Genomic DNA, 229,555 nt, shown 5'->3' on the forward strand with positions numbered 1-229,555 from the left:
TGCGGTGAAGATTCGACACCTCCACCACACACGGAGGCCTTCGCCGTGATCAAGCCCGGCCAGTGTTAACAACGCTCGTGATCAATACACCTAGGGCCCCTTCTGACGGCGATCAGAAGCTCAGGTCCCGCAGCACCAGGCCGGTGGCCGGTTTCGGGCCGAAGGACGTGGACTTGCGGGGCATCGTGACGCCTTGGCGGGCGAGTTCGCGCACGACCTCCTCGCGGACCGGGTGCATCAGGACCGCCGTGCCGCCGTCGCGCTCCGCCTTCTCGACCGTCGCCGCGGTGTCGTGGATGTACGCGATCTGGTCGGGGGTGTCGGGGATGCGCCACATGTGGTCGAGGAGGGTGGCGTGCAGGACCGTCGCGTCGAGGGTGCGCCAGGCCTCGGGGAATTCGCCCGGAATCGTATGGGCGAGGAGGTCCGGGGACGGGCGGTCGATGAGGTGGAAGGCGCCGTCGCCCGCGAGGACGAAGGCGTTGCTGGCGGCGGCGGCCTCGGCCAGGGCTGCGATGGCGTTGTCCAGCGGGCCGTCGACGGTACGTATGCGGAAGGAGTCGCCGAGGGCCTGGAGGGCGGCGGCCACCGGAAGACGGTGGAGGTAGCGGTGGATGGCGCGGACGCGCAGCGGGTAGCGGGCGGTGTCCACCAGGAGCACCAGGCCGTAGTCCCAGGCGCTCGGGGAGGGGTGCTCGGCGCGCAGGCGCAGGTTGGTGGCCCAGCGGTGGTGGCCGTCCGCGATCAGCGCCTGGTGGCAGGAGAGATCCGACTGGATCTCGGCGATCTCGGCCGGGTCCGTGACGGACCACAGGCGGTGGTGGAACCCGTCCTCAGTGGTCGTGGAGAGGAGGGGTTCGCGCTGGGCGGTGCGTTCGATGACGGCCGTCGCGCCCTTGGGGTCGTCCTCGCCGTCGCTGCGGTAGGTCAGGAGCAGCGGTTCCAGATTGGCCGAGGTCGTCCGCATGAGGGCCGCGCGGTCCTCGACGACGTGGGTCATGACGCCTTCGTGGGGGAGGACGATGCCGTCCTCGGTGTCCGAGAGGCGGAGCGCGCCGATGATGCCGCGCTGCAGGATGTCGTCGTCGCGCTGTTCGTAGACGTACAGGCTGGGCTCGGTGTCGGGGGCGAGGATGCCTTCGGCGAGCCAGGTGTGGAGGGTGTCCGCGGCCTGCCGGTTGCGGGCGGCCGGGGTGGTGGCCTGCGGGAGGATCAGCCGGACGATGTTGTGCGGGTCGGCGGATTCCAGGTGGAGCAGGCCGTCCGGCCGTACGACCACGTCGTACGGGGGTGAGGTCACCGCGGCGAGACTGCCGACCCGTTCGGGGACGTAGCGCACGCCCCGGAAAGGGATCAGGTCGAGGCCGCTGTCGTCGGTGTGACCCGCTGTGTTCATTAGGGCATCGTATGTGTGTCAGTGGCATAAGCGATGATCGGGGGAGTGGGATCGAGCGAGGAGCGATGTGCAATGAGCCAGACCGCGGACCGAAGCGCAGGGCGGGACGTCAGGACGCGGCCCGCGGGCAGCGAGCGGGCGCTGAGCGAGGTCTATGACACGGCCCTGCTCGACCTGGACGGGGTGGTGTACACGGGCGGGCAGGCCATCGCGCACGCGGTCGATTCGCTGGGCACCGCACGTGACGGCGGCATGCACCTGGCGTATGTCACGAACAACGCGCTGCGTACGCCGGACGCGGTGGCGGAGCATCTGACGGAGCTGGGCATCGCGACCGAGGGGCCGGACGTCATCACGTCGGCCCAGGCGGTGGCCCGTCTGGTGAGTGAGCAAGTGCCCCAGGGGGCGCGGGTGTTGGTGATCGGCGGCGAGGGGCTGCGGGTCGCGCTGCGCGAGCGGGGCCTGGAGCCGGTGGAGTCGGCCGACGACGATCCGGTGGCGGTCGCGCAGGGGTACGGGGGGCCCGACCTGGCGTGGGGCCGGTTCGCCGAGGCCTGTTACGCGATCGCGCGCGGGCTCCCGTGGTTCGCGTCCAACACGGACCTGACGATCCCGAGCGCCCGCGGCATCGCGCCGGGCAACGGCGCGGCCGTCGAGGTCGTACGGATCGCGACGGGCGCCGAGCCGCAGGTGGCGGGCAAGCCGCTGCCGCCCATGCACCGGGAGACGATCCTGCGGACGGGCGCGGAGCGGCCCCTGGTGGTGGGCGACCGCCTCGACACGGACATCGAGGGTGCGTTCAACGGAGAGGTGGACTCGCTGCTCGTGCTGACCGGTGTCACGGACGGCGCGGGGCTGCTCGCCGCCCGGCCCGAGCACCGGCCGACGTACGTGGCCGCGGACCTGCGCGGCATGCTCACCGGCCAGCCCGAGGTCGCCCCGGCGGAGGGCGGTTTCGGTTGCGGCGGGTGGACGGCCTCGGTGCGGGACGGGGAGCTCGCGCTTGACGGTGACGGCGAGGCCATGGACGGGCTGCGGGCACTCTGCGCGGCGGCCTGGACGGAGGCGGGGGACGGCACGTGCGACCTGGACGCTGAGAAGGTGCTGGCCCGGCTGGGGGTGTGAGGCGGGCGGAGGGGGCCGGAGGGTTCTCGGCGGGGCTGCCGCGGGAAGCGATTCCGGCGACGGCTCCGGCGGCCTTCCCGGCTTCGCCGTGACCCGGCTTCCCCGGCTTCGCCCTGACCTTGGCTTCCCTGGCTTCCCCGGCCTTTCCCACGTTCCCGCTCCGATGGGAGGGTAGGCTAACCTAACCAGGTGTTGGTCGACAGTCCCCCAGAAGCCCGCGCGGAGGCCGCCTCCGCGTCCCCGAAGCGCCGCGCGGTACGCGGCGCCGGATTGCTCGTATCGGCGGCCGTCCTGCTCCTCGTGTTCTTCGCGAGCATCGCGGTCGGCGCCAAATCGATGTCCATGGACCAGGTCTGGCACGGGCTGTTCCAGGACACCGGAACGTACGGGGACGTCGTCGTCGGCGAACGGCTCGCGCGCAGCCTGCTCGGGCTGCTCGCCGGGACGGCCCTCGGCCTCTCCGGCGCGGTCCTGCAGGCGCTCACCCGCAATCCGCTGGCCGATCCCGGACTCCTCGGCATCAACCTCGGCGCCTCCGCCGCGGTCGTCAGCGCGATCAGCTTCTTCGGCATCACCTCACTGAGCGGCTACGTCTGGTTCGCCTTCGTCGGCGCCGTGGCCGTCGGCGTCCTGCTCTACATCCTGGGCGGCGCGCGCGGCGCGACCCCCGTACGCCTCGCCCTGGCCGGCACCGCGATCAGCGCGGCGCTCTACGGATATCTGCAGGCCGTCATGATCACGGACGGTGCCGCGCTCAACAAGATGCGCTTCTGGACGGTCGGCTCCCTGGCCTCCGCCACCATGGACACCATCGAGCAGGTGCTGCCGTTCCTCGCGGTCGGCGCCGTGCTTGCCCTCTCCCTGGCCAGGCCGCTCAACGCGATGGCCATGGGCGACGACACCGCACGCGCGCTCGGTGCCCGCCTCAACCGCACGCGCGCGCTGTCCATGGCCGCGGCGACCCTGCTGTGCGGGGCCGCGACCGCGGCCTGCGGCCCGATCGTGTTCATCGGCCTGATGGTGCCGCACATCGTGCGCTCCTTCACCGGTCCTGACATGCGCTGGATCCTGCCGTACGCGGCCCTCCTCTCGCCGGTGCTGCTGCTCGGCGCGGACGTCGTCGGGCGCGTCGTGGCGCGGCCCGCGGAGCTCCAGGTGGGCATCGTGACGGCGGTCATCGGCGCACCGGTCTTCGTCTTTCTCGTACGTCGGCGGAAGTTGGCCCAGCTGTGAAGGCAGTACGCACCCGGGGCGGCCTCTCCGTCCGGCTCGACGTCCGTACGACCGCGGTCGTCGTCCTGCTCGCCGTAGCAGCGCTCGCCGCGAGCGTCGTCCTGATCGGCACCGGCGACTTCGACATCCCGGCCGCCGACGTCGTCCGCACCCTGCTCGGCAACGGCGACGCCGGACAGGAGCTCATCATCACCGACCTGCGCCTGCCGCGGGTCCTCGTCGGGCTCCTGGTGGGCGCGGCCCTCGGGCTCGGCGGCGCCCTCTTCCAGTCCATCGCCCGCAATCCGCTGGGCAGTCCGGACGTGCTCGGCCTCGGACAGGGCTCGACCGCCGGGGCGCTCACCGTGATCGTCGTGTTCCACGGCGGCGCGGCCCAGGTCGCGGGCGGCGCGCTGGTCGGCGGGCTCGTCACCGGCTTCGCCATCTACCTGCTCGCCTGGAAGCGTGGCGTGCATGGCTACCGGCTGGTCCTGGTCGGCATCGGCGTCTCCGCGTTCATCACGGCCGTCAACGGCTATCTGCTCACCAAGGCGGACTTCGTCGACGCCGCCCGCTCCGTGGTCTGGATGACCGGCTCCCTCAACGGCCGTGACTGGGAGCAGGTCCGGCCGCTGCTCGTGCTCTGCGCCGTCCTCGTACCGCTGGTGCTCGTGTACGGGCGGCCGCTGCGGATGCTGGAGATGGGCGACGACGTCGCGGGCGCGGTCGGCGTGCCGGTCGAACGCACCCGCTTCGTGCTGCTCACCGCCTCCGTGCTGCTCACCGCGGCCGCCACCGCCGCCGCGGGACCCGTCAGCTTCGTCGCGCTCACCGCGCCGCAGCTGGCGCGCCGGCTCACGCGCTCGCCGGGACCCAACCTGATGCCCGCGATGTTCATGGGCGCCACGCTCCTGATCGTCGCGGACTGGGCCTCGCAGCGGGTCTTCGGCGCGGACCAGCTGCCCGTCGGTGCCGTCACCGGCATGCTCGGCGGCGTCTATCTGCTGTGGCTGCTCGTCAGCCAGCGCAAGGCCGGCCGGATATGAACGAGAACCAACTCCAGGACCAGGAGCGTGCTGCTGTGAACCGGCTCGTCGCCGACGACGTCACCCTCGGCTATGACCAGCGCGTCATCGCGGAGAAGCTGTCCGTCGAGATCCCCGACAACTCCTTCACCGTGATCGTGGGGCCCAACGCCTGCGGCAAGTCCACGCTCCTTCGGGCCCTGTCCCGGATGCTCAAGCCGTCCGCGGGGCGGGTGCTGCTCGACGGGCACGTCATCCAGTCGACGCCGGCGAAGAAGGTCGCCAAGACGCTCGGCCTGCTGCCGCAGTCGTCCATCGCGCCCGACGGCATCACCGTCGGCGACCTGGTCGCCCGCGGCCGCTACCCCCACCAGGGCCTGCTGCGGCAGTGGTCGCGGGAGGACGAGCGGATCGTGAACGAGTCCATGGAGTCGACCGGTGTGCGCGAGCTCGCCGAGCGCTATGTCGACGAGCTCTCCGGCGGCCAGCGCCAGCGCGTCTGGATCGCCATGGCCCTCGCCCAGCAGACCCCGCTGCTGCTCCTCGACGAGCCGACGACCTTCCTCGACATCCAGCACCAGCTCGACGTCCTGGACCTCTGCGCCGAGCTCCACGAGGAGCGGGGGCGCACGCTCGTCGCCGTCCTGCACGACCTGAACCACGCCGCCCGCTACGCCACCCACCTCATCGCCCTGCGCGACGGCGCGGTGCTCGCCGAGGGCCCGCCGTCCGAGATCGTCACGGCGGAGCTGGTGAAGGAGGCCTTCGGCATCGACTGCCGGATCATCGAGGATCCGGAGAGCGGGACCCCGCTGGTGGTCCCGGCGGCCCGCGCGGGCCGCCGGAGCCCGGCTAGAGCAGCGACCTGAGCCGCAGCAGGTCCCGGAAGCCCGCTTCGAGCCTGACCCGGCCCGCGGTCCAGGCCCTGGCGAAGTTGAGCTCGCCGTCCACCAGCGCGAGCAGGTCGTCCCCGGTCATCGCGAGACGGATCTCGGCCTTCTCGCGCGGCGGGCCCGGGTGGCTGTCGAGCACCGCGATCCGGCCGTTCGCGAGGCGGCCGGTGAAGGTCACGTCGAGATCGGTGATGCGGCAGCTCAGCGAGCGGTTCAGGGCAGCGGCGCCGCGCACGTCGCCGTCGGCCGACGCGAGATTGTCCGAGAGTCTGTCGAGTGCCGTACGGCACTCCGCCATGGTCGCCATTGTGATCGACCGTACCCCAGGCCTTCGGGGTAGCGTCGTGCCATGAGTGACTCTTACGCGGGCCCCGAAGAGCACGAAGGGGAGTCGGTGGCGCCAGAGCCGCGAGTCCCGGACGAGCCGTCGTACGACCCCGCCGTCCCCGCGCCCCTCGGCGTCGGGCGCACCCCCACCGGCGACGCCGGAGTGGACGCCGCGCTCGCCCGGCTCGGCGACGCCGACCACCTCGCCACGGACGGCCACACGGAGGTGTACGAGGATGTACACAGGGGCCTGCGCGACGCGCTGACCGCGCTCGACGCGCGCCCCGGCCCGCCGGCTCCCACCGGCGCGCCGTCATCCCCGTACGACAACTCGTACGACAGGAACGACAGGAGCTGAACCGAACGTGGCAGGAGTGGCACGACGCCGCCTCGACGCCGAGCTCGTCCGCAGGAAGCTCGCGCGCTCGCGCGAGCACGCGAGCCAGCTGATCGCCGCCGGCCGGGTCGCCGTCGGCAAGACCGTCGCGACCAAGGCCGCGACGCAGGTGGAGACGGCCGCCGCGATCGTGGTCTCGCAGGACGACGACGATCCCGACTACGTCTCGCGCGGCGGGCACAAACTCGCGGGCGCCCTCGCCGCCTTCGGGCCGCAGGGGCTGGTCGTCGAGGGCCGCCGGGCGCTGGACGCGGGCGCGTCCACGGGCGGCTTCACCGACGTGCTGCTGCGCGCCGGCGTCGCGCACGTCGTCGCCGTCGACGTGGGCTACGGCCAGCTCGCCTGGTCCTTGCAGAGCGACGACCGGGTCACCGTGAAGGACCGTACGAACGTACGTGAGTTGACGCCGGAGGCGATCGACGGGATCCCCGTCGACGTGGTCGTCGGAGATCTCTCCTTCATCCCGCTCGGCCTGGTGCTGCCTGCCCTGGCGCGGTGCGCGGCGCCCGACGCGGACCTCGTCCTCATGGTCAAGCCGCAGTTCGAGGTCGGCAAGGAGCGGCTCGGCAGCGGCGGTGTGGTGCGCAGCGCCGAACTGCGCGCCGACGCCGTGCGCGGGGTGGCACGGCAGGCGTGGGGGCTCGGCCTCGGAGTGCGCGGAGTGACCGCGAGCCCGCTGCCAGGACCCTCCGGAAACGTCGAGTACTTTCTGTGGCTGCGCGCCGGGGCCGACGAGCTGGACCCGGCGGACGTTGACCGTGCCGTGGCGGAGGGGCCCCGTTGAACCGGATCCGAGAGACCCAGACCAGACAGACCCAGACCGGGCAGACCCAGACCGGCGAGACCCAGTCGGGCGCGCGTACCGTTTTCCTGCTCGCGCACACCGGGCGCCCCGCGGCCATCCGCAGCGCCGAACTCGTGGTCCAGGGGCTGCTGCGCAGCGGCATCGGCGTGCGGGTCCTGGACGCGGAGGCGGTGGACCTGCCGCTGCCGCCCGAGGTCCAGACGGTCAAGGAGGCCACGGCCGACTGCATCGACGACTGCGAGCTGATCGTCGTCCTCGGCGGTGACGGGACGCTGCTGCGCGGCGCCGAGTTCGCCCGCGCCTCCGGAGTACCGATGCTCGGGGTGAACCTCGGGCGCGTGGGCTTCCTCGCGGAGGCCGAGCGGGACGACCTCGACAAGGTCGTCGACCGCGTGGTCACCAAGGCGTACGAGGTCGAGGAGCGCATGACGATCGACGTCGTCGTGCGCCGCAACGGCGACGTCGTGCACCGGGACTGGGCCATGAACGAGGCCGCCGTGCAGAAGGTGTCTCCCGAGCGGATGCTCGAAGTCGTCCTGGAGATCGACGGGCGGCCCGTCACCGGCTTCGGCTGCGACGGCATCGTGTGCGCGACACCGACCGGTTCGACGGCGTACGCGTTCTCGGCGGGCGGGCCCGTGGTGTGGCCGGAGGTGGAGGCGCTCCTCATGGTGCCGATCAGCGCGCACGCCCTCTTCGCCAAGCCGCTGGTGACGTCGCCGGACTCGGTGCTCGCCGTCGAGGTCCAGCCGCACACGCCGCACGGGGTGCTGTGGTGCGACGGACGACGGACCGTGGAACTGCCGTCGGGGGCGCGGGTGGAGGTGCGCAGGGGCGAGGTGCCGGTGCGGCTCGCCCGGCTGCATCACGCGTCGTTCACGGACCGACTCGTCGCCAAGTTCGCGCTGCCCGTGTCGGGGTGGCGGGGCGCGCCGCAGTAGGGCCCCCTGGGAGAGGGCTACGGGAGCACGCCCGTAGCCGGTGCAGAGGGCGTCACGTCGCGCCGACCACGGAGATCGCCCGGCGCCGCATCACCGCGCGCACCGGGAGCCCGGTCGCGAGCAGGGTGAGCAGCAGCGTGCCTGCCGCCACCCCGGCCGGCACGGCCCACGGCAGGTACGGCAGCGCGCTGCCGAAGGCGGTCTTGAGGATCGGCGCCAGCGTGGCAAGCGCGATCGCGCCGCCGAGCAGCAGCGCGGTCCCGGCGACGACCACGGCCTCCCAGGCGGCCATGGCCCGCACCTGCGCGCGCTGACTGCCGATGACCCGCAGCAGCGCGACGTCGCGGCGGCGCTCGAACGAGATCATGGCGAGGGTGTTCGCGGCGGCGATGGCGGCGAAGCCCGCGTACAGCCCCGTGCCCACGTAGTCGAGCCAGACCTCACCCGTGCTGCCCGCGGAGCCTGTGTGGTGCTGGGCCGTCGTGTGCATGCCGATCTTGGTGAGGCCGAAGCCCACGACGAGGACGAGGGGGACGACCGCGGCGGAGAAGCGGCGGGGCTGGGAGCGGACGTTGAGCATCGCCAGGCGCGCGCTCGGGCCGAACCGGCCCACGGCCGCGGAGACCAGCCAGGCGGCGGGGCCGATGAGGCGCGGGCCCAGCAGCCCGGCGCCGGCGCAGAAGAGGATGAGGACGAGGAAGGCCCCCTCGCCCGCCTCGTCGGCGGGCTGCCGGGACAGGAGTACGGCGACCGTGCACGCTCCCGCCACGGCGAGCACACCCAGCGGCGCCCGCAGGACCCCCAGGCCGCGCCGTCCGGTCGCCGCCTCGGAGAGGGCGCGGGCCGGGCGAAGGAGCGAGAACCGCAGCGCGGAGAGCAGCGCGGCGAGGGTGGTCGTCACCACGGCCACGCCGACGCAGACCGGCAGGGCCAGCCAGCTGAACCGGAAGGTGACCTCGGCGGGCAGCAGTCCGTGGTCGACCATGCCCGCGTGCCACCAGCGGGCGCCGAAGCCGCCGAGCACGAAGCCGGCGAGTGCGGCGGGGACGGACGCGGCGAGGGCCTGAACGGCCACCGCGCGGCGGACCTGGCGGGGCCTGGCGCCGATGGAGCGGACCATCGCGAGTTCGCGGTGCTGCTGCGCGACTGCCGTCCCCATGGTCGATACGACCACGAATATCGACATGTAGATGGAACCGATCAGGAGGACGACCGCCATGTCGCCCACGCCGTTCTCCTTGATCTGCTCGCGCGCGGCCGCGGAGAGTCCGCCGCCGTGATCGGTGCGGTCGGCGCTCGTCGTGCCGAGCATCATCGTCGACGCGCTCACCACGGTCGCCGCGAAGAAGGCGGCCACCGCAGTGCCCACGAATGCCGGGCGGTGCGCGCGCAGCGCCGCTCTTGCCAGTCCTGTTGCCATGTGGATCATGGTTGTGCCGGGGCGGAGGAGATGCCATGCGGCGGGCCGGTGGATCTTGCTGGGGATAACCCCACCCCGCCGCTCCGAGAGGCGCCCCGCGTCCCCTCGGAGAGTGACACCGTCTCTTTCCGGCCGGTCGCCAACCTGCGCCTTCACACACCGACACAGGGGCGACGTCGCGGGGCACCGGGGAAACCTCGTATGGTCAGGTGCGTGTTGGAGGAGATGCGGATACGGTCGCTCGGAGTCATCGACGACGCTGTCGTCGAGCTCTCGCCAGGCTTCACCGCCGTGACGGGTGAGACCGGTGCGGGCAAGACGATGGTGGTCACCAGCCTTGGCCTGCTGCTCGGCGGACGCGCGGACCCCGCCCTGGTGCGGATCGGTGCCAAGTCGGCGGTGGTGGAGGGGCGCATCGCGGTGCCCGCGGGCGCCTCCGCGGTCCTGCGCGCGGAGGAGGCCGGGGCCGAACTGGACGACGGTGCGCTGCTCATCAGCCGTACCGTCTCGGCGGAAGGGCGCTCACGCGCACACCTCGGGGGGCGCTCCGTCCCGGTGGGGCTGCTGTCCGAACTCGCCGACGACCTGGTCGCCGTGCACGGCCAGACCGACCAGCAGGGCCTGCTCAAGCCCGCCCGCCAGCGCGCCGCCCTCGACCGGTACGCGGGCGACGCGGTCGCCCTGCCGCTCACCAAGTACACCGCCGCGTACCGCAGGCTGCGGGCCGTCACCACCGAGGTCGAGGAGATCACCACGCGCGCGCGGGAGCGGGCGCAGGAGGCGGATCTGCTGCGCTTCGGCCTCGACGAGATCGCGGGCGTCGAGCCGCGCGCGGGCGAGGACACCGAGCTCGCCGCCGAGGCCGAGCGGCTCGGCCACGCCGAGGCCCTCGCCTCCGCCGCGACGTCCGCGCACGCCGCCCTCGCGGGCAACCCCGAGGATCCGGAGGGCATCGACGCCTCGGCCCTGGTGGCGGGCGCCTCCCGGGCGCTGGAGACCGTACGGTCCCACGACCCCGCCCTCTCCGCCCTCGCCGACCGGCTCGGTGAGATCGGGATCCTGCTCGGCGACGTGGCGGGGGAACTCGCCGGGTACGCCGACGACCTGGACGCCGACCCGCTGCGGCTCGCCGCGGTCGAGGAGCGCAGGGCCGCGCTGACGCAGCTCACCCGGAAGTACGGCGCGGACATCGACGCCGTCCTCGCCTGGGCGGAGGAGGGTGCCGCGCGGCTCGCCGAACTGGAGGGTGACGACGACCGGCTGGGTGACCTGACCGCCGAACGGGACGCGTTGCGCGCCGAACTGGCCGGGCACGCCCAGGCGTTGACCGACGCGCGGCAGGAAGCGGCCTCGCGGTTCGCCGCCGCCGTCACCGAGGAGCTGGCCTCGCTGGCCATGCCCCACGCGCGCGTGTCGATCGACATCAGCAACACGGAGGTTCCGGAGGGGGCCGACGGGGTGGAGGTCGGGGGCCGCACGGTCGCGTACGGGCCCGCGGGCGTCGACGAGGTCGAGCTCCTCCTCGCCCCGCACCCGGGCGCCCCGGCCCGGCCCATCGCCAAGGGCGCGTCGGGCGGTGAGCTGTCCCGCGTGATGCTCGCCGTCGAGGTGGTCTTCGCGGGCACGGACCCGGTACCCACGTACCTCTTCGACGAGGTCGACGCGGGCGTCGGCGGCAAGGCGGCGGTCGAGATCGGCCGCCGCCTCGCGCGCCTCGCCAAGTCGGCGCAGGTCGTGGTCGTCACGCACCTTCCGCAGGTCGCCGCCTTCGCCGACCGCCAACTGCTCGTCGAGAAGACGAACGACGGGATGGTGACGCGGTCCGGTGTCCAGGTCCTGGAGGGCGAGGACCGGGTGCGGGAGCTGTCGCGCATGCTGGCGGGCCAGGAGGACTCGGAGACGGCCCGGGCGCACGCCGAGGAACTGCTCGCGACGGCTCGGGGGGACGGGTAGGGGCCTGTCCCCGCACCGGTCGGCCCGTGCGTAGGGTGATCGCCATGGTCGAACGCATCGGCATGGTCGAACGCACATCCGGGCGTCGGCTCGGCGCCCTGCTCACCGCCGCCGCCCTCACCCGCGCGGCCACCGCCGCGCTCCGGGCACGGCCGCCCGGCGGGCCCGAGCGGTGGACGCGGACCAACCACGCGGGGCGGCACGTCGAGTTGTACGCCGGTCCCGCTGCCGCCTTCGGCGCCACGGTCGGCGTCACCGCGCTGCCCGCCACGCCCCGGGCCGCCGCCGCGCTGGCCGTGCTCGCCGCCGGTGCCTGCGGGGTGTACGACGACATGGCGGGGCGGGACGATCCCCGGCGCGGCTTCCGCGCGCACCTCGGCGCGCTGCGGGACGGCGAGGTCACCAGCGGCGCCGTGAAGCTGTTCGGCATCTCGGCGGCGGGGCTCGTGGCCGGTTCGCTGCTCAAGGAACGGGCCCTGGACAAGGTCCTCGCGGGCGTGGTGATCGCGGGGACCGCCCACCTCGTCAACCTCGTGGACGTACGTCCGGGCAGGGCCGGCGCGCTCGTGCTCGCGCTGGGGGCACCGGGGCTGCTGCGCGAGGGGCCCGGCGCGGTCGTCGCCGCCTCCTCCATGGGCGCCGCGGCCGCCGTGCTCCCCGACGACCTCGGGGAGCGCGCCATGATCGGCGATGCGGGAGCCCATGCCCTGGGCGCGGCCCTCGGCAGCGCCATCGCGGCGGGAAACGGCCGGGTGGGCCTGGCCGTGCATGCGGCGGCGCTGGTGGCCGCGGCTGTGTACGGGGAAGAGGTCAGCTCGGTCGCGGCGTACGGAGGGCAGGTCCTCAGGGGCTCATCTCCTTAGCCCCTCACGTAGGCAGGCCCTCACGTAGTCAGGCCCCACGTAGTTAGACCCTCACATAATCAGGTCCGCACGTCCTGGTGCGGCGCCGTCGGCACCCCCGCGTACAAACCCTCGCAACCCTCACCCGTGTGGGTGATCCCGCCCGCGGAGTTGCCCGGCCCCATACGGAAGTGACCTTTCGGCAGTGCCGGAACGGCGGTGCGGGCTGGCATCCTTGGCGCAGCATCTGCCCGAGTACCAGTCCGAGCACCCACCTACGCAGACCCAGGAGCCCCGGCCACGTGAGCCACGTGAGCAGCCACTCACCGCACGGACAGACGCCGCTGCACACCGTTCAAGTTCTCGGCGGTGGCAGTGCGGGCAGCAGCGCGCACGTCAGATCGCTGGCCGCCGGTCTCGCCGCCCGGGGCGTGCGGGTCACCGTGTGCGCTCCCGACGAGGCCGCGCGCCTCTACGATTTCGCCGACGCGGGCGCCCGGCACGTCACTGTGCCCCGCAGCACAGACCCCGCCTCCGTGGCCGCCCTCCGCGTGGCCTGCGCCGACGCCGACCTCGTCCACGCGCACGGGCTGCACGCCGCCCTGCGCGCCACCGTCGCGCTGACCGGGCGCCGCACTCCGCTCGTCGTCACCTGGCACACCCGCGCGCACGTGGAGGGCGCCCGCGCCCGCGTACTGCGCCTCCTGGAGCGGCGCGTCGCCCGGGCCGCGGCCGTCGTTCTCGGCACCTCGTCCGACCTCGTCGACCGGGCCCGCGGCAGGGGCGCGCGCGACGCCCGCCTCGCGGCCGTCGCCCTGCCCGCGCCGCGTCGGCCGGACACCGCAGAGGAGCCGGACTGCCTCCTGCACAAGGCCCGTGCCGAACTCGGCGCCGTGGACCGCCCGTTGATCCTGGCCGTCGGCGCCCTGGAGCGGAACCGCGGCTACGACGTCCTCCTGGACGCCACCCGCACCTGGCGGCACCTGGACCCGCTGCCGCTCCTCGTCGTCGCGGGGGAGGGGCCCGAACGGGCCGTTCTGCAACGCCGCATCGAGGACGAGCAGCTCCCGGCCCGGCTCGTCGGGTGCCGCGACGACGTCCCCGAACTCCTCGCGGCCGCCGATGTCGCGGTGCTGCCCAGCAGCTGGGAGTCCCGCTCGGTCCTCGCCCAGGAGGCGCTGCACGCGCGCGTGCCGCTCGTGGCGACCGCGGTCGGTGGCATCCCCGAACTGGTCGGCGACGCGGCCGAGCTGGTCCCGTACGGCGACGCGCAGGCCCTCGCCACCGCCGTCGTACGCCTCCTCGCCGACCCGGTCCGGCGTGCCGAACTCACGCGCAAGGGCGCGGTCCAGGCCGCCACCTGGCCGACCGAGGACGAAACGGTCACTCAAGTCCTGAGCGTCTACGACGAGTTGACGCACCCCCTGCCGTACAGCTGACGCCTACGCGACGTGCCTGCGCGCCCGCAGCGCCAGGCTCAGGGCGAGGACCGTCTGCGGGTCGTCGAGATCGGTGCCGAGCAACTCGCTGATGCGGGCGAGGCGGTTGTACAGGGTCTGCCGGTTGAGGTGCAGTTCGCGCGCCGTCTCCGCCTTGCGGCCCGCGTGCGCCAGGTACGTCTGCAGGGTGGGCAGCAGCGGCGGCTTCGCGCGCTCGTCGTGGGCGCGCAGCGGGCCGATCGCGCGGTCCACGAAGGCCGCGAGGACGCCGTCCTCGTCGTGCCGGTGCAGCCGCCAGAGGAGCAAGTCGATGTCGAGCCGCCGCGCGTCGTACCAGGGGCGGTCGGAGAGGCCCTGGGCGGCCGTCGCCGTCTCCGCCGCGTGCCGCAGGCCCGACGCGGCCGCCGCCCAGCCGCCCGCGACCCCGACCACCACGACCGGCGGCTGCGCCCCGGGCCGCCGCATCCCGGCCCGCTCTACGCCGGCCCGCAGCGCGGCGGCGACGCGGTCGGCCACCGCGGTGCGCTCGGTCTCCGAGCGCAGGCCGAGGAGGAGGGGCACGCGGCCCTCGACGGGGCGGACGCCGAGGAGCACGGGGACTCCCACCGACGCCAGCTCCTCGGCGACCGCGCGCGCGAGCACCGCCCAGCCGCCGCCGGTCGGCAGCCCGTCCGCGATCCGCATCACCACCGGCAGGAGCGGGCTGTCGGCCGGGACCGGCTTGAAGCCGAGGACCCGGGCCTGCGCGGGCGCGTCCTCGGCGGCGATCCGGCCCTCCGCGAGATCGGTGAGGAAGTCGCCACGCCCGCGCGCCGCGAGCTCCTCCTCCTGGCGGGCCTGCATAAGCACGACCGCGAGACTGCCCGCCGCCCGCTCCGCCGCGATGCGGTGCACCGGCAGCGGCGCCGACTCCACGGCGAGCAGCACGAGGCGGGCCCGCACCGAGCCCGCGCCCGGGCCGCCGCCCGGCACGTCGACGAGGACCGCGCTCGCGGGCGGGCCCTCCCGGTCGACGGGGCGGCCGCGCAGCCCCTCCCACACCTGCAGCGGGTCCGCGCACTCGGTGCCCGCCCCGGCGGCGTACAGGAGCTGGCCCTCCGCCGTCTCCAGGAACACCGGGTTGCCGCTGAACTCCGCGAGGATGCCGAGGACCTGTGGGATGCCGCCCCCGCCGAGCAGCGCCTGCGTGCAGCGCCGGTGCACTTCTTCGGCCTGGCGCAGCAGCGTGTAGTGGCCGTTGACGATCTCGGTGTGCACCTCTTCGGTGACCGTCACGAACGGCACCTCGCGGTGCAGCTGCACCAGCGGCAGCCCGTCGGCCCGCGCCGTCTCCACGATCGCCGCGGGGAGCCGGCTGAAACGCGGCCCGAGCTCGACGACCAGCGCCGCGATGCCGCGCTCGGCGAGATCGCGCACGAAGGCACGCTGGTCGGCCGGGCGCGCGCCGAGCCCGAGCCCGGTGGTGAGCAGCAGCTCGCCGCCCTTGAGCAGTGAGGCGATGTTGGGCACCTCGCCCGCGTGCACCCACCGCACGGTCCGCTGCAGCCGCTCCGCGCCCGCGACGACCTCGGGGAGCCCACCGCGCAACCCCGGAAGTTCCAGCGCGCGCTGCACGGTGATGCCGCCCTGAGTGCCCTGACTGTCCATGGCGCGGACGCTACCGGGGCGCACGTCCGGGGAACATCTCCCGTGGATCACGGTGACCGCCGCCGCGGCCGGCGGCCCGGCAACTCGTCGCGTCGGCGGGGCAATTACGCGACTCCCTGCCCGTTGTGGCGTGCGTCACCCGACGGAAGGGTGCCCGCCATGCCAGAGCAACGCACCACACCCGAGGTCCACCGTCTCAAAGCGAACTCCGTCGGCGTGGTCGGCGTCGTCTTCATGGCGGTCGCCACCGCGGCCCCCATCACGGCGATGACCGGGAACCTGCCGATCGCCGTCGGCACGGGAAACGGCACCGGAGCCCCCGCCGGCTACCTCTTCGCGACGCTCGTCCTGACGGTCTTCTCCGTCGGCTACGTCGCCATGGCCAAGCGGATCACCGCCGCAGGCGCCTTCTACGGCTACATCTCGCACGGCCTCGGCCGCGTCGCGGGCATGGCGTCGGGGATGCTCGCCGTCCTCGCGTACGTCGTCTTCGAGGCGTCGATCGTGGGCGTCTTCGCGTACTTCGCGCGGACCACCGTCCTCGACCAGCTCGGCGTCGGCCTGCCGTGGGTCCTGTACGCGGCCGGGATGCTCGCCGTGACCGCCGTCCTGTCGTACTTCGACATCAACCTCACGGCGAAGGCGCTCGGCGTGATGCTCGTCGCGGAGATCGCCGTCCTCTTCGCGGTGGCCACGGCCGTCCTGATCCACGGCGGGGGCCCGGACGGCATCCCCGCCGCCCCGGTCGACCCCTCGAACGCGTTCACCGGGACCTCCGCCGGGCTCGGGCTGTTCTTCGCCTTCTGGTCGTGGGTCGGTTTCGAGTCGACCGCGATGTACGGCGAGGAGTCCCGCGACCCCAAGCGCGTCATCCCCCGCGCGACGCTCGTCTCCGTCGTCGGCGTGGGGCTCTTCTACATCTACGTCTCCTGGATGACCATCGCGGGCAACGGCCTGGCCGGCTCGGTCGAGGCGGCCCGCTCCGCCGACCCGCTCGACCTCTTCTTCGACCCCGCGCACCGCTTCATCGGCGCCTGGGCGGTCGACGCCTTCCAGTGGCTGCTCATCACCGGCTCGTTCGCCTGCGGCATGGCCTTCCACCAGTGCGCGGCGCGCTATCTGTACGCGATCGGACGCGAGGGTTTCCTGCACCCCGCGCTGGGCCGCACGCACCCCGCGCACGGCTCGCCCTACATCGCCTCGTACGCGCAGTCCGTGATCGCGGTGGCCTTGGTGGCCGCCTTCTGGCTCACCGGCCAGGACCCGTACGCCGACCTGTACACCGTGCTCGCGATCCTCGGCACGATGGCGATCCTCATCGTCCAGACCCTGTGCTCCTTCGCGGTGATCGGCTACTTCCGGCACAACCACCCCGAGGACCGGCACTGGTTCAGGACGCTGCTCGCCCCGCTGCTCGGCGGCATCGGCATGATCGCCGTCGTCGTCCTGCTCGTCGTCAACATGGACACCGCGGCGGGGACGGCGGCCGACTCGCTGCTCTTCAAGGCCGTCCCCTGGATCGTCGGCGCCGTCTTCCTCGGAGGCCTCGGTCTCGGCCTGTACCTGCGGGTCAGGCACCCGGGGCGGTACGAGATCATCGGCCGCATCGTCCTGGACGACGCGGCCGAACGCGCGGACGGCGACGGGCAGCAGCCCGTCGCCGTCCGGAGCTGAGGGTCTCTAACCTCCGTACGCCCCCGAGGCAGTCAGCCGCAGTGCCGTGTCGATCAGCGGCACGTGGCTGAACGCCTGCGGGAAGTTGCCGACCTGGCGCTGGTGCACGGAGTCCCATTCCTCGGCGAGGAGCCCCAGGTCGTTGCGGAGCGCGAGGAGCTTCTCGAAGAGCTTGCGGGCCTCGTCGACCCGGCCGATCATCGCCAGGTCGTCGGCCATCCAGAACGAGCAGGCCAGGAACGCCCCCTCGTCGCCCTCCAGGCCGTCCACGCCCTCGTCGTCGCCGGCCGTCGGGTAGCGCAGGATGAAACCGTCCGGCGTCGCGAGCTCACGCTGGATCGCCTCGATCGTGCCGATGACCCGCTTGTCGTCGGGCGGCAGGAAGCCCATCTGCGGGATCAGGAGCAGCGAGGCGTCCAGCTCCTTGGAGCCGTACGACTGCGTGAAGGTGTTCCGCTCCGCGTCGTAGCCCTTCTCGCACACGTCCCGGTGGATGTCGTCGCGCAGGTCGCGCCACTTGTCCAGCGGGCCGTCCGCGTCGCCGGACTCGATGAGCTTGATGGTGCGGTCCACGGCGACCCAGGCCATCACCTTGGAGTGCACGAAGTGGCGGCGCGGGCCGCGCACCTCCCAGATGCCCTCGTCCGGCTCGTCCCAGTGGTCCTCCAGGTAGCGGATCAGCTTGAGCTGGAGGAGGGCCGCGTAGTCGTTGCGGGCCAGACCCGTCATGTGCGCCAGATGCAGCGCCTCGGTGACCTCGCCGTAGACGTCGAGCTGCAGCTGGTTCGCCGCGCCGTTGCCCGCCCGGACCGGCGTGGAGCCCTCGTACCCCGGCAGCCAGTCCAGCTCGGTCTCGCCGAGCTCGCGCTCGCCCGCGATGCCGTACATGATCTGCAGGTTCTCCGGGTCGCCCGCCACCGAGCGAAGGAGCCACTCGCGCCAGGCACGGGCCTCCTCGCGGTAGCCGGTGCGCAGCAGCGAGGAGAGCGTGATCGCGGCGTCGCGCAGCCACGTGAAGCGGTAGTCCCAGTTGCGCGAGCCCCCGATGTCCTCGGGCAGCGAGGTGGTGGGCGCCGCGACGATCCCGCCGGTGGGCGCGTACGTCAGCGCCTTGAGCGTGATCAGCGAGCGGACCACGGCCTCGCGGTACGGGCCGTGGTACGTGCAGTGGTCGACCCACTCCCGCCAGAAGGTCTCCGTGGCGGTGAGCGCCGCCTCGGGCTCGGGCAGCGCGGGCTGGTCCTTGTGCGAGGGCTGCCACGAGATGGTGAACGCGATCCGCTCGCCCGGCGCGACCGTGAAGTCCGAGTACGTGGTCAGGTCCTTGCCGTACGTCTCGGCGGTCGTGTCGTGCCACACGGAGTCCGGTCCCGCGACGGCCACCGTGCGCCCGTCGACCTTGTGCACCCAGGGCACCACACGGCCGTAGCTGAACCGCATCCGCAGGGCCGACCGCATCGGCACCCGCCCGCTGACGCCCTCGACGATCCGTACGAGCTGCGGCGCGTCGGTGTCGCGCGGCGGCATGAAATCGATCACGCGGACGGTGCCGCGCGCCGTGTCCCACTCGGATTCGAGCACCAGGGAATCGCCGCGATAGGTGCGGCGCGTGGCAGCGGGTGGCTGCGCGTCCGGGCTGTAGGCGGGCCCGAGACGCCAGAAACCGTGTTCGTCGGTGCCCAAGAGGGCGGCGAATACGGCGTGGGAGTCGAAGCGGGGCAGGCACAGCCAGTCGACTGTGCCGTCCCGGCAGACCAGGGCAGCGGTCTGCATGTCTCCGATGAGTGCGTAGTCCTCGATGCGCCCGGCCACGTGCATCTCCAGTCGAACGGCCACGTTCGCCCCGCGGGGCGCTTACTGATCAGCGGTCAAGTGATCGTTGACGAGCGCTTGTTCCGGGTGCAAGGCGGGATGGTGCCGTGTGCCGGAGGGGCTCGGCAGCGAGTGTCCGAGCAGGATACGACGCACCCCGGTGATCCGCGCGCCCCTCCTGGCAACGAGCCGCCGCCGAACGGGTGAGCGGCAGGTGAGAGCCGGTGCGCCGGGCACAAGTAGCCGACCGTGCGCGTCACGTGACCGGGATTTCCGTGACCAGGATGTGTGCGCCCGGTGGCGGAGCGTGGCCGGAAGCGGTCCCGGTCCGGCGCTGATACCCTGGTAGCCCGTGAGCCGGTGGTCATAGAACCCCCGAACCGCAGCGACGGCACCCCCCGAATCCCTGGTGGGAGCGCCGGTACGCACCCTCCAGACCGCGACCACGGGAGCCCCCCTTTGGCTATGCAGCCCGCTGCTTTCCGAAACAGCACAGCCACGACGACCAAGCACATCTTCGTCACCGGGGGTGTCGCCTCTTCGCTCGGCAAGGGGTTGACGGCTTCCAGCCTCGGCGCGCTGCTCAAGGCCAGGGGTCTGCGCGTCACGATGCAGAAGCTCGACCCGTACCTGAACGTCGACCCCGGCACGATGAACCCCTTCCAGCACGGCGAGGTGTTCGTCACCAACGACGGCGCCGAGACCGACCTGGACATCGGCCACTACGAGCGCTTCCTCGACGTCGACCTCGACGGCTCCGCGAACGTGACCACGGGCCAGGTCTACTCCCAGGTGATCGCCAAGGAGCGGCGCGGCGAGTACCTCGGCGACACCGTCCAGGTCATCCCGCACATCACCAACGAGATCAAGCACCGCATCCGCCGTATGGCGGCCGACGACGTCGACGTCGTCATCACCGAGGTCGGCGGCACGGTCGGCGACATCGAGTCCCTGCCGTTCCTGGAGACCGTCCGCCAGGTCCGCCACGAGGTCGGCCGCGACAACGTCTTCGTCGTGCACATCTCGCTGCTGCCCTACATCGGCCCCTCCGGCGAGCTGAAGACCAAGCCGACCCAGCACTCGGTGGCCGCGCTGCGCAACATCGGCATCCAGCCGGACGCCATCGTGCTGCGCGCCGACCGCGAGGTGCCCACCGCCATCAAGCGCAAGATCTCGCTGATGTGCGACGTCGACGAGGCCGCCGTGGTGGCCGCCATCGACGCCAAGTCGATCTACGACATCCCGAAGGTGCTGCACACCGAGGGCCTGGACGCCTACGTCGTGCGCAAGCTCGACCTGCCGTTCCGCGACGTCGACTGGACCCAGTGGGACGACCTGCTCGACCGCGTGCACAACCCGCGGCACGAGGTCACCGTCGCGCTCGTCGGCAAGTACATCGACCTGCCGGACGCGTACCTCTCGATCACCGAGGCCATGCGCGCGGGCGGCTTCGCCAACAAGGCCCGCGTCAAGGTCAAGTGGGTCACGTCGGACGACTGCAAGACCCCGGCGGACGCCCAGAAGCAGCTCGCCGACTGCGACGCGATCCTGATCCCCGGCGGCTTCGGCGACCGCGGCGTCTCCGGCAAGGTCGGCGCGATCCGCTACGCCCGCGAGAACAAGGTGCCGCTGCTCGGCATCTGCCTCGGCCTGCAGTGCATCGTCATCGAGGCGGCCCGCAACCTCGCGGACATCCCCGACGCGAACTCCACGGAGTTCGACGCGGCCACCGGCCACCCGGTGATCTCCACCATGGCCGAGCAGCTCGACATCGTCGCCGGCGAGGGTGACATGGGCGGCACGATGCGCCTGGGCATGTACCCGGCCAAGCTCGCCGAGGGCTCCATCGTGCGCGAGGTGTACGAGGGCAAGGAGTACGTCGAGGAGCGCCACCGCCACCGCTACGAGGTGAACAACGCCTACCGCGCGGACCTGGAGAAGAAGGCCGGTATCCAGTTCTCCGGCACCTCCCCGGACGGCAAGCTCGTCGAGTACGTCGAGTACCCGCGTGAGGTCCACCCGTACCTGGTCGCCACCCAGGCCCACCCGGAGCTGCGGTCCCGTCCGACCCGCCCGCACCCGCTCTTCGCCGGCCTCGTGAAGGCGGCCGTCGAGCGTCAGCAGGGCAGGGGCAAGCAGGGCGGCAAGTCCGGCAAGTAACACCAGGGCGATACGGTTGCCGGGGTGCGGGTCTCTCACGAGGCACGCGCCCCGGTTTCTGTTTGCACGTGTGGGAGGACAGGGCATGACGATCAAGGACACCGCCGAGGAGTGGCAGGTCACGGCGACCGAGACCCCGTTCGTCGGCAACAAGACCTCCGTGCGCACCGACGACGTGGTCATGCCCGACGGGTCCGTCGTCCACCGCGACTACCAGGTCCACCCCGGCTCCGTGGCCGTCCTCGCGCTCGACGGCGAGGGCCGCGTCCTGGTCATCCGCCAGTACCGCCACCCCGTGCGCCACAAGCTCTGGGAGATCCCCGCGGGCCTCCTCGACATCCCCGGCGAGAACCCCCTGCACGCCGCCCAGCGCGAGCTCTACGAAGAGGCGCACGTGAAGGCCGGGGACTGGCGGGTCCTCACCGACGTCTACACCACCCCGGGCGGCTGCGACGAGGCCGTGCGCGTCTTCCTCGCCCAGGACCTCTCCGAGGCCGAGGGCGAGCGCTTCGAGGTCTCCGAGGAGGAGTCCGACATGGAGCTCGCCCGGGTGCCCCTGGAGGAGCTCGTGCGCGGCGTGCTCGCCGGTGAGCTGCACAACAACTGCCTGGTGGTCGGCGCACTCTCGCTGCAGGCGGTCCTGAACGGCGACGGTGTCGACGCGCTGCGCCCGGCCGAGGCGCCCTGGCCGGCCCGCCCCTTCGAGGCCTGAGGGCCCCGGGGACGTCTGGAGCCATCTGGAACCGTCCGGTGTGACGATCTGCTGATCCGATCGGGCGACTTGTGCGCGCCGCGTGACCGGGCGGGGCGCAGGGCCTGAACTAGGCTCTGAAAGCGTCCCGCCCGGAGCCCCGGCGGGTTCGTGCGCAGGCGGACGGGAGCGTGGCCCGTGACGGATCAGGCGGTCGACACGGACGGTGCGACGGCGGGTGGTGCGGTGCCGTCACCCGCGAGTGCCTCCTTGCAGTCGACAAGGGCTCAGTTCGTCGGCAGACGCCGGGAGCTGAAGGAGCTCCGCGCCGACATCGACCGCGCGGGACTCGACACTCTCTCGGGCCGCAAGGCGCCCCGCGCGCGCGTCCTGCTCGTCGCGGGCCGCCCCGGCTCGGGCCGCACCTCGCTCGCCGAGGAACTCGCCAGGCAGCTCGCCGGCGCGTACCCCGACGGAGTGCTGCGCGCCCACCTCACCGAGCCCGACGGCAGCCGCGTGCCCACCGAGCGCACCGCCCGCGACCTGCTCGACACCCTGGGCGTGCCCGCACCGCCCGGGGCCGCGGAGGACGACCTCGCCGAGACCCTCAGGGAGGCGCTCGCCGGCCGCAGGGCGCTGCTGCTCCTCGACGACGCGGCGGACGCCGAGCAGGTCGACGCGCTGCTTCCGGACGCGCCCGACTGCCTGGTCGTCGCGGTCTCCGAGGGCCCGCTCACCGGCATCCCCGACGTACGCCCGTGCACGCTCGGCGGCCTGGACAAGGAGGCCGCCGTCGAACTCCTCGCCCGCGCCGCCGGGCCCGTCCGCATCACCGTCGACCCGGGCTCCGCGGAGTCCCTCGTCGAGGTGTGCGCGGCGCATCCGGCGGCCCTCGTCCTCGCCGGGGGCTGGCTCTCGGAGCGTCCCAAGGCCGCCGTCGCCGACCTGGCCAAGCGGGTGGGCGCGCTGCCCGACGAGGGCTCGGCCCTCGCGCGTGTCTTCGCTCACACCTACGCCTCGCTGCCCTCGCCCGCCGCGCGGATACTGCGCCTCCTCAGCCTCGCCCCGGCCGGCCACGTCGACCCGCACACCGCCTCCGCGCTCGCGGGCTGTTCGGTCTCCGGGGCCAAGACCACGCTGGAGGACTTCGCCTCGCTCGGGCTCGTGCGCGCCGTCGCCTCCCCGCTGCCGCAGTACGAGGTGCCCGGCTGCCTGGTGCCGCTGCTGCGGGCCCGTACCGAGAGCCAGGACCGCCCGGCCGAGCTCCAGCTGGCCAGGGCCCGGATGCTGGAGCGGACCGTGCGGCTGCTGCAGTCCTGCCGGGCGGTCACGGAGCCCGACGGCTCCGCCGCCCGCAAGAAGCTCGCCGGGCTGCCGCGCGCCCTGCGTTTCCCGAGCCGGCGTGCCGCCGCCGAGTGGCTGCGGATCCGGCAGCCCGCGCTGCTCGCCGCCGCCCGGCTCGCCGTGGCCGACGGGGAGCTCGACACCCTCGCGCGGCGCCTGATGGCGGCTCTGACCCGGGCCCTGGTCGCGCACCGCGGCACGGAGGCGGCGGCTCCCGAGCTGTACGGCATCCACCGCCTTGTCCTGGACGTGGCCGAGCGGCGGAACCTGCCGCGCGAGCAGGCCGCGGCGCTGCTGAACCTCGCGGACCTGGATGCCCGGACGGGCCGGACGCAGGACGCGCTGGCCCGCTACCGGGCGGCGCTGGACGCGGGGCGGGCGGCGGGCGATCCGTACGCCGTCGGCCGCGCGATGGAATCCGTAGGCGGGGCCTATCAGGAGCTGGGGGACTGGCCGCGGGCCTCGGACTGGTTCGGCCGGGCCCTCGCCCACCGCCTGGCCCGCGGCGAGCGCGCGGACGCCGCTCGCCTCCACGGCCGGATCGGCACGGTGCACACCTACGCGGGGCGCTACGGCGAGGCGCTGCGCAACTGGAGCTCGGCGGTGACCGGGCACCGCAAGAACGGCGATGTCACGGCCCAGGCGCGGGCGTTGAGCGAGATGGCCCGTGTGCAGGAGTACGCGGGGCGGCCCGAGGAGTCGCTGCGTACCTGCCAGGAGGCCGTCGAGTGGGCGCGGCACGCCGAGGACGTGCGGTTGCAGGCGGCGCTGCAGCTCCGGCTCGCGGACACCCTGGAGCGGCTCGGCGACCCGGCGGCCGCCCGGCTGCACCGCGGCGCGGCCGAGCGCATGCTGGGAGGAGAGCTCCCGCAGGCCACGAGGCTTGAAAGGAATGGTGGAGCGTAGCCCTCCGCCTGCGAAATCCGTAGTGCATCTGCGGAAGATTGAAGCATTGGAAGGCTAGACAGCGAGAAATCCTTCATTAGACTGGCTCCGCCGCGTACCTCCGCGGTGTCTCCCGTTGCGCCCCCACGTGCACCGGTATGCGTTGCATTGCCCGAGAAATCCCCTGAGCCAAGGACCGTGATCGACGATGAAGGTCGGCATCCCCCGCGAGGTCAAGAACAACGAGTTCCGGGTGGCCATCACCCCCGCCGGTGTGCACGAGCTGGTGCGCCACGGCCACCAGGTCGTCATCGAGCGGAACGCCGGCGTCGGCTCCTCGATCACGGACGCCGAGTACGTCTCGGCGGGCGCGCAGATCCTGGACACCGCCGACGAGGTCTGGGCCACCGCGGACCTGCTCCTGAAGGTCAAGGAGCCCATCGCCGAGGAGTACCACCGCCTCCGCAAGGACCAGACCCTCTTCACCTACCTGCACCTGGCCGCCTCCAAGGAGTGCACGGACGCGCTCCTGGACTCCGGCACGACCGCCATCGCGTACGAGACGGTGGAGACCGCGGGCCGCGCGCTCCCGCTGCTCGCCCCGATGTCCGAGGTCGCGGGCCGCCTTGCCCCGCAGGTCGGCGCCTACCACCTGATGGCCGCCAACGGCGGCCGCGGCGTGCTGCCGGGCGGCGTCCCCGGCGTGGCCGCCGGAAAGGCCGTCGTCATCGGCGGCGGCGTCTCCGGCTGGAACGCCGCGCAGATCGCCATCGGCATGGGCTTCCACGTGACCCTGCTCGACAAGGACATCAACAAGCTCAAGGAGGCGGACAAGATCTTCGGTACGAAGATCCAGACCGTCGTCTCCAACGCCTTCGAGCTGGAGAAGGCCTGCCTTGAGGCCGACCTGGTCATCGGTGCCGTCCTCATTCCGGGCGCCAAGGCCCCGAAGCTGGTCACCAACGAGCTCGTCTCCCGCATGAAGCCGGGAAGTGTCCTTGTCGACATCGCGATCGACCAGGGCGGCTGCTTCGAGGACTCCCGCGCGACCACCCACGCCGAGCCGACCTTCCCGGTCCACGGCTCGGTCTTCTACTGCGTCGCCAACATGCCCGGCGCGGTGCCGAACACCTCCACGTACGCGCTGACCAACGCGACGATGCCGTACATCGTCGAGCTGGCGAACCGCGGCTGGGCCGAGGCCCTGCGCCGCGACCCGGCGCTCGCCCTGGGTCTCAACACCCATGACGGCAAGGTTGTTTACAAGGAGGTCGCCGAGGCCCACGGCCTGGAGCACGTCGAGCTGGAGTCGCTCCTCGGCTGACCCGGGTGACCGACTCCGGTCGGTTACCCGGCGCTTTCGTCAACGAAAGTCGTCAATCTCACGCCAGCGGCCGGACCTTGAGAGGGGTCCGGCCGTATGCGTATCAGTGTGGACACGCTCAACTAGCCGTGAACGTAACCCTTTAACCGTTTCGCCCACCCTCGAAACGTGGCGATGGTGAGCCGTACACCCTTGACACAAGGGTGTTCCGTTGCCGACACATCGGGCCGGGTCCGGTGGATTGTGTTGCTGTGGAGCGGTGACACGCCATAGAGTCGCCAACCGTCGGCATGGTGCCACGCTGACCTATCGAGAAATTTCCTGGTCACCAAGGAGGTAAGACGACTTGTGAATGAGTCGACATTTGCTCCCGGGGGTGGTCAACCAGGAACGTCTGTGCGGGACCAGGGTCCCGTAGGGATCGAGGCCGTCGGCTCGGTCGCTGTCCGCACCTTCGAAGCCCGGCAGGGCCCCCAGCCGACACAGCCAGCACCCCAGAGCATGGATGGCCATCACGTGAACGCCATGGCCGGCGACCGGAGTGGCGATAACACCCACACCCACCTCGCCGACTACGAGGAACTGCCCCAGGGGCACTTCTACGACCCCGACGCCGAGTACGAGCCCGATCCGGAGTACGCGGCCACGCTCGCGCCGGACGCCGCCCGTCAGCGCCGCGAGCGCATCGGCCCCACGGGACGCCCGCTGCCGTACTTCCCGATCCCGGGCCCGCTGACCGATCACGGTCCCGCGAAGATCATCGCGATGTGCAACCAGAAGGGCGGCGTCGGCAAGACGACGTCGACCATCAACCTGGGCGCGGCCCTCGCGGAGTACGGACGCCGGGTCCTGCTCGTCGACTTCGACCCGCAGGGCGCACTCTCCGTGGGCCTCGGGGTGAACCCGATGGAGCTGGACCTGACGGTCTACAACCTCCTCATGGAGCGCGGCATGTCCGCGGACGAGGTGCTCCTGAAGACGGCGGTCCCGAACATGGACCTGCTGCCCAGCAACATCGACCTGTCGGCCGCCGAGGTGCAGTTGGTGAGCGAGGTCGCGCGCGAGTCCACGCTGCAGCGGGCGTTGAAGCCGCTCATGCAGGACTACGACTACATCGTGATCGACTGTCAGCCCTCGCTCGGCCTGCTCACCGTGAACGCCCTGACGGCGGCCCACAAGGTGATCGTGCCGCTCGAGTGCGAGTTCTTCGCGCTGCGCGGTGTGGCCCTGCTGACGGAGACCATCGAGAAGGTCCAGGAGCGGCTCAACCCCGACCTGGAGCTCGACGGCATCCTCGCGACCATGTACGACTCCCGCACGGTGCACAGCCGTGAGGTGCTCGCGCGCGTGGTCGAGGCCTTCGACGACCACGTCTACCACACGGTCATCGGGCGCACGGTCCGCTTCCCGGAGACCACGGTCGCCGGTGAGCCGATCACGACGTACGCCTCCAACTCGGTCGGCGCGGCCGCCTATCGTCAGCTCGCCAGGGAGGTGCTCGCCCGGTGTCACGCCGAGTGAGTCTGCCCGGGGCCGACGAACTGTTCCGTACGACCGGGGGGATGGCGCTGCAGTCGTCGTCGCCGCGGCGCCCGGCCAACGGCGAGGCGCGGGTGCCCGCTCCGGCGGGCGAGAGCGACGAGACGGCCGCGGCGGCCGAGGGGACGGCGGCGCAGGGCGACGGCGGTGAACCCGCCGAACACACGGCCGCGGACGCGGAGTCCGGGGCCGAGTCACGCAGCCGCGCGGCAGCCGCCGAGGGCGAGAAGGGCGCCGGACGCCGTTCGGCGCCCGCGCAGGAAGGTTCGGCTCAGCAGAGCGGCGGCAAGTCCGGAGGCACGTCCACCGCGCAGGCACGGCGCCGGGCGCGGGCGGCCAACCGCCGGCCCAGCGGGCGCGAGCGGCACGACGAGAAGATCACCGTGTACGTCTCCGCCGAGGAGCTGATGGACCTGGAGCACGCGCGCCTGGTGCTGCGCGGTGAGCACGGCCTCGCGGTCGACCGCGGGCGCATCGTGCGCGAGGCGGTCGCGGTCGTCCTCGCCGACCTGGAGTCGCGCGGGGACGCGAGCATTCTCGTACGACGGCTTCGCGGGCGGTAGGGGTAGCGTTCCCGCCTGATGGCCACGAACGACTCCGTACCGCCCCCGTCCGCCCGGCGCCGCGCCCTGGGGCGTGGGCCAGGGTCGGCGCCCGACGAGGCGGCGCCTGCGGAGACAGCACCTGTCGAGACGGCATCTGTCGAGACGGCGCCTGCCGACACGGCATCTGTCGAGACGGCGCCCGCGGAGAAGGACCGGGACGAACCCGACGACGGACGGTTCAAGGTCCGCCTCGCTAACTTCGAAGGACCCTTCGATCTGCTGCTCCAGCTGATCTCCCGGCACAAGCTGGACGTCACCGAGGTCGCACTGTCCAAGGTGACCGACGAGTTCATGGCCCACATCCGGGCCATGGGCACCGACTGGGACCTGGACCAGACGACCGAGTTCCTGGTCGTCGCCGCCACCCTGCTCGACCTGAAGGCGGCGCGGCTGCTGCCCGCCGCCGAGGTCGAGGACGAGGCCGATCTGGCGCTGCTCGAAGCGCGGGACCTGCTCTTCGCCCGGCTGTTGCAGTACCGCGCGTACAAACAGATCGCGGACATCTTCAGCGGGCGGCTCGACGACGAGGCGCGGCGCTACCCGCGGACCGTGGGCCTCGAACCGCACCACGCCGAGCTGCTGCCCGAGGTCGTGATCAGCATCGGCGCGGAGGGCTTCGCCAAGCTCGCCGTGAAGGCGATGCAGCCGCGCGCGAAGCCGCAGGTGTACGTCGAGCACATCCACGCCCCGCTGGTCTCCGTGCAGGAGCAGGCCGGTCTGGTGATCGCGTGGCTGCGGGAACGGGGCGAGGCCAGCTTCCAGGAGCTCGTGGCGGACGCGGGGGACACCCTCACGGTCGTCGCCCGCTTCCTGGCCCTGCTGGAGCTCTACCGCGAGAAGGCCGTCACCCTGGACCAGGCCGACCCCCTCGGCGAGCTGCTGGTCAGGTGGGCGGGCGGCGACGGCGATGCGGAGCTGGCCGTGACCGACGAGTTCGACCGGGCCCCCGAGCCGATGGAGGAAAAGGCGTGAGCGCGCAGAGCCCCGTGGGCGAGCTTGCCGGAGCCGTGGCCGAGCTGGAGCTGCGGCCCGCCCTGGAGGCCGTCCTGATGGTCGTCGACGAGCCGGCCACCGAGGAACACCTGGCGAAGATCCTTCAGCGCGGCAGGCGTGAGGTGGCCGTCGCGCTGCGTGATCTTGCCGACGAGTACACCGTGCAGAAGCGCGGCTTCGAGCTGCGCCTCGTGGCCGGCGGCTGGCGGTTCTACACGCGGCCCGAGTACGCCGCCGCCGTGGAGGGCTTCGTCCTGGACGGGCAGCAGGCGCGGCTCACCCAGGCGGCTCTGGAGACCCTCGCGGTCGTCGCGTACCGCCAGCCGGTCAGCCGTTCCCGGGTCTCCGCGGTGCGCGGGGTGAACTGTGACGGCGTGATGCGCACTCTCCTCCAGAGGGGTCTGGTGGAGGAGGCGGGCACGGAACCCGAAACAGGTGCGATCCTGTACAGGACGACGAACTACTTTCTGGAGCGGATGGGCCTGCGCGGCCTGGACGAGCTTCCCGAGCTCGCGCCCTTCCTCCCCGAGGCGGACGCGATCGAGGGTGACACGCTGGAGGGTGTCCCGTCGTTCGACCCGGACGCACCCGATGCGCCGGGGTACGAGTACCCCCAGGACACAGTCGACTAGACGGAACTTTTGATGCGAAGCAGCAGCGGCAGGAACAGCAGCGGAAACAACGGCGGGAGCCGTGGTGGCAACAGCGGCGGCCGCGGCGGGAACGGCGGCGGCCGCGGCAACCCCCGCGGGGCCGGCAACAACCGCGATGACAAGCAGGGCGGCTCCGGCCGTCCGAAGAAGCCGCGTCCGGAGGAGCGGCGCTACGACGTAGGGTCCGACGGCACGCATAACGGTCCGAAGTCGGGCCGTGGCGCCTCGGCGCGCGGCGGCGCCAAGGGCGGGCCCAAGCAGGGCCAGGGCGCCGGACGGGGCCGTTGGGCTCCGGCCACCTCCCGTGAGTACGACGCGCGGGCCGAGGAGCGCAACCGCGAGCGGTACGCGGGCAAGCCGAAGGCGAGCCTGCCCAAGACCTTCCCGGGCGCCGAGCAGGAGGGCGAGCGCCTGCAGAAGATCCTCGCCCGCGCGGGCTACGGCTCGCGCCGCGCCTGTGAGGAGCTGGTCGACGAGGCCCGCGTCGAGGTCAACGGCGAGATCGTCCTGGAGCAGGGACTGCGCGTCGACCCGGAGAAGGACGAGATCAAGGTCGACGGCCTGACGGTCGCCACCCAGTCGTACCAGTTCTTCTCGCTGAACAAGCCCGCCGGTGTCGTCTCCACCATGGAGGACACCGAGGGCCGTCAGTGCCTGGGCGACTACGTGACCAACCGCGAGACGCGGCTCTTCCACGTGGGGCGGCTCGACACCGAGACCGAGGGTGTCATCCTGCTCACCAACCACGGCGAGCTGGCGCACCGCCTGACCCACCCCAAGTACGGCGTGAAGAAGGTCTACCTCGCGCACATCGTGGGCCCGATCCCGCGTGACCTGGGCAAGCGGCTCAAGGACGGCATCGAGCTTGAGGACGGGTACGCCCGCGCGGACCACTTCCGCGTCGTCGAGCAGACCGGCAAGAACTACCTGGTCGAGGTCACCCTGCACGAGGGCCGCAAGCACATCGTGCGGCGCATGCTCGCCGAGGCGGGCTTCCCCGTCGACAAGCTGGTGCGGGTCGCCTTCGGGCCGATCACCCTGGGCGACCAGAAGTCCGGCTGGCTGCGGCGCCTGTCGAACACGGAGGTCGGGATGCTGATGCAGGAGGTCGACCTGTAGGCCCGTAGGAATCAGGCCTGCGGGAATCGCTTGCCCGAACCACCCCCCTCTCTTTATAGTCCTGGTGACTATAAAGAGAGGGGGGTGGTCGTGCATGCAGGGCTACGACAAGTACGCCTTCGAACCGTTCGCCGTCACCGTGGACCTGGCGGTGTTCACCGTCCGGGAAGGCGCACTGCACGTGCTGCTCGTCGAGCGCGGCCAGGAGCCGTACGCCGGGCGCTGGGCCCTGCCCGGCGGATTCGTGCTCCCCGACGAGTCGGCCGAGGACGCCGCGGGCCGGGAACTCGCCGAGGAGACCGGCATCGCGGACACCGGACGGCTGCACCTGGAGCAGGTGCGCACCTACAGCGACCCGGGCCGCGACCCGCGCATGCGGGTCGTCTCCGTCGCCTTCGCGGCGCTCGTCCCCGACCCGCCGCAGGTCCGCGGGGGAGGCGACGCGGCCCGCGCGGCCTGGCTGCCGTACACCCCGGCGACGTACCGGCCGCTCGCCTTCGACCACGACCGGATCCTCGCCGACGCCCACGACCGGGTCGGCGCCAAGCTGGAGTACACCGGCCTCGCCACCGCCTTCTGCCCGCCCGAGTTCACGCTCGGCGAGCTGCGGCAGGTCTACGAAGCGGTGTGGGGCGCCGAGCTCGACCCCGCGAACTTCCGGCGCAAGGTGGTCGGCACGGCGGGCCTCGTCGAGGCGGTCCCCGGCGCCGCCCGGCTGACCGGCGGCCGCGGGAAGCCCGCCGCCCTCTTCAGGGCCGGTACCGCCACCGCCCTGCACCCGCCCCTGCTCCGCCCCGCCCCGGAAGGACAGCCCTCATGAACGCCCTCATGAAACGCGCCGCCACCGGAACCCTCACGGGTCTCGCGCTCGGCGACGCGCTCGGCTTCCCGACCGAGTTCAACGACGTCCCCTCGATCCTCGCCAAGTGCGGGCCCTGGCGCGAGATGGAGCTGCCGGCCCCCGCGATCGTCACCGACGACACGCAGATGACGCTCGCGCTCGCCCGCGGCCTGCGCACCGCCATGGAGCGGGGGAGCCTCGGGCCGAAGCGCATGGAGCGGCCGGTGCGCGAGGAGTTCGTGGACTGGTACCAGTCGCCGGAGAACAACCGCGCGCCCGGCAACACCTGCCTGAAGGCCTGCTACCTCCTCAAGACCGGCAAGCCGTGGGAGGAGGCCACCCAGGCGCACTCCAAGGGCTGCGGCGCCAACATGCGCGTCGCCCCCCTCGGGCTCGTGCCCGGCCTGAGCGACGAACAGCGGGCGGGCGCCGCCCAGTTGCAGTCCGCGCTCACCCACGGCCACCCGACGGCGCTCGCCGCCTCCGATCTCACCGCGCACACCGTGCGGCTGCTCGCCGAGGGCGCCGAGCCGACGGGGCTCGTCGGACTCCTTCGCTCCTACGCGTACGAGAACCGGGAGACCTATCACGCGCGCTGGCTCGGGGAGTTGTGGACGAGGGGCGAGGCCCCGACGCCGCGCGCGTTCATCGCCCGTGGCTGGGACGAGTGCCTGGCCGTCCTCGAACGCCTCGATGCCGCGCTGAAGCACGCCAACGCCGAGACCGACCCCTGCCTGGCCACCGGCGAGGGCTGGATCGCCGAAGAGGCGCTCGCCACCGCGCTGCTGTGCTTCCTGCAGTTCGTCGACGAGCCGGTCACCGCCCTGCGCAGGGCCGCCTGTACGTCGGGGGACTCCGACTCGATCGCCTGTCTGACCGGGGCGTTCGCGGGGGCCCGCCTCGGCGCGGACGCCTGGCCCGCCGAGTGGGTCGCGCGGATCGAGTACCGGGCCGAACTCCTGGAGCTCGGGGCGCTCTGGGATGCTTGAGGGATGACCGTGGGCCTGGGCCCCGACCTGTACACCGACTTCGCCTCCGTCGCCGACCTGCCCACGCCGTCCTCGACGCGGCGCAGGCGGACTCAGAGCCCGGCGTCCACAGCGCGTACGACGCCCTGCACGACCTCGTCGTCCGCGTACGGCTCCAGGGGGCGCAGGGCTGACGCCCGGCGCGCGCGGACCAGGAAGTCCTCGATCCGCCGCCGGTCGGGCCCGGCCGGCAGCGGACTGCGGGGCGCCGCCTCCTCGGCCTCGGCCGCCAGGCGGTTCATCCGGGCCTCGACCTCGCGCCAGGAGACCTCGCCGCGCTTGACCGCGAGCAGCGGCTCGCGCTGCTCGCCGACGTCGATTCTCAGCTCGCCGGTGCGCAGCAGGTCCCGGCAGGAGACCAGCAGCCGCAGCAGATGCATGGCGTGCTTCCAGCGCGGGGCGCCATGGGTGCGGACGTCCGCCTCCAGCTTCTTGCGCTGGCCCAGCGCGTAGCGGGCGAAGGTGTCGTGGGCCTCCCGGGAGAGAAAAGCCTCCCGCAGCGAAAGGAGCTCGCGGCCGGTGTCCGTGAGGTGTTCCACGAGGGGTGAGTGCAGGCACTCCAGGACGTTCGGATTGGCGCGCAGGGCGAGCTCGCAGAAGCGCTCCAGCTCCCAGCTGAACTGTTCCTCCGCCGGCCCGTCCAGATGCGTCGGCGGCTTCTCGAACCGCCAGAACAGCGGGGTGGGGGCCAGGAAGACACCCCGGCGGTCGGTGTCGCTGCCGTCCGTGGCCAGCCCGAAGGCGCGCGAGCCCATCACGCAGGAGTAGACCGTGTGGTCGCGTACGAGGGCCAGATCCTGGGGGCGCATGGGACGAGCGTACGGCCGTGGTGGGCCGATGGGTGATCGATTTTCCGGCGGCCGGCCGACGGCTCCCGTCCCCCGTTCGCAGCGCACCGTCCGTCTCGGCAGCCGGGCGCCGCGCACTCCTGTGCCGGGCGCTGACTAGGCTTGCCGTACAGCAGTCGTACGCCTCCTCGCGCACCTCGACACCGACCGGCCCCGCTCCGGGAGCACGCCCGTGCCCCTCGGGATCGCGGCCGCACTCCGCAAGGACATCGCCCAGTGAGAACCGCCCTCGTCATCGGCACCGGCCTGATCGGCACCTCCGCCGCCCTGGCCCTCGCCTCCCGCGGCGTCGCCGTCCACCTCGCCGACCACGACCCGGCGCAGGCCCACACCGCCGCCGCGCTCGGCGCCGGCACCGACGCGGCCCCCGAGGGCCCCGTCGACCTCTGTGTCGTCGCCGTGCCGCCCTCGTACGTCGCCGCCACCCTGGCCGACGTCATGCGGCGCTCTGTCGCCCGCGGCTACCTGGACGTGGCGAGCGTCAAGGGCGGCCCGCGCCGGGAGCTGGAGGAGCTCGGCCTCGACCTGACCCCGTACATCGGCACGCACCCGATGTCGGGGCGCGAGCGCAGCGGCCCGCTGGCCGCCACCGCCGACCTCTTCGAGGGGCGGCCCTGGGTGCTGACCCCGACCCGGGACACCGACACCGAGGTGCTCAACCTCGCCCTGGAGCTGGTCGCGCTCTGCCGCGCCGTGCCCGTCGTCATGGAGGCCGACGCCCACGACCGCGCGGTCGCCCTCGTCTCGCACATGCCGCACCTGGTCTCCAGCATGGTCGCGGCCCGCCTGGAGCACGCGGAGGAGACGGCGGTACGGCTCTGCGGCCAGGGCATCCGCGACGTCACGCGGATCGCCGGGTCCGACCCGCGGATGTGGATCGACATCCTCTCCGCCAACCCCGGGCCCGTCGCCGACCTGCTCTCGGCGGTCGCCGCCGACCTGGACGAGACGGTGACGGCGCTGCGCGCCCTGCAGTCGGCCGACGAGGCGAAGCGGTCCGAGGGCGCGGCCGGGGTCGAGGGCATGCTCCGGCGCGGCAACGCGGGCCGCACCCGGGTGCCCGGCAAGCACGGGGCGGCCCCGGCGGCGTACGAGATCGTCGCGGTGCTCATCGACGACAAGGCGGGCCAGCTGGCGCGGATCTTCGCCGACGCGGACCTGGCGGGCGTCAACATCGAGGACGTGCGCATCGAGCACGCGACCGGGCAGCAGGCGGGCCTGGTGCAGCTCATGGTCGAGCCGACGGCCGCGGCCGTCCTCAGCACGGCGCTGCGGGAGCGGGGCTGGTCGATCCGGCGGTAGGGCCCGCGGCGGACGTCCCCGGACGGCCGCCGCAGGGGCTGTCGGGACAGGCCGTGCGAGCCAGTAACCTTGTGCGGGGCGCAATCGCGCCCCGCTTTCCTGGCCCGCGTACAGCGAAAGGTGCCCGCACCCCGTGGACTCCGCAGCAACCGCCGCCCCGGCAGCCGTGATCGTCGCCATCGACGGCCCCTCCGGCACGGGCAAGTCGAGCACCTCGAAGGCCGTCGCCGCCCAGCTCGGCCTCAGCTACCTGGACACCGGGGCCCAGTACCGGGCGATCACCTGGTGGATGGTGCACAACGGCATCGACCTCACCGACCCGACCGCCATCGCCGCCGTCGCGGGCAAGCCCGAGATCGTCTCCGGCACCGACCCGGCCGCCCCGACCATCACGGTCGACGGCACGGACGTCGCGGGTCCGATCCGCACCGGCGACGTCACCTCCAAGGTCAGCGCCGTCAGCGCCGTCCCCGAGGTGCGCACCCGCATCACCGAGCTGCAGCGTTCCATCGCCGCGTCGGCCGAGAAGGGCATCGTCGTCGAGGGCCGTGACATCGGTACGACCGTGCTGCCCGACGCCGACCTGAAGATCTTCCTCACCGCCTCGCCCGAGGCCCGCGCCGCCCGCCGCTCCGGCGAGCTCAAGGGCACCGACGTCAAGGCGACCCAGGAAGCCCTGATCAAGCGGGACGCGGCCGACTCCAGCCGCAAGACGTCCCCGCTGGCCAAGGCCGACGACGCCGTCGAGGTCGACACCACCGAGCTCACGCTCCAGCAGGTCATCGAGTGCGTGGTCACCCTCGTCGAGGAGAAGCGGGCGGGGAAGTGAACAAGGCTCCCTCCGGTCGGAGGGCTCTGGAGCGGGGCACCTCCGACAAGGGTGCCTCCGACAAGGGTGCCTCCGACAAGGGTGCCTCCGAGCGGGGGGCCGAGGTCGGCCGCCGCATCGGCGTCGGCCTCATGTACGGCTTGTGGAAGCCCCGGGTGCTCGGCTCCTGGCGGGTGCCCGCCACCGGCCCCGTGATCCTGGCCGTCAACCACTCGCACAACGTCGACGGTCCGATGGTCATGGGCGTCGCGCCCCGGCCCACGCACTTCCTGATCAAGAAGGAAGCGTTCATCGGGCCGCTCGGCTCCTTCCTGCACGGCATCGGCCAGCTGAAGGTGGACCGTACGGTCGCCGACCGGACGGCCATCACACGGGCCCTCGGCGTCCTGGAGCAGGGCGGCGTCCTCGGGATCTTCCCCGAGGGCACCCGGGGGGACGGCGACTTCGCGTCCCTGCGGGCCGGGCTCGCGTACTTCGCGGTGCGCTCCGGCGCCCCGATCGTCCCGGTGGCGGTGCTGGGAAGCACCGAGCGCAACGGACGGTTGATAAAGCAGCTGCCTCCGCTGCGCAGCCGGGTCGACGTCATCTTCGGCGACCCGTTCGACGCGGGCGACGGCAGCGGACGGCGTACGCGCAAGGCGCTGGACGAGGCGACCGTGCGCATCCAGGAGCGGCTCACCGCCCACCTGGAAAACGCCAGGCGCCTGACCGGGCGCTGAGCGAGACTTATCAAGTCGAGACTTATCAAGTAGTGCCCCGACCGATACGAGAGGCCGGTGCACCGATCACCACGATGAACGACGAGGTACGGACTTCATGAACGACCAGATCCAGCCCGAGGGCGACGGCTTTGCCGAGCACGACCACGGGGCGCTCGGCGACGCCGAGTACGCACAGTTCATGGAGCTCGCCGCCGAAGAGGGCTTCGACATCGAGGACGTCGAGGGCGCCATCGAGGAGGCGGGCCACGGCCCGCTGCCCGTCCTCGCCGTCATCGGCCGGCCCAATGTCGGCAAGTCGACCCTCGTGAACCGCATCATCGGCCGCCGCGAGGCCGTCGTGGAGGACCGCCCAGGGGTGACCCGCGACCGCGTCACCTATGAGGCCGAGTGGTCGGGCCGCCGTTTCAAGCTCGTCGACACCGGCGGCTGGGAGCAGGACGTGCTCGGCATCGACGCGTCCGTCGCCGCCCAGGCGGAGTACGCCATCGAGGCCGCGGACGCCGTGGTCTTCGTCGTGGACGCCACCGTCGGCGCCACCGACACCGACGAGGCCGTCGTGCGCCTGCTGCGCAAGGCCGGCAAGCCCGTCGTGCTCTGCGCCAACAAGGTCGACGGCCCCTCCGGCGAGGCCGACGCCACCGCCCTGTGGTCCCTCGGCCTCGGCGAGCCGCACCCCATCTCCGCGCTGCACGGCCGCGGCACCGGCGACATGCTGGACGCCGTCCTGGAGGCGCTCCCCGACGCACCTGAGCAGACCTTCGGCGCGGCCATCGGCGGCCCCCGCCGCATCGCGCTCATCGGCCGTCCGAACGTCGGCAAGTCCTCGCTGCTCAACAAGGTGGCGAACGAGGACCGCGTGGTCGTCAACGAACTGGCGGGCACCACCCGCGACCCGGTCGACGAGCTCATCGAACTGGGCGGCGTCACCTGGAAGTTCGTCGACACGGCGGGCATCCGCAAGCGCGTCCACCTCCAGCAGGGCGCCGACTACTACGCCTCGCTGCGTACCGCCGCCGCCGTGGAGAAGGCGGAGGTCGCGGTGATCCTCATCGACGCCTCCGAGTCCATCTCGGTGCAGGACCAGCGCATCGTGACGATGGCCGTCGAGGCCGGCCGCGCGATCGTGGTGGCGTACAACAAGTGGGACACCCTCGACGAGGAGCGCCGCTACTACCTGGAGCGGGAGATCGAGACCGAGCTCGCCCAGGTCGCCTGGGCGCCGCGCGTCAACGTGTCGGCGGCCACCGGGCGCCACATGGAGAAGCTCGTCCCGGCGATCGAGACGGCCCTGGAGGGCTGGGAGACGCGTGTGCCGACCGGGCGTCTGAACGCGTTCCTCGGTGAGATCGTCGCCTCGCACCCGCACCCGGTCCGCGGCGGCAAGCAGCCCCGCATCCTCTTCGGCACGCAGGCGGGCACCAAGCCGCCGCGGTTCGTCTTCTTCGCCTCCGGCTTCATCGAGGCGGGTTACCGCCGCTTCCTGGAGCGCCGCCTGCGCGAGGAGTTCGGCTTCGAGGGCACGCCGATCCACGTCTCGGTGCGCGTGCGCGAGAAGCGCGGCCGCAAGAAGTAGCAGGCAGCAGCAACGGCACGTACGAATGCCCGGCCCCCGTTCGTGGGGGGCCGGGCATTCGGCTGTCCGGGGGCGCGGGCTCAGTGCTCGCGGCGCGGGCCCGGGGGCAGGGCCGCGGGGAACTGGTGGTGACCCGTCGCGTGGTGCTCGTGCTGGCCGTAGCGGGCCATCTGGAAGTGGCCGTAGGAGCCGTAGCGCTGGTCGTGCCGCCCGTCGGTCCGGTGCTGGTAGCCGTACGGTCCCGTACCGAAGCCGACGAACCCCAGGTCCTCCTCGCCGGACCGGTCGCCCGGCAGGGCCCTGAAGGCCCTGAGGTACTCCGAGTACAGCGTGTCGTAGATGGGTGTGGCCGAGTGGCTGCCCGTCGTCTCCTGCGCCGTGCGCATGGAGGGGATGGGGCTCTGATACGCCGGCCGGGGGCGGGAGGGGTCGTATGTGTGCACGTCAGTGCCAACGAAACCGTCGCGCTGCGGATGCGGGGGCCGGGCCGCTTTCCCGGTCCGGCAGGAAGGTGACCGGCGCGTCCGTACTCCGGGCGCGGCCCCCGACACCTGGGCGCTCAGGTTCCGGCGAGCGGCATCGAGGCCGCGACGAGCCGTCCGTGGGTCGCCGCCTTGTCCAGGGCGCCCCGCAGCATGTCCTCGCGCGGCTGCCGGCCGATGGAGCCCACGGGGGCCGCGAAGAGCAGTACGGTCTGCGTCTTGTTGGCCGCGGTCCGCCAGTCCTCGGTGACCTGGAGCGGGTGGTGCGCCTGCCACCAGGCGACGGGGGAGCCGCCGCCGGTGCCGGGCTGCAGGACGGCGTGCAGCTGACCCATGGCGAGCAGCACCGACCAGCCGGGCAGCGGGGGCGGTACGGAGTCCAGCGAGGCGACCGGCATGAAGCCCTGCTCGATCAGGAGCGGCAGGAAGTCGTCCGTGCCGCCCGGCGCGGCGCCGGGGCGGGCGATGGCGCCGGTCGGCTCGACGACGAGTGCCGGGCGCAGCTCGCCCTCGATCAGGACGAGGCCGCTGGTCACGCCGAGCACGGCCTGGTTCGGCGCGGCGTCGGCCGGCGCCGCGCCCTCGTCGCCGGTGATCGACCGCACGGCGCCCTGCAGCTGCTCCTCGGAGACCGTGACGATCTGGGAGGGCAGGCAGGTGGCGTGGGCGAAGGCGAGCACGGCCGTCTCGTCGCCGACGAAGAGGACCGTGCTGGTGCGCTCCTGTTCGGCGTCGCCCGGGGTGCGGCAGGACGTGCAGTCGTAGCTGCCCGGGGTGTTGTCTCCGGCGAGCAGCCGGTCGGCTTCTTCGTCGCCGATCTCGGCGCGTACGTCGTCGCTGACGTCGAGCATGCGCGGCACGGGTGGCTCCTCGGGATCGTCATCTGGGGTGCATGGGGAGGGTGTGGCGAGCCGGGCCGTGCCCGGCTCATAAGGAGACAACGGTGGATCAGTGGCGCAGGTCACGCGCGAAGGGGAACGGAATCGAACCATCCGCAGCGGAGGGTCAACGGAGCGGCGGAATCCGTTACTCCGCGCCAACAGGTGCTGGGGGCATGGAAGTTGAGGTGGTGAGCTGAGTCACAGCCAGAGGGGAGGCGTGCCCGGTAAATGCCGACATTGGGGGATGAGGTGGGTGTCCGGAATTTGCCGATACCCCCGGTAACACTCAAGTGGCCTGGTGCGACAAGGGCTTGGTTGATGGCGGGCGGGAGGACTCCTAGATTCCACCGCCGTGTGCAGCGAGCACCGCTCGGGTACGCCGCCGGTCGCATCAGCCAGCTCGAACACCGACACCGGCGCGCGGGACCGACCGGGACCCCGGGCGCCGGACGCGCGAAGGGGCTCGGACGGCCAGGGGGAGCCCGGGTCCTTCGAGAGGGATCTTCATGTCCGCACGTCCCAAGAGCACGCGCACCAAGGCAGCGATCGGAGGGGCCGCACTCCTGGCCCCGCTGGGCCTGCTCGCCGCGACCGGCCAGGCCGGTGCGGCGGACAGCGGAGTGTGGGACCGCATCGCACGGTGCGAGAGCGGCGGAAACTGGCAGATCAACACGGGCAACGGCTACTACGGCGGGCTGCAGTTCTCCGCCGGTACGTGGCGTGCGTACGGCGGCGGGGCCTATGCGCCGACCGCCGACAGGGCGTCGAAGGCGCAGCAGATCGCCGTCGCCGCCAGGGTCCAGCGCGCCCAGGGTTGGGGCGCGTGGCCCACTTGCTCGGCCCGGGCCGGCGCCTACGGCGGCGCGCCATCGGCTGCCGCGCCGGTGCCGAAGACCGCCAAACCGGTGCCGAAGGCCGCCAAATCGGTGCCCAAGGCCGTCGGGCAGCGGCCCGGCAAGGCCGCGGTCCGCTCCGACCGGGGCGTCTCGCGCGGCGCTCCCGGGAACTACACCGTTCGCCAGGGCGACACCCTCAGCCGCATCGCGGCCCGGCACGGAACCAGCTGGCAGCGGGTGTACGCGGCCAACCAGCAGGTCATCGGCGGCGACCCGGACGTGATCGTTCCGGGGCAGCGGCTCACGGTCTGACCTGCTGATAGTCCGACCGGGTGGGGTCGGCTCCGCGGCGGCGCGGCACGTCAGGGGCCCGCCGCGGAGCTGCCTAGCGTGACCCGATGCATCCGAAGCTGACCAAGCGTGTCCGGTCCGTCTCCCTGGTCGTCGGCGCGACCCTGGCTGCGATGGCGCTGCCCTCGGCCGCCGCGTCCGCGGCCCCACCGTCGAAACCCGGGGCCGCCGCCGTGGCGGAGGACTGTTCCGTGGCCAAGGGGCCGTGGCACTGCCTCGCCGAGTGCGAGAGCAACGGCCGCTGGGACACCAACACGGGCAACGGTTTCTACGGCGGGCTGCAGTTCTACCAGCCGACCTGGGAGGAGCACGGCGGGCTCAAGTACGCGCCGCGCGCCGATCTCGCCACCAGGGAGGAGCAGATCAAGGTCGCCGAGAAGGTCCTTGAGGCCCAGGGCTGGAACGCCTGGCCCGCCTGCTCCAAGAAGCTGCGGATCGAGCGGTTCGACCGCCGCGTCCACCGGGTGAAGGCGGGCGAGACGCTGAGCTCGATCGCGCGCCGCTACCACGTGAAGGGCGGCTGGCAGGCCCTGTACAAGGCCAACCGCGGCAGGCTCGGGAGCCATCCCGACCGGCTCGGCGTGGGCGAACGGCTCGTCATTCCGGGGCGTACGACGGCCGCGAAGGGCTGAGAGCCGCTGCGCGGGCGGGGGTTCAGAGGCAGGCTCTGAGCTCTCCCGGCTCTCCGCTGAACACCACCGCGCCCCGGCGCAGTTCGTGCACGACCGCCGTCCGGCTCGCGCCCTCGCGCCAGGCGGGCGGCAGTCTCTGCTCGGCCAGGACCACGCAGGCCTCCAAGGCGTCCAGGAGTGCGTACGTCCGGGTCGCGACGGCGGGTGACATGCCTTGTGTCGGCTCGTCCACGAGGACCACGCCGGCGCCCGAGAGCAGGGCCCGGGACACGGCCAGCATGCGCTGCTCGCCCCCCGAGAGGGTGCCCGCGCGGCGGGACAGCAGCGGGCGCAGCTCGGGGTAGGCGTCCAGGGCCCGGGCGGGGTCGCCCGCCGGGTGCGCGAGGCCGAGGTTCTCCGCGACGGTGAGGGAGGCGAACACCGCCCGGCGGTCCGGCACGAAGCACAGCCCCTTCGCGGCCCGTTCGTGCGCCGCCCGGCGCGTGATGTCCCGGCCGTCGCGCAGGACCGCGCCGGAGGACAGGGCGACCGTGCCGGCCAGGGCGCGCAGGGTGGTGGTGCGGCCGGCGCCGTTGCGGCCCAGGAGGACGGTGAGGGCGTCGGCGGGGGCGGCGAGGGTGACGCCGTGCAGGGCCTCCAGCGGGCCGTAGTGGACGCGGGCGTCGCGCAGCTCGATGCCGTGCATTCAGCGGGCCTCCGCAAGGACCTGGCCCGCAGGACCCGTGGTGACGATGCGGCCCGCCGCCATCACGTGCACGGTGTCGGCGAGCCCCGCCACCAGGCCGAGGTCGTGCTCGACCACCAGGAGCGCCATGCCGTCGGCCGCGAGGGCCCGCAACAGGGTGGCCAGCGCCCGCACTTCGGCGGCGTCCAGGCCCGCGGCCGGCTCGTCGAGGAGGAGGGTGTGGGGGTTGCCCGCGAGGGCCCTGGCCAGTTCCGTGCGTCTGAGGGTGCCGGTGGGGAGTCCGGCGGCGGGGTGCGTGCGGAGGTCGGTGAGATCCAGCAGGCGCAGCGCCCGGGCGGTCGCGTCGGGGGTGCTTCGTGGCGTCTGTTCCGCGCCCACTCGGACGTTCTCCGTGATCGTCAGCGACGGGAACACCGCGAGCTGCTGGAAGGTGCGGGCCGTGCCGGTGCGGGTACGGGCGTGCGCGGGGAGCCCGGTGATGTCGCGGGCGCCGAGGGTGATGCGGCCCGCGGCGGGGCGCAGGGTGCCGGCCAGGCAGTGGAAGAGGGTGCTCTTGCCCGCGCCGTTGGGGCCCACCACGGCGGTGACGCGGCCCGGCGGGACGGTGAGGGTGACGTCGTCGAGGGCGGTGAAACCGTCGTAGGTGACGGTGATGTGGTGGGCGGTCAGGGTGGGACGGCCCGGTGCGCGGCCCGTGCGGCGGGGGTGTGGGAGCGCGGGGGTGTCCTCGCGTTCGCGGCGCGGCTCGGCAGCGGCCCGCTGCCGGTGCGGGGGCTGGTCGGCGGTGGCGGGCCGGGCGGTCAGGCGGGCCCTTTCGCCGAGCGGGGTGAGGCGCGGGGTCCGGCGCAGCCGCCGGGTGAGCGCGCGCAGCGCGTCGTACGGGCCGCCGGGGAAGCGGCCGATCAGGACCGCGAGGAGGCCGATCACGGCCGCCGCCACACCGCCGCGCGTGCCCGCGTCCAGGCCGACGAGCAGGGCCGCCGCGGCCGTCGCCCCGAGGAGGCTGTCCGAGCCCATGACCACCACCGCCGCGAACCAGAGGAGCCCGCGCACGGGGTCGTACGCCCCGGCGTCGAACGCGCGCTGCCCCACCGCGAGCAGGCCGCCGCCCAGCGCCGCGAGCGCCGCCCCCGTGACGAACGCGGTGAGCTTGAGGGCCGGGACCGCCACCCCGGCGGCCGCCGCGCCCGCCTCGTGGTCCCGCAGCGCCGCGAGCGCACGGCCCGTACGGCCCCGGCGCAACGCGGTGACCAGGAGCAACGACCCGGCGAGCAGGACGAGTTCGAGTGCGTAGTACGCGCGGTCGCCCGCGAAGCCCGCGGGACGGCCGAGCGTCAGGCCCGATGTCGCGTACGGCTGGGTGAAGACGAAGCGGCTGACGCCCACGCCGACCGCGAACGTCGCGAGGGCCAGCGCCAGGCCGTGCCGGCTGATCGCGGGCCAGCCGGTGAGGAGTCCGAGCGGCGCGACCAGGATGACCGCCACCGCCAGGGCCGGGAGGTGCGGCAGTTCGGGGAGTCCGGGGAAGCGGCCCGCCGCGAGCAGGGCCGTGAAGAGGGCGCCCAGACCCGCGTACGCCGCCTGGCCCAGGGAGATCTGGCCCCCTCTGCCGGTGACGATCACGAGCGAGAGGAGGATCACCGCGAGCGCCGGAACCTGGATCGCGGTCGTCAGGTCCGAGCCCGCGAAGCCGAGCGGGAGCAGGAAGAGGACCCCCGCCACCGTCCACGCGCCCGGCGGCGTCGGTACGCGGGCCGTCGCCGTCCGGGGCAGCGCGTCCCGGGTGCCGATGCCCGGCAGGACCAGCGCCGTGACCAGCAGGGCGATCACGAAGAGGTTCGCGCCGGCCGTCTGCAGGAGCTGCTCGGACAGGCCCCCGGGGTGCAGGCGGGTCAGCTGGCTCTGCGCCACTCCCAGGCCGAGGGCGACCGTCACGGCGACGGGCAGGCTGCGCATGCCGGCCGCCACCGCGACGGCCACCACTTCCATGACGAGGAGCGGCATCCCGTACGGGTCGAGACGTACGTAGGGAGCGAGCAGGACACCGGTGAGGCCTGCCGTGCAGGAGCCGAAGGCCCAGCCCGCCGCGGCCACCCGGTCCGCGTGGATGCCGGAGAGGACGGCGAGGCCGCGGTTGTCGACCACCGCGCGCAGTTCGCCGCCGAAGCGGGTCCAGCGGGTCGTCGCCCCCACCGCGGCGGCGAGGACGACGGTGGTGCCCAGCTGCGCCCAGGGGTCGGGGGAGAGGAGGACGGGTGCGTCCGAGCGGGCGCCCGTCCCCCAGACGAGGGCCGCCCCGCCGACGAGCAGGACGAAGACGCCGATGGAGGCGACCAGGGTCTGCGCCGGATCGCTGCCGAGGACCGCCAGCGGGCGGAAGACCGCGCGGTCAAGGAGCAGGCCGATGCCCGGCGCGACGAGGAGCAGCGTGCACGCCGCGGCGAGGGGGAGCGGCCAGTGCCACTCGGCGGTGAGCTGGCGCAGGACGTAGGCGCAGACCATCGCGATCGCGCCGTGCGCGAAGTTGAGGACGCCGGTCGCGCGGTACGTGACGATCAGGCCGATGCCGCTGAGGGCGGCGGCGCTGCCGACCGAGAGCCCGGCCAGGGTGAGGTCGTAGCTCAGGGACGCCACCGGTCAGGGCTCCGGGGCCGGTTCGGGGGCGTCCGGCGGGCGGTCCGGCTCCGGGGGGCGCGGGGGTTCGCAGACCGGGCAGGGGGCCAGGGCGCCCGCCGCCAGGATCGTGGCGTCGGCGGGGGCCGCCGTCGGCTTTCCCGCGACCAGGGGGCAGTCCGCGCGGTGCCAGAGCGTTCCGCCGGGGACCATGAGGAGCGCGTCGCTGGTCGCCACCGGGGCCGTGGACCGCTCTGCGGAGGCCGCGGGCTCCGCCGTCACCAGGAGGCCGTACAGCTCCTCGACGCGGGCCGCCGCCAGGGTGCTCCTGCCGTGCGCGAGCAGCACCGCGCCCGCGACGATCAGCGCGGCGCCCGGCACCGTGCAGGAGGCGAGATAGGGCAACTGCCGTTCGGCGAACCGCTCCCCGGAGACGCCGTACCAGCCGATCACGCAGAGCACCGCGCCGGCGGCGAGCGCCGCGCAGGCCGCCCACACCTCGGGATGCGCACGCCGCGAGCAGGCCGGGCCCGACGCAGCCGCCGTCCGCCCCGGCGCATCCGCCGTCCCAGCTGTCCGATCCGCCCGCATCGAGGCCCCCTGGGACACGTCGTCGGTCACATCAGTCACGTCGGTGGGCTGTCCATGTCAGCCGATGGCTTGCACTATGCCCTCTGGAAGCTGACCCTGAAAGCTCCGGGCCGTGCCGGTCCGGACCGACACCCGGTGGTGAGCCAGATGGTTCTCGGGAGCAGCCGCAGGCGAGGGACGTACCGCGGGCGGGGCGGGGTGCGCAGTGCGGTCCTCGCGGCCGCCGCGGTCCTGCTGATCGTCCCGGCCGCCGTGGCCTGCGGCGACGACAGCGGAGGCGGGGACGACTCCACGCCGCCCGAGCCGTCCGTGGAGAAGTCGCGGAGCCCGGCGGGCAACAGCGCGTCCGCGCCCGCCGATCCGGCGGCCGCGGAGAAGGAAGTCCGCGAGAACTGGGAGAAGTTCTTCGACCCCGAGGTGTCGCTTAAGGAGAAGGAGAGCGTCCTGGAGAACGGCGCCGGGATGCGGAAGGTCCTGGAGAGTTTCAGCGGCGACAAGCGGGGCGAGCAGGTCGCGGCAAAGGTCGGCAAGGTCGAGTTCGGCTCGGCCACCGAGGCGGAGGTGACGTACGCGCTGACGCTGAAGGGGGCCACCGCGCTGCCCGACGCGTCCGGCACGGCCGTCGACCAGGACCACACCTGGAAGGTGTCCGTCAAGACCCTCTGCGCGCTGGTGAAGCTGAGCGGGAATGCGTCGCCCGGTCCGGGCTGTTGAGGCGCTCCTGGCCGTCGCACTCCTGGTGGCGGGCACGGCCTGCGGGAGCCGGCTGCCGAAGAGCGACTTCGAGGGGCGCGACACGGCGCCTGCCCCCGCCCGGGGAACGCCGGTCAGGGTCGGCATCATCACCAGCGCGACCAGCCCGGTCGGCGGCGCCGCGTTCACCGGGCCGCGGGACGGCGCCAAGGCCTACTTCGACCGGCTGAACGCGCGCGGCGGTCTCGCCGGCCGCAAGGTCGAGGTGCTCACCTGCGACGACGGCGGCAGCGGCGTCGGCAACAACGACTGCGTGCACAAGCTGGTCGAGGAGCAGCGGGTCGTCGCCCTGGTGGCCACCACCTCCCTGGACTACGCGGGCGCGGCACGGGTCTCCCGCGCGGGCGTGCCCGACGTCGGGGGACAGCCCATCGGCTCCGCGTACGAGACGTACCCGCACCTGTACGGGATCTACGGCAGCCTCGCGCCGCGCATGGGGCGGCCGGGGTGGGGCGGCAAGCTGTACGGCGGGACCGAGGTCTACCGCTACTTCAAGCGCGAGCACGGCGCGCGGACCGCCGCCGTCGTCTCCTACAACCAGGCCGCGTCGGCCGCGTACGCCCGGCTCGTCACCCGGGGCCTGAAGGCCGAGGGCTACAAGGTGGTCACCGAACAGGTCGACTTCGCGCTGCCCAACTTCCGCGCCGCCGCGGCCGACCTGAAGGAGCAGGGCGCCGACCTCGTCTTCGACGCGATGGACACGCACGGCAACGCCCGGTTGTGCGAGGCGATGGACGGCGTCGGGGCGAAGGTCACCGCCAAGGTCACCAACGTGCAGAACTGGACCTCGACCGTCGGCGACGACTACAAGGACGCGCCCCGCTGCCGCAACGCCCTCTGGGCGACCGGGTCGAGCAGGAACTACGAGGACACCGGGCACCCGGCCGTACGCGAGTTCCGGGCCGCCATGAAGGGCAGGACGCTCTCCCAGTGGCAGGTGGAGGGCTGGGCCGCCGCGATGTGGTTCACCGACGCGGCGCGGTCCTGCGCGGGCCGGGGCGGCGGTGACATCACGCGCGCGTGCGTGGACCGCTATATGGACGGTAATAAGTCGTACTCCGCGCGAGGGCTCCTTGTGCCGGTCTCCTTCGAGCACCGTTCGGAGCCACCCACGTCGCGTCGGACGTGCATGTCGGTGGCCCGCTGGCAAGATGACCACGGCTGGGTCACCCAAGGCGGCGAAATGACCACGAACTGCTTTGACGTCCCTCAGCTCTCCTACCAGCCTTGATGCGCCGCTTCGCAGAAAGGTTCCCATTTCTGGCTTCCGATCACGCAACTGTTCGGGAACAGGATGGTGAGGAAACCCAACCCTTGGCCAGGAATCCCCGTCTAACCCTGCGGTAGGCGGACGAGGGGGACTGTCCGCATGGAAGCGCGGAATACGGGGACGCATGCACATCTCTTTCCTGATTCACAATGCGTACGGGATCGGAGGGACGATCCGGACGACGTACAACTTGGCGAACACGCTGGCCCAGCAGCATGACGTCGAGGTCGTCTCCGTCTTCCGGCACCGCGACGAGCCGATCTTCGCGCCTGACCAGCGCGTGCGGTTGAGCCACCTCGTCGACCTGCGCAAGGACACGGCGGGGTACGAAGGCGACGACCCGGAGCACCTGCGCCCCGCCCGGACGTTCCCCAGTGCCGAGGGCCGCTACAAGCAGTACAGCGCGCTGACCGACCGGCGCATCGCCGCGCACCTCGCCTCCCTCGACGCGGACGTCGTCGTCGGCACGCGGCCCGGCATCAACGTGCACATCGCCCGCCAGACCGCGCGCGGCCCGCTGCGGGTGGGCCAGGAGCACCTCACGCTCGACAGCCACTCCAAGGAGCTGCGCCGTCAGCTGCGCAGCGTGTACCCGCGCCTCGACGTCCTGACCACGACGACCGAGGCCGACGCACGCTCGTACACCCGCAAGATGCGGCTGCCCGGCGTCCACGTCCAGGCGGTGCCGAACCCCGTGCCCGCGCCCGGCATCGAGCCCGCCGACGGCTCTCACAAGTGGGTCGTCGCGGCCGGCCGGCTCGCCCCAGTCAAGCGGTACGACCTGCTGATCAGGGCCTTCGACAAGGTGCGGCGCGAGCGCCCCGACTGGCGGCTGCGGATCTACGGCGGCGGCAAGCAGAAGGAGAAGCTGCGCGCCCTGATCGACGAGCTCGGTCTGTACAACCACGTCTTCCTGATGGGCCCGGCCCACCCCATCGAGCCCGAGTGGGCCAAGGGCTCCATCGCCGCCGTCACCTCCAGCCTGGAGTCGTTCGGCATGACGATCGTGGAGGCGATGCGCTGCGGCCTTCCGGTGGTCGCCACCGACTGCCCGCACGGCCCCGGCGAGATCATCGACAACGGCGTCGACGGGCGGCTCGTGGAGAGCGGCAATGCCGACGCCATCGCCGGCGGACTGCTCGAACTGATCAACAACGACTCGCTCCGGCAGCGGATGGCGGGCGCGGCGCTCCAGGACTCCGAGCGCTTCGACCCGCAGCGCATCGCCGAGCGCTACGACGCGATGTTCTCCGGGATGATCACGCGCGGAGGCTCGCTGGGGGGCCGGATGCGCGGCTCCCTGCACCGCACCCGCGGCGTCCTGCTCGGTGGCGCCTACGCGGTGCGAGATCTCGGCCGGGTACAGACGAAGGGATCGACCGCATGACGGCCTTGGCCACCTCGCAGGCGGCATCGCACGCCGGGGACGGGGAGGAGGCGCCCGGGGCACCGCGCGCCGACTGCATCGCCGACTCCGCCGGGGGACTGACCTTCGATGTCACGGACCCCGGTGAGCCCGGCACGGACGCGGCCCACCTGCTGCTGCGCCGCCGCGACGCCGAATCCGCCGAGGACTACGTGCGCCTGCCGCTCTCCCCGTCGGCGGACGGCAGGCTGCGGGCCGCGCTGCCCAGCAGCGTCGAGCTCGCCGAGGGCCGCTGGAACGCGTACGCGCAGGTCGCGGGCGGCGAGCCGCGCCGCCTCATGCCGGGCGTGAACGACCTGCGCTCGCTGGTCGACCGCGCGCCCAGCGGCAGCCGGGGCCATGTCGCGGTGCGCATCCCGTACGCGACGAAGCAGGGCAACCTCTCGGTGCGCAGCTGGCTGCGCGCGCCGCACGCCGAGGCCGGCGAGGTCGAGATCTCCGCCGACAGGATGGCCGTACGCGGCCGGGTGTACGGCACCGAGCTCTCCGCGGACGCGTACGTGGAGGCCGTCAGGCGAGAGGAGCCGAGCAGCGTGCACCGGGCCGAAGTCGCCGTCGAAGGACCGGAGTTCACCGTCACGCTGCCCTACGGCCCGCTGGTCGATGGCGGCCCGGGCCCCTGGGACCTGTGGCTGCTCCCGGCTGGCGGGGACGGCCCCCGGGTACGCCTCGCCCGGCTCCTGGACGACGTCGCGGACAAGAAGGCGATCTTCACGTACCCGGTGGTGGTCGTCGACTCGGCGGAGCACGGCAAGGTCGAGGCGGGCCCGTACTACACCAACGACAACGACCTGGCCGTGCGCATCCGCGCGACGGAGACCCGGGCGGACGGCTGACCGTCGCGGACCGTGGCTGTCCTCGATCAGGGGCACAATCACGTCCATGTTGGAGACCTCGGCACGACTGCTCCGCCTGCTCTCCCTGCTGCAGGCCCACCGCGACTGGTCCGGCGCGGACCTCGCCGACCGGCTCGGCGTGACCCCGCGCACGGTCCGGCGCGACGTGGACCGGCTGCGTGAGCTCGGCTACCCGGTCAACGCCAGCCCCGGCACCGGCGGCGGCTACCAGCTCGGCGCGGGTGCCGAGCTGCCGCCGCTGCTCCTGGACGACGACGAGGCGGTGGCGGTCGCCGTCGGCCTGCGCACCGCCGCGGGACAGGGCATCGAGGGCATCGGCGAGACGTCGGTCCGCGCCCTGTCCAAGCTCGAACAGGTGCTGCCGGGCCGGCTGCGCCGCCGCGTGGGCGCGCTGAACGCGTTCACCGTGCCGATGCTGCGCGCACCGCAGCCGCAGGGCGTCGACCCGACGGTCCTCACCCAGCTCGCCGACCTGTGCCGGGACGCGGAGCGGCTGCGCTTCGACTACCGCGACCACGGCGGCAGTTCGACCCGCAGGACCGTCGAGCCCTACCGCCTGGTGTGCACCGAGCGCCGCTGGTACCTCGTGGCCTGGGACCTCGGCCGCGACGACTGGCGCACGTTCCGCGCGGACCGCATCGAGCCGAGGCCGCCGCACGGGCCGCGCTTCACACCGCGCCCCCCGCCGGCCGATGACCTCGCCGCGTACGTCGCGAGGGGCATCTCCACCCGCGCGTACGCCGCACAGGCCGTGGTCCGCCTCCTCGTCCCGCTGTCCGAGGCGGCCCAGCGGCTCAGCCCCGCCGACGGCACCCTGGAGCCCGAGACCGAGGAGACCTGTCTGCTGCGAACCGGCGCGGCGAGCCTGGACGTGATGGTCTTCCACGTGCTGTTCCTGGGCATCGAGTTCGAGATCGTCGAGCCCGCCGAACTCGCCGACCGGGTCAGGTCGTCGAGGGACCTCCTGAGCCGGGCCCTGGACCGGGGTGTTCCGTCTGCGGGTCCTGGCGCGCCCGGTCGGCCCCCCGTGCCGCGTACGCCGCGTACTCGGGATGGTGCAGATCGAACGCCGGGGACTCCGAGCGGATCCGGGGCAGGGTGACGAAGTTGTGCCGCGGGGGCGGGCAGGACGTCGCCCACTCCAGGGAACGGCCGAAGCCCCACGGGTCGTCGACATCGACCTTCGCGCCGTACTTGGCCGTCTTCCAGAGGTTGTAGAGGAACGGCAGGGTGGACATGCCGAGCAGGAACGCGCCGATGGACGAGATGGTGTTGAGCAGCGTGAAGCCGTCCGCCGCCAGATAGTCCGCGTACCGCCGCGGCATGCCCTCGGCGCCCAGCCAGTGCTGGACCAGGAACGTCGTGTGGAAGCCCACGAAGAGCGTCCAGAAGTGGATCTTCCCGAGCCGTTCGTCGAGCATCTTGCCGGTGAGCTTCGGCCACCAGAAGTAGAAGCCGCCGAAGGTCGCGAAGACGACGGTGCCGAACACGACGTAGTGGAAGTGCGCGACGACGAAGTACGAGTCGGTGACGTGGAAGTCGAGCGGTGGCGAGGCCAGGATGACCCCGGTGAGACCACCGAAGAGGAAGCTCACCAGGAAGCCGACCGACCAGAGCATGGGTGTCTCGAAGGAGAGCGAGCCCTTGAGCATCGTGCCCGTCCAGTTGAAGAACTTCACGCCCGTCGGGACGGCGATGAGGAAGGACACGAAGGAGAAGAAGGGCAGCAGGACCGCGCCGGTGGCGAACATGTGGTGCGCCCACACGACCACGGACAGGCCGGTGATGGCCATCGTCGCGCCGATCAGCGGCAGATAGCCGAAGATCGGCTTCCGGCTGAAGACCGGGATGATCTCCGAGATGATGCCGAAGAACGGCAGCGCGATGATGTAGACCTCCGGGTGCCCGAAGAACCAGAAGAGGTGCTGCCACAGCAGCGCACCGCCGTTCTCCGGGGCGAAGACGAGCGAGTTCAGGCGCCGGTCCGCCTCCAGGACGAGCAGCGCGGCGGCGAGCACGGGGAACGCGATGAGCACCAGGATCGACGTGAACAGCACGTTCCAGGTGAAGACGGGCATCCGGAACATCGTCATGCCCGGCGCGCGCATCCCGATGATGGTGGTCAGGAAGTTGACCGAGCCGAGGATCGTGCCGAAGCCGGAGAGCGCGAGCCCCATGATCCACAGGTCGGCGCCGATGCCGGGCGACCGCTCCATGCTGTTGAGCGGGGCGTACGCGAACCAGCCGAACCCGGCGGGCCCGCTCGGCACCATCAGCGAGCCGATCACCATCAGGCCGCCGAAGAGGAACAGCCAGTACGAGAGCATGTTGAGCCGCGGGAAGGCGACGTCGGGCGAGCCGATCTGCAGCGGCATGATCTCGTTGGCGAACCCGGCGAACGTGGGTGTCGCGAAGAGCAGCAGCATGATCGTGCCGTGCATGGTGAAGGCCTGGTTGAACTCCTCGTTGGTCATCAGCTGCAGCCCCGGGCGGGCCAGTTCGGCCCGCATCAGCAGGGCGAGGACGCCGGCGAGCAGGAAGAAGACGAACGAGGTGATCAGGTAGAGGTGACCGATCTTCTTGTGGTCCGTGGTGGTCAGCCAGTCCACGATGATCCGGCCGGGACGCCGGTCCCGCACCGGTCGTTCGGTCGCGCTCGCCGTCTCGGTCCCCATCGATCGCCCCTTCGCCGTCGCGTGCCGCGCCTGCCCGAAGCCTGTTGGAGCTCACGCCATGATGCTCGTGTCGCCCTCGCTCCGACAGGGGGCGTACGCGCCGACTCCAGGCGCCCCGCGCGCGGACGGACCAGCCGGAATCGAGAATTCCCCCATGCCTCGTCACATCCCGGCCGGTGGCCGGGATTCGGAAATGCGCCAGGGTCCGTAAAGGGCCCGTGATGTTATTCGGCATGGAATTGTCCGCAGGTCTCGAAGAGCGCTCGCGAGTGACTCGAAGTCGCCCGCGAATTACACCGGTACAAGGACGGAACCGCCCGTTCGTGTGACGGAGTTCGACCGAAACACACGTGGTGATCCTGTGACAAAAGCGTGACCGGAGAGGTATCGGTGACGCATGGTGCCCGCCCCCGGGCTTCCCCGCGGGTGCCGCGCCGCCTAACGTGGCGCGCATGGCACCTATTCCGACCCCTCCCGCCGAGCCCCAGGACACCCCGGACAGCTACGTGGGCCTGCCGGCCGACAGCGCGGAGCGGCAGGCGCGCGAGCGCGGCTGGTCCACCGTCAGGTCGCTGGCGCCGGGCACGGTCATCACCATGGAGTACCTCGCGGGGCGACTCAACTTCGAGGTCAAGGAAGGCGTCGTGGCGCGCTGCTGGAAGGGCTGACACGGCGCTGGCCGCACCCGCACAGGGCGAAGGCCCCGGCTCCTGAACGGAAGCCGGGGCCTTCGCGGTGCGGGGGATGGGCTGTGCGTACCGGCCCCCCGCTGTCTGCGGCGCTCTGTGCGGCGCTCAGCCGCCCGCCACCGGGCGGGGCGCCGTGGCGCCGCGTGAGGCGCGGTCGGTGTGCGGCGGGCGGCGGCTGCCCGCAGGGGTGACCGGGGTCCGCTCGGAGCGGGCGGTGTGCGGGCCCGGCGCCAGGTAGGCCGGCGGCCGTGCGGAGCGGGCGGCGCCGACGGGCTCGCGCGCGGGCACCTCGTCGTCGGCCGCCGCGCGCTGCGGGACCATCGCGGGGACGCCGACTGGCGTGGGCTCGGGGCCGGGCACGGTGATGACACCGGTGCGGCGGGCGCGCCAGGCCTCGCGAAGGCTGAAGATCGCGGCCTCGACCCGGGTGATCAGGGTCTCGCACCAGGGCAGCGCGAGCAGGATGAGCAGGCCCGCGGCCCAGCCGAGGAGGACGTCGCTCAGCCAGTGCGTACCGAGGTAGACGGTGGTGAGGCCGACGCTCAGGGAGACCACCGCGGAGAGGGCCGACAGATAGCGGCGGGTGCGCGGGGTGGAGGCGAGGTAGGCCAGGATTCCCCAGGTCACGACGGCGTTGGCGGTGTGTCCCGAGGGGAATATATCGCCGCCGAGCCACATCTCGTTCGAGCCGATCGTGGTGGCGTAGTGCGGGCCGAGGCGGCCCATGCCCAGCTTGGCGGCGCCGACGGTGATGTTGAGCAGGAGCAGTGCGGCACCGAACATCAGGAGCGGGCGCAGGGTGTGCTGGCGCCAGGAGCGCCAGCCGAGCCAGGCCGCGACCATGACGGCGGTCGGGCCGCGCTGGCCGAGGACGACCCAGTAGTCGAGGAAGGCGTGGATCTCGGGCCACTGCTGATAGGGCCGGAAGAACATGACCTGCCAGTCGAACCGGACCAGCCACGAGGTGGCGAGCACGGCGACGACGATGGCCAGGTAGAAGGCCAGGGTCGCGCTGAAGAGCACGACCCTGTGCCGGCTCATCCTCGGCACATCGAGGTGGGCCGGTCGTTCCGGCTCACGGTCCAGCCGGGCGAAGACCCGGTCAAGACGGGTGAGGTTTCGTTCGGTACGCACCCAATCGACGTTACAGCGAGTGAGTGCGGCACTAGGCCGAATCAGTGGCTTTGTGATGACGATGTGATGTGGGATTGATCTCAGGACGGGGTTTATTCCGAGGGATTCATTATTTCGCGGCGGCGCCCTTACGTAATTCGTTGATCATTTCCGAAGCTGTTTTATGGCCCTTATGAATTCGTTCACCGGGTCCTGGTGCGGAATTTGGCGTCCGATCACCCGGGCCCGAAGAAATGATCATGACGTGATCAGGGCGGGCCCGAGCCGTGCAGCCAGAACGCCCCGTAGACCGCGCTCGCCACGGCCACGGACCCCAGGACCGGCGCCGACCTGGACGTACGCAGCCGGGCCAGCGCCACCGCGACCGGCAGCAGGAGCGGGAAGGCGGGCATCAGGAGCCGCGGCTTCGAGCCGAAGTAGCCGGCCGCGCAGAGCGCGAGCGCGACGACGATCCCGCTATAGACGAGCAGCGGCAGCGGCTGCTTCCCGCGTACGCCGATGACGTACAGCCAGACGACCAGGGCGACGCCGACGATGAGGCCGATCCCCGCGAGGGCGCCGGGGACGGAGGTGAACTTCTCCCCGACGAACCGCGCGAAGGCGTAGCCGAAGTCGAAGCCGTTGCCCCAGCCCGCCTGGACGTCGAGATAGCCGAGCAGGCCGTCGCCGGTGCGGTGGCCGACCCACAGCACATAGGCGGCGGCGCCGAGCGGGGCCAGGGCCACACCGAGGATCAGCCGCGGGTCCGCCCGCCGCTCGCGGTGGATCCGCACGGCCGCCGCCACCCAGATCGCGGCGACCACCGCGGCGCCCACCGGCCGGGTCAGCCCCGCGAAGGAGGCGAGCAGGCCCGCCGTCACCCACCGGCCGCGCAGCACCGCGTACAGCGACCAGGCGGCGAGCGCCGTGAACAAGGACTCGCTGTACGCCATCGACTGCACGATGCCGACCGGCAGGACCGCCCAGAGCGCGGCCGCGCAGATCCCCGCCCGGCGCCCGTGCAGGTGGTCGGCGATCGCGAAGATCCCGGCGGCGGCGAAGAGCGAAGCGAGCCAGCTCACCACCAGGCCCGCGTCCGCGTACGACAGCGGACCGACCGCGGAGACGAGCCGTTCCAGCCAGGGCAGCAGGGGGAAGAACGCGAGGTTCGAGTGGACGCTGCCGTCCGGAAGCGTCACCTCCCAGCCGTACCCGTGCTCGGCGACGCGGGTGTACCAGAGCGAGTCCCAGCGGGCGGAAAGCAGCGTGTGCGGGCTCTTGCCCGCCGCCGCGCCCCACGCCGCGAGCACGGCGAGACCCAGCGCGCGCACCCCGGCGTACACGAGGAGCGCGGGGGCCGCGCGGCGCAGCGCGCGGCCCGCCGGGGACGGCGAGAGGCGTCGATCAAGATCAGTCACGGGCTCGATTATCGGCCGTAGGGGGGATCGGACGCTCGCCCGGGGCGTGGCCGGAAGGCAGCGGCGTGGCGCACACCACACCGCATCCGTACAACCGTGAGAGGTCCGCCACGTGCCCCGGGCGTCCACTCGCGTACTCTGACGGCTCACTCGCCTTTGTCGGCGCCGCCGGAGCAGGGAGTTCACCTCCCGCAGGCCGCCGATGCGAGGGACCACTGGGAGGTACGCACATGTCCGGGACGACCACGGCCGCAACACCGCAGGGCCGTCGGGGATCCGGGGCCGGTGCCGGGGCCAACCGCTGGGTCGTGCTCGTCGTCCTCTGCGTGAGCCTGCTGCTCGTCGCCGTCGACGCCACCGTGCTGCACGTCGCGGTCCCCGCGGTCACCGAGGACCTCAAGCCCGGCGCGATCGAACTGCTGTGGATAGTCGACATCTATCCGCTCGTCTGCGCCTCGCTCCTCATCCTCTTCGGCACGCTCGGCGACCGCGTCGGCCGCAGGCGCGTCCTCCTCCTCGGCTACGCCCTCTTCGGCGTCGCCTCGGCGGTCGCGGCCCTCGCCGACAACGCGCAGGTCCTCATCGCCGCCCGGGCGCTGCTCGGCGTCGGCGGCGCGATGATTATGCCCGCGACCCTGTCGATCCTGCGCCAGGTCTTCCCCGACCGGCGGGAGCGGGCCGTCGCCATCGGACTCTGGAGTGCGGTGGCCGCGGTGGGCGCGGCCGTCGGTCCGCTGCTCGGCGGGTTCCTCCTGGAGCACTTCTGGTGGGGCTCGGTCTTCCTCATAAACATCCCGCTCATGCTGGTCAGTCTGCCCATCGGACGCCTGCTCCTGCCCGAGTCGACCGGCGGCAGGGACGGGCCGTGGGACGTGGTCGGCGCGCTGATGGCCGCCGGTGGGCTCTTCGGTCTCGTCCTCGGGGTGAAGCGGCTCGGCGGCGGGGAGTCGCCGTTCGGTCTCACCACCCTGCTCGCCCTCTTCGTGGGCGGCGCCCTGCTCGCGGGCTTCGTCCACCGACAGCGCCGTCGTACGTACCCGCTGGTCGATCTGTCGATGTTCGCGCGGCCCGCGTTCAGCACCTCGGTGGGCTGCATCGTCCTGGCCATGCTCGCTCTCGTGGGCCTGGAGCTGATCGCCGCGCAGTATCTGCAGCTCGTGCTCGGTCTCTCCCCGCTGGAGACGGGGCTGCGCCTGCTGCCCCTCACCATCGCCGCGATGGCCGCGGGCCTCGCCGGATCGAAGATGCTCAGCGGCCTCGGGCCGCGCACGATGGTCTGCTCGGGCTTCTGCCTCACCGCGCTCGCCGTGCTGCTCCTCACCGGCATGGGCGGCCACGCCAACGACGCGCTCCTCCTCGCCGGCTTCGTGCTGCTCGGCTTCGGCCTGGAGACCACGCTGTTCGGCGCGTACGAGTCGATGCTGAGCGAGGCTCCGCAGGCCCAGGCGGGCGGCGCCGCGGCGATCGGCGAGACCTCCTACCAGCTCGGCGCGGGCATCGGCATCGCGCTGCTCGGCAGCGTCATGAACGCCGCGTACGCGCCGGGTCTCTCGGCGGTGCGGGGGGTTCCGGCGGCGGACAGCGCGGCGGCGAGTCACTCGCTGGGCGAGGCGTACGAGGTCGCGGCGCGGCTCGGCGGGGGGTCGGGTGCGGCCCTGCGGGCCGCGGCGCGCGACTCCTTCGTGCACGGGTTGCATGTGACGTTGCTGGTCAGCGCCGGGTTGTTGCTGCTGGGCGCGGTGGCGGCGCTTCGGCTGCCGCGGGGCATGGAGTGCGGGGCGCCTGCGGCGCGGCTTGAGCACGGGGTTTCGGTGTCGCGGGACCCCGCGCGGGTCGGCGCCGGGTCGTCCGTGGACGTCTGAACCTCTCGGCGGCCAGGTTCTTCGGGTTCTTCGGGTGCGGGTTCTCTTCATCCGGCCGCACGGTTCCCCGCGCCCCTGAAAGGGCCCTGGACACTCTGGACGTGCGCCACACTGCCTGCGTAACGTCAGCGCGAGCCGTAGCTAACTACCACCGCTAGTTTTGTGTCGCCGGAGGCCCGCATGTCCGCAAGTGCCCGCACCCCTCTGCCGCCCTTCGACCCCGCCGACCCCCTCGGCATCGACGACCTCCTGGACCCGGAGGACCTCGCCATCCGGGACACCGTCCGCACCTGGGCGACCGACCGGGTCCTGCCGCACATCGCCGACTGGTACGAGCGGGGCGAGCTGCCCGGTATCCGGGAGCTGGCCCGTGAACTCGGCTCCATCGGGGCGCTCGGGATGTCCCTGGAGGGTTACGGCTGCGCCGGTGCCACCGCCGTGCAGTACGGGCTCGCCTGTCTGGAGCTGGAGGCGGCCGACTCCGGAATCCGCTCGCTCGTCTCCGTGCAGGGCTCCCTCGCCATGTATGCCATCCACCGCTTCGGATCCGAGGAGCAGAAGCAGCGCTGGCTGCCGGGCATGGCCGCCGGCGAGATCATCGGCTGCTTCGGCCTGACCGAACCGGACCACGGCTCCGACCCGGCGTCCATGCGGACGCACGCCAAGAAGGACGGGACGGACTGGATCCTCACCGGGCGCAAGATGTGGATCACGAACGGCTCCGTGGCCGGGGTCGCCGTGGTCTGGGCGCAGACCGACGAGGGCATCAGGGGATTCGTCGTCCCCACCGGCGCGCGGGGCTTCTCGGCGCCCGAGATCAAGCACAAGTGGTCGCTGCGCGCGAGCGTCACCAGTGAGCTGGTCCTCGACGAGGTGCGGCTGCCCGCGGACGCCGTCCTGCCCGAGGTCGTCGGCCTCAAGGGACCGCTGAGCTGTCTCTCCCACGCGCGCTACGGCATCGTCTGGGGATCCATGGGCGCGGCCCGCTCCTCCTTCGAGGCGGCCGTCGAGTACGCGAAGACCCGCGAGCAGTTCGACCGGCCCATCGGCGGCTTCCAGCTCACCCAGGCCAAGCTCGCCGACATGGCCCTCGAACTGCACAAGGGCATCCTGCTCGCCCACCACCTGGGGCGACGCCTGGACGCGGGCCGGCTCCGCCCCGAACAGATCAGCTTCGGCAAGCTCAACAACGCACGGGAGGCGATCGAGATCTGCCGCACGGCCAGGACGATCCTGGGCGCCAACGGGATCTCGCTCGAATACCCCGTCATGCGGCACGCGACGAACCTCGAGTCGGTGCTCACCTACGAGGGCACCACCGAGATGCATCAGCTGGTACTGGGCAAGGCGCTCACCGGTCTCGACGCCTTCCGGTGACCGGTCCGGGACCGTCCCGGGGCTTCCGGTGAGCGGCCCTGCCTCTAACTCTGGTTGAAGAAGCCGTCCGACGGGCGGCTCGCGGCCTCGCCGTTGACGATCTGGGTGTCTGCGGGGGTGAGCAGGAAGACCCGCGTCGCCACCCGCTCGATCGAACCGCGCAGGCCGAAGGTGAGGCCGGCCGCGAAGTCGACCACGCGCTTGGCATCGGTGGGCTCCATGGACGTGAGGTTCATGATGACCGGGACACCGTCCCGGAAGAGCTCACCGATGGCGCGCGCGTCCCGGAAGCTGTCCGGGGTCACGGTCCCGATCCGCCGCTCTTCCTCCCCGGCCGCCTCGGTCGCCACCCGCGCCCGCGGGTCGGTGACCCAGGCCTCCGGCTGGTCGGGCCCCTCAGCCCGGTCGTCTTCGTAGCCGTCGTCGTAGTAACGCTCGTTGTTGTCGTCGTCGACGAGGCCAAGCCAAGCACTCGCCTTGCGCACCGATCCCATGGACGCCTCCTCTCACAGCGGTTTCCCTGGATTCCGCATCCCTATCGTCGTCCATGATGCGGATGATGCGCCAAGTGGATAGTCGCCGCGCGGGGTTTTCGTGACGGTACTGGTGCAGAGTCAACACGTCGATGTGCGGTGCGCTCCAAGGGTCGTGCTGTGTACGGCTGCTGACTGTGAGTGAAATATGATTCTTCACGGCGTATGGGTGACGGCCGGTGCGTACGGGTGAACGGGGCCGTCGCTACGATGCGCGGAGTTGATCAAATCCAGGCCGCTCGGGGGAGTCGTCGTGTTCGGAATCGTCAGGCCCTGCAGCCATCGCCTCGGTGAAGGGCTCAAGACCCAGTGGATGGCCCATCTCTGCGGGCTCTGCCTCGCGCTGCGCAGTGATCACGGGCAGTTCGCCCGCGTCGTCACCAACTACGACGGGCTCATCATCTCGGTCCTGACGGAGGCTCAGGCCGAGCGTGCCACCGGGTGGCGGCGCACCGCGGGGCCCTGCCCGCTGCGCGGGATGCGGACCGCCTCCGTCGCCCGGGGCGAGGGGGCACGGCTCGCCGCCGCCGTCTCGCTGGTGCTCGCCTCGGCCAAGGTCCGCGACCATGTCGTCGACGGGGACGGGGTCCTGGCGCGCAGGCCGGTGGCCGTCGCCGCCCGGCGGGTGGCCCGGGGCTGGGACCGGGCGGGCGCGCGGACCGGCGCCGATGTGGGATTCGACACGGCGGTCCTGGTCGACGCCGTCGAACGGCAGGCCGGCGTCGAGGCCTTGGCGGGGCCCGGCACCTCCCTGCTCACGGTCACCGAGCCGACCGAGACCGCGACCGCGGCGGCCTTCGCGCACACCGCCGTGCTCGCCGGGCGGCCCGGCAACGCGGCGCCGCTCGCCGAGGCGGGCCGGCTCTTCGGCAGGCTCGCCCACCTGCTCGACGCCGTGGAGGACAGGGAAGCTGACGCCGCGTCGGGCGCGTGGAACCCGCTCACCGCGACCGGCACGTCCCTGGCGGAGGCCCGGCGCCTGGCCGACGACGCGCTGCACGGCATCAGGCTCGCGCTGCGCGACGCCGAATTCACCGACGGCAAGCTGGCGCACATGCTCCTCGCGCACGAGCTGACCAGGTCGGTCGACCGGGCCTTCGGGACGGACGGGTGCGGGCACGCGGGCCGGGTGACGGCGCATCAGGGCGGTTACGGGCCCGGTGCCGGTCCTGGCCCGGGCGCCGGTCCGGGTCCGGGTGCCGGTCCGGGTGCCTTCGGGCCGCCGCAGCAGGGTGGCCCGTACGGGGCGCAGAACCCCTACGGGGGCGGCAATCCGTACGGGGGCGGCGCGCCCGGCGGTCCGGGTGGTCCCGGCGGCCCGGGTGGACCCGGTGGCTTCGGCGGCGGGCCCGCCTTCGACCCGCAGCCCCCGAAGCCCGGCAAGCGCGGCTTCTGGACGGGGTGTGCCGTCGCCATCGGCCTCTGCTGCACCTGCAAGGTGTGCTGCGCAGACTCGTACGAGGGCCCCTGGTCGCGTAAGAAGCGCGAAGGCTGCTGCAACAACTGCGGCGACTGCGACTGCGGCTGCTGTGGCATCTGCGAGTGCTGCCAATGCTGTGACTGCGGGCTGTAGCCGGGTAGCCGGGTAGCCGGGGAGTCGGGGGCGCGTGACCGGGCGTCAGCTCCTGATCTCGGGGGGCGAGATCCGCGACTTCCCGATCGCGGAGCCCTGCGTGCCCCACTTCTTCAGGATGCGGTCGTACGTGCCGTCCTTGATGAGCCGGTTCACCGCCGCCCGGAACGCGGGCGCGAGCTCCGAACCCTTCTTGAAGGCGAAGCCGACATCGAGCCGCCGGTACTCGCCGAGGAGCTTCAGACCCTCCTGCTGCCGCACGGCATAGCGCAGGCCGTTGATGGTGGACATCACCACGTCGGCGCGGCCCTGCTGCAGCGCGGCCCAGAGCGCGCTCGGCTCGGCGTACGTCTTCACGCCGTACGGCTTCTCGCCCGCCTCCTGGCAGACGTGCTTGTTGTCCTCCAGCGTGACCTCGAACGTGGTGCCCGCCCCGGTCGCCACGTCCAGGCCGCACAGCTGCCGGAAGTCGGTGACCTTCTTCAGGCCGCTGTCCTCGCGGACGGCGAAGCCCTGGCCGTCGTTGATGTACGTGACGAAGTCGATGGACTTACGGCGCTCGTCGGTGACGCCGAAGTTGCCCGTGCCCAGGTCGTACTTGCCGCTGCCCAGAGCGGGCAGGATCGCCTCGAAGCTCGCCGGCTCGCGCTTCAGCTTCAGGCCGAGCACCTTGGCCGCCGCGTCCGCGAAGTCGATGTCCTGGCCGACGATCGTCCGGCCGTCCTCCAGATAGAGCGCGCCGGGCGGACTGCCGCCGACGGACGAGGCGACGGCGAGGGTGCCCCGCTCGCGTACGTCCGGGGGCAGCAGACGCGCAGCCGCCTCGTTCTTCCCGACCGAGGAGACGACGTCCGCGGTGGGGATCCCGCCGCTCTTTCCTGCGGGAGCCGCGCCGCCCGCGGTATTGGTCGCATCGCCCGATCCGCAGGCGGTCAGCGCGAGGGTGGCGGCGGTGATCAGGGCGAAGGCCGCCGGAATGCGGCGGGAAGGCGGGGGCGTGCTCATGGCGTGAGGATCTCCAGCTCGGCAGGGCAGGGCGAAGCGGACGTACGAGGGGAGGGGTGCCACCGCCCCGGCGTGCGGGGCGGCGGAGTGCGCGTGTGAAGGCGAGGGCAACGGCGTGCGGGCGCACGGCCGTCGGGAGACGGGCGCGGGGGCCGGCCCGGGCGGGGCAGGGAGCGGCTCAGCGGAAGCGGAGCGGCTCTGCGGGTTCTCCGGGTGTGGATCGCGTGGCACGCGCGAAAGGCGCGGTGCACGCGGGAGGCGCAGGGGGCCGGCTCAGGAGGAGATCAACAGGACGCCGACCACACGCGACCGAAGTCGATGTGGGAGCGCGTGACCAGCCACTGCTGCGGATGCATGGGCCAAGTGGAACAGGCATCCGTTTTCGCGTCAACTGCCGTGAGACGCAAGGCTCATATCCTGGACAGCCTTGACAGCGCATGCGAAGCGCCACGTAATGTCGACGGCGGATCGTGCTGAGGGGCTCGGTCCGTGTGAAGGCGTCACCCGTGTTCGATCTTCTGTATCCACGGAGCCTTCCGCATGCCTTCCGGCACTTTCGCCCCGTCCGACACCCTCACCAAAGCGCCGAGCGCCCCTCCTTCCCGGGACCCGTCAGAGCTCCCCGACGCGCCGCGCATCGTGCCCCGGCCCCGCGTGGGTCAGTGGGCCGCGGCCGTCGCCGTCCTGGCCCTGCTCGCGCTCGCCGTCAACTCCGTCGTACGCAATGAGGCGTTCCAGTGGGACGTCGTCGCCGAGTACTTCACCTCGGCATCGGTCCTGCGCGGTCTCGGGCTCACGCTCTGGCTGACCGCCCTCGTCATGGCGCTTGGCTTCGCGCTCGGCGCGCTGCTCGCCATGGCCAGGCTATCCGCCAACCCCGTACTGAGGGCGGTGAGTTGGGCGTACGTCTGGTTCTTCAGGTCGATGCCGATCCTGGTGCAGCTGCTCTTCTGGTTCAACATCGGGGCGCTGTACCCGCAGGTGTTCGGCGTGAAGACGGTGGATCTGCTCGGCCCGGTCACCATCGCCGTCATCGGTCTCACCCTGCACGAGGCCGCCTACGCCGCCGAGGTGGTGCGCGGCGGGATCCTCTCCGTCGACCGAGGCCAGATCGAGGCCGCGCAGTCGCTCGGGCTCGGGCGGTGGCGCAGATGGCGCCGGATCGTGCTGCCGCAGGCCATGCGGTCCATCGTGCCGCCGGCCGGGAACATGCTGATCGGCACCCTCAAGGGCACCTCGATCGTCTCCGTCATCGCCGTGCAGGACCTGCTCTACTCCGTCCAGCTCGTCTACCACCGCACCTACCAGGTCATCCCGCTGCTCATGGTCGCCACCCTCTGGTACGTCGTGGTCACCTCGGTGCTCAGCGTCGGCCAGTACTACGTCGAACGGCACTACGCGCGCGGGTCGGAGCGGGCGCGATGAGGCACTCCCTTGTGGTCGTGGGTGCCGGGCCGCGCGCCACCGGCATCCTGGAGCGCATCGCCGCCAACGCGACCGAGCTGTACCGGGGTCCGGGCCTCGACATCCATCTCGTCGACCCGTACCCGCCGGGCCCCGGGCGCGTCTGGCGCCACGACCAGTCGCCGCTGCTCTGGATGAACTCGCAGGCCCAGGACGTCACGATGTTCACCGACGAGACGGTGGAGGTGGCGGGGCCCGTCCTGCCGGGACCCGCCCTGCACGAGTGGACCGGGCGCGACGGGCGGACCTTCCTCAGCCGCCGCGAGCAGAGCGGCTATCTGCGCTGGGTGTACGAGAAGGCCGTCGCCGCCGTGGCGCCCCATGCCACCGTCCGCCATCACCGGCGCCAGGCGCTGCGCGTCACCGGGGCGCGCGACGGCCGTCAGGAGGTGATCCTCGACGGCGGTGACAGCCCTCTCGTCGCCGACCTCGTCATCCTCGCCCAAGGGCACCTGGACGCCGAACCCGAGCCCGAGCAGGCTGAGTTGGCCGCGTACGCCGAGCGGCACGAACTCGTGCACCTGCCGCCCGACTTCACCGCGGACAGCGACCTGTCGCGGCTCGCGCCCGCTGAACCGGTCATCGTGCGCGGCCTCGGACTCGCCTTCGTCGACCTGATGGTGCTGCTCACCGAGGGGCGCGGCGGGCGGTACGAGGGGGAGACGTACGTGCCGTCCGGGCGCGAGCCGGTGTTGTTCGTCGGCTCACGGCGCGGCGTCCCCTACCACTCCAAGATCGGCTACGGCTGGGAGGGCGAACGCCCGCCGCTGCCCCGGTACTTGGGCCCTGCCGAGATCGACGCGCTCCTCGCGCGGCCCGACGGATTCGACTTCCGCAGGGACGTCTGGCCGCTCATCGAGAAGGAGCTCGGCTTCGCCCACTACCACCGCCTGTTCACCGCGCACCCGGAGCGGACCGCGACGGCCTGGACGGACTTCGACGAGAAGTACGGGGCCTGCCCGCCCGGCAGCCCCGAACTGGACGCCCTCATCGCCTCCGCCGTGCCCGACCCCGCCGACCGGCTCGACCTCGCGGCGCTCGACCGCCCCCTTGCCGGGGTGCGCCACACCTCGCATGAGGAACTGCAGGACGGGCTGCGCGGCCGGGTCGCCGCCGACCTCGCGCGCAGGCACGACCCCCGGCACAGCGCCGACCTCGCCGTCTTCCTCGGACTGCTCTCCGTCTACGGGCAGGTGGTCCGGCTCGGCGATGTGGGGACGTGGTGGCACGGCTTCTTCAGCTTCCTCGCGTCGGGGCCGCCCGGACCACGGCTGCGGCAACTGCTCGCCCTCTCGCGCGCCGGGGTCGTACGGTTCCTCGGCGCGGACGTCCGGGTGAGCGCCGAGGGCGGTGTGTTCCGTGCCGAGAGCCCGACCCTGCCAGGCCACGTCACCGAGGCCCGCGCCCTCGTCGAGGCGCGCCTTCCACAGCCCACCCTCGCCCGCACCCGCGACCCGCTCCTTCGGGCCCTGCACGCCGAGGGGGCCGCGTCGACCGGTGCGGGACTCCTCGCCGTCGACCCCGCCGACGGACGGGTGCTCGACCGTGCGGGCGTGCCGCATCCGCGCCGTTTCGCGCTCGGTCCGCACACCGACGCGCGCGGCGCCGGGGCGTTCACCCGGCCGCGGACCAACAGCCCCACCTTCCGGCAGAACGACGCCACGGCCCGCGCCGTACTCGACTTCCTGCGCACCTCCTGAGCCCCGAGGAACCCCATGGTCACGTCCACTTCACCGATCGCCCCTTCCCCCATGGTCGAACTGCGCGCCGTGCGCAAGTCGTTCGGGCCCCTCGAAGTACTGAAGGGCGTCGACCTCCGGGTCGGCAGGGGCGAGGTCACCGTCGTCCTCGGCCCCTCGGGATCCGGCAAGTCCACGCTCCTGCGCACCATCAACCACCTGGAGAAGGCCGACGGGGGCTGGGTCGCCGTCGACGGCTCGCTCGTCGGCCGCCGACGGTCCGGCGACAAGCTGTACGAGCTGCCCGAACGCGAGGTGCTCAAGCAGCGCACCCGGATCGGCTTCGTCTTCCAGAACTTCCACCTCTTCCCGCATCTGACCGTCCTGGAGAACGTCGTCGAGGCGCCGGTCTCCGCCCTCAAACGCCCGCGCGCCGCCGCGACGCGGGCCGCGCGGACGCTCCTGGACCGGGTCGGTCTCGCCGAGAAGGCGGACGCCTATCCCGGGCAGCTCTCCGGCGGACAGCAGCAGCGCGTCGCCATCGCCCGCGCGCTCGCCCTGGAGCCGAAGCTGCTGCTCTTCGACGAGCCGACATCGGCGCTCGACCCCGAACTGGTCGGCGAGGTGCTCGACGTCATCAAGAAGCTGGCCCGGCAGGGCACCACGATGATTGTCGTCACCCACGAGATCGGCTTCGCCCGCGAGGTGGCCGACACCGTCGTCTTCATGGACGACGGGCGCGTCGTCGAACAGGGCGCCCCCGCCGACGTACTCGACAGGCCGCGGCACGACCGCACCCGCGCCTTCCTCTCCAAGGTCCTGTGAACCTCCGGGTCCTGTGAACCTCCGGGTCCTGTGAACCTCCGGGTCCTGTGAACTTCCGGGTCCTGTGAACCTCCGGGTCCTGTGAACCTCCGGGTTCTGTGAGTCCTCCCGAGCCGTACCCCCATCGCATCGCAGAAAGGTTCAGCCGATGACCAACCCAGGAACCGGCCGTGGCCCCCTCCACCTCGCCGCCGCCATCGACCTCCCCGGTGTGTACCGGGCCGACTCCTACGCCGATCTCGCGCTGCTCGCCGAGCGCGGGGCGCTGGACTTCGTGACGCTCAAGGACTCCTTCGCGCGGCCCGGTCCCGACGCGCTCGCCGTCGCCGCGAGGATCGCGCCCGGCACCGGACGCATCGGGCTCGTACCGACCGTCACCACCACGCACACCGAGCCGTTCCACGTACAGGCCGCCGTCGCCACCCTCGACTGGGTCAGCCACGGTCGGGCCGGCTGGCAGATCGACGTGTCGACGACCGAGGCCGAGGCCCGGCTCTTCGGGCGGCGCGGGGCCGCGCCGCGCGAGGAGCTGTGGCACGAGGCCGGTGAGGTCGCCGAGGCCGCCGCCCGGCTCTGGGACAGCTGGGAGGACGACGCGGAGATACGGGACGTGGCCACCGGCCGCTTCATCGACCGGGACAGACTGCACTACGTCGACTTCGAGGGGCGCACCTTCTCGGTGCGGGGCCCGTCCATCGTGCCCCGGCCACCCCAGGGTCACCCGGTGCGGGTCGTCGACGCGACGGCGCCGCAGGCCCGGGAGACCGCCGCCCGGCACGCGGACGTCGCCCTCGTGCGCACCTCGTCCGCCGCGCGGGCCGGCGCCGCGCGGTCCGAACTGCGGGGCCTGGCGGCGCGGTTCGGGCGCGACCCGCAGACGCTGCGGGTGTTCGCCGCCCTCGACGTCGACCTCGGCGGCGGGGAGCACGCCGCGGAGCCGGGGCACGGCGGCGGACCCCTGCCCACCGCCGAGGGGCCCGCCTACCGGGGCGGCCCCGTCGACCTGGCCGAGCTGATCACCGGCTGGCACCGCGCGGGCACCGTCGACGGCTTCCACCTCACCCCCGTCGAGCCGCGCCGCGACCTGGAACGGCTGGTCAACGGCACCGTCGCGCTGCTCCAGCACCGCGGCCTGTTCCGCACCTTCTATCCGGGCAGCACCCTGCGGGAGCATTTGGGGCTCGCCCGGCCGGCCAACCAGTACGCCGCGCTCGCGGGGGTGCTCTCATGACGCGCGCCCCCCGCCAGATCCACCTGGCCGCCCACTTCCCCGGCGTCAACAGCACCACGGTCTGGTCCGACCCCAGGTCCCGCTCGCACATCGACTTCTCGTCCTTCGCCTCGCTCGCCCGCACCGCCGAACGCGGCCTCTTCGACTTCTTCTTCCTCGCCGAGGGACTGCGCCTGCGCGAGCACAAGGGGCGGATCCACGACCTCGACGTGGTCGGGCGGCCCGAGTCGCTGACCGTCCTGACCGCACTCGCCGCCGTCACCGAGCGGCTCGGCCTCGCGGGCACCGTCAACGCCACCTTCAACGAGCCCTTCGAACTGGCCCGCAGGTTCGCCTCGTTGGACCATCTGAGCGAGGGCCGTGCCGCCTGGAACGTGGTCACCACCTCGGACGCCTTCACCGGCGAGAACTTCCGCAGGGGCGGTTACCTCGACCGCGCCGACCGGTACACGCGCGCCGCCGAGTTCCTGGCGACGGCGCGTGAACTGTGGGACTCCTGGACGCCGGACGGCCGCCCGCGGCCCTTCGCGCACCACGGGCGGCACTTCGCGATCGAGGGCGAATTCACCGTGGCGCGCTCCCCGCAGGGGCACCCCGTCGTGATCCAGGCGGGGGACTCGCCGGAGGGCCGGGAGTTCGCCGCGTCGGCGGCCGACGTGATCTTCACCCGGCACGGCACCCCGGAGGCGGGCCGCGCCTTCTACGCCGACGTCAAGGGCCGCCTCGCACGGTACGGGCGCTCCGCCGACGACCTGAAGATCATGCCCGGGGTCACCTACGTGCTCGGCGACACCGCGGCCGAGGCGCAGGAGAAGGCCGCCGAGATCCGCCGCAGGCAGGTCACCCCGCAGAACGCGATCCTCGCCCTGGAGCAGGTCTGGGGCGTGGACCTCTCCGCGTACGACCCGGACGGGCCGCTCCCGGTCATCGACCCGGACCCCGAGTCCGAACTGGTCCAGGGCCGTGTGAAGATCACCGACCGGCTCGCCGTCGCCGCGAAGTGGCGGGCCCTCTCCGAGGCCAAGGGGCTCTCCATCCGCCAGACCGTCATCGAGACCACGGCCCGCCAGTCCTTCATCGGCACCCCGGACGCGGTCGCCGCCGAACTGACTCAGGCGGTGCGCACCGAAGCCGCCGACGGTTTCATCCTCGTGCCGCACCTCACCCCCGGCGGGCTCGACGACTTCGTCGAGCAGGTGGTGCCGCTGCTCCAGGAACGCGGCGCGTACCGCACGCAATACCGGGGCGCGACGCTGCGCTCGCACCTCGGGCTGCGCGAGCCGGTATGGAAGGGTTGACCGGTATGAGCACCGAGCACACCGAGCACCCCTCCGACGGCCGGACCGCGGACGCCGTGCGGGACTGGAAGCACTGGCACGAGCAGCGGACGGAGACGGTGTCGGCCCCCTACGGGCCGCTCTCCCTCACCGGCACGCACTGGCTCGTGGACCATCCGGACGGGCACCTTCCGGGCATCCCCGGGCGCTGGGCCGAGACGACCGAGGCCCTCGTCCTGACGGCGGGCCCCGACACGGGCCTGACCGTCGACGGCCGGCCGCCGGCCGGCGAGGTGCGCCTCGGCGCCGACAGCGGCCCGGTCGACGCCGCCCGCGTCGCGCACGGCAGGCGCCGCCTCGTCGTCATGCGGCGCGAAGGCCTGTGGGCCGTACGCGACTTCGACCCGGACGCCACCGCGCGCCGCGTCTTCCGGGGCATCGAGGCCACCCCGTACGACACCCGCTGGGCCGTGCCCGGGCGCTTCACCCCGTTCGGCGAGGACCGCACCGTCCGGGTCGCCAACGCGGACGGCAAGGAGCGCGGCCTCGGCCTCGACGGCGAACTCTCCTTCCGGCTCGGGGGAGTCGAGCACACGCTCCAGGTGAGCGTGGAGGGCGACGGGTCGCTGTGGGCCGTCTTCGCGGACGCCACCAGCGGCACGTCCAGCTACCGCTTCCGCTTCCTGCGGCCCGCCGCGCCCGGCGCCGACGGCCGCACCACCGTCGACTTCAACCGCGCGCTGCTGCCTCCGTGCGCCTTCGCCGACCACTTCATCTGTCCCTTCCCGCCGCCCGGCAACACCCTGGTCACGGAGATCGCGGCGGGAGAACGGAACCTTCGCGACCGCTGAGACGTCAGAGCATGCGGACGTAGGGGCACGCGGACGTCACAGCACGGCCGGCCCCGGTGGCGTACGACAGGTACGAGACCCACCGGGGCTGGCTGGCATGTACCGCCGGCGGCCGAAAGGCGCCCTTGTGCGGCCGGTGCCCGCCCCCAATACTCCCGAGCAGCGCTTGTCAGGAGCACGGCGTATCCGGAACCCGGACTTGCTCTTTGGCTGCGCCTCACGGGTCTTCAACCCACAAGGACCCACTGACTTCCCTCGGGAGGAACTACGTGAGGAACAGGCGCACCATCCCCCACAGTGGCATAGCAAGACACACCCGTCTGCTGGCCGTGGCCACCGGGCTCGTGGCCGCCGGGGCGCTCGCCGTGCCCGCGGCCAACGCGCGGGACGGCATGGAGACCCTCAGCACGGCACAGCTGGAGCAGGCCAGCGACGCCGTGCTCGGCGCCGATGTCGCGGGCACCGCCTGGGGCATCGACGCGAAGACCAAGCAGGTCGTCGTCACCGCCGACAGCACGGTCTCCGCGTCCGAGATCGCCGAGCTGAAGGCCGCGGCAGGGGCCGACGCACTGAGGATCGAGCGCACCCCCGGCACGTTCCGGAAGTACATCTCCGGCGGCGACGCCATCTACGCGGACAACTGGCGCTGCTCGCTCGGCTTCAACGTCCGCAACAGCGCCGGTGCCTACTACTTCCTGACCGCGGGGCACTGCACCGACGGCGCGGGCACCTGGTGGGCCAACTCGGCGAAGACCACCGTGCTCGGCACCACGTCGGGCTCCAGCTTCCCGACCAACGACTACGGCATCGTCCGGTACACCAACAACTCGATCACCAAGTCCGGCACCGTGGGCAGCCAGGACATCACCCGGGCCGCCGACCCGACCGTCGGCCAGACCGTCACCCGGCGCGGCTCCACGACCGGCACGCACAGCGGCCGGGTCACCGCCCTGAACCAGACCGTCAACTACGGCGGCGGCGATGTCGTCTACGGCATGATCAAGACCACGGTCTGCGCCGAGCCGGGCGACAGCGGCGGTCCGCTGTACGCGGGCTCCACGGCGCTGGGTCTGACCTCCGGCGGCAGCGGCAACTGCTCCTCGGGCGGTACGACCTTCTTCCAGCCCGTCACCGAGGCCCTGCGCGCGTACAGCGTCAGCGTCTACTGAAACCCGCTGAAACCCGCGTGAACGGCACCTGAGACCGCAGCCAGCGGGTGAGCCCCCGTCCGGACTCCGGGCGGGGGCTCACCACTGCCCGGTCCTGAAAGCGCTCCCGTCACCCGTCGCCCTCTCCCCATGTGTCCGAACCGGCGTTACCTTCGAAGAGCACACCCAACACGCCCAATTCGGACCCTGGGGGCCGGCATGGTCGAGGAGCTGGTGGCGGTGGGGGCGACCCTCGGGACCGTCGGGGTGGTCTACGCGATGGCGGCGGCGCGCGTCGTCAAGCAGTACGAGCGGGGTGTGGTGCTGCGCCTGGGCAAGCTCCAGCACTCCGTGCGTGGCCCCGGCTTGACCATGGTGGTCCCCGGTATCGACCGGTTGCGCAAGGTCAACATGCAGATCGTGACGATGCCGGTGCCCGCGCAGGACGGCATCACCCGGGACAACGTCACGGTCCGGGTGGACGCGGTCATCTACTTCAAGGTGGTCGACGCGGCCGAGGCGGTCGTGCAGGTGGAGGACTACCGGTTCGCGGTCTCGCAGATGGCGCAGACCTCGCTGCGTTCCATCATCGGCAAGAGCGATCTGGACGACCTGCTGTCCAACCGCGAAAAGCTCAACCAGGGCCTGGAGTTGATGATCGACTCCCCGGCCATCGGCTGGGGCGTGCAGATCGACCGCGTCGAGATCAAGGACGTCTCCCTGCCCGAGACGATGAAGCGGTCCATGGCCCGCCAGGCCGAGGCCGACCGCGAGCGGCGGGCCCGCGTCATCAACGCCGACGCCGAACTCCAGGCCTCCAAGAAGCTCGCCGAGGCCGCGCACGTGATGTCCGAGGAGCCCGCCGCCCTCCAACTCCGCCTCCTGCAGACCGTGGTGGCCGTTGCCGCCGAGAAGAACTCCACCCTCGTCCTGCCCTTCCCCGTCGAACTGCTCCGCTTCCTGGAACGCGCCCAGCAGCCGACGCCCGCCCAGCAGCCGGCGCCCGCGAAGCTGCCGGAATCCGCGGCGCGGGACGCGGAAGCCGGGAATCCGGGCCCCTCCGCAGGGGCGAGAACCGGACAGGACTAGTCCTCACAGGCTGACGATCGTTCCTCGCGCGCGGTGTTTGCAGCGGGGACCGACGTGGTGGGACCGCCTCGTCCGGCGCACGCGGGCGCGCGAGCGTTTCCCGTGCGCGCGTCCGGAAGTAGACCTTGTGTGCGACCTGAGGGCATCGGGATAGTGGGCCAGGCCAAATTGGCATGGACGCGGCTTCTTTAGCGTGGCGACTCCGTGCCGCGTAAGCCTTGCGGTCCGTCAGGCCCCCACGCCGGACGGGCCGTTCCCCCCACAGGAGCCCCCCACAGGAGGTCGTGAGCTTTGAAGCACCGACGCATACCCAAGCGCCGTGCCGCCGTGGCAGGCGCGGGCATCGCCGCGCTGGTCGCCGCGGGAATCACCTTCCAGAGTGCGAACGCGAGCGAGAACTCCCCGGCCCCCACGCCGGACACCCTCTCCGTGGCGAAGGCCGGAAAGCTCGCCTCGGCCCTCGGCAAGGACCTCGGCGCGGACGCCGCGGGAACGTACTACGACGCCAAGGCCAAGTCCCTCGTCGTGAACGTGCTGAGCAAGAGCGCGGCGGACGCGGTCGAGTCGGCGGGCGGCAAGGCGAGAATCGTCGAGAATTCCCTGGCCGAGCTGAAGAGCGCCCGCACCACGCTCGACGACGAGGCGGCCGTGCCCGGCACCTCGTGGGCGATGGACCCGGCGACCAACAAGGTGGTCGTCACGGCGGACCGCACGGTCGAGGGAGCCGCGCTCGACAAGGTCGACGCGATCGTGAAGAAGCTCGGCGGCAAGGCCGAACTCAAGCGGAGCAAGGGCGAGTACAAGGCCTTCCTCGCCGGCGGCGACGCGATCTGGGGGAGCGGCTCGCGCTGTTCGCTCGGCTTCAACGTCGTCAAGGGCGGCGAGCCGTACTTCCTGACGGCCGGCCACTGCGGCAACGCGGTCAAGAGCTGGTCCGACTCGCAGGGCGGCGGTGAGATCGGCGCCACGGAGGAGTCGAGCTTCCCGGACAACGACTACGCCCTCGTGAAGTACACGGCCGACACCCCGCACCCCAGCGAGGTGAACCTCTACAACGGCAGCTCCCAGGCGATCAGCAAGGCCGGGGACGCCACGGTCGGCCAGCAGGTGACGCGCAGCGGCAGCACCACGCAGGTCCACGACGGTGAGGTCACCGCGCTCGACGCCACGGTGAACTACCAGGAAGGGCAGGTCCACGGCCTGATCCAGACCACGGTCTGCGCCGAGCCCGGCGACAGCGGCGGCGCGCTCTTCGCCGGTGACACCGCGCTGGGTCTCACCTCGGGCGGCAGCGGTGACTGCTCCGCGGGCGGCGAGACGTTCTTCCAGCCGGTGCCGGAGGCATTGTCGGCGTACGGTGCGGAAATCGGCTGAGCCTGACCGGAAGTTTCCGCCCCGCCCCCGCGAAATGTGGGGGCGGGGCTTTTTCCCTGGCGGGCCGCTCCCATGGCGACGGCCCCGGCGAGCGGGCGGACGTGGGTCAGCCGATGCCCCCGATGCCCCTGCCGTAGCTCGTGCCGCTGAGGTCGATCGAGCTGCTGTGCGGTGTCCTGCGGCGGGCGGACAGGGCGATGGTGACGACGACGCCGACGACGGCCCAGGCGGAGAGGACGAGGAGCTCCCGGGTGATCGAGTTGCCTTCGAAGTACGCGATGGAGCGGGCCACCCAGGTGCCGGCGCCCGGCGGCAGCCAGGGGCCGATCGCCTGCCAGAAGGGCGGCAGCATCGGCAGCGGGAAGGCGCCGCCGGCGCTCGGGTTGCCGCCGATGACGATGAGGAGGACGGCCAGGCCGATGCCCACGATGCCGGTGAGCGCCTGCAGGGCGAGCGTGATCGCGCCGACTCCGAAGATCACCAGGGCGCCGAGGCCGCTCAGGCCCAGGAAGCTGCCGGGCAGGGCGCCGAGGATCGGCCCGATGATGACCGCGCCGCCGAGTCCGCCGACGATCGAGTAGAGCGCCATGGTGCCGAGCCTGATGACCGCGCGCGGCACGTTGGCGGCGCGGGAGCCCGCGCTGATCGCGAGGATCGACGCGCACAGGTAGCCGCCGACGCACCAGCCGACGACCAGGTAGAAGGACGAGAGGCCGTTGAAGTCCTGCCCGGAGGCGGGGGCCACGTCGTCGGTCTTCACCGTGCGCTTCTGGGCCGCGTCGACCTCGGAGACGAGCTCGGTGAGGGTCCTGGAGAGGGCGGTGCCGCCGCCGGACGCGACCAGGAGGGTGTCGTTCGTGCCCTTCGGGTCGACGAGCAGGGCGCCGTCGATGTCGCGGTTCATGATCTGGCGGCGGGCCGTGGCCTCGTCCTTGAGGACACGGGGGTCGAGCGGTTCGCCGGAGAGCTTCTTCAGACGGTCGGCCGTCTGCTCGGCCGCGGGACCCGGGGCGACCACTGCGAAGGACACGTCCTTGGGTTTCGGATGGTGCAGGGCCCCTACGTAGGAGGCGATGAACAGCAGCTGCAGGGCGAGTACGCCGATGACGAGCAGGGCTGCTCGCGGGGTGACGGCGCTCTTGAATTCGTCGGCGAAGCTCATGTCTCAACGCTCGGGGGCCGCGGTCGTTCTCGCAGGTGGGATGGGCCGAACGGACGACAGGGGGAGCCGGGGCAGCCCTCGATCATGAATCGAACGTATGTGTCGTACGTAAGTTCGAAACTGGTCTATGGTGGAGACGGGGGATGTGAGATCGGATCGGTTCAGGGTGCCAGGAGGTGCGTGTGTCAGGGTTCACGCATCTGCACACCGTCTCCGGGTTCTCCCCCCGGTACGGGGCCTCGCACCCGGAGCGGCTCGCCGAGCGCGCCGCCGAGCGGGGCATGGACGCCCTCGCCCTCACCGACCGGGACACCCTCGCGGGCGCCGTCCGGTTCGCCAAGGCCTGCGCCAAGGCGGGCGTACGGCCGCTGTTCGGGACCGAGCTCGCCGTGGGGGCGCCCGCCCCGGACACCGGCGAACGGCGGCGGGCACCCGTGCGCGGCGGCGCCTTCATCGACGAGTCGGCCCCGCGCGTCACCTTCCTCGCCCGGGACGGCGCCACCGGCTGGGCCGCGCTCTGCCGGCTGATCACCGCGGCGCACCGCGCCGGCGCCGCCGACGGGCCACCCGTCCTGCCCTGGCAGGAGAACCACGGAGAGGGCCTGACCGTCCTGCTCGGCCCGGCCTCCGACGTGGCGCGCGCGCTCGCCGCGGGACGCCCCGACCGCGCCGCCCGCCTGCTCGCCCCCTGGCGCGAGCGCTACGGCGACGCGCTGCGCCTTGAGTCCGTCTGGCACGGCCGCGAGGGCACGGGCCCCGGCTCGCTGCGGCTCGCCGCGCGCACCGTCGGCTTCGCCGCCGAGCAGGGCGTACGCCCCGTGCTGAGCAACGCCGTGCGCTACGCCGACCCCGGCCAGGGCCCCGTCGCCGACGTCCTCGACGCCGCGCGCCGCCTCGTCCCCGTCGACCCGACCAAGGAGCTCGACAGCGGCGAACGGTGGCTGAAGGGCGCGGACGACATGCTGCGCGTCGCCGAGCGTGTCGTCGAGGCGGCGGGCTTCCGCGGCGACACCGCCCACCGCCTGCTCGAACAGACGCAGGCGGCCGCCGCCGAGTGCCTCGTCGACCCCGAGGACGACATCGGCATCGGATCCGTGCGCTTCCCCGAGCCGCGCCTGGTCGGCGCCGGGCGCCGCACCGCGCAGCGCGTCCTCGCCTCACGGGCGGCGGCGGGCATGGTGCGGCGCGGCTACGACTCCCGCCGCGCGTACTGGGAGCGGATGCACCACGAGCTGGACATCATCGACCACCACGGATACGCCTCCTACTTCCTGACCGTGGCCCAAGTCGTCGACGACGTACGGGACCTGGGCATCCGGGTCGCGGCGCGCGGCTCCGGCGCGGGATCCCTGGTCAACCACCTCATCGGCATCGCGCACGCCGACCCCGTCGAGCACGGGCTGCTCATGGAGCGGTTTCTGTCCAAGCGGCGGCACGTCCTGCCGGACATCGACATCGACGTCGAGTCGGCCCGCCGCCTGGAGGTCTACCGCGCGATCATCGGCCGCTTCGGCACCGAGCGGGTCGCGACGGTCGCCATGCCCGAGACCTACCGGGTACGGCACGCCGTACGCGATGTGGGCGCCGCCCTGTCCATGGACCCGGCCGAGATCGACAGGATCGCCAAGGCCTTCCCGCACATCCGCGCGCGCGATGCCCGCGCCGCGATGGAGGAGCTGCCCGAACTGCGGCAGATCGCCACGGAGCTGGGTGGCAGGGACCGGCTGTGGGAGCTGGTCGAGGCGCTGGACGCGCTGCCGCGCGGCGTCGCCATGCACCCGTGCGGGGTGCTGCTCTCCGACGCCTCGCTGCTCGCCCGCACCCCCGTGGTGCCGACCAGCGGCGAGGGCCTGCCCATGTCGCAGTTCGACAAGGAGGACGTCGAGGAGCTCGGCCTGCTCAAGCTGGACGTGCTCGGCGTGCGGATGCAGTCGGCGATGGCGCACGCGGTGGCGGAGGTCGAGCGGGCCACGGGCGATGTCGTGGATCTCGACGACCCGCGCCAGGTCCCGCCGGGCGACCCGGCGACGTACCGGCTCATCAAGTCCACCGAGACGCTCGGCTGCTTCCAGATCGAGTCGCCGGGCCAGCGGGACCTGGTCGGGCGGCTGCAGCCCGCGACCTTCCACGACCTGGTGGTCGACATCTCGCTGTTCCGTCCAGGACCGGTCGCCGCCGACATGGTGCGGCCCTTCATCGAGTCCCGGCACGGCCGCGCGCCCGTCCGCTATCCGCACCCGGACCTGACGGAGCCGCTGAAGGAGACCTACGGCGTCGTCGTCTTCCACGAGCAGATCATCGAGATCGTGAACATCATGACCGGCTGCGGACGCGACGAGGCGGACCGGGTGCGGCGCGGGCTCTCCGACCCCGAGTCGCAGGGGCGGATCCGCTTCTGGTTCGCGCAGCACGCGGCGGCCAGGGGGTACGACGCGGAGACGATCGGCCGCACCTGGGGGATCGTCGAGGCCTTCGGCTCGTACGGCTTCTGCAAGGCGCACGCGGTGGCCTTCGCCGTGCCGACGTACCAGTCGGCCTGGCTGAAGGCCCATCACCCGGCGGCCTTCTACGCCGGGTTGCTCACGCACGACCCCGGCATGTACCCGAAGCGGCTGCTGCTCGCGGACGCGCGGCGGCGCGGGGTGCCGATCCTGCCGCTGGACGTGAACCGGTCGGCGGTCGCTCACCGTATCGAACTGGTGTCTGGTTCCGACTCGGCTCCGGACCGGTGGGGCCTGCGCCTCGCGCTCAGCGACGTGCACGGCATCAGCGAGGCCGAGGCCGCGCGGATCGCCGACGGGCAGCCCTACGCCTCGCTCGTCGACTTCTGGGAGCGCGCCAGGCCCTCGAAGCCGGTCGCGCAACGGCTCGCGCAGGTCGGCGCGCTCGACGCGTTCGGCGCCAACCGCCGCGACCTGCAACTGCACCTCGCCGAGCTGCGACGCGGGGCGCGGGGCGCGGCCGGCGCCCAACTGCCCCTGGCCGGCGGGCGGAGGACGGCCCCCGCGGGCCTGCCGGACCTGGACGACGCGGAGCGGCTCAGCGCCGAACTGGGCGTCCTCGGCATGGACTCCTCGCGCCACCTCATGGGGGACCACCGCGGTTTCCTGGAGGAGCTCGGCGTGTTCAGCGCCCGGCGCCTGCGCGAGGCCGAACACGGTGCGACCGTCCTGGTCGCGGGCGCCAAGGCCGCCACCCAGACCCCGCCGATCCGCTCCGGCAAACGCGTCATCTTCACCACCCTGGACGACGGCACGGGCCTGGTCGACCTGGCCTTCTTCGACGATGCCCACGAGCGGTGCGCGCACACCGTCTTCCACTCCTGGCTGCTGCTCGTGCGCGGCGTGGTGCAGCGCCGCGGACCGCGCAGCCTCAGCGTGGTCGGCGCGGCGGCGTGGAACCTGGCGGACCTGGTGGAGACGCGGAAGGAGGGCGGACTCGACGCGGTGGCGCAGCGCCTGGCGGAACCGGAGCCCGGCCCCGCCCCCGAGGAGGGGCCGGACCGGGCCGACGGGCGCCGCATCCGGCTGGCCAACGGATACGAGATGCACCCCTGGGCGGATCTGCGCCCGGCGGGCGAGGGGCCGGCGGGCAGCGGCAGGAAGTTGTGGCACCAGAGCCAGGGGAGCGCGGGATGAACAACAGGACCACCACCCTCTACGTGCGCTTCCTGCTGCCGCCCAGGTACGAGGCCGTGCTGCCCCAGCTCATCGCGCTGCTCGGCGAGTTCACCCCGCAGGTCGAGGCGCTCCCGCCGGACGCCGCGCTCGTCGACGTGCGCGGCGCGCGACGGTACTTCCGGCGGGGCGCCGTCGAGCTGGCCGCGCTGATCCGGGTACGGGCGCTCGCGCTGTACGGGGTGGAGTGCGCGATCGGCGCGGGCCCCGGCCCGATGCTGGCGCGGATGGCCGCGCGGGGCGCCGCGCCGGGGGTGACCCGCGCGGTGCCCGAAGGGGCGGACGGCGTGGCGGAGTTCCTCGCGGGGCGGCCGGTCGGCGAGCTGCCCGGCATCGGCCGCGCCACCGCCCGCACCCTCTGCGAGTACGGCCTCGACACCCTGGAGAAGGTCGGCGCCGCGCCCCTGTCCACCCTGCAGCGGCTCGTCGGCGCCCGCGCGGGCCGCGAGCTGAGCGAGAAGGCGCGGGGTGTCGACCGCACCCGGGTCGTACCGAACGCCGCCGCGCGCTCGGTCGCCGTCGAACGCCCCTTTCCCCGCGACGAGCTGGACCCCTCCCGGCACCGCCGCGCCCTGCTCTCCGGCGCCGAGGAGCTGGGCGTCAGGATGCGCGGGGAGGCCCAGGTGTGCCGCACGCTGACCCTCACCGTGCGGTACGCGGACCGGACCGGATACTCGACGATCACCCGGAGCCGGACCCTGCCCGAGCCGACCGCCCACTCCGCCGCGCTGACCGCGGCCGCCTACCGCATGTACGAGACGCTCGGCCTGCAGCGCGCCCGGGTGCGGGCCGTGTCCCTGCGCGCCGAGGGGATCGGGCCCGCCGAACGCGCCACCCACCAGCTGACGTTCGACCCGGTGGACGAGAAGGCCCGCCGGATCGAGGAGGTGGCCGACCGGGCGCGGGAGAAGTTCGGCCCCGGCGCGATCGTGCCGGGGACGCTGGCGGCGTGACCCGCCGTGACCGTGCCAGTGAGCACTGGAACTTTTGCCGTCGCGCCGCTTCACTCTTCATCTACCGGCGCGTAATTTGACGTGAGCACGGCATCCTGTTGATCCGGGTCGCAGGTCGTACCTCCCCCGCAACTCCCCTGAGCCGCAAGGAGATCACACGATGCTGCCCTGGAGACGCGCGCTGCGCGCGCTCGCGGCCGTCCTGCTCGTCACGGGCGCGGCCACCCTCACCCCCGTGGCCACGGCTGCCGCGTCGGCCGGGACGTCCGCCTCGTCGAGCGGCTGGAACGACTACGCCTGTAAGCCGTCCGCCGCCCATCCCCGCCCGGTCGTCCTCGTGCACGGCACGTTCGGGAACTCCGTCGACAACTGGCTCGTCCTCGCGCCCTACCTGGTCAAACGCGGCTACTGCGTCTTCTCCCTGGATTACGGCCAGTTGCCGGGCGTGCCCTTCTTCAACGGGCTCGGCCCCATCGACAAGTCGGCCGAGCAGCTCGACGGCTTCGTCGACAAGGTGCTCGCCTCGACGGGCGCGAAGAAGGCGGACCTCGTCGGCCACTCGCAGGGCGGCATGATGCCCCGCTACTACCTCAAGTTCCTCGGCGGCGCCGAGAAGGTGAACGCCATGATCGGCCTCGCCCCCGACAACCACGGCACCACCCTGCTCGGCCTCACCAAGCTGCTGCCGTACTTCCCCGGCGTCGAGGACCTGCTGACCACGAACACCCCGGGCCTCGCCGACCAGGTGGCCGGATCGCCCTTCCTGACCAAGCTCAACGCGGGCGGGGACACGGTCCCCGGCGTGCGCTACACCGTCATCGCCACCAAGTACGACGAGGTGGTCACCCCGTACCGCACCCAGTTCCTCGACGGCCCCGACGTGCGCAACGTGACCCTGCAGGACCTGTGCCCCGTCGCCCTCTCGGAGCACGTGGCGATCGGCATCCTGGACCGCGTCGCCCACCACGAGGTGGCGAACGCGCTGGACCCGGCCCACGCGACCCCGAGCACCTGCCTGTCCTGACCCCGAAACGTGCGGGCCGTTGCCTCCCCCCAGACTGCGGGGAGGCGACGGCCCTCTGTCGTACTGCCGTGCTGTCGAGCTGTCGTGCTCAGGCCGTTCAGCGGCCGTGGCGGCCGGCCGCGCGGCGGCGCGTCGTGCCGAACATCGCCGCGGCACCGACGGCGAGGGCGGCGGCACCGCCGATCGCGATGTACGGGGTGGTGCTGTCGCCGCCGGTCTCGGCGAGGTTGTCGTTCGCCGTGCCGACCGGCTTCTCGGCGCCGCCGTTCACCTCGGGCCGGTTGTCGCCGGTCGCGGGCCCGTCGGCGGGGTTGGCCGCGGTGGCCTCCGCCCCGGTGTGCGCGTTGGCGTCCCCGTGACCGTGGTGCTCGACGGTCGACTTGTCGGCGCCTGCCGCGATCTCCTGCTCGGAAGGGGCGGACGCGGCCGGGGCGGGAGCGGCGCCGGAACCGCCGGAGTCCTTGCCGAAGACGACGTCGGAGCAGGTGTAGAACGCCTCGGGGGAGTCCGAACGCTGCCAGATCGAGTAGATCAGGTGGCGGCCCGACTTGGCGGGGACCTTGCCGTCGAAGACGTAGTCGCCGTTCTCCATCTTCGGGTCGGCGACGTCGACGAACGGCTTCTCCTCCAGGTCCGACCACTTCAGCGGCTTGCTCGGGTCGTACGAGTCCTTCGTGATGTACAGCTCGAAGGAGCCCTTGTGCGGGGCGGTGCCCTTGTAGCGGAAGGTGTGGTTGCCCGCGGCGAGCTTGCTGGCCGGCCAGTCGGCGCGCGGCAGGTCGAGGCCCTTGTACTTGTCGTTGCCTGCGCTGCACAGCTTGCCGTCGGGGATGATCTCCTTCGACTTGCCTGCGGCGTTGGCGACGTTCACCGCGTTCCAGTCGTAGAAGGCCTGCACGCCACTGGCCGACAAGGCGGCCTTGCAGGCGGCCGACTTCGGGGATTCCGGGCCCTCCTGGAAGCACGCGGAGACCCGGCTGACCGGGTCCGTCATCGAGCCGTGCGCGGCGGCGGGCGCGGTCGACAGGGCGGTCAGGGCGAGCGGGGCGACACCGGCGGCGGCGAACGCGGCGATCTTGCGGCGGGCGGTCATGGGGGCTCTCCTCAAGCAGCGGTTGGGGGACACGGGGCGACGGCGAACGGGCGGCACAGCCCCCCGAGCACCAAGCGGCACCGACGGTTCGTCATCGCCCCGGCGACCAGAAAGCTAGCCCCTGAAATCCGCGAAATCCCCTGCTGAGAGCGGTAAACGGTGATCCTTATGGTGCGTTTAAGGAAGCCTTCGGACTCCGCTCAGGTCGTGCCCGAATTGCCCTCACCCCAGCCACCGATACCGCCGCTCCGGCCGCCCCGTCCCCCCGTACCGCAGCGTCACCTCCGCGCGTCCCGTGGTCACGAAGAACTCCAGATAGCGGCGTGCGCTCACCCGGGACAGGGAGCCGGCCCGCGCGCACTCCGATGCCGAGAGGCCGGCCGGGTGGTCGCGCAGGGTCTGCTCCATCAGCTCCGCCGTGTGGGCGGCCAGGCCCTTCGGGAGCTCGCGGGAGCCGGGCGGGCGGGTGCCGAAGAGCTGGTCGACGTCCTCCTGGCGGGCCTCCCGCAGGCCGTCGAGCCGGGCCCGGAGCGCCGCGACGTGCCGCAACTGCTCGTGCAGGGCCGTCTGGTTGAACGGTTTGATCAGGTAGTGCAGCGCCCCGGCCCGCAGCGCCGCCCGGACGATCTCCGCGTCCCGCGCGGCCGTGATGAACAGGGCGTCCACCGGACGGCGTGCGGGCTCGCGCTCCTCGGCGGCGCGCAGTTCGCGCAGTACGGCGATGCCGTCCATGTCGGGCAGGTACACGTCCAGGAGGACGAGGTCGGGGCGAAGGCGCCGCACCGCGTCGACCGCCTCGGCGCCGCTGTGGGCGACCCCGGCCACGGTGAAGCCCTCCACCGCCGCGACGTAACGGCTGTGCAGCTTGGCGACCATGAAGTCGTCGTCCACGACCAGCACCCTTGTCATCGCCGCAGGCTATGGGCGCGACCACAACGACCACAACGTCCGTTGATTCCGGAAGAGAGACAGGTGGTCGACGCGCGGGCAACATGTGGGCCACCTCACACCCGACTACCGACCGACAGGTGGTGGCACACGTGCGCCTGCGCACACCCCTCGCCCTGTTCGGGGCCGCTCTCCTCGTGCTCGTGGCGCCGCCGCTGCTCACCCCGGGCAGCGGCGCCGAGACCGGCACACAGATCCCCGGGCTGCGCTTCATGGTCCCCAACACGCCGGGCGGCGGCTACGACATCACCGCACGCACCGCCGCGAAGAACGCCGAGGACGCCGGACTCACCCACAACATCGAGGTGTTCAACCTGCCGGGCGCGGGCGGCACCGTCGGCCTGACCCGCCTCGTCGGCGAGCACGGCAACGGCAAGCTCGCCATGTCCATGGGCCTCGGCGTCGTGGGCGCCGCCCGCTCCAACCACTCCCCGAAGACCCTCGCCGACACCACACCGATCGCCCGGCTCACCGAGGAGCAGGACGTCGTCGTGGTCGCCAGGAACTCCCCGTACAAGACCATCGGCCAGCTCGTCGGCGCCTGGAGGGAGAACCCCGGCAAGGTCACCGTCGGCGGCGGCTCGTCGCCCGGCGGGCCCGACCACCTGGCCCCGATGCTGATGGCGCGCGCCGCCGGCATCGAGCCGAAGGAGGTCAACTACGTCCCCTTCGACGGCGGCGGCGAACTGCTCGCCTCGATCCTCGGCAGCAAGGTCGCCTTCGGCGTCTCCGGAGTCGGTGAGTACCTCGACCAGATCAGGTCGGGGGAGCTGCGGCTGCTCGCCGTCACCGGACCCGAGCGGGTGAAGGGCCTGGACGGACCCACCCTCAAGGAGTCCGGCTACGACGTGGACTTCACCAACTGGCGCGGCATCGTCGCCCCGCCAGGACTCACCGGCGCCGAGCGCGAGAAGCTCACCGGGCTCGTCGAGAAGCTGCACGCCTCCAAGGAGTGGCGCGAGTCCCTGAAGAAGAACGGCTGGGACGACGCCTTCCTCACCGGGGAGAAGTTCGGCGACTTCCTGGCCGCCCAGGACCAGCGCGTCGTGTCGGTACTGAAGGAGCTGGGGCTGTGACCACCACCGACATCCCCCACGAGCCGCGAAACCGCCGCTCCTGGCTGCGCGAACACTCCGAACTCGGCGTGTGTGTCCTGCTCCTCGCCCTCGGCGCCCTCGTCCTCACCGACGCACTCACCATGGACGTCGACCTCACCCAGCGCGGCCCCATCGGCCCGAAGACCGTGCCCATCGCCGTCGGCACCGGACTGCTCGTCGTCGCCGTCCTGCTCGCCGTCGACGTCCTGCGCGGCGGCCGCGGCGAGGCCGAGGGCGGCGAGGACATCGACCTCTCCGAACCCGCCGACTGGCGCACCGTGCTGCTCCTGGCGGGCGTCTTCCTCATGACCGCCGTCCTCATCGAACCCGCCGGCTTCCCGATCGCCGGGGCGCTGCTCTTCTGGGGCGCCGCCTACGCCCTCGGCAGCCGCCACTTCGACCGCGACCCGCTCATCGCTGCCGCGCTCTCCGTCGTCACTTACGAAGTCTTCAACAACCTGCTCGGCGTGCCCCTGCCGGGCGGCCCCCTGATGGGAGTGCTGTGACATGAACGCCTTCAACTCCCTGATGGACGGTTTCGGCACGGCCCTCACCCCCATCAACCTCCTGTGGGCCGCGGTCGGCGTCCTGCTCGGCACGGCGATCGGCGTGCTGCCCGGCATCGGCCCCGCGATGGCGGTGGCCCTGCTGCTCCCGGTGACGTACGGACTCGAACCGACCGGCGCCTTCATCATGTTCGCCGGGATCTACTACGGCGCGATGTTCGGCGGCTCGACGACGTCGATCCTGCTCAACACCCCGGGAGAGAGCGCCGCCGTCGTCGCCGCCATGGAGGGCCACCCGATGGCCAGGTCCGGGCGCGGCGCGCAGGCCCTCGCGGCCGCCGCCATCGGGCACTTCGCGGGCGGCATGATCGGTACGACGCTCCTGGTGGTCCTCGCGCCGACGGTCGCCGACCTCGCCGTCGACATCGGCGCGCCCGACTACTTCGCCATCATGGTGCTGGCGTTCATCGCGGTCACCTCCGTGCTCGGCTCATCGCGCATCCGCGGCCTCGCCTCGCTCCTGATCGGCCTGACCATCGGCCTCGTCGGCCTCGACCAGATGACGGGCCAGCAGCGGCTCACCTTCGGCTCGCTCCAACTCGCCGACGGAGTCGACGTGGTGATCGTCGCCGTGGGACTCTTCGCGATCGGCGAGGCCCTGTGGGTCGCCGCCCACCTGCGCCGCACCAGCGGGCAGGCGATCCCGGTCGGCCGCCCCTGGCTGGCGAGGAAGGACGTGAAGCGCACCTGGAAGGCCTGGCTGCGCGGCCCCCTCATCGGCTTCCCGTTCGGCGCGATCCCGGCGGGCGGCGCGGAGATCCCGACGTTCCTGTCGTACGTGACGGAGAAGCGCCTGTCCAAGCACAAGGAGGAGTGGGGCAAGGGCGCCATCGAGGGCGTCGCGGGTCCCGAGTCGGCCTCCTCCGCCTCGGCCGCCGGAACCCTCGTCTCCATGCTGACGCTCGGTCTGCCCACGACCGCCGTCGCCGCCGTGATGCTCGCCGCCTTCCAGCAGTACGGCATCCAGCCGGGCCCGCTCCTCTTCGAACGCGAGGCGGACCTGGTCTGGGGGCTCATCGCCTCGCTGTTCGTCGGCATGGTGCTCCTGCTCGCGCTGAACCTGCCGCTGGCCCCGGTCTGGGCGAAGCTCCTGCGCATCCCGCGGCCCCACCTCTACGCGGGCATCCTCTTCTTCGCGGCCGTCGGCGCCTACGCGGTCGGCGGCGAGTCCCTCGACCTCGTCGTCCTTCTCGTCATCGGCCTGATCGGCTTCGGCATGCGGCGCTACGGACTGCCCATCCTGCCCGCCGTCATCGGCGTCATCCTCGGCCCCAACGCCGAGCAACAGCTGCGCCGCGCCCTGCAGATCAGCGACGGCAGCGTCTCCGGCCTCGTCGACACGCCGTTCTCCGTGACCGTCTATGGCCTCATCGTCCTGATCGTGGCGTGGCCCTTGTTGAAGAAGGCGGTGGTGCGGGCGCGGCGCCGTGACGTAGACGTAGAGGCATGACCACCAACGAGGGTTCCACGGACATCCGCCTCGCCACCGCCGCCGACGTGCCCGCCGTGCGGGCGGTCACCGACGCGGCCTACCACCACTACATCGAACGCATCGGGCGCGTCCCCGCCCCGATGGAGGCCGACCACGCGGCCGATGTGGCGGCGGGCTTCGTGTACGTCACCGGGGACCCCGTGGTGGGTCTCCTGGTGCTCGTTCCGCGCCCGTACGAGGGGCGTCTCCTCCTGGAGTCGATCGCGGTCCATCCCGATGCCGCGGGGCAGGGGGTGGGCCGGCGTCTGCTCGCCTTCGTGGACGCGCACGCGCGTGCGCTGGGGCTCGTCGAGGTGCGGCTCTACACCAACGCGCTGATGTGGGAGAACCAGAAGATCTACCCTCGGTACGGCTACGAGGTCGTCGAGCGGCGGATGGACGGCCCTTACGACCGCATCCACTACCGCAAGCGGCTCGTGGAGAACTGACGGGGCATCACCGCCGGTTCAGCCGTCCGGCCACCACGTCCGCTGGATGTCCTTGCGGACCTCGGGCCTCTCCCGCGGCCGGACCTCCGCCTCCTGGCGCTCCCGCACCCTGCGGCTGACGGACTTGCTCGCGGGCTTGTGCGTGGTCACTCGACGCATGGCGGCCTCCCGGCTTCCCGACTCCCTGCCTTACCGATGTCCATTCGGAGCACTCGGTAGACCTGTTGCGGCCCGCTTTCTGATCGAGGGCTGTCAGCCGATGGTCCCGAAGCCCTCGCTGCGGGCCTTCGCCTCCAGCTCGTCCAGGGCCCGGACCGCCGCTTCCGCCGCCGCCGGATCGGCGGCGGACAGGCCGCTCGCCGCGAACTCGTCCTCGTCAAGGCGCAGTACGGTACCGCCGTCGGCCGAGCACCACAGGTCCAGGTCGAGGTCCTCCACCGTGAGGACCGCGCCCTCGCGGACCGCGGGGCGCGTCACGTCGCAGTACCAGCCCTTGAGGGCGCCGTCCGCGGCGTACACCTCCTTGACCGCGTACCAGCGGTCGCGCCAGTAGTGCTCGGTGAAGACGTCGCCCGGCTCGAAGCGCACGAAGCCGAAGTCGCGGACGCCGGGGGCCGCCCAGGGGGCGGAGACGGCGACGTGGTTGCCGTCGTCGTGGAGCAGGCGGGCCGGATAGCGGATCTTCGTCCGGCCCGCCTTCACCAGCGCGATCTCCAGGGTGGCAGTCTCCCGCGCCGCGTCAGCCGAGGGTGCGGACATGGCGGACCTCCGTCTCGTAGATCTCGTAACCGAACCACTTGTTGATCGCGAGCATCGGTTCGTTACCGGCGTCGTTGCCCGTGAACGCCTCCGTGCACCCGGCCTCACGGGCGCGGTGCAGGGAGTCGTTCTTGGCGGCCTTGGCAAGACCGCGGCCGCGGTGGGCGCGCGCGGTGCCCGTCATGCCGGACGCGTAACGCCCCGCGCCGTCCACACGGGCCAGGCTGAACGCCGCGGGGACGCCGTCCACCAGCGCCACGGTGGTCAGCTCCTGGCTGACCAGAGGGTGGTGCCAGGTCTCGGCGAGCCAGTGCTCGTAGTCCGTGAACTCGGCCGCCACATCGCTCGGTTCGTCGGCCACCGTCTCCGCGTCCAGCGCGAAGAGCGGCCGCGCGTCGTCCGCGAACACCGACCCGCTGACCAGCTCGACCCCGGCCGGTGGTGCCTCGCGGGGCGGCAGCGTGCCGTGCGCCAGGTCGAGGCGGAGGAAGTGCGCGCCGCGCCGCGCCGCATAGCCGCGGCGGGCGGCGAAGGCGAGGCTCCCGGGGGAGTCGAGCACCCACGAGTACACGGTCCGCGCGCCCGCGCCCGCCAGATACTCCTCGGCGGTCCGCAGCAGGAGCGTTCCGGCGCCCCGGCCGAGCCGCTCCGGATGGACGTAGACATTGGCGAAGCCCTGGCCCGGCTCCGGGCTGTCGTACGAGAGGCCCACCTGCGCCGTGCCGATGATCTCGCCGTCCACCTCGGCCACCAACTGCCGGAAGCCGGCGGCCGGGTGGGCCTGCGCGCGGTCGAAGGCGACCGATGCGGGGGTGGTGAGCATGGCGGGCACACAGGCCCGGCGCACGGCGGCGAAGCCGGCGTCGTCCGCGGCTGCGCTCGGGGCGTCGGCGCTCAGGGTTCGAATGATCACTGTCATGGAGCCGCACGGTACGTGGGGGCCGGGTGGGCTGCCTCCTATTTTCCGCGGGTTGGAAGTCCGGGCGCGACGTTCCGGGCGCGCGGGTGTCCCCGCGGGCCCGGGCCGTACGGGACAATCACTGCGTGACGTTGAAGATCGACATCGATGGGGGCGCGGGCGACGCGCCGTACGAGCAGGTGCGGGCCCAGATCGCCGGGCAGGCGAGGTCGGGGGAGCTGCCCGTCGGCTACAAGCTGCCTACCGTGCGGGGGCTCGCCGAATCGCTCGGGCTCGCGGCCAATACGGTCGCCAAGGCCTACCGGGCCCTGGAGGCCGACGGGGTCATCGAGACGCGCGGCCGGAACGGGACGTTCGTCGCCGCGGCCGGCGACGCGGCGGCCAGGACCGCGGCGGCCGAGGCGCAGGCGTACGCGGAGCGGGTGCGGCGGCTCGGGCTGTCCGAGGCGGACGCGGTGTCGGCCGTACGGGACGCGCTGCGCGCGGCCTACGGGGACGCCGGGTAGGCTTGTTTCCCGCCGTACCCGGCACCGCGGGGGTGCGGACGGCTACAGGTACAAGCCCGCGTCCGCGCCCTCCCGTTGGTCCGGGACCGACGGGGGGCTCGTGCCGCGGCGCAGGGCGAAGAGTTCCGCCAGGGTCGCGCCCTCGCGGCCCACGCCCTCCTCCGTGCCGAGCCACTCCACCGCCTCCGGACGGGTCAGCGCGCCGATCTCGATGCGGGCGAGGCAGCGGCCGGGGCGGACGACCGCGGGGTGCAGGCGCTCCAGGTCCTCGTTGGTCGTGACGCCCACCAGGACGTTCCTGCCCTGGCCGAGCAGTCCGTCCGTGAGATTGAGCAGGCGCGAGAGCGCCTGACCCGCCGTGTGCTTCGCCTCGCCGCGGATCAGCTCGTCGCAGTCCTCAAGGAGCAGCAGCCGCCAGCGGCCCTTCGCCGTCCCGTCGTCCTCGCCGATCGCGATGTCCATGAGATAGCCGACGTCGCTGAACAGCCGCTCCGGGTCGAGGACGCAGTCCACCTGGCACCAGTCGCGCCAGGACCGCGCCAGCGTGCGCAGCGCCGAGGTCTTGCCCGTGCCCGGCGGGCCGTGGAGCAGGAGGAGGCGCCCCGCGATGTCCTCGGGCGTGGTCTTCATCAGCGAGTCCATGGCGTCGGCGACCGGCGCCGTGTAGTTGGGCCGCACCTCCTCCCACGTACCGGCCGAGATCTGCCGGGTGGTGCGGTGCGGGCCGCGCCGCGGAGAGACGTACCAGAAGCCCATGGTCACGTTCTCCGGCTGGGGCTCGGGCTCGTCCTGCGCGTCGTCCGTGGCCTGCTTCAGGACCTTCTCGGCAAGAGCGGCGCTGGTCGCCGTCACCGTGACGTCCGCGCCGCGGTTCCAGCGCGAGACGAGCAGGGTCCAGCCGTCGCCCTCGGCGAGCGTTGCGCTGCGGTCGTCGTCGCGGGCCGCGCGCAGGACCGAGGCGCCGGGCGGCAGCAGCGTGGCACCGGACTTGACGCGTTCGATGTTCGCGCTGTGCGAGAAGGGCTGCTCGCCCGTGGCGAAACGGCCGAGGAAGAGCGCGTCCACGACATCCGACGGGGAGTCGCTGTCGTCGACGTTGAGCCGGATCGGCAGGGCGTCCTGTGGGTTCGCAGACATGCCGCCATGATCCGGCACGCACCCGCCGTCACGCATCAGGTTTCCACAGTGCGTCCCTTGTGTCCCGTTCCCGGAGCGGTCGCGGGCCCGCCGCCCGGAACCTGCCCCACCGCCGATCGCCCCGATACTCTGGTCCTTGATGGCACGTCATGGGTGGAATGCGGGAGTACGACGGTGGCGTCTTGTCGCCCTGCTCGGCGTCGGTCTTGTCGTACTGGCCCTGGTGATCACACTCGTCGACACGCTGCCCGGCGAGAAGGGCAGCACCAGGGGCACCACCCCTGACGGCGACAAGGTGTACGGCACCCCCGCCGTCCCGGCCCACCCGGCGAAGCCCCAGGTGGGCTGGGGCTTCACCCACACCCAGTACAGCGCGGACGACGGGGAGGACGCCGCTGTCGAGCGGGTCCGCGCCGAACTCGCGGGCCAGGGCAGGCCCGTCCCGCAGATCCAGCACATCATGGGCTGGGGCGCGGGCAACCCGGAGCCGGTGAAGGGGCGCTACGACTTCTCCGCCATGGACCGCCGGATGGACTTCGTCCGGGGCAGCGAGGGCACCCCCGTCGTGACGCTGTGCTGCGCTCCCGACTGGATGAAGGGCGGCAAGCCCGGCGCCGACAACACCGACTGGAGCAGGCCCTCCCTGGAGAAGGCCCCGGAGCGCGCCCACTACGGGGACTTCGCGAAGCTCGCCGCGACCGTCGCCAAGCGCTATCCCGACGTACGCCACTTCCTCGTATGGAACGAGTTCAAGGGCTTCTGGAACGACGAAGAGCGCCGCTGGGACTACGAGGGCTACACCGAGCTCTACAACCTGGTCTACAAGGAGCTCAAGAAGGTCGACGAGGACATCATGGTCGGCGGCCCCTACCTGGTCATGGACAGTGTGGACCCGCGCAGGACCGAGGGCGTGGCGAAGGAGCCGAAGGGCCCCTGGGGCCGGATGGACCAGCGGCCCCTCGACGCCTTCGACTACTGGAACAAGCACAAGGCGGGCGCCGATTTCGTCGTCGTCGACGGCGCCAGCTACACCGCGGACGACGAGATGCTCCCGGACGAGTTCAAGGCGACCGACAAGTTCGCGGCCGTCGGCACGTGGCTGCGCGCGCGGACCGGCGGCCTGCCGCTGTGGTGGGCCGAGTACTACGTGGAGCCGGGCGACAGCCAGGACGACCGCGACGACTGGTCCGAGGCGCACCGCGTCGCCGTCCAGGCGTCCGGGCTGATGGCGATGGCCCGGTCCGGCGCCACCAGCGGCTTCTACTGGAATCCGCAGAAGAAGGACGGCACGGCCTGCGCGGGCTGTCTCTGGACGTCCACCCGGGTGTCCGACGGGGGCGCCGCGCTGCCGATGCTGCGGCTCATCGAAAGGTTCGGCAAGGAGTTCGGCCCCGGCACGCGCTACGAGAAGGTACCGGTCGCCGCCGACAACAGGCCCGATGTCCGGGTGCTCGCCGACGACGAGGCGGTCCTCGTGGTCAACACCCTCGACCGGCGGATCAGCGCGGAGGTCGACGGGCAGCGGTTCGAGATGGAGGGGTACAAGGTGACGTGGCTGAAGCGGTGATCCGCCTCGTCCCCGCCGTCTTGCGATCGCACGCCCCCCGCCCCGCTCACGCCATCGTCAGGAACCGCTGGATCACCGACGCAAGGAGCACCGCGAGCAGCGGCAGCGAGAACCAGAAGCTGCTCTGCAGCCACTGCTGCTGACGCACCCCCGGCGCCGCGGCGACCCGCACGATCTCGCGCGCCCCCAGCAGCAGAATGAGGGCGACGGCGGCGAAGCCGCCCACCACCGACCACGGCGTCCAGGTCACCTTCGGCCCGACGGGCCCCGGACCGGCCTTCGCGACCGGGCCGTCGGGCTGCTCGGTCAGCCGGTAGATGCTCGCGTCGTCGTTGGTGAAGACCTTCTGGAGGTCCTCGCGGTCGTCGAGATGGCGCAGGAGCCGCGTCTCCCACGTCCTGGAGTACCCCGCGTCCATCTGGAGGTAGGTCGTCTGGCTGCGGTTGATCATCAGGTACGAGTGGGGACCCGCGTCCTTCAGGGCCTTCACCAGGCCGGACACCAGGACCGGGTCGGCGGGCGCGAGCGTGGGGACGTACTCCACCTTCTCCATGTCGCGGGCGCCCCACGGCATCGAGGGGGTCACGTTGTCGACCGTGTCGTTGCTCATCCAGAGCAGCCGCACCGTCGGGTCGTCGTGCGCGTACACGTACTCCATCGCCGTGACCTCGCCGGGGCGGATCCGTTCGAAGGGCTCGTTGCCCCAGCGGGCCACCAGGAAGCCGCCCATCAGGACGAGGCCGGCCAGGAGCGCGGCCAGCGGCGCGAGGCTCACCCGGTCGCGGTCGCGCTCCTCAGGTGTCGCGCCCGTGCGCGGGAACAGCGCGAGCCCCGCGAGCAGGGCGGCGCCCGGCAGCGCGAACATGAACACGCGCAGGGCCATCTCGCCGCCGTACGACTGCATGCCGAAGCCGAGGAACGGCACGAAGGTGAGGACGAGGAGCGAGCGTTCGCCGTACTTGTGGGAGCGCCGCCGCCACCAGCCCCAGCAGGCGCACGCCATGACGCCGCCGGCCATCGCCACGCGGGCGTAGAGCACGAGCCGATGCGTCGGGCTGCCGCCCTCGATCCGTCCGGAGACCGACGAGGACAGATTGCCGCCGACGCCGCCGACCCCGCCGAACAGGTCGTCGAAGTGCCCCGACCAGTAGGGCTCGGCGAGGAAGCCCAGCCATACGACGACGAGCACGCCGAAGAGCAGCGGCAGGCCGCGCAGCTCGCAGCGGCCGGCCAGGACGAGCACCGTGAGGACGCCGAGCATCACGAACGGCGTCAGCTGGTGCGCGGGCACCGTCCCCGCGAAGAGGCCCATCAGGACCAGGAGCAGGACCGCGCGCTCCCTGCGCCCCGTCGGCTCGACCTCGCTCTCGCCGGGGCGCCGCTTGGCCCACAGCACGCGCGGGGCGCGGAACCACACCAGGAGGATCGCGACGAAGGCGAGGTAGAGCAGATACGTGAAGCCCTGGGGGGAGAAGTAGTCCTGGCCGACCCAGCCGCTCAGGACGAAGATCCACAGGCCCGCCCACTTGGCGCGCCAGGACGCCCGCAGGGAGCGCACGAGCAGGAACATCGGCGCCAGGCAGAGCAGTTGCACGGCCGTCGGCCACCAGCGGATCACCTCGGTCATGTCCGAGACGCCGCAGGCCTGCGCGACGAAGGTGGCGGCGGCGAAGAAGCCGGGCCAGCTCCAGCGCGCGTCCAAATCGGGCACCGCGGAGCCCGTCCTGTCGATGTACTCCAGGAAGCCCAGGTGCTGCCAGGCCGTGGCGAACCGCGGCTCGGTCTCGACGACCGCGGGCAGCGCGTGCAGGGAGACCACGGTGGCGAGCAGCGTAAGGAGCAGGAGGCTTGTGACCGGCCGGTCCATCCGGAGCAGCGCGGCGAACACGACGACCAGGAGGACGGCGCCGAGCAGCGTCGGCCTCGGCAGGACGGAGATCAGGCCGAGCCCGCCCATGTCGTCCAGGTCCTTCTCGCCGAGGCCGAGGACGGGCAGCCAGTACAGGGCGAGCGCGGTGACGAGGAGGCACGCCAGGACGAGGACATGGCGGCGCCGGGCGTGCGGGGGAGCGGCGGGGTCTTCGGCGGCGGGGGGCTCAGCGGGAGCGGCGGGGGCCGGGGCCGCCGTCGGCGGCACGGAGGCGTCCTGGCCCGGCGCCTTGGCCGGGGGCGTGGACACGGACGGGGCGGGTGTGGCGGCCGGGGTGCGCAGTGCCCAGGCGGGCCGGGTGGGCCGAGTGGGCCGGTGATCGATGGGGTCCCCCTCGCTCCGCGCCGCGGGTGTTCCGGCGGCGGGCGTGCCAGGACCCGGCCGCATGTCGGGCCTGCGCTCCTGGTGTTCGAAGTCGGGCAGTACGGCGAGCTGGAGGGTGTCCGAGTCGAGCGACTCCCGCAGGGCCCACGCGGGTCCGTGCCGCTCGTTGCCCGGCCCCTTGCCCGCGGCGCACGCAGCCCCCGCCCGTACCCGCCCGACGGACGCCTCCGGTGTCCCCAGATCGGCCAGGTCTCCGTCCGGCGCCGCGCCTTCGGCCGGATGCGAGGGCGCCGCCCGCACCACCCGGTACAGCTTCGGCGCCGCGATGGCCACGATCACCGCCAGGCTGCAGATCTCCGCGATGCCCGCGCCGGTCAGCCCCATCCGGGGCAGCAGGAGCAGCGTCAGGCCGAGCACCAGGACGCACAACAGGCCCTGCAGCCAGGCGATTCCGGAGGTCTTGCTCTGGGCGCGCCGCACCGCGAAGTACGTCTCCATGACCACCCGCAGCAGCGCCCCCACCGCGAACCAGCGCAGCAGCGGGGTGGCCGCGTCCGCGTACCCCTGCCCGAACATGCGCAGGATCAGCGGGGCGGCGAGGAAGAGGGTCCCGCACACCGGCAGCATGATCGTCGCCATCCGGCGCAGCGCGGAGCGGGTGTTGGCGGCGAGCAGTGCCGGGTCGTGCGCGCCCTCGACGGTCAGTGAGGCACCCATGTTGATGGCGAGCAGGTTGACCGTGCCGCCGATGGTGGTGGTGATGTAGAAGTACGCGTTGTCGACCGAGCTGACCTGCGAGGCGACGATCACCGGGACGAGATAGACCACGGCCAGCGAGAAGAGCGAGCCGGTGTAGTCGCCGGCCAGGAAGCGGCCGATCTCGCGCACGGTGGGCGGCCGCGCTTGGCCGTCGGTCGCCTTGACGTGCCGCGGCACGAGCCGCCGGAAGACCAGCCAGCCGAGCGGGATCACCGACACGAGGATCGAGGCGACCCAGGACACGAAGACGCCCGCGGTGGGGATCGCCGCGGCCATCGCGATGAGCAGCCCGAGCTTGGCGACGGAGAAGGCGGTGTTGCCGGCGGGCACCCAGAGCGCGTTGCGCAGCCCGGTCAGGACGCCGTCCTGCAGGGTGAGGACCGACCAGGCGACGACGGCGAGCACGAAGCCGATGCCGTGGAGCGGCCCGTGCAGGAAGCGGTACGAGGGCCCCCACAGGTCGAGGGTGAGCAGGAAGACCAGCGCGGCGAGCGCCACGACGGCCGAACTGCCCGCGTACGTGCGGAAGATGAGCTTCCCCGTGGCGCGGCCCGCGATGGGTATGAACCGCGCGAGGGCGCCGGTCAGCGTCACGGCGGTGAGCCCCGCGAGGAGCTTCATCGCGGCGATGGCCGCCGAGCCCTGGCCGACCGCCGACTCCGAGTAGTACCGCGCGGCGGCCAGCCAGAAGCCCACGCCGAGCACGCCGGAGATGCCGGTGTTGAGCATCAGCGCGTACGCGTTGCGAAGCAGCGGGCTCTGGCCGCCGCCCCGGCCCGGCAGGCGCAGGCGGGACCGGCCGGACCTGGCGGCGGCGGGCCGCCCTCCGGCGGGCGCGGATCCGGCGACGTCGGCCTGGGCCGTGGTCGTGTCAGACACGGGTACGGATTGCCTTCCGGCGGATCTGGCGGGCTCTGCGGACCAGGGCGTACCCCTTGGTCAGGGCGCGGTCCCGGGCGAAGTCACGGCCGATCGGGCCGCCCGTCACCAGCCGTTCGAACTCCTCGTCGCCGGTGGCGCGGCGCACGGTCACCCGTCGCAGCGCGTACGGGCCCTGGCCGCGGCGGGCCAGGCCGTTGCCGACGGCGAGCGCCTGGCCGTACCCCGTCTCGCGCACGCGCTCGCGCACCCGCCGGCTGGAGTAGCCGTACGGATACGCGAAGGACGCGGGCCGGGTGCCCAGCTGGTCGGTGACGATGTCACGGCAGCGCCGCAGCTCGAAGACGAGCTCGTCGTCGGGCAGTTGGTCGAGCTCGGGGTGGGTGTGGCTGTGCCCGCCGATCTCCGCCCCCGCCGCGGCGAGCTCGCGGACCTGGTCCCAGCCGAGCATGCGGTCCGGGCCGCCCCCGGTGTCGTACTCTCCGCGCAGCCAGCCGGTGGAGACGAACAGGGTCGACACGAAACCGTGCCGGGCGAGCACGGGCAGCGCGTGCCGGTGCACCCCCTCGTAGCCGTCGTCGAAGGTGATCAGTACGGGGCGGTCGGGCAGCGGCCGCCCGGACGAGCGCCAGACGGCGGCCAGTTGGGAGGCCGTGAGCGGGGTGAAGCCCCGCTCGCCGAGCACGTCCATCTGGCGTGCGAAGGCGTCGGGTGAGACCGAGAGACCGTGCGTCGCCTCGTTCGGCGTGCGTGCCACGGAGTGATACATCAGTATCGGCACGGCTTCCGTGCTCATGCCGCGGCCCCCTCGCCACCCGCGCCCTCCCCGATCTCCCCGACGGAGAACGTGGCGCCTGCCCTGCGCGCGCGGACGCTCCCGAGTACGTACCCCCCTGCCGCAGTGAGCACTCCCGTCACGATGGCCCCCGCGCGCCCCGCGCCGCCCGGGCGGCCGAGCGCCGCGTCGCGCAGGCCGCGGCCGATCCCTGCGGGCAGCACGCGCGTGGTGTAGCGGCGCTCGGACTCAAGTCCCGCGGCGGCGCCGACACTCCGGGCCACCAGCGCCTTGGAGAGGCCTTCCGCGTACGCCCTGGCACGGAAGTAGCGGAACCGTTCCCGGGCGGCCGGCACCCGGTGGTGGATCACCGAGCGGTCGTCGATGAGCAGCACCGCGTCCGGCCGGGCGCGGGCGAGGCGGATGCAGAACTCGGTCTCCTCGCAGCCCAGCGGACGCTTGTCGCCGTCCCGTCCGATGCCGGTGGCGAAGCCGCCCGCCGCGTCGAAGGCGGTGCGCCGGAACGAGGCGTTGCCGCCGAGGACGTTGCGCACGCGGACCCGGCCCGGGGGCAGCCCCCGGTACGTGCAGCCGACGACCCAGTCGAACTCCTCGGGGAACCAGACCGGCCGCCTGCCGGACTCCCACGCGGGCAGGGTGCGGCCGCCGACGGCGAGGACCCGTGGGTCCTCGAACCCCTCGGCGAAGTGCCGCAGCCACTCCCGCTCGGCGACGGCGTCGTCGTCGAGGAAGGCGACGATCTCGCCGCGGGAGGCGGCGATCCCGGTGTTGCGGCCGGCCGAGAGTCCGCGGGGGCCCGCGTTCGCGAGCACCCGCACCCCCTCGGTCTCCTTGTACTCCTTGGCCAGACGGTCCAGGAGCGGGAGGTTGTGGTCGACCACGAGCAGGGTCTCCAGGGCCGCCAGGGACTGCGCGCGCACGGAGGACACCGCCGCGAGGATGTCCGCCCAGCGGTCCTCGGTGTATACGCAGACGACCACGGAGATCTCCGCGTTCAAGACACCTCTCCCTGGCCGGCGCCGAGGGGGAGTCCCCGCGCGCTCCCGCGCCGCGCGCCGCGTCTGCCGCGGTGGGAGCGCTCGCTGAGGATCACCTTCAGTACGCGGATGCCGTCCCGGACGGCTCTGAGGTTGCTGGTGCCGTGGATCCGCAGGTACTCGTGGCTCGGGATCTCCTGCACCTTGAGGCCCGCCTTGACGACCCGGATGTTCATCAGGGTCTCGACCTCGAAGCCGGTGCAGTCGAGCTCTATTTTGTCCAGGCAGTGCCGCCAGAAGGCGTTGTAGCCGTAGCAGAGGTCGGTGTAGCGCGCGCCGAACTTGGTGTTCACGATGGAGCACAGGACGTGGTTGCCGAGCTTGCGGATCGGCGTCATGTCGTCGGTGCCGCCGCCGTTGGCGAACCGTGAGCCCTTGGCGAAGTCCGCGCCGGAGACGAGGGCGCAGACGTAGGAGACGATCTCCTGGCCGTCCGCCGAGCCGTCCGCGTCGACCATCACGATGATGTCGCCCGTGCAGGCCGCGAAGCCGGTGATCAGGGCGTCGCCCTTGCCCCTGCCGAGCTGGCGCACGACCTTGACGTCCGGCCGCAGCTCGCGGGCGACGGCCACCGTGGCGTCGGTGGAATTGCCGTCGACGAGAACGACCTCATGGATCCACTCGGGAAGTGTCTTGAACACATACGGAAGATTCTCCGCTTCGTTCATGGCGGGTATCACGACACTCACCGGCGGCGTGATCGCCAAATGCGTGGAGATCGGCCGGTAGTTTCTGGCGATCTTTTTCAACGGGTCCTGTCCGGCGTCTGCCGGGCGCACAGAAGAACTCATGAGTCCGGTGATCCCTCTCGTCCGGTGGACGGCCCGCCCCCGGGCAGTCCGGTCATTGATCCGGGGCGAAAGGGGGGTTCGCACTTGAGCATGGCGAAATAGATCTCCGTGCATGCCGAGTGAGCCGGCACAGTGCGGGACGTGTCTCGGCTGACGAGCGGTCACCGAGCACGGCACCCCCCTACCGCGCCCCGCATCGGCCCCATCGCGACCTTGAGCCCTCCCCTGGATCGCATTGCGTGATGGGCCGTTGCGGGTGGATGTACGACGGTATTGATGATTGAGACTGTATGGCAAGACCTGGAACGTGGTCTCACGTTTTTCACGATTTGGGTAATCCATGCGATCGCATTCGGACCGTTCTATATCTGGGCCCTGGATCGAATTCGGCCCATGTGCTTGAGCAGTTTGTCGGCCGGTTCGAAGAATTCCGGTCTGGATTGCACGGTGTTCCGCAACGCCCTGACCGGGGCGCGGCGCGCCAGGTGTCCGAACGCCACCGGGTGACGGAGCGCCACCCACCCCTCGAACACGGTGAGTTCGCGTGTCTTGAGGGAGTCCTTGTACGCCTTGCGGCCGCGGCCGAGATCGAGGTACGCGATGCCGTCGCGGGCGGCGGCCTCGGCCATGCGCAGATGCAGGACCAGGCCGGGCGAGTACTTGGCGAACGCCGGGTCGTACGCCGGGAACCAGCACGCGAGGATCCGCTCGGAGCGCAGCCCGAAGTGCGCGGCGACCGGCACGTCCCCGGCGTAGAGGACCGACAGGATCCCGGCGAACGAGTCGGAACGGGTGTGGAAGAGCCGGCGCACCAGGCGGGCGATCCAGGGGTGCGCGAAGCGGTCGCTGCGGCCCGTCCTGCGGTACTGCGCGGACTTCCAGCGCATGAGCGTGGCGAGGACCCGGGGGTCGCGCTCGTCGTGCACGTAGCGCACGGCGCCGTGGTCGCGGCCGAGTCTGCGCTCCTTGGCGAGCGTCGAACGGGTGAACTTCGGCGACTGTGCGTGGAGTTGGCCGAGATAGGCAGCGTACCCCCGGTCGATGTCCATGACGGGTGAGGGGAAGGAGCCGGAGGCGCTCGCCTCGAACGGTGCCTGGCCGCCCACCAGGTGATCGAATTCCCACACGGCGAGCCCACAGGCCCGGAGGAAATCCCTGGCGTCCCAGTCGAAGCCCGGCCGGTGCACGAGGCCCTGGCAGTCGGAGACGCCGAGGCCGATCGCCCGGCCGACGCCGCCGGCGGACCGCTGGAAGGGGAGGAAGGCCGCGGGTTCGCCGCCCTCGCGTACGACGGCGATCCGCACCCCGCGCCGCTCGTGCGCCGTCGCGAGCGCGAAGCCGGGGGAGAGGAAGGGGTTGGCGAGCTCGGTCGCTCCTTCGAGGTGCGCCTTGGACTGCAGGGCGGTCCACGCCGCCCGGTCGGCGGCGGTGAGGTCGCCGGGGCGGTGCACGGTGAGGGTCACGTCAGGAGGTCCACCTTCTCGCCGGACGGCGACGCGGGCGCCGTATCGCTGTCGGCAGCAGGATGAGCGCGCTGACCGCGGCGACGGCGGCGACGCCGCCGCGCACCGACCACACGTGCAGCGCCAGCATGCCCTGGGCCACGAGCAGGACGACCGCGACGGCTCCGGACGCGGCGGCCACGGCTCGGCCCAACGGTGTGAGGGTCCGCAGCGCGGCGGCGATCGCGGCGCCCGGCGCGGCGAGGAGGAAGAAGAGGGTGAAGGGGGCGCGCAGCGGCGAACCCAGATCGACGAGCGCGAGCATCGCGCCGACGGCGCCCACGGCCACGGCCGCACCGGAGAGCAGCGGCAGCAGGTCCTTCTTGATGTCGTGCCCGGCACGTCGACCCGTGTCCGCGGGCAGTGCCGTGTTCCCGATGGTTTGCATGGGCGACTTTGCCCCCCGAAGCGCCGGATGCCGGGCTTCAATGTCGCGCAGGCCCCGACGGCCCGTCAAGATGCGGAGGGGGCGTGCAGATGTTCCCCGCCATACCCCGTAAGTGTTGGTGAACTCCCCGCGTGGGCAAGCCAATTGTGCAGGAAGTTATTGACATGGACACTATCGACGGCCGGGGGCGCGTGCTACCACGGTCGTGGCAGAAACCCTGCTAAGGGAGGTTCCATGAAATTGTCCCGCATCACGGCATACATGTCCTCGCTCCTCCTCGCGGCCGCCTTCGCTCTCACCGGGGCGGCAGCGGCCCACGCGGACCAGCCGGCCGGCCAACGGGCCGCGGCGACCGGCTATGTGGCCCTCGGCGACTCCTACTCCTCGGGCGTCGGCGCCGGCAACTACGACAGCGCCAGCGGGGACTGCAAGCGCAGCACCCGCGCCTACCCCGCCCTGTGGGCGGCCGCCCACTCACCCTCCAGCTTCAACTTCGTGGCGTGCTCGGGCGCTCGTACGGGTGATGTTCTCTCGGGCCAGCTCGGCCCGCTGGGCTCCGGCACCGGCCTCGTGTCGATCTCCATCGGCGGCAACGACGCGGGCTTCGCCGACGTCATGACGACCTGTGTGCTGCAGTCCGAGAGCAACTGCCTGGCCCGCATCGCGACGGCGCGCGCATACGTCGACTCCACCCTCCCCGGCAACCTCGACAAGGTCTACGACGCGATCAGCGCCAAGGCACCCTCCGCCCACGTCGTGGTCCTCGGCTACCCCCGCTTCTACAAGCTGAGCGGCGGCTGCATCGCCGGTCTCTCCGAGCGCGAGCGGGCCGCCATCAACGACGCCTCCGACTACCTCAACACGGCCACCGCCAAGCGGGCCGCGGACCACGGCTTCACCTTCGGCAACGTCACGTCCGCCTTCGCCGGGCACGAGATCTGCTCGGGCAGCCCCTGGCTGCACAGCGTGAACTGGCTCAACATCGGCGAGTCCTACCACCCCACCGCCGCCGGCCAGTCCGGTGGCTACCTCCCCGTGTTCACCCAGGCCGCCTGACCGCGGCCTGCCCGGCCTAGGCGTCCGGCGTGTAGGAGGCCCCGCCCGTCGGGGTCTCCTGCTCGCAGGTCACCGTGTACGCGACCGTGTTCGACGTGGTCTTCACGGGGCTCCGCACCTGGACGCCGATCGAGTTCTCATACGTCCCGCCCCCGGTGTCGTACGCGGTCTCGACGTGGTTGACCTGCCGCGTCTTCCCGCCTCCCGAGCCGAACGACAGCGTCTTCCAGCCGGGGTCGCCCGACTGGCCGGACCGCGTCACCCAGCGGTACTGCACGGTGGCGGGGACGCGCCCCACCGTGAACGTCGCGGTGAACGAGGGCGCCTGACCGGGCGTCGGCGGACACACGCCCTCGTACCGCGTGTGCGCACCGGAGACGTACACCTTCACCGTCTGGGCGGGCGGGGTCGTGGCGCCGCCGTGGCCGCCGCTCCCGCCGTTTCCCCCATCGCCACCGTTCGTGGCCTTGCCGTGGTCGCCGTCGCCGTCGGAGGAACTGTTCGACCCGCCGCCGGACGAGCCGTTGTCCGGGCCCTGCGACGCACTGCTTTCGTCGCCCTGGCCGCTGGTCGACTGGCTGCCCCGATCGCCGCCGGAAGTGTCGTCACCGTCCCCGTCGTCGCGGTTGACCAGGGCGTACGTGATCCCGGCCAGCGCGAGCGCCAGCACGACGAGCCCCGCCACCAGGGCGAGCACCGCGCGGCGGGACCGGGCGGGCCCGGTCGTCGTGGTGCCGGTGGTGGCCGCCGTCGAGGGCGGCGGGGTGACGGGGAAGGGGACGGGCGGCGTCGGCCCGGGCGGCTGCTGCCCGGCCGTGGCCGTCGGCATATAGGGGAGGGGGGACCCGGCGCGCGGGGTGCCGCCCGAGGCCACGATCCGCAGGTCGCTCTCGGCGTCCGCGGCCGACATCCGCTCGGCCGGATCCTTGCGAAGGAGCCCCTCGATGACCGGGGCGAGCGGCCCGGCGCCGGGGGCGGGCGGCAGCGGCTCGTCCACCACCGCGCGGAGCGTGCTCAGCGGGGTGTCCTGGCGGAACGGTGAGCTGCCCTCCACAGCGGCGTACAGCAGGACGCCGAGCGACCACAAGTCGGAGGCGGGCCCGGGGCGGTGCCCCAACGCCCGCTCCGGGGCGAGGAATTCGGGCGATCCGATGACCTCGCCGGTCATCGTCAGCGCCGAACTCCCCTCGACCTGCGCGATGCCGAAGTCGGTGAGGACGACGCGGCCGTCGTTCGCGATCAGTACGTTGCCGGGCTTCACGTCGCGGTGCAGGACCCCGGCGTCGTGGGCGGCGCGCAGGGCGGCGAGGACCTCGGCGCCGATGTGGGCGGCCCGTCGCGGGGACAGCGCCCCCTCGGCCTCCAGCACGTCGGACAGGGAGAGGCCGCGCACCATCTCCATCACGATCCACGGACGGCCGCCCTCGCTCGCGACGTCGTAGACCGTGACCACATTGCGGTGGGGGATGCGGGCGGCGGCCCAGGCCTCGCGCTCAAGGCGCGCGTACAGCCGGTCGACCTCGACCGCGGGGAGACCGGCCGGGGCGCGCACCTCCTTGACGGCGACCTCGCGTCCAAGGACCTCGTCACGGGCCTGCCACACGGTGCCCATACCGCCCTCGCCCAAGGGGGCGAGGAGGCGGTAGCGCCCGGCGATCACGCGCTCTGGCTGGTTCACGGGCGCCCCCATCCGCAGCGGTGAGATTCTCGACAAAAGTAGCTCAACCGAGCGCGGTTGCGGCCCCCTTGAACACCAATCCACACCCAAGGGCGAGGACGACACAGGCGGATCCCAGCGGCAGGAGCCGCCGGGCGCGACGGCTCAGCCACCCCGGCCCGAGGCGCCGTCCCGCGAAGGAACCCACGCGGACCACGAGGAACCCCGCGGCCGACAGCGTGACGGCGAGCCCCACTCCGTACGCCACCACGAGCAGCAGCCCGAACCAGGCCTCGCCGAGCGCGGCGGCGCCGACCAGGACGACGACGGCCGAGGGACTGGGCACCAGGCCACCGGCGAACCCGAGGAAGAGCATGCCGCGCAGGCTGCCTCCGGGGGAGTGGGTGTGGTGTGTGTGGCCGGGCGCGTGCTCATGCCCATGCCCGTGCTCATGCCCGTGCCCGTGCCCGTGATCAGGCCCGTGCCAGTGCTCGTGTTCCGCACCCCGCCCCCGCCGCCACGCCCTGCGCACGAGCAGCACGCCCGCACCCGACACGAGCACCCCGCTCACCACACCGAGCCAGGCGACCACCGACGGTGCCGCGGCCGAACCCCCGCTCACCAGGAGGCCGAGGGCGAGCACGCCCAGCGTGTGCGTCACGGTCACGGAGGCGGCGAGCGGCAGCACATCGCGGGCGCGGGCGCGGCCGCGGGCCGCCGCGGTGGCGGCCATCAGCGTCTTGCCGTGCCCGGGGGCCAGCGCGTGCAGGGCCCCGAGGAGCACGGCGGCGGCGAGGGCGAGCGCCGCGAAGCCGGGAGTGAGCGGATGCCGTCCGACGAGCCCGGTCAGGGCCTGTGTCCACCGGTCGGCGCCGCGGGGCAGCACGGCGGCGATCCCGTCCTCTTCCTCAGGCCCGTCGTCGGTGAGGGCCGGGCCACCGGGCGTGATCCGCAGCGACGCCGACACGGTGTCGGGCGGCGCGGAGAGCAGGCGCTCCGGGTACCGGGTGAGCCGCTTCGACGCGGAGGTCTCCGGTACGTCGGAACGGGCCAGGGTCATCCGGTCGCCGCGGGCGGTGATCTCGCGCCAGCCGGTCCTGCCGTCCGCCGCGCCGCCGCGGAACCGCACGGTGACGGACACGCCCCGGGGCAGCAGCGTGCTCAGGGCGCACTCGACGCGGAGCGTGTCGAGCCCCGCCTGACCCGGGCGGGCGCTGACCCGCGCGGTGTCCACGGCGAGCTCGGCGGGCCGCCCCGCGACGCTGACCCGGGTGGTGTCTGCGGCGTCCCGGCACCGTCGGCGGGCCCATTTGCCGCGGCCCGCCTCGCGGATGCGGGGCGCCGCCTGGGCGGCCGGGATCTCGGCGAGGTCCTCCACGTGGTCGACTTTCAGACGGCCCGGCTCGGCCAGCAGCCCGTCGTAATGGCTGACGGTGAAGTTGTTCAGGGGGTGGGCGTGCGCGGTACCGCCAGGCGCGCCCAGAGCGAGGATCACCCCCAGCGCCGCGGCCGCTCCCCTGAGCCACTTGCGCCTGCCTCCGCGCCCGCCCTTCGCCCGGAGCCTCATGGCGCACCGCCCCCGAGCGCCCGCAACGTCGCACGCGCCTCGCGTGAACCCAGCGGCGAGAAGCCGGGGTTCAACCGCAGCGCCGCCGCCAGCGATCTCCGTGCGGCCCGGCCGTCGCCGGTGGCCCACTCGATCATTCCCAGGTGGTACAGGAACGACGCCTCGCGGAACCCGGCCCTTGTCGCCCGCCGCGCGTACCGCAGTGCCTCCTCGTCCCGCCCGTTCACGTGCAGGGCCCACCCGAGGGCGTCGGCCGTGTGCACCGTCCGGCGCCGGTTCCACTCCGCCCGCGCCGTCCGCAGCGCCACTGCCCGGTCCCCGTGGTCGGCCTCGGCGAGCGCGGTCTCCAGATCCGGGTCGACGCCGTTCGCGCGGGCCAGCGCGGCCCACGCGTCCACGAGGCGGTACTGCTCCCGGGCCCGCTCCGTGTCGCCCCGCACCTCGTACAGTTCGCCGAGCGCGAGCAGTGGCCCCGGGAGCGGCTGTCGCTCCACGACCGACCGCAGTCCGGCGACCGCCGGGGCCGTTTCGCCGCCCGCCGCCCGGCTCCGGGCCCGGCACTCCAGGGCAGGGAGATAACCGGCGTCGGCCCGCAGCGCGGCCCCGCAGTGCCGCAGCGCGGTGCGGTAGTCGCCCTGGCGCCAGGCCAGTTGCCCCAGCGCGGTCGACACGTACGCCACGTCGCCCGGCGCCGACGCCCCCTCAAGCGCCCGCTCCAGGACGCGTCGCGCGGTTCCGACGTCGCCGCGCAACTCCCGTACGTACGCGTACCGCGTGAAGACGGGGACCCCGGGCCGCCGTGCGTCCGCCTCGTCGGCCGCGCGGGACGCCGCGCCGTACCGCCCGAGTTCCACCAGGGCGTCGATGCGCGTGGCCAACGCCCTTTCGCTGTACGGGTTCTCGGCGAGCGCGTCGGTGGCGTGGCGCAGGGCGCCGCGGAAGTCGTGCCGGGCGGCGGCCACCGCGGCGCGCCCCGCGAGCGCCGCGTCGTTGCCGGGGCGCAGCTTCAGCGAGCGGTCCAGGGCGCGGTCGGCGGCGCCGTAGAGGGCGGGGTCGCCGCGGGTGCGGGCCTGTTCCACGTAGGCCGTGCCGAGCGTGGCCCAGGAGACGAAGTCCTTCGGCTGGGTGCGCAGGCGGGCCCGGAGCGTGTCCACGCCCCGGTCCAGGTTCCCGCCCCGCAGCGCGTCGGGCGCCGGCGCGGGGCCGGTGGCGGCGGCGGGCCGCTCCGTCCCTTCGTCGGCGCCGAGCACGACGGCGCCCGAGGTGAGGGCGAGCGCGAGGGCGACGACGGCCACGGCGTTCCGTACGGAGTTGCGTTTCATGGGAGTGACCAGACTTTCCGGGTGACGGACGAGCCGGACGGGGCCCGGAGCGGATGGCGGCGCGGCCCGCGGGAGGGAGCGCCGCGGGCCGCGCCCGTTCGGGGCGGGCAGCCGGTTTCCGGCTGCGGGGTGGGTCGGGTGGTGCGGTCCGGTGGTGCGGACCGGTGGTGCGGGCCGGTGGTGGGGACCGGCTCTCAGGAGATTCCCGCGGCCGTCCGCCGCCGGGACCGCCACCAGCCGAGGCCGAGCCCCACGAGGAGCACTCCGGCGGCCCCGGCCGCCGCGGAGGCGATGAGCACCGTGTCGTCGGAGCCCCCGGACGAGGACGAGGACGGGGACGAGGCCGGCGGTACGGCTCCGCCCGCGAGGGCGTCGCGCGCCGAGGTCCCGTCGGCGCCCCCGCCGGCCAGCGGACCGCGCGAGCCGGACGTGGGCAGTGCCAGGTAGGGGAAGGTCCCGCCGAACGCCTGGTCGTTGGCGTTCACCGCGTCGCCCAGATCGTTCTTGGACCCCACGAGTTCGCCCGCGACCGCCTGCAGTTCGATGTCGACGACGTCGTCGGCGAGGCGCCGCCCGTTCGGGAAGCCCGCGTTGTCGCCGTCGAGGACGCCGAGCCGCTTCGGATCGGCGGCCGGTTTGACGGAGGTGTTGAGGCGCAGCTCCTCCGCGGGGCGCACGCCGGGCGGCTGGTTGAGGTCCTGCACGCCGGTCAGGAAGACGGAGACGAGATCCTTCCTGGGCTCGGCGGGCGCCTTCACGCCGTAGAACTTCTCAAGCAGCTTCGCCAGCTCGGGCTTCTGCACGTACGGAAGGAACCGGGCGTCGTCCCACGGAGCCGAGGCGTTGAACCCGTCCTTGTCCCGCAATGGCACTACGACCTCGTTGACCAGCGGGTTGCCGAGCCGGGAGAGCTGCGTCCAGTCGCCTCCGGCGTTCTTGCGCTCGGTCGTCGACCAGATGCCCACCGTCGGCTGCTTCTCCGACTGGCGGATGCCGGCGCTGGGCACCTGCAGCGCGACGGTGTTCACGTTGTAGCCCTTGAGCGTGTCCCGGCCGACCTCCGAGAGGTCGCCGCCGTACAGCAGATCGAAGACCCGCAGGTCGAGGAAGAAGGGGTCGTCCGCCTGCCCGACGTACGACGTGCCGCCGCCCGCGACCTTGCGCACGGCCTGGTCGCGCAGCTTCTTGTAGTCGGGCATCGACGCCTTGCCCACCCGGGACGGCGCGATCGGCAGACCGTCGGCGATCTTCTTGGTGGAGACGACCTTCTGGTCCTTCAGCTTCAGCAGATCGATGTCGTACGTCTGTGTGATGTTGAGGTCGGGATCGTCGAGGGCCGTCACGGGACCGGTGTTGTAAAGGAAGGTGTTGCCGTTCCTGACCTTGGTGTCGAACGTCCACCGGTAGAGCAGATCGCCCTGGCCGTCCCCGTCGCTGTCGATGTGGATGTCGTAGCGGGCGTCCTCGGGGAAGAGGTAGAAGTTCGGTCCGCCCGCGGGCTCCTCGAAGGGGATCCAGTTGGCGACGAGCGTCGTGGTGTCGGGCTTGTCGGGGCTGACGAACGCGTACACGTCCGTGTTGTCGTACTGCGGCTGCCCCGAGATCAGCGGGGCCTCCCGGTGGCTGGAGGCCCGGGCGGCCCCCGGTTCCAGCGCGCTCACCCCGGTGGCCACGAGCCCCCCGGCGGCGAGCGCGCCGCAGACCAGTGTGGCGAGGCCGCGACGCCTCGCCCGATTCCCGCTGATCGCTGTCATCGCATCCGTCCTCACGCCTGACGTACCTGACTGACACAGGCCGTTCGGGGCCGCGGCGCGGGTGGATTGGGCCGATGTCGCGTCCTGCGCATCCGCGGCGCCTCCCGCGCCGAATTCCTGGTGCCGGACAGCCGGCGCGGGAGCGGGGGAGGGGAACGGGTGGAGGCCGAGACGTTGTTGCTACGGGTCGCCGCGGGGGACCAGGAGGCGTTCGAGGAGCTGTACGGACTGGTGTCCGGCCCGGTTTTCGGGCTCGTGCGCAGGGTGCTGCGCGATCACGCGCAGTCCGAGGAGGTGGCCCAGGAGGTGCTCGTCGAGGTCTGGCGGACCGCGCCCCGGTTCGATCCCGGGCGGGGCAGCGCCCTGTCCTGGATCCTGACGCTCACGCACCGCAGGGCCGTGGACCGGGTGCGCAGCGTGCGCGCGGCGCGGGAACGCGAGACGCGGGCGGCGCGATTCGGGGAGGGACCCGCCTTCGACCACGTGGCCGAGGAGGTCGAGGCGACGCTCGACCGCGAGCGGGTGCGGGATTGTCTGCGCAGCCTCACCGACCTCCAGCGCCAGGCCGTCACGCTCGCCTATTACGACGGCTGCACGTACCGGGAGGTGGCCCGGCACCTGTCCGTACCCCTGGGGACCGTCAAGACCAGGATGCGGGACGGGCTGCTGCGGCTGCGGGCGTGCCTGGAGACCGCGGCGCCGGGTCCGGGGCCGTCCGGGCCCGTCAGGAGCGGGGGAAAACCGCACGTGAGATAGCCCACGTGCACCGGTGTGCGCACGGCGCCCCCCGCCGTCACCGGCGGCTGCGGGCGACCGTTGTCGGGGTGTATGTCCAACTCGCCCTGGAATCCCGCAGATCCGGAGAGTAATCGTCAACCTCCTTATGGGGTAGGTGAATCCTGTGACCGGGATACACGTGTGTCATGACAGGGCGATAGGGTTAACCTGCCCTGGGCCGGGTGCCCTCGTACGGGTGGGGAGTGACATGGAACAGATAACGGTGCGCAGCAGGGCGCGTGTCCCTGCGATCACTTGTGGCAGCAGCGCGAGCAGTTCGCGTCTCGATCGTCATCTCTCGGTGCTGGGCGGCCCCGCCGTCCCGCAGCGCGAGTCGCACGAGGCGACACTGCTGATGCGCGAGCTGACCTCACGTGACGCCGCGCACGCCCGCAGCAGCAGGGGTGCCCGAGTGAGGCGAGTCTCGCTCTTCGCGCCGCTGCGCAGGCTGCGGCGTTCGCTGTTCGGCGGACGCTGACCGCGGGTGGTCCCCGGGACGGAACCGCCGCTCCGCGGCGGGTCTTTCCCACCCACCCCGCTCCACCCCGTCATGAGTCACCACCACCCCCGCCGACCCATGCCCTGAGCACCCATCTGATGCCCCGGCAGGCCCCGCCCGGCCTCAGCGTCCGCCGCGCGCGTACCGGCGCGCGGCGAAGCGGTACGCACAGGGCGAGCAGCGCCAGCGACCAGAGGACCGATCCCGCCACCGGATGCGCCACCGGCCACGCCGCGTCCGCCGGGACGGGGGCGTTGCCGAACAGATCACGTACCGCTGTCGCCACCGCGCTGATCGGATTCCACTCGGCGACCAGACGCAGCCCCGACGGCAGGTTGTCGGTCGGGAGATACGCGTTCGACAGCAGCGGCAGCATGAACGTGGCGCTGCCCAGCTGACCCGCCGCCTCCTCGCTCTGTGAGGCGAGCCCGAGCAGGATGCCGACCCACGTGGTCGCGAACCGCAGGAGCATCAGCAGCCCGAACGCCCCCGCCGCGGCGAACGGGCCGCCCTCGATCCGCCACCCCATGGCGAGCCCGACGAGCGCCAGCGGCACGAGCCCCGCCGCGGTGGTCACCAGATCGGCGAGCGCCTGGCCGAGCGGCACGGCCGCCCTGCTCATCGGCAGCGTCCGCAACCGGTCCAGCACGCCCCGGTGGGTGTCCTGGGCGGCCGTGAACATGCCGGTCATGATGCCGTTGGCGGCGGTCGCGACGAACATCCCGGGCACCAGGAAGGCCCGGTAGTCGGAGCCGGGCATCGCGAGGGCGCTGCCGAAGACGTATCCGAAGAAGAGCAGGAAGACGATGGGCATCGTCTGGGTCATGACCAGGATCGCGGGGGCGTGCCGGACGCGCTGCAGGTGCCGGCCGAGTACGACGGTGCCGTCGTGGAGGAGGGCGCTCATGGGGGAGATCTCCGGGAGTCGGGGTCGGGGTCGGGGTGTGGCGGGCGGGGCGGAGAGGGCGGTTCGCGTCACGGGATGAGCCGCAGGAAGACGTCGTCCAGGGAGGGCCGCCGCAGGCTCGCGTCGACGACGGGGACCCCCGCCGCGTCCAGTGCGCGCACGAGCCGGGGCAGCGTGAGCGCGGGATCCAGGGTGACCACTCCGGCGGTGCGGGACTCCGCGTCGAGCACGGGCTCCGCCCCCGTGAGCCGGTCGAGGACCACCGCCGCGGCGGGCAGCGCCGCGTCCTGTGCGACGACGACCTCCGCGTAACTCCCGATCTGTGCCTTGAGCTCCGCGGGTGTACCGCGGTGCGCCGCCCGGCCGCCGTGGATCAGCACGATGTCGTCGGCCAGCTGATCGGCCTCCTCCAGGTACTGGGTCGTCAGGAGCACCGTCGTGCCCTCGTCGGTGAGCCGGCGCACGGCCTCCCAGATGCCGTTCCTGCTGTGCGGGTCGAGCCCGGTGGTGGGTTCGTCGAGGAAGAGCACGGCGGGCCGGGTGAGGAGACTCGTCGCGAGGTCGAGGCGGCGCCGCATGCCGCCCGAGTACGTGCGGGCCGGGCGCTCGGCGGCCTCGGCGAGCCCGAACTGTTCGAGGAGTTCGTCGGTGCGTGAGCGCGGCGCCCGCAGGAGCCGCCCGAAGAGGCGCAGGTTCTCACGCCCGGTCAGGTCGCCGTCGACCGACGCGTACTGCCCGGTGACACCGATGTGCCGGCGCACCGCCGCGGGCTCGCGCACCACGTCGTGACCCGCGACCCGGGCGGTTCCCGCGTCCGGCGTCCGCAGGGTGGCGAGCACCCGCACCGCGGTGGTTTTGCCCGCGCCGTTGGGGCCGAGGAGCCCGCAGACGGTGCCCTCGGCGACGGCGAGGTCCAGGCCGCACAGGGCGTCGACGGCCGTGGCGCCGGAGCCGAAGCGCTTCTCCAGACCCTCACTAAGTACAGCGTACGTAGAAGTCATGGCGGCACCGTACCTCACTACGTACGCTGTACGTAACTAACATGGTGGGCGAGGTGATGATCCATGGCGGGCCGAGCGGCCACTCCCGAAGTGATCTGGGCGCGCCCCGAGCGTGCGGGCCGCGGCCCCCGGCCCGCGTACAGCAGGGCCGACATCGCGGCGGCGGCCGTCCGCATCGCCGACGCGGACGGCATCGACGCGGTGTCCATGCGGCGCGTGGCGGGTGAGCTGGGCTGCGGCACCATGTCGCTGTACAACTACGTACCGCGCAAGGAGGACCTCTACGAGCTCATGGTCGACGCGGTCAGCGGCGAGTACGAGCTGTCCGAGGAGGCCGTGGGCGGCGACTGGTACGCCGGGATGCTCGGCATCGGGCGGCAGGCCCGGGCGATCCTGCACCGGCACCCGTGGATGGTGCGCGTGATGTCGACGGTCCACGGTTTCAGCCCGAACGCGCTGCGCTATCTGGAACACTGCCTCGGTGTCCTGGAGACCCTGGACGCGCCCCACGGCACCAAGATGGAGCTCATCGCGATGGTCAACGGCACGGCGCTGACGTCCGTGGCCAACGAGATCGCGATCGCCGAGCGCACCAGGGGCCTGCCGTGGTCGGCGGATCAGGAGCAGGAGGTGCGGTTCGCCTACCTGGCAGGGCAGTTGGCGGGCGGGGCGTATCCGCGGCTGTCGGCGATGCTGACGGGGGCGCCGCCGCCCGGCGGCGCGGACGAGAGCTTCGAGCGGGCGCTCCGCCGCCTCCTCGACTCGTTCCGGCCCGCGGTGCGGGAGGGTGCCGGGTCGGACGGCTAGACCGTGGTCCTCAGACCTCAGACCTCAGAGCAGCGCGAACTGCCCGTCCGGGCCCTCTTCGTGGTGGTCGAGGACCGAGGCGGGGCGGCGGGCCGCGTCGGGGACGGGCAGGACGCCTGCCCGGCGCAGCTCGTCCTCGGTGACGGTGGCGTGCAGGGACGCCGCCAACTGCTCCCGCTCAGGGCCGAGTTCGGCCGTCAGCGCAAGAACCGTGATCAGTTCGAGCAGCTCGGACGTCCACGTCCGGGGCCAGGTCGCGGGCCGGATCGCTTCGAGCGTCCCCGCCTCCGCCGCCTCCGTGCGCAGCGCGAACCAGCGCTCCACGACGCGCACTCCGCTCACCTCGTACTCCCACGCCTCCCTCGGCACCGGTGAGATGACGCCCTCGTCGCCGATCCGCAGGATCTCCTCCTCGGCGTCGTACGCGAGGGCGGTGGGCCGGGCGGGCAGCGGGGCCCGGACGTACGGCCTGCGGCCGCCGGGGAGCTTGGGCCGCTCGCCGTTGCCGCGCAGCCGCAGCCGGAGCAGCCGTCGGCCGAGCTGCACGCCCCGCGCCCAGACACCGGCATCGCGGGTGAGCGGCACCCGGCAGCCCGCGGCCGACCCGGTGCCGGCCGCGAGCACCCACGCCAGGAGGTCCCGCGCGGTGACCTCCTGGCCGAGCACCTCCGCCAGCCACACGAGCAGCCCCGGCGCCACATTGGGTTCCAGGCCCCCGGGGCGGCGGAACAGGGGCCGGATCCGCCCGGGCCGCCCGGCGGGCGAGCGCCCGTCCGGCAGTACCCCGGACGCGAGGACGGCCGGACCCGCCGCCCCGGGCACGTACCCCTGCTCCACGGCGAAGAGCTGACCCGCGCCCGCGACCCGCCACAGTTCGGGGCGGGCGACGTCCAGGAGGCGGTGGTCGGGGATCAGCCACTGCTCGTCGTAGGGGCCGTGCAGGACGCGGACGGGCTCGGGGCAGGGGCCGCTCTCCCTGGCCAGGCGGCCCGTTCCGCCGTGGTGGCCGGGGAGTTGGGCCACCGCGGTGTGCAGGGTGCGGGCGCGCGTGGGGCGGAAGAGGGCCTCGCGGTCGTCGCCGCGGGCGCGGACGAGGGCGTCCCAGCGGGCCTTCAGGGATGCGGCGTCCGGGCCCATCGGCCACCCGCGTCCCGGCCGGAGCGGTGCGACGGACCACGGCATGAGGTCCGCGAGCAGCGGCGCTTCGTCGTGCGTCACGCCCGGCATCGTACGACGTGTCCGGCCGGGTCCGTCACGTGGCGTCGAGCGTGACCGAGAAGGAGAAGCGGTCGCCGCGGTAGTGGATGCGGGCGACGTCCAGAGTCCGGCCGTCCTCGTCGTAGGTGATGCCCGTGTAGTGCAGGATCGGGCTGAGCAGCGGCACTTCGAGGAGCCGGGCGGTCTCCGGGTCGGCGAGCGTGGCCTCGACGGTGTCGGTGATGCGGCTGATGCGGACGCCCACCACGTCGCGCAGGACCTTCGTCATGGGCCAGCGCACGAGGTCGTCCGGCTCGATGCGGGCGGCCAGTTCGGGGCGGACGTAGTTGCGGGCGTGGTTGGTGGGCTCCCCGGTCTTCTCGTCGCAGCGCAGCCGGTGGTACGTCGCCACCTCGGCCGAGTCCGGGAAGTGCCCGGCGAGTTCGGCGGGGAGCGGGGCGGTGCCGTGGTCGAGGAGCCGCGTGGTCATGCCCGACTGCTGGGCCACGATCGCGTCGACCGAGCCGAGCAGGCGCACGGGCGAGCCGCGGTGCGCGCTCGGCTCGATGAAGGTGCCGCGCCGCCGGTGGCGGGTGATCAGACCCTCGTCCTCCAGCTCCTTGAGCGCCTGCCGCATGGTCAGCACGCTCACGCCGTAGTGCCCCGCCAACTGCTCCTCGGTGGGCAGCCGGAGCGGGGCCTCGGGGGCGCGGCCCAGTATCGAGGCGCGCAGGGACTGCGACACCTGGTACCAGAGCGGGAGTTTCCGATTCAGGACGATCGAGTCCGGGGCGAAAGCGGTCACGTCTCTCCGAATCAGAGTGGTTTCGCGTCAGTTACGGAAGTGGCGCTCCAGACCCTGCCACACGTCGTCGTAGCCGCGCTGCAGGTGGGACGCGGTCGCCGCCTGCTCCGTCGCCGTCACCGGCCAGCGGGTCTCGAACATGAAGGCGAGGCCGTCGTCGATCTTCTGCGGCTTCAGCTCGGCCGCCGACGCCTTCTCGAAGGTCTCGCGGTCGGGTCCGTGCGCGGACATCATGTTGTGCAGCGATCCGCCGCCGGGCACGAAGCCCTCGGCCTTCGCGTCGTACGCGCCCTCGATCAGGCCCATGTACTCGCTCATCACGTTTCGGTGGAAATACGGCGGGCGGAAGGTGTCCTCGCCCACCAGCCAGCGCGGCGCGAACACGACGAAGTCGACGCCCGCGAGGCCCGGGGTGTCGGACGGCGAGGTCAGGACGGTGAAGATCGACGGGTCCGGGTGGTCGTAGCTGATCGAGCCGATCACGTTGAAGCGGTGCAGGTCGTACACGTACGGAACGTGGTTGCCGTGCCAGGCGACCACGTCGAGCGGCGAGTGGTCGTACGTCGCACGCCACAGGTTGCCGCAGAACTTGTTCACCACCTCCACCGGGCCCTCGACGTCCTCGTACGCCGCCACGGGCGCCCGGAAGTCCCGGGCGTTCGCCAGGCCGTTGGCGCCGATCGGGCCGAGATCGGGGAGCTGGAAGGGCGCGCCGTAGTTCTCGCACACGTACCCGCGCGCGCTCGCGTCGAGGAGCTCCACGCGGAAGCGGACGCCGCGGGGGATCAGCGCGACCTCGCCCGGCCCGGCGTGCAGCAGCCCGAACTCGGTGCGCAGGAGCAGTCCGCCGTGCTCGGGCACGATGAGCAGCTCGCCGTCGGCGTCGCTGAACACCCGGTCCCGCATCGAGGAGTTGGCGTGGTAGAGGTGGATGCCCATGCCGGTGCGCTGGGTCGCGTCGCCGTTGCCGCCCAGGGTCCACAGGCCCGCCAGGAAGTCCGTGCCGGGCGCGGGCTCGGGGAGCGGGTTCCAGCGCAGCCGGTTCGGGTCGGGGACCGACTCGGCGAAGGGGGCGGTGCGCAGGGCGCCGTTGTCGACGCGGGTGAAGCGCGGGTGCGCGGCCGAGGGGCGGATGCGGTACAGCCACGAGCGGCGGTTGTGCGCGCGGGGCTCGGTGAAGGCGCTGCCGCTCAGCTGCTCGGCGTAGAGGCCGAGGGGTGCGCGCTGGGGGGAGTTGCGGCCGTGCGGCAGGGCGCCGGGCACGGCTTCGGAGCTGTGTTCGTTGCCGAAGCCGGAGAGGTAGGCCAGCCCCTCGGCGGTCTTGCGTGCCTCGCTCGCGTCCGCCCGGCCCGCGTTGCCTGCGTGGTCCCCGATCATCACACCGCTCCCTCGTCAGTGATTCCTATGGGACACCGTAGGATTCACTTTTTCCTTCCGCAAGAGGAAGCGGGAAGGTGAGCGATGCTCTACTCTCCCGGAATGCCCCACCCGAACCCGCCCAAGGACCCGCGACCCGACCCGCGGCCCCCGGCCTCCCTGCGCCGCGTCCCCGTGCAGGAGCGCAGCGCCGAGCGCCTGACGCGGATCCTCGACGCCTGCGCCGCCGTCCTGGACGAGACCGGCTACGAAGGCCTCACCACCCGCGCCGTGGCCCAGCGCGCGGGCGTCCCGATCGGGTCGCTCTACCGGTTCTTCGGCAACAAGAGGGCGCTCGCGGACGCGCTGGCCCACCGCAACCTCGACGCGTACGCGGAACGGGTGGCCGCCCGGGTGACCGGCGTCGAGCACGGCGACTGGCGCGGGGCCGTCGACGCCGCCTTCGACGAGTACCTGGTGATGATGCGCACGGTGCCAGGCTTCGGCCTCGTCGACTTCGGCGTCCCCTCCGCCCCCGAGGCGATGCCCGACGCGAACCTCCAGGTCGCCGAGCGGGTGGCCGCCCTGCTCGCCGTCCACCTGGGCCGCCCGCTCGACGCAGTCCTGCGCCGCACGATGCTGGTCGGCGTCGAGGCGGTCGACGCGGTCCTCCAGCTGGCGTTCCGCGCCGATCCGGCCGGGGACGCCCAACTGATCGACGAAGCGCGGGAGTTGCTCCACGCCTATCTGCGACGCCGCCTCGAAGGACCCCGCTGAGGCAGGGCGCGGGCGCGGCCTTCGTTGCTAAGGTGATCGCACCCGAAGGAGGAGCCGGGGGTGCTCGATGGCGCGAGTGGTCTGCCTGCACGGCATCGGTCAACAGTACGGCGGCGAAAGGGAGTTGCACGGGGACTGGTTTCCCGCGCTGGCCGACGGGCTGACCAGGGCCGAAGCCCCCGCACTCGACGCGGACGACGTGACGTGCGCCTTCTACGGCGACCTGTTCCGCCCCCGGGGCCGCACCCTGGCCGCGCGGGACGCGCCGCTGGACGCCGGTGACGTCGAAGCCGGATTCGAGACGGAGCTGCTGCTCGCGCTCTGGGAAGAGGCGGCCCGTACCGACCCGGCGGTCGTGGCGCCCGACGCCAGGACCCTCGTCCGCGCCCCGCGCTCCGTCCAGCGGGCCCTCAACGCCCTCGGCAACTCGCGCTTCTTCGCGGGCCTGGCGATGCGCGCCCTCGTCCACGACCTGAAGCAGGTCCGTGCCTACCTCTGCGACCCGGCCGTGCACGAAGCCGTGCAGCGCCGCGCCGGGGCGGCCGTCACCGACGACACCCGGGTGATCGTCGGCCACTCCCTGGGCAGCGTGGTCGCCTACGAGGCGCTCTGCGCCCACCCCGAGTGGCCGGTGCGCTCGCTCGTGACGCTCGGCTCCCCGCTGGGCATCCGCACCCTGGTCTTCCAGCGGCTGCGCACCGGCGAGGGCGCCGGTCCCGGCCGCTGGCCGGGCCGCGTCGCCCACTGGACGAACATCGCGGACGCGGGCGACGCCGTCGCGCCCGCCAAGGACCTCAGGCCGCTCTTCGGCGAGCGGGTCGTGAACCACCTGGTGCACAACGGCGCCCGGGCCCACGACGCGACCCGCTACCTCAACACCCCCGAGGCAGGCCGGGCGGTATCCGATGGCTGCCACCTCGGCTGAGACGGCCGGCCCGCCGGGCGACGCCCCGCGCCGCTTCCTGATCTCCACCGCGGTGACCGACGTGCACCGCCACCCCGAACTCGCCCTGCCCGAACTGGCCGACGACGTCCGCCGGATCGACGACCTCTTCCTCGGCACGCTCGGCTACCGGCCGGGCGCCGACCCCGGCATCGACCCCACCCGCGCCGGACTCCTGGCCGCCCTGCGCACGTTCGCGCGGGCACCGGAACGGACCCCCGACGACTACGTGGTGCTCTACATCGCCACGCATGGCGTCACCTCGCAGGACAGCGGCCGCCACTACCTCCTCCTCGCCGACAGCGACGCGGACGACCTGCGCGGCACCGCACTGCCCACCGACGACCTGATCGCCCAGCTGTGGGAGGAGACCGTCTTCGAACGCCTCCTCGTGATGATCGACGCCTGTTACGCGGAGGAGGGCACGGACAAGGCCCTGAGCAGCGCCCTGGAGGCGCGACGCGGCCGCCGCACGAGCACGAGCAGCACCGGGCTCGTGCTCGTCGCCTCGTCGCGGCGCAAGGAGGAGAGCTCCGCCGGGGCGCTCTCCGCCGCCTTCGACCGCTCCGTGCGCCGCCGGGCGACCGCCGGACACGCGCCCGCCCACATCAGCCTCAACGACGTCATGAACGCGGTCGCCGCCGACCCCGAAGTGCCCGCGACCCAGGTCCCCGTCTGGTCGTTCAGCCACGGCAGGGCCGCGATCCCCGCCTTCCTGCCCAACCCCCGGCACATCCCGGACGCGGCCGGCCTGAAGCTCGACGAGATCGACCGCATCGTCGCCCTGCGCTCCCGGGAACGGGCCGCACGCGAACAGGAACTCCTGAGCTTCTTCCTGCCCCGCGCCCGTGGCACCGACGTCTCCCACGACGAGGTCTGGAACTTCACCGGCCGGCACACGGCCCTCGCCGACCTGGCCTCCTGGCTCACTCCGCAGCGGGCCGCCGAGCGCCTGTGCGTGGTCACCGGCGACCCCGGCTCCGGCAAGTCCTCACTCCTCGGCATGGTGGCGGTGCTCACCGACCCGGACCGCAGGGACTCCGTGGAGCGCGGCGAGCTGCCCGCCGCCGCCGTCCCCGAGCGCGGCGCCGTCGACGTCGCCGTCAACGCGAGCCACAAGTCGACCCGGCAGCTCCTGGACGCCATCGCCGCCGCCGCGGGGTGCGCCGCCGGATCGCTCGGCGCGCTCGCCGCCGAACTCCAGCTCAGGAGCGCGCCGTTGGTGGTTCTCGTCGACTCCGTGGACGAGGCGCTCGCCCCGCACGAGACCGTCGAGGAACTCCTGATCCCGCTCGCCGACCCCGAACGCCAGCTGCCGCTGCGCCTGTTGGTCGGCGCCCGCCCGCACATCGCGCGGCGCCTGCCGGGCACGGCGCGGCGCGTCGACCTCGACGACGCGCGCTACGCCGACCCCGAAGCCGTCCGCGCCTACACCCGCAAGCTGCTCACCGTCCCCGGCTCGGCACTCGCCACCGCCGACGACCGCCTCGTCGACGCCATCGCCCAGGCCGTGGCCGAGGCGGCCGGGCGGTCCTTCCTCGTCGCCCGCATCACCGCCCGCACCATCGCCCGCGAACCGCACCCGCCCGACCCCGACGACCGGCGCTGGCGCGACGAGCTCCCGCGGCTGCCCGGCGAGGCGATGGAGCGCGATCTGGTGCAGCGCCTCGGGGCCAACGCCGGACAGGCCAGGGACCTGCTTCTCCCGCTGGCCTATGCGCAGGGCGCGGGCCTGCCCTGGGCGGGCATCTGGCCCCGGCTCGCCGCCGCGATCACCGGACGCGACTACCGCGACGAACACATCGTGTGGCTGCGGCAGGCCGCGGGATCGTACGTCGTGGAGAGCGTCGAGGGCGGCGGCTCCGTCTACCGCGTCTACCACCGGGCCCTCATCGAGTACCTGCGCGAACACCAGGACGCCGTCCGCGTCCAGCGGAAGGTCACCGAGGCCCTGCGCGGCCTCGACCACCCCTACGTACGCCGCTACCTGGCCCTGCACGCCGGTGAGGGCGGCGTCCTCGACCCGCTGGTGCAGGACGCGCGCTTCGTCCTGGACTCCGACGGCGGGCAACTCCTCGCGGCGATACCGCGGTTGAGGACGGCGGCGGGGCGCAGGGCCGGGCGCGCCGTGCGGGACGTGGAACAGCTGCTGCGGCACCGGCTCGTGACGGATACCGACTCCGGGGTGCGGGCCCGGCTGCGGCTCGCGGCGGTGTGCCGCAGGGCGGACGCCCTCGCAGCGTCCTGCGACGAGGGCGGAGAGCTGCCGTGGCGGGCGCGGTGGGCGGCGTGGAATCCGCACGAGGGCTCACGACGGTATGAGGGGATGGGGTACGGGGCGGCCTACGGGGTGGTCGCGTCCGACACGGAGCGGCACCAAGCCTGGTTCTTCCAGCGGCGGCCCTGGCGGGAGGCCACGCAGAGCTGGGACCTGGACACCGGGGAGCACTGGGAGGCCACCTCGGTCGACAACACCCTGTTCTCCCACACGTGGGCGGGACCGCCGCAGCAACCCGGGCACGCCGCGGTGCTCTCCCACGACGAGTACCCGGAACTGGACGCCCTCGGCAGGCCGTTCACGGTCAGGCGGGACCGTCTGCTGCACCTGTGGGACGTGCCGAGCGGGGGTTGCTCGACGTGGCGGCTGCCGCCGGAGCCGGGCTTCGACGCCGAGGACGCGTACGGCCGCCTGGTCCTGACGGCGGCCGAGCAGGTGGTGGTCCTCGCCGGGGCGGATCGCCCGATGGCTGAGCGGGGGTGGGCCGCGCTGCGCTTCGCTGACGGGACCGTCCTGGTCTACGCGCTGGCGAACGTCACCGCCCAGGTGCCGCTCACCCGCAAGCAGCTGCGGTCCGTGTCCTCGTACGACCTGCGGCTGCGGCAATCCCGCGACGAGAGGCTCGCCGCCACCTGTCTGAACGTCTTCGGCACCCGGGCCCCGCGCACCTCCGGCCTGAACCTGCGGTACGTCACGAGTTGCGCCGCGCCGCGCGGACTGCCGCCGGGGACGCTGTTGCTCGGCCACGTGGACGGCACCGCCGCGCTGCAGAGCGTCCGCAGCAGCGCCTTCGACGTGGTGGAGACGGGCCACGACGGCGCGGTGACCCACCTCGACCTCGTCACCGAGCACCCGCAGGGGCAGCTCCTTGTGACCGCGGGGGTCGACGACACCGTGCGCCTGACCTCCCTCGGCGACGGCCTGCGGGTCAGGACCCTCCTCAAGGGCGCGGGGCCCATTGCCTCGCTCGCCGTCCGCAAGGCCGGCAGGCAGTGGCTCGCCGCGGTCGCGACGTCGCGCGGGGAGCTGCACCGCATCGACGTGGACAGCGGCCGCCCGGTCGGCCTGCCGCTGCGCACCGACGCGGGCACGTCCGTCCGGGTGGCCGCCTTCGCCCTCGGCGCGGTGGACTGCGTGTCGGTGCTGGGGGACCGGCGCGGGCTCCAGCTGTACGACCTGGTCACGGGGGAGCGTGTCGGCGGACAGGTCCGTCCGCACGAGGCGGCGGCGGTGTGCGCCGTGGCCGGCACGGCCGTGGTGGGCGGCAGCGACGGCGTCGTACGCCTGTGGCCCACCGCGCACGCCGCGGACTCCACCCAGTTCACCGCCCACCACGGCCCGGTGCTCGCGGTCGGCGAGGTGCGGGGAGCGGGCGGCGGGGCGGTGCTGGTGAGCGTGGGCAAGGACCACGAGATCCACTGCTGGGACCCGGCCGACTCCAAAGAGCTGTGGCGCCTCGACGTGCCGTGGCCGGGCCCCTGGGACATGTCCCTGATCGAATGCGCGGCCGTCGGCCGCACCGCCGACGGCCGTGACCTCGTGGTCACGGGAGAGAGCGGCGGCCGGGTCAGGGTGCTGGCGCTGCGGGCCGGACTCCCGGTCGCGGAGCGGGAGTTCACCGTGCCGGGCGTTCCCGCGCGGCTCACGACGGGCCGTGTCGGAGCGCGCGACGTGGTCGTCGTCGGCACGGACACCGGCCGTGTCCTGTGCTGGGACGTCACCCACGACCGCTGGTACGCGCAGGGCCCCGCCCCCGCCGGACCGGCGTGGACGAGCGCGCTCGCCCTGGCACCCGACGGCAGCGGAAGTCTCCTCGTCGGCGCGGACGACGGGAGGGTGCGGGAGTGGTCGCTGCCGTCCTGCCGGGCGGCCGGTGAACCGGTGCGGGCGCACCGGGGGCGTGTGTCCGCCGTCGCCTTCGCGCCGAGCCCCGCGGGGCCGCGGCCGGTCAGCGCCGGTGACGACCACCGCCTTGTGGTCCTGCCGGGACGGGCGGCCTCGGGCGCGCTGTGGGAGCGCCGGATGCCCGTGCCCGTCACGTCGTTCGGCGCCGCGGGCGACGCCTTGCTGTGCGGGGACGACCTCGGCCACCTGTGGCGTCTGGCGGCGACCGCGCAGGGCTGGGACCTGACGGAGGCGGTGGACGCGGTCCGCCCGGTCTCCGCCGTCACCACCGTCACCGTCAACGGCCGTACCGACGTCGTGGCGGGCAGCCCGGACGGCTCGCTCCAGGTGCGCGACGGCGGCGACGGCCTGCTGACCCAGCGGCTGCGTCCGGTGTGCGAGAGCGGGGTGCGGGAGCTGGTGGCCGCCCGGTGGCCCGTCCCCGACGGCGCGCCGCGGCCCCTGCTCTTCGCCCGCAGCGAGCTCGGCGTCCTGGAGTACTGGGACTTCGCGCGCGGCGACGGGCGCGTGGTGCGGCGGGCCGGTGCCCCGCTGCGCACACCCGTCGAGCACAGCGCGCACGGCCCCGCCTGGCTCGCCGCGCTCCCGCCGGACGGGGACGGCGTGCAGAGCCTCCTCTCGCTGGCCGTGTGGAGCGGCCCCGACGCCAGCCGCCTTGCCGTGCACGACGTGCGGGACGGGCCCCGGCTCGACGTGCCCTGCTTCGATCCCGGCCGGGAGCCGTCCTTCTCCGACCTGCGCGCGCTGCGGTTCGGGGACCGGCTCCTCGTCGCCCTGCCGACCGTCCACGACGGGCTGTACCTCGTGGACGCGACGACCGGGCGCCGCCTGCACCTGCCGGACCGCGCCGCGTGGGGGACGTTCGCGCTGAGTGCGGGCGGGCGCCACGAGCTGCTCGTGGTCGGCCGGGAGCAGACCAGGATCCTGCCCATGGAGGAGCCCCTCGCCGCCCTGGCGCGGCCCGTCGACCGGCGGACCCGCCTGGAGGGCGCCCGGCGGGCCAAGGCGGTCGCCCCCTCCCTCGCCGCCTCCCACGAGCACGCGCCCGCGCTGCTCGACATCAAGCTCGTGGCGCTGTTCCCGGGAGCCGGGGAGTACGCGGTGGCGGCGCGCGGGGCGCTCGCCGTCGTGGGCGTGCGCGACGGCAAGGCCCGCAGCCGCCTCGTCCTGCCCTCCGTCTGCACCGCCCTGGCCGTCGGCCCCGGGGGCGAACTGGCCGTGGGCACCCGCAACGGCCTGGTCCTCTTCGACCGGCCCTGGGCCCCAGCCGCACCGGCGCCGGACGTACGTCGTTGACCAGGAGTTTTGCGCTTATTGCTCGCGCGTCAACATCTTGTTAACGCTGGATGGCGGGTCCTAACGTCATCCGGACCGCCAGACCTGGTGGGAGTTCGATGGTGAACGATAGGTAGCCCCCATGCTGACAATCCTCGGATTCGTCATGATCGCCACCTTCCTGGTGCTGATCATGATGAAGAAGATGTCGCCGATCGCGGCACTGGTGCTGATCCCCGCGCTCTTCTGCGTGTTCGTAGGAAAGGGCGCCCATCTCGGGGACTACGTCCTCGACGGCGTCGGCAATCTGGCGCCCACGGCGGCCATGCTCATGTTCGCCATCGTGTACTTCGGCGTCATGATCGACGTCGGGCTCTTCGACCCGGTCGTCCGCGGCATCCTCCGCTTCTGCAAGGCGGACCCGATGCGCATCGTCGTCGGCACCGCCGTGCTCGCCGCGATCGTCTCGCTCGACGGCGACGGCTCGACGACCTTCATGATCACGGTCTCGGCGATGTATCCGCTCTACAAGCGCCTCAAGATGAGCCTCGTCGTCATGACGGGCGTCGCCGCCACCGCCAACGGCGTCATGAACACGCTGCCCTGGGGCGGTCCGACGGCCCGCGCGGCGACCGCCCTGAAGGTCGACGCGGCCGACATCTTCGTACCGATGATCCCGGCGCTCGCCATGGGTCTCGTCGCGGTGTTCCTCCTCTCGTACGCACTGGGGCTGCGCGAGCGCAAGCGGCTCGGCACGCTGTCGCTCGACGAGGTCCTGAAGGACGAGGTACTGAAGGACGAGATCCTGAAGGACGAGGGTCTGGAGAAGGAGACGGCCGACGGGACGGTGCTCGTGGGCGCGGGTGGCGGTGAAGGGCGTACGTCGCTCACGAAGAAGACCACCGGCGGACCCGGCTCCGGCACCGACGCGGCCGCCCCAGCCTCCGCCCCCGCGGCCGGTCCGGGCGACACGGACGACACGGACGACGACGGCTTCCAGGGCCTCGACCCGCACCGCGCGACGCTGCGCCCCAAGCTCTACTGGTTCAACGCGGCCCTCACCGTCCTGCTGCTCACCGCCATGATCATGGAATGGCTGCCGATCCCGGTTCTCTTCCTGCTCGGCGCCGCGCTCGCCCTCACCGTCAACTTCCCGCACATGCCCGACCAGAAGGCCCGCATCGCCGCCCACGCGGAGAACGTCCTCAACGTCACCGGCATGGTCTTCGCCGCCGCCGTCTTCACCGGCGTCCTCACCGGCACCGGCATGGTCGACCACATGGCCGACTGGCTCGTCGACGCCATCCCCGACGGCATGGGCCCGCAGATGGGCCTGGTGACCGGCCTGCTCTCCATCCCGCTCACGTACTTCATGTCCAACGACGGCTTCTACTTCGGCGTCCTGCCGGTCCTCGCCGAGGCGGGCCAGGCGCACGGCGTCTCCACCCTGGAGATCGCCCGCGCCTCCATCGCCGGACAGGCCCTGCACATGTCGAGCCCGCTGGTGCCCGCCGTGTACGTCCTCGTCGGCATGGCCAAGGTCGAGTTCGGCGACCACACCAGGTTCACCGTCAAGTGGGCCGTGCTCACCTCGCTCGTGGTGCTCGGCGCCGGAATCCTCTTCGGCATCATCTGATGCCGACCGCGTCATCCGGGCCCGGTGGCAGGGGCTGGCTGCTCCGTCTCGTCATCGCCTTCGGCTTCGCGCAGGCGGCGGTGTCGATGGCGCGGCCCGCCGTCTCCTACCGGGCCCTCTCGCTGGGCGCCGACGAACGGGCCGTCGGCGTCATCGCGGGCGTCTACGCCCTGCTCCCGCTCTTCGCCGCCGTGCCGCTCGGGCGCAGGACGGACCATGGGCGGTGCGCGCCGCTGCTGCCCGTCGGCGTCGTCCTGATCTCCGGCGGCTGCGCGCTCAGCGGCACGGCCGGCTCCCTCGGCGCGATGGCCGCGTGGAGCGGCGTGATGGGGCTCGGCCACCTCTGCTTCGTGATCGGCGCCCAGTCGATCGTCGCCCGGCAGTCCGCACCCGACGAACACGACCGCAACTTCGGCCACTTCACCATCGGCGCCTCGCTCGGCCAGCTGGCCGGGCCGCTCGCGGCGGGCGCCCTGATCGGCGCCGACATCGAGCGCACCAGCGCCCTCGCCCTGCTCGCCTCGGCGGCGGTCGGCGCGGTCTCGCTGACCTCGCTGTGGCGCATCGAGCACGTCCGTGCCGCGGGCGGTCCGGCGCGGCGGGCCCCGAAGGTGCCGGTCAAGCGGATCCTGCGGGCCCGGGGCGTCCCCGCGGGCATCTTCATCAGCCTCGCCGTGCTCTCCGCGACGGATATCCTCACCGCCTACCTGCCGGTGGTCGGCGAGCACCGGGGCATCGCACCCGCCACGGTCGGGCTGCTGCTCTCGCTGCGGGCCGCGGCGACCATCGCCTGCCGCCTGGTGATGACGCCGCTCATCGAACTCCTCGGCCGGACCGCCCTGACCGTCGCCACCTGCGCCCTTGGCGCGCTGCTCTGCGCGGGGGTCGCGCTGCCCGTGCCGGTGTGGGGCCTCGGCGCGATGCTGGTCCTGCTCGGCTTCTGCCTGGGGGTCGGCCAGCCGCTCTCGATGACGACGGTCGTCCATGCGGCCCCGGCCGACGCCCGCTCGACGGCGCTCGCGCTGCGCCTGACCGGCAACCGCCTGGGCCAGGTCGCCGCCCCCGCGTCGGCGGGCCTGATCGCCGGAGTGGCGGGTGTGGCCGCACCGTTCGTGATGCTGGGCGGGCTGCTGCTCGTCGCGGCGGGGCTCGGCGCGCGAAGGCGTCCCGGAGGCGACGACGGCCTCCGGGACGCAACAGCGCGTACGCGGCGGAGAGTTACGCGATGCAGAACGACGCCGCGATGAGTGACGCCGCGATGAGCGACGGCGTGATGAGTGACGCCGCGATGGGTTACGGGACGATCTTGAGGAGCTTGTTCGGCGAACCCGAGCCCGGGCCGGTCACCACGTTCGGCGTGGCGCCGTTCACCAGGGCCGAGGAGACCTGCGCCGGCGTGGCCGAGGTGTGGCCCGCCAGGTAGACCGCCGCGGCGCCCGCGACGTGCGGGGTCGCCATGGACGTGCCCGAAATGGTGTTGGTCGCGGTGTCGCCGGTGTTCCACCCCGCCTTGATGCTGACGCCCGGCGCGAAGAGGTCGAGGACCGAGCCGTAGTTGGACCAGCTGGCCCGCGCGTCGGTGTTGCTCGACGCGCCGACCGTGATGGCCTCCGGGACCCGGGCCGGGGACGAATTGGCGGCGTTGGTGCCTTCGTTGCCCGCCGCGACGGCGTAGCTCACACCGTCGGCGATGGACTTCTTCACCGCGTTGTCCAGGGTGGTGGACGCGCCGCCGCCGAGCGACAGGTTGGCCACGGCGGGGGCTCCGGCGGCGTGGTGGGAGGTCACCCAGTCGATGCCCGCGACGACCCCGGCGGTGGTGCCGGAGCCGTTGTTGTCGAGCACGCGGACAGCCACGATCTTGGCCTTCTTGGCCACGCCGTACGTCGTGCCCGCGATGGTGGTGGCGACGTGCGTGCCGTGACCGTTGCCGTCCTGGGCGGTGTTGTCGCCGTCCACGGCGTCGTAACCGTTCACGGCACGGCCGCTGATCTCGGTGTGCGTGATGCGTACGCCGGTGTCGATGACGTACGCGGTGACGCCGCCGCCCGCGCTGTCCGGATAAGTGTAGGTGCCGGACAGCGGAAGCTTCGGCTGGTCGATGCGGTCCAGGCCCCAGGGGGCGTTGGACTGCGTGGCGTCGACGTGGAGTCTCTGGTTCTGCTCGACGGTGGCGACCGCCGGGTCGGCGGCGAGTCTCCGGGCTTCCGGCGCGCTCAGCCGCACGGAGTAGCCGTTGAGCGCGGATCCGAACGTCTTGTGCACCGAGCCGCCGTACCGGGCTATGAGGTTCCTGCCCCGGTCCGTGGTGGCCTTGAGACCCGAGCTCGTCTTCAGCGTGACGAGGTAACTGTCCTTGACCGCGTCGGCCGAGCCGGCCGCGATGACGGTGCCCTCGGCGGGGGCGGCCTGGGCGGGCAGGGCGGTGACCGCGCCGAGTACGGCGGCGGCGGTGGCGGTCGAGATCGCGGCGGCGATCACGGTCTTCTTGCTGCGCAGCGTGGCCATTACGAGGGAGTCCTCCTCATGGGCGGCGCGCCCGGGGTCGGGCGACGCGACAGTGGGGTGTGCGGGAGACGCACACGGAGACGGGAGCGGTGAGTACCGCTCCCGTCGCGATCAGTAGCGTGGCCGCTGCGCCGGTCCAGATCAAGGGAGTTGACGCCTTGTCATGCGTCTGTCATGTATCCGCAATGGATCGCGGGTGGGGCGGGGTGGGGCGTGTGGCGAACACAGGGACGTTCGACGTTCGTCATGAAATGTACGGAATTCCCCTGGAGGTCCCCCGGTTCGCGCGCAGATCCGGGGTTGTGCCAGTTAGGCAACTCCCTTTGCCGCAATGGGCGTTTGGCGCACAGGCTGCGTCCCAGAAAGCCTCAGCACGCTGCGGGCCTCGTCGGCCGGTCTGCCCAGCGGCCCCCTCGCCTTCGTGTGCCGCACCGGCAACCGCGGTGCGCGGGCCGCTGCGCGGGCGATCCTCGCGGGCCGGTCCGCTGTCCACAACGTGGTCGGCGGCCTCGACGCATGGGAAGCGGCAGGGCTGCCGGTCACCCGGCCGGAGATATGACACAGGCTCTGACGCCGCCCGCGACGTGCGGGCCCCGTCAGCCGCGAGCGGCCCGGAGTGGCGTGAGTTTTTCGGCGGCGTGGCGGTGATTCCCCTGAACGGGACATCACCGGGTACACCACCCTGAGAAGGGAGCAATTCCGTGTTCTTTGTTGAAACCCTGGAGTTCGAAGGCCTGGGCAACCGCAGTTACCTCGCGGGCGGCCCGAGTACGGCGGTCGTCATCGATCCGCCGCGGGACGTCGACCGCATGATCGCTGCCGCCGCCCGGCGAGGGGTGCGCATCGCCCACGTGGCGGAGACGCACCTGCACAACGACTACATCAGCGGCGGCCTCGAACTGGCCCGCCTCACCGGCGCCCGCTACCTCGTCCCGGCCGACGCCGACGTCTCCTTCCCCCGTACTCCCGTCACGGACGGCGACCCGGCCGAGGTGGACGAGCGCCTCGTCCTGCGGGCGATCGCCACCCCGGGCCACACCCCGCACCACACCTCGTACGCGCTGGAGGAGAACGGGCGCGCGGTGGCCGTCTTCACCGGCGGCTCACTGCTGATCGGCACCACGGGGCGTCCGGATCTCGTGGAACCGCGGCTGACCGAGCACCTGGCCCGCGCGCAGCACAGCTCCGCCAACCGCCTTGCGGCGACGCTCGACGACGAGGTGCCCGTGCTGCCCACGCACGGCTTCGGCAGTTTCTGCTCCTCCACCCAGGCCGAGGGCCACGCGACCACGATCGGCAAGGAACGCGCGGTCAACGACGCGTTCACCCTGGACGCGGACGCTTTCGTGGAGCGGGTCCTCGCCGGACTGGACGATGTGCCCGCCTACTACGCGCACATGGGCCCCGCCAACGCCGCGGGCCCCGCGCCCGTCGACCTCACTCCGCCCGAGCCCGCCGACGCCGAGCGGATCGCCGTGCGGCTGGCGGCGGGGGAGTGGGTGGTCGACCTGCGCGGCCGGGTCGCCTTCGCCGACGGCCACGTGGCCGGATCCTTCAACTTCGAGGGCAGCGGCAAACCGGCCACCTATCTGGCCTGGCTGATCCCGTGGGGCAAGCCGGTCACCCTGCTCGCCGACACTCCGGAGCAGATCGCCGACGCGCAGCGGGAGTTGGCCCGGGTCGGCATCGACCGCCCGGCGGCTGCCGCCACCGGAGACCCGGCCGCCTGGGTCCGTGCGGGCGAACAGCTCGCCTCCTTTCCCCGCGCCTGCTTCGCGGACCTCGCCGGTGCGTACGCGCGGGGTGGCGACGGCGAGCGCGGCGCGGATGGCGAGGACGGCGCGGACACGGTGGTGCTGGACGTGCGCCGCCATTCCGAGCGCGCGGCCGGTTTCATCGAGGGCTCCGTGCACATTCCGGTGCACGAGCTGCCCGGCCGGCTCGGTGAGGTGCCGGCCGGCAGGGTGTGGGTGCACTGCGCCGGCGGCATGCGCGCGGCGATCGCCGCTTCCGTCCTGGACGCGACCGGACGAAAGGTCGTCGCCGTCGACGACGGCTTCGAGGCGGCGGCCGCCGCGGGGTTGCGCGTCGCCCGGCCTTGAGGCCGCGCTCCCCCGTGCAGGGGTTGTTGCTCGACCGGTACGGGGGCTGTTGCTTTACGGGTGCGGAGCTGAGTGCTCGCACGAAGCCGTGTGCTCCACGCGCCCCGTGCCACGCACCCCGCGCCCCGTGCTTCCCGCGCCCGGAACCTGTCGCTCCACCGCACAGGCCCCCTTCCTCCGCCCGCACAGAAGCACGCGATCAGAAGGCCCCCGATGTACCCCTCGCTCCACCGTCCTGGCCGCCCGTCTCGCCGTCCTGGCCGCCTGCCTCACCGTCCTGGCCGCTCCGGACCTGATCAGGCTCCCTCCCGCGGGACCGGGCGCGGCACCGGACACCGCACTGGGCGAATAGCGTGACCGCCCTGATCCTGGCCCTGCTCGCGGGCGCCGTCGTCGGTCTGGCTCTCGGTGCTCTCGGCGGGGGCGGCAGCGTTCTGGCCGTGCCCGCGCTGATCTACCTGCTCGGCTTCACCCCCGCCGCGGCCACCACCGCCAGCCTCGTCATCGTCACCGTCACCTCGCTGACAGCCCTGTACGCGCACGCCCGCGCCGGGAAAGTGCGGTGGCCGGCCGGAGCGGCTTTCGCGGCCGCCGGGATTCTTCCGGCGGCCGCCGCCGGAGCCGCCGCGGCCCACCTGCCCCAACCCGCCCTCACCGGCGCCTTCGCGGCCATAGCAGTCCTCGCCGCCGTCAAAATGCTCCGGTCCACCGATACCGGCCGCTCTGATACGGGCCGATCCGACATCACCCGCCCCGCCACCCGCACCGCCGGCCGCTCCGTACGGCTGGGCAGAGCCGCCGGAGCGGGCGCCGCCCTGGGCGCGCTGACCGGGCTGCTCGGCGTGGGCGGCGGCTTTCTCGCCGTGCCCGCCCTCGTCACCGTCCTCGGTTTCGAGATGGAGGCCGCGGTCGGCACCAGCCTGCTGGTCATCACGGCCAACTCGCTCGCCTCGCTGGCCACTCGCTCCGGCGCCGCAGCCTCGCTCGACTGGGCGGTGGTCGGCCCCTTCATCGGGTCCGCGATCCTGGGTGCCTGGGACGGCAAGCGCCTGGCCGCGAAGGTCTCGGGGCCCCGGCTGCAGCGTGTCTTCGCGATGGCCCTGCTGACCGTGGCCGCCTTCATGCTGGCCGACGCCGCGACGTGATCAGGACGTGAGGCGACCTGCCATGGCGCGACGGCGACTCAGAGGGGGCCGGCGCGTGGCCCGGTCCCTGATGCCCCTGGTGCCAGAAAACTATCAGCGCTAGTTTGGGGCGCGGACGACTACCTGGAGGAATGCGATGAAGGCCCACGACGGGATGTACATCGACGGTGCCTGGCGACCGGCCGCGGGCACCGACAGCATCACGGTCCTGAACCCGGCCGACGAGCAGCCCGTGGGCCAGGTCCCCGCGGGCACCGCGGAGGACGTCGACGCCGCGGTCCGCGCGGCCCGTGCCGCCCTGCCGGGCTGGGCCGCCACACCGCCCGACGGACGCGCCGCCCTGATCGGTGCCCTGCGCGACCGCCTCGTGGCCCGCAAGGACGAGATCGCCGAGACCGTCACCGCCGAACTTGGTGCGCCGCTGCCGTTCTCGCAGGCCGTGCACGCCGGGGTGCCGATCCTGGTCTCCGGCTCGTACGCCGAACTCGCCGCGACACACCCCTTCGAGGAGCAGGTGGGCAACTCCACCGTCTACCTGGAGCCGGTCGGCGTCGTCGGCGCGATCACGCCCTGGAACTACCCCCTCCACCAGATCGTCAACAAGGTGGCGCCCGCGCTCGCCGCGGGCTGCACGGTCGTGCTCAAGCCCGCCGAGGACACCCCGCTCACCGCCCAGCTCTTCGCCGAGGCGGTGCACGAGGCGGGCGTACCCGCGGGCGTGTTCAACCTGGTCACAGGGCTCGGCCCGGTCGCGGGCCAGGCGCTCGCCGAGCACGAGGGCGTCGACCTCGTCTCATTCACCGGCTCCACCGCCGTCGGCAGGCAGATCGGCGCCACCGCGGGCGCGGCCGTCAAGCGCGTCGCCCTGGAGCTCGGCGGCAAGTCCGCCAACGTCATCCTGCCGAGCGCCGACCTCGCCAAGGCCGTGGGCGTCGGCGTCGCCAACGTCATGTCCAACTCCGGCCAGACGTGCAGCGCCTGGACCCGCATGCTGGTGCACACCGACCGCTACGACGAGGCGGTGGAGCTCGCCGCGGCCGCGGTCGCCAAGTACGGCCCGCGCATCGGCCCCGTCGTCAACGCCAAGCAGCAGGCGCGGGTGCGCGGCTACATCGAGAAGGGCGTCGAGGAGGGCGCCCGGATCGTGGCGGGCGGCCCGGAAGCCCCGAAGGACAAGGGCTACTTCGTCCAGCCGACCGTCTTCGCCGACGTCACGCCCGAGATGACCATCGCTCAGGAGGAGATCTTCGGCCCGGTCGTCTCGATCATCCGGTACGAGGACGAGGACGACGCCCTGCGCATCGCCAACGGCACCGTGTACGGGCTCGCGGGCGCGGTGTGGGCGGCCGACGACGCGGAGGCGGTCGCGTTCGCCCGCCGGATGGACACCGGACAGGTCGACATCAACGGCGGCAGCTTCAACCCCCTGGCTCCCTTCGGCGGTTACAAGCAGTCGGGCGTCGGCCGCGAACTGGGCGCGCACGGTCTGACCGAGTACCTGCAGACGAAGTCACTGCAGTTCTGACCCGCCCCATCTGTCTCAGCTCCGCCCCCTGAGCCCGACACCTTCCCCAAGGAGTACGTGAACGTGGTCCGCGCCGCCATCCTCCCCGCCGTCGGCTCCCCGCTGGAGATCGCCGAGATCGACCTGCCGGAGCCGGGCCCCGGCCAGGTCCGGGTGCGCCTCGCCGCAGCCGGGGTCTGCCACTCCGACCTGTCCCTCACCAACGGAACGATGCGGGTCCCGGTGCCCGCCGTACTCGGCCACGAGGGCGCGGGCACCGTGGTCTCCGTCGGGGAGGGCGTCACACACCTCGTGCCCGGCGACGGTGTCGTCCTGAACTGGGCGCCGTCCTGCGGCAGTTGTCACGCCTGCTCGCTCGGCGAGGTCTGGCTCTGCGGCAACGCCCTCGCGGGCGCCGCGGACGTCTACGCGAAGCGGCTGGACGGCACGGAGCTCCACCCCGGCCTGAACGTCGCCGCGTTCGCCGAGGAGACGGTGGTCGCGGCCGGCTGCGTCCTGCCGGTCCCGGACGGCGTCCCGCTCACCGACGCGGCCCTGCTCGGCTGCGCCGTCCTGACCGGATACGGCGCCGTGCACCACTCGGCGCGGGTGCGCGCGGGCGAGACCGTCGCCGTGTACGGCGTCGGCGGGGTGGGCCTCGCCACGCTGCAGGCCGCCAGGATCGCGGGCGCCGCGCGGATCGTCGCGGTGGACGTCTCCCCCGAGAAGGAGGGTCTCGCGCGCTCGGCGGGTGCCACGGAGTACGTGGTCGCCTCGGAGACGACGGCCAAGGACATCCGCAAGCTCACCGGCGGTCAGGGCGTCGACGTGGCCGTGGAGTGCGTGGGCCGCGCGGCGACGATCCGTACGGCCTGGGAGTCGACGCGGCGCGGCGGCCGCACCACGGTGGTCGGCATCGGCGGCAAGGACCAGCAGGTGACCTTCAACGCCCTGGAACTCTTCCACTGGGGCAGGACGCTCTCCGGCTGCGTGTACGGCAACTGCGACCCCGCGGTGGACCTCCCGGTCCTCGCCGGGCACATCCGCGCGGGCCGCCTCGACCTGGGCACCCTGGTGACCGACCGGATCGGGCTCGACGACATCCCGGCGGCCTTCGAGAACATGATCGCGGGCAAGGGCGGCCGGGCGCTCATCGTGTTCTGAGGCACTGTGTTCCGAGGTCAGACGCGTAGCTTCAGGAGAGCGAGGGGGAGGGGGTCGGTGACCTCGTGCCAGGGCACCAGGTCAGGGTGCTTGCCCCACCGCTGCGCCTCCTGAAGCTGTACGCGGTCGCGGACGTGGGCCCGCAGTTCGTCCGACCAGTACGGGACGTTGTCGGCCAGTCGCCCGAGGCCCAGTCCGCGCACGGATTTCCTGGCCAGCGCGATGTCACGGTCCGATGGCCAGGGCGCGTCCACCCGGAGCAGGCTCACCAGGGGCCAGTCCTCGTGCCCGGGGTCTCCGTGGGCGATCCAGTGGGCGACCAGGGCGTCCCAGGTCTCGGGCGCATCATTGAGCTCGGCGACGGTCGCGCACAGCGACCGGAACGTGCCGTCGTACAGCAGGCGGCGGGCCCGCGCGATGACGTCGTGGGCCGTGCCCTTCCCGCTGGACCACTCCTGGAGCGAGAGCCGCTGTGCGAGAGCGGCGAACTCCGCGTCGTCGGGGCAGTCGGAGAGCGCCAGCAGGGCGGTCTCGTATGTGAGGTGGAAGGTCTGCAGGGCGGGGATGCACCCGATCGCCTCACGTAGCTGCCGGGGTGACGCCGGCGGGTCGCCGCGCTCCAGACCGTATTCGCAGAGGGGGAGGAGCAGCCGTTCGGCGATGGTTGCCCGTGCGGTGGGCAGGCCGCCACCCTGCGCGGACCAGATGCTCCAGACGTCGGCGGCCAGCGAGAAGATACGGGGATCGGAACCGGCCGGCAATGCCCAGTGGATCGTCGCGAACGGAAAGCCGCTCGAAGCCACGTGGCTGTCGAGGGAGCCCTTCCGCAAGTAGGTCTCGATGTCGTGCAGCCGCACGCCGTGCATCGCCCAGCGGTTTTCCGCGGCAAGCCAGGCCAGGCTGTCGGGCGTTTGTGGCGGAGGCCCCCCACCGACCAGCCATTCCCGGACCGGCCAGGGCAGCATGCGCGACGCCGAGAAGTCCGGGAAGTCCGACCGCTTGCGGGCGAGCGAGTCGAGTACGGCGGTGGTGGGCGTGGCCAGCATGCTCGCCGCCTCGCCCCAAGCCGCCCAGTTCGGGTGGCAGCCGTCCGGCGGCGTGGCCAGCGGCCACAGCCAGCGCGAGTCCAGCAGGGTGTTCGGACCGGACAGCGGCCAGATGTCTTCGAGCACCGGACTGCGGAAGCCGGATGAGGTCGCCCCGGAGTGCATCACCTCCCAGGCTGCCTCCGCCCAGGCCGGGAGATAGATCCGACGTGCGTGCGCGTCCGTACGTACCGCGTGGGGATCGGCCCTGGGCAGACAGCCCGCGAGCTGTTCCGGCCCGACGACCTCGGGGATCGCGACGTCCAGCAAGAGGTCAGGAAGCAGCTGCGGGGACGCCGAGTCCAGGTGGGCACGGGCCGCCGAGCCCGCCACCGCGTTCCCCGCCTCGGCCAGCTTGTTGAGGAAACGCCAGAGAGCCAGGGAATGACGTCGCCCCGGGGAGTCCGTCGTCATGCGGTCGAGCAGCTCGTCGAGCCGGGGCCCCTCGAACAGCGGCGCCGCGGCGCGGGCGAGCCGGTCGGCGCGCTCGTCGAGGTCGGCGATGACGTCCACGTCGGGCAGCAGGTGGTGGACATACCGCGCGTCGAGCTCCGGCAGGTCCGCGAGCAGATCGATGGCCAGTTCCGCGCCCCGCAGATACAGGGAGGCCGTCCCCGTGAACTCCGCAAGATCCAGCTCGGCCAGAGCGGTCACCACCGAGTCCCGCAGGTCCCGTACGCCGAGACGGCCCGGCTCGAAGGCCGCCGCGGCCATGAATCTCGCCACGTTGCGCCACGGTTCGCTTGCGGCGACGGCGCGGAAACGCTCGCGCACCAGCTGCTCGTCCGCGGTTTCCGACAGGTGGGCGGCGGCCAGGAACTCGACGAGGGACTTGATCTGGAAGCCCACGACGTCGGTGTCCACGCCGACGATCAGGACCAGGCGTTCCCTGGCGAACCGCTGGAGCCGCTCGACCACCTCGGCCTCGTCGGCGCCGGTGGGGGCCCCGATGTCGCGCACCACCGAGCGGGCCATCGCGGCGAACTCCTCGGCGCGGATGCCGCGTGCGTCCTGGCGCCGCTCACTGGCGACCATGATGTGGAAGGCGGCCCGCCGGTGTAGTTCGTCGACGAGTCCCCGGTGCTGCTCCAGAAAGGTGCCGAGCTCCCCGCCCCGGCCTTCCTCGCGGGCGTAGACATGGTCGTAGTAGCGGGCGAACAACCGGTGGCGCCCCGAGGGCAGTTCGCCGGAGCCGGCCAGGATCGAGACCACCAGCGCGACGTGCAGGGGCGTGTTCAGGATGTCCGGCAGGTCGCCGTGGCGGGCCGCCTCGCTGAAGAGCCCGAGGAGCCGCTCACCCGCCGCGCCGTCGCCCGCCAGGACGGCCGCATGCCGCTGGGCCTCGTCCGGGGTGAGGTCCGCCAGGGTCCAGGAGGCGAATCCGTGCGGGCGCAGGTCGTTCCCGTACGCCTGCGGCCTCGACGTGACGATGATCGACGCGTCGGCCCGGTCCAGCTGCAGGTCGTCGGCGAAGTCCCTGACGTGGCCGAGGACGGCGGAGCGCTGCCGGGGCGACACCTCGTCGTATCCGTCGAGGATCAGCACGGTGGGCGCCGAGCGGGCCAGTGTGCGGACCTCTGCCGTCGAGACCTCGGTCTGGAGGAGGCGTTCGTAGCGGTGGGCGAGGTGGTGCCACAGGGACCGCCGGGTCTCGGTGGCGCCGGTCAGGTACGACGCGAACGCGTCCGCCTCCACCCAGAGCGGGAACCGCGCGGTGGCGGGCGGCGCCAGCTCCAGCCTGCGCAGACCGCGCTCGACGCGGTCGAGTTCCGTGACGGTCCGTGGGGAGAGCAGTTCCGCGTCGCAGGTCCGCAGCAGATGGGCCCGGTGCAGATGGGCGAGCATCTGCACGGCGGTGGTCTTGCCCTGGCCAGGACCGCCGGTCAGGACGGTACGGAACGACGCCGTCTCCATGGCGAGGTACTGCTTCACGAAGTGCCGCGGGGCGCCCCCGGCGCTCTCCTCGCCCTCGTCCTTCGACGGCAGCCGCACGAGGAGGTCCACGAACGCCTCCGCGATGCCGCGGTGCTCCCGCACGAGCGCGGGGTCCAGCAGCCGGACGGTGGCGCCGTCGTGGAACTCCCGCTGGAGGACCCGCAGGAGAAGCCGCTCGGTGCCGCGCGTCCGGGGCTCCGTGCGCGCGTCGTCGCCCGCGAGGTGGACGGTGACGTCGCCGTGGAAGACGGCGCCGGGCGCGTTGAGCCCGGACGAGCCGTCGACGTGGTTGCTCACGGCCCGCCGGGCTCCGGCTCGTCACCGAAGTTCATGGTGATGGGCCCGGTGAACGTGGACCCCGGCGCGTTCAGGCCCCGGGAGTCGTTGACCGTGTTGACGTGCGGCGCCGACGGCCCCAACCGGAGTGACAACGACTCCAGTTCACGCCGGAACCCGGCGTCGGAAGCGGCCAGTTCCCGCAGCGCCCCGCCCAGCCGGCGTACCGCCTCGGGGTCGGCCGCGTCCCGCTCGTCGAGGACCGCCACGACGGCGGGATCCCGTGAGAACCGCTCGCGGAGCCGTTCCCACAGGGCGGTGGCGGCGTTGGTCCCCAGTTGTCCCCCGGCCCCGCCGAGCGCCGCGGCGGCCAGTGCGTCGAAGGCGATGCTCATGACGTCACGTTAGCGCCCCGCGCCCGCCGCTACCGGCCCGAACCGGTAAGCCGGGGAAAGGAGTTGGCCCCGGCCAGGAACACCAGCGTCGTCAGCACGAACGGCCACGTGAACGCGTGCCCGCCGGCCGGCGCGAAGAGCGCGGCCACCGCGGGGCCGAGTGCCGTCGCGGTGGCCGCGCCCAGGAGCGCGTACGCGAGGGTCGCGGCCCGCGCGGGCAGGAAGACCCCGCACAGGGCGAGCGCGACGAGGACGGCGTTGTATCCCATGGTGCCGTCGGCGATCTGTGCGGCGGGGGCGCCGAGGGCCCACGCGGTGGCGATGGCGACGGCGTTGCCGAGGCACGCGACGGCCGCCGTGCGCGGGCCCGCGACCAGGAGGCCGAGCAGCAGCAGGGCGCCCACGTACCACTGCGGCATGAAGAAGATCTGGCCGAAGCCCGCGAAGAACGCCCGGGCGAGGTCATCCGGTCGGAGGGTGGTCGGTCCTGTCGCGGGCGCGGTGAGCGATGCCAGGCCCGCGCCGTGGTGCCAGATCCGCCGGAAGCCGGGCGCCGCGATCGTCGTCACGGTCGCGACCAGGCAGAACGGCAGGGTGAGCGCGGGCAGTCCCCGGGCGCCGAGCAGCCGCACCGCGGCCGCGGTCACGACCGTGACGACCGCGCAGCCCACGACCGCGAGCAGCGCCGTCGAGGTGTGCTCCGGGCCGAGGAAGACCGCGAACGACAGCGCCGTCAGACAGGCGTTGAACCCTTCGAGGCCGGTTAAGACGCGGTCCCGGTCAACTCCCAGGAGCTGTGCGGTGGCCGTGCCGACGGCGGTGCCCGCCAGGCCGTAGAGCCCGTACTCCCAGCCCGCGGCGAAGAGCGCCGCGCAGAAGAGGGCGCCCGCGGCCGTGCCCGGCAGGAAGGTCACCTGCCCGTGCCCGCGCAGCACTTGGGCGGCGAAGGCGCGGGCGCGGGGTGCCCCGACTGCCCGGCCCGTGCCGCCGGTCGAGCCACCGGCGTCCAGCGCATCCGTCGCGTGCCCCACGGCCACTCCCGCGTGATGTATTTGTTTTCGTCCGGGCCCGGCGGCCAGGCCTGCACCCGGAAAGACGGATGCAGAGTACATCTACTGCCTCGGCCGCCGCCTCACCGGACCGCTTCGAACCACGTCACCAGGACACCGTTCGCGAACGTCTCGCGCGCGGTCGGGCGGAACCGCGTGGGGTCGAACTCCCCGTCGAAGAGCGGGATCCCGGCCCCCGCGACCACCGGATAACTCTTGACGATCAGCTCGTCGAGCTCCGGCAGCAGCGCGGCCGCGACCCGCCCCCCGCCGCAGAGCCAGATGTCCTGCCCCTGCTGCCGCTTGAGGTCGCGGACCAGTGTGAGCGGATCGCCGCCCGCCACGGTCACCGCCGGGTCCGGCGCGCTGTCGAGCGTGCGGGACAGCACGTACTGACGCAGGTGTGCGTACGGGCTCGGGGCGCCGTGGGCCAGTGCCTGGCGGTAGGTGTTGTGGCCCATCAGTACCGTGTCGAAGCGCAGGTTGGGGGACCCGTCGAGACCGGCGAGCGGGCGCAGGGCCGTGGGGACCGTCTCGGGGTAGCGGGCGTTGACCGACGCGGCGTAGGCGGCGGCCTGCTCCTCGTCGCCCACCGGGTAGAAGTCGGCTTCGCCCGCGGGGCCCCCGATGCGGCCGTCGACGGAAGTGCCGATGTAGTACACGAGCTTGCGCATTCGGTGACTCCCCATGTAGTACTCTTTCTGTAGTGGTCGAAACGTAGTACTTCGAATGGAGTGGTGTCAATGGTGCGCAGGAACGACGGCCGACGGGCGGCCCTGGTCGACGCCGCCATCGAGGTGCTGGCCAGAGAGGGCGCCCGGGGCCTGACCTTCCGGGCGGTGGACACCGAGGCGGCCGTGCCCACCGGCACCGCCTCCAACTACTTCGGTAACCGCGACGACCTGCTGACCCAGGCGGGCGCCCGGGTCTACGAACGGCTCATCCCCGACGAATCGGTGATCGAGCGCCAGCGGACGGCCGAGCGGGACAAGGCGAGCTACGTCGAGCTCATGCGGGAGGTCGTCGGCCGGGTCAGTGGCTTCCGTACGGGCTATCTGGCCCTGCTCGAACTGCGCCTCGAAGCGACCCGCCGCCCCGGGCTGCGCGCCGTCCTCACCGAGCGCGTCCGGGCCGACCTCGACGCCAACCTCGCGTACCACGAGGCCTCCGGTCTTCCCGGGGACGCCAAGGCGGTCAAGCTGCTGTATCTGGCGCTCAACTGGCTCATCCTGGAGCAGCTCACGCTGCCGGACGTCCTCTCGGAGGCCGAGCGCGACGAGCTCGTTGTGACGGCGGTGGAGCGCTTCATCACGGACTGACCCGACCCGTCAGGTCCGCGCCGTCACCTGTTCGTACTGCATCGCGAGCCCGTCGAGGAGTGCCCGCAGGCCCGTCTCGAAGGCCCGCTCGTCGATGAGCTGTTGACGGTCGGCGAGCAGGTGGGCCTGGCCCAGGTGCGGATAGTCGGCGGGGTCGTACGCGGCCTCGTCGTCCACGAAGCCCCCGGCGAAGGAGCCGAGCGCGGAGCCCATGATGAAGTACCGCATCAGCGCGCCGATCGACGTGGCCTGCGCGGCGGGCCAGCCCGCGTCGACCATCGCCCCGAACACCGCGTCGGCGAGCCGCAGTCCGGCCGGGCGGCGGCCGGGGCCGCTCGCGAGGACCGGGACGATGTTCGGGTGCAGGGTGAGGGCGGCCCGGTAGGAGACCGCCCAGTCGTGCAGCGCCGTGCGCCAGTCGCGTCCGTCGTCGGGTTCGAACATCGACAGGTCGACCTGGGCGCTCACCGAGTCCGCGACTGCCTCCAGGATCTGGTCCTTGGTGCGGAAGTGGTTGTAGAGGGACGGGCCGCTGACGCCGAGCTCGGCGGCGAGGCGGCGCGTGGAGACGGCGGCGAGTCCCTCGGAGTCCACGAGTGCGCGCGCCGTTTCGACGATGCGTTCTCGGCTGAGGAGGGGCTTGCGCGGTCGGGCCATGCGGCACATAGTAGGGCTGCGCCAACAAACTAGCAGTGCTAATTTAAAACGCGACGTCATTCGAGTAACTCGCCGTAACCCCACGTGAGAGGTGCCCACCGTGAACCTGGAGCTCAGCGACGAGCAGGCCGCCGTCCGCCGGCTTGCCGAGGAGTTCGTGGCGCGCGAGATCACCCCGCACGTCGTGGAGTGGGACCGCGCCGAGAGCGTCGACCGGGCCGTCGTGAAGAAGCTCGGCGAGGTCGGCTTCCTGGGGCTCACCATCGACGAGGAGTACGGCGGCTCGGGCGGCGACCACCTCGCGTACTGCCTGGTGACCGAGGAGCTGGGCCGCGGGGACTCCTCGGTGCGCGGCATCGTCTCGGTCTCCCTCGGCCTGGTCGCGAAGACCGTCGCGCACTGGGGCAGCGAGGAGCAGAAGCGGCAGTGGCTGCCGGGGCTCACCTCCGGCGAGTACGTCGGGTGCTTCGGGCTCACCGAGCCGGGCACCGGCTCCGACGCGGGCAGCCTGACGACCAGGGCCGTGCGCGACGGCGACTCGTACGTCATCAACGGCACCAAGATGTTCATCACCAACGGCACCTGGGCCGATGTCGTGCTCCTCTTCGCCCGCACCGGCGACGCGCCCGGGCACAAGGGCGTCTCCGCCTTCCTGGTCCCGGCCGACGCCCCCGGCCTCACCCGCCGCACCCTGCACGGCAAGCTCGGCCTGCGCGGCCAGGCCACCGCCGAACTCGTCCTTGAGGACGTCCGCGTCCCGGCGTCGGCCATGATGGCGCCCGAGGGCAAGGGCTTCTCCGTCGCCATGTCGGCCCTCGCCAAGGGGCGCATGTCGGTGGCGGCGGGCTGCGTGGGCATCGCGCAGGCCGCGCTCGACGCCGCGGTGCGCTACGCCGGTGAGCGCGAGCAGTTCGGGAAGACCATCGCCCACCACCAGCTGGTGCAGGAGCTGCTCAGCGACATCGCGGTGGACGTGGACGCCGCGCGCCTGCTGACCTGGCGGGTCGCCGATCTCATCGACCGGGGGCAGCCCTTCGCAACGGAGTCGTCGAAGGCCAAGCTGTTCGCATCGGAGGCCGCCGTGCGCGCCGCCAACAACGCTCTGCAGGTCTTCGGCGGCTACGGCTACATCGACGAGTACCCGGCGGGCAAACTGCTGCGCGACGCGCGCGTGATGACCCTCTACGAAGGCACCAGCCAGATACAGAAGCTCGTCATCGGCCGTGCCCTCACCGGCGTTTCGGCCTTCTGAGTACGCACCTGAGTACCCGAGCGGATGTGGCGCGCGCCGCCCCCGCCGATGCTTGGCACATGACTGAGCCGCCTGTGAGACAGCAGACCACCAACGCCTTCTACGGCCAGGCCGTGGCCTCCTTCGCCGTGTCCATCGCAGCCGTCGCCGTCGGCATCGGCTATCTGGACGCCTCGGCCTGGGTGCGGGGCTTCCTCGCCATCGCGGTGCTCTATCTGACGACCTCCGCGTTCACCCTCGCCAAGGTGATCAGGGACCGGCAGGAGGTGGTGCAGATCGTCAGCAGGGTCGACCAGGCCCGCGTCGACAAGCTGCTCGTCGAACACGACCCGTTCGGCAAGCCCTGACCGACGCTGCGCAGGCGGGGGCTCAAAGACAGGCTCTAAGCGCTTGCTCACCGTCAGAGGTATGGTGTCCCTCCCGAAAGCTGAAGGAGTGGGCGATGAGCGCGGCGGAGGAGACCGGCGGCGAGGAGCAGCCGTGGGGCGAGGTGAGCCCCGACGCGGCCAGGCGACTCCTTGTCGCCGCCGTGGAGGCCTTCGCCGAGCGCGGCTACCACGCGACGACCACCCGTGACATCGCGGGCCGCGCCGGCATGAGCCCCGCCGCGCTCTACATCCACTACAAGACCAAGGAAGAGCTCCTCCACCGCATCAGCAGGATCGGCCACGACAAGGCCCTGACCATCCTGCGCACCGCGGCGGACGGCGAGGGCGGCGCCGCCGAACGGCTCGCGGCGGCCGTCCGCTCCTTCGTCGGCTGGCACGCCGCCCACCACACGACCGCGCGCGTCGTCCAGTACGAGCTGGACGCGCTCGGCGAGGAGCACCGCACGGAGATCGTCGCGCTGCGCCGCAGGTCGGACGAGGCCGTGCGGGACATCATCAACGACGGGGTAAGGGCAGGGGAGTTCGACGTCCCCGACGTGCCGGGCACCACGCTCGCCGTGCTCTCGCTCTGCATCGACGTGGCCCGCTGGTTCAACGTGGCGGGGCGCCGGACGCCCGACGAGGTCGGCGCGCTCTACGCCGACCTCGTGCTGCGGATGGTGGGTGCCCGGCCCGCGGAGCCTCAGAAGTAGCGGAGCCTCGTCAGCAGGAGGGCTCAGAAGCAGGAGGGCTCAGAAGTAGTAGCGCGACACCGACTCCGCCACGCACGCCGGCTTGTCGCCGCCCTCGCGCTCCACGGTGACCTTGGCCGTCACCTGCACGCCGCCGTCCTTCGTCGGCGTGACGTCGGTGAGCTGCGCCGTCGCGCGCAGCCGCGAGCCGACCGGCACCGGGGAGGGGAAACGGACCTTGTCGGTGCCGTAGTTGAGGCCCATCTTCATGTTCTCGACGCGCATGATCTGCGGTACCAGGCTCGGCAGCAGCGACAGCGTCAGATAGCCGTGCGCGATGGTCGTCCCGAAGGGCCCCTGTGCCGCCTTCTCCGCGTCCACGTGGATCCACTGGTGATCACCCGTGGCGTCGGCGAAGAGGTCGATCCGCTTCTGGTCGATCTCCAGCCAGTCGCTGTACCCGAGGTGCGTGCCGACCCCGGCACGCAGTTCCTCGGCCGACGTGAAGATCTTCGGCTCCGCCATGTCCCTGGCCTCCTAGACGTATGCAGAATCGTGCGCGGAAAGATACGCGGACTAAGCGCTTGCTCAGCATGGGGTGTGTGCCGACGCGTGTCAACGGACCAGCCAGTAGGGTTCGAGAGGTGCCCCAGATCCCAGAGAAGGTCCACGAACTCACGGTCGGCCAGCTGGCCGACCGCAGCGGCGTCGCCGTCTCCGCCCTGCACTTCTACGAGTCCAAGGGCCTCATCGCCAGCCGCCGCACCTCGGGCAACCAGCGGCGCTACCACCGGGACACCCTGCGCCGCGTGGCCTTCATCCGCGCCTCCCAGCGCGTCGGCATCCCGCTCTCCACGATCCGCGAGGCCCTCGACTCGCTGCCCGAGGAGCGCACGCCCAACCGCGAGGACTGGGCGCGCCTCTCGGAGGGCTGGCGCTCGGAACTGGACAAGCGCATCAAGCAGCTTGGCCGCCTGCGCGACCACCTCACCGACTGCATCGGCTGCGGCTGTCTCTCCCTGGACACCTGCGTGCTCTCCAACCCCGACGACGTCTTCGGCGAGCGGCACAGCGGCTCCCGGCTGATGGTGGAGCGCCGGACCCGGCAGTCCTGACGGTCAGCGCCCGCGCTCCGGCACGGCCACCGAAAATCCCCCCGTACCGCATCTAGCCGCGACCGCCGCCCCGGTATCACCGTGTCCTGTACGTACAGGAGTACGCGGAACACGTGGACACCGATCGGGGGAGAGGCCGATGTCCGTTGTCATCTGTTCACTGCTGTGGGACGCCGCACGGCACGGACGGCAGACCATCAGGTACGACAGTGACGGCTACCACCTGGTGCGCTTTCCGTACGGCGCGGGGGACGAGTCCTATGACCCGTGGCACATGCACGACCCCGCGAAGGGCGGCGGACGCCCCTCGAAGTTCCCGGACGCCCGCTCGGGGCTGATATGGCCAAGCCACGACGGCTGGGGGCTGCTCTCCGCGATGGTCTTCTGGGAGCCCTCGGCCAAGTCGATCGAGTACCGCTCGCGCTACGTCCGGGACCCGCTCGGCCTCACGACCGGGTACGACTCGACCGCGACGGCCGACTCGGCGCCGAGCAGGGGAGGGCAGTACCGCACCTACCTCTGGCAGCTGTTCGTGCACCCGGACACGCCTCTGGGCCTGAAGGTCTCGGCACGCGGCGTGGGAGACGTGAAGCTCGCCACGCCGCTGATGCACGCCCAGTTCAAGCTGGCCATACACACGGACGTGAAGACGCCCTGAGCCGGCCGCGCCTCACGCCGACACGAGGGGGCGCTCCCGTCGTGCCCGGGCCCGGGCCACCGCGTCCGGCGTGAGGAGGGGGGCCGGCACGACGATCCCGCAGCCCGCGCAGACCGGTCCCGACGACGGCTCGTGCGCCAGGCCGTGCTTGAAGACGAGGGAGGTGTCCGCACAGACCGGGCAGGCCGACCCCGGTTCCCTCTCCAGCGCCGCGATCAGCCGGCGCAGGACTTCGGCGAGGGGCTCGTGCGGATGGACGTCCGGGTCGTCGCACCAGGCGATGCCGAAACCGCCCCAGGTGCAGCGGTGCCAGTCGTCGATGCTCCCGGGGCGCCTGAGCCCGTCGTGCTTCTCCTTGCGGCGGCGTTCGGCGAAGCCCGCCTCGTAGGCGAGCCAGACCGCCCTCGCCGCCTCCAGTTCGTTCAGCGCCGCCACCAGCCGCGCCGGGTCGGGCGACCTGTCCTCCGGGCCGAACCCCGCCCGGGCGCACAGATGGTCCCAGGTCGCCCGGTGTCCGTACGGTGCGAACCTCTCCAGGCACTTGCGCAGCGAGTAGCGCCGCAGCGCCAGATCGCTCTGCGGATCACGCACCTGTCTCGCGAGACTCCGGAATCCGGCCATCGCCCTGCACCTCCGTCACACGTACTTCCGTACTGGTACCCGTGTTCCGTATTCGCCGGCGCCGCTGTCGGGACGGGCCGGGACGGGATCCGCCACGGTCCGCCGCTGTCGAAACGGCGTCGCCGAGTAGACGTATCGACACGCGATTCGGCTCCCTTATCGCGCACCCTTCTTCGCCTGCCCTGTTGAGCTGGTGTGATGCAGACACAAGGGGGGCGCGTTGTGGTGATTCGGAAAAGGCGACGCATGTTCATCTTTCTAGTTCGCCAACCCGCCAGTAGCCTCCGGCGCATCGGCCTTCCGCATGACCCGGAGGAGCACCCATGCGACGACGCAACGTCAGGCTCAGAACACTCACGGCGGGAGCGGCGCTCGCGCTCGGCGCCGCCCTCCTGGCGCCGCTGCCGGGAGCCGCGGCCGCGCCCCCCGTGACGGCGGCGAAGGAGCGGTCCGCCGAGTCCGCCGATTCCGCCGAGGAGACCGACTACTGCGAGGGCCGCTGCGCGGACATCCTGCCGCCCGGCGCGAACGGCAGCGCGACACTCGCCGAGATCCTCGCCCACCGGCTCCTGGGCACCCAACCCGCCCACGCGGACGACCAGTTGGGCCCGTACGACGCCCTGTCGTCCGGCTATCCCTCGCTCACCGACGACCGGCTCACCGAGTTCTTCAACGACGCTTCCTTCGGGGTGCCGGACGGTCAGGCCGCCTCCGTCACCAGGCCGCGCGACGACGTGACGATCACCAGGGACAAGAAGTACGGCGTGCCGCACATCAAGGGCACCACGCGCTACGGCACCGAGTTCGGCGCGGGCTTCGCCGCCGGCCAGGACCGGCTCTGGCTCATCGACCTCTTCCGGCACATCGGGCGCGGCGAGCTGACCTCGTTCGCGGGCGGCGCGCTCGCCAACCAGGGCCTGGAGCAGCAGTTCTGGCCGCAGGCCCCGTACGCGGAGAAGGACCTGGAGAAGCAGGTCGAGTACATCAGGTCGACGCAGGGCGAGCGCGGCAAGCAGGCCATGGAGGACGCGCAGGCCTACGTCGACGGACTCAACGCCTACCGGGTGAAGTCCAAGAACGGCCGCTACTTCCCCGGCGAGTACGTCCTGACCGGCAAGATCGACGCGATCACCAACGCCGGAGATATCCAGCCCTTCAAGATCACGGACATGATCGCGCTCGCCTCCGTGGTCGGCGGGCTCTTCGGCAACGGCGGCGGTGGCGAGGTCGAGTCCGCCCTGTCCCTGCTGAAGTCCCAGGAGAAGTACGGCGTCGAGAAGGGCACGGAGGTCTGGGAGTCCTTCCGCGCCCGCAACGACCCCGAGGCCGTGCAGACCGTCCACGACGGCACGAGCTTCCCGTACGCGGGCAGGCCGGAGCACGCGCGCGGCACCGCGATGCCCGACGCGGGGTCGGTCGAGCGCGAGCAGCTCGTCCACGACCGCGAGGGCGGGGCGAAGACCGGCGCCAAGGACCCGGTGAAGGCGCCGAAGAAGCTCAAGCCGCTGCAGGGCATGTACGACAACGGCGTGCTGCCCTCGGCGCTGTTCCGGGCCGACGGCCACAAGAAGGGCATGTCGAACGCCCTGCTCGTCTCCGGCGAGCACACCGCGAGCGGCAACCCCGTCGCCGTCTTCGGCCCGCAGACCGGCTACTTCGCGCCCCAGCTCCTCATGCAGCAGGAACTCCAGGGCCCGGGCATCAGCGCGCGGGGCGTCTCCTTCGCGGGCGTCGGCATGTACGTCCAGCTCGGGCGCGGCCAGGACTACGCGTGGTCGGCCACGTCCGCGGGACAGGACATCACCGACACGTACGCCGTCGAGCTGTGCGAACCCGGCGGCGGCACGCCCACGAAGCAGTCGACCGGCTACCTCCACCGGGGCACCTGCACGCCCATGGAGAAGCTGGAGCGCAAGAACGCCTGGAAGCCCACCCTCGCCGACTCCACGGCCGCCGGCTCCTACCGCATGCAGGTCTTCCGCACGAAGTACGGCATCGTCACGCACCGCGCGACCGTCGACGGCGAACCCGTCGCGTACGTCTCGCTGCGCTCCACCTACCGCCACGAGGCCGACTCCATCATCGGCTTCCAGATGTTCAACGACCCTTCGTACGTCAAGGACGCAGAGAGCTTCCAGCAGGCGGCGCAGCACATCAGCTACGCCTTCAACTGGTTCTACGCCGACTCGCGCGACATCGCGTACTACAACAGCGGCGCCAACCCCGAGCACGCGGACGGCGTCGACCCCGCGCTGCCGGTCAAGGCCGGGCCCGCGTACGAGTGGCGGGACTTCGATCCGCAGGACAACACCTCGGCGCAGACCCCGCCCGCCGAGCACCCGCAGTCCGTCAACCAGGACTACTACATCTCCTGGAACAACAAGCAGGCCAAGGACTTCAGCACGGCGGGCTTCGGCGCGAGCGCCGTGCACCGCGGCGACCTGCTCGACGGGCGGGTCGAGAAGCTCACCGAGGAGGGCGGCGTCACCCGCGCCTCGCTCACCCGGGCCATGTCCGAGGCGGCCGTCACCGACCTGCGCGGCGAGCAGGTGCTGCCCGAGCTCCTGAAGGTGCTGCGCAGCGCGCCGGTCACCGATCCGCAACTGGCCAAGGCGGTGCAGCAGTTGGAGGCCTGGCGCAAGGCGGGCGCGCAGCGCAACCAGACGGCGGCGGGCTCCAAGACGTACGCCCACCCCGACGCCGTGCGCATCATGGACGCCTGGTGGCCGAAGCTCGTCGAGGCCGAGTTCGAGCCGGGCCTCGGCAAGGACCTGTACGGGGCCCTGACCGCCCAGCTGGCCACCGACGAGGCGCCGTCCGCGGGCCACGGCCCCACCGGGGCGCACGCGGGATCGGCCTTCCAGTACGGCTGGTGGGGCTATGCCGACAAGGACCTGCGCAAGGTCCTCGGGGAGCCCGTGAAGGGCGCGCTCGCCGAGACCTACTGCGGCGGCGGCAAGCTCGACGCCTGCCGCGACACCCTGCTCGGCACGCTCGCCCGGGCCGTCGCCGAGCCCGCCACCGAGGTCTACCCCGGTGACGACACGTGCAAGGCGGGCGACCAGTGGTGCGCGGACTCGGTCGTCCACCGTCCGCTCGGCGGCATCACGCACAAGTCGATCCAGTGGCAGAACCGCCCGACCTACCAGCAGGTCGTCGAATTCCCGGGGCACCGCCCGTAGCCGGTACTCCGGTCAGGCGTGCGCGATCCGCCCTGCGGCGAACACGACACGTGCCAGCTCCTCGTGGCAGATGTCGCTGTGTGCGCCGGAGGGCGGGCCGCCGCGCCGCACCACCGGGGCCGCGTCGATGCTGACGCACCCCTTGGTGGGCACCTTCTGGCCCAGTTCGATCCGCTGGGTGCCGTCGACGGCGCGGATGCCGTTGTAGCCGATGGCGCCCCAGCGCTCCCACAGGTTCAGGAAGCCGGCGGAGTCGCCGGCCAGCTTCGAGGCGAGCGGATACAGCTTGCCCAGCGCGTCGTCGTGGCGGGAGTAACAGGAGACCAGCGGCCCGTCGATGCGGTCCTGCATGCCGTGCAGCGCGCCGCCCCGGAACTTGTCGTGCGGCAGCCGCTCGGCGAACGTGTAGTGCGAGAAGGCGCCTTCGAGCAGCGTCACCGACTTCACCGCGCGCACGTCCGCGGGCATCCCGCGCAGCGCGTACGCGACGAGCCTGCCGCCGAAGCTGTGCCCGATGAGGTGCACCCTGATGCTCGGCACGTCCGCCGCGAGCAGACCGATCGCCGGGCCGAGGCCCAACTGGCCGACCGCGCCCGCCCGGCGCTTCATCGCGTAGTACGAGCCCTGCCGCAGCAGTTCGTGGGCGCCGTCCCACAGCCGCTCGCGCAGCTCGCCGAGGAGCGCGGGCTCCCCGGTGTCCGCGCGCGCGGCGGCGAACACCTCGCAGACCTGGACCGCGTCGTCGGTGAGCATGGCGGGCTCGCCCGCGCCGGTGTCCTGGCCGAAGTGCCGGGCCGGGTGCGTCTCGCGCAGGGAGACCAGCTCGCGCACGTGCCGCCCGAACTCGTACATGCGGGACGGCACCCGTGAGCGCTCCGCCAGCAGCTCGGCGATCCGGTCCAGGGTCGCGCCGTGGTCGGGGAAGGCGCGGTCGAGCACCTGCCGCGTTGCCGGGTCGAGCACGGGGCGGCCGGGCGGTGTGGCGGGGACGGGGGCCGTGGCCGAGGGGTCGAAGTCGGGGACCGGTTCGTCGGGGAAGCGGATGGCGGGCCAGAGCACCCCGACATAGCCGAGGCGCACCCCTGGCCCGCACAGATCCCGGCAGGGCGTGAAGAAGCGCCGGAACAGCTTTCTGGCGTCCCTTTGCTGGTTGTTCCAGCCGTGTGCGAAGACCAGCAGATCGGTGACGCGTTCACTTTCCGCGCCGGACAGCAGCTGCGCGCGCTGCGCGGTGTCGACGTCGCCGTCGGCGTCGAAGGTCAATTCCCAGTAGGGCTCCACGCCGGTATGGTCCTGCCGCCTGAGCCGCCTGGCCAGATCCCGCGCACGACCTGCCGGAGCCGGTTCAGAGGAGTTCGCGCTCCCGGGTCTCCGGCAGCGCGAGGACGCAGAGCAGCGACACGACCGCCATCGCGCTCACGTACCAGCCCACCGAGGAGGAGCTGAACGCCGACTGCAGCCGGGTCGCCACAAGGGGCGAGACCGCGCCGCCGAGCACACCGCCCAGGTTGTAGGCGAGCGAGGCGCCGGAGTAGCGGACGTTCGTGCCGAACAGCTCGGGCAGGAAGGCGCCCATCGGACCGTAGACGACGCCCATGCAGAACAGCGCGCCGCCGAGCGCGAGGGCGATGAGGACGGGCTGCCCGGTGTCGAGGAGCGGGAAGAGGACGAGCCCCCACACCACCGCGAGCGCCGCCCCCACGAGGACCAGCCTGCGCCGGCCCGCGGCGTCTGAGCGCGTCGCGGCGAGCCAGGTGCCGGCCGCGAGGAAGAGGCACGCCACCAGGGAGAGGCCGAGCATGGTGTTGCGGGGGACGTGCAGGGTGCCGGTGGCGTATGCGAGGCAGTAGGTCGTGGCGGTGTAGAAGAGGCCGTACGCGATGACCATGCCGCCCGCGCCGAGCAGCAGTTCGCGCGGGTGGCGGCGGAGTACGTCGAGCGTCGGGACCTTGCTCGCCTCCTGGGCCGCCATGACCTTCGCGAAGACCGGCGTCTCGCTGATCCTGAGGCGTACGAACAGTCCGACGGCGACGAGGAGGAAGGAGAGCAGGAACGGCACGCGCCAGCCCCACGAGCGGAACGCGTCGTCGGAGAGCGTGGCCGAGAGCAGCCAGAAGACGCCGGTGGCCGCGGAGAACCCGACGGACGGGCCGAGTTGGGGGAAGGCCGCGTAGAGGCCTCGCTTCTTCTTCGGCGCGTGCTCCACCGCGAGCAGCGCCGCCCCGCCCCACTCGCCGCCGAGCCCGATGCCCTGCAGGAAGCGCAGGAGGATGAGCAGCAGCGGGGCCCAGGCGCCCCACGTGCCGTAGCCGGGCAGGAGGCCGACGAGGGCGGTCGAGAGTCCCATCAGGAGCAGCGAGGCGACCAGGACGGACTTGCGCCCGACACGGTCGCCGAAGTGTCCGAAGATCACCGAGCCGATGGGCCGTGCCGCGAACGCCACCGCGTACGTGGAGAACGACGCGAGGGTGGCGTTGACCGGGTCGAGGGTCGGGAAGAAGGCCTCGTTCAGGACGAGGGCGGCCGCCGTGCCGTAGATGTAGAAGTCGTAGAACTCGATGGCCGTCCCGATGAAGGAGGCCACGGCGACCCGGCGCAGGCTCTCGGGGCTCGCGTCCGGCTCCGCTCCCGGGTCCGCGGCGTGGACCTGCTGCTTCTCTGTGGCTGTCGCTTCGCTGTGCACGAGCGGCACTCTCATGGTGGATGTAGGGGGCAGTCAATACCTGGGACGGCCTGTCTCGTCCATTGAGACCGGTCAGTCCGCGGGCTGCCGGTGGGCCGCGCTGACCCGGTGCAGATGGATCAGGATGTCGTGCGAGGGCGCCAGGCGGATCTTGTACGGTCCGTCCGGCCACCCCGAGCCGATGCTGCGGGTCACGCGGGCCTCGCCGAGCCACTTCCTGGTGGTGGCGGGCAGGGTCCGCAGGTCCACGAAGTAGTCGTCGTGGCGCACCTTGTCGATGGTGTACTCGTTCATGCCGCGGGTGGCGGGGCCCACCGAGAAGGACTTCCACCTCTCGTCGTCCGTGCCCTGCGCCATGAACGACCCCTGGTCGAAGGTGAATCCGATGCTCGTGTATCGCTTGCCCAGCCGGTCGCGGAGGAAGGCGCCCTGCATCTTCGGGTAGCGCGGGTCGTACGTCTCGTACGCGACATGGGCGTTGTGGGCCGACAGGAACACCTTTCCGCCCGCGTACCGCTGCCACCACGCGGTGTTCTCCGCCATGATCCGGTCGCGGTACAGCATGGCGTCCCGCCTGCCCTCGTCCGTGTCGAGCGGGAAGGCGTACATGTCCGCGGTCTGCGCGATGGAGCGGGCATGCTGCAGCGCGAGCTCGAACGCCCGGGCCGCTGACCCCTTCTGACGCCCCCTCAGTAGTCCGTACGCCTCGCTCGCCTTCTTTGCCAACGCCTTGCGCTCGGCGAGCGGCAGCCCCATGTAGGTGTCGCCGTCCGTCAGGCGCCGCAGCGGGGCGTACAGCCGGTCGACCCGCCGCAGCAGATCCGGCTCGTGCGCGCGCAGGTGGTTCCGCACCCCGTCGAACAACTCGACGCCCTGCTGTGGGTAGTTGAGGTCGTTGCCCATGAAGCGCAGTTCGCGCTCGGGGTGGCGCTCGTTGTACGCGCGCATCCAGCGGAGCAGGTGCACGTACTCGTCCGTGTCCCACGGCGTCTTCGCCAGCTCCCGGTGGACCAGTTCGCGCGCGTCGCCCCCGCCGCCGCGCACATAGGCGTCGAAGCGCAGCCCCGTGGTCCAGCTGACCTCCTGGGCGAAGGTCGTGAAGCCCTTCTCCGCCACGAGGTGGGCGAAGACCCGCTCCTTCATGGTGAAGAACTCGTGCGACCCGTGCGTCGCCTCGCCCAGGCCCACCACGGAGGCGCCGCCCACCATCGCGTCCAGCGGCCGCAGGTCCTCGGTGCCGCCGCCCGGGGCGGTCGACCGCAGCGGGTGGGCCGCGCGCTCGATCGCCGCCACCGGGTCCGCGGGCCGCGGCGCGGCCCGCGCGGCCTGGGGGGCGAGCAGCGCCCCCGCCCCGGCCGCCGCCGCCAGCAGGAGCGGAACCCCGCGCCGCGTCACCCGTGTTGTCATGCCTGCCTCCCCAACGTGCCGGAATCCCTAGCGGATTCCGCGTGGAAGATCACGGTCCCGTGCGGGCGGACGCGGCACCATCCGGCAGGCACCCGCAGTCCCGGTGGGGTCTGCCCCACCGGGGCCACGGCGTGTAGGTTCGATGTCATGGCGGACTTCATCCTGGTGGCAGGCGCGTGGCTCGGCTCGTGGGCGTGGGAGGACGTGGCCGCGGAGCTGCGGGCCGCCGGGCACGGCGCCCACCCCCTGACCCTCTCCGGCCTCGCCGACAAGCAGCACGTGGCGACCGGACCGCAGACCCATGTGCAGGACGTCGTCGACGAGGTCGAGCGGCTCGGTCTGCGGGAGGTCGTCCTCGTCGGGCACAGCTACGCGGGCATCCCCGTCGGCCAGGCCGCGGAGCGGATCGGTGACCGGCTGTCCCACGTCGTGTTCGTCGACGCCAACGTCCCCGTCGACGGGGAGTCGTTCGCCTCCCTGTGGTGGCAGGGCGAGGCAGCGTTCGAGGCGCAGCTCGCCGAGGGCGACGGCTTCTGGGAGCCCCTGAACGCCGCGGAATTCGACGGTCAGGGCCTCGACAGCGAACAGGTCGCCCGGATCGCGAGCGGCGCGACACCGCATCCGGGTGCCACCCTCACCGACCCCGCCGTCCTCGAACGCCCGCTGGGCGAGCTGCCCGCGACGTACATCAAGTGCCTGCTCGACGGGGACGAGCCGATGGAGGACGTGGCCGACCTGCTCAAGAGCGAGCGCTGGCGGCTCGTCGAGATGGACACGGGGCACTGGCCGATGTTCTCCCAGCCGCGCGAACTGGCGCGGATCCTGCACGCGGGGGTCGCCCGTCGCGAGGTCGGCGGCCAGAGGTGAGGTAGGTATCAGCGGCGAGTTGGGCGCCGCCGACGGGGGCAGGGTCGTGCCGTCTGCCGTCTGCTGCGTGCCACCTGCCGCCTGCCGTCTGTTGCGTGCCGCCTGCCGTCTGCCGTCGCCCATGGGTGATCGCCCCGGTGGCCGCCTGCCGCTCGCCGCTCACTGCCCGCCGGTGCTTGCCGCTTGCCGCTTGCCCCTTGCCCCTTGCCGCTCGTGGGCGCTCGCCGCTGCCTGCGGCCCGTCAGAGCCCACCGCCCGGCCGCCCGTCGGCGCCTGCTGCCCGTCGCCGCGCGGACCAGCGGGGACCGGATCATCGTGCCGCCCCCGGACCCCGCCGCCCGGCCGCCCGCCCAGGGCCCCGTAGCCGTCCGCGGCCCAGGGGTCGTACCCCGCGTCGTAGCGCGGCCCCCAAGCTGCGGAACCCCGCCCCGCCGACCCCCTTTCGCCACGACATACCGACTGGTTAGTCTGCCGGGGAAGCCGAGCCGCAGGCCGAAGGAGAACCATCGTGGAGACCCTGCAGGACAAGGGAGTCGTCGTCACCGGTGCGGGAGGCGGGATCGGGGCCGCGCTCGCCCGCCGGTTCGCCGCCGAGGGCGCGCGCGTCGTCGTCAACGACCTGGACGGCGCCAAGGCCGAGGCGGTCGCCGACGAGGTGGGCGGCATCGCCGTGCCGGGCGACGCGTCGGTGATCGTGCCCGAGGCCCGGGACGCGCTCGGCGGCACGGTCGACGTGTACTGCGCCAACGCGGGGCTCGGCTCCGGCGGCAGCGAGGCCGCGCCCGAGGCGGTCTGGGCAGCGGCCTGGGACGTCAACGTGATGGCGCACGTACGGGCGGCACACGCGCTGCTGCCCGACTGGCTGGAGCGCGGCAGCGGCCGCTTCGTCTCCACCGTCTCCGCGGCCGGTCTGCTCACCATGATCGGCGCCGCGCCCTACAGCGTCACCAAGCACGGCGCGTACGCCTTCGCCGAGTGGCTCTCGCTCACGTACCGCCATCGCGGCCTCAAGGTGCACGCGATCTGCCCGCAGGGCGTCCGCACCGACATGCTCGCCGCCACCGGCAGCGCGGGCGACCTCGTGCTCACCCCCACCGCGATCGAGCCCGACGACGTCGCCGCCGCCCTCTTCGCGGGCATGGCGGAGGACCGCTTCCTGATCCTGCCGCACCCCGAGGTCGCCGCCTACTGCCAAGCCCGCGCCGCGACCCCCGACAAGTGGCTGACCGGCATGAACCACCTCCAGCAGAAGTGGGAGGCGACGCAGCGGTGACCGGCCCTTCCCCCGCCGCGTCCCCGTACGCGGCCAAGCCCTGGCTCGCCCGGCTCAACGACGCCCAGCGCGGCCCCGTGCACCCCGCGGCCTCCATGCCCCACGCCTTCCGCGCCGCCGTCGCACGGGCCCCCGAGCACACCGCCCTCGCCTACTTCGACGGCCGCCTCAGCTACCGCGAGACGGACGCCCTCAGCGACTCCGTCGCCGGGCACCTCGCCGCGCGCGGCGTCGCCCGCGGCGACCGCGTCGCGATCCTCCTGCAGAACACCCCGCACTTCGTGCTCGCGCTCCTCGGCGCGTGGAAGGCGGGCGCGACGGTCGTCCCCGTCAACCCCATGTACAAGTCCGCGGAGGTCGGCCACGTCCTCGCGGACGCCGGAGTGACCGCGCTGATCTGCGCGGACCGCGCCTGGGAGACGTATCTGCGCGATACGGCGGCGAACTCGCCGGTGCGCGTCGTCCTCACCGCCTGCCAGCTCGACCTGCAGACCCGCGACGACACCCGGGTCCTGGACTTCGAGCGCCTGCCGGTGCCCGCCGACGCCGACGACCTGGTGGCGGTCGCGCGCCAGGGGATCGAGGCCCCCGCCGACCGTGAGCTCGGCCCCTCCGACGTGGCGCTGATCAGCTACACCTCGGGCACCAGCGGCGCCCCCAAGGGCGCCATGAACACCCACGGCAACATCACCTACAACGCGGAGCGCCAGCGCACCGGCTCCGGGATACCCGAAGGCGCCTGCTACTTCGCGATGGCGCCGCTCTTCCACATCACCGGCATGGTCGCCCAGATCGCGGCCTGCGTCGCCAACGCGGGCACGCTCGCGCTCGCCTACCGCTTCGAGGCCGGTGTGGTCCTCGACGCCTTCGCCGAGCACCGCCCCGCGTACACGGTCGGCCCGTCCACGGCCTTCATGGCGCTGGCCGCGCACCCGGCGGCGACCCGCGCGCACTTCGCCTCCTTCGTGATGATCTCCTCGGGCGGCGCGCCGCTGCCGCCCGCCCTGGTGGAGAAGTTCCGCGCCGCCTTCGGCCCCTACCTGCACAACGGCTACGGCCTCACGGAGTGCACCGCGCCCTGCGCCTCCGTGCCGCCGGGACAGCAGGCTCCGGTCGATCCCGTTTCCGGCACCCTCGCGGTCGGCGTCCCGGGTCCCGAGACGGTCGTACGCATCCTGGACGACCTCGGCCGCGAGGTCCCGTTCGGCGAGCAGGGTGAGATCGCCGTGCGCGGCCCGCAGGTGGTGCCCGGCTACTGGCAGCGCGCCGACGCCACCGCCGAGGCCTTCCCCGACGGCGAACTGCGCACCGGCGACATCGGGTTCATGGACCCGGCGGGCTGGCTCTACGTCGTCGACCGCAAGAAGGACATGATCAACGCGTCCGGTTTCAAGGTGTGGCCGCGCGAGGTCGAGGACGTCCTCTACGGGCACCCCGCCGTGCGCGAGGCGGCCGTCGTCGGGGTCCCCGACAGCTACCGCGGGGAGACCGTCAAGGCGTACGTCAGCCTGCGTCCGGACAGCGGCACCGGCCCCGGCGAACTGGCCGCGTACTGCAAGGAGCGGCTCGCCGCGTACAAATATCCGCGGCAGATCGAGATCCTGACGGAGCTGCCGAAGACGACAAGTGGGAAGATCCTCCGGCGGGAACTGCGTTCCCGGGCACAGCACGGCAAGTGACGCGAAAGGCAGGTGGCGGCAGTGGCCCGAACGACGGACGGTGACGGCACACCCGTCCCCCAGCGCCTGCTGGCCGCCGCCACCAGGCTCTTCGCCGACCACGGCTACGACCGTACGTCGGTGCAGGAGATCGTGGAGGCCGCCGGCGTCACCAAGGGCGCGCTCTACCACTACTTCGGCTCCAAGGACGACCTCCTGCACGAGGTCTACGCCCGCATGCTCCGCGTCCAGCAGGAGCGGCTCGATGCCATCGCCGACGCGGACGCCCCCGTGGAACGGCGGGTGCGCGACGCCGCCGCGGACGTCGTGGTCACCACCATCGACAACCTCGATGACGCGGCGATCTTCTTCCGCTCCATGCACCACCTCAGCCCGGAGAAGAACAAGCAGGTCCGGGCCGAACGGCGCCGCTACCACGAGCGGTTCCGGGCCCTGATCGAGGAGGGCCAGGAGTCGGGCGTCTTCGCCACGGCGACCCCGGCGGACCTGGTGGTGGACTACCACTTCGGCTCGGTCCACCATCTGTCCACCTGGTACCGGCCCGAGGGCCCGCTCACCCCGCAGCAGGTGGCCGACCACCTGGCCGACCTGCTGCTCAGGGCGCTGCGGCCGTGAGGTGACGGGGCGACCGGGTGGCCAGGCCTCAGACGCCGTCCTTGTGGCCGTTCGCGACGAGCAGCTGCTCCATGCTCCGGTGGGCGGCGTTGGCCTCGGTGTTGCTCTTGTCGTGGAAGAGCCTGAGGTACTGGTGGAGGGCGGCCACGCAGGTTTCCCGGCCCCGTCAGCTTCCAGTCCGGGTTCAGCCGCGCGGCGGGCCGCGCCGCCGTCTCCTGCCCCGTCGCTCTCCGCGTCTCGCGCACCCCGTTCCCCGCCCTTCCGGTCGCTTCCGGTCGCTTCCGCCGAGGCTAGGCGCGGCGGGAGCGACCGGAGAGGGTACGCGGGGGCAAGCCCGAGGGCACCCGCGGCTACCGGTACTTCTTCAGCTCCCGCCTCGCGAGCGAGCGCTGATGCACCTCGTCAGGACCGTCGGCGAGGCGCAACGTCCGCGCCGCCGCCCAGAGTTCGGCCAGCGGGAAGTCCTGGCTGACGCCGCCCGCGCCGTGCAGCTGCACCGCCCGGTCGAGGATGTCGACCACCGCGCGCGGGGTCGCGATCTTGATGGACTGGATCTCCGTGTGCGCGCCCTTGTTGCCGACGGTGTCCATCAGCCAGGCCGTCTTGAGGACGAGCAGCCGCAGCTGCTCCACGGCGACCCGCGCGTCGGCGATCCACTCCTGCACGACGCCCTGCTGCGCCAGCGGCTTGCCGAACGCGGTGCGCGCCACCGCGCGCTCGCACATCAGCTGGATGGCGCGCTCGGCCATCCCGATCAGCCGCATGCAGTGGTGGATGCGGCCGGGGCCGAGGCGCGCCTGTGCGATGGCGAAGCCGCCGCCCTCCTCGCCGACGAGGTTCGAGACGGGCACCCGGACGCGGTCGAGGACGACCTCGGCGTGGCCGCCGTGGTAGTGGTCCTCGTACCCGTACACCCGCATGGCGCGCCGCACTTCGAGGCCCGGGGTGTCGCGGGGGACAAGCACCATGGACTGCTGGCGACGGATGTCGGCGCCGTCCGGATCGGTCTTGCCCATCACGATGAAGATCTGGCAGTCGGGGTTCATCGCGCCGGAGATGTACCACTTGCGGCCCGTGATGACGTACTCGTCGCCCTCGCGCTCGATGAGCGTGGTGATGTTCGTGGCGTCGGAGGAGGCCACCTCCGGCTCGGTCATCGCGAACGCCGAGCGGATCTCCCCGGCAAGCAGCGGCTCCAGCCACCGCTTCTGCTGCTCGTCGGTGCCGAACTGCGCGAGCACCTCCATGTTGCCGGTGTCGGGCGCCGCGCAGTTCAGCGCGGTGGGTGCCAACTGCGGGGAGCGGCCGGTGATCTCGGCGAGCGGCGCGTACTGCAGATTGGTCAGCCCGGCCCCGTGCTCGGCGTCGGGGAGGAAGAGGTTCCACAGGCCCTGCCTGCGGGCCTCGGCCTTCAGCTCCTCCACCACGGCGGGGGTGTCCCACGGCGAGGCGAGCGCGGCCCGCTGTTCCTCGGCGACGGCCTCGGCCGGGTACACGTGCTCGTCCATGAAGGCGAGCAGCTTCGCGCGCAGCTCTTCGGTGCGGGCGTCGAATGCGAAGTCCATGGCTCTGTCTCAGCCTTCCTGTCGTCCCTGGAGCGTGGCGCGGCCGTGCTCGATGAACACGGGCACCAGCTCGCCGATCCGGTCGAAGCCCGCGCCGACCGTCTGGCCCAGCGTGTAGCGGTAGTGGATGCCCTCCAGGATCACGGCGAGCTTGAACCACGCGAACGCCGTGTACCAGGAGACGGCCGACACGTCGCGCCCCGAGCGCGCGGCGTACCGCTCGATCAGCTCGGCCGGGTCGGGGTGGCCCGGCGCGCCCGCGGTGGTGCTGACGGGGGAGTCGGGGACCTCCAGCTTCGCGCTGTACATCACGAGCAGGCCCAGGTCGGTGAGCGGGTCGCCGAGCGTGGACATCTCCCAGTCGAGGATGGCCTTGATCCGGCCGTCGTCGCCGATGAGGACGTTGTCCAGGCGGTAGTCGCCGTGTACGACGGCAGGGGCGGGGGAGCCGGGGAGCGCGCGCCCGAGTGCGGCGTGCAGTTCGTCGATGCCCGCGAGCTCGCGGCTGCGGGACGCGTCCAGCTGCTTGCCCCAGCGGCGCAGCTGCCGGTCGAGGAATCCCTCGGGCCGCCCGAAGTCGCCGAGCCCGACCGCCGCCGGGTCCACGGCGTGCAGGTCGACGAGGGTGTCGACGAGGCCGAGCACCGCCTCGCGGGTGCGCCCGGGGCCGAGCGGCGCGAGCTCCTCGGCGGTGCGGTACGGCGTCCCGTCCACGAACTCCATCACGTAGAAGGGCGCCCCGATGACGGTGTCGTCCTCGCACAGGAGCACCGGCGCGGGCACCGGCACGTCGGTCGGGTGCAGTGCCGCGATCACCCGGTGCTCGCGCTTCATGTCGTGCGCGGTGGCCAGGACGTGCCCCAGCGGGGGCCGCCGGACGACCCAGCGGGTGGCGCCGTCCGTCACCGCGTACGTGAGGTTCGACCGGCCGCCCTCGATGAGCCGGGCGGTGAGCGGTCCGCCGACCAGGCCGGGACGCTCGCGGTCGAGGTGGCCGCGCAACCGGTCGAGGTCGAGGCCCGGCGGGTGGACTGCGCTCATCTGCTGCTCCTGATCGGCGTGGTGGCTGCTGCTGCCACCCCATGATGCCGACCAGTCGGTATGCCGTCCAGAGGCTACCGGGCGGTGAAGGAGCGCGGGGACCCGCGCGACCGGTCACGCCCGGCCCGCGGATCCCCGGCGAACTCCGGTGGAGCGGTCAAGGACAGGCTCTCAGTGGTCGTCCCAGTGCCCGTCGTGCTCCGCGTGCCGGTGGCCGTCGTGGAGGTAGTCGACGTGGTCGCCGTGCGTGACCGCGTCGTGGCCGCAGCCGTCCCCGTGCCGGTGGTCGTGGCCCTGGTGCGCGAGGTGGCCGGCCGGCTCGCACTCGTCGTAGTGGTCGGAGTGCAGACGGTGCAGGTGGCCGTCGTGCGCGTAGTCGACGTGGTCGCCGTGCGGCACCTCGGGGTGGCCGCAGGCCGGGCCGTGGACGTGGTCGTGCACCGGGTGTTCGTGGTGGAGCGTGGTCATGACGCGCACCTTCTGTGGCTGCGGGGAGTGGCTTGACCCTCTCAGGCTAGCCCCTGATGCCCTATTAATTCCGTTATGGGAACCTTGTTGATGTTTCGATGACCTCCGCGAAGCGACCCTGTGAGGGGCACCCCATGAAGGCGATCAGCTACCGCAGCTACGGCGGCCCCGAAGTGCTCGAGTTCGGGGAGGTGAGCGACCCCAAGGTCGGCCCCGACTCCGTCCTGGTGAAGGTGCGGGCGGCGGCCGTGAACCCCGTTGACTGGAAGTGCCGCGAGGGGTACCTCGACGGGCTCATCGACCCCGTCTTCCCCGTGATCCCCGGCTGGGACGTCTCGGGTGTGGTGGTCCAACCGGGCGCCTCCGTGCCGGAGTTCGCCGTCGGGGACGAGGTCATCGGCTATGTGCGCGAGGACTTCCTCTCGCGCGGCACCTTCGCCGAGTACGTCGCCGCCCCGGTGCGCACCCTCGCCCGCAAGCCGCGCAACCTCACCTTCGCGGAGGCCGCCGGGCTGCCGCTCGCCGGGCTCACCGCCTACCAGGTCCTCACACAGGCGCTGGAGGTGGCCGAGGGGGACGTCGTCCTCGTGCACGCCGCGGCGGGCGGCGTCGGCTCGATCGCCGTGCAGCTCGCCCGGCACGCGGGCGCCCGCGTCATCGGCACCGCGAGCGAACGCAACCACGACTACCTGCGGGAGCTGGGCGCCGAGCCGGTCACCTACGGGGACGGGCTCGTCGACCGGGTACGGGCGCTCGCCCCCGAGGGGGTCGACGCGGCCTTCGACACGGTGGGCGGCGACACCCTCAGGGCATCCGCCGAACTCCTCGCGCCCGGCGGCCGCCTCGCGTCCATCGCGGACGGCGGGGTGATCGGCCTGGGCGGCCACTACTGCTTCGTACGCCCGGACGCGGCCGACCTCGGCCGCCTCACCGAACTCGCGGAACAGGACGTGGTGACCGTGCACGTCGACGAGACGTTCCCGCTGGAGCGGGCGGCCGAGGCGCACCGCCTGAGCGAGGAGGGCCGCACCCGCGGCAAGGTCGTCGTGACGGTGGAGTGGGAGGACTGACCCGAGGAACCGACCCGCCGACGCCGCGGGCCACGCCGACGCTGCGGCCCACGCCATCGGCGCTCACACCACCATCGCCGCCGCGCACACCGACAGTGCGAGCGTGCACAGCGCCGCCGTCCGGGCCGCCCGCAGCGTCATCGTCCGGGGCTCGCGTGCCGTCAGACCGGCCATCCTGCGGTGCGCGACCGCCAGGAAGCCGAGCCACAGGAGCAGGCAGAGGGCGCAGGCCAGCACGTTCGGCGCGGTGGGACCGCCGTGCAGCACCGCGCGGGCGGCGAGCACCGCGGCGACCGTGGCCGACAGCGTCGTGCGCCGCCAGGCCAGGCGCGTGCGCTCGGGCTGCAGACCCGGGTCGCGGAGCTGCGCACCGGTCTGTTCACCGGTCTGTTCACCGGGCTGTTCACCGGGCGGCGTCACCCCTCCCACCCGAACAGCACGACGATCACCATGGCGAGCGCGACCACCGCGACCGCCAGGCTCAGCACGGTCGGGAACCGGCTGGTCGGCAGGTCCTCGCCGCGCCGCATCGCGCGCTCGCACCGCACCCAGTGGTTGACCGCGCGCAGTGAGCACAGGACGCCCGCGCCGAGCAGCGCCAGGGCGAGCCCGATCCGCCAGGCCCAGCGCAGGTCCGGCAGGAACTGGTCCACGGCGAAGCCGCCCCCGATCAGCGCGAGGGCGGTGCGCAGCCAGGCCAGGAAGGTGCGTTCGTTGGCGAGCGAGAAGCGGTAGTCGGGGGTGTCGCCCTCCTCGCGGACGCGCTCGGGGGCGAACCACAGCCGCAGACTCTGTACGAAATTGCTCACGCTCGCACCATAGGCCGTGGTGATCAGCCCGCGCGGAAGGCCCTCAGCCGGTGGTGGGCGGCGAGCCCGTCCGGCACCCATTCCCAGGCGTCGAGCTTGCGTTCCAGCTCGTCGTCGGTGAGGAAGGCGTGCCAGGCGACCTCCTCGGCCTGAGGATTCACCGGCAGGTCGCAGCGCACCTCGTAGACGTAGGACCACCAGGAGTGCCCGGCGCCGTCGTCGTAGAGGAAGGAGAACAGCGGCGTGGGGCGTGCCAGGCCCTGGACGCCGAGCTCCTCCTGCGCCTCGCGCAGCGCCGCGTCGTCGCAGGACTCGCCCGCCCCGACCACGCCGCCCACGAACATGTCGTACAGCGAGGGGAAGACCAGCTTGACCGGCGTGCGGCGGTGCACGAACACCCGGCCCCGGGCGTCCCGCACCTCGATGAACACGCAGCGGTGGCGCAGGCCCCGCGCGTACACCTCGCCGCGCGGCGCCTCGCCGACGACCTCGTCGTGCTCGTCGACGACGGTCAGGATCTCGTCACGGGGGTCGGCGGGTGTCGCGGCGGAGTCGGTCATGCCCACCATCCAACCTCACCGCCCCATGACGTACTGCACGGTGGGCCCGGCCGTCCAGCCGCCGTCTACGGCGAGCTCCGCGCCCGTCACGTAGGACGCGGCGTCGGAGAGCAGGAAGACCACGGCACCCGCGATCTCGTGCGGCTCGCCCACCCGGCCCATCGGGGTGTTGGGGTACTTGCCCTCGCCCTTCTCGATGCCGACCTGGGCGGTCATCGGGGTGTACGTCATGCCGGGGTGGACGGAGTTGACGCGGATCCGGGCCGTGCCGAGCTCCACCGCGCCGATCTTGGTGAGCCCGCGTACGCCCCACTTCGACGCGCCGTACCCGGCGGTGAGCGCGAGGCCCATCAGGCCCGCCGCGGAGGAGATGTTGACGATCGAACCGCCCCCGGCCTCCTTCATCGCGGGCACGACGGTCTTCATGCCGATGAACACGCCGGTGAGGTTGATGTCGAGGACCTTGCGGAAGTGCTCGACGGACTCCGACTCCAGGAACTGGCCGGTCGATATCCCCGCGTTGTTCACCAGGCCGTGGATGCCGCCGAACTCGGCGACCGCGTAGTCGGCCACGCGCCGCCAGTCCTCCTCGGACGTCACGTCGTGGTGCCTGAAGCGGGCGCGTTCGCCCAGCTCGGCGGCGGTGGCCCGGCCCTCGTCGGCGAGCACGTCGGTGAGGACGACGTTCGCTCCGGCGGCGACGGCCTGACGCGCCGCCTCGGCGCCGAGCCCGCGCGCGGCGCCGGTGATGACGACGGTCCGGCCGGTGAGGTCGTGCTGGGTCATGGGTGTCATGGGGTGTCTCCAGGGGTGGGGTGCGGGGCCCGTAGCAGCGCCGCGGTGGTTTCGACGAGGTCGGCGAGGAAGAGGTCCTCGCCGGTCAGGGGGGTGGTTCCCGCCAGGTACTGACGGGCGCGGTCGCCCAGGGCGGCGCCGATCATGGTGAGCGCGAGATCGAGCCGTTCCAGGCGCAGCGGCTCAGGGAGCCCGGGCGCCAGGTCGGCCACGCGGTCTTCGAGCCGTCCGATCAGCGTCCAGTACACGGTGCCGTCGAGCGTGGGGTGCGGGGTGCGGGTGCGGACCCCGCTCTCGTGGCTGAGCTGGGCGGAGATGCGCAGGCAGCGGCGCCCGCGCTCGGTGCGCAACTCGGTGGCCTCGGCGTTCACCAGGGCGGTGAGCAGGCCGCGCAGACCGGCCGCGGCCTCTCCGGCGCGTTCGAGTTCGGCGGTGAGCACCTGCTCCGTACGGCGCTGGCGCTCCGCCATCACGGCGTCGAGCAGGCCGCCGCGCGAGCCGAAGTGGTACTGCACGGCGGAGGGGTTGCTCTGTCCGGCGAGCCGGACGATGTCCCGCAGCTGGGCGCCGTCCACGCCCTGCGCGGCGAACACCTCCTCGCCGGCGCGGAGAAGCTTCTCGCGGGTCTGGGGACCAGAGGTTCGGGCCATGGCCCCATTGTAATGCTGCCCATTATTAAACAGCTGATCAAGGCATCTGCGCATCCAGCCCGCCCTGGCGACCTATTCAGCCCGGCCTGGCGAGCCATTCAGCCCGTCCGGCGCTTGAGGACGAACTCGGCGAAGCCGGTGATGAACGGCAAGATGGTCAACGGCAACGCGACATACCGCAACGCACCGGCGGAGCCCTCAGCGCCGACTGAGCTCCCGCACAGGCCCCCGGCCATGCCCCGGCATCGCCGGATGCATCCCGAGCAGCACCACCCCCGCCACGACGGCCGCGAGCCCCGCCGCCTCCCAGGCGAGCGCACCCGTGTCGGTCCGCAGCCGGTCGCCGAGGAAGCCCACCCCGCACGCGATCCCGGCCAGCGGCTGCGCGGCGGTGAGCGCGGGCAGCGACATCCGTAGCGGCGCCGTCTCGAAGGCGCTCTGCACGAGGACGAGCCCCGTGACGCCGAGGACGAGCACCCCGTACGGCTGCCATCCCGTGAGCACCTCGGAGAGTCCACCCTCGGCGAACCGGTCACCGCTCACCCGCGTCAGCGCGTCCTGCACGCCGTAGAGGAGCCCCGCCGCGAGCGCCAGGAGCACCGGCCCCGCGCCGAGCCGCGTCCGCTTCGCCCACGCGGTGAGGACCAGCGCCCCGCCCACCATCACGCCGACGATGAGCCAGTGCCGCAGCGGGCTGGTCACCACATTCCCGCCGCGCGGCTCGCCCGCCACGATGAACGCCGTGACGCCGCCCGCCAGCAGCACCAGACCCGCCCACCCCTGACGGCCGAGCGGCTGCCCGCTCTGGTGGCGGGAGAGCGCCAGGGCGAACAGGAGCTGGGTGGCGAGCAGCGGCTCGACGAAGGAGATCTCCCCGCGGCCGAGCGCGAGCGCGCCGAGCACCATGCCGCACACCATCAGACCGATCCCGGCCAGCCAGCGCGGCACCCGCACCAGGTCGATGAGGAGCCGCAGCGAGAGGAAGTCGCTCAGCGGCGCCTTGCGCGCCACGTTCTGCTGGAGCACGAAGCCGAGGCCGAGGCAGCAGGCGGCGCCGACGGCGAGGGCGAGTACCAGGACCGACACGTCACATACCTGTGGGTGGGGGAGGCGGGGCCAAGCCGGGGTGGCAAAGCGAGACTTGGCCGACGATAGCGGCGATCCCCGCACGCCGCTCCCCGGATCTTGACGAGTTCCCCCGCTCTGTCGGTTGACGTGCGTCACTCGGCTGTTCAGGATCTGACCTGTCCGGGATCTGACCGGTCGGTAACCTTGCGGGACCCTGTCGAGGAGGACGAGCTCTATGGCGTACGACGCAGATGTGATCGTGATCGGGGCGGGGCTCGCCGGACTCGCGGCGACCGCGGAGCTCGTCGACGCGGGGCGCCGGGTCATCCTCGTCGACCAGGAGCCCGAGCAGTCGCTCGGCGGCCAGGCGCACTGGTCCTTCGGCGGTCTCTTCTTCGTCGACTCGCCCGAGCAGCGGCGGCTGCGGATCAAGGACTCGCACGCGCTCGCCCTCCAGGACTGGATGGGCACGGCGGCATTCGACCGTCCGGAGGACCACTGGCCGCGCAAGTGGGCCGAGGCGTACGTCGACTTCGCGGCCGGCGAGAAGCGGTCCTGGCTGCACGGGCAGGGCGTGCGGTTCTTCCCGGTGGTCGGCTGGGCCGAGCGCGGCGGCTACGACGCGCAGGGCCACGGGAACTCGGTGCCGCGCTTCCACATCACCTGGGGGACCGGCCCTGGGCTGCTCGCGCCGTTCGTACGGCGGGTGCGCGCCGGGGCGGCGCGCGGCCTCGTCCAGTTCAAGTTCCGGCACCGCGTCACGGGGCTCTCGCGCAGCGCGGGCACCGTCGACACGGTCACCGGCGAGATCCTCGAACCCTCGGCCGTCGAGCGGGGCAAGGCCAGCAGCCGCGTGGTGAACGGTGCCTTCCAGTTCCGGGCCCAGGCGGTGATCGTGACCTCGGGCGGCATCGGCGGCAACCACGACCTGGTGCGCGCCCACTGGCCCGAGCGGCTCGGCACCCCGCCCGAGAAGATGATCTCCGGGGTGCCCGCGCACGTGGACGGCAAGATGCTCGGCATCGCCGAGGAGGCCGGCGCGCACCTCATCAACCGCGACCGGATGTGGCACTACACCGAGGGCATCGAGAACTGGAACCCCATCTGGGAGCGGCACGGCATCCGCATCCTGCCGGGCCCCTCGTCCGTGTGGCTGGACGCGCGCGGCGACCGCCTGCCCGTGCCGCTCTTCCCCGGCTTCGACACGCTCGGCACCCTCGCCCACATCATGAAGACCGGGCACGACCACACCTGGTTCGTGCTCAACCAGCGCATCATCGGCAAGGAGTTCACCCTCAGCGGCTCGGAACAGAACCCCGACCTGACCGGCAAGTCCGTGCGCGGCGTCATCGACAGGGCGCGCGCCGACGTGCCGGGCCCCGTCAAGGCGTTCATGGACCACGGCGTCGACTTCGTCGTCGAGAGAGAGCTCGGCGCCCTGGTGCGCGGCATGAACGCGCTGACGGCGGACTCGGCGGGCCCCCTCATCGACGAGGCCGCCCTGCGCCGCACCCTCACCGCGCGCGACCGCGAGATCGCCAACCCCTTCACCAAGGACCTCCAGGTGACGGCCATCCGCGGCGCCCGCAAGTTCCTCGGCGACCGGCTCATCCGGGCCGTCGCCCCGCACCGCGTCCTCGACCCCGCGGCGGGCCCGCTCATCGCCGTGCGCCTGAACATCCTCACCCGCAAGACCCTCGGCGGCCTGGAGACGGACCTCTCCTCGCGCGTCCTGACCGAGGGCGGGCAGCCCCTGCCCGGCGTGTACGCGGCCGGGGAGGCCGCCGGGTTCGGCGGCGGCGGAGTCCACGGCTACCGCTCCCTTGAGGGCACCTTCCTCGGCGGCTGCCTCTTCTCCGGACGCACGGCGGGCCGCGCCGCCGCGCGCGCGGTGGCCTGAGCCCGCGGACGCGGACCGGCCGTGTGAAGGGCGAAGTCTGCGGATTTTGAAATGAGTTGGTGAAGGCTGGTGCCGGCGTCGGGCCTTGACGTGGAGCAGTGCCTACCGCTTTGCTGTGCGTGATCATCCATACGCAAGCCGCGCCGGGAGGGACGTCCCGCGGTGTCACCACCCCCACCCCCACTGGGCCGTTCCCGCAAAAAAGCCACGGGGCACGCCTTCGACGCCGCGCTCGACGACGCCGAACTCGCCGCTGCCCGCGCCGCGTTGGCGCAGGGACGCTGGGCCGGGGTCCGTGCGCTGCTCGCCGCGACCGGCGACGACTGGGACCGCAGGGGCCACCGCTTCGACGTCCTCGGACAGGAGCCCACCACCACCGCCTGGGCGCGCGACTGGCGGCTCGCCGAACCCGAGAGCCACGACGCCGAGGTGCTGCTCGCCTTCGCCGCCGTGCACAAGGCGCTGCGCGGCAAGGAGCGTTCGGACAAGGTGCGCGAGCGGTGCCGCGAGGCCGCCGCGCGCGTTCCCACCGACCCGACGCCCTGGCTCGCGCTCCTCCTGCTCGAACGCTCACTGGGCCGCGAGGAGGACGTCGTACGCCTCTTCGACGAGGTCCGCCACCGCCACCCCGAGCACCACCACGCCCACCACCTGATGGTGGCCCGGCTCGCCGAACGGCGCCCCGGCGCGGGCCAGGACCCGCTGCACGAGGTGTACGACTTCGCGGCCTGGGCCGCCGAACAGGCGCCCGCCGGCTCGCCGCTTGCGGTCCTGCCCGTCGTCGCGCACGCTGAGCGCTACCGCGTCCTCGCCGCGGCGGGCCTGGAGTCCGCCGATCCCGCCGCGTCCGGGCACTGGGCCGGGCGGCGCGCCCGCGGCGTCATGAAGGGCGCCTTCGACTGGTGGCTCGAACGTGAGACGCCCGAAGGCCCCGGCCACCCGCGCCGCCACATCGACCTCAACTTCCTTGCCCACGCGAAGTTCTGCGAGGGCAGGGCGGCCGAAGCCGCCGCGCTCTTCCACCGCATCGGACGGCACGCGACCCCGGCCCCCTGGTCGTACCCGGACCGGGACCCCTGCGCGTCGTTCACCGCCGCGCGGGCCACCGCGTTCGGCCCGTCCTGACCAGCCGTCCCCGATCAGCACCTTCCGAAAGGACAACCGCGCCATGGCGACGGGAAGTTCGAGTCCGAGCGGCACCAGATCACCCGGCGCCCCGACGGGCGACAGCGGGATCAGCACGTACAAGGGCCAGGAGCGGGCGCTGCGCGCGGGCCGCCTCGGCACCGCGGGCCTGCTGCTCTCCGTGCTCGCCGCGACCGGCCCCCTGATGGTCGTCGCCGGCGTCATGCCCACCACGTACGGGGTGATGGGCGTCGTCGGACAGCCGCTGCTCTTCCTCATCCTCGGTGTCGTCCTCGCGCTCTTCAGCCTCGGATACGCCGAGATGAGCCGGCACGTGCACAACGCCGGCGCCTTCTACGCGTACATATCCCGCGGCCTCGGCGGCACCGCGGGCGCGGGCGCCGCGCTGGTCGCGCTCGTCGCCTACAGCGCCCTCCAGGCAGGCCTGTACGGCCTGCTCGGTTTCGAGGTGTCCGGGCTCCTGAAGACGTACGTCGAGGTCGACGTCGCCTGGTGGATCCCGGCGCTCGTCACCGTGGCCCTCGTCGCCGTCCTCGCCTGGCTGAAGATCGACCTCAACGCGCGCGTGCTCGGCGTCCTGCTCCTGATCGAGGTGGCCCTCGTCGTCGTCTTCGACATCGCGGCCGTCGCCGACCCGGGCAAGGAGGGCCTCTCGCTGCACGCGTTCAACCCGGACACGCTCACCGGCGCGGGCGTCGCCACGTCCCTCTGCTTCTGCATCGCGGCGTTCACCGGCTTCGAACAGGCCCCCGTGTACGCCGAGGAGACCAGCCGCCCGCAGGTCGTGGTGGCCCGGGTGATGTTCTTCGCGGTGGGCTTCGTCGCCGTCTTCTTCGCGCTCAGCTCCTGGGCGCTCACGGTCGCGGCGGGCCCCTCCGGCATCGTCCCCGCGGCGCGGGAACAGAGCGCGGGGCTGCTCTTCGGCCTCACCGAGTCCCGGCTCGGCGCCACCTTCACCGACGTGCTCCACGTCCTGTTCGTGACCGGCATGTTCGCGGCGATCCTCAGCTTCCACAACGTCGTGGCGCGCTACGCCTTCGCGATGGGGCGGGAGAGGCTGCTGCCCGCCGCGTTCGGCCGCACCAACACCTCCACCGGCGCGCCCGGCACCGGCTCCCTGCTGCAGACCGTGGTCTCGGTGCTCGTCGTCGTGGCGTTCGCCGTCGCGGACGACGGCACGGCGGGCGACCCGACCGCGCCGGTCCTGCACCTGTTCACCTGGGGCGGCAACATCGGCGCGCTCGGCGTGATCCTCCTGATGGCCACCGCGTCCGTCGCCGTGATCGTCTTCTTCGCCCGCAGGGGCGCCGCCCGCGCCCAGGCCTGGCGCATCGCCGCCTCCGCACTCGCCGCGGTCGGTCTGCTGATCATCGCCGGGTACACGGTCAGGGACTTCGACGTCCTGGTGGGCGCGGGCGAGGGCTCCACGCTCGGCTGGGCGCTGCCCGGTGTCATCTTCGCCGCGGCGCTGACCGGCGTCCTCTACGGGGCGTTCCTGCGCTCCCGGAACCCCGAGGCGCATGCGCGCATCGGGCTGGGAAACGAGGCATTCCAGCTGGAAAAGGCGTCCTCGGTCGCCGGAGGACCGTCTTACAGCCCCTCCGGCGATTGAGGAGAGGGGTCCGGGGCGGAGCCGCCGAGGCGGCCCGCCCCGGGGCTTCAGATGATCAGCGACAGCAGGAGGACCAGTCCGCCCGCCACCACCGAGATGATCGTCTCCATCACCGACCACGTCTTCACCGTCTGACCGACGTCCAGTCCGAAGTACTCCTTCACCAGCCAGAAGCCCGCGTCGTTGACGTGGGAGAAGAAGAGCGAACCGGCGCCGATGGCGAGCACGAGCAGGGCCGTGTGCGCGGTCGACATGTCGGCGGCGAGCGGCGCCGCGAGACCGGCGGCGGAGATCGTCGCGACCGTCGCGGAACCCGTCGCGAGCCGGATGGCCACCGCGATCAGCCAGGCCAGGAGCAGCGCCGGGATCGACCAGTCCTTGGAGAAGTCCAGGATCATCCGGCCCACGCCGATGTCGATGAGCGTCTGCTTGAAGCCGCCGCCCGCGCCCACGATCATCAGCACGCCCGCGATCGGGGCGAGCGACTTCTCGACGGTCGTGGAGAGCCGGTCCTTGGTGAACCCGGCCGCACGGCCCAGCGTGAACATCCCGACGACGACCGCGGCGAGCAGGGCGATCAGCGGGGAGCCGATGACGTCGAAGACGCGCTGCACGGTGGTCTCGGGGTCGTCGACCACGATGTCCACCAGCGCCTTGGCCAGCATCAGGACGACCGGCAGCAGCACGGTGGCGACCGTCGCGCCGAATCCCGGGCGCTTCTCCAGCTCCTCCGAGGGGCGCTGCGGGATCATCTTCTCGGGGGCCGGGACGTCCACCCAGCGGGCGGCGACCTTCGAGAACAGCGGACCGGCGATGATCACCGTCGGAATGGCGACGAGGACGCCGAGCGCGAGCGTGACGCCGAGGTTCGCCTTGACCGCGTCGATGGCGACGAGCGGGCCGGGGTGCGGCGGGATCAGGCCGTGCATCACGGAGAGACCGGCGAGGGCCGGGATGCCGATCCGCATCAGCGAGTAGTTGCCGCGCTTGGCGACCATCAGGACGACCGGGATCAGCAGCACGATGCCGACCTCGAAGAAGAGCGGAAGTCCGATCACCGAGGCGATGAGGACCATCGCCCAGGGCATCGCCCGCCCGCTCGCCCTGGCCAGGATCGTGTCGACGATCTGGTCGGCACCGCCGGAGTCGGCGAGCAGTTTGCCGAGGATCGCACCGAGCGCGATGAGCACGCCGACGCCCGCGACGGTGCTGCCGAGTCCGCCGGTAAAGCTGGTGATGGCCTTGTCGAGCGGCGCGCCCGCGAACGCCCCGAGCGCGAGGGACCCGACGGTCAGCGCGAGGAACGCGTGCAGCTTGAACTTGGTGATGAGCAGGACGATGACGGCGATGCCCGCGAGGACGGCGATCCCCAGCTGGGCATGGCCCGCCGAGGTGATCGGCTCGACGGGGTCCGCTGCCAGCATCTCGACGCTGAGATGGGTCACGGTGCTTTCCTTGTACGTGAGTGAGTCGTGCCCCGACAGGGGCGCGGGGAACTGCGCGACCAGCCACATGCGGCCCGCAGCAGAAGAACCTCCGGCGGGAGCACTCAGCCGAGTCGACCGAGCGCCTCGACCGCCCGGTCGGCAATCTCCTCCGGGGACCCGGCGACGTCGACGCCGACGCCCGCCTCATCCGCCCCGAGAGGCTCCAACGTGGCGAACTGCGAATCGAGCAGCGCGGTCGGCATGAAGTGCCCCTGCCGGTGCGACATCCGGTCCTCGATGAGGGCCCGGTCACCGGTCAGGTGGACGAAGACGACACCGGGGGCGGCGGCCCGCAGCCGGTCGCGGTAGCTGCGCTTGAGCGCCGAGCTGCTGACCACACCGCCGAGACCGGCCCGTCCGTGCGCCCAGGCGCCGATGGCGTCGAGCCAGGGCCACCGGTCGTCGTCCGTGAGCGGCGTGCCCGCGGACATCTTCTGGATGTTCGCCGCCGGGTGGAAGTCGTCGCCTTCGGCGTACGGAACGCCGAGCTGGTCCGCGAGCAGGGGGCCGATCGTGGTCTTGCCGGTTCCTGCCACACCCATGACTACGACGACGTGGGGGGTGCTCATCGCTGCCTGCCTCGCTGTCTTCATCGACATCGGTCGGTTGTTCACGTCACTGAAACCCATTAGGTCTGACGAATTCAAGAGCCTGTGACATAAAAGTCTGACTTATTGTTCACGTACCGCTCCTCGTAGGCTTCCGCCATGACCGCACAGGCCCGAGGGCTGCACTCCCGCGTACTGGAAGACCTCGGGCCCGCCATCACCGCCGGTGAGTACCCGCCGGGCAGCGTGTTGCGCACCGACGAGCTGGCCCAGCGCCTGGAGGTGTCGCGCTCCGTGATGCGCGAGGCGGTCCGGGTCCTGGAGTCCATGCACCTGGTCGCGTCCCGCCGCAGGGTCGGCGTGACCGTGCTGCCCACCGAGGAGTGGAACGTCTACGACCCCCAGGTCATCCGGTGGCGCCTGGCCGGCGCCGACCGGGCCCGGCAGCTGCGCTCGCTCACCGTCCTGCGGTCCGCGGTCGAGCCGGTCGCCGCGGGGCTCGCCGCCCGGCACGCCACCGCGGCGCAGTGCGCGGAGCTCACCGAGTGCGCGCTCGGCATGGTCGCCCACTCGCGCGGACACCAGCTGGAGGGCTACCTCCGGCACGACGTCGCCTTCCACCGGGTCATCCTGAACGCCTCCGGCAACGAGATGTTCGCCCGCCTCGGCGACGTCGTCGCCGAGGTCCTGACCGGCCGCACCGCCCACCAGGTGATGTTCGAGGACCCGGACCCGCCCGCCGTCACCCTGCACGTCAAGGTCGCCGAGGCGGTCAGGGAGGGCGACGCGGCCCGTGCGGAGGCGCTGACCCGGGAGATCGCCCTGGGCGCCCTGGAGGAGCTGGACATCCTCGCCCCCTGAGGCCGTCCCCCTGAGGCCGCCCCTCGGAGCCGTCCCCTGAGGCCATCCCGCCAGGCCGGTCCCTGTGCCGGTCCCGCGTCGGCCGGTCGGTGAGAATGGGTCCCATGTCCCGACGCGCCGCACGCCCCACCACCCCCACGTCCTGCCCCTGCGGGCACCCTCGCCCGTACGAGAAGTGCTGCGGCAGGCTGCACCGGGGCGAGGCCGCCGCCGGCACCCCCGAAGAGCTCATGCGCTCCCGCTACAGCGCCTTCGCCGTGCGGGACGAGGGCTATCTGCTGCGCACCTGGCACCCGCGCACCCGGCCGCCCCGCGTGGAGTTCGACCCGGCGCTGCGCTGGACGGGCCTGGAGATCGGCGAGACCACCGAGGGCACCGCCTTCCACACCACCGGCACGGTCACCTTCCGGGCCCGCTACACCGACGGCGGCCGCCCGGACTCCCTGCACGAGAAGAGCGGCTTCGAGCGGCTCGACGGCGCGTGGGTGTACGTCGACGGCACCTTCATCGAGTAGCGGGGCCGTTGCGGGTCGGCCGATCGCCGGTCACCGTACGTCCCCGTACTCGCTCAACACCCCCGGCGGAGCGAGCGCGTTGACGTAGTGGCCCGGCCCGTGGTCCTCGAAGGAGTACGTGAACGGGATCGACCGCGTCAGCGCCAGACGGGTCGCGAAGAACGCCAGGGGCGCCACCACCGCGAGCCCCGCGAGGCTGTCCATCTGCGGATAGTGCAGCCCCGGATCGCGCACCTCGGACCAGCCGCCGGTCCGCGCCCCGCGCGCGAGTGCGGTCAGCGAGCGCCCGGCCGCCCGCGCCCTGCGGCCCGCCATCCGGCGCAGCTGCCCGCGCATCAGGTCGCCCGGCAGCGAGACCGCGTCGATCGCCGTCTCCGCCGCGAACGCAAGCGCCCCTTCCGCCGTACCGCGCGGCCTGCGGTAGTGGAACTCGCGGCCGAAGGGGGCGTAGGGGCCGACCGGCCGCGGCGGCAGGGCGGGCACCACGTCGCGGTCGAAGATGTAGCGAAGGAGGCGGTCGCGCAGGACGTGCTCGTCGCGGTCGTTCCTGGCGCGCGTACAGGCGTCGGCGAAGCCGGGCCCGCCGAGCAGCGGCTGGCCGAAGGTGTAGACGGCCCGCAGCCGTTCGGCGATCTCGGCGTAGCGGGGTTCGTGGACCAGGGCGACGCCCATCAGCGCGGCCATCGCGCCGCCGAGGCTGTGCCCGGTGATGTACAGCGCCTCCATCCCGTCGCCGCGCACGCCCTTCTCGCGGGGGTCCACCGACTCGCCGCGCGCGGCCCGGGCCAGGGCCTGCATGATCAGGTGGCGGGTCGCCCGCATGTTCCGGTAGAAACCCGCGTGCACCTGGTGGCGCTCGCCGGCCAGCTCCATGGCGAGCGTCTCGGGCCGTACGTCGGCATCCGTGAGGATGCTGATGATGTCCTCGGGCTGGGTGCCGCGGTAGCAGAGGATCACCACGCGCCGGTCCTTGTCCTGGATCAGGTACGCGGCCGACGCGATGTACATGGCGTCCACGCGCTGCTCGAAGACCCGGCAGCGGTTCTCCTCCAGGCCGAGCCGCGACATGATCATGGCGACGGTCTCCGGATCCCCCTCGTTCCCGAACCCCGCGTACGCGTACGCCGCGCAGGTCGCCATGGTGTGCGGCACCGGACCCGCCGTCCGTGGCGGCCCCTTGTCCGCCGCAAGGAGGTCCACCAGGTCCGCGTGGACGGGGAAGACGGTCCGCCGCCCCGGCTCGCCCTCGGTGGCGCTCTTGTACGGGCGCAGCTCCGCGAAGCTCGGCCCCCTGGCGATGTCCTCCCGCATGGCGTCCCCCACAACGCGCGCCTGTCGCACCGGACTTGTGAGCACACCACCGGCCCGGCGCACCGTCAACTCGGCGGCGGCCGAGCCGCCGCCACCCGTCGGGACCCGGCCACCGGGCGCACCCCCCGCATGGGGCTGCTGGGGAGCGAGCGCTCACACGGGGTGTGAAAGAAGGACCCGGCACCGGCCCCCGCACCCGGGCAGACGCCGCCCACGGGCCCAAACGCGCTGGCCCGCCCGCCAGTTCGAAGCATGCGGACGCCCGCGCACATAGGCGGGAACCGCCGCTGCGGGCCGCCGGTGCCGCCAGTAGCGTCTGCCTGCCCCCCTGTGCCGTACGCAGTCCCGCAAGCAGCCGTGCGAAGGAAGAGGCGCCCGATGGCCGACACCGGACAGCACCAGCAGAGTTACGAGCGCTACCTGGGCGGCAGCCCGGAAGCCGAACGCCGGCTGTTCCAGCGCCTCGCACAGGAACTGATGAAGGTCCAGGAGAAGAACCGGCGCGCGGCCCGGGCCGCGGGCATCGAGCGCACCTTGCACGCCAAGGCCGCACTCGGCGTGGAGAACGCCCGGCTGCGCTTCCACGACGACCTCCCCGCCGACCTGCGCTGCGGCTTCGCCCAGCCCGGCGAGGCCTACCCCGCGACCGTGCGGCTCTCCAACGCGAGCGGCATCCGGCAGGCCGACGGCGCGCCCGACCTGCGCGGCGTCGCCCTGCGCGTGACGGTCTCCGCCGACGAGAGCCACGACCTCCTCGCCACCAACCACCCGGTGTCGCACGCCCGCGACGCCCGCGAGTTCGTCGCCTTCGCCCGCGCCATGGCGGGCGCGACCACGCCGCTGAAGAAGGCGCTCGGCCTGTTCGTCAAGCTACCGCTCGCCGTCGGCCGCGCCACCGCCACCCGCATGCGCCGCAATGTCAGGGCGGCCGCCCGGCACACCGTCAAGAGCCTCGCGGGGGAGACGTACTGGAGCCGCAGCGCCGTCCTGTGGGGCCCGGCGGGGCCGGTCCGCTATCTGCTGCGCCCGGCCGCGGGCGGCCTGAGCGCCGGTTCTGGCGCCGGGCGCCGCGACCCCCAGTACCTGCGCCGCGAGCTGGAGACCCGCCTCGCCCGCCACGACATCGCCTTCGACCTGTGCGTCCAGCGGTACGTCGACGAGCAGCGCACCCCCGTCGAGGACGGCTCCGTGGAGTGGCTTGAGTCCGTCGCCCCCGCGCTGCCCGTCGCCACGCTCACCATCCCCAGCCAGGACCTCGACACCGCCGAGGCGCGGGCCGCGGGCGGCCGCGTCGAGGTCATCGGCTTCAACCCGTGGTTCACCACCGACGACTTCCGTCCGCTCGGCAACCTCAACCGCGCCCGCAAGTCCGCCTACGAGGCCAGCGCGGCGCACCGCCACGGACTGCGCTTCGTCACCGAGGAGCCCCTGCGCAACAAGGTGCTCGACGTGCCGGTCGGCGCCGTCTTCCGCCTCCTCAACCGCTATGTGCCCTGGCACAGGCTGCCGTTGGGGGCGAGCCTGCTCAACCTCGTCTTCCTGCGCAAGGCGCTGCGCCGCTTCAACCTCATCGACACCGACGTGCACGAGGCGCCGCCCAAGACCGTGCCCCCGCCCCCCGCGTTCGACGAGCAGCTGCGCACCGTCCGGTCCTACGACGGCACGTACAACGACCTCTCCAAGCCCACGATGGGCGCCGTCGGCGCGCCCTTCGGACGCAACCTCCGGCCGGTCTACCGCCCCGACCTCTTCGACGTCCCGAACCCGGTCACGGTCAGCCGCCAACTCCTGTACCGGGAGACCTTCCTGCCGGCGACCTCGCTGAACGTGCTGGCCGCGGCCTGGATCCAGTTCCAGGTCCACGACTGGGTCAACCACCGGCGCCACCAGGCCGGCGGCAAGGCCGTCGAGGTACCGCTGCCGCCCGGCACGACCTGGCACAACACCCCCGGCGGACCCGCCGAGCACGTGATGCGCTTCGCCGAGAACGAAGGCATCGAACTCCCCGGCGACCAGCCGCCGGTCCTCTTCGCCAACGTCGCCTCCCACTGGTGGGACGGCTCCGAGGTGTACGGCGAGAACGAACGGACCGCCAAGTACCTGCGCGAGCCCGACGGCGGGCCCAAACTCCGCCTCGACCAGGGCCACTTGCCCATCGGCCCGAACGGGATCCCGCTGACCGGCTTCGCCGAGAGCTGGTGGACGGGGCTCAGCGCCATGCACACCCTCTTCGCCCGCGAGCACAACGCGGTCTGCGACGCGCTGCGGCACGCCTACCCCTCGATGAGCGCGGAGAGCGTCTACCACACGGCCCGCCTGGTCGTGTCGGCCCTCATCGCCAAGATCCACACGGTGGAGTGGACCCCCGCGATCCTCGCCACCGAGGCCATCGACCTCGGCCTGCACACCAACTGGGACGGCCCGCCCGACAAGTGGCTGCAGAAGCTCGGCCTGTGGCTGCTCGAATCCCACTCGCTGACCGGCATTCCCAGGACACTGCCCGACCACCACGGCGCGCCGTACTCCCTGACGGAGGACTTCGTCACCGTCTACCGCATGCACCCGCTGATCCCCGATGACTTCGAGATGCGCGAGCACCACTTCGGACAGCGCCTGGAGACCCTGAACTTCCGCGACATCCAGGGCGCCGCCGCCGAGGCCGCCATCCGCAAGACCGGACTCGCGGACACGCTGTACTCCTTCGGCATCTCCCACCCCGGCGCCATCACCCTGAACAACTTCCCGCGCGCGCTGCAGCAGTTCGAGCGCGACGGCGAGATCATCGACCTCTCCGTCGTCGACCTGGTCCGCACCCGCAGGCGCGGCGTGCCCCGCTACAACGACTTCCGCGAAGGCCTGCACAAGCCGCGCATCCGCCGGTTCGAGGACCTGTCGCAGGACCCCGGGACCGTCGCCCGCCTCAAGGACGTCTACGGATCGGTCGACGAGATCGACACCGTCGTCGGCCTGTTCGCCGAGAACCCGCCGCACGGCTTCGGCTTCAGCGACACGGCCTTCCGCGTCTTCATCCTGATGGCCACCCGGCGGCTGCAGAGCGACCGCTTCCTGACCGTCGACTTCCGCCCCGAGATCTACACCCCGCTCGGCATCGACTGGGTCCAGAAGGGCGGCATGAACTCCGTCCTGCTGCGGCACTGCCCGGAACTCGCCGGCCTGCTGCCGCGCGGGGCCACCGCGTTCGCGCCGTGGCGACAGGTGCAGCCGATGAGCGACGGCGGCGCCCGTGCGGGCGGCTGACGGCGGCCTCGGGCACCCGGGCCTAGCGGACCTGTTCGCGAGGCCCCTCCTGGAGACGCTCTGGCGCCGCCGCACCCACCGGGTGAGCCGCGGCGCCACCGTCCCGGCGGGCTCGATGAGCTACCGCTCGCCGCACGCGCCGCGCCCCCTCTCCGAACTGGAGGAGGCGGTGCTGATCGCGCTGACCGGCTGCACCGGACTGACCATGCCGGACCGGCCCTTCGACGACCCGCGCGACGGCAAACCCATCATGGCCAAGCCCAACATGACCATGGCGGGCCGCACCGCGGGCAGCCCCGACAACGCACAGGGCACGCACTTCTTCCTGATCAACGACACGGGCACGTACTTCCTGCGCAGGCTCGACCCGGCGCCCGGCACGCCCCTCGACGCGACCGGCCTGGTCGAGCGGGCGCGGCAGGCGAAGGTCCGCGTCCTCGACCACCGCCTTGACGTCACCGAGGGGCTGCGCGACTTCCCGGCCTACCTGGACTCCAACCGGTTCCTGTCCAACCTGCCGGGAACGACGGTCCTCTTCCCGGTCGTCGACCTCTCCCACCAGTACATCAACGCCCTGATGTACCTGCTCACCCAGCCGGACGACGCCCGCCCCACCCTCGTCGACGACCGCAACTTCCACCGCCCGGCAGGAGTGCGGAAGTGGGTCCGCAACGGCTTCCTCAACGGTGACCTGAAACTGCCGCTCGGCGCCCTCGGCCCGCTGCGCACCCAGATCGAGGCGGACCTGCTCCTGCAGAACCTGATGCTCAGCGCCGAGGCGATGGGCCTGGGCGCCTGGATCCACGCGTCCCTCAACCCCCAGATCGCCCTGGGCGACCCGAAGTTCTCCCGCGCCTACGGTCACCTGCTCGGCTTCTCCTTCGTCACCCCGCGCTGGCGGCTGCCCGACCTGTGGCGCTGGCACGTCCCGCTCCCCAAGTACGCGGCCCTGCGCGCCCACCCCGTCGGCCTGACCTCCCCCTCGGGCGAGCCCCTCATCCAGGCGGCGTGCCCGCCCGCGCACCGCACCATGGCGGCGGCCGTCGACGCCGTGATCCGGGCCAAGTTCGGCCCCGGCGGCGTCTACGGCGACAAGGACGTCTTCGCCCGCATCTACAAAGAGGGGTACGGGCAGCGGTACCTGGCGGAGGCGAGCGAGTACGAGGACCGGGTCGTCGCGTGCACCCGGGACATCTGCACGTACATCCACGACACGCACCGCCGCTTCCCGGCGCACACGGACGCGGTCCATGTGCCCGGCGTGTGGCTCCAGGTCCACCACGTGGAGGTGGAGTACTACGAGAAGTTCTTCCGGGACGGGCTGACGGACGCGCACCGGCGCCACGGGGCTCTCTGGGACGGCGACCCCTGAGAGCCTGATGTGTCAGGCCAGTGGCGGCACCGCGCAGCTGATCAGGAACGGGCCCGGCTCCGCCAAACCGCGCTTCAGCAGGGTCGCGAACTCCGCCGCCGTCGCGGCCCGTTCGGCCGGTACGCCCATTCCGCGCGCCAGCGCGACGAAGTCGAGGGACGGTCCCGACAGGTCAAGGAGCCGGTGCGCCCGGGCCCCGCCCGCTGCCGCGCCCACCGCGCCGAGCTCCAGGTTCAGGATCGCGTACGAGCCGTTGTCGAAGACGACCGTCGTCACGTCGAGCCCCTCGCGGGCCTGGGTCCACAGCGCCTGCAGGGTGTACATCGAGGCCCCGTCCCCGACCAGCGCGAGCACCGGCCGGTCCGGGCAGGCCACCCCGGCGCCCACCGCGAGCGGCAGGCCCTGGCCCATCGCTCCGCCGGTCAGCGTCAGCCAGTCGTGCGGCGGCGCGCCCGCCGTCGCGCCGGGCAGCCACAGGCCGGAGGTGTTGGCCTCGTCCACGACCACGGCGTTCTGCGGCAGCAGCGCCCCGATCACGGCGGCCGCCGACTCGGCGGTCAGCTCGCCCGTGGGCAGCGCGGGCCGGACGGCCTCCTGCCGTGCGGACTTCGCGCCGGGCCCGACCACTTCGGCGAGCCCTTCGAGCGCGGCCGTCACATCCTCCGGACCGGCCGCGAGCGTGTGCACCGTGCACCCCTCGGGGGGCAGAGAGCCGCGCTGCCCCGGGTAGGCGAAGAAGGTGACCGGTGACGCGGCCCCGGCGAGCACCAGGTGCCGTACGCCCGCGAGTTGGCGCGCCGCGCTCGCGCCGAGGTAGGCGAGCCGCTCGACGGCGGGGCGTCCCGCGCCCCGCTCCAGGCGCGCGGGAAAGGTCTCGCACAGCAGCTTCGCCCCCGTCGCCCCGGCGATCCGCCCCGCGGCCGCGAGACCGGCGCCGCGCGCGGCCGCGCCGCCGAGCAGCAGGGCGGTGTCCTCGCCGGACCGCAGCGCCGCGGCCGCGCCGGTCACCGCGTCCACGGAGACGAGGCCACGCCGCTCGGGGGCGGGACGGGCGGTGGCGGGCGGCTCGGCCGTCCGCGACCAGGAGACGTCGGCGGGCACCACCAGCGTCGCGACGGCGCCGGGCGGCCCGGCCGCGGCGGCGACGGCGGCCGCGACGTCACCGGCGAGTTCCGTGGCGTAGTACGTACGCCGCGTCCAGGCCGACACCGTGCGGGCCAGCGCCCCGATGTCGGACTCCAGGGGCGCGTCGAGCCGCTTGTGGTGCAGGGCGTGGTCGCCGACGACGTTGACCAGGGGCGTCGCGGCCCGCCGCGCGTTGTGCAGGTTCGCAAGGCCGCCCGCGAGGCCGGGGCCCAGGTGCAGCAGGGTGCAGGCGGGGCGTCCCGTCATCCGCCCGTACCCGTCGGCGGCGCCCGTCGCGACGCCCTCGAAGAGGCACAGCACGGGCCGCAGCCCGGGCGCCTCGTCGAGTGCGGCCACGAAGTGCATCTCGGAGGTGCCGGGGTTGGCGAAGCACACGCGGACGCCCCCGTCCACGAGGCCGTTGATCAGGATCTGCGCTCCGTTCGGCATGGCGTTCCGCCTCTGCTCGGTGGCGTGGGCGCGGTGGGCGGCGGTGCCCGGTGCGTGAGGGAGGCCCAGTCTTCACGGGGTCCGGGCCGTGGCGGCAGCCGCGATCCGGCCAGCCGCCGCGGGCCCGCCGGTGCCGCCCGCGCACCTGTGGAACGGGGCCCCCGACCACGCGGACGCGCCGGTGGTCCGCATCCGGCAGAAGGGCTCCAGCGGTCCAGGTCAGGGCCCTCGTGCCGGTCATCGGCAGGAGATCGTAAGAGACCCGTCAAGAGGCCCGGCGACGCCGTATGGAGGGCGTCAACGGACGACGGATGCGGCCGATCGGGCGTTTACCTCTAATCGACCGATCAAGCAGTTCCCCGTCTCTTCCGTCAGGAGCCCACGATGGCCGACATGGCCTTCGTCGCCACCACGATCGCGGTCTTCGCGCTGGTGGCACTCGTCGCCAAGGGGGTGACCAAGCTGTGACCGCCGAGAACATCGTCGGCCTCGTCGTGGCCGTCGCCCTGCTGGGCTATCTCGTCCTCGCCCTCGTCTTTCCGGAGAGGTTCTAGGTACGGATATGAGCCCCGTCCTCGCCGGTGTGCTCCAGCTGCTCGCCCTGATAGCGGCACTCTGTCTGGCACACCGCCCGCTCGGCGACCACATGGCCCGCGTCTACGGTTCGAAGAAGCACCTTCGCGTCGAAAAGTGGATCTACAAGGCCATCGGCGCCGACCCCGACACCGAGATGCGGTGGCCCGCGTACCTGCGCGGTGTCCTCGCCTTCTCGGCGGTCGGCGTCCTCTTCCTCTACCTGCTGCAGCGGCTCCAGGGCTCGCTGCCGGGCTCGCTCGGCTTCCGGTCCATCGACCCGGACCAGGCGTTCAACACCGCCGCGTCCTTCGTGGCGAACACCAACTGGCAGTCGTACGGCGGCGAACAGGCCATGGGCCACGTCGTGCAGACCGGCGGCCTCGCCGTGCAGAACTTCGTCTCGGCGGCCGTGGGCATCGCCGTCGCGGTGGCCCTGGTACGCGGCTTCGCCCGCTCCCGCACGGGTGAGCTCGGCAACTTCTGGGCGGACCTGGTGCGCGGCACCGTCCGCATCCTGCTCCCGGTCTCCGTCGTCGGCGCGCTCGTCCTGGTCGCCTGCGGCGCCATCCAGAACTTCTCCGGCATCCACGAGGTCGGCCAGTTCACCGGCGGCACGCGGCAGTGGAACGGCGGCGCGGTCGCCTCGCAGGAGGTCATCAAGGAGCTGGGCACGAACGGCGGCGGCTACTTCAACGCCAACTCCGCCCACCCCTTCGAGAACCCCGGCCCGCTCTCCAACCTCTTCGAGATCTTCCTGATCCTGCTGATCCCCTTCGCGCTGACGCGGACCTTCGGCAAGATGGTCGGCTCGCTCCGGCAGGGCTACGCGATCCTCGCCACGATGGCGACGATCTGGATCGGCTTCACCGCGCTGATGATGTGGACCGAGTTCCACCACGGCGCCCCGGCCCACGACCTGGCGGGCGGGGCCATGGAGGGCAAGGAGACCCGGTTCGGGGTCGCCGGATCGTCGATCTTCGCGGTCGCCACCACGCTCACCTCGACCGGCGCAGTGAACTCCTTCCACTCCTCCTACACCGGCTTCGGCGGCGGCCTGCAGATGCTCGGCATGCAGCTGGGCGAGATCGCCCCCGGCGGCGTCGGCTCCGGCCTCTACGGCATGCTCATCATGGCGATCATCGCGGTGTTCATCGCGGGCCTCATGGTCGGCCGCACACCGGAGTACCTGGGCAAGAAGATCGGCACCCGCGAGATCAAGCTGGCGGCCTGCTACATCCTCGTCACCCCCGCGCTCGTCCTCGGCTTCACCGCCGTCGCGATGGCCCTGCCCACACCGGGCCACTCGATGACCAACTCCGGTGCGCACGGCTTCTCGGAGGTCCTGTACGCCTACACCTCCGGGGCCAACAACAACGGCTCGGCCTTCGCAGGCCTGAACGCCGACACCCAGTGGTTCAACAGCACGATCGGCATCGCGATGCTGCTCGGCCGCTTCCTGCCGATGGTGTTCGTCCTGGCCCTCGCGGGATCGCTGGCCGAACAGCGGCCGATCCCCGCCACCACGGGCACCCTGCGCACCGAGAAGCCGCTCTTCAGCGGCCTCCTCGTCGGCGCGATCATGATCATTACCGGACTGACCTACTTCCCCGCGCTCGCGCTGGGACCGCTCGCCGAGGGGCTGGCGTCATGAGCACTGACCTGCACAAGAACGACCGGGACGGGGGCCAGGTCGCCACCGCGGACCGCGCCCCCCACCAGGACACCCCCACCGGCCACCGCGGCGCCGACGACACCCGGGTCGGCGCGGGCCTCTTCGACCCGGCCCTGCTGCTCAAGTCGCTGCCGGACGCCCTGCGCAAGCTGGACCCGCGCCTGATGGCCAAGTCCCCGGTGATGTTCGTCGTCCTGATCGGCTCGGTGGTCACCACCGCGCTCGCGGCGCTGGACCCGGGGGACTGGTTCGGCTGGGCGATCACCGCCTGGCTCTGGCTGACCACGGTCTTCGCCAACCTCGCGGAAGCCGTCGCCGAGGGCCGCGGCAAGGCGCAGGCCGACACCCTGCGCAAGGCCAAGACCGACACCGTCGCACGCCGTCTGACCGGCGCGACCGAGGAGCCGGTGCCCGGCACCGAACTGCGCGTCGGCGACCTGGTCGTCTGCGAGGCGGGCGACATCATCCCCGGCGACGGAGACGTCGTCGAGGGAGTGGCCTCGGTCGACGAGTCCGCCATCACCGGCGAATCGGCCCCCGTCATCCGCGAGTCCGGCGGCGACCGCTGCGCCGTGACGGGCGGTACGAGGGTGCTCTCCGACCGCGTCGTCATCAAGATCACGACGAAGCCCGGCGAGACCTTCATCGACCGCATGATCAACCTCGTCGAGGGCGCGGCCCGTCAGAAGACGCCCAACGAGATCGCGCTGAACATCCTCCTCGCGTCCCTCACCATCGTCTTCCTGCTCGCCGTCGTCACCCTCAAGCCCTTCGCCATGTACGCGGGGGCCGACGACCAGACCTCGATGATCGTCCTGACGGCGCTGCTCGTCTGCCTCATCCCGACGACCATCGGCGCGCTGCTCTCCGCGATCGGCATCGCCGGCATGGACCGCCTGGTCCAGCGCAACGTCCTCGCGATGTCCGGCCGGGCCGTCGAGGCCGCGGGTGACGTGTCGACCCTGCTGCTCGACAAGACCGGCACCATCACCCTCGGCAACCGCAGGGCCGCCGAGTTCCTGCCGGTGCGCGGCACCACCGGGGCCGAGGTCGCCGACGCGGCCCAGCTCTCCTCACTGGCCGACGAGACGCCCGAGGGCCGCTCCGTCGTCGTACTCGCCAAGGAGAGGTACGGCCTGCGCGAGAGGCACCGGGGTGAGCTGACCGGCGCCGAGTGGGTGCCGTTCACGGCGCAGACCCGCATGTCCGGCGTGGACGTCGAAGGCCGCAAGGTCCGCAAGGGCGCGACCGGTTCGGTCATCGCCTGGGTCAAGGAGCGCGGGGGCGAGGTCGCCGAGGACGCGCAGGAGCTGAACGACCGCATTTCACAGGCCGGCGGCACGCCGCTCCTGGTGGCTCTGGAGGACGCCGACGGTGCCCGGGTCCTCGGCGTCATCCACCTCAAGGACGTCGTCAAGGAGGGCATGCGCGAGCGCTTCGACGAACTGCGCCGGATGGGCATCAAGACGGTCATGATCACGGGCGACAACCCGCTGACCGCCAAGGCCATCGCTGACGAGGCGGGCGTGGACGACTTCCTCGCCGAGGCCACGCCCGAGGACAAGATGGCGCTGATCAAGCGCGAGCAGGCCGGCGGCAAGCTGGTCGCGATGACGGGCGACGGCACGAACGACGCCCCCGCGCTGGCCCAGGCCGACGTCGGCGTGGCCATGAACACCGGCACCTCGGCCGCCAAGGAGGCCGGGAACATGGTGGACCTGGACTCCGACCCGACCAAGCTCATCGAGATCGTGGAGATCGGCAAGCAACTGCTCATCACCCGGGGCGCGTTGACGACCTTCTCGATCGCCAACGACGTCGCCAAGTACTTCGCGATCATCCCGGCCATGTTCGCGGTGGCCTACCCGAGCCTCGACAAGCTCAACATCATGAACCTGTCGTCGCCTCAGTCCGCGATCCTCTCCGCGGTCGTCTTCAACGCGCTGATCATCGTCGCGCTCGTGCCGCTGGCCCTGAAGGGCGTGCGGTACCGGCCGATGACGGCCGACCGGATGCTGCGGCGCAACCTCGGCGTCTACGGCCTGGGCGGGCTCGTCGCCCCCTTCGTCGGCATCAAGATCATCGACGTACTCCTCTCTCTCCTCCCCGGCATTGGGTGACGTGGTCATGAACAACTCCGTAAAGAACTCCGCCCGGTTGCTGGGGGCGGGCCTGCGCGCCCTGCTCGTCCTGACCGTGATCTGCGGCGTCGTCTACCCGCTCGCGGTGACCGGCGTCGCCCAGGCCCTCTTCCCCGGCAAGGCCAACGGCTCCGAGGTGACGGCGGGCGGCCGGGTCGTCGGTTCCGAACTCATCGGCCAGCGCTACGACCTCCCGCTGAAGAAGGGCCAGGAGACCCCCGGGCCCGACCTCAAGTGGTTCCAGCCGCGCCCCTCCAACGGCCTCGGCGAGAACAGCGTCAACACCCGCTACAAGCTGACCCTCTCCGGTGCCACCAACCTCGCCGGCGACAGCAAGGAGCTGATCCGGCAGGTGAAGGACGCCAAGGCGGCCGTCATCAGGGACAACTCGACCGCGGACCACCGGATCAGGCCCGGCGACGTCCCCGCCGACGCGGTCACCTCCTCGGGCTCGGGCCTCGACCCGCACATCTCCCCGGACTACGCCGACCTCCAGGTCCACCGCGTCGCCGCGCGCAACCACCTCTCCGTAAGACAGGTCCAGAAGCTCGTCGACGACCACACCGACGGCCGGACCCTCGGCTTCGTGGGCGAGCCGCGGGTCAACGTCCTCCGGCTCAACATCGCGCTCAAGGAGCTGGCCCCGAAGAGCTGACGGGACGGTCGTCGTCAGGGAGCGGGGTCGGTGTCGCGCAGTACCGTTCGGATGAACTCCTCGGCCCCGGAGATCTGCTGCGCGTCGATCTCCACCTCCTTGCCGTCGGGGTGCCGGACGACGATGGAGAGGTCCGCGCGGCGCTGGCGGATCCAGAGCTGTACGGACGAGACCAGCGCGGCGACCGTACCGCTGCTGACCGAGACCAGCACCAACTCCGCCACGCCCCCCATCCGGTCCGGCTCCGGAGCCTCGCTCCGCAGCCGGACACGCCCCCTCAGCTCGTCCTCCCGCTGAAGCCAGTCATGCAGATTCCGTGTCAGCGCCGGGTCGCCCGCCGCCTCGCCCGTCACTCTGATCTCGATCGGCATCGTCGCATCCGTTCCCGCGCAGTGCATGGACGTCTGGTCATACTGTGCCCCACGACAACTCGGTCGGGCCGTACGACAATTGGCCCGACCCGAATTCCGAAGTGGTGATGCAGTGCGTACACCGGTGGCAGCGTTCGACGTGGGTGGTACGAGGACCCGGCTGCGCGGCGGATGGACCACGGAGCCGGACTACACCGAGCTGCAGGTGCGGACCGCCGACCATCCGTCGCTGCAGGACCTGCTGACCGCCTGCCTCCGCGAGGCGGACCTGCGGCCCGAGACCGTGGTGCTCGCGGTGGCCGGCCGCGTCCCCGCGCACGGCGACGTGCGGATGACCAACCTCCCCGGCTGGCCGCTGTTCGAGAGCGCCGCGTACGCCGCGCGGCACGGCATCCGGCTGAGCGTCGTGAACGACATGGCCGCGACCGCGCACGGCATGGCGGACCTCGGCCCCGACGAGCTGCGGCCGCTCACCTCCCACGGGCCGGCCTCCCGTACCAGCGAGCTCCTCGCGGTCTCCGTCGGCAGCGGCGTCGGCAGCGCCCTGCTCGACGGGGCGGGCACGGTGCACGCCGCCGAGTCGGGCCACATCGCCTGGCAGCCGGTGGACGAGTTCGAGGCCGGGTACCTCGCGCATCTCAGGGCGGAGACCGGGGGACTCGTCACCGTCGAGGAGTCGATCGGCGGCCTCCGCGGCTTCGACCGCATGTACGACTACGTGCGCCGCGTCATCCCGGCCGCCCCTGACGTGCACGACCGGGTGGCCCGCGCCCGCGCCGCCGGGGCGGCCGTCGCACCGGTGATCACCTCGGCGGCCCGGACCGGCGACCCCTGCTGCCTCGGGATCGTCAGGCTCTTCGCCGCCCTCTTCGGCCAGTACCTGCGCGGCGTGGTCCTGGTGTGCCTGCCGGCGGGCGGCGTCGTCACCCTGACGAGCGGGGTCCTGCAGGCGCCCGGCATGGCGGAACTCCTGCGCGAGAAGACGGAGTTCCTCGACCGGTTCATCAGCCCCGGCGCCTGCCACCACGAACTCCTCGCCGAGGTCCCGGTGCAACTCGCCCTCGACCCGCTGGTGGGGGTGCGGGGCGCCTACCGCATGGCGGTCCGGGCGGCGGAGTCCGGACCGGCCGCCACCCCCTGACGAAAAGAGGCCCTACAGGGGATCGCACCACCCGCCGTCCCCCGGCAGCCCGGCCGACGCGTCCGGCCCCCAGGAGCCCCGCGGATAGCGCAGCGGGGCCTCCCGCCGGTCCAGCGCGGGCGCCACGATGCGCCACGACTCCTCCACGGCGTCCATCGACACGAACCGCCCCGTCCTGCCGTGCAGCGCGTCCGAGAGGAGATGCGTGTACGCCTCCCACGAGTCCCCGGACGCCTGCAGATCGAAGTCCAGATCCACCGCCATCGGGCCGGGATCCGCCCCGGGCCTGCGGGCGTTGAGGGTCAGTACGGTGCCGCCCCGGGAGCCGAGCCGGAAGCGGATGCGGGCAGGACCCGGGTCCTCGCGGGTGAACCAGAGGCGGTGCGCGGTCGGTACGAACTCGACGACCACCTCGATGGCCGTGGCTGCAAGACCCTTGCCGGAGCGCAGCAGGAACGGGACACCGCGCCACCGGTCGACATCGATGTCGAGACGCAGTGCGGCGAACGTCTCCACCGTCGAGTCGGCCGCCACCCCCTCCTCCGCCCGGTAGCCCGCGTACTGCCCGCGGACGAGCTGCCCGGGATCCACCGGACGTACCGCGGCGAGGGTGCGCGCGATCTCCTCGCGAAAGGCCTGTGCGGTGCCGTCGACGGGCCGCCGCATCGCCACTATGCCGAGCAGCTGCAGCAGATGGCTCTGGACGACATCACGGACCGCGCCGATCTGCTCGTACAGGGACCCGCGGCTGTCGACGCCCCTGACCTCGCAGTGCGTGATCTGCACCCGGGAGATCGTCTCCCGGCCCCAGGCCGTCTCCGGGAAGGGATTGCAGAAACGGAAGGCGAGGAGGTTCTCCACCGCCTCCTTGCCGAGATAGTGATCGATTCTCAGCACCGATTCGGCGGAGAAGACCTTGAGGAGCGAATCGTTGAGGACCCGGGCCGAATCGAGATCTTTGCCGAAGGGTTTCTCCACGAGCACGGCGCCCGGGGGAATTCCGACGGATCCCATCGTCGCGATCGTGGCGGTGGTCTGCGGCGGCGGGACGCCGAGGAAGTACACCGGCCGCGCCGCCTCCCACAGGCTCCTGGCCACCTCCTCGATCGTGCCGTGCCGGGTCGTGTCCCCCTCGATGAAGCGGGTCCCGGCGAGCAGCCGGCGCACCACCCGGTCGTCCGCAGGGCCGCACACGTCGTGGACGGACTTGGCCACGAACGTCTCGAAGCCGGCCCGGCCCGGACCCGGCAGTCCGACGGCGACGATCGGCGGGACGCAGCCTTCCGACAGCGACAAGCGGTAGAGGGCAGGCCACAATTTCCTGCGGGCCAGATCTCCGGTCGCGCCGAAGAGAACCAAGGCATCCGATGATGCGGTCGTCACGCACCTCCTCAGGGAGAACCCGGACGCTCGCGACAATACCCAAGCCTCCCCAAAGGGACACGTCTCGCGTCCGCGTGCGAGACGTATAATTCGCCCAACTCGCCATGGCGCACGGGGGTGGATCTGTGTCAGCAGGGGAGATCGGTGGAACAGGCGCGGGGGCGCCCTCGCGCGACGCTCCCACGACGGGGACGCAGACCAGCTGGGAAGGGCTGCGCAGGCTGGTCGACGAACGGGTCGACCGGCGGCGGGGCCAGGAGCGGCGATCCGGTGAGGAGCGCCGCAGGCCGACGGTCGGATCGGTGGACGAGCTGTCCCGGGCCGTCGCTCAGGACCCGGAGTTCAGCCGCAGGCTGATCGACCGCCTGGTGCGGTTCCAGTCGGCCGAAGTGCCGCCGGAGGAACGCCCGCCCCTGCCGATACCCCATCAACTGCCGCTCGGCAGGCCGGGGTTCGTCGGCCGCGAGGGAGAACTGCGCGAGCTGGACCTGCTGCTGGCCGAGCCCCAGAAGGCGGGCCCGGACACCGCGGTGATCTCCTCCGTCGGGGGAGCCCCCGGGGTGGGCAAGACGGCGCTGATGGTGCACTGGGCACACCGCTCGCGCGCCGCGTTCCCTGACGGCCAGCTGTACGTCAACCTCCGGGGCTACGGCCCGGGCAGTCCCCTCGAACCCGCGGAGGTCCTTGCCGACTTCCTGCACGCGCTGGACGTGCCCCCCGCCAAGGTTCCGCAGGAGCTCGAACCGCGCGCCGCCCTGTTCCGCACCCTGCTGCACGAGCGCCGGATGCTGGTCCTCCTGGACAACGCCCGCAACACGGCGCAGGTGTTCCCGCTGCTGCCCGGCAGCTCCACCTGCGTGGTGATCGTGACCAGCCGCAACCGCCTTCAGGGACTCGTCGGGAGCTACGGCGCCCGCAGCATCCGCCTCGACACACTGACCGCCCAGGAGTCCGTCGAACTGCTCACGGGGATCGTCGGCGACGACCGCGTCGTGCACGAGCGCGGCGCCGTCGAGGAGCTCGCGGCCGGCTGCGGTCATCTGCCGCTGGCCCTCAGCATCGTGGGCGAGCGCGTCGCGGCGTATCCGCAATGGCCCATCGCCGACCTCCTCGAAGGTCTCGGGGACGAGCGCCACCGGCTCGACACGTTCACCGCGGACGTCGAGGACACCGGCGCCGAACAGCTCGAAGTGCGGGCCGCCTTCTCCTGGTCGTACCGCGCGCTCGGCGCCGGAAGCGCACGCTGCTTCCGGATCATGGGACTGCACCCCACGGGCGAGTTCAGCCTCCTTGCCGCGGCCGCCGCGACCGGCGACCCCAAGGCGCGCACCAACCTGTACCTGCGCGGCCTGATCGACTGCCATCTCCTCGAACAGGTGGCGCCCGACCGCTTCCGCTTCCACGACCTCATCCATGACTACGCGGCCGAGCGGGCGCACGAGGAGGAGCCCGCGGAAGCCCGGCAGGGGTTCATCAGGCGGTGCCTGCTCTGGTATCTGCACACGGCGGACGCGGCGAACCGGCAGCTGATGCCCCACCGCCGCAGGATCGAGCTCGACGACCTGCCCGACCGGTGCGAACCGCTCTGCTTCGCCGACGGCGCTCAGGCGCTGCGGTGGTGCGACACCGAGCGGACCCACCTGATCGCACTCGTGCGGCAAGCGGTCCACTGCGACCAGGACTCGGTCGCCTGGCAGCTGCCGGTGGTCCTGTGGAGCTTCTTCAACGTACGCAAACTCCTGAGCGACTGGATCGACACCCACGAGCTGGGGCTCCGCGGGGCCCGGCGCTCCGGCTGCCTCAGGGGTGAGGCCTGGACGCTGAACAGCCTGGGCAACGCCTACCGCGGCACCCAGGAGTTCGAGAAGGCCGTCGAGACCTGGGAACAGGCCCTGGCGATCCGCCGCAGAATTGGGGACAAGTACGGAGAGGGCACCTCCCTCAACAACCTGGCGGGCGCCCTGCGGCGGATGGGCCGGATCGAGGACTCGATACGCCACTCCACCGACGCACTCGCCATCCACCGCGAGATCCGGGACAGCTGGAACGAGGGCATCGACCTCAACAGCCTCGGCAACGCCCACCGCGACCTCGGCCGGACTGAGGAGGCGATCAGCTGCTGGCTCCGCGCGCTCGGCATCCAGCGTGAGATCAAGGACCTCTTCGGCCAGGGCACCTCGCTCAACCACCTGGGCGAGGCCTACCGCACGGCCGGGCGTGCGGACGAGGCCGTGGCCGCCTTCGACGAGGCCCTGCAGATCAGACGCTCCTTCGGGGACGAGCCCGGGGCCGCGGCGACGGCGGTCAACCTGGGCGAGACGCTGGCCGCCATGGGACAGCTGAAAGAGGCCGCCGTCTACTACACCCTCGCGCTCGAAGACCTGGCGCGGCTCGGCGACCCCCGCACGGAGGCGGTGAACGAAGCCCTGCGCGTACTCGTCGGCAAGAGCGTGACGTAGCTGGCCTAGGCCCTGTCGTCAAACTTCCGTCTGCCTCGCGACGCCTGGCACGCACGCTCGCCGCGTTGTCGGGCTCATCCCGGTACGCCCAGTACCGGGATGACCCTCCGCCTTGCGATCGCACGCACCAGACGCCGCGAGGCCGCCCTCCGGGCGAACGACGCGAGTTTGACGAGAGGGCCTAGCAGCCCTTGCCGTCGCGGACCTCCGCGAGATCCGCGAGCTGCGCCCGCAGCCAGCCCTCGGGCGAGGCCGCCGCCAGCGGCGCGCGCATCCGTTCGGCCCTGGCCGCCCGCTCGCCGAGCGGCATGGCGAGCGCCTGCCGGAGCGCCGACGCGGTCGCGCGGACGTCACGCGGGTCGTCGAGGACCAGGGCCCCGCCGCGCAGCCGCTCGGCGCTCCCGGTCCGTGCCGAGAGAACGACCGCACCGTCCCGCCGGTTCACAAGGACACCCTCCTGGGCGACCAGGTTCATCCCGTCGTGGACCGAGTTGACGAGCAGGACGTCGTACTCCCGCAGGGCGGCCATGGCGCGCGTCCGGTCCTCGTCCCAGTAGACGGTCAGGACACCGGGATGGGCGCGCTGGATGTCCGCGACGGCATCCCGCACCCGGGCCGCGTACCACGCGTACTCGGGCACCGCGGGCCGCGACGGGGTCAGACAGCACACGAACCTGACGCGGCGGCGCAGCTCCGGGTGCTCGTCGAGGAGGAGCGCGAACGCCTCGAAGCCCCGCAGAACGTTCTTCGCCGGGTCGAGCCGGTCGACGCGCACCAGCAGGCGCGCCCCCTCCCGCAGCCCGCGCACGACGGCGGACCACCGGTCCGCTTCCGGCGTGCCGAACACGTCGGTCAGGTACTCCTGGTCGGGCGGCGCCGGATAGCGGCGCACCAGCGTCCGGCCGCCGGCGTGCCGGACGCTCCCGGCCCGGCGGTCGACCTCGCACCCGGCCTCCCCGCTGAACCGGAGGAAGGAGTCCGCCCACCGCTCGCACTGGAAGCCGAGCACATCCGCCCCGAGCATGCCGCGAAGCAGCAGCCCCCGGGCTGCGCGGGGCAGCACCGCGAGAGCCTCGGGAGCCGCGAACGCGGCGTGCAGGAAGAGGCCCACCGTCTGCTCGGGCAGCCGGGCGCGGAGGAATCCGGGGGCGGTGAGGAACTGGTAGTCCTGGAAGCAGACGACGCCGCGCGGGTGGCAGGCGTCGGCGGCCGCGGCGGCGACGGCCCGGTTCACTTGCTGGTACGCGCGCAGGGCGGAGCCGTCCCGCAGCGGCCCCGGTCCGGCGGAGTCGAGGGGGCGCGGAAGGTCGTCCCAGAGATCGTGGAGCGCGTACCAGAGCCCCCGTACGCCCGCGTCCTCGTAGTACCTCCGGTAGTCCGCGGGCAGGCAGGGGACCGTACGGAATCCGTAACCGAGCCCGAGCCGGGCGAACCGGCCGTCCGCCGTGGCCCGCCGGTCCTCCTCGCTCGTCGACGGGGCCAGCCAGCGGACCTCCTCGCGCAGCGCCCGGGCGGACCGGTCGAGCAGCGACGTCACGCTGCCCGGCCGGCGCTCCAGGACGGGTCCTGACGGGGTGGACAGGAACGTCACAGGGCCGCGGTCGGACACGAGCACGACATCGGCCGCACCCGCCGTCCGGGCGGGCCCCCGCGCCACCGTCAGCCCTGCGTTCCGTCGAGCGAGGGGGCCAGGATGTCGCGGGTGTGCCCCCTCCCCGTGCCCAGGGCGAGAGCCAGCGAGTGCACCAGGCCCAGGTGCACGGTCTCCACCACGCCGTACACGGGGCTGTCCACCAGCAGGGGGACGTCGACCAGGGCGGCGGCCCCGCCACCGGAGCCGCCGAGCAGCCCGACCGAGCGCACGCCGCGCGCCCGCGCCGTCTTGAGGCCTTCGACGATGTTCGGGGAGTCGCCGCTGACGCTGATGGCCACCACCACGTCGCCGGGGGTCAGCAGGCGCGCGAGCTGCTCGGAGAAGACGCGGTCGTATCCGATGTCGTTGGCCAGGGCGGTGAGCAGGGGAGTGTTGCCGGTGAGGGCGTGCGTGCGCAGGCCCGCGGCGTGCGGGCCCGAGGTCATGGCGAGGTCGGACGCCAGGTGGCCCGCCGTGGCGGCGCTCCCGCCGTTGCCGATCGCGTAGAGACAGTTGCCGCCGGCTCTGACCGAGTCCAGCAGCCGTACGGCCGAGGCGAAGCGGTCCGGCTCCAGGGCGAGGGCGGCATCGGCCACCAGATGCTGGAACGCCGTGCAGACGGCGGAAGCCTGGTGCGTGCCGCCCTCATGCCCTAACTCGTTCGAGTTGTCCACCACATCCGCGCGTCCCATGGCGATCCCCACCTGTTGCAGTCGGTTTCGGATTCGCCAGCATGCCCGAATCCTCGGGCAGCGGTAAGAGCGCCGCTCCTCAAATGAGTTGCCTCGCTATCATTTGGGCAGTGGGGCGGTGCAGCAAGAGGGGGACGACGTGAGGCTGGCCGGCGGCTCGAACTCGCATGCGGTGCTCATCGGATGCAGCGACTACGACGACGTCGCACTCCCGCCGCTCCCCGCGGTGCGCAACAACCTCGAGGACTTACGGGACCTGCTCACCGGACCCGGCAACTGCGCACTCCCCGGCGAGCGTTGCACCCTGCTGCACGACGTCAGGGAGCCCCAGCGGGTGGGCGAGGCGCTCAGCCGCGCCGCGAGCGGGGTGGAGGACATGTTCCTGGTCTACTTCGCGGGCCACGGCGCGCTGGACGACCAAGGACTGCTGCATCTCCTGCTCAGCGGGAGCGACACCAAGCTGCTCGGCTGGTCGAGCCTGCGCTTCGACCTGATCCGCCAGGCGCTGGCGTACGCACCGGCCAGGAACCGGGTGCTGCTGCTCGACTGCTGCTTCTCGGGGCGGGCCATCGACACCATGGGGGACGCCGCCTCGCTCTACTTCGGCCAGCTGGAGATAGCGGGAACGTACGTCCTGGCCTCCGCCCCCGCGAACACTCCGGCCCGTGCCCCGCTGGGTGAGCGGCACACCCTGTTCACCGGCGAGCTGATCAAGTTCCTCCGCGAGGGCTCCGCGGCCGAGCCGGAACTGCTCACCCTGGGGGCGGCCTACCGCCACACGGCCAGGACCCTGGCCGCGAAGGGGGAGCCGAGGCCGCAGTGGCGCGGCACCGGGACGAGCGACCAGCTGGCCCTGGCGGCGAACGCGGCCTTCCGCCCGATGGCCTCCGACGACGTGCCCGACCGCCTGCGCGGCGCCCTGGAGCTGGCGGAGTCCGGCGACCTGGCGGGAGCGGTGGACGCGCTGCGCGTACTGACGCGGCAGTGCGTCCAAGTCCTCGGCGCCCGCCACGACTTCACGCTCCTCGCCCACCAGGCTCTGGCACACGCCGAGGGCGAGAGCGGGCGCGCTTGCGACGCCGCGGCGCGGTACGCCCTGCTGGCCGACGAGCTGGCCGCCGAGCGGGGCCCGCAGCATCCGGACACCCTCCAGGCGCGCCACGAACAGGCCCGCTGGACCGGCATCGGCGGGGACGCCGCGGCCGCCGCCCACCTGTTCGCCGAGCTCTCCGTCGACGCCTCGGGCGCGCTGGGCCCCGCGGACGTCCGCTCGCTCAGCTGCCGATGGCAGCACGCCCACTGGACGGGCATGAGCGGCCACCCCGACCGCGCCGCGGCCGCCTTCGCCGAGCTCGCCGAGAGCTACGGCTCCACGCTGGGCGAGCGGCACGACGACACCCGGGCGGCCCGCCGCAACCACACGTACTGGCGGGACGGGGCCGTCCCCGGCGGCTGACGCCGGACACGCAAAAGACCCCTGACGAACAGGGGGCTCAGACTCATGATCGTCTACCCGACAACGCAAATATTGGCTTTCCCGCATGGACGTTCCGCCCGACCGCGTCCTAGCGTCCTCTCAGCAGCAAGGACATGCCTTGCGCGGGAGGGTGGACCATTATGGCTCGCGAGGAGCTGACCCGTTTAACGGGCAGCGTCGACGACCCGGAATGCTCTCAGAACGATTGCCCCAACCTCTACCGGACGAAGCGCGGCTCCATCATCGTCCAGGGCGATGCGTCCGACGCCTTCACGCCGCCTGACGGCGAGGGCCTGGTGGAGATTCCCGAGCACGTTCTTAGGGAGGCTTTCCGTGCTCTTGGATGGTGACGCTTGGGCGGCCAAGTTCCGCGACTTCCGGAGCGAGGCATGGCGGCTCGAAACGCTGCCTGCGTACAACGTCCCACAGGAGGCCGAGGGGATCAGGGCTTTTCAAGCCGGGGAACGCATCGATCCTCGTACCCACTCGAATGAGTACACCGAGGATCTGAAGCGGGTACGACGCGAGGGTAAGAGCAAGGGGCGCGTGCATATCGTGACCCGTCCACTCTCGGACTACCTTCGCTATGAGTTCATGTACTACCGGCCGCATGTGTGGGCCGGTGAGGACATCCGGATCATGGATGTCACCGACCGGCCAAATCCTTTGGAGGGCGTCCAGGACTTCTGGATGTTCGATCGGCAAGAGGTCGTCCTCATGAACTATGAGGCGGACGGAACTCAGATCAATCGGGAAGTGTGCGAGGGCAGCGTGAGCCCTTACGTGGAATACCAGCGAATCGCATTGGCCGAGTCGGTGCCCTTTGAGGAGTACGTGAAGGGCCTTGACGTTTGAGCCGCAGGAGCTAGGCCAGTCGAAGGCTGACCTAGCGGAGACTCTGAAGACACTACGCAAGCGAGCTGGACGCACTCAGGTCTGGCTCGCTAAGCGTACGAATATGTCTCAGACAAAGATCAGCAACATTGAGGGCGGGAAGCTGACCCCGTCCCTTGTCGACGTGGAGCTCGTTCTCCGAGCCCTGGACGCTCCGGCCGACATGGTGGCGCAGGTGTCGTCCCTTGCCCGCACCGCCAACACAGAGTGGCAAGACGTGTGGTCGCAGCGCCGTACGGGCCTGGAGAAGAAGCAGAACGAGCTAGCAGGATTCGAGCAGTCATCGACCGAGTTCCGGTACTTCCTGCTGTCCATGGTCACGGGCCTACTGGCCACACCTGAATACGTGAGGGCGAGCCTTGCCGCCGTCCCCGGCGACCACAGCAAAGCCATCGGGAAGAAGCTCGAACGGCAGGCTGTCCTGCGCGACACGTCGAAACGCTTCACGTTCGTTCTGACCGAGCAGGCCGCTAGGTGGCCTTATCTTCCTGCGTCAGCAATGGCTATGCAGGTTGACCGACTCGTATCCGTCAGTCTCCTGCCGAACGTGCACCTAGGCGTGATTCCCCTGGGTGGGCACATGTCGAATGCTCCACTCAACACATTCACGGTCTACGACTCTCGGATAGCGACCGTAGAGACTTCCACCGGGGCAATGGTGTTCCGCGACCATCGCGATGTCTCGGCATACCTGAATGAGTTTGCCGCCTACGAGGCATGCGCCGTCTTCGGCGAGGAAGCCAGAGAACGACTGTCCGAATGGGCTCGCTGCTTCCGCTCATGATCTTTACCCGACAACGCGAATAAGGCTAGAGGTCCCTCTCCTGCGGTCCGAGGATGTACCTATGCCGACCAAACCGAAGAACCAGAGCCAGAAGGCCCCTCAGGGTTGGCGGATGGACCCCATCCCGAGCCGTCCGGCATACCGGGATGATGACGGGAACATTCGTGTCCCCGTGTGGCTGACGAAGAACGGTCGGCATATGGCAGATACAGAAATGGTCCTGCTTCCGTCTGAGGCCGCCTTACTGGCCGACAACCTGGCCAAAGCGATGCGCGACAACTCCCGGTCGATGCTGCACGAGATCTTCCGGGAGAGCGTGACGGCTCTTGGCCCGGGCGTTGTGTACGTGTCGAAGCCGGATCAGTACCGGCTCTGAGTCTGCCCCTCCAGCATCGACCTCACAGGAAGGCACACCCATGCCTGGAACCGACCTGTACAGCCTGCCCCTCGACGGCGCCACGTTCCTCAAGGCGTGCGGGGGCAACACACATCCGGACGGCGAGTCCTGCGCGACCCTCGCGAAGATCGGCCCCGACGCGTGGGCGTTGGGCGACAGCAAGCGGCCCGGTGCGGAGCCGTTGCGCTTCACCACCGAGGAACTGGACGCGGCCGGTATCGACCCGGCCCGCTTCGGCCTGTCTGCCTGACGGCCATTCCGGCCCCCGGCCCTGGCTCACCCTCGGGAGGCAGGGCCGGTGGGCGCCCCTCTTCTTCCTGCACTGAACGGGACGACAGTTGCACCACCACGGCTACCTGTGGACCGGCTCCAAGCAACGGTTCGATGATGAGGCACTGAGACGGCCTCCGTACCCTGACCCGCCTCCGGCGGATGGTAAGCCGGAACTGATCCAGCGGCACAGGGAAGTGAAGGCGGAGTTCCCCGTCGTGGACCTCCCGCCGCTCGAAACGGCCTACTGGCTGACCAAGCCAGAGAAGCTGATTCGGGGCACCTGGGAGGAGCCGAAGGAAGCGGCGGAATGGCTCGGGGCACGGCTTGCCGAGTACGCACCTCGGTTCGCTTCCGAGTCGGACCGCGACAGTACGCGGCTGGCGCTGCTGGGCAACTCCGCTGCCGAACGGCTGGGGTGGGGTGGAGACGTGTCCCGCGGTTTCTACCTGGAGAGGCCCGCGTTTCTGTCCGTAGCTCTGGTGACGTGTTCTCCCAACCATGCCGCACCAGACCTTGCCTGCCCGATGAGGCAGCCGTGCGGACCACCGCCCTCACCGACTCCTGCCCACACCTGATGAGAGGGAGCACACGACGATGGCCCGCTCGCTCCTGCGGTACTCCTGCGGTATACGAGGCACCGGATCACTCAACAGCCGGACACAGAAGTGACGTGGATCGCTGGTGCGACGTCCGGCCGACCGCGCCTACGGGTGCGTGTCCGTGAGCGCGATGACCTCGTCGAGGCGGTCCAGGGCAGCCTGCAGGTCGTCGACCTTGGCCTGGATCCGGTCGCGCTCGGCGCGCAGCATGGCTCGTTGCTCGGCGTCGGTGTGCCCGGAGTCCCAGCACGGAAGGAGTTCCGTGATCCTTCGGCTGGTCAGGCCGGCGGCGAACATCTGCTGGAAGAAGCGGATCAGGGCGATGGCGTCCTGTCGGTAGAGGCGCTGGCCGGACGGGCTGCGCTCCGCGATGAGTAGCCCCTGCTGCTCGTAGTAGCGCACGGCGCGTACCGAGACACCGGCACCCCGTGCCACCTCGCCGATGCGGATCAGCCGCTCGGCCGCGGCCTCTGTGACGGTCATGGTGTTTCCTCTCGCCCCGGCCCGGATGACCAACGCTTGCCTCTGACGTCAACGTCAGGTTTTAGCGTACGGGCATGGATATCAACAACTCAGTTGTCCTTGTCACCGGAGCCAACCGCGGCCTGGGCCGCGCCTTCGTCCAGCGCCTGCTCGAACGGGGCGCCCGCAAGGTCTACGCGACGGCCCGCCGGCCGGAGACCGTGGACCTGCCCGGGGTCGAGGTGCTGCCCCTCGACATCGCCGATCCCGCAGCCGTGCGGGCCGCCGCCGAGGCCGCCCCGGACGTCTCGCTGCTCATCAACAACGCGGGCATCCAGACGGGGACCGACCTGGTCACCGGTTCGCTGGACGCGGTGCGGCACGAGCTGGAGACCAACGTGTTCGGCCACCTGGGAATGATCCGGGAGTTCGCGCCGGTGCTCGCCAGGAACGGCGGGGGCGCGATCGTCAACGTGCTCTCCGCCATGTCGTGGTTCGGGGGCAAGGGCGCCAACGCCTACCACCTGACCAAGGCCGCCGCCTGGGCCATGACCAACGGCGTCCGCCTGGAGCTCGCCGAGCAGGGCACGCTCGTGACAGCGGTGCACCTGGGCCTGGCCGACACCGACATGGCTGCGGGCTGGCCCGTGGACAAGATCGCGCCGTCGGACCTGGCCGACGCGGCACTCGACGGTGTCGAGGCGGGATCCGCCGAGGTCCTCGCCGACCAGTGGAGTCGGGACGTCAAGTCCCGGCTGCCGCTGACGCCGGAAGAGTTCAACGCCGCGATGGACCGCGCCCTGGCGGCGCTGACGGCGGCCTGAGGAGTTTCTCGGGCCGCACCTGGAAGGCCTCCTCGATCTTCCAGCGGGCCCCGGTGACGCGGACCGGGGCCTGCCTGGGAGTCGGACTCGCTGGGCCATTGGTCACGTGGTTGGTCACGCCACAGCCCAGAAAAGCAAAAAACCCCACATGAAGTGGGGTCTCAGCTGGTGTCCGAGGGGGGACTTGAACCCCCACGCCCGATAAAGGGCACTAGCACCTCAAGCTAGCGCGTCTGCCATTCCGCCACCCGGACAAGGTGTCTGTCTTCGCGGGGCGTTTCCCGCGGCGACACAGAGAACATTACCAGGCTCCCAGGGGTACTCGATCACCCCACTGGTCTCCCGTGAACGGCTGATGACGACCCCCGCCCGCCCTTGGGCGCGGAGCCCCGGAGAGAGAGGATGAAGGGGACCACCAGCAGCGAATGCGGGAGGAACCAGCGTGAGCGGGTCCAGCACGGGCAAGGCCGTCACCGGTGAGGACGAGGTCGTCGACCTCTGTCGCGAACTGATCCAGATCGATACGAGCAACTACGGCGACCACTCGGGCCCGGGGGAGCGCAAGGCCGCCGAGTACGTGGCCGAGAAGCTCGCCGAGGTGGGTCTCGAACCGAAGATCTTCGAGTCGCACCCCGGCAGGGCCTCCACGGTCGCCCGGATCGAGGGCGAGGACCCGTCGCGGCCCGCCCTCCTCATCCACGGCCACACGGACGTCGTGCCCGCCAATGCCGCGGACTGGACGCACCACCCCTTCTCCGGGGAGATCGCGGACGGCTGCGTGTGGGGCCGGGGCGCCGTCGACATGAAGGACATGGACGCGATGACCCTCGCGGTCGTCCGCGAGCGGATGCGCAGCGGCCGCAAGCCGCCCCGGGACATCGTCCTGGCCTTCCTCGCGGACGAGGAGGCGGGCGGTACGTACGGCGCGCGGCACCTCGTCGACAACCACCCCGGTCTTTTCGAGGGGTGTACGGAGGCGATCAGCGAGGTCGGCGGCTTCTCCTTCACGGTCAACGAGAACCTGCGCCTCTACCTCGTCGAGACGGCCCAGAAGGGCATGCACTGGATGAAGCTCACCGTGGACGGCACCGCCGGTCACGGATCGATGATCCACAAGGACAACGCGATCACCGAGCTGTCCGAGGCCGTCGGGCGCCTGGGCCGGCACAAGTTCCCGGTGCGGGTCACCAAGACGCTGCGGCACTTCCTCGACGAGCTCGGCGACGCCCTCGGCACCGAGCTCGACCCGGAGAACATGGACGAGACGCTCGCCAAGCTCGGCGGCATCGCCAAGCTCATCGGCGCCTCCCTGCAGAACACCGCGAACCCGACGCAACTGGGCGCCGGGTACAAGGTGAACGTGATCCCCGGCCAGGCCACCGCGCACGTCGACGGCCGCTACCTGCCGGGGTACGAGGAGGAGTTCCTCGCCGATCTGGACCGGATCCTCGGTCCGCGGGTCAAGCGCGAGGACGTGCATGCCGACAAGGCTCTGGAGACCACCTTCGACGGCGCGCTCGTCGACGCCATGCAGACCGCCCTGCGGGCCGAGGACCCGATCGCCCGCGCCGTGCCGTACATGCTCTCGGCCGGCACGGACGCCAAGTCCTTCGATGACCTCGGCATCCGCGGCTTCGGCTTCGCGCCGCTGAAGCTGCCGCCGGAGCTGGACTTCGCGGGCATGTTCCACGGTGTCGACGAGCGGGTGCCGGTCGACGGCCTGAAGTTCGGCGTCCGGGTGCTCGACCGGTTCATCGACGCTTCTTGACGGAATGCGGCCGAAACCTTCCGGGATCGGCCGCTTTGCGTGCTGAAACGACTCTCCAATAATCGTCAGCGCGTACGTACTTGACTGAAAAGAGTGAAAGGGACCATAGGCTCGTAGCCCCACTACTTCCTCCTCGTTACAGGTGGTGCAGTCCGCGGCTGGGACTGCATTGCCAACAAGGAGGAATAATGATCAAGAAGATCGTCGCCGCTGTGGCTGCCACCGGTGGTCTCGTGCTCGCCGGTGCGGGCGTTGCCGCTGCCGACGCCGGTGCCCAGGGTGCCGCCGTGAAGTCGCCCGGCGTCGTCTCGGGCAACGTTATCCAGGTTCCCGTCCACGTGCCGGTGAACGCCTGCGGCAACACGGTCTCCGTGATCGGGCTGCTGAACCCCGCCTTCGGCAACACCTGCATCAACAAGTGACGTCGTTGTGCCTCACCCCTTGAGGGTCTGAGTCCGTCGGCCCCGGAGTGCGCGCCATGCGCTCCGGGGCCGACGGGCATTCCACGTCCGGGCGAGCACGTCCGGACGTATTCCAGCAGGCAAAAGGCAGGAATCAGCTATGCGACAGGTCACGCGCAAAGGCCTGATCACCGTGGCGGCCGCGACCGGCGTTCTCGCCGCGACCGGGGGTTACGCACACGCGGACTCGGGGGCCAACGGCAGCAGTTCGGACTCACCCGGCGTGCTGTCGGGCAACTCCGTCCAGCTTCCCGTTGACGCTCCGGTCAATGTGTGCGGCAACACCGTCAACGTGGTCGGGGTCCTCAACCCGGCGTCGGGCAACCACTGTGCCAACCCCTCCCGCGGAGGCGGCGGTTCGCACAAGCCGTCCGGCGGCGGGGCCAAGGCGGGCGGACACAGCAGCGACTCGCCCGGTGTCGGGTCCGGCAACAACGTGCAGTTGCCGGTCGACGCCCCGGTGAACGTCTGCGGCAACAGCGTCACCATCGGCGGCCTCGGCAACACCGCCGTGGGCAACGAATGCGCCAACGAATCCGGCTCCACGGTCACCCCGCCGGGCGGCGAGAAGCCTCCGACGGGCCCCGGGCACCCGGGCGAGCCGGGACACCCGGGGCATCCGGGCGAGCCGGGGCATCCGGGACACCCGGGCGAGCCGGGGCATCCGGGCAAACCCGGTGAACCGGGTGAGCCTGGTCACCCCGGCAAGCCGCACACCCCGGGCCGGCCGGGCGGCGCTGAGGACCGCGTCATCCCGAACCACCCGGGCACGCAGCAGCTGACGCCGTCCGAGGGCATCTCGCGGCTCGTGCCGCCGGAAGCGATCTCGCGGCTCGCCCCGTCGGAGGGGACCGCGCAGCTGGCGTCGACGGGCAGCGAGCTGCCGCTCGGTCTCGCGCTGCCGGTGGGCGCGGGCGCGCTGCTCGCGGGCACCGTGCTCTACCGGAGGGCCCGGGCGAACGCCTGACCCGCAGCGTCCGAGCATGCCGAACGGAGCGGGCCCCGCCGTCGCGGGGCCCGCTCCGTTTCCCGTTCCCGGCCCGCCGCACGGCACCGTGCGGGGGTCACCAGGTGGCCTGTACCTGGCGGATGATCCTCCGTTTCAGCCGCACCCTGCGACTGCCGTCGGGGTGCAGTCTCAGGCGGTCCAACTCCCAGTGTCCGTACTCAGCGTGGTCCGTCAGCAGGCGTGTGGCTTCCTTGCGGGTGACCCCGCGCGGTACATACACGTCGACAAATTCGTATTCCGGCATCGCATCTATTGTGCGGGCATGGGCCCGGTACGGATAGCGTCTGCACTATGTCTGATGCTGCGCAGCCCACCGCTGCCGAGGTACGCGCCGCCGCCGAGGCGGTCAAGACCGCGCTCGACCGCCACCTGGCCGCGGTCGAACGCAGGTCGGGCGAGGATGACCCTGCCGTCTACGAAGCGTTCAACGAACTGGCCGCCGCGGCCGAGGAGTACGACGAACTCCTCTACGACCGCTACGACGAGGTCACCCCCTTCGAGATTCCCGGCACGGAGGAGGCACTGCCGCCGTACCAGGGCCCGGAGGAGGCGAGCGCGCTGAGCGTGCTGATCCGCCGCGACTACACCGTGGCGGAGCCGCAGCGGCTGATCGTCCAGGCCCAGCGGGTCGCCGACCTCGACAGCGGCGGGAGGGGCACCGGCGGCTCGGCCGACACCGTGCACAGCGCGCTCGGCGTCCTCTTCGGAGAGTTCGAACCGGACGAAATCTCCTCCCGGCACAAGGAGTTCGGCCTGGAGGAGGGCGATTCCACGCTCTGGGTCACCGCGGTCGACACCCCCGCCGAGCCGGGGGAGTGGCTCGACGCCCCCTTCGACCAGGCGGACCCGCACCGGGTGGTGTGCCGGTTCGACGTCAGCGTGGTCTTCGACGACGAACTGGATGACGACGCACTGGACGGCCTCGACACGGACGTCGACATCGACCCGGATGTGGCGGTGCCCCTCGACGAGGCGGTGCCCCTCGACGAGATCGACGTCGACTCCGACCTGGACTCCGACGACGTCGACGCCGCCGACGCCCGGGGCATCGGCGACGCGCACCGAGCGGGCGAGGTGAACGGAGAGGGGCGTGTCCGCAGAGCCGGCCGCTGAGGGCTGCCCGCACGCCGCCGACACCACACGCCGCTGCGCCACACGCCGCCGACTCCACACGGCTCCTGCGCTCGCCGTTCCCGCGCTCGCCGCTCCTTCGGGGCGGCGAGCGCACTCACGACAGGCTCTCAGCCCGTCGCCGCCGGCACCTGCGGGCGCAGCAGCGTCTGCAGGCGCGTCGTACGGTCCTTCCAGAGGCGCTCCGCCACCGCGCGCGGCAGCGCCTGCTCCACGCCCTGCACGACCGACAGATGCCGCTCCCCGCGGGTGAACGCCGTATAGACCCACGGCCGGGTCAGCGCCTGCGCCGCGTCGCCCGGCAGCACCACGACCACCGCGGGCCAGCGCAGCCCCGCCGCCTGGTGCGCGGTGAGCGCCCACGCGTGCCGCACCTCCCGCTCGACCCGTTCCTTGGGTACGACGACGGGGGCGCCGTCGCACTCCAGGTGCAGTCCCTCCGCGTCGGCGCGCACCACACGGCCGAGCGTCGTGCGGCCCGCGGCCGGGGCGTGGGCGACCCGGTCGGCGGGGTCGAACCCGCCGAACCGGCCGGGGCCCGGATTCAGCCGTTCCTTCAGCGCGGTGTTGAGCGCGCGGGTGCCCGCCGCACCGCCGTGTCCCGGCGTGATGACCTGGGTCTGCTCGGCGGGCACCCCGATCGCCCGCGGCACCGAGTCGGCGACGAGCTGCACGGTGCGGTGGATCGCCTCGGCGGCGTCGCGCACCGGGACGAGGACGACCTCCTTGCCGGGCGCCTCGACCTGGTTCAGCTCGCCGATGCCGATGCCGGACGTCAGCTCCCCGATGGGGCCCGGGTCCGGGGTGCGCGAGACGATCTGCGGGCAGCAGCGTGCGGCGACGAGATCGGCGAAGACCCGGCCGGGGCCCGCGGACCACAGCACGCCGGGGTCGCCGCTGAGCACCAGGCGGACGCCGTCCGGCAGGGACTCGACGAGCATCGCCGCGCTCTCCACGTCCAGCTGCGGCGCGTCCAGGACGACCAGGAGGTCGAGGGCGAGCGCGCCGTCCGCGTCGCGCCCGGGGCCCTCGGCCCCGGACAGCAGGCCCGCCACGGTCACCGCGGTGCCGTCCTCCGTGGCGCCGTCCGCGCCGCCGGCCGCCCGCGTGAGGCGGCGGCGTCCGTCGGCGCTGTGGGCGGCGGCACAGACCCGCAGGCCCAGTGCCGATGCCGCGGCGACGAGGGCGGCGGGCTCGGCGCGGGCCTCCTCGCCGCCGGAGTGGAGCACGAGGCCGTGGCCCGCGACGGCGCGGATCAGCTCGGCCGTGGACCCCGACGCCCGCGCGGCGGCGGCCTCCCAGCCGTCGGCCGCCGAGTCCGGCCCTTCCTCCTTGGGCCGCGAGTTGATCACCCGGGCGAGGCCGTCGGCGAGGCTCTCCTCCGCGAGTGCGTACCGCTCTAGACCGATCAGGATCCGGACCGGGCGCTCGGGCTCGTCGGCCGCGTCCCCCTCGCCCTCCCGGGCGCCTTCGTCGGAGCGCTGGACGGGCACCTCCGCGCCTTCGACGGCGTCCTGGAAGACCAGGGCGTCCCCCTCGGCGATCGCGCTCTGCACGGCCGCGTCCGGATCCGGCACCGCGCGCTGCCCGAGGGCGGCGCTCAGCGCGGCGGCGTCGAGCGCGGTGTGCCCTGCGAGGGCGGCCTGTTCCAGGAGCCATACGGTGACCGCGCGGCCCCTGCGCTCGTCGTCGGGTCCGCACTCCGGGCCGAGCAGGGCCCGCGCGAACCCGTCGGCCTGCTCGGGCCGCACGCCCGCGACGCGCAGCAACTGCCAGGGGTCCGCGCGCAGTTGTTCCTCGGCGCCGTCGCCGAGCGCGGTGGCCGTCGGCTCGGCGAGCGCGGCCGGTGCGCCGCCCTCGGCCAGCACGGCGCCGACCGCTTCGAGGGTCTGCGCCCCGGGTGCCTGCACCGCCGCGGGCTGCTGCGGGCGCACCGGCTCGGGGGCGTGGGACGGCGCGGTCCTGCGCGGTGCGGGCGCCGGCTCCCGGAAGGCGCTCGCGACGGGCTTCTCGCCGCTCTCCACGGCGCGCACGGCGGCGAGCAGGTCGGCGGCGGTGCCGCTCAGCTTCGTCCCGGCCGCGATCGGCCCTTCCTTCGACGCCTTCCGCTGCTCGATGCGCTCCCGCAGCTCCCGCTGTGCGGCGATCTCGGCCTCGGTCTCGGACAGCTCGGTGCTCTCGCCCTTGGTCTCGCCCGCGTCCGTGCCCTCGCCGGTGCCCTCGGCAGCGGCACCACCCTCCGGTGCCTCCGGCGCGGCGTCCTGCGCGCCGGGCGACTCCGTCTGTTCCGCGGCAGCGGCCCCGGGGTCCTCCGCGGCGGCGGGTTCCGTACTCACAGCGTGCTCCAGTCGTGATCGGGATAGCGGTGCACGGGCGCCGACACATCGTCGAGCGCCTGGCAGATCTCGTCAGGAAGACTAAGGGTCTCCACTGACAATGCGGCCGTGAGCTGCTGCGCGTTGCGCGCGCCGACGAGGGGGGCCGTCACTCCGGGGCGGTCCCGCACCCAGGCAAGGGCGACCTGGAGCGGGGTGGCCGCGAGCCCGTCGGCGGCCGTCGCGAGGGCGTCGACGATGCGGTTCGCGGCGTCGTCGAGGTAGGGCGCGACGAAGGGCGCCAGCTGGTCGGAGCCGCCGCGCGAGTCTGCGGGGGTGGCGTGCCGGTACTTCCCGGTGAGCACGCCGCGGCCGAGCGGCGAGGAGGGCAGCAGTCCCACGCCCAGGTCGACGGCGGCGGGCAGCACCTCCCGTTCGACGCCGCGCTGCAGCAGGGAGTACTCCATCTGCGTACTGGCCAGGCGGGTGCGGGTGCCCGGCTGGGCGAGCTGCCAGGTGGCGGCCTTGGCGAGCTGCCAGCCGCAGAAGTTGGAGACTCCCGCATAGCGGGCCCGCCCGCTGCTGACGGCTATGTCGAGGGCCTGCAGGGTCTCTTCGAGGGGCGTGGCCGGGTCGAAGGCGTGCACCTGCCACAGGTCCACGTGGTCCGTACCGAGGCGGACGAGTGAGGCGTCGAGCGCGGCGAGCAGATGGCCCCGGGAGCCGTCGAAGCGCCGCCCGGGGTCCGGCACGCTGCCCGCCTTGGTCGCGATGACCAGGTCGCGCCGGGGCACCAGCCGCTCGATCAGGCGCCCGAGCAGGTACTCGGCCTCCCCGTCGCCGTACACGTCAGCCGTGTCGACGAGGGTGCCGCCCGCCTCCCAGAACACCTTCAACAGCTCGGCGGCGTCGTTCTCCTCGGTGTGTCCCCAGGTGAGGGTGCCGAGTCCGATGCGGGACACGCGCAGGCCGGTCCGGCCGAGATGCCTCTGCTCCATGGGCGCTGAGATTACTGGCCGGGCCCCCGCGGCGGGCGGGCCTGTGGACAAACCAGGGATTGTGGAGAACCGGGCCACCCGTCCCCTGCACCACTGACGGATCGCGCACCGCGCGCTACAGTCCCCGGCACAGGGACGTTACTCATGAGTACAGAGGTAAGGGGATCGGTCATGCAGCTCGGGATCAACCTCGGCTACTGGGGCGCCGGGATGGACGCGGACAATCTCGCCGTCGCCAAGGAGGCCGACAAGCTGGGCTATGCGGTCTGCTGGGCCGCCGAGGCGTACGGCTCGGACGCCGCGACGGTGCTGTCCTGGGTGGCGGCGCAGACCGAACGTATCGACATCGGATCCGCGATCTTCCAGATCCCGGCCAGGCAGCCCGCGATGACCGCCATGACGGCCGCCACCCTCGACTCGCTCTCCGGCGGCCGCTTCCGTCTGGGCCTCGGCGTCTCGGGTCCCCAGGTCTCCGAGGGCTGGTACGGCGTCAAGTTCGACAAGCCGCTGGCCCGCACGCGGGAGTACGTCGAGATCGTCCGCAAGGCCATGACCCGTGAGCGCCTGTCCTACGAGGGCGAGCACTGGACGCTGCCGCTGCCCGGCGGCCCCGGCAAGCCCATCAAGCTGACCGTCCACCCGCAGCGCGAGCACATCCCGTTGTACGTCGCCGCGATCGGCCCCAGGAACCTGGAGCAGACCGGCGAGATCGCCGACGGCGCCCTGCTGATCTTCCCGGCCGCCGAGCACCTGGAGGACACCGCGGTGCGGCACCTGCGCGCCGGGCGCGAGAAGGCCGGCAAGACGATGGAGGGCTTCGACATCGTCCCGACCCTGCCGCTGGCCGTCGGCGAGGACGCGCAGGTGGACGCGCTCGCCGACATGTTCCGGCCGTACACCGCGCTGTACGTGGGCGGCATGGGCAGCCGCAAGCAGAACTTCTACAACCAGCTCGCGCAGCGCATGGGGTACGAGAAGGAGGCCGCCGAGATCCAGGACAAGTATCTGGGCGGCGACAAGGACGCAGCGGCCGCCGCCGTACCGCGGCAGCTGATCGACTCGACCACGCTGCTCGGTTCCGTGGACCGGATCGCCGACCGGATGCAGGCCTACGCCGCGGCCGGTGTCACCACGCTCACGCTGGCCCCCGCGGGCTTCACTCTGGAGGAGCGGCTCACCGCGCTGCGCGCCGGTACCGAGGCCCTGGAGCGCGCCGGTCTCGCCTGAAAACCTTCTGACGAGGCTGGGGGGCAGGAGGAGAAGTCCGCGGCCGTGGTGGGGGCTCGGGGGGTCTTCCCCGCCACGGCCGTCACGGGGAACAACGCACCACAGGGCCCGCGGTTACGGCCCGGTGGCGGCGGCATGTCCTCCGTTCGGCGGAGTGGGTCCGTACAGCTGTTGCCCGATGGGGAACCTCGCATTTGAGTAAGTCTGCGGAGGTTCGCGCACAGGGCATGGAGGTCCAGTGAAGCTGTCGGCCAGAGGCGTCTTCGGGGAGATCCTCGACAACGACGAGTCGTTCCGGCTCTTCTGCTCCATCGCCGCCGCCGGCGAGGCCCAGGGCGGCTGGGAGAACGGCCGCATCGCCGCCCTCGTCCCGGCGGGCGAGCGCGCCCTCGCCCCCAAGATCGCCCGGCACGGCGCCGACGAGGACAAACACGGCAGGATCTTCGAAGCGCTCATGAAGAAGCGCGGCCTGCGGCCCGTCGACGTCCCGTACGACACCGACTACACGATGCTCCTGGAGAAGCACGGCATCGGCCTCGCGCACCACCGGCTGAAGGCCGACGAGCCGCTCACCGTGCGGGACATCGTCACGTATCTCTCGCACAGCAGAGTCACCGAGCAGCGCGCGTCCGAGCAGATGCGGCTGCTCCTCAAGTACTTCGCCGACCACCCGGACATCGGCCGGGCGGTGCGGATGATCTCCCACGACGAGGACAACCACCTGGCGTACTGCCACGAGGAGTTGCTGCGGTTCGCGTACGCCGGGTACGGCCGCGCCATCCAGCACACCCTGCGCGAGTGCGCGCTCGCCGAGATCCGGATCTACCGCGACGTGAGCCTCGCCGTGATGGACCGGATGGGGCGCGTCCTCGGCTGGCCCCACGCCAAGCGGCAGCTGCTCGCCGCGGGCATCCACGCCGTGTACGGCTACGAGCGGGCCGGCGGCTGGCGGCGGATGGTCTCCCTGAAGATGCCCGAACGGCGCGACGCTCTGGGCGGTACCGCGACGCCGGCCCCCGAGTTCGCCTGACACCGGGGCGGGGCGCTACAGCCAGCCGCGCCGCTTGAACATCCGGTACAGGACGACCTCCAGGGCGACCATCACAAGGATCACGGCCGGGTACGTCCACGCCCAGTGCAGCTCGGGCATGTGGTCGAAGTTCATGCCGTAGATGCCCGCGATCATCGTGGGGACCGCGGCCATCGCCGCCCACGCCGAGATCTTCCGCATGTCGTCGTTCTGCCGCACGCTCATCTGCGCCAGGTGCGCGGACAGGATGTCCGACACCAGCCGGTCAAGGCCCTCCACGGACTCGTTGACGCGCGTCAGGTGGTCGTTGACATCCCGGAAGAAGGGCTGCGCCGTCTCGTCCACGAACGGCACGGACGGGGCGAAGGGGCCCGCTCCGGAGAGGCGTGCCACGGGCAGGGCCAGCGGCCCTGTCGCCCGGCGGAACTCGAGGATCTGCCGCTTGAAGGTGTAGATCCGCGACGCCGTGTTCCGGGAGCCGCTGCCGCCCTCCGGCGAGAAGACCTCCGCCTCCAGGACCTCCAGGTCGGCCTGCAGCTCGTCGGCGACCTCCAGATAGTGGTCCACGGAGGCGTCGGCGATCGAGTACAGGACACTCGTCGGGCCGTGCTTGAGGACGTTCGGGTCGGCCTCCAGGCGGTGGCGCACGACACCGAGCGGCGCACCCTCGCCGTGGCGGACGGTCACCACGAACGAGTCGCCCATGAAGATCATGACCTCGCCGGAGGACACGGTGTCGCTGTCCGGCTCGTACACGACCGGCTTGAGGACCATGAACAGCGAGTCGTCGTAGACCTCCAGCTTGGGCCGCTGGTGGGCCTTGAGGGCGTCCTCCACGGCCAGCGGGTGCAGCCCGAACTCCTGGCTGACCTTGTCGAACTCCTCCTCGGTCGGTTCGTGCAGACCGATCCACACGAACGCCTCGCCCGACGCCCTCGCCTGGTCGAGGGCGTCGGAGAAGTCCTCGGGGCCCTCGGTGCGGCGCCCCTCACGGTAGATGGCACAGTCGACGATCACACCGCGCATTCTTCCCAGCCCACCCCGGTACTGCACCCCCTGGGCCGCTTAGGCTGAGCCGCATGCCCACGCTGATCCTCGTCCGGCACGGACGCTCCACGGCCAACACCGCAGGCCTGCTCGCCGGGTGGACCCCCGGTGTGGCCCTCGACGAGCGGGGCGCCGCGCAGGCCGCCGCGCTGTCAGGACGGCTCCGCGCGCTGCCCCTCGCCGAGGTCGTCACGAGCCCCCTGCAGCGCTGCCAGGAGACCGTGGCGCCGCTGCTCGCCGCCCGCCCCGGCCTCCAGGCGCACACGGAGGACCGCATCGGGGAGTGCGACTACGGCGACTGGTCGGGCCGCAAGCTCGCGGAACTCACCGACGAGCCGCTGATGGAGGTCGTCCAGCAGCACCCGTCCGCCGCCGCGTTCCCCGGCGGCGAGTCCATGCGGGCCATGCAGACACGGGCCGCCGAGGCGGTCCGCGAGTGGAACGCGCGCGTGGCGCGCGAACACGGCGAGGACGCCGTGTACCTGATGTGCTCGCACGGCGACATCATCAAGTCCCTTGTCGCGGAGGCCATCGGGCTCCACCTCGACCTCTTCCAGCGCATCTCCGTAGAGCCCTGTTCCGTGACCGCCATCCGCTACACCCGGCTGCGCCCCTTCCTCGTCCGGCTCGGGGACACCGGTGACTTCGCCTCGCTGGCGCCGCGCGAGGAGCCGCCGAGCGGCGACGCCACGGTGGGAGGCGGTGTGGGCGCACCGTGATCGACACCCGCAGTAGGGTGAGGCGGGCCGAAGCTGCCCCCGCAGCCCGTCCATAGCCGTTCAGCCGTATTTGCAGTCGATCAATGGAGACAGGACGTGTCCCGTCAGGTGTTCCTCTACGACCCGCCGGAGCGTTTCGTCGCGGGAACGGTCGGGCTCCCCGGACGTCGTACCTTCTTCCTGCAGGCCTCCGCGGGGGTCAGGGTGACCAGCGTCGCCCTGGAGAAGACCCAGGTGGCCGCGTTGGCCGAGCGCATGGAGGAGCTCCTCGACGAGGTCGTACGCCGCAGCGGGGGCAGCGCCCCCGTGCCGGCCGTCGTCCCCGCCGAGATCACCGACAGCGCGCCCCTCGCCTCACCCGTCGAGGAGGAGTTCCGTGTCGGCACGATGGCGCTCGCCTGGGACGGCGACGAGGAGCGGATGATCGTCGAGGCGCAGGCGCTCGTCGAGCTGGACGCCGACTCCGACGACGACCTGGCCGCTGCTGAGGAAAGGCTCCTGCAGGACGAGGAGAACGGCCCGCCGATGCTCCGCGTCCGGCTCACCGGCACGCAGGCCCGCGCCTTCGCCAAGCGCGCCCTCGACGTCGTCAACGCGGGCCGCCCGCCGTGCCCGCTGTGCAGCCTCCCGCTCGACCCGGAAGGACACGTATGCCCGCGCCAGAACGGATACCGGCGGGACGCGTGAGCGCCGACCCCGTCGCCCTCCTCACCCACGGGGAGCTGACCGTGCGCGGGCGGATCCGCGAGGCCTCGAACGCGGTGCTCTACTGCACGCTCGCGTACGAGGGCCAGGAGGCCGCCTGCGTCTACAAGCCGGTCGCCGGGGAGCGCCCGCTGTGGGACTTCCCCGACGGCACGCTCGCCCAGCGCGAGGTCGCCGCGTACGAGGTGTCGCTGGCCACCGGCTGGGACCTGGTGCCGCCGACCGTGCTGCGGGAGGGGCCGCACGGCGAAGGCATGTGCCAGCTGTGGATCGAGGACCAGGACGAGACGGAACTGCTCGCCCTGGTCGACGGCGACGAACCGGCCGAGGGGTGGAAAGCGGTCGGTTTCGCGCAGGTCGACGAGGAACGGACGGCGCTCCTCGTGCACGCGGACGACGTCCGGCTACGGCGGCTCGCCGTCCTCGACGCGGTGATCAACAACAGCGACCGCAAGGGCGGCCATCTGCTGGTCACCGGCGGCCGCCTCTACGGCATCGACCACGGAGTCACCTTCCACGCCGAGAACAAGCTGCGCACCCTGCTGTGGGGGTGGGCGGGGGACCCCCTGACGGACGAGGCCGTCGAGGTCCTGCAGACCCTGCGGGACGGCCTGAAGGAGGGGGCCGCGCTGGCCGAGCGCCTTGCCGTGCTGATCACCGCCGCGGAGACCGAGGCGCTGCGCGGGCGGGTCGCGGCGCTGCTGCGGTCGGGGCGCCACCCGCAACCGACGAGGGACTGGCCGCCGATTCCCTGGCCGCCGGTATAGCCCGCAGGGGCCCGCGCGCCCGGCCCGGCCCGGCGGGAGTGACGAACCGGCCACCGTTTCGTTGATCCCCACTCGTATACGGACGGCCCGTCCGGTTAGGCTCAGAGCATGCATGCCTGGCCCGCTTCTGAGGTCCCCGCCCTTCCTGGCAAGGGCCGCGACCTCCGGATCCACGACACCGCGACCGGTGGCCTCGTCACCGTTGCCCCCGGTCCCGTCGCCCGTATCTACGTCTGCGGCATCACTCCGTACGACGCCACCCACATGGGACACGCGGCGACCTACAACGCGTTCGACCTCGTGCAGCGCGTGTGGCTCGACACCAAGCGGCAGGTTCACTACGTCCAGAACGTGACCGACGTGGACGACCCGCTCCTGGAACGCGCCACCCGCGACGGCAAGGACTGGGTCGAGCTCGCCGAGGGCGAGACCGCCCTGTTCCGCGAGGACATGACCGCCCTGCGACTGCTCCCGCCGCAGCACTACATCGGAGCAGTCGAGTCGATACCCGGCATCGTGCCGCTCGTCGAACGCCTCCGGGACATGGGCGCCGCCTATGAGCTGGAGGGCGACGTCTACTTCTCCGTCGAGTCCGACCCCCACTTCGGTGAGGTCTCCGGCCTCGACGCCGCCGCGATGAAGCTGCTCTCCGCCGAGCGCGGCGGCGACCCGGACCGCCCGGGCAAGAAGGACCCGCTCGACCCGATGCTGTGGATGGCCGCCCGTGAGGGCGAGCCGAGCTGGGACGGTGCCTCGCTCGGCCGCGGCCGCCCCGGCTGGCACATCGAGTGCGTGGCCATCGCCCTCGACCACCTGGGCATGGGCTTCGACGTGCAGGGCGGCGGGTCCGACCTCGCCTTCCCGCACCACGAGATGGGTGCCTCGCACGCGCAGGCCCTGACCGGTGAGTTCCCCTTCGCCAAGGCGTACGTCCACGCCGGCATGGTCGCCCTCGACGGCGCGAAGATGTCCAAGTCCAAGGGCAACCTCGTCTTCGTCTCGGCGCTGCGGCGCGACGGGGTCGACCCGGCCGCCATCCGCCTCTCCCTCCTCGCGCACCACTACCGCGCGGACTGGGAGTGGACGGACGCGGTTCTGGAGGAGGCCGTCGAGCGGCTCGGCCGGTGGCGTGCGGCCGTGTCCCGTCCCGACGGGCCCGGTGCGGAGGCGCTCGTGGAGGAGATCCGCGACGCGCTCGCGAACGACCTGGACGCGCCGTCGGCCCTCGCGGCCGTCGACCGGTGGGCCGCGCGCCAGGCTGCCGAGGGCGGTACGGACGAGGGTGCGCCCGGTGTCGTATCCCGTGCCGTGGACGCGCTTCTTGGCGTGGCCCTGTAGCGCTCGTCCTCGCTGAGGTACATCGCCCTTCGGGCTCGTCCTCAAGCGCCGGACGGGCTTGAACCCGAATGGGCCGCTCCGGAAGTCCAGGAGCGGCCCATCAAAGTCCATGGCCCCGGGGCCCGTTGACGCGCTAGACCTCCGCCATGAGATCTCCCACGCGCTTCAGATCGGTGGCGGCCGCCGCCCTCCTGGGCCTGCTCGCGGCCTTCGCGGGCCCCGGCAGCGGTTCCGCGCAGGCCGCCGGCGAACCCGCGACCACCGTCGGCGACGTCACCGGATTCGCCCACGAGGGGCCCGTCTACCGCCTGTCCGCGGGCGAGGCCGAGGCCCGCGTCAGCTTCGTGTCGGCCGAGACGTTCCGGCTCGAACTCGCGCCCGACGGGAAGTTCACCGACCCGACGGGCAAGGACATCGTCCTGCCGCAGGGCAAGGCGCCGCGCACCAAGTGGGCGGACAAGGGCGACCGTTACGAGCTGAGCACCGCCGAGGTGACGCTGCGCGCCTACAAGTCGCCGCTGCGCTTCGCCCTGTACCGCGCCGACGGCAGCCGGGTGTGGGCCGAGTCCAAGGGCCTTTCCTGGACGAAGGACGCCACCACGCAGAGCCTGGCGCGCGGCGCCGACGAGCAGTTCTACGGCGCCGGAATGCAGAACGGCCGCGGCAACACCTCGCACCGCGGCAAGAAGGTCGAGGTCGGCGTCGACTACGAATGGGACGACGGCGGCCACCCCAACTCCGTCCCGTTCTACCTCTCTTCGGCCGGATACGGCGTCTTCCGCAACACCTACGCCCCCAACACCTACGACTTCGCCGAGCCGGTGACCGCCACCGCGAAGGAACAGCGCTTCGACGCCTACTACTTCGCGGGGCGCAGCGACGACGCGGCCAAGGACGTCATCGGGCAGTACACGAAACTCACCGGGAAGCCCTTCATGCCGCCGGTCTACGGCATGGAGATCGGCGACGCCGACTGCTACCTCCACAACGCCAACCGCGGCGAGCGCCACACCCTGGACTCCCTGAAGGTCGCCGACGGCTACGTCGAGCACGACATGCCCAACGGCTGGATGCTCGTCAACGACGGCTACGGCTGCGGCTACGAGAACCTCTCCGAGACCTCCAAGGGCCTCGCCGAGCGCAAGATGAAGACGGGCCTGTGGACCGAGGACGGGCTCGACAAGATCGCCGAGCAGGTCAGGGCGGGCCAGCGCGTCGCCAAGCTCGACGTCGCCTGGGTCGGCGACGGCTACAAGAAGGCGCTCGACGGCTGCAAGGACGCGTACCACGGCATCGAGGACAACAGCGACGCCCGCGGCTTCACCTGGGCCCCCGAGAGCTGGTCCGGCGCGCAGCGCTGCGGCGTGCAGTGGTCGGGCGACCAGAGCGGCAGCTGGGAGTACATCCGCTGGCAGATCCCGACATACGCCGGGTCCACCATGTCCGGCATGGCGTACACCACCGGTGACGTCGACGGCATCTTCGGCGGCAGCCCCAAGACGTACGTACGCGATCTGCAGTGGAAGATGTTCCTGCCCGTCACGATGACGATGGACGGCTGGGCCGCCAGCGACAAGCAGCCCTTCCGGCAGGGGGAGCCCTACACCTCCATCAACCGCAAGTACCTCAAGCTGCACGAGTCGCTGCTGCCCTACCTCTACTCGTACGCCCACGAGGCGGCGGAGACCGGTGTGGGCGCTGTCCGTCCGCTGGCCCTGGAGTACCCCCATGACCCCAAGGCCGCGACCGACGCCGCCAAGTACGAGTTCCTGACCGGCGAGGACTTCCTCGTCGCGCCCGTCTACCAGGACACCGCCACGCGCGACGGCATCTACCTGCCCAAGGGCACCTGGACCGACTACTGGACCGGCCGGACCTATCAGGGGCCGACGACGATCGACGGATACAGCGCGCCGCTCGACACGCTGCCCCTCTTCGTCAAGGGCGGCGCCAGCGTGCCGATGTGGCCCGGCGGCATCCGCTCCTACCAGGACCGGACGGCGGACTCCCCGCTCGCCTGGGACATCTACCCGCAGGGCAGGTCCTCCTTCGAGCTGTACGAGGACGACGGCGTGACCCGGCAGCACCGCGGGGGAAAGTACGCGACGCAGCGCGCGGACGTGCGGGCGCCGCGCTCCGGCGCGGGTGACGTGAGCGTGCGGGTCGGCGCGAGCAGGGGAGAGTTCACGGGGAAGCAGAGCAGCCGGCCCTACGCGTTCACGCTGCACACCGGCGACGCGCCGAGCCGGGTCGCGCTCGACGGGCACCGGCTGCCGCGGCTCGCCTCGCGCAGCGCGTACGACAGCGCCCGGCAGGGCTGGTTCTACGACCGGGACGACCGGGGCGGCGTCGTGAAGGTGAAGACGGCCGCCCTGCGCACCGACCGCTCCTTCGAGCTGACGCTCGACGACACCAGCGCCGTCGGCGGCGCGGTGCCTGGCGCGAACGCCGTGGTCAGCGTCCCGGCAGGCCAGGAGCTCGGCGCGGGCACGCCCGGCAAGGTCGCCGTGGACGTCACGGCGGGCACGAAGGACGCCACCGGCGTCGACGTCACGCTCGACGCGCCGAAGGGCTGGACCGTCACCGCCGCCGAGGCCGGCCGGATCCCGGCGGGCGCCACGCGCCGCGTCGAACTCGCCGTCACCCCGGCCAAGGACGCCGAGCCCGGCGACCTGTCGCTCACCGCGAGCGCCCGCTACCGCTCGGCGGGCCAGGAACGCACCGCCACCGGGCGGTTCTCGCTCGGCGTGATGCCCGAGGCGCCGGACAAGGACACCTGGGCGAGCGACATGACGTGGCTGAAGTCCACCAACGGCTACGGGCCCGCCGAACGCGACCGCAGCAACGGCGAGTCGGGCGCGGGTGACGGCCGGACGCTGACCCTCGCCGGGACGACGTACGAGAAGGGGATCGGCACGCACGCCGACTCCGTCATCGAGGTCTACCCGGGCGGCCGCTGTTCGAAGTTCACCGCGGACGCGGGCATCGACGACGAGATCAACGGCTACGGAGAGGTGGCCTTCTCGGTCGAGGCCGACGGCAAGGTGCTGTGGACCTCGCCGAAGGTGACGGGCGCCTCGGCGACCGTCCCGGTCGACGTCGACGTGCGCGGCGCCCGGCACGTGCAGCTGAAGGTGACCGACACCAACGGCTCCAGGAGCGGGGACCACGCCGACTGGGCCGCGGCCCGGTTCACCTGCGCGCGGCCGGCCGGGTAGTCGGTCGGAGACAGGAGAGCGGCGCCGGGCGGGAAGGTCTCCGCCCGGCGCCGCCGTACGGTCACGCGAGACGCGTGACGCTCGCGCGGGTCACTTGGTGATCACGATGGCCAGCAGGTAGTCGGGGTTGTTGCCGTCGTAGTACCCGATCACCTGCTGTCCGTAGGCGAACGCCTCCTGGACCTGGTCGTGGCTCTGGGGCCCGGGGTCGATGTACGCACGCCAGGCGTTGGCGATGTACAGGTAGAGGATGGACGCCTGGCCCGGGAGCGGCTGGACGACGTCCCAGAACGCCGTCGCGACGTTGGACTGGATGGCCTGGGTCGAGATCTCCGGCGCCTGCGCCTGCGGGATCTGTCCCTGCGGCTGCTGCGCCTGGGACATCTGCTCCTGGCCCTGGCCGAACTGCTGGAGCAGGTGCTGGAACGGCTGCTGCCGGCCGAGCTGACCGAGCTGCTGGCGCAGCTGCGGCGGCACCTGCTGCATGCCCTGCTGGCTCTGCTGGCCCTGGATTCCCTGCTGGGGACCGGACTGCTGCTGGCCGAAGGGCTGTTGCTGGTACTGCTGCTGCGGCGGGGCCGTGGTCGGGCTCTGCTGCTGGCCGGACTGCTGCTGGCCGTACTGCTGGCCGAACGGCTGGTCGTACTGCTGGGGCCCGTACTGCCGCTCTTGTTGCTGGCCCAACTGACTCATCTGCGGGGTGGTGCTCATGCGTGTGCCACCTTCCCTCAATGGTTGTGGTCCTTCAGCGGTGCTGGAGTGCGGGAATGTTCATCGATCGGACGTGCTGTCGTGCCGCTTCCGGGTCAGCCCGTGATGACCAGGCCGACGATCTCGTCGTCCGAGAACCAGACGCGGACGTCCGGACGGCCCCCCGCGAAGGCGGCGTGCACCGCCTGCCGCGTCTCGGGGGAGGGGTTGGCGAGGTTGCGCCACTCCCCGGCCACGAACAGCCGCAGCCTCGGGGGGAGTTCCGGCGGATACGGGAGGAGCTCGTCCCAGTACCGTTCGGCCTGCCCCGAACCCACCGCGGACGGCAGCAGGTGCGTGACCGCGGCCTTGACGTCGGGGCGGTTGCCGATCCGCTGCGAGGCGGGCCTGCCCGGGGCGTCCTGCTGCGGCGAACCCGTGCGGCGCAGCACCTCGCGGGCCCGGTCCGGGGCCATCGGGGGCCGGCCCGCCGCCTTCAGCATGCCCTGCAGTGCGGCCAGGGCGCCGACGACGATCGGTGACGCGGAGGACGTGCCGGAGAACGTGTCCGTGTACCAGGCGAGCTCCTCCGCGCCGCCCTGCAGATCGCCGGGCTCGTTCCAGGAGCCGCCGGTCGTGGTGGTCTCGCGGCCCCAGCCCTGCGCGTCCACGCGGGCGCCGTAGTTGGAGAACGCCAGGCGCGAGCGGTCGGGGCCGTGGTCGCGGCCGTGGGTGCCGGGCGGGGGCGCGCCCGCGCCGACCACTACCGCGCCGGAGGAGCGGTTGCCCGGGTTGAAGGGGTTGCGCCACCAGGACGGGAAGCCGTCGGGGCGCCGCTCGTAGACCGCGTCGTCCAGGGACTCGGCGCCGTTGCCCGCCGCGCCCACGACGAGCACGCCCTTCGCGGTGGCGTACCGGACCGCGGCGTAGTCGTCGGGCCACCATTCGATGGCGATGTAGCCCTTCTGGTCGTCCCGCGCCTCGAAGTCGAACTTCGGCCCCGGGCGGTGCAGTTCGAGCAGGATGATGTCACCGCGGTTCAGCCGCTCGGCCGCGGCGAGGATGGTGGCCGCCGTGCCGAGGGGCTGGAACGAGGCGAGGGCCGTCACGGCCTCCGGCGCGATGCCGGTGATGCCGAGGCTGTTGCGGTCGCCGCCGATGACGCCGATCACCGAGGTGCCGTGGTTGCGCCAGGCCAGGTCCTCGATGGGGCTGCCGACGATGACGCCCGCGAGCTTCGCGGCGAGGTCCTCGTGGCGCAGCTGCCAGGCGCCCTCCACGTCGACGACGGTGACGCCCTCGCCGGAGCCGCCCAGGCGCTGCCACGCCCAGCGTGCGCCGATGCCCTCGGGCGCCGGGTCCAAGTACCCCTGGCGGCTGGTGAAGTCGGGCGTGACGGGCATGCCCTCCTTGCGGCGCCCGGCCGATTCGTCGAGGTCCTGCGGCCGGGTCGGCGAGGGGTCGATGGAGGCCGGTACGGCGCCCGGCTTGACGTACGCCGTGTCGATGCCGGGCAGCGCCGCCATTCGCGAGCGCAGCTCCTCGGACCGGTCCTCGCCGCCGCGGACGCGGTAGAAGAGGGCCAGGTCGGGCATGTCCTCCTCGCCCGCCGCCGCGGGCGCGGCGGCCCGCAGCCGCTCTTCGTTGCCGAAGAGGGGCTCCAGGGTGAGCTGTTCGTCGGACAGGAACATGTTCAGGGCCGACACGTCGGCGCCGGAGGCCGAGCGGACGTCCTGCTCGCCGGCGCGGAGCCGGGCCTCGGGCCGGGCGACGACGATCAGTTCCTGCTCGGCTCCTCGGTAGGTGAATCCCATTCCGTCGGGGCCGGGCCCGCTCGCTCCTGGGTCCCGTGCCGGGTCTGCCTGCTCGGTCATCGCTTCACCGCTCCCTTCCATCCTTCGGGTGCCGTGCTGCCGTACTGCCGTGCTGTGCGCTCGGCGAGGTCTTCGGGGCACACCCTGCTACGGGCAGACCGAGCCGTCCACCCCACTTTTGCGCAATAGAGTTTGAAGAGAAGTTGAAGAGGGAACCCCGTGCAAATCGGCCATGAACGTCATGAAGGGGCGGCACCCGTGCGGGTGCCGCCCCTTCATGACGTTCGACGCGATGTGCCGCGATGTGGTGGAGACGCGGAGGAAAGCCTCAGTCGTCCGACGAATCGGACTCCGACGAGCCTGACTCCGACGAATCGGACGGGCTGCCGGAGTCGTCGCTGTCGCTCTCGCCCTCCGTGCCCTGCCCGGGCCGCTGCGTGGGCTTCGGCTTCGGGGGCCGGGTGCGGTCGCTCGGGGTGTCCCGCAGGTACGCCCCTCCCTCGCCCCCGTCGCGGCGGCGCAGATACCGCTCGAACTCGCGGGCGATGGCCTCGCCCGACGCCTCCGGGAGCTCCGCGGTGTCCCGGGCCTCCTCCAACGACTGGACGTACTCCGCGACCTCGCTGTCCTCGGCCGCCAGCTGGTCCACGCCCACCTGCCAGGCCCGCGCGTCCTCGGTCAGCTCGCCCAGCGGGATCCGCAGGCCGATCAGGTCTTCCAGGCGGTTGAGGAGTGCCAGCGTGGCCTTCGGGTTGGGCGGCTGCGACACGTAGTGCGGAACGGCCGCCCAGAGGCTGACGGCGGGCACGCCCGCGTGCGTGCACGCCTCCTGGAGAATGCCGACGATGCCGGTCGGGCCCTCGTACTTGGTCTCCTCCAGGTCCATGGTGCGCGCCAGGTCCGGGTCGGAGGTCACGCCGCTGACCGGAACCGGGCGGGTGTGCGGGGTGTCGCCGAGCAGCGCACCCATGATCACCACCAGCTCGACGCCCAGCTCGTGCGCGAAGCCCAGGATCTCGTTGCAGAACGACCGCCAGCGCATGGACGGCTCGATGCCCCGGACCAGAACCAGGTCGCGGGGCTTGTCGCCGCCGACGCGCACCACCGAGAGCCGGGTCGTGGGCCACGTGATCTTCCGCACCCCGCCGTCCAGCCAGACCGTCGGGCGGTTGACCTGGAAGTCGTAGTAGTCCTCGGCGTCCAGCGCCGCGAACACCTCGCCCTTCCACTCCTTGTCGAGATGCGCGACCGCGGCGGAGGCGGCGTCGCCGGCGTCGTTCCAGCCCTCGAACGCGGCCACCATGACCGGGTCGACCAGCTCGGGAACCCCCTCGAGCTCGATCACCCAGGCCTCCTTTTCGACGTTCCCTTGCTTACCCCCCAACCTTACGGCGTCGGCGGGGTCCGTCCGCAGCCCCCTTGCACGGGGAATGCAGTGATCACTGCCCACGCTCGGGGCCGGGAAACGGCGGCTTCGCGCCGGGTGGCGCGGCGCCTTCACGCAGGGGAGCGGAGTGATCTCACAGCGTCGAACGCAGCCACTGCTCGACGCTCGCGATGTGCACCGTCGCCCACGACCTGGCTGCCTCCGCGTCGCGGTCGCGCAGCGCGGTGAGGATCGCCCGGTGCTCGTGCAGTGTGCGGCTGACGGCGTCCTCCTGGGTCAGGCCGCGCCAGACGCGGGCCCGCGTGGTGGGTCCGGACAGGCCATCCAGCAGGGAGCACAGGACGGAGTTGCCGGACGACTGGACGATGCCGCGGTGGAACTCCAGGTCGCAGGCGACCAGCTCCTCCACGGACGGTGCGTCGCCCAGCGCGTCCAACTGCTCGGTCAGCACGTCCAGTTCGCCGTCGGAGATGTGGGCGCAGGCCATCGCGGTGGCGGCCGGTTCCAGGATGCGGCGCACGGCGAGGAACTCCAGGACCGTGTCGTCGCGGTGGAAGTCGACGACGAAGCTCAGCGCCTCAAGGAGGAGTTGGGGGTCCAGGCTCGTGACGTACGTGCCGTCGCCCTGGCGCACGTCGAGGATGCGGATCAGTGCCAGGGCGCGCACCGCCTCGCGCAGGGAGTTGCGCGAAAGGCCCAGTTCGGCGGCGAGTTCGCTCTCCTTGGGCAGCCGGTCGCCGGGGCGCAGGGCACCCGAGACGATCATGCCTTTGATCTTCTCGATGGCCTCGTCGGTGACAGCCATGGGGACCTCGCCTCGCCAGTCGAAAGTGTCAGAAAGACATCCGATGTATCAGGCGATTATGGCCCGCGGTCCGGCAGTCCTGCACGGGAGTACGGAGATCCGCCTCTTTCGGTGAGGGCAGGTCCCGGGGCGTCAGCCGAAGCGTTCGATCCTGATCCGGTCCACCGGCTGGCCGCCGCTCACCAGCAGTCGCGAGGCGTGCTCCGCGAAGCCGTTGGAGCCGCAGATGTATGCCTCCCAGCCGCCCTCGGGCCGTCCGGCCGCGGCAAGGAGACCGGCCAAGTGCCCCGCGTTCAGGCGGCCTTCGGAACGGGTCAGGACGACGGTGGTCTCGTCGGCGTACTCGTGCGCGTAGATGAGGTCCTCGGGAGTGCGCGCCGACACGATCAGACGCAGCGGCACGTCCAGTCCCGCGAGGCGGCGGTGGCGGACCATCGACATCAGCGGCACCACGCCCGAGCCGGCCCCGAGCAGCAGCGCGGGACGGTCGCCGGGCCAGGCGAAGAAGCCGGCCAGCGGCCCCCGCACCTCGACGGTGTCACCGACGCGCGCCACGGTGTGCAGGTGGCCCGACACCTCACCGCCCGGCACATGGTCCAGGGTCAGCTCGATCTCACCGCTGCCGTCGGGCGCGGACGCGATCGAGTAGTGCCGCTGGGCGACATAGCCGTCCTCGGCGGTCAGCCGCAGCATCAGGTGCTGTCCCGGAACGTGCCCCTCCCACTCGGGCACCTTCAGCCGGAACGTCGAGACGAGCGGGGTCTCGCGGCGGATCTCCACGACGGTCGCCCGCTGCCACACGGCCGCCGAGCGACTGCTCACGTCGATGCGGCCGGGTACGGCGAACGCCGTCGGCGGCACGAACGGCGCCGCCTCGGGGGTGTACGAGGGTTCAGTCACCGCGGTAGCGCTCCTCTGCCCACGGGTCGCCCCGGTGGTGGTAGCCGTTCTGCTCCCAGAAGCCCGGCTCGTCGCGGTCGGTGAGCCGCAGCCCCGCCACCCACTTGGCGCTCTTCCAGAAGTAGAGATGGGGGACGATGAGGCGGGCGGGACCGCCGTGCTCGGGAGGCAGCGGCGCGTCGCCGTACTCCCACACGATCCACGCCCTGCCCTCGCTCACGTCGGCCAGCGGGAGGTTCGAGGTGTAGCCGGTGTGGGAGTACGCGATGACGTGCGTCGCCCCGGGCAGCGGGCGGGCCACCGCCAGGAACGAGTCCAGGCTCACCCCGCCGAACCGCACCCCGAACTTGGACCAGCTCGTCACGCAGTGGATGTCGCCCCGGTACTCGGCGGCGGGCAGCGCGTGCGCCTCGTCCCAGGTCCAGGTCCGCGGGGCCGCGACGAGCCCGTCGACCCGGAACGTCCAGTCGGCGGCGGCCAGTTGCGGGGTCACCTCGGCGGACAGGACGGGCCAGGTGTCGCCCGCGTCGTACTGTCCCGGCGGCAGCCGCGGGTCGCGGTCGGCGGCGCGGGCGCGGCCGGTGAAGCCGCGGGTCGGTTCGAAGTCGGTGCCCGGGGTCATACCGCGCTCGTCTCCCGCTCGGCGGCCGCGGTCAGCTCCCGCAACACGGCGGGCTCGTCGAGGGTCAGCAGGGCGCGGTCGCGCATCAGGACGCGGCCGTCCACCACGGTGTCGCGGACGTCGGCGGCCGACGCCGCGTACGCGAGCGTCGACCACGGGTCGTGCCGGGGCGCCAGGTGCGGCCGCGCCAGATCGAGGACGATCAGATCGGCGCGCTTGCCCGCCTCCAGCGAACCCAGCTGGTCGCCGAGGCCGAGGGACCGCGCCGCCTCGACGGTCGCCATCCGCACGGCCTGCTCGGCGCCGACCGCCGTCGGGTCGCCGCCCGCCTTGTGCACGAGCGCGGCGACCCGCACCGCGCCCAGCAGATCCAGCGTGTTGGAGCTCACGGCGCCGTCCGTGCCGAGGCCGACCGTGACACCCGCCGCCAGGAGCTCGGGCACGCGCGCGATGCCGCAGCCCAGCTTCAGGTTCGACACCGGGCAGTGCGCGACCCCCGTACCCGTGCGGGCCAGCGTCGCGATCTCCGCGTCGGTCAGGTCCACGGCGTGCGCGAGGAGCGTGTCGGGGCCGAGCACGCCGAGCGAGTCGAGCAGTTCCACCGGCCGCATGCCGTGCTGCTCGGTGACGACTCCCACCTCGCCCGCGTTCTCCGCGGCGTGCAGGTGCAGCAGCGCGCCGTGCTCACGCGCGAGCGCGGCGATCGCCGTCAGCTGCCCGGGGTCCAGCGTGTATGCGGAGTGCGCGAAGACGACCGGGCGCGTACCCGGCGCCCCCTTGCGGGAGGTGAGGTACCGCGTCGCCCAGCCGAGCCGCTCGGCGTAGGGGCGGCCGTCCGGCGGGACCGGCACGTCCATGAACGTCGGGCCGCTGAGCAGCCGCCACCCGGCCTCGCGGGCCACGTCCTCGGCCGCCTCGTGGAACCAGTACATGTCGAGCGCGGTCGTGACTCCGCCGCGCACGGACTCGGCGATGGCGCCCCGGATGCCCGCCGTCACCGTCTCGGGCGAGAGCAGCTCGGCCTCGCGCGGTATCACGCGGGCCAGGAACCCCTGCAGCGTCACGTCGTCGGCGATGCCGCGCAGCAGCGTCATCGCGAGATGGGTGTGCGTGTTGATCAGGCCCGGCAGCACGAGGCAGCCGCGCGCGTCGATCTCCTGCGCCGCCTCGTACGAGGTGCGCAGCCGCTCCGCGGACCCCACCTCGACCACCCGGCCCCCGCGGACGGCGACCGCGCCGTCCGCCACGACGGTGCCCGCGGCGTCGACGGTCAGTACGTCCCCGCCGTGCACCAGCAGGTCAATGGGGCCGCCGCGGTCCTGGACCGGCAGGTCAGTGGCATGCATCGGGGTCGCGCTCTCCCTGGTCTTCCGTCGTTCGGTGCTCGTCGTTCGGTTGCTCGTCGTTCGGTTGCTCGTCGTTCAGCGCTCGTCGGTCAGTGCTCGGCCGCGGCCAGCAGACGCAGCGCGTCCAAGGCTATCCGGGCGCCCCGCTCCACCCCGAGGGCGACCACGTCGCGGTGCGGGTCGTAGCCGCCGGTGGCGTCCTTGTCGACCAGCTCGTCGGCGTTCGCGCCGTCCACGACCAGGGCCCCGCCCGCGGTCAGACCGTGCGTGGCGGCGAAGACGAGCAGCGCGGAGAGCTCCATCTCGATCGCGGCGATCCCGGCCCGCGCGTACGCCTCGCCGGGCAGCGGCAGGAAGCCCGGCTGGAACGCGGCCCGCGTCCACACCACACCGCGGTGGTGCGGGGCGCCGGCCGCCCGCGCCGCGCGCTGCAGCGCGAGAACCGCCTCCGGCGCGGAGAACGCCGGGTACTCGGCGGGGATCAACTGCTGGCTCACGCCGTCGTCGCGTACCGCCGCGTCCGCGATGACCAGATCGCCGTCGCGGATGCCGGGCCGGATCGCGCCCGCCGTGCCGAGCCGCAGAATCGTGGCGACGCCCGCCTCGGCGAGCTCCTGGAAGAGGAGCAGCGCGCCGGGGGCGCCGACGCCGTGCGAGGCGACGACGACCGGCGTGCCCCGCCAACTGCCCGTGAAGGTGCGGTACTCGCGGTGGTACGACACCTCCTTCGCGTCGGACAGGAGGTCGGCGACGGCGGACGCCCGCCCCGGGTCACCGACGACCACCGCGCGCGCGGGCAGGCCGGTGCGGGGGACTCGGGTGATGGGCAGCGCGTCGGAGGGTGACGTCAAGGGAGAACTCACGCGGGTGATCGTACGCAGCACCGGGCGCAGTAGGGGGCGGCCCCCTATGAGCACCGGCCACGGTAAGGGGCGGCCCCCCATGGGGACCGCCCCTTACTCACCTACTCGACACTCACCTGCTCGACCCGCGGCAGGCTCCTGCCGGTCAGGCCTTCTTGCCCAGCAGGTCCTCGACCTTGCCGCGCACCTCGTCCGTGGCCAGGCCGCGGATCGTCAGCGTGGTGCGGCGGCGCAGCACGTCGTCCGCGGTCTCGGCCCACTCGTTGTCACGGGCGTAGACGACCTGGGCCCAGATCTCCGGGGCGTCCGGGTGGACGCGCTCGGCGAGCTCCGGGTTCTCGTTCGCCAGGCGGGCGATGTCGAAGGAGAGCGAGCCGTAGTGCGTCGCCAGGTGCTGGGCGGTGTCGGCGGCCATCCGCGGGCCCGGGGCCGGGCCGTCGACCAGGAGGCGGTGGGCGACCGCGCGCGGGTTGGCGATACCGGGCAGCGGCAGCTTCTTCGGCAGCTCGGAGACCGGCTCGTAGTCGTCGCCGAGCGGGTGGCCCGGCAGCGACTCCAGCTTCTTCATCACCGTACGGCCGATGTGGCGGAACGTCGTCCACTTGCCGCCGGCCACCGACAGCATGCCGCCGGTGCCCTCGGTGACGACCGTCTCGCGCTTGGCCTTCGAGGTGTCGCCGGGGCCGCCGGGCAGCACCCGCAGGCCCGCGAAGGAGTACGTGATCAGGTCGCGCGACAGCTGCTGGTCGCGGATGGAGAACGCGGCCTCGTCCAGGATCTGGGCGGTGTCGGCCTCCGTGACGCGCACGTCCGCCGGGTCGCCCTCGAACTCCTCGTCCGTGGTGCCGAGCAGCAGCATGTCCTCCCAGGGGAGGGCGAAGGTGATGCGGTACTTGTCGATCGGCGTCGCCAGCGCGGCCTTCCAGGGGGCGGTGCGCTTGAGGACGAGGTGCGCGCCCTTGGAGAGCCGGATGGAGGGCGCCGCGTCGGGGTTCTCCAGCTTGCGCAGGTGGTCGACCCACGGGCCGGTCGCGTTCAGGACCAGGCGGGCGTTGACGCCGAACTCGTCGCCGCTCATGCGGTCCTTGAGCTCCGCGCCGGTGACCCGGCCCTTGGTGAAGCGCAGTCCGGTGACCTCGGCGTGGTTGAGGACGGTGGCACCGGCCTCGACGGCCGCGCGGACCGTCATCAGGGCCATGCGGGCGTCGTTCATCTGGTCGTCGCCGTACACGGCCACGGCCTTCAGGTTGTCCGTGCGCAGCTCCGGCACGTCCTGCGCGGCCTTCGACGGGCTGAGCAGGTGGCCGACGCCGTCACCGAAGGCGGAGAGCGCCGAGTAGGCGAAGACGCCCGCGCCGAGCTTGGCCGCGCCGTGCGGGCCACCCTTGTAGACCGGCAGGTAGAAGGTGAGGGGGTTCGCCAGGTGGGGGGCCACCTGACGGGACACCGCGCGCCGCTCGAAGTGGTTCTCCGCGACCAGCTTCACCGCGCCGGTCTGCAGGTAGCGCAGACCGCCGTGGAGAAGCTTGGAGGAGGCGGAGGAGGTGGCGCCGGCGAAGTCGGCGGCGTCCACCAGGGCCACCCGCAGTCCCGACTGCGCGGCATGCCAGGCGGTGGAGATGCCCAGGATCCCGCCGCCGATCACCAGGAGGTCGTACGTCGCCTTGGAAAGCTGCTCCCGGGTCTCGGCGCGGCTCTGGTGGGAACCGGCAGCCGGATGCGTCCCGAGGGCAGGGACGCTCTGCAGGGTGGTCATGGTTCTTACTCCTCGGCAGCGTTCTCGTCGAGCCAGCCCATCGACCGTTCCACGGCCTTGAGCCAGCTCTTGTACTCACGGTCGCGGGTGCCCGCGTCCATGTGGGGGGTCCATTCGGCGGCCCGGCGCCAGTTGGCGCGCAGCTCGTCGGTCGAGGACCAGAAGCCGACGGCGAGACCGGCGGCGTAGGCGGCACCGAGGCAGGTCGTCTCGGCCACCATCGGGCGCACCACCGGTGCGTCGAGGAAGTCCGAGAGGGTCTGCATCAGCAGGTTGTTGGAGGTCATGCCGCCATCGACCTTGAGGGCCGCGAGCTCGACGCCGGAGTCCTTCGTCATGGCGTCGGTGATCTCGCGGGTCTGCCAGGCCGTGGCCTCCAGGACGGCGCGCGCGATGTGCGCCTTGGTGACGTACCGGGTGAGACCGGCGATCACACCGCGGGCGTCGGAGCGCCAGTACGGGGCGAACAGACCGGAGAAGGCCGGTACGAAGTAGGCGCCGCCGTTGTCCTCGACCGACGACGCGAGCGTCTCGATCTCGGCGGCGGAGTTGATCAGGCCCATCTGGTCGCGCATCCACTGCACCAGCGAACCGGTGACGGCGATGGAGCCCTCCAGGGCGTAGACCGGCTTCTGGTCGCCGATCTGGTAGCCGACCGTGGTCAGCAGCCCGGAGTAGGAGTTGATGGCCTTGTCACCGGTGTTCATCAGCATGAAGGTGCCGGTGCCGTACGTGGACTTGGCCTCGCCCTCGTCGAAGCAGGTCTGACCGAACAGGGCCGCCTGCTGGTCGCCGAGCGCGGAGGCGACGGGGATGCCGCCGAGCAGGTCGCCGAGCTGTCCGCCGGTGACCTCGCCGTAGACCTCGGCGGAGGAGCGGATCTCGGGGAGCATCTGCATGGGGACGCCGATGGACTGGCAGATGCGCTCGTCCCACTGCATCTCGTGCAGGTTCATCAGCATCGTGCGCGAGGCGTTGGTGACGTCCGTGACGTGCTTGCCGCCGTTGACACCGCCGGTCAGGTTCCAGATGACCCAGGAGTCCATGGTGCCGAAGAGGATGTCGCCGGAGTGGGCGCGCTCCTGCAGGCCCTCGACGTTCTCGAGCAGCCAGCGGGCCTTGGGACCGGCGAAGTAGGAGGCCAGCGGGAGGCCGGTCTCGCGGCGGAAGCGGTCCTGGCCGACGTTGCGGCCGAGCTCCTTGCAGAGCGCGTCGGTGCGGGTGTCCTGCCAGACGATGGCGTTGTGCACCGGCTCGCCGGTGTTCTTGTCCCACAGCAGCGTGGTCTCACGCTGGTTGGTGATGCCGATGGCCTTGATGTCGTCGCGGGTGATGCCGGCCTTGGAGACGGCCCCGGCGACGACCTCCTGGACGTTGGTCCAGATCTCGGCGGCGTCGTGCTCGACCCAGCCCGGCTTCGGGAAGATCTGCTCGTGCTCCTTCTGGTCGACCGAGACGATCCGGCCGTCCTTGTCGAAGACGATGCAGCGGCTCGAAGTGGTGCCCTGGTCGATGGCGGCGATGAAGGGGCCTGCGGTGTGTGCGTCGGTCACGGTGTGCTCCAGAAGTTCTTTGCTGTCGGCTCTCTGGCCTCTGTGGCGGTCATCGGTCGCTGTCGCGGGTCTACTTGAATGCGACGTTGTAGAGACCGCCGGCGATGGCGCCGCCGATCAGCGGACCGACGATCGGCACCCAGGCGTACGACCAGTCCGAGCTGCCCTTGTTCGGCAGCGGGAGCACCGAGTGGATGATGCGCGGGCCGAGGTCGCGGACGGGGTTGATCGCGTACCCCGTGGGGCCGCCGAGGGAGAGACCGATGCTGACCACGACGAGCGCGGTGATCAGGGCGCCGAGGGTGCCGAGGCCGTTGCCGCCGTCGTTCAGGCCCTGGGTCAGGATGGCGAGAACCAGGACGACCGTGGCGATGATCTCCGTGAGCACGTTCTGGACGTAGTGACGGATCTCGGGGCCGGTCGAGAAGATGCCGAGCACCGGACCGGCCGCGGGGGCGGCCTTCTGGTCGACCATGCCCTCCTCGACGGGCTGCGCCGCGAGGATCTCGGGGTCGGTCAGGTGGGCCTTGAACTGGCCCATGTAGGTGACCCACACCAGCACGGCGCCGATCATCGCGCCAAGCAGCTGCGAGGCCAGGTACAGCGGAACGTCGCTCCACTTGGTGCCGCCCTCGATGGCGAGGCCGAGAGTGACCGCCGGGTTGAGGTGGGCACCGGAGACGCCGCCCGCGAGGTAGGCGCCGGTCAGTACCGCGAAGCCCCACCCGAAGGTGATGGCGAGCCAGCCGGCGTCCTTGGCCTTTGAGCGCTTGAGCGTGACGGCGGCGCACACGCCACCGCCCAGCAGGATGAGCACGGCGGTACCGATGGTCTCGCCGATGAAGATGTCGGAGCTGGACACCCGCGACTCCTTTGTCCTTCGTCCAGGGGAAGGCGAACCCCGGGTCCCTCCGGTGGTTCGCGACCTCAGGTGAGGTCGTTGTGCCGGCCCTTGGCCTTGTCACACTCTAGCGCGTAATGCCGTTAGGTGTTCGACAATGCCGACCGATGGACGCGAGTCTCACCCCGTGGTTACTTGCTCGTCAAGAGTTCTGTTATTGAAAACACGATCGTTATTGATCGTTCCGCCTTATCGGACCGCGCCTGCCGGTCCGGGGCCCGCGTACGCCTGTCGATCGTCGCGCGGCTGGGTGCCACCTGCATGTTGAGGCTGCGCGGGGCGGCGACAGGGGGCAGGCGGCAGGGGGTGGCGGCGGGTGGGCCCGCGGGTCCTACGAGTGGGTGGGGGGGGGCGATGGCCCGCCTCAGAAGCGACCGGCTCCGAGATCGCGGGAGACGGCGCGCGCACAGTCCCGCACCGCGGCGATCAGCTCGGGCCGCAGCTCCCCGTCCCGGCAGACACGCTCCACCGCGCCGGTGACGCCGACCGCGCCCACCGGCATCCGCCGACGATCGTGGATGGGGGCGGCGACGGAGGCGATGCCCTCCCAGGTCTCCTCGACGTCCGCCGCGTACCCACGCGCGCGGGTCACGTCGAGGACGTCCTCGAAGGCGTCCGGGTCGGTCACCGTGTGCACGGTGAAGGTCTTGCTCTCGGCCTCGACGGCTTCGTGGTGCGCGACCGGGTCGTACGCGGAGAGGACCTTGCCGAGCGCCGTGGAGTGCAGCGGCTGCATGGCCCCCACCTCCAGGACCTGGCGGCTGTCGTCGGGCCTGAAGACGTGGTGGACGATGAGCACGCCCTGCTGGTGCAGGACGCCCAGGTGCACGCTCTCGCCGCTGGAACGGGCCAGGTCGTCGGTCCACACCAGGGCCCTGGCCCGCAGCTCATGGACGTCCAGATAGCTGTTTCCGAGGCGCAGCAGCTCCGCGCCCAGCTGATAACGGCCCGACGCGGAGTCCTGCTCGACGAAGCCCTCCGCCTGGAGGGTGCGCAGGATCCCGTGCGCCGTACCCTTGGCGAGGTCGAGGGTGGAGGCGATCTCCGAGAGGCCGAGCCGCCGCTCGCCGCCCGCGAGCAGTCGCAGTACCGCCGCGGCCCGCTCGAGCGACTGGATGTTGCGTGCCATCGCAGCCCCGACCTCCGTCCCCTCGCACTATGTCGCCGCACCTGTGTCGACGTTCGGCAATGCTGAACACTATCGGTCGTTGTCGACCTCTCGCTAATGCGCGGACAGACCGTGTTGCCCACGCTCCCCGTGTCAAGCATGCGAACGAGCCATGTCCGCCCCGCCCGTCCGTCTCGTGGACTACTTCACCGCGGGACCTTGGTCCCGGCTACCCTGGCCGAGTGCGCCCTCCAACCAGAAGGCGCAAAGCCGACAGCCGTCGCACTCCAGGGAGCTCTTTCATGGCCTCGTCGCCAACCCCGTCGTCGCAGCCCACGCCTGTTTCGTCCGAGAGCAGGACCCGAGCCGACGCCCTCCGCGAGGCCTTGGCCACCCGTGTGGTGGTGGCCGACGGCGCGATGGGCACGATGCTCCAGGCGCAGGACCCCACGATGGAGGACTTCCAGCAGCTCGAGGGCTGCAACGAAGTCCTGAACGTCACCCGCCCCGACATCGTGCGCGCGGTGCACCAGGAGTACTTCGCGGTCGGCGTCGACTGCGTGGAGACCAATACGTTCGGCGCGAACTTCGCGGCCCTGAACGAGTACGACATTCCCGAGCGGAACTTCGAGCTCTCCGAGGCCGGCGCCCGCATCGCCCGCGAGGTCGCCGACGAGTTCACCCGCGACACCGGTCAGCAGCGCTGGGTGCTCGGCTCGATGGGCCCGGGCACCAAGCTGCCCACCCTGGGGCACGCCCCGTACGCCGTCCTGCGTGACGCCTACCAGACGAACGCCGAGGGCATGATCGCCGGTGGCGCCGACGCCCTCCTGGTCGAGACGACCCAGGACCTCCTGCAGACCAAGGCCGCCATCCTCGGCGCCCGCCGCGCCCTCGACGCCACCGGCGCGAACCTCCCGGTGATCTGCTCGGTCACTGTCGAGACGACCGGCACCATGCTCTTGGGCTCCGAGATCGGCGCCGCGCTGACCGCCCTGGAGCCGCTCGGCATCGACATGATCGGCCTGAACTGCGCCACGGGTCCGGCCGAGATGAGCGAGCACCTGCGCTACCTGGCCCGCCACTCGCGCGTCCCGATCTCCTGCATGCCCAACGCGGGCCTGCCCGTCCTCGGCAAGGACGGCGCCCACTACCCGCTGACCGCTCCCGAGCTGGCCGACGCCCAGGAGAACTTCGTCCGCGAGTACGGCCTCTCCCTGGTCGGCGGCTGCTGCGGCACCACTCCTGAGCACCTGCGTCAGGTCGTCGAGCGGGTGCGCGGCAAGGAGACCACTCGCCGCGAGCCGCGCCCGGAGCCCGGCGCCGCGTCGCTGTACCAGACGGTGCCGTTCCGTCAGGACACCGCGTACATGGCGATCGGTGAGCGCACCAACGCCAACGGCAGCAAGAAGTTCCGCGAGGCCATGCTGGAGGGCCGCTGGGACGACTGCGTCGAGATGGCGCGCGACCAGATCCGCGAGGGCGCGCACATGCTCGACCTGTGCGTGGACTACGTGGGCCGTGACGGCGTGGCCGACATGGCCGAACTGGCGGGCCGGTTCGCGACCGCCTCCACACTGCCGGTCGTCCTGGACTCCACCGAACTGCCCGTCCTGCAGGCCGGGCTGGAGAAGCTGGGCGGGCGCGCCGTCATCAACTCCGTCAACTACGAGGACGGCGACGGCCCCGAGTCGCGCTTCACCCAGGTCACCGCGCTGGCCAAGGAGCACGGCGCGGCGCTGATCGCGCTGACCATCGACGAGGAGGGCCAGGCCCGCACCGTCGAGCACAAGGTCGCCATCGCCGAACGCCTGATCGACGACCTCACCGGCACCTGGGGCATCCACGAGTCGGACATCCTCATCGACACCCTGACCTTCACCATCTGCACGGGTCAGGAGGAGTCCCGCAAGGACGGCATCGCCACCATCGAGGCGATCCGCGAACTCAAGCGCCGCCACCCCGACGTGCAGACCACACTGGGCCTGTCCAACATCTCCTTCGGCCTCAACCCGGCCGCCCGCGTCCTGCTCAACTCCGTGTTCCTGGACGAGTGCGTCAAGGCCGGTCTGGATTCGGCGATCGTGCACGCCTCGAAGATCCTGCCGATCGCCCGCTTCGACGACGAGCAGGTCACCACCGCCCTCGACCTGATCTACGACCGGCGCGCGGAGGGCTATGACCCGCTGCAAAAGCTCATGGCCCTGTTCGAGGGCGTCTCGACGAAGTCGATGAAGGCGGGCAAGGCCGAGGAACTTTTGGCCCTGCCGCTGGCCGAGCGGCTGCAGCGCCGCATCATCGACGGTGAGAAGAACGGCCTGGAGGCCGACCTCGACGAGGCGCTGCAGGACACTCCGGCGCTGGACATCGTCAACAACACCCTCCTGGAGGGCATGAAGGTCGTCGGTGAGCTCTTCGGCTCCGGGCAGATGCAGCTGCCCTTCGTGCTGCAGTCGGCCGAGGTGATGAAGACCGCGGTCGCCTACCTGGAGCCGCACATGGAGAAGACCGACGACGAGGGCAAGGGCACCATCGTGCTGGCCACCGTCCGCGGCGATGTGCACGACATCGGCAAAAACCTCGTCGACATCATCCTGTCCAACAACGGCTACACCGTGGTCAACCTCGGTATCAAGCAGCCGGTCGCGGCGATCCTGGACGCCGCCGCGGAGCACCGGGCCGATGTCATCGGCATGTCGGGGCTGCTGGTGAAGTCCACGGTGATCATGAAGGAGAACCTGCAGGAGCTCAACCAGCGCAAGATGGCCGCCGACTTCCCCGTCATCCTGGGCGGCGCCGCGCTGACCCGCGCCTATGTCGAGCAGGACCTGCACGAGATCTACGAGGGCGAGGTGCGCTATGCCCGCGACGCGTTCGAGGGCCTGCGCCTGATGGACGCCCTCATCGCGGTCAAGCGCGGCGTGCCCGGCGCGAGCCTGCCGGAGCTCAAGCAGCGCCGGGTGCCGACCAAGGCCAGCACGGCGGTGCTTGAGGTGGAGGAGGCCGAGCAGCCCGCCCGCTCGGATGTGGCCACCGACAACCCCCTGCCCACGCCGCCGTTCTGGGGCAGCCGGGTGGTCAAGGGCATCCAGCTCAAGGAGTACGCGTCCTGGCTGGACGAGGGCGCCCTGTTCAAGGGCCAGTGGGGCCTCAAGCAGGCCCGCACCGGCGACGGACCCACCTACGAGGAGCTGGTGGAGAGTGAGGGGCGGCCCCGCCTGCGCGGCTGGCTGGATGACCTGCACACCAAGAACATGCTGGAGGCGGCCGTGGTGTACGGCTACTTCCCCTGCGTGTCCAAGGGC

195 protein-coding genes, 1 tRNA gene and 3 pseudogenes (1 of these 199 cut by a window edge) are annotated in these 229,555 nt (G+C 72.2%); 115 read left to right on the forward strand and 84 right to left on the reverse strand.

Annotated features, from left to right (window positions below; all coding sequences use genetic code 11):
- Positions 1-112: 112 nt before the first annotated feature.
- Entirely contained in the window at positions 113-1,396 is a 1,284-nt protein-coding gene (locus ACFVYL_RS17845) for a DUF1015 domain-containing protein (protein ID WP_389716848.1), read from the reverse strand.
- Positions 1,397-1,468: 72 nt separating this feature from the next.
- On the opposite strand from ACFVYL_RS17845, the gene ACFVYL_RS17850 reads away from it, so the two are divergent.
- The 4 genes from ACFVYL_RS17850 to ACFVYL_RS17865 all read left to right on the forward strand — a co-directional run bounded on the left by ACFVYL_RS17850 (position 1,469) and on the right by ACFVYL_RS17865 (position 5,627).
- Positions 1,469-2,521, forward strand: a complete 1,053-nt coding sequence (locus tag ACFVYL_RS17850; protein ID WP_389716851.1) for an HAD hydrolase-like protein — start codon at positions 1,469-1,471, stop codon at positions 2,519-2,521.
- A gap of 189 nt (positions 2,522-2,710) precedes the next feature.
- On the forward strand, positions 2,711-3,754 hold the full coding sequence (locus ACFVYL_RS17855) for a FecCD family ABC transporter permease (RefSeq protein WP_389716854.1): 1,044 nt from the start codon (positions 2,711-2,713) through the stop codon (positions 3,752-3,754).
- Complete coding sequence (locus tag ACFVYL_RS17860) at positions 3,751-4,779, forward strand: FecCD family ABC transporter permease (RefSeq protein ID WP_389716857.1); 1,029 nt, start codon at positions 3,751-3,753, stop codon at positions 4,777-4,779. Before ACFVYL_RS17855 ends, ACFVYL_RS17860 begins: the two co-directional genes overlap by 4 nt.
- On the forward strand, positions 4,776-5,627 hold the full coding sequence (locus ACFVYL_RS17865) for an ABC transporter ATP-binding protein (protein ID WP_389716860.1): 852 nt from the start codon (positions 4,776-4,778) through the stop codon (positions 5,625-5,627). The genes ACFVYL_RS17860 and ACFVYL_RS17865 overlap by 4 nt, the downstream gene beginning before the upstream one ends.
- Here ACFVYL_RS17865 and ACFVYL_RS17870 read toward each other — a convergent pair.
- Positions 5,611-5,958: an SCP2 sterol-binding domain-containing protein gene (locus ACFVYL_RS17870; RefSeq protein WP_389716862.1), complete on the reverse strand. Its 348-nt coding sequence runs from the start codon at positions 5,956-5,958 to the stop codon at positions 5,611-5,613. The two genes, ACFVYL_RS17865 and ACFVYL_RS17870, sit on opposite strands and share 17 nt — an antisense overlap.
- A 42-nt stretch (positions 5,959-6,000) precedes the next feature.
- Here ACFVYL_RS17870 and ACFVYL_RS17875 point away from each other — a divergent pair, with 42 nt between their 5' ends.
- Genes ACFVYL_RS17875 through ACFVYL_RS17885 form a run of 3 tightly spaced genes read left to right on the forward strand, consistent with a single transcriptional unit; the run spans position 6,001 to position 8,121 of the window.
- Positions 6,001-6,336, forward strand: a complete 336-nt coding sequence (locus tag ACFVYL_RS17875; RefSeq protein ID WP_389716865.1) for a hypothetical protein — start codon at positions 6,001-6,003, stop codon at positions 6,334-6,336.
- Positions 6,337-6,343: 7 nt separating this feature from the next.
- On the forward strand, positions 6,344-7,159 hold the full coding sequence (locus tag ACFVYL_RS17880) for a TlyA family RNA methyltransferase (RefSeq protein WP_389716868.1): 816 nt from the start codon (positions 6,344-6,346) through the stop codon (positions 7,157-7,159).
- Between the two features lie 5 nt (positions 7,160-7,164).
- Complete coding sequence (locus tag ACFVYL_RS17885; protein WP_389717291.1) at positions 7,165-8,121, forward strand: NAD kinase; 957 nt, start codon at positions 7,165-7,167, stop codon at positions 8,119-8,121.
- Positions 8,122-8,173: 52 nt separating this feature from the next.
- Here ACFVYL_RS17885 and ACFVYL_RS17890 read toward each other — a convergent pair whose 3' ends face one another.
- Positions 8,174-9,541 carry an FtsX-like permease family protein gene (locus tag ACFVYL_RS17890; protein WP_389716871.1) on the reverse strand — a complete coding sequence of 456 codons (1,368 nt, stop codon included), beginning with the start codon at positions 9,539-9,541 and terminating at the stop codon, positions 8,174-8,176.
- Between the two features lie 201 nt (positions 9,542-9,742).
- Here ACFVYL_RS17890 and recN point away from each other — a divergent pair, with 201 nt between their 5' ends.
- From recN to ACFVYL_RS17905, 3 genes are all read left to right on the forward strand, one after another.
- On the forward strand, positions 9,743-11,494 hold the full coding sequence (recN, locus tag ACFVYL_RS17895) for a DNA repair protein RecN (RefSeq protein ID WP_389716874.1): 1,752 nt from the start codon (positions 9,743-9,745) through the stop codon (positions 11,492-11,494).
- 62 nt (positions 11,495-11,556) lie between these two features.
- On the forward strand, positions 11,557-12,357 hold the full coding sequence (locus ACFVYL_RS17900; RefSeq protein ID WP_389717294.1) for a hypothetical protein: 801 nt from the start codon (positions 11,557-11,559) through the stop codon (positions 12,355-12,357).
- Positions 12,358-12,638: 281 nt separating this feature from the next.
- Complete coding sequence (locus ACFVYL_RS17905) at positions 12,639-13,775, forward strand: glycosyltransferase family 4 protein (RefSeq protein WP_389716876.1); 1,137 nt, start codon at positions 12,639-12,641, stop codon at positions 13,773-13,775.
- A gap of 3 nt (positions 13,776-13,778) precedes the next feature.
- Here the strand turns inward: ACFVYL_RS17905 and ACFVYL_RS17910 are convergent, their stop codons facing one another.
- On the reverse strand, positions 13,779-15,422 hold the full coding sequence (locus tag ACFVYL_RS17910) for a PucR family transcriptional regulator (protein WP_389716879.1): 1,644 nt from the start codon (positions 15,420-15,422) through the stop codon (positions 13,779-13,781).
- A 159-nt stretch (positions 15,423-15,581) separates the two neighbouring features.
- On the opposite strand from ACFVYL_RS17910, the gene ACFVYL_RS17915 reads away from it, so the two are divergent.
- Positions 15,582-17,096, forward strand: coding sequence for an APC family permease (locus ACFVYL_RS17915; protein WP_389716882.1), 1,515 nt, complete (start codon positions 15,582-15,584; stop codon positions 17,094-17,096).
- Positions 17,097-17,102: 6 nt separating this feature from the next.
- On the opposite strand, the gene ACFVYL_RS17920 is transcribed toward ACFVYL_RS17915, so the two are convergent.
- On the reverse strand, positions 17,103-18,932 hold the full coding sequence (locus ACFVYL_RS17920) for a glycoside hydrolase family 15 protein (RefSeq protein ID WP_389716884.1): 1,830 nt from the start codon (positions 18,930-18,932) through the stop codon (positions 17,103-17,105).
- A gap of 441 nt (positions 18,933-19,373) precedes the next feature.
- Between ACFVYL_RS17920 and ACFVYL_RS17925 the strand changes: the two genes are divergently transcribed.
- From ACFVYL_RS17925 to ACFVYL_RS17975, 11 genes are all read left to right on the forward strand, one after another.
- Complete coding sequence (locus tag ACFVYL_RS17925) at positions 19,374-21,068, forward strand: CTP synthase (RefSeq protein ID WP_389716887.1); 1,695 nt, start codon at positions 19,374-19,376, stop codon at positions 21,066-21,068.
- Between the two features lie 85 nt (positions 21,069-21,153).
- Complete coding sequence (locus tag ACFVYL_RS17930; RefSeq protein WP_389716890.1) at positions 21,154-21,780, forward strand: NUDIX domain-containing protein; 627 nt, start codon at positions 21,154-21,156, stop codon at positions 21,778-21,780.
- 177 nt (positions 21,781-21,957) lie between these two features.
- Complete coding sequence (locus ACFVYL_RS17935; protein ID WP_389716893.1) at positions 21,958-24,009, forward strand: tetratricopeptide repeat protein; 2,052 nt, start codon at positions 21,958-21,960, stop codon at positions 24,007-24,009.
- Positions 24,010-24,196: 187 nt separating this feature from the next.
- Complete coding sequence (ald, locus tag ACFVYL_RS17940) at positions 24,197-25,312, forward strand: alanine dehydrogenase (RefSeq protein WP_389716896.1); 1,116 nt, start codon at positions 24,197-24,199, stop codon at positions 25,310-25,312.
- A gap of 348 nt (positions 25,313-25,660) precedes the next feature.
- Positions 25,661-26,833 carry a ParA family protein gene (locus ACFVYL_RS17945; RefSeq protein WP_389716899.1) on the forward strand — a complete coding sequence of 391 codons (1,173 nt, stop codon included), beginning with the start codon at positions 25,661-25,663 and terminating at the stop codon, positions 26,831-26,833.
- On the forward strand, positions 26,818-27,414 hold the full coding sequence (locus tag ACFVYL_RS17950) for a hypothetical protein (protein WP_389716902.1): 597 nt from the start codon (positions 26,818-26,820) through the stop codon (positions 27,412-27,414). Before ACFVYL_RS17945 ends, ACFVYL_RS17950 begins: the two co-directional genes overlap by 16 nt.
- 18 nt (positions 27,415-27,432) lie before the next feature.
- On the forward strand, positions 27,433-28,428 hold the full coding sequence (locus ACFVYL_RS17955) for a segregation and condensation protein A (RefSeq protein WP_389716905.1): 996 nt from the start codon (positions 27,433-27,435) through the stop codon (positions 28,426-28,428).
- Positions 28,425-29,081: an SMC-Scp complex subunit ScpB gene (gene scpB / locus ACFVYL_RS17960; protein WP_389716908.1), complete on the forward strand. Its 657-nt coding sequence runs from the start codon at positions 28,425-28,427 to the stop codon at positions 29,079-29,081. Before ACFVYL_RS17955 ends, scpB begins: the two co-directional genes overlap by 4 nt.
- A gap of 12 nt (positions 29,082-29,093) precedes the next feature.
- Positions 29,094-30,221 carry a pseudouridine synthase gene (locus ACFVYL_RS17965; RefSeq protein WP_389716910.1) on the forward strand — a complete coding sequence of 376 codons (1,128 nt, stop codon included), beginning with the start codon at positions 29,094-29,096 and terminating at the stop codon, positions 30,219-30,221.
- Between the two features lie 94 nt (positions 30,222-30,315).
- Entirely contained in the window at positions 30,316-31,041 is a 726-nt protein-coding gene (locus ACFVYL_RS17970) for an NUDIX domain-containing protein (RefSeq protein ID WP_389716913.1), read from the forward strand.
- A complete protein-coding gene (locus ACFVYL_RS17975) occupies positions 31,038-32,051 on the forward strand; it encodes an ADP-ribosylglycohydrolase family protein (RefSeq protein ID WP_389716916.1) in 1,014 nt (337 codons plus the stop codon). The genes ACFVYL_RS17970 and ACFVYL_RS17975 overlap by 4 nt, the downstream gene beginning before the upstream one ends.
- A gap of 92 nt (positions 32,052-32,143) precedes the next feature.
- Here the strand turns inward: ACFVYL_RS17975 and ACFVYL_RS17980 are convergent, their stop codons facing one another.
- Complete coding sequence (locus tag ACFVYL_RS17980) at positions 32,144-32,899, reverse strand: DNA polymerase beta superfamily protein (protein ID WP_389716919.1); 756 nt, start codon at positions 32,897-32,899, stop codon at positions 32,144-32,146.
- A 154-nt stretch (positions 32,900-33,053) separates the two neighbouring features.
- Between ACFVYL_RS17980 and ACFVYL_RS17985 the strand changes: the two are divergent.
- The 5 genes and pseudogenes from ACFVYL_RS17985 to der all read left to right on the forward strand — a co-directional run.
- A pseudogene (locus tag ACFVYL_RS17985) lies at positions 33,054-33,158 on the forward strand (chorismate mutase); the annotation flags it as partial.
- Positions 33,155-34,240 carry a prephenate dehydrogenase gene (locus tag ACFVYL_RS17990; RefSeq protein ID WP_389716922.1) on the forward strand — a complete coding sequence of 362 codons (1,086 nt, stop codon included), beginning with the start codon at positions 33,155-33,157 and terminating at the stop codon, positions 34,238-34,240. The pseudogene ACFVYL_RS17985 and the gene ACFVYL_RS17990, both read left to right, overlap by 4 nt.
- A 133-nt stretch (positions 34,241-34,373) precedes the next feature.
- Positions 34,374-35,069, forward strand: a complete 696-nt coding sequence (cmk, locus tag ACFVYL_RS17995) for a (d)CMP kinase (protein WP_389716925.1) — start codon at positions 34,374-34,376, stop codon at positions 35,067-35,069.
- 131 nt (positions 35,070-35,200) lie between these two features.
- Positions 35,201-35,788 carry a lysophospholipid acyltransferase family protein gene (locus ACFVYL_RS18000; RefSeq protein WP_389717295.1) on the forward strand — a complete coding sequence of 196 codons (588 nt, stop codon included), beginning with the start codon at positions 35,201-35,203 and terminating at the stop codon, positions 35,786-35,788.
- Positions 35,789-35,885: 97 nt separating this feature from the next.
- Positions 35,886-37,364: a ribosome biogenesis GTPase Der gene (gene der / locus ACFVYL_RS18005; protein ID WP_389716928.1), complete on the forward strand. Its 1,479-nt coding sequence runs from the start codon at positions 35,886-35,888 to the stop codon at positions 37,362-37,364.
- Positions 37,365-37,444: 80 nt separating this feature from the next.
- Here der and ACFVYL_RS18010 read toward each other — a convergent pair whose 3' ends face one another.
- Positions 37,445-37,750, reverse strand: coding sequence for a hypothetical protein (locus ACFVYL_RS18010; protein ID WP_389716930.1), 306 nt, complete (start codon positions 37,748-37,750; stop codon positions 37,445-37,447).
- A gap of 173 nt (positions 37,751-37,923) precedes the next feature.
- On the reverse strand, positions 37,924-38,706 hold the full coding sequence (locus tag ACFVYL_RS18015) for a hypothetical protein (protein WP_389716933.1): 783 nt from the start codon (positions 38,704-38,706) through the stop codon (positions 37,924-37,926).
- 527 nt (positions 38,707-39,233) lie between these two features.
- Between ACFVYL_RS18015 and ACFVYL_RS18020 the strand changes: the two genes are divergently transcribed.
- On the forward strand, positions 39,234-39,875 hold the full coding sequence (locus tag ACFVYL_RS18020) for a transglycosylase family protein (protein WP_389716935.1): 642 nt from the start codon (positions 39,234-39,236) through the stop codon (positions 39,873-39,875).
- Positions 39,876-39,961: 86 nt separating this feature from the next.
- On the forward strand, positions 39,962-40,546 hold the full coding sequence (locus ACFVYL_RS18025) for a transglycosylase family protein (protein WP_389716938.1): 585 nt from the start codon (positions 39,962-39,964) through the stop codon (positions 40,544-40,546).
- 22 nt (positions 40,547-40,568) lie between these two features.
- Here ACFVYL_RS18025 and ACFVYL_RS18030 read toward each other — a convergent pair whose 3' ends face one another.
- The 3 genes from ACFVYL_RS18030 to ACFVYL_RS18040 are packed head-to-tail and all read right to left on the reverse strand — an operon-like array spanning position 40,569 to position 44,474.
- Positions 40,569-41,231: an ATP-binding cassette domain-containing protein gene (locus tag ACFVYL_RS18030; protein ID WP_389716941.1), complete on the reverse strand. Its 663-nt coding sequence runs from the start codon at positions 41,229-41,231 to the stop codon at positions 40,569-40,571.
- Entirely contained in the window at positions 41,232-43,865 is a 2,634-nt protein-coding gene (locus ACFVYL_RS18035; RefSeq protein WP_389716944.1) for an ATP-binding cassette domain-containing protein, read from the reverse strand.
- 3 nt (positions 43,866-43,868) lie between these two features.
- The gene (locus ACFVYL_RS18040; RefSeq protein WP_389716947.1) at positions 43,869-44,474 is read right to left on the reverse strand and encodes a hypothetical protein; all 606 of its coding nucleotides are present in this window, start codon (positions 44,472-44,474) and stop codon (positions 43,869-43,871) included.
- A 108-nt stretch (positions 44,475-44,582) separates the two neighbouring features.
- Here ACFVYL_RS18040 and ACFVYL_RS18045 point away from each other — a divergent pair, with 108 nt between their 5' ends.
- The 5 genes from ACFVYL_RS18045 (at position 44,583) to ACFVYL_RS18065 (ending at position 49,843) form a co-directional block, all read left to right on the forward strand.
- Positions 44,583-45,149: a hypothetical protein gene (locus tag ACFVYL_RS18045; RefSeq protein WP_389716949.1), complete on the forward strand. Its 567-nt coding sequence runs from the start codon at positions 44,583-44,585 to the stop codon at positions 45,147-45,149.
- Positions 45,124-46,419 carry an ABC transporter substrate-binding protein gene (locus tag ACFVYL_RS18050; RefSeq protein WP_389716951.1) on the forward strand — a complete coding sequence of 432 codons (1,296 nt, stop codon included), beginning with the start codon at positions 45,124-45,126 and terminating at the stop codon, positions 46,417-46,419. The genes ACFVYL_RS18045 and ACFVYL_RS18050 overlap by 26 nt, the downstream gene beginning before the upstream one ends.
- A 163-nt stretch (positions 46,420-46,582) precedes the next feature.
- Positions 46,583-47,845: a glycosyltransferase family 4 protein gene (locus ACFVYL_RS18055; protein WP_389716954.1), complete on the forward strand. Its 1,263-nt coding sequence runs from the start codon at positions 46,583-46,585 to the stop codon at positions 47,843-47,845.
- Positions 47,842-48,720 (forward strand): hypothetical protein, encoded by an 879-nt coding sequence (locus ACFVYL_RS18060; RefSeq protein ID WP_389716956.1) that lies wholly within the window; start codon positions 47,842-47,844, stop codon positions 48,718-48,720. The genes ACFVYL_RS18055 and ACFVYL_RS18060 overlap by 4 nt, the downstream gene beginning before the upstream one ends.
- 46 nt (positions 48,721-48,766) lie before the next feature.
- Positions 48,767-49,843, forward strand: coding sequence for a helix-turn-helix transcriptional regulator (locus tag ACFVYL_RS18065; protein WP_389716958.1), 1,077 nt, complete (start codon positions 48,767-48,769; stop codon positions 49,841-49,843).
- Positions 49,844-49,889: 46 nt separating this feature from the next.
- Here the strand turns inward: ACFVYL_RS18065 and ctaD are convergent.
- Positions 49,890-51,416: pseudogene (ctaD, locus tag ACFVYL_RS18070) on the reverse strand (cytochrome c oxidase subunit I); the annotation flags it as partial.
- A 452-nt stretch (positions 51,417-51,868) separates the two neighbouring features.
- On the opposite strand from ctaD, the gene ACFVYL_RS18075 reads away from it, so the two are divergent.
- Complete coding sequence (locus ACFVYL_RS18075) at positions 51,869-52,084, forward strand: I78 family peptidase inhibitor (protein WP_389716961.1); 216 nt, start codon at positions 51,869-51,871, stop codon at positions 52,082-52,084.
- Positions 52,085-52,210: 126 nt separating this feature from the next.
- Here ACFVYL_RS18075 and ACFVYL_RS18080 read toward each other — a convergent pair whose 3' ends face one another.
- Entirely contained in the window at positions 52,211-53,239 is a 1,029-nt protein-coding gene (locus ACFVYL_RS18080) for a phosphatase PAP2 family protein (RefSeq protein WP_389716964.1), read from the reverse strand.
- A gap of 248 nt (positions 53,240-53,487) precedes the next feature.
- Positions 53,488-54,636 carry a mannosyltransferase family protein gene (locus tag ACFVYL_RS18085; protein WP_389716967.1) on the reverse strand — a complete coding sequence of 383 codons (1,149 nt, stop codon included), beginning with the start codon at positions 54,634-54,636 and terminating at the stop codon, positions 53,488-53,490.
- Between the two features lie 230 nt (positions 54,637-54,866).
- Between ACFVYL_RS18085 and ACFVYL_RS18090 the strand changes: the two genes are divergently transcribed.
- A complete protein-coding gene (locus ACFVYL_RS18090) occupies positions 54,867-56,498 on the forward strand; it encodes an MFS transporter (RefSeq protein WP_389716970.1) in 1,632 nt (543 codons plus the stop codon).
- Positions 56,499-56,678: 180 nt separating this feature from the next.
- Positions 56,679-57,875, forward strand: a complete 1,197-nt coding sequence (locus tag ACFVYL_RS18095) for an acyl-CoA dehydrogenase family protein (protein WP_389716972.1) — start codon at positions 56,679-56,681, stop codon at positions 57,873-57,875.
- Between the two features lie 44 nt (positions 57,876-57,919).
- On the opposite strand, the gene ACFVYL_RS18100 is transcribed toward ACFVYL_RS18095, so the two are convergent.
- Entirely contained in the window at positions 57,920-58,369 is a 450-nt protein-coding gene (locus tag ACFVYL_RS18100) for a cell division protein SepF (protein ID WP_389716974.1), read from the reverse strand.
- Between the two features lie 292 nt (positions 58,370-58,661).
- Here ACFVYL_RS18100 and ACFVYL_RS18105 point away from each other — a divergent pair, with 292 nt between their 5' ends.
- Positions 58,662-59,981 (forward strand): DUF5685 family protein, encoded by a 1,320-nt coding sequence (locus ACFVYL_RS18105; RefSeq protein ID WP_389716977.1) that lies wholly within the window; start codon positions 58,662-58,664, stop codon positions 59,979-59,981.
- 45 nt (positions 59,982-60,026) lie between these two features.
- Here the strand turns inward: ACFVYL_RS18105 and ACFVYL_RS18110 are convergent, their stop codons facing one another.
- Positions 60,027-60,986 carry a transporter substrate-binding domain-containing protein gene (locus ACFVYL_RS18110; protein ID WP_389716980.1) on the reverse strand — a complete coding sequence of 320 codons (960 nt, stop codon included), beginning with the start codon at positions 60,984-60,986 and terminating at the stop codon, positions 60,027-60,029.
- A 540-nt stretch (positions 60,987-61,526) separates the two neighbouring features.
- Here ACFVYL_RS18110 and ACFVYL_RS18115 point away from each other — a divergent pair.
- The 9 genes from ACFVYL_RS18115 to ACFVYL_RS18155 all read left to right on the forward strand — a co-directional run bounded on the left by ACFVYL_RS18115 (position 61,527) and on the right by ACFVYL_RS18155 (position 71,924).
- Positions 61,527-62,411: an amino acid ABC transporter permease gene (locus ACFVYL_RS18115; RefSeq protein WP_389716982.1), complete on the forward strand. Its 885-nt coding sequence runs from the start codon at positions 61,527-61,529 to the stop codon at positions 62,409-62,411.
- Positions 62,408-64,150 (forward strand): FAD/NAD(P)-binding protein, encoded by a 1,743-nt coding sequence (locus tag ACFVYL_RS18120; RefSeq protein WP_389716985.1) that lies wholly within the window; start codon positions 62,408-62,410, stop codon positions 64,148-64,150. The genes ACFVYL_RS18115 and ACFVYL_RS18120 overlap by 4 nt, the downstream gene beginning before the upstream one ends.
- A gap of 15 nt (positions 64,151-64,165) precedes the next feature.
- Positions 64,166-64,954 carry an amino acid ABC transporter ATP-binding protein gene (locus ACFVYL_RS18125; protein WP_389716988.1) on the forward strand — a complete coding sequence of 263 codons (789 nt, stop codon included), beginning with the start codon at positions 64,166-64,168 and terminating at the stop codon, positions 64,952-64,954.
- Between the two features lie 148 nt (positions 64,955-65,102).
- Positions 65,103-66,185, forward strand: a complete 1,083-nt coding sequence (locus ACFVYL_RS18130) for an LLM class flavin-dependent oxidoreductase (RefSeq protein ID WP_389716991.1) — start codon at positions 65,103-65,105, stop codon at positions 66,183-66,185.
- Positions 66,182-67,483, forward strand: coding sequence for an NtaA/DmoA family FMN-dependent monooxygenase (locus ACFVYL_RS18135; RefSeq protein ID WP_389716993.1), 1,302 nt, complete (start codon positions 66,182-66,184; stop codon positions 67,481-67,483). The genes ACFVYL_RS18130 and ACFVYL_RS18135 overlap by 4 nt, the downstream gene beginning before the upstream one ends.
- 5 nt (positions 67,484-67,488) lie before the next feature.
- On the forward strand, positions 67,489-68,313 hold the full coding sequence (locus tag ACFVYL_RS18140; RefSeq protein ID WP_389716996.1) for a DUF1684 domain-containing protein: 825 nt from the start codon (positions 67,489-67,491) through the stop codon (positions 68,311-68,313).
- Positions 68,314-68,582: 269 nt separating this feature from the next.
- A complete protein-coding gene (locus tag ACFVYL_RS18145) occupies positions 68,583-69,482 on the forward strand; it encodes a S1 family peptidase (protein ID WP_389716997.1) in 900 nt (299 codons plus the stop codon).
- A 198-nt stretch (positions 69,483-69,680) separates the two neighbouring features.
- Positions 69,681-70,550, forward strand: a complete 870-nt coding sequence (locus tag ACFVYL_RS18150; protein WP_389716999.1) for a slipin family protein — start codon at positions 69,681-69,683, stop codon at positions 70,548-70,550.
- 291 nt (positions 70,551-70,841) lie between these two features.
- On the forward strand, positions 70,842-71,924 hold the full coding sequence (locus ACFVYL_RS18155) for a S1 family peptidase (protein ID WP_389717001.1): 1,083 nt from the start codon (positions 70,842-70,844) through the stop codon (positions 71,922-71,924).
- Positions 71,925-72,030: 106 nt separating this feature from the next.
- Here the strand turns inward: ACFVYL_RS18155 and ACFVYL_RS18160 are convergent, their stop codons facing one another.
- Positions 72,031-73,086: a DUF3533 domain-containing protein gene (locus ACFVYL_RS18160; RefSeq protein WP_389717002.1), complete on the reverse strand. Its 1,056-nt coding sequence runs from the start codon at positions 73,084-73,086 to the stop codon at positions 72,031-72,033.
- Between the two features lie 182 nt (positions 73,087-73,268).
- Here ACFVYL_RS18160 and ACFVYL_RS18165 point away from each other — a divergent pair, with 182 nt between their 5' ends.
- The 3 genes from ACFVYL_RS18165 to ACFVYL_RS18175 all read left to right on the forward strand — a co-directional run bounded on the left by ACFVYL_RS18165 (position 73,269) and on the right by ACFVYL_RS18175 (position 78,740).
- Positions 73,269-76,724, forward strand: coding sequence for a DNA polymerase III subunit alpha (locus tag ACFVYL_RS18165; RefSeq protein WP_389717004.1), 3,456 nt, complete (start codon positions 73,269-73,271; stop codon positions 76,722-76,724).
- Positions 76,721-77,716 carry a hypothetical protein gene (locus ACFVYL_RS18170; RefSeq protein WP_389717006.1) on the forward strand — a complete coding sequence of 332 codons (996 nt, stop codon included), beginning with the start codon at positions 76,721-76,723 and terminating at the stop codon, positions 77,714-77,716. The genes ACFVYL_RS18165 and ACFVYL_RS18170 overlap by 4 nt, the downstream gene beginning before the upstream one ends.
- A 160-nt stretch (positions 77,717-77,876) precedes the next feature.
- A complete protein-coding gene (locus tag ACFVYL_RS18175; RefSeq protein ID WP_389717008.1) occupies positions 77,877-78,740 on the forward strand; it encodes an esterase/lipase family protein in 864 nt (287 codons plus the stop codon).
- 97 nt (positions 78,741-78,837) lie between these two features.
- On the opposite strand, the gene ACFVYL_RS18180 is transcribed toward ACFVYL_RS18175, so the two are convergent.
- Both ACFVYL_RS18180 and ACFVYL_RS18185 read right to left on the reverse strand, forming a co-directional pair.
- Positions 78,838-79,833, reverse strand: a complete 996-nt coding sequence (locus tag ACFVYL_RS18180) for a lytic polysaccharide monooxygenase (protein WP_389717010.1) — start codon at positions 79,831-79,833, stop codon at positions 78,838-78,840.
- A 222-nt stretch (positions 79,834-80,055) separates the two neighbouring features.
- Positions 80,056-80,742 carry a response regulator gene (locus ACFVYL_RS18185; RefSeq protein WP_389717012.1) on the reverse strand — a complete coding sequence of 229 codons (687 nt, stop codon included), beginning with the start codon at positions 80,740-80,742 and terminating at the stop codon, positions 80,056-80,058.
- Positions 80,743-80,873: 131 nt separating this feature from the next.
- Between ACFVYL_RS18185 and ACFVYL_RS18190 the strand changes: the two genes are divergently transcribed.
- From ACFVYL_RS18190 to ACFVYL_RS18205, 4 genes are read left to right on the forward strand one after another with little or no spacing between them, the layout of a single operon-like run.
- Positions 80,874-81,857 (forward strand): Bug family tripartite tricarboxylate transporter substrate binding protein, encoded by a 984-nt coding sequence (locus ACFVYL_RS18190; protein WP_389717298.1) that lies wholly within the window; start codon positions 80,874-80,876, stop codon positions 81,855-81,857.
- Complete coding sequence (locus ACFVYL_RS18195; RefSeq protein WP_389717015.1) at positions 81,854-82,384, forward strand: tripartite tricarboxylate transporter TctB family protein; 531 nt, start codon at positions 81,854-81,856, stop codon at positions 82,382-82,384. The genes ACFVYL_RS18190 and ACFVYL_RS18195 overlap by 4 nt, the downstream gene beginning before the upstream one ends.
- A gap of 1 nt (position 82,385) precedes the next feature.
- Positions 82,386-83,894, forward strand: coding sequence for a tripartite tricarboxylate transporter permease (locus ACFVYL_RS18200; protein ID WP_389717017.1), 1,509 nt, complete (start codon positions 82,386-82,388; stop codon positions 83,892-83,894).
- Positions 83,891-84,364: a GNAT family N-acetyltransferase gene (locus ACFVYL_RS18205; protein WP_389717019.1), complete on the forward strand. Its 474-nt coding sequence runs from the start codon at positions 83,891-83,893 to the stop codon at positions 84,362-84,364. Before ACFVYL_RS18200 ends, ACFVYL_RS18205 begins: the two co-directional genes overlap by 4 nt.
- A gap of 18 nt (positions 84,365-84,382) precedes the next feature.
- Here ACFVYL_RS18205 and ACFVYL_RS18210 read toward each other — a convergent pair whose 3' ends face one another.
- The 3 genes from ACFVYL_RS18210 to ACFVYL_RS18220 all read right to left on the reverse strand — a co-directional run bounded on the left by ACFVYL_RS18210 (position 84,383) and on the right by ACFVYL_RS18220 (position 86,042).
- Positions 84,383-84,523, reverse strand: a complete 141-nt coding sequence (locus ACFVYL_RS18210; RefSeq protein ID WP_361728517.1) for a hypothetical protein — start codon at positions 84,521-84,523, stop codon at positions 84,383-84,385.
- Positions 84,524-84,616: 93 nt separating this feature from the next.
- Positions 84,617-85,123 carry a DUF402 domain-containing protein gene (locus ACFVYL_RS18215; protein WP_389717021.1) on the reverse strand — a complete coding sequence of 169 codons (507 nt, stop codon included), beginning with the start codon at positions 85,121-85,123 and terminating at the stop codon, positions 84,617-84,619.
- Entirely contained in the window at positions 85,104-86,042 is a 939-nt protein-coding gene (locus ACFVYL_RS18220; protein ID WP_389717023.1) for a GNAT family N-acetyltransferase, read from the reverse strand. Before ACFVYL_RS18220 ends, ACFVYL_RS18215 begins: the two co-directional genes overlap by 20 nt.
- Positions 86,043-86,167: 125 nt before the next feature.
- Between ACFVYL_RS18220 and ACFVYL_RS18225 the strand changes: the two genes are divergently transcribed.
- Positions 86,168-86,548: a GntR family transcriptional regulator gene (locus ACFVYL_RS18225; protein WP_389717026.1), complete on the forward strand. Its 381-nt coding sequence runs from the start codon at positions 86,168-86,170 to the stop codon at positions 86,546-86,548.
- A 42-nt stretch (positions 86,549-86,590) separates the two neighbouring features.
- Here the strand turns inward: ACFVYL_RS18225 and ACFVYL_RS18230 are convergent, their stop codons facing one another.
- Entirely contained in the window at positions 86,591-87,685 is a 1,095-nt protein-coding gene (locus ACFVYL_RS18230) for a DUF5925 domain-containing protein (protein ID WP_389717027.1), read from the reverse strand.
- Between the two features lie 139 nt (positions 87,686-87,824).
- Between ACFVYL_RS18230 and ACFVYL_RS18235 the strand changes: the two genes are divergently transcribed.
- Positions 87,825-89,252 (forward strand): xylan 1,4-beta-xylosidase, encoded by a 1,428-nt coding sequence (locus tag ACFVYL_RS18235; RefSeq protein ID WP_389717029.1) that lies wholly within the window; start codon positions 87,825-87,827, stop codon positions 89,250-89,252.
- A gap of 46 nt (positions 89,253-89,298) precedes the next feature.
- Here the strand turns inward: ACFVYL_RS18235 and ACFVYL_RS18240 are convergent, their stop codons facing one another.
- The 6 genes from ACFVYL_RS18240 to ACFVYL_RS18265 all read right to left on the reverse strand — a co-directional run bounded on the left by ACFVYL_RS18240 (position 89,299) and on the right by ACFVYL_RS18265 (position 97,658).
- Positions 89,299-93,144, reverse strand: coding sequence for a lipopolysaccharide biosynthesis protein (locus ACFVYL_RS18240; RefSeq protein WP_389717031.1), 3,846 nt, complete (start codon positions 93,142-93,144; stop codon positions 89,299-89,301).
- A complete protein-coding gene (locus tag ACFVYL_RS18245) occupies positions 93,137-93,940 on the reverse strand; it encodes a polysaccharide deacetylase family protein (RefSeq protein ID WP_389717033.1) in 804 nt (267 codons plus the stop codon). Before ACFVYL_RS18245 ends, ACFVYL_RS18240 begins: the two co-directional genes overlap by 8 nt.
- Complete coding sequence (locus tag ACFVYL_RS18250; protein WP_389717035.1) at positions 93,937-94,938, reverse strand: glycosyltransferase family 2 protein; 1,002 nt, start codon at positions 94,936-94,938, stop codon at positions 93,937-93,939. Before ACFVYL_RS18250 ends, ACFVYL_RS18245 begins: the two co-directional genes overlap by 4 nt.
- The gene (locus ACFVYL_RS18255; protein ID WP_389717038.1) at positions 94,935-95,768 is read right to left on the reverse strand and encodes a glycosyltransferase family 2 protein; all 834 of its coding nucleotides are present in this window, start codon (positions 95,766-95,768) and stop codon (positions 94,935-94,937) included. Before ACFVYL_RS18255 ends, ACFVYL_RS18250 begins: the two co-directional genes overlap by 4 nt.
- A gap of 362 nt (positions 95,769-96,130) precedes the next feature.
- Positions 96,131-97,231 carry a GNAT family N-acetyltransferase gene (locus ACFVYL_RS18260; protein ID WP_389717041.1) on the reverse strand — a complete coding sequence of 367 codons (1,101 nt, stop codon included), beginning with the start codon at positions 97,229-97,231 and terminating at the stop codon, positions 96,131-96,133.
- Position 97,232: 1 nt separating this feature from the next.
- Complete coding sequence (locus ACFVYL_RS18265) at positions 97,233-97,658, reverse strand: hypothetical protein (RefSeq protein WP_389717043.1); 426 nt, start codon at positions 97,656-97,658, stop codon at positions 97,233-97,235.
- 234 nt (positions 97,659-97,892) lie between these two features.
- On the opposite strand from ACFVYL_RS18265, the gene ACFVYL_RS18270 reads away from it, so the two are divergent.
- Positions 97,893-98,714, forward strand: a complete 822-nt coding sequence (locus ACFVYL_RS18270; protein WP_389717045.1) for an SGNH/GDSL hydrolase family protein — start codon at positions 97,893-97,895, stop codon at positions 98,712-98,714.
- A gap of 16 nt (positions 98,715-98,730) precedes the next feature.
- Here ACFVYL_RS18270 and ACFVYL_RS18275 read toward each other — a convergent pair whose 3' ends face one another.
- The 4 genes from ACFVYL_RS18275 to ACFVYL_RS18290 form a co-directional block, all read right to left on the reverse strand.
- Positions 98,731-100,404, reverse strand: coding sequence for a serine/threonine-protein kinase (locus ACFVYL_RS18275; RefSeq protein WP_389717048.1), 1,674 nt, complete (start codon positions 100,402-100,404; stop codon positions 98,731-98,733).
- Positions 100,405-100,435: 31 nt separating this feature from the next.
- Positions 100,436-101,938, reverse strand: coding sequence for a nickel transporter (locus ACFVYL_RS18280; protein ID WP_389717050.1), 1,503 nt, complete (start codon positions 101,936-101,938; stop codon positions 100,436-100,438).
- Complete coding sequence (locus tag ACFVYL_RS18285; RefSeq protein WP_389717051.1) at positions 101,935-103,260, reverse strand: hypothetical protein; 1,326 nt, start codon at positions 103,258-103,260, stop codon at positions 101,935-101,937. The genes ACFVYL_RS18280 and ACFVYL_RS18285 overlap by 4 nt, the downstream gene beginning before the upstream one ends.
- A 194-nt stretch (positions 103,261-103,454) precedes the next feature.
- Positions 103,455-105,014, reverse strand: a complete 1,560-nt coding sequence (locus ACFVYL_RS18290; RefSeq protein ID WP_389717053.1) for a DUF4331 domain-containing protein — start codon at positions 105,012-105,014, stop codon at positions 103,455-103,457.
- Between the two features lie 159 nt (positions 105,015-105,173).
- Here ACFVYL_RS18290 and ACFVYL_RS18295 point away from each other — a divergent pair, with 159 nt between their 5' ends.
- Positions 105,174-105,770, forward strand: coding sequence for a sigma-70 family RNA polymerase sigma factor (locus ACFVYL_RS18295; protein ID WP_389717056.1), 597 nt, complete (start codon positions 105,174-105,176; stop codon positions 105,768-105,770).
- A 229-nt stretch (positions 105,771-105,999) separates the two neighbouring features.
- A complete protein-coding gene (locus tag ACFVYL_RS18300) occupies positions 106,000-106,269 on the forward strand; it encodes a hypothetical protein (protein WP_361168343.1) in 270 nt (89 codons plus the stop codon).
- A 144-nt stretch (positions 106,270-106,413) separates the two neighbouring features.
- Here ACFVYL_RS18300 and ACFVYL_RS18305 read toward each other — a convergent pair.
- Together ACFVYL_RS18305 and ACFVYL_RS18310 are read right to left on the reverse strand one after the other, a co-directional pair.
- A pseudogene (locus ACFVYL_RS18305) lies at positions 106,414-107,197 on the reverse strand (ABC transporter permease).
- A 68-nt stretch (positions 107,198-107,265) separates the two neighbouring features.
- Positions 107,266-108,198, reverse strand: coding sequence for an ATP-binding cassette domain-containing protein (locus tag ACFVYL_RS18310; RefSeq protein ID WP_389717059.1), 933 nt, complete (start codon positions 108,196-108,198; stop codon positions 107,266-107,268).
- A gap of 63 nt (positions 108,199-108,261) precedes the next feature.
- Between ACFVYL_RS18310 and ACFVYL_RS18315 the strand changes: the two genes are divergently transcribed.
- Positions 108,262-109,005, forward strand: a complete 744-nt coding sequence (locus ACFVYL_RS18315) for a TetR/AcrR family transcriptional regulator (RefSeq protein ID WP_389717062.1) — start codon at positions 108,262-108,264, stop codon at positions 109,003-109,005.
- Between the two features lie 24 nt (positions 109,006-109,029).
- On the opposite strand, the gene ACFVYL_RS18320 is transcribed toward ACFVYL_RS18315, so the two are convergent.
- From ACFVYL_RS18320 to hmgA, 3 genes are read right to left on the reverse strand one after another with little or no spacing between them, the layout of a single operon-like run.
- Entirely contained in the window at positions 109,030-110,232 is a 1,203-nt protein-coding gene (locus ACFVYL_RS18320) for a type ISP restriction/modification enzyme (RefSeq protein ID WP_389717065.1), read from the reverse strand.
- A 25-nt stretch (positions 110,233-110,257) separates the two neighbouring features.
- Positions 110,258-111,007, reverse strand: a complete 750-nt coding sequence (locus ACFVYL_RS18325) for a GntR family transcriptional regulator (RefSeq protein ID WP_389717068.1) — start codon at positions 111,005-111,007, stop codon at positions 110,258-110,260.
- A gap of 27 nt (positions 111,008-111,034) precedes the next feature.
- On the reverse strand, positions 111,035-112,384 hold the full coding sequence (gene hmgA / locus ACFVYL_RS18330; RefSeq protein ID WP_389717070.1) for a homogentisate 1,2-dioxygenase: 1,350 nt from the start codon (positions 112,382-112,384) through the stop codon (positions 111,035-111,037).
- 102 nt (positions 112,385-112,486) lie between these two features.
- Between hmgA and ACFVYL_RS18335 the strand changes: the two genes are divergently transcribed.
- The 5 genes from ACFVYL_RS18335 to ACFVYL_RS18355 all read left to right on the forward strand — a co-directional run bounded on the left by ACFVYL_RS18335 (position 112,487) and on the right by ACFVYL_RS18355 (position 122,424).
- Entirely contained in the window at positions 112,487-113,140 is a 654-nt protein-coding gene (locus ACFVYL_RS18335; protein ID WP_389717073.1) for a TetR/AcrR family transcriptional regulator, read from the forward strand.
- Between the two features lie 67 nt (positions 113,141-113,207).
- Positions 113,208-114,065: a hypothetical protein gene (locus ACFVYL_RS18340; RefSeq protein ID WP_389717075.1), complete on the forward strand. Its 858-nt coding sequence runs from the start codon at positions 113,208-113,210 to the stop codon at positions 114,063-114,065.
- Positions 114,046-119,562 carry a caspase family protein gene (locus tag ACFVYL_RS18345; RefSeq protein WP_389717078.1) on the forward strand — a complete coding sequence of 1,839 codons (5,517 nt, stop codon included), beginning with the start codon at positions 114,046-114,048 and terminating at the stop codon, positions 119,560-119,562. Before ACFVYL_RS18340 ends, ACFVYL_RS18345 begins: the two co-directional genes overlap by 20 nt.
- Before the next feature lie 121 nt (positions 119,563-119,683).
- Positions 119,684-121,177, forward strand: a complete 1,494-nt coding sequence (locus tag ACFVYL_RS18350; protein WP_389717080.1) for a CitMHS family transporter — start codon at positions 119,684-119,686, stop codon at positions 121,175-121,177.
- Positions 121,177-122,424 carry an MFS transporter gene (locus tag ACFVYL_RS18355; protein WP_389717082.1) on the forward strand — a complete coding sequence of 416 codons (1,248 nt, stop codon included), beginning with the start codon at positions 121,177-121,179 and terminating at the stop codon, positions 122,422-122,424. The genes ACFVYL_RS18350 and ACFVYL_RS18355 overlap by 1 nt, the downstream gene beginning before the upstream one ends.
- 46 nt (positions 122,425-122,470) lie before the next feature.
- On the opposite strand, the gene ACFVYL_RS18360 is transcribed toward ACFVYL_RS18355, so the two are convergent.
- The gene (locus tag ACFVYL_RS18360; protein ID WP_389717085.1) at positions 122,471-123,685 is read right to left on the reverse strand and encodes a S8 family serine peptidase; all 1,215 of its coding nucleotides are present in this window, start codon (positions 123,683-123,685) and stop codon (positions 122,471-122,473) included.
- 331 nt (positions 123,686-124,016) lie between these two features.
- On the opposite strand from ACFVYL_RS18360, the gene ACFVYL_RS18365 reads away from it, so the two are divergent.
- From ACFVYL_RS18365 to ACFVYL_RS18385, 5 genes are all read left to right on the forward strand, one after another.
- Positions 124,017-124,244, forward strand: coding sequence for a rhodanese-like domain-containing protein (locus tag ACFVYL_RS18365; protein WP_389717088.1), 228 nt, complete (start codon positions 124,017-124,019; stop codon positions 124,242-124,244).
- A gap of 142 nt (positions 124,245-124,386) precedes the next feature.
- Positions 124,387-125,787, forward strand: coding sequence for a rhodanese-like domain-containing protein (locus ACFVYL_RS18370; protein WP_389717090.1), 1,401 nt, complete (start codon positions 124,387-124,389; stop codon positions 125,785-125,787).
- A 353-nt stretch (positions 125,788-126,140) separates the two neighbouring features.
- The gene (locus tag ACFVYL_RS18375) at positions 126,141-126,932 is read left to right on the forward strand and encodes a sulfite exporter TauE/SafE family protein (protein ID WP_389717093.1); all 792 of its coding nucleotides are present in this window, start codon (positions 126,141-126,143) and stop codon (positions 126,930-126,932) included.
- 136 nt (positions 126,933-127,068) lie between these two features.
- Complete coding sequence (locus ACFVYL_RS18380; protein WP_389717094.1) at positions 127,069-128,457, forward strand: aldehyde dehydrogenase family protein; 1,389 nt, start codon at positions 127,069-127,071, stop codon at positions 128,455-128,457.
- 63 nt (positions 128,458-128,520) lie between these two features.
- Positions 128,521-129,600 (forward strand): zinc-binding dehydrogenase, encoded by a 1,080-nt coding sequence (locus tag ACFVYL_RS18385; protein WP_389717299.1) that lies wholly within the window; start codon positions 128,521-128,523, stop codon positions 129,598-129,600.
- Between the two features lie 17 nt (positions 129,601-129,617).
- On the opposite strand, the gene ACFVYL_RS18390 is transcribed toward ACFVYL_RS18385, so the two are convergent.
- The 4 genes from ACFVYL_RS18390 to ACFVYL_RS18405 all read right to left on the reverse strand — a co-directional run bounded on the left by ACFVYL_RS18390 (position 129,618) and on the right by ACFVYL_RS18405 (position 135,014).
- Positions 129,618-132,917 (reverse strand): NACHT domain-containing protein, encoded by a 3,300-nt coding sequence (locus ACFVYL_RS18390; RefSeq protein ID WP_389717096.1) that lies wholly within the window; start codon positions 132,915-132,917, stop codon positions 129,618-129,620.
- Complete coding sequence (locus ACFVYL_RS18395; protein ID WP_389717097.1) at positions 132,914-133,291, reverse strand: hypothetical protein; 378 nt, start codon at positions 133,289-133,291, stop codon at positions 132,914-132,916. The genes ACFVYL_RS18390 and ACFVYL_RS18395 overlap by 4 nt, the downstream gene beginning before the upstream one ends.
- A gap of 29 nt (positions 133,292-133,320) precedes the next feature.
- Positions 133,321-134,322 carry an urea transporter gene (locus tag ACFVYL_RS18400; RefSeq protein ID WP_389717099.1) on the reverse strand — a complete coding sequence of 334 codons (1,002 nt, stop codon included), beginning with the start codon at positions 134,320-134,322 and terminating at the stop codon, positions 133,321-133,323.
- Positions 134,323-134,423: 101 nt separating this feature from the next.
- Positions 134,424-135,014: a dihydrofolate reductase family protein gene (locus ACFVYL_RS18405; RefSeq protein ID WP_389717100.1), complete on the reverse strand. Its 591-nt coding sequence runs from the start codon at positions 135,012-135,014 to the stop codon at positions 134,424-134,426.
- Positions 135,015-135,083: 69 nt separating this feature from the next.
- On the opposite strand from ACFVYL_RS18405, the gene ACFVYL_RS18410 reads away from it, so the two are divergent.
- A complete protein-coding gene (locus ACFVYL_RS18410; RefSeq protein ID WP_389717103.1) occupies positions 135,084-135,659 on the forward strand; it encodes a TetR/AcrR family transcriptional regulator in 576 nt (191 codons plus the stop codon).
- Positions 135,660-135,668: 9 nt separating this feature from the next.
- Here the strand turns inward: ACFVYL_RS18410 and ACFVYL_RS18415 are convergent, their stop codons facing one another.
- Positions 135,669-136,325, reverse strand: a complete 657-nt coding sequence (locus ACFVYL_RS18415) for a TetR/AcrR family transcriptional regulator (RefSeq protein ID WP_389717105.1) — start codon at positions 136,323-136,325, stop codon at positions 135,669-135,671.
- 91 nt (positions 136,326-136,416) lie between these two features.
- Here ACFVYL_RS18415 and ACFVYL_RS18420 point away from each other — a divergent pair, with 91 nt between their 5' ends.
- The 3 genes from ACFVYL_RS18420 to ACFVYL_RS18430 all read left to right on the forward strand — a co-directional run bounded on the left by ACFVYL_RS18420 (position 136,417) and on the right by ACFVYL_RS18430 (position 138,649).
- Positions 136,417-137,568, forward strand: a complete 1,152-nt coding sequence (locus tag ACFVYL_RS18420; RefSeq protein ID WP_389717108.1) for an acyl-CoA dehydrogenase family protein — start codon at positions 136,417-136,419, stop codon at positions 137,566-137,568.
- A gap of 59 nt (positions 137,569-137,627) precedes the next feature.
- Entirely contained in the window at positions 137,628-137,915 is a 288-nt protein-coding gene (locus ACFVYL_RS18425) for a YiaA/YiaB family inner membrane protein (RefSeq protein WP_389717110.1), read from the forward strand.
- Between the two features lie 95 nt (positions 137,916-138,010).
- Positions 138,011-138,649, forward strand: coding sequence for a TetR/AcrR family transcriptional regulator (locus ACFVYL_RS18430; protein WP_389717113.1), 639 nt, complete (start codon positions 138,011-138,013; stop codon positions 138,647-138,649).
- A gap of 39 nt (positions 138,650-138,688) precedes the next feature.
- Here the strand turns inward: ACFVYL_RS18430 and ACFVYL_RS18435 are convergent, their stop codons facing one another.
- Positions 138,689-139,153, reverse strand: a complete 465-nt coding sequence (locus ACFVYL_RS18435; RefSeq protein WP_389717114.1) for a MaoC family dehydratase — start codon at positions 139,151-139,153, stop codon at positions 138,689-138,691.
- A 119-nt stretch (positions 139,154-139,272) separates the two neighbouring features.
- Between ACFVYL_RS18435 and soxR the strand changes: the two genes are divergently transcribed.
- Both soxR and ACFVYL_RS18445 read left to right on the forward strand, forming a co-directional pair.
- A complete protein-coding gene (gene soxR, locus ACFVYL_RS18440) occupies positions 139,273-139,743 on the forward strand; it encodes a redox-sensitive transcriptional activator SoxR (protein ID WP_389717116.1) in 471 nt (156 codons plus the stop codon).
- 139 nt (positions 139,744-139,882) lie between these two features.
- Entirely contained in the window at positions 139,883-140,401 is a 519-nt protein-coding gene (locus ACFVYL_RS18445) for a hypothetical protein (RefSeq protein WP_389717118.1), read from the forward strand.
- Positions 140,402-140,413: 12 nt separating this feature from the next.
- On the opposite strand, the gene ACFVYL_RS18450 is transcribed toward ACFVYL_RS18445, so the two are convergent.
- Entirely contained in the window at positions 140,414-141,022 is a 609-nt protein-coding gene (locus ACFVYL_RS18450) for a hypothetical protein (protein ID WP_389717121.1), read from the reverse strand.
- 323 nt (positions 141,023-141,345) lie between these two features.
- On the opposite strand from ACFVYL_RS18450, the gene ACFVYL_RS18455 reads away from it, so the two are divergent.
- The gene (locus ACFVYL_RS18455) at positions 141,346-144,204 is read left to right on the forward strand and encodes a penicillin acylase family protein (protein ID WP_389717124.1); all 2,859 of its coding nucleotides are present in this window, start codon (positions 141,346-141,348) and stop codon (positions 144,202-144,204) included.
- A gap of 12 nt (positions 144,205-144,216) precedes the next feature.
- Here the strand turns inward: ACFVYL_RS18455 and ACFVYL_RS18460 are convergent, their stop codons facing one another.
- The 3 genes from ACFVYL_RS18460 to ACFVYL_RS18470 form a co-directional block, all read right to left on the reverse strand.
- On the reverse strand, positions 144,217-145,485 hold the full coding sequence (locus ACFVYL_RS18460; RefSeq protein ID WP_389717127.1) for a serine-threonine protein kinase: 1,269 nt from the start codon (positions 145,483-145,485) through the stop codon (positions 144,217-144,219).
- A 64-nt stretch (positions 145,486-145,549) separates the two neighbouring features.
- Positions 145,550-146,803 carry an MFS transporter gene (locus ACFVYL_RS18465; RefSeq protein WP_389717300.1) on the reverse strand — a complete coding sequence of 418 codons (1,254 nt, stop codon included), beginning with the start codon at positions 146,801-146,803 and terminating at the stop codon, positions 145,550-145,552.
- A gap of 156 nt (positions 146,804-146,959) precedes the next feature.
- Positions 146,960-148,294, reverse strand: coding sequence for an erythromycin esterase family protein (locus tag ACFVYL_RS18470; protein ID WP_389717130.1), 1,335 nt, complete (start codon positions 148,292-148,294; stop codon positions 146,960-146,962).
- 147 nt (positions 148,295-148,441) lie between these two features.
- Here ACFVYL_RS18470 and ACFVYL_RS18475 point away from each other — a divergent pair, with 147 nt between their 5' ends.
- From ACFVYL_RS18475 to ACFVYL_RS18490, 4 genes are all read left to right on the forward strand, one after another.
- The gene (locus ACFVYL_RS18475; RefSeq protein WP_389717132.1) at positions 148,442-149,161 is read left to right on the forward strand and encodes an alpha/beta fold hydrolase; all 720 of its coding nucleotides are present in this window, start codon (positions 148,442-148,444) and stop codon (positions 149,159-149,161) included.
- Between the two features lie 505 nt (positions 149,162-149,666).
- The gene (locus ACFVYL_RS18480) at positions 149,667-150,434 is read left to right on the forward strand and encodes an SDR family NAD(P)-dependent oxidoreductase (RefSeq protein WP_389717301.1); all 768 of its coding nucleotides are present in this window, start codon (positions 149,667-149,669) and stop codon (positions 150,432-150,434) included.
- Entirely contained in the window at positions 150,431-152,113 is a 1,683-nt protein-coding gene (locus tag ACFVYL_RS18485) for a class I adenylate-forming enzyme family protein (RefSeq protein WP_389717134.1), read from the forward strand. Before ACFVYL_RS18480 ends, ACFVYL_RS18485 begins: the two co-directional genes overlap by 4 nt.
- 21 nt (positions 152,114-152,134) lie before the next feature.
- Positions 152,135-152,728 carry a TetR/AcrR family transcriptional regulator gene (locus ACFVYL_RS18490; protein WP_389717136.1) on the forward strand — a complete coding sequence of 198 codons (594 nt, stop codon included), beginning with the start codon at positions 152,135-152,137 and terminating at the stop codon, positions 152,726-152,728.
- Positions 152,729-153,078: 350 nt separating this feature from the next.
- Here the strand turns inward: ACFVYL_RS18490 and ACFVYL_RS18495 are convergent, their stop codons facing one another.
- From ACFVYL_RS18495 to ACFVYL_RS18505, 3 genes are all read right to left on the reverse strand, one after another.
- A complete protein-coding gene (locus tag ACFVYL_RS18495; RefSeq protein ID WP_389717139.1) occupies positions 153,079-154,293 on the reverse strand; it encodes an acyl-CoA dehydrogenase family protein in 1,215 nt (404 codons plus the stop codon).
- Between the two features lie 9 nt (positions 154,294-154,302).
- Positions 154,303-155,334 (reverse strand): phosphotransferase family protein, encoded by a 1,032-nt coding sequence (locus tag ACFVYL_RS18500; protein ID WP_389717142.1) that lies wholly within the window; start codon positions 155,332-155,334, stop codon positions 154,303-154,305.
- A 171-nt stretch (positions 155,335-155,505) separates the two neighbouring features.
- On the reverse strand, positions 155,506-155,802 hold the full coding sequence (locus tag ACFVYL_RS18505; RefSeq protein WP_389717144.1) for a hypothetical protein: 297 nt from the start codon (positions 155,800-155,802) through the stop codon (positions 155,506-155,508).
- A gap of 134 nt (positions 155,803-155,936) precedes the next feature.
- Here ACFVYL_RS18505 and ACFVYL_RS18510 point away from each other — a divergent pair, with 134 nt between their 5' ends.
- A complete protein-coding gene (locus ACFVYL_RS18510) occupies positions 155,937-156,872 on the forward strand; it encodes an NADP-dependent oxidoreductase (RefSeq protein WP_389717146.1) in 936 nt (311 codons plus the stop codon).
- Between the two features lie 63 nt (positions 156,873-156,935).
- Here ACFVYL_RS18510 and ACFVYL_RS18515 read toward each other — a convergent pair whose 3' ends face one another.
- From ACFVYL_RS18515 to ACFVYL_RS18540, 6 genes are all read right to left on the reverse strand, one after another.
- Positions 156,936-157,292, reverse strand: a complete 357-nt coding sequence (locus tag ACFVYL_RS18515; protein WP_389717148.1) for a DUF202 domain-containing protein — start codon at positions 157,290-157,292, stop codon at positions 156,936-156,938.
- Positions 157,289-157,681 (reverse strand): DUF202 domain-containing protein, encoded by a 393-nt coding sequence (locus ACFVYL_RS18520; protein ID WP_361728673.1) that lies wholly within the window; start codon positions 157,679-157,681, stop codon positions 157,289-157,291. Before ACFVYL_RS18520 ends, ACFVYL_RS18515 begins: the two co-directional genes overlap by 4 nt.
- A gap of 23 nt (positions 157,682-157,704) precedes the next feature.
- Positions 157,705-158,241: an NUDIX hydrolase gene (locus ACFVYL_RS18525; RefSeq protein WP_389717151.1), complete on the reverse strand. Its 537-nt coding sequence runs from the start codon at positions 158,239-158,241 to the stop codon at positions 157,705-157,707.
- A 15-nt stretch (positions 158,242-158,256) separates the two neighbouring features.
- Complete coding sequence (locus tag ACFVYL_RS18530; protein WP_389717153.1) at positions 158,257-159,036, reverse strand: glucose 1-dehydrogenase; 780 nt, start codon at positions 159,034-159,036, stop codon at positions 158,257-158,259.
- On the reverse strand, positions 159,033-159,686 hold the full coding sequence (locus tag ACFVYL_RS18535; RefSeq protein ID WP_389717154.1) for a TetR family transcriptional regulator: 654 nt from the start codon (positions 159,684-159,686) through the stop codon (positions 159,033-159,035). Before ACFVYL_RS18535 ends, ACFVYL_RS18530 begins: the two co-directional genes overlap by 4 nt.
- 198 nt (positions 159,687-159,884) lie before the next feature.
- Entirely contained in the window at positions 159,885-160,772 is an 888-nt protein-coding gene (locus ACFVYL_RS18540) for a DMT family transporter (protein WP_389717156.1), read from the reverse strand.
- A 217-nt stretch (positions 160,773-160,989) separates the two neighbouring features.
- On the opposite strand from ACFVYL_RS18540, the gene ACFVYL_RS18545 reads away from it, so the two are divergent.
- The 3 genes from ACFVYL_RS18545 (at position 160,990) to ACFVYL_RS18555 (ending at position 165,412) form a co-directional block, all read left to right on the forward strand.
- Positions 160,990-162,654: an FAD-binding dehydrogenase gene (locus tag ACFVYL_RS18545; protein ID WP_389717157.1), complete on the forward strand. Its 1,665-nt coding sequence runs from the start codon at positions 160,990-160,992 to the stop codon at positions 162,652-162,654.
- Positions 162,655-162,816: 162 nt separating this feature from the next.
- The gene (locus tag ACFVYL_RS18550; RefSeq protein WP_389717159.1) at positions 162,817-163,779 is read left to right on the forward strand and encodes a hypothetical protein; all 963 of its coding nucleotides are present in this window, start codon (positions 162,817-162,819) and stop codon (positions 163,777-163,779) included.
- 43 nt (positions 163,780-163,822) lie between these two features.
- Positions 163,823-165,412: an APC family permease gene (locus ACFVYL_RS18555; protein ID WP_389717162.1), complete on the forward strand. Its 1,590-nt coding sequence runs from the start codon at positions 163,823-163,825 to the stop codon at positions 165,410-165,412.
- A gap of 47 nt (positions 165,413-165,459) precedes the next feature.
- Here ACFVYL_RS18555 and ACFVYL_RS18560 read toward each other — a convergent pair whose 3' ends face one another.
- Together ACFVYL_RS18560 and ACFVYL_RS18565 are read right to left on the reverse strand one after the other, a co-directional pair.
- Entirely contained in the window at positions 165,460-166,857 is a 1,398-nt protein-coding gene (locus tag ACFVYL_RS18560) for a gluconate:H+ symporter (RefSeq protein WP_389717164.1), read from the reverse strand.
- Positions 166,858-166,961: 104 nt separating this feature from the next.
- A complete protein-coding gene (locus tag ACFVYL_RS18565; protein WP_389717166.1) occupies positions 166,962-167,468 on the reverse strand; it encodes a gluconokinase in 507 nt (168 codons plus the stop codon).
- A 138-nt stretch (positions 167,469-167,606) separates the two neighbouring features.
- Between ACFVYL_RS18565 and ACFVYL_RS18570 the strand changes: the two genes are divergently transcribed.
- Together ACFVYL_RS18570 and ACFVYL_RS18575 are read left to right on the forward strand one after the other, a co-directional pair.
- A complete protein-coding gene (locus ACFVYL_RS18570) occupies positions 167,607-168,308 on the forward strand; it encodes a FadR/GntR family transcriptional regulator (protein WP_389717168.1) in 702 nt (233 codons plus the stop codon).
- 104 nt (positions 168,309-168,412) lie between these two features.
- Positions 168,413-168,823 (forward strand): YchJ family protein, encoded by a 411-nt coding sequence (locus ACFVYL_RS18575; RefSeq protein ID WP_389717170.1) that lies wholly within the window; start codon positions 168,413-168,415, stop codon positions 168,821-168,823.
- Positions 168,824-168,853: 30 nt separating this feature from the next.
- Here ACFVYL_RS18575 and ACFVYL_RS18580 read toward each other — a convergent pair whose 3' ends face one another.
- Positions 168,854-170,134 (reverse strand): lipase family protein, encoded by a 1,281-nt coding sequence (locus tag ACFVYL_RS18580; protein ID WP_389717173.1) that lies wholly within the window; start codon positions 170,132-170,134, stop codon positions 168,854-168,856.
- Between the two features lie 378 nt (positions 170,135-170,512).
- On the opposite strand from ACFVYL_RS18580, the gene ACFVYL_RS18585 reads away from it, so the two are divergent.
- Both ACFVYL_RS18585 and ACFVYL_RS18590 read left to right on the forward strand, forming a co-directional pair.
- Positions 170,513-173,392 carry a peroxidase family protein gene (locus tag ACFVYL_RS18585; RefSeq protein WP_389717175.1) on the forward strand — a complete coding sequence of 960 codons (2,880 nt, stop codon included), beginning with the start codon at positions 170,513-170,515 and terminating at the stop codon, positions 173,390-173,392.
- Complete coding sequence (locus ACFVYL_RS18590) at positions 173,379-174,764, forward strand: hypothetical protein (RefSeq protein WP_389717177.1); 1,386 nt, start codon at positions 173,379-173,381, stop codon at positions 174,762-174,764. The genes ACFVYL_RS18585 and ACFVYL_RS18590 overlap by 14 nt, the downstream gene beginning before the upstream one ends.
- A 12-nt stretch (positions 174,765-174,776) precedes the next feature.
- Here the strand turns inward: ACFVYL_RS18590 and ACFVYL_RS18595 are convergent, their stop codons facing one another.
- A complete protein-coding gene (locus ACFVYL_RS18595) occupies positions 174,777-176,339 on the reverse strand; it encodes an acetolactate synthase large subunit (RefSeq protein ID WP_389717179.1) in 1,563 nt (520 codons plus the stop codon).
- Positions 176,340-176,803: 464 nt separating this feature from the next.
- Here ACFVYL_RS18595 and kdpF point away from each other — a divergent pair, with 464 nt between their 5' ends.
- The 4 genes from kdpF to ACFVYL_RS18615 are packed head-to-tail and all read left to right on the forward strand — an operon-like array spanning position 176,804 to position 181,383.
- Entirely contained in the window at positions 176,804-176,893 is a 90-nt protein-coding gene (gene kdpF, locus ACFVYL_RS18600; protein WP_033264828.1) for a K(+)-transporting ATPase subunit F, read from the forward strand.
- 8 nt (positions 176,894-176,901) lie between these two features.
- Complete coding sequence (gene kdpA / locus ACFVYL_RS18605; RefSeq protein WP_389717181.1) at positions 176,902-178,566, forward strand: potassium-transporting ATPase subunit KdpA; 1,665 nt, start codon at positions 176,902-176,904, stop codon at positions 178,564-178,566.
- A complete protein-coding gene (gene kdpB / locus ACFVYL_RS18610) occupies positions 178,563-180,707 on the forward strand; it encodes a potassium-transporting ATPase subunit KdpB (RefSeq protein WP_389717183.1) in 2,145 nt (714 codons plus the stop codon). The genes kdpA and kdpB overlap by 4 nt, the downstream gene beginning before the upstream one ends.
- Positions 180,708-180,714: 7 nt before the next feature.
- On the forward strand, positions 180,715-181,383 hold the full coding sequence (locus ACFVYL_RS18615) for a potassium-transporting ATPase subunit C (RefSeq protein ID WP_389717185.1): 669 nt from the start codon (positions 180,715-180,717) through the stop codon (positions 181,381-181,383).
- A gap of 14 nt (positions 181,384-181,397) precedes the next feature.
- Here the strand turns inward: ACFVYL_RS18615 and ACFVYL_RS18620 are convergent, their stop codons facing one another.
- Positions 181,398-181,754: a hypothetical protein gene (locus ACFVYL_RS18620; protein ID WP_389717187.1), complete on the reverse strand. Its 357-nt coding sequence runs from the start codon at positions 181,752-181,754 to the stop codon at positions 181,398-181,400.
- Between the two features lie 124 nt (positions 181,755-181,878).
- Between ACFVYL_RS18620 and ACFVYL_RS18625 the strand changes: the two genes are divergently transcribed.
- Positions 181,879-182,895, forward strand: coding sequence for a glucokinase (locus tag ACFVYL_RS18625; RefSeq protein WP_389717189.1), 1,017 nt, complete (start codon positions 181,879-181,881; stop codon positions 182,893-182,895).
- 12 nt (positions 182,896-182,907) lie between these two features.
- Here ACFVYL_RS18625 and ACFVYL_RS18630 read toward each other — a convergent pair whose 3' ends face one another.
- Complete coding sequence (locus ACFVYL_RS18630; protein WP_389717191.1) at positions 182,908-184,278, reverse strand: glucose-6-phosphate dehydrogenase; 1,371 nt, start codon at positions 184,276-184,278, stop codon at positions 182,908-182,910.
- Between the two features lie 125 nt (positions 184,279-184,403).
- On the opposite strand from ACFVYL_RS18630, the gene ACFVYL_RS18635 reads away from it, so the two are divergent.
- Complete coding sequence (locus tag ACFVYL_RS18635) at positions 184,404-186,737, forward strand: ATP-binding protein (protein WP_389717194.1); 2,334 nt, start codon at positions 184,404-184,406, stop codon at positions 186,735-186,737.
- 181 nt (positions 186,738-186,918) lie between these two features.
- On the opposite strand, the gene ACFVYL_RS18640 is transcribed toward ACFVYL_RS18635, so the two are convergent.
- Together ACFVYL_RS18640 and ACFVYL_RS18645 are read right to left on the reverse strand one after the other, a co-directional pair.
- Complete coding sequence (locus tag ACFVYL_RS18640) at positions 186,919-188,352, reverse strand: trehalose-6-phosphate synthase (RefSeq protein ID WP_389717195.1); 1,434 nt, start codon at positions 188,350-188,352, stop codon at positions 186,919-186,921.
- Between the two features lie 44 nt (positions 188,353-188,396).
- Positions 188,397-189,062 carry an SIS domain-containing protein gene (locus tag ACFVYL_RS18645; RefSeq protein WP_389717196.1) on the reverse strand — a complete coding sequence of 222 codons (666 nt, stop codon included), beginning with the start codon at positions 189,060-189,062 and terminating at the stop codon, positions 188,397-188,399.
- A gap of 139 nt (positions 189,063-189,201) precedes the next feature.
- Between ACFVYL_RS18645 and ACFVYL_RS18650 the strand changes: the two genes are divergently transcribed.
- The 7 genes from ACFVYL_RS18650 to ACFVYL_RS18680 all read left to right on the forward strand — a co-directional run bounded on the left by ACFVYL_RS18650 (position 189,202) and on the right by ACFVYL_RS18680 (position 193,462).
- A complete protein-coding gene (locus ACFVYL_RS18650; RefSeq protein ID WP_389717197.1) occupies positions 189,202-190,518 on the forward strand; it encodes a caspase family protein in 1,317 nt (438 codons plus the stop codon).
- Between the two features lie 161 nt (positions 190,519-190,679).
- A complete protein-coding gene (locus ACFVYL_RS18655) occupies positions 190,680-190,889 on the forward strand; it encodes a hypothetical protein (RefSeq protein ID WP_389717198.1) in 210 nt (69 codons plus the stop codon).
- A complete protein-coding gene (locus ACFVYL_RS18660) occupies positions 190,873-191,394 on the forward strand; it encodes a DUF6879 family protein (protein ID WP_389717200.1) in 522 nt (173 codons plus the stop codon). Before ACFVYL_RS18655 ends, ACFVYL_RS18660 begins: the two co-directional genes overlap by 17 nt.
- Entirely contained in the window at positions 191,384-192,217 is an 834-nt protein-coding gene (locus ACFVYL_RS18665; protein ID WP_389717203.1) for a helix-turn-helix domain-containing protein, read from the forward strand. Before ACFVYL_RS18660 ends, ACFVYL_RS18665 begins: the two co-directional genes overlap by 11 nt.
- A 61-nt stretch (positions 192,218-192,278) precedes the next feature.
- The gene (locus tag ACFVYL_RS18670) at positions 192,279-192,593 is read left to right on the forward strand and encodes a hypothetical protein (RefSeq protein ID WP_389717206.1); all 315 of its coding nucleotides are present in this window, start codon (positions 192,279-192,281) and stop codon (positions 192,591-192,593) included.
- A 40-nt stretch (positions 192,594-192,633) separates the two neighbouring features.
- On the forward strand, positions 192,634-192,864 hold the full coding sequence (locus ACFVYL_RS18675; RefSeq protein ID WP_389717209.1) for a DUF397 domain-containing protein: 231 nt from the start codon (positions 192,634-192,636) through the stop codon (positions 192,862-192,864).
- Between the two features lie 88 nt (positions 192,865-192,952).
- On the forward strand, positions 192,953-193,462 hold the full coding sequence (locus tag ACFVYL_RS18680) for a hypothetical protein (RefSeq protein WP_389717211.1): 510 nt from the start codon (positions 192,953-192,955) through the stop codon (positions 193,460-193,462).
- 129 nt (positions 193,463-193,591) lie between these two features.
- On the opposite strand, the gene ACFVYL_RS18685 is transcribed toward ACFVYL_RS18680, so the two are convergent.
- The gene (locus ACFVYL_RS18685; protein ID WP_389717213.1) at positions 193,592-193,969 is read right to left on the reverse strand and encodes a MerR family transcriptional regulator; all 378 of its coding nucleotides are present in this window, start codon (positions 193,967-193,969) and stop codon (positions 193,592-193,594) included.
- A 74-nt stretch (positions 193,970-194,043) separates the two neighbouring features.
- Here ACFVYL_RS18685 and ACFVYL_RS18690 point away from each other — a divergent pair, with 74 nt between their 5' ends.
- Positions 194,044-194,772: an SDR family oxidoreductase gene (locus ACFVYL_RS18690; RefSeq protein ID WP_389717215.1), complete on the forward strand. Its 729-nt coding sequence runs from the start codon at positions 194,044-194,046 to the stop codon at positions 194,770-194,772.
- 166 nt (positions 194,773-194,938) lie between these two features.
- Here the strand turns inward: ACFVYL_RS18690 and ACFVYL_RS18695 are convergent.
- Positions 194,939-195,026: transfer RNA gene (locus tag ACFVYL_RS18695), tRNA-Leu, on the reverse strand.
- A 188-nt stretch (positions 195,027-195,214) separates the two neighbouring features.
- On the opposite strand from ACFVYL_RS18695, the gene ACFVYL_RS18700 reads away from it, so the two are divergent.
- The 3 genes from ACFVYL_RS18700 to ACFVYL_RS18710 all read left to right on the forward strand — a co-directional run bounded on the left by ACFVYL_RS18700 (position 195,215) and on the right by ACFVYL_RS18710 (position 197,968).
- Entirely contained in the window at positions 195,215-196,540 is a 1,326-nt protein-coding gene (locus tag ACFVYL_RS18700) for a M20/M25/M40 family metallo-hydrolase (RefSeq protein ID WP_389717217.1), read from the forward strand.
- 188 nt (positions 196,541-196,728) lie between these two features.
- Positions 196,729-196,962, forward strand: coding sequence for a chaplin (locus tag ACFVYL_RS18705; protein WP_389717219.1), 234 nt, complete (start codon positions 196,729-196,731; stop codon positions 196,960-196,962).
- Positions 196,963-197,101: 139 nt separating this feature from the next.
- The gene (locus tag ACFVYL_RS18710; RefSeq protein WP_389717220.1) at positions 197,102-197,968 is read left to right on the forward strand and encodes a chaplin family protein; all 867 of its coding nucleotides are present in this window, start codon (positions 197,102-197,104) and stop codon (positions 197,966-197,968) included.
- 97 nt (positions 197,969-198,065) lie between these two features.
- Here ACFVYL_RS18710 and ACFVYL_RS18715 read toward each other — a convergent pair whose 3' ends face one another.
- Entirely contained in the window at positions 198,066-198,254 is a 189-nt protein-coding gene (locus tag ACFVYL_RS18715; protein WP_389717222.1) for a DUF5703 family protein, read from the reverse strand.
- Between the two features lie 47 nt (positions 198,255-198,301).
- On the opposite strand from ACFVYL_RS18715, the gene ACFVYL_RS18720 reads away from it, so the two are divergent.
- Positions 198,302-199,123, forward strand: coding sequence for a hypothetical protein (locus ACFVYL_RS18720; RefSeq protein WP_389717224.1), 822 nt, complete (start codon positions 198,302-198,304; stop codon positions 199,121-199,123).
- A gap of 128 nt (positions 199,124-199,251) precedes the next feature.
- On the opposite strand, the gene ACFVYL_RS18725 is transcribed toward ACFVYL_RS18720, so the two are convergent.
- A complete protein-coding gene (locus ACFVYL_RS18725; protein ID WP_389717227.1) occupies positions 199,252-201,477 on the reverse strand; it encodes a helix-hairpin-helix domain-containing protein in 2,226 nt (741 codons plus the stop codon).
- The gene (locus tag ACFVYL_RS18730; protein WP_389717230.1) at positions 201,474-202,454 is read right to left on the reverse strand and encodes an aldo/keto reductase; all 981 of its coding nucleotides are present in this window, start codon (positions 202,452-202,454) and stop codon (positions 201,474-201,476) included. Before ACFVYL_RS18730 ends, ACFVYL_RS18725 begins: the two co-directional genes overlap by 4 nt.
- Positions 202,455-202,625: 171 nt before the next feature.
- Between ACFVYL_RS18730 and ACFVYL_RS18735 the strand changes: the two genes are divergently transcribed.
- Together ACFVYL_RS18735 and ACFVYL_RS18740 are read left to right on the forward strand one after the other, a co-directional pair.
- Entirely contained in the window at positions 202,626-203,681 is a 1,056-nt protein-coding gene (locus tag ACFVYL_RS18735) for an LLM class F420-dependent oxidoreductase (protein WP_389717304.1), read from the forward strand.
- Between the two features lie 238 nt (positions 203,682-203,919).
- The gene (locus tag ACFVYL_RS18740) at positions 203,920-204,711 is read left to right on the forward strand and encodes a ferritin-like domain-containing protein (protein WP_389717232.1); all 792 of its coding nucleotides are present in this window, start codon (positions 203,920-203,922) and stop codon (positions 204,709-204,711) included.
- Between the two features lie 15 nt (positions 204,712-204,726).
- Here the strand turns inward: ACFVYL_RS18740 and corA are convergent, their stop codons facing one another.
- Positions 204,727-205,728, reverse strand: coding sequence for a magnesium/cobalt transporter CorA (gene corA, locus ACFVYL_RS18745; RefSeq protein ID WP_389717235.1), 1,002 nt, complete (start codon positions 205,726-205,728; stop codon positions 204,727-204,729).
- A gap of 62 nt (positions 205,729-205,790) precedes the next feature.
- Between corA and ACFVYL_RS18750 the strand changes: the two genes are divergently transcribed.
- The 5 genes from ACFVYL_RS18750 to ACFVYL_RS18770 all read left to right on the forward strand — a co-directional run bounded on the left by ACFVYL_RS18750 (position 205,791) and on the right by ACFVYL_RS18770 (position 212,505).
- The gene (locus ACFVYL_RS18750; RefSeq protein WP_389717238.1) at positions 205,791-206,477 is read left to right on the forward strand and encodes a histidine phosphatase family protein; all 687 of its coding nucleotides are present in this window, start codon (positions 205,791-205,793) and stop codon (positions 206,475-206,477) included.
- Between the two features lie 96 nt (positions 206,478-206,573).
- Positions 206,574-207,164, forward strand: coding sequence for a DUF3090 domain-containing protein (locus ACFVYL_RS18755; RefSeq protein ID WP_389717240.1), 591 nt, complete (start codon positions 206,574-206,576; stop codon positions 207,162-207,164).
- On the forward strand, positions 207,128-207,949 hold the full coding sequence (locus ACFVYL_RS18760; RefSeq protein WP_389717241.1) for an SCO1664 family protein: 822 nt from the start codon (positions 207,128-207,130) through the stop codon (positions 207,947-207,949). The genes ACFVYL_RS18755 and ACFVYL_RS18760 overlap by 37 nt, the downstream gene beginning before the upstream one ends.
- 108 nt (positions 207,950-208,057) lie before the next feature.
- Complete coding sequence (gene mshC, locus ACFVYL_RS18765; protein ID WP_389717243.1) at positions 208,058-209,287, forward strand: cysteine--1-D-myo-inosityl 2-amino-2-deoxy-alpha-D-glucopyranoside ligase; 1,230 nt, start codon at positions 208,058-208,060, stop codon at positions 209,285-209,287.
- A gap of 146 nt (positions 209,288-209,433) precedes the next feature.
- Positions 209,434-212,505 (forward strand): NPCBM/NEW2 domain-containing protein, encoded by a 3,072-nt coding sequence (locus tag ACFVYL_RS18770; protein ID WP_389717245.1) that lies wholly within the window; start codon positions 209,434-209,436, stop codon positions 212,503-212,505.
- A 90-nt stretch (positions 212,506-212,595) separates the two neighbouring features.
- Here ACFVYL_RS18770 and ACFVYL_RS18775 read toward each other — a convergent pair whose 3' ends face one another.
- The 12 genes from ACFVYL_RS18775 to ACFVYL_RS18830 all read right to left on the reverse strand — a co-directional run bounded on the left by ACFVYL_RS18775 (position 212,596) and on the right by ACFVYL_RS18830 (position 226,271).
- On the reverse strand, positions 212,596-213,216 hold the full coding sequence (locus tag ACFVYL_RS18775) for a hypothetical protein (RefSeq protein WP_389717248.1): 621 nt from the start codon (positions 213,214-213,216) through the stop codon (positions 212,596-212,598).
- Between the two features lie 95 nt (positions 213,217-213,311).
- On the reverse strand, positions 213,312-215,069 hold the full coding sequence (locus ACFVYL_RS18780) for a S8 family peptidase (RefSeq protein WP_389717251.1): 1,758 nt from the start codon (positions 215,067-215,069) through the stop codon (positions 213,312-213,314).
- Between the two features lie 268 nt (positions 215,070-215,337).
- Complete coding sequence (locus ACFVYL_RS18785) at positions 215,338-216,354, reverse strand: PAC2 family protein (RefSeq protein ID WP_389717254.1); 1,017 nt, start codon at positions 216,352-216,354, stop codon at positions 215,338-215,340.
- Positions 216,355-216,529: 175 nt separating this feature from the next.
- Positions 216,530-217,201, reverse strand: a complete 672-nt coding sequence (locus ACFVYL_RS18790; RefSeq protein ID WP_389717257.1) for a FadR/GntR family transcriptional regulator — start codon at positions 217,199-217,201, stop codon at positions 216,530-216,532.
- Positions 217,202-217,333: 132 nt separating this feature from the next.
- Complete coding sequence (locus tag ACFVYL_RS18795; protein ID WP_389717259.1) at positions 217,334-218,101, reverse strand: ferredoxin reductase; 768 nt, start codon at positions 218,099-218,101, stop codon at positions 217,334-217,336.
- Positions 218,094-218,723: a sulfite oxidase-like oxidoreductase gene (locus ACFVYL_RS18800; protein ID WP_389717260.1), complete on the reverse strand. Its 630-nt coding sequence runs from the start codon at positions 218,721-218,723 to the stop codon at positions 218,094-218,096. The genes ACFVYL_RS18795 and ACFVYL_RS18800 overlap by 8 nt, the downstream gene beginning before the upstream one ends.
- Entirely contained in the window at positions 218,720-220,069 is a 1,350-nt protein-coding gene (locus tag ACFVYL_RS18805; protein ID WP_389717262.1) for an amidohydrolase, read from the reverse strand. The genes ACFVYL_RS18800 and ACFVYL_RS18805 overlap by 4 nt, the downstream gene beginning before the upstream one ends.
- Before the next feature lie 89 nt (positions 220,070-220,158).
- Positions 220,159-220,932 (reverse strand): purine-nucleoside phosphorylase, encoded by a 774-nt coding sequence (locus tag ACFVYL_RS18810; RefSeq protein ID WP_389717263.1) that lies wholly within the window; start codon positions 220,930-220,932, stop codon positions 220,159-220,161.
- A 145-nt stretch (positions 220,933-221,077) separates the two neighbouring features.
- Entirely contained in the window at positions 221,078-222,688 is a 1,611-nt protein-coding gene (locus tag ACFVYL_RS18815; protein ID WP_389717265.1) for an FAD-dependent oxidoreductase, read from the reverse strand.
- A 5-nt stretch (positions 222,689-222,693) separates the two neighbouring features.
- Complete coding sequence (glpK, locus tag ACFVYL_RS18820) at positions 222,694-224,241, reverse strand: glycerol kinase GlpK (protein WP_389717268.1); 1,548 nt, start codon at positions 224,239-224,241, stop codon at positions 222,694-222,696.
- Positions 224,242-224,311: 70 nt separating this feature from the next.
- Positions 224,312-225,103 carry an MIP/aquaporin family protein gene (locus ACFVYL_RS18825; RefSeq protein WP_389717271.1) on the reverse strand — a complete coding sequence of 264 codons (792 nt, stop codon included), beginning with the start codon at positions 225,101-225,103 and terminating at the stop codon, positions 224,312-224,314.
- Positions 225,104-225,506: 403 nt separating this feature from the next.
- Positions 225,507-226,271 (reverse strand): IclR family transcriptional regulator, encoded by a 765-nt coding sequence (locus ACFVYL_RS18830; RefSeq protein WP_389717273.1) that lies wholly within the window; start codon positions 226,269-226,271, stop codon positions 225,507-225,509.
- Positions 226,272-226,552: 281 nt separating this feature from the next.
- Between ACFVYL_RS18830 and metH the strand changes: the two genes are divergently transcribed.
- A protein-coding gene (gene metH, locus ACFVYL_RS18835) for a methionine synthase (RefSeq protein ID WP_389717275.1) crosses the window boundary here: on the forward strand, positions 226,553-229,555 show its 5' portion. Its footprint extends 534 nt past the window's final position; only the first 3,003 of its 3,537 coding nucleotides appear in the window; the start codon lies at positions 226,553-226,555; its stop codon lies off the right edge, out of view.

Source organism: Streptomyces sp. NPDC058308 (assembly GCF_042880275.1).
GTDB lineage: Bacteria > Actinomycetota > Actinomycetes > Streptomycetales > Streptomycetaceae > Streptomyces.

Bases quoted from the DNA above. Each gene is read 5' to 3' on its own strand.
- ACFVYL_RS17845 (WP_389716848.1), bottom strand. From the start codon at position 1,396: ATGAACACAGCGGGTCACACCGACGACAGCGGCCTCGACCTGATCCCT.
- ACFVYL_RS17850 (WP_389716851.1), top strand. From the start codon at position 1,469: ATGAGCCAGACCGCGGACCGAAGCGCAGGGCGGGACGTCAGGACGCGG.
- ACFVYL_RS17865 (WP_389716860.1), top strand. From the start codon at position 4,776: ATGAACGAGAACCAACTCCAGGACCAGGAGCGTGCTGCTGTGAACCGG.
- ACFVYL_RS17870 (WP_389716862.1), bottom strand. From the start codon at position 5,958: ATGGCGACCATGGCGGAGTGCCGTACGGCACTCGACAGACTCTCGGAC.
- ACFVYL_RS17875 (WP_389716865.1), top strand. From the start codon at position 6,001: ATGAGTGACTCTTACGCGGGCCCCGAAGAGCACGAAGGGGAGTCGGTG.
- ACFVYL_RS17890 (WP_389716871.1), bottom strand. From the start codon at position 9,541: ATGGCAACAGGACTGGCAAGAGCGGCGCTGCGCGCGCACCGCCCGGCA.
- recN (WP_389716874.1), top strand. From the start codon at position 9,743: ATGGTCAGGTGCGTGTTGGAGGAGATGCGGATACGGTCGCTCGGAGTC.
- ACFVYL_RS17900 (WP_389717294.1), top strand. From the start codon at position 11,557: ATGGTCGAACGCACATCCGGGCGTCGGCTCGGCGCCCTGCTCACCGCC.
- ACFVYL_RS17910 (WP_389716879.1), bottom strand. From the start codon at position 15,422: ATGGACAGTCAGGGCACTCAGGGCGGCATCACCGTGCAGCGCGCGCTG.
- ACFVYL_RS17915 (WP_389716882.1), top strand. From the start codon at position 15,582: ATGCCAGAGCAACGCACCACACCCGAGGTCCACCGTCTCAAAGCGAAC.
- ACFVYL_RS17925 (WP_389716887.1), top strand. From the start codon at position 19,374: ATGCAGCCCGCTGCTTTCCGAAACAGCACAGCCACGACGACCAAGCAC.
- ACFVYL_RS17930 (WP_389716890.1), top strand. From the start codon at position 21,154: ATGACGATCAAGGACACCGCCGAGGAGTGGCAGGTCACGGCGACCGAG.
- ald (WP_389716896.1), top strand. From the start codon at position 24,197: ATGAAGGTCGGCATCCCCCGCGAGGTCAAGAACAACGAGTTCCGGGTG.
- ACFVYL_RS17955 (WP_389716905.1), top strand. From the start codon at position 27,433: ATGGCCACGAACGACTCCGTACCGCCCCCGTCCGCCCGGCGCCGCGCC.
- ACFVYL_RS17965 (WP_389716910.1), top strand. From the start codon at position 29,094: ATGCGAAGCAGCAGCGGCAGGAACAGCAGCGGAAACAACGGCGGGAGC.
- ACFVYL_RS17970 (WP_389716913.1), top strand. From the start codon at position 30,316: ATGCAGGGCTACGACAAGTACGCCTTCGAACCGTTCGCCGTCACCGTG.
- ACFVYL_RS17975 (WP_389716916.1), top strand. From the start codon at position 31,038: ATGAACGCCCTCATGAAACGCGCCGCCACCGGAACCCTCACGGGTCTC.
- ACFVYL_RS17980 (WP_389716919.1), bottom strand. From the start codon at position 32,899: ATGCGCCCCCAGGATCTGGCCCTCGTACGCGACCACACGGTCTACTCC.
- ACFVYL_RS18000 (WP_389717295.1), top strand. From the start codon at position 35,201: ATGTACGGCTTGTGGAAGCCCCGGGTGCTCGGCTCCTGGCGGGTGCCC.
- der (WP_389716928.1), top strand. From the start codon at position 35,886: ATGAACGACCAGATCCAGCCCGAGGGCGACGGCTTTGCCGAGCACGAC.
- ACFVYL_RS18010 (WP_389716930.1), bottom strand. From the start codon at position 37,750: ATGCGCACGGCGCAGGAGACGACGGGCAGCCACTCGGCCACACCCATC.
- ACFVYL_RS18020 (WP_389716935.1), top strand. From the start codon at position 39,234: ATGTCCGCACGTCCCAAGAGCACGCGCACCAAGGCAGCGATCGGAGGG.
- ACFVYL_RS18025 (WP_389716938.1), top strand. From the start codon at position 39,962: ATGCATCCGAAGCTGACCAAGCGTGTCCGGTCCGTCTCCCTGGTCGTC.
- ACFVYL_RS18030 (WP_389716941.1), bottom strand. From the start codon at position 41,231: ATGCACGGCATCGAGCTGCGCGACGCCCGCGTCCACTACGGCCCGCTG.
- ACFVYL_RS18045 (WP_389716949.1), top strand. From the start codon at position 44,583: ATGGTTCTCGGGAGCAGCCGCAGGCGAGGGACGTACCGCGGGCGGGGC.
- ACFVYL_RS18050 (WP_389716951.1), top strand. From the start codon at position 45,124: ATGCGTCGCCCGGTCCGGGCTGTTGAGGCGCTCCTGGCCGTCGCACTC.
- ACFVYL_RS18055 (WP_389716954.1), top strand. From the start codon at position 46,583: ATGCACATCTCTTTCCTGATTCACAATGCGTACGGGATCGGAGGGACG.
- ACFVYL_RS18060 (WP_389716956.1), top strand. From the start codon at position 47,842: ATGACGGCCTTGGCCACCTCGCAGGCGGCATCGCACGCCGGGGACGGG.
- ACFVYL_RS18065 (WP_389716958.1), top strand. From the start codon at position 48,767: ATGTTGGAGACCTCGGCACGACTGCTCCGCCTGCTCTCCCTGCTGCAG.
- ACFVYL_RS18075 (WP_389716961.1), top strand. From the start codon at position 51,869: ATGGCACCTATTCCGACCCCTCCCGCCGAGCCCCAGGACACCCCGGAC.
- ACFVYL_RS18090 (WP_389716970.1), top strand. From the start codon at position 54,867: ATGTCCGGGACGACCACGGCCGCAACACCGCAGGGCCGTCGGGGATCC.
- ACFVYL_RS18095 (WP_389716972.1), top strand. From the start codon at position 56,679: ATGTCCGCAAGTGCCCGCACCCCTCTGCCGCCCTTCGACCCCGCCGAC.
- ACFVYL_RS18100 (WP_389716974.1), bottom strand. From the start codon at position 58,369: ATGGGATCGGTGCGCAAGGCGAGTGCTTGGCTTGGCCTCGTCGACGAC.
- ACFVYL_RS18110 (WP_389716980.1), bottom strand. From the start codon at position 60,986: ATGAGCACGCCCCCGCCTTCCCGCCGCATTCCGGCGGCCTTCGCCCTG.
- ACFVYL_RS18115 (WP_389716982.1), top strand. From the start codon at position 61,527: ATGCCTTCCGGCACTTTCGCCCCGTCCGACACCCTCACCAAAGCGCCG.
- ACFVYL_RS18120 (WP_389716985.1), top strand. From the start codon at position 62,408: ATGAGGCACTCCCTTGTGGTCGTGGGTGCCGGGCCGCGCGCCACCGGC.
- ACFVYL_RS18125 (WP_389716988.1), top strand. From the start codon at position 64,166: ATGGTCACGTCCACTTCACCGATCGCCCCTTCCCCCATGGTCGAACTG.
- ACFVYL_RS18130 (WP_389716991.1), top strand. From the start codon at position 65,103: ATGACCAACCCAGGAACCGGCCGTGGCCCCCTCCACCTCGCCGCCGCC.
- ACFVYL_RS18135 (WP_389716993.1), top strand. From the start codon at position 66,182: ATGACGCGCGCCCCCCGCCAGATCCACCTGGCCGCCCACTTCCCCGGC.
- ACFVYL_RS18140 (WP_389716996.1), top strand. From the start codon at position 67,489: ATGAGCACCGAGCACACCGAGCACCCCTCCGACGGCCGGACCGCGGAC.
- ACFVYL_RS18150 (WP_389716999.1), top strand. From the start codon at position 69,681: ATGGTCGAGGAGCTGGTGGCGGTGGGGGCGACCCTCGGGACCGTCGGG.
- ACFVYL_RS18160 (WP_389717002.1), bottom strand. From the start codon at position 73,086: ATGAGCTTCGCCGACGAATTCAAGAGCGCCGTCACCCCGCGAGCAGCC.
- ACFVYL_RS18170 (WP_389717006.1), top strand. From the start codon at position 76,721: ATGAACAACAGGACCACCACCCTCTACGTGCGCTTCCTGCTGCCGCCC.
- ACFVYL_RS18175 (WP_389717008.1), top strand. From the start codon at position 77,877: ATGCTGCCCTGGAGACGCGCGCTGCGCGCGCTCGCGGCCGTCCTGCTC.
- ACFVYL_RS18180 (WP_389717010.1), bottom strand. From the start codon at position 79,833: ATGACCGCCCGCCGCAAGATCGCCGCGTTCGCCGCCGCCGGTGTCGCC.
- ACFVYL_RS18185 (WP_389717012.1), bottom strand. From the start codon at position 80,742: ATGACAAGGGTGCTGGTCGTGGACGACGACTTCATGGTCGCCAAGCTG.
- ACFVYL_RS18200 (WP_389717017.1), top strand. From the start codon at position 82,386: ATGAACGCCTTCAACTCCCTGATGGACGGTTTCGGCACGGCCCTCACC.
- ACFVYL_RS18205 (WP_389717019.1), top strand. From the start codon at position 83,891: ATGACCACCAACGAGGGTTCCACGGACATCCGCCTCGCCACCGCCGCC.
- ACFVYL_RS18210 (WP_361728517.1), bottom strand. From the start codon at position 84,523: ATGCGTCGAGTGACCACGCACAAGCCCGCGAGCAAGTCCGTCAGCCGC.
- ACFVYL_RS18215 (WP_389717021.1), bottom strand. From the start codon at position 85,123: ATGTCCGCACCCTCGGCTGACGCGGCGCGGGAGACTGCCACCCTGGAG.
- ACFVYL_RS18220 (WP_389717023.1), bottom strand. From the start codon at position 86,042: ATGACAGTGATCATTCGAACCCTGAGCGCCGACGCCCCGAGCGCAGCC.
- ACFVYL_RS18230 (WP_389717027.1), bottom strand. From the start codon at position 87,685: ATGTCTGCGAACCCACAGGACGCCCTGCCGATCCGGCTCAACGTCGAC.
- ACFVYL_RS18235 (WP_389717029.1), top strand. From the start codon at position 87,825: ATGGCACGTCATGGGTGGAATGCGGGAGTACGACGGTGGCGTCTTGTC.
- ACFVYL_RS18245 (WP_389717033.1), bottom strand. From the start codon at position 93,940: ATGAGCACGGAAGCCGTGCCGATACTGATGTATCACTCCGTGGCACGC.
- ACFVYL_RS18255 (WP_389717038.1), bottom strand. From the start codon at position 95,768: ATGAGTTCTTCTGTGCGCCCGGCAGACGCCGGACAGGACCCGTTGAAA.
- ACFVYL_RS18265 (WP_389717043.1), bottom strand. From the start codon at position 97,658: ATGCAAACCATCGGGAACACGGCACTGCCCGCGGACACGGGTCGACGT.
- ACFVYL_RS18270 (WP_389717045.1), top strand. From the start codon at position 97,893: ATGAAATTGTCCCGCATCACGGCATACATGTCCTCGCTCCTCCTCGCG.
- ACFVYL_RS18275 (WP_389717048.1), bottom strand. From the start codon at position 100,404: ATGGGGGCGCCCGTGAACCAGCCAGAGCGCGTGATCGCCGGGCGCTAC.
- ACFVYL_RS18280 (WP_389717050.1), bottom strand. From the start codon at position 101,938: ATGAGGCTCCGGGCGAAGGGCGGGCGCGGAGGCAGGCGCAAGTGGCTC.
- ACFVYL_RS18285 (WP_389717051.1), bottom strand. From the start codon at position 103,260: ATGAAACGCAACTCCGTACGGAACGCCGTGGCCGTCGTCGCCCTCGCG.
- ACFVYL_RS18290 (WP_389717053.1), bottom strand. From the start codon at position 105,014: ATGACAGCGATCAGCGGGAATCGGGCGAGGCGTCGCGGCCTCGCCACA.
- ACFVYL_RS18300 (WP_361168343.1), top strand. From the start codon at position 106,000: ATGGAACAGATAACGGTGCGCAGCAGGGCGCGTGTCCCTGCGATCACT.
- ACFVYL_RS18310 (WP_389717059.1), bottom strand. From the start codon at position 108,198: ATGACTTCTACGTACGCTGTACTTAGTGAGGGTCTGGAGAAGCGCTTC.
- ACFVYL_RS18315 (WP_389717062.1), top strand. From the start codon at position 108,262: ATGGCGGGCCGAGCGGCCACTCCCGAAGTGATCTGGGCGCGCCCCGAG.
- ACFVYL_RS18320 (WP_389717065.1), bottom strand. From the start codon at position 110,232: ATGCCGGGCGTGACGCACGACGAAGCGCCGCTGCTCGCGGACCTCATG.
- hmgA (WP_389717070.1), bottom strand. From the start codon at position 112,384: ATGATCGGGGACCACGCAGGCAACGCGGGCCGGGCGGACGCGAGCGAG.
- ACFVYL_RS18335 (WP_389717073.1), top strand. From the start codon at position 112,487: ATGCCCCACCCGAACCCGCCCAAGGACCCGCGACCCGACCCGCGGCCC.
- ACFVYL_RS18340 (WP_389717075.1), top strand. From the start codon at position 113,208: ATGGCGCGAGTGGTCTGCCTGCACGGCATCGGTCAACAGTACGGCGGC.
- ACFVYL_RS18345 (WP_389717078.1), top strand. From the start codon at position 114,046: ATGGCTGCCACCTCGGCTGAGACGGCCGGCCCGCCGGGCGACGCCCCG.
- ACFVYL_RS18350 (WP_389717080.1), top strand. From the start codon at position 119,684: ATGCTGACAATCCTCGGATTCGTCATGATCGCCACCTTCCTGGTGCTG.
- ACFVYL_RS18355 (WP_389717082.1), top strand. From the start codon at position 121,177: ATGCCGACCGCGTCATCCGGGCCCGGTGGCAGGGGCTGGCTGCTCCGT.
- ACFVYL_RS18360 (WP_389717085.1), bottom strand. From the start codon at position 123,685: ATGGCCACGCTGCGCAGCAAGAAGACCGTGATCGCCGCCGCGATCTCG.
- ACFVYL_RS18365 (WP_389717088.1), top strand. From the start codon at position 124,017: ATGGGCGTTTGGCGCACAGGCTGCGTCCCAGAAAGCCTCAGCACGCTG.
- ACFVYL_RS18380 (WP_389717094.1), top strand. From the start codon at position 127,069: ATGAAGGCCCACGACGGGATGTACATCGACGGTGCCTGGCGACCGGCC.
- ACFVYL_RS18395 (WP_389717097.1), bottom strand. From the start codon at position 133,291: ATGAGCATCGCCTTCGACGCACTGGCCGCCGCGGCGCTCGGCGGGGCC.
- ACFVYL_RS18405 (WP_389717100.1), bottom strand. From the start codon at position 135,014: ATGCGCAAGCTCGTGTACTACATCGGCACTTCCGTCGACGGCCGCATC.
- ACFVYL_RS18410 (WP_389717103.1), top strand. From the start codon at position 135,084: ATGGTGCGCAGGAACGACGGCCGACGGGCGGCCCTGGTCGACGCCGCC.
- ACFVYL_RS18415 (WP_389717105.1), bottom strand. From the start codon at position 136,325: ATGTGCCGCATGGCCCGACCGCGCAAGCCCCTCCTCAGCCGAGAACGC.
- ACFVYL_RS18425 (WP_389717110.1), top strand. From the start codon at position 137,628: ATGACTGAGCCGCCTGTGAGACAGCAGACCACCAACGCCTTCTACGGC.
- ACFVYL_RS18430 (WP_389717113.1), top strand. From the start codon at position 138,011: ATGAGCGCGGCGGAGGAGACCGGCGGCGAGGAGCAGCCGTGGGGCGAG.
- ACFVYL_RS18435 (WP_389717114.1), bottom strand. From the start codon at position 139,153: ATGGCGGAGCCGAAGATCTTCACGTCGGCCGAGGAACTGCGTGCCGGG.
- ACFVYL_RS18445 (WP_389717118.1), top strand. From the start codon at position 139,883: ATGTCCGTTGTCATCTGTTCACTGCTGTGGGACGCCGCACGGCACGGA.
- ACFVYL_RS18450 (WP_389717121.1), bottom strand. From the start codon at position 141,022: ATGGCCGGATTCCGGAGTCTCGCGAGACAGGTGCGTGATCCGCAGAGC.
- ACFVYL_RS18455 (WP_389717124.1), top strand. From the start codon at position 141,346: ATGCGACGACGCAACGTCAGGCTCAGAACACTCACGGCGGGAGCGGCG.
- ACFVYL_RS18470 (WP_389717130.1), bottom strand. From the start codon at position 148,294: ATGACAACACGGGTGACGCGGCGCGGGGTTCCGCTCCTGCTGGCGGCG.
- ACFVYL_RS18475 (WP_389717132.1), top strand. From the start codon at position 148,442: ATGGCGGACTTCATCCTGGTGGCAGGCGCGTGGCTCGGCTCGTGGGCG.
- ACFVYL_RS18495 (WP_389717139.1), bottom strand. From the start codon at position 154,293: ATGGACTTCGCATTCGACGCCCGCACCGAAGAGCTGCGCGCGAAGCTG.
- ACFVYL_RS18500 (WP_389717142.1), bottom strand. From the start codon at position 155,334: ATGAGCGCAGTCCACCCGCCGGGCCTCGACCTCGACCGGTTGCGCGGC.
- ACFVYL_RS18505 (WP_389717144.1), bottom strand. From the start codon at position 155,802: ATGACCACGCTCCACCACGAACACCCGGTGCACGACCACGTCCACGGC.
- ACFVYL_RS18510 (WP_389717146.1), top strand. From the start codon at position 155,937: ATGAAGGCGATCAGCTACCGCAGCTACGGCGGCCCCGAAGTGCTCGAG.
- ACFVYL_RS18525 (WP_389717151.1), bottom strand. From the start codon at position 158,241: ATGACCGACTCCGCCGCGACACCCGCCGACCCCCGTGACGAGATCCTG.
- ACFVYL_RS18530 (WP_389717153.1), bottom strand. From the start codon at position 159,036: ATGACACCCATGACCCAGCACGACCTCACCGGCCGGACCGTCGTCATC.
- ACFVYL_RS18535 (WP_389717154.1), bottom strand. From the start codon at position 159,686: ATGGCCCGAACCTCTGGTCCCCAGACCCGCGAGAAGCTTCTCCGCGCC.
- ACFVYL_RS18545 (WP_389717157.1), top strand. From the start codon at position 160,990: ATGGCGTACGACGCAGATGTGATCGTGATCGGGGCGGGGCTCGCCGGA.
- ACFVYL_RS18555 (WP_389717162.1), top strand. From the start codon at position 163,823: ATGGCGACGGGAAGTTCGAGTCCGAGCGGCACCAGATCACCCGGCGCC.
- ACFVYL_RS18565 (WP_389717166.1), bottom strand. From the start codon at position 167,468: ATGAGCACCCCCCACGTCGTCGTAGTCATGGGTGTGGCAGGAACCGGC.
- ACFVYL_RS18570 (WP_389717168.1), top strand. From the start codon at position 167,607: ATGACCGCACAGGCCCGAGGGCTGCACTCCCGCGTACTGGAAGACCTC.
- ACFVYL_RS18575 (WP_389717170.1), top strand. From the start codon at position 168,413: ATGTCCCGACGCGCCGCACGCCCCACCACCCCCACGTCCTGCCCCTGC.
- ACFVYL_RS18580 (WP_389717173.1), bottom strand. From the start codon at position 170,134: ATGCGGGAGGACATCGCCAGGGGGCCGAGCTTCGCGGAGCTGCGCCCG.
- ACFVYL_RS18585 (WP_389717175.1), top strand. From the start codon at position 170,513: ATGGCCGACACCGGACAGCACCAGCAGAGTTACGAGCGCTACCTGGGC.
- ACFVYL_RS18595 (WP_389717179.1), bottom strand. From the start codon at position 176,339: ATGCCGAACGGAGCGCAGATCCTGATCAACGGCCTCGTGGACGGGGGC.
- kdpA (WP_389717181.1), top strand. From the start codon at position 176,902: ATGAGCCCCGTCCTCGCCGGTGTGCTCCAGCTGCTCGCCCTGATAGCG.
- kdpB (WP_389717183.1), top strand. From the start codon at position 178,563: ATGAGCACTGACCTGCACAAGAACGACCGGGACGGGGGCCAGGTCGCC.
- ACFVYL_RS18615 (WP_389717185.1), top strand. From the start codon at position 180,715: ATGAACAACTCCGTAAAGAACTCCGCCCGGTTGCTGGGGGCGGGCCTG.
- ACFVYL_RS18620 (WP_389717187.1), bottom strand. From the start codon at position 181,754: ATGCCGATCGAGATCAGAGTGACGGGCGAGGCGGCGGGCGACCCGGCG.
- ACFVYL_RS18645 (WP_389717196.1), bottom strand. From the start codon at position 189,062: ATGGGACGCGCGGATGTGGTGGACAACTCGAACGAGTTAGGGCATGAG.
- ACFVYL_RS18655 (WP_389717198.1), top strand. From the start codon at position 190,680: ATGGCTCGCGAGGAGCTGACCCGTTTAACGGGCAGCGTCGACGACCCG.
- ACFVYL_RS18670 (WP_389717206.1), top strand. From the start codon at position 192,279: ATGCCGACCAAACCGAAGAACCAGAGCCAGAAGGCCCCTCAGGGTTGG.
- ACFVYL_RS18675 (WP_389717209.1), top strand. From the start codon at position 192,634: ATGCCTGGAACCGACCTGTACAGCCTGCCCCTCGACGGCGCCACGTTC.
- ACFVYL_RS18685 (WP_389717213.1), bottom strand. From the start codon at position 193,969: ATGACCGTCACAGAGGCCGCGGCCGAGCGGCTGATCCGCATCGGCGAG.
- ACFVYL_RS18690 (WP_389717215.1), top strand. From the start codon at position 194,044: ATGGATATCAACAACTCAGTTGTCCTTGTCACCGGAGCCAACCGCGGC.
- ACFVYL_RS18705 (WP_389717219.1), top strand. From the start codon at position 196,729: ATGATCAAGAAGATCGTCGCCGCTGTGGCTGCCACCGGTGGTCTCGTG.
- ACFVYL_RS18710 (WP_389717220.1), top strand. From the start codon at position 197,102: ATGCGACAGGTCACGCGCAAAGGCCTGATCACCGTGGCGGCCGCGACC.
- ACFVYL_RS18715 (WP_389717222.1), bottom strand. From the start codon at position 198,254: ATGCCGGAATACGAATTTGTCGACGTGTATGTACCGCGCGGGGTCACC.
- ACFVYL_RS18720 (WP_389717224.1), top strand. From the start codon at position 198,302: ATGTCTGATGCTGCGCAGCCCACCGCTGCCGAGGTACGCGCCGCCGCC.
- ACFVYL_RS18730 (WP_389717230.1), bottom strand. From the start codon at position 202,454: ATGGAGCAGAGGCATCTCGGCCGGACCGGCCTGCGCGTGTCCCGCATC.
- ACFVYL_RS18735 (WP_389717304.1), top strand. From the start codon at position 202,626: ATGCAGCTCGGGATCAACCTCGGCTACTGGGGCGCCGGGATGGACGCG.
- ACFVYL_RS18750 (WP_389717238.1), top strand. From the start codon at position 205,791: ATGCCCACGCTGATCCTCGTCCGGCACGGACGCTCCACGGCCAACACC.
- ACFVYL_RS18760 (WP_389717241.1), top strand. From the start codon at position 207,128: ATGCCCGCGCCAGAACGGATACCGGCGGGACGCGTGAGCGCCGACCCC.
- mshC (WP_389717243.1), top strand. From the start codon at position 208,058: ATGCATGCCTGGCCCGCTTCTGAGGTCCCCGCCCTTCCTGGCAAGGGC.
- ACFVYL_RS18770 (WP_389717245.1), top strand. From the start codon at position 209,434: ATGAGATCTCCCACGCGCTTCAGATCGGTGGCGGCCGCCGCCCTCCTG.
- ACFVYL_RS18775 (WP_389717248.1), bottom strand. From the start codon at position 213,216: ATGAGCACCACCCCGCAGATGAGTCAGTTGGGCCAGCAACAAGAGCGG.
- ACFVYL_RS18780 (WP_389717251.1), bottom strand. From the start codon at position 215,069: ATGACCGAGCAGGCAGACCCGGCACGGGACCCAGGAGCGAGCGGGCCC.
- ACFVYL_RS18790 (WP_389717257.1), bottom strand. From the start codon at position 217,201: ATGGCTGTCACCGACGAGGCCATCGAGAAGATCAAAGGCATGATCGTC.
- ACFVYL_RS18800 (WP_389717260.1), bottom strand. From the start codon at position 218,723: ATGACCCCGGGCACCGACTTCGAACCGACCCGCGGCTTCACCGGCCGC.
- ACFVYL_RS18805 (WP_389717262.1), bottom strand. From the start codon at position 220,069: ATGCATGCCACTGACCTGCCGGTCCAGGACCGCGGCGGCCCCATTGAC.
- ACFVYL_RS18815 (WP_389717265.1), bottom strand. From the start codon at position 222,688: ATGACCACCCTGCAGAGCGTCCCTGCCCTCGGGACGCATCCGGCTGCC.
- ACFVYL_RS18830 (WP_389717273.1), bottom strand. From the start codon at position 226,271: ATGGCACGCAACATCCAGTCGCTCGAGCGGGCCGCGGCGGTACTGCGA.